The organism is Pseudomonas sp. LAIL14HWK12:I1 (assembly GCF_003202095.1).
In the GTDB taxonomy this organism is placed as follows: Bacteria; Pseudomonadota; Gammaproteobacteria; order Pseudomonadales; family Pseudomonadaceae; genus Aquipseudomonas; species Aquipseudomonas monteilii.
In genome coordinates this window covers 114,418-296,555 of sequence record NZ_QJKG01000008.1, presented here as the reverse complement: position 1 = coordinate 296,555, position 182,138 = coordinate 114,418, and the positions used below count along the sequence as shown (strand labels likewise).

The following is a 182,138-nucleotide window of genomic DNA, read 5'->3' as shown; positions in this document are numbered from 1 at the left end:
GCCAAAGCGACCGCTGCAGCCAAACCTGCGGCGAAGCCAGCTGCCAAAGCGACGGCTGCTGCCAAATCCGCAGCCAAGCCAGCTGCGAAACCAGCTGCCGCCAAAGCCCCGGCACGCAGGGCCACCAAGCCAGCTGCCGCCAAACCTGTTGCCAGCAAACCAGCCGAAGCCAAACCGGCTACGCCTGCCGTCAGCACCCCGGCTGCTGCAACCAACTCGGCCACCCCGGCTGCTTCGGTAGCATCGTCGACACCCGCCAGCACCCCGGCTCAGGCGCCGTCTTCGGCGTCCTGAAGCGTAGCCGCTGCGGCGCGCAACTGATCCAGCGCGTCGTGGCGGCGGGCAGGCTCCGGCGCCAGCCGGGCCAGCCAGTCGTCCGTGAGCCCATGCGAGTCCGTGGGCCACTGTCGCGAGCGCTCCTGTAAACGCTCAAGCAAGGTCTTTTCGGCCTGCAACTCCAGCCCCTTCACTTGTTCACGCAACGCCGCCAGTTGCGCATCACCCGATGCCGCTGCTCGCCATTGTTGGCGAAGGCCGCGTAACGGGGCGACCACGTCACGCTGCCAGGCCCCGGCTATTTCGGTTAACGCCTGCACGCGCTCATCCAGCACCGCCACGCCTCGCGCCTGCAGCCAGGTTGCGCACAACAGCAGGCAGACATCGCCACCCATTGCCTGTAGCTCAAGGCAGGCCGCTTCCGCGCCGGGCCTGGCATACAGGGCCAGGGCGTGATTCCACAGGTCGGTGTGCATGGTTCCACTCGCGCTATGGGCCGAGGAAGCTGGTAGACTCCGCGACCATCATGATCAGACTATCCAACCTCACTTTACAGCGTGGTCCGCAGCGCTTGCTAGAAGGCGCCGAGATGACCCTGCACGCCGGTCACAAGGCCGGCCTGATCGGCGCCAACGGTGCCGGAAAATCCAGCCTGTTCGCCTTGCTGCGCTGTGAGCTGTCACCCGATGCCGGTGACTGCCAACTGCCCGGTGACTGGCGCATCGCCCACATGCGGCAGGAGGTCGATACCCTCGATCGCCTGGCCGTGGACTATGTGCTCGACGGCGACATGCGCCTGCGCAAGGTCCAGGCCGAACTGGCCGCCGCCGAGCACGCCCACGACGGTACTGCCCTGGCGCGCCTGCACAGTGAGCTGGAAAGCGCCGACGGCTATACCGCCGATGCCCGCGCGCGCAAGCTGCTGGCCGGCCTGGGCTTCACCAACGAGCAGATGGATCGCCGCGTCGGTGACTTCTCGGGTGGCTGGCGGATGCGCCTGAACCTGGCTCAGGCGCTGATGTGCCCGTCCGACCTGCTGCTGCTCGACGAGCCCACCAACCACCTCGACCTGGACGCCATCCTGTGGCTGGAAGACTGGCTCAAGGGCTACCCCGGCACGCTGTTACTGATCTCCCACGACCGCGACTTCCTCGACGCTGTGGTCGACCATGTGCTGCACGTCGAGCAGCGCAAGCTGAACCTGTACAAAGGTGGCTACACCGCCTTTGAGCGCACCCGTGCCGAGCGCTTGGCGCAGCAGCAGCAAGCCTACGAGAAGCAGCAGGCGCAGCGCGCGCACATGGAAAAATACATCGCCCGCTTCAAGGCCCAGGCCACCAAGGCTCGCCAGGCGCAAAGCCGGATCAAGGCCCTGGAGCGCATGGAAGAGCTGTCGGCGGCGCATGTGGATTCGCCGTTCGACTTCGTTTTCCGCGAATCGCAGAAAATCTCCAGCCCGTTGCTGAGCCTGTCCGAAGGCCGGCTGGGGTATGGCGACAAGGCCATCCTCGACAAGGTCAAGTTGCAGCTCACCCCAGGCGCGCGTATCGGTTTGCTTGGGCCTAACGGCGCGGGCAAGTCGACGCTGATCAAGAACCTTGCGGGTGAACTGGAGCCGTTGTCTGGCCGCCTGGTACGGGGCGAGAACCTGGCCGTTGGCTACTTCGCCCAGCACCAGCTCGACTCGCTGGACGACAAGGCCAGCCCGCTGCTGCACCTGCAGCGCATCGCGCCCACCGAGCGTGAGCAGACCCTGCGCGACTTCCTGGGTGGTTTCGACTTCCATGGCGCTCGTTGCGACGAGCCGGTCGTGAACTTCTCCGGTGGCGAAAAGGCCCGCCTGGCGCTGGCGCTGATCGCCTGGGAACGGCCGAACCTGCTGCTGCTCGACGAACCGACCAACCACCTCGACCTGGAAATGCGCCTGGCGCTGACCATGGCCTTGCAGGAGTTTGCCGGTGCCGTGGTGGTGGTATCCCACGACCGACATTTGCTCAAGAGCACCACCGACGACTTCCTGCTGGTGGCCGATGGCAAGGTGGACGCCTTCGACGGTGACCTGGACGACTACAGCCGCTGGCTGGTCGAGTACCGCCAGCGCAGTGCGCCGACCAGTAGCACCCCGGTCAACCCGGACAAGACCGACAAAAAAGCCCAACGCCAGGCTGCCGCCGCTTTGCGTCAGCAGCTTGCCCCGCACAAGAAGGCGGCCGACAAGCTGGAAACCGAGCTTAACCAGGTGCACGTGCAACTGGCCGAGATCGAGACCGCGTTGGGTGATGGTGGCCTCTACGAAGCCGCGCGCAAGGATGAGCTGCGAGACCTGCTGGCGCGTCAGACCAAGCTCAAGCAACGCGAAGGCGAGCTGGAAGAGGCCTGGATGGAGGCGCTGGAAACCCTCGAAAGCATGCAGGCCGAGCTCGAGGCGCTGTCCTGATGGAGGAACTGCGTTCGCTGCTGCCAGGGCAATGGATGGACACCTTCTGGCTGGGCTTGCAGATCCTGTTGATCCTGGTGGCGGCCTTCGTCCTGCAGCGCATCGTCGCCCGTGGGTTGAGCCGCCTGGGCCAGCGTTACCCGCTGCCACCGGAGTTGCTGGTGCCGGTGCGGGGTGGCTTGCGTTGGCTGATCATGGGCAGTGCGTTGCTGTTTGTGCTGGAGCGGCTGGGTGTTTCCGCGACGGTCCTGTGGACTGCATTGTCAGGCTTTGTCGCGGTGGCGGCGGTGGCGTTCTTCGCCATGTGGAGCGTGTTGTCCAACCTGCTGTGCGCGGTGCTGATCTTTACGGTCGGGCCATTTCGCATCGGCGATGTGGTCGAGCTGGTCGACACCTTGGACAAGCCGGGCGTCAAAGGCCGGGTGATCGCCATCAACCTGCTGTTCACCACGTTGCTGGAAATGCCCGAGGCGGGCGGGGCGCTGGTGCAGGTGCCCAATAGCCAGTTCTTCCAGAAGTCGGTGCGGCGCTGGCGCGGGGCCGAGGTGCAGGCGATGCATAAGGATGCGGCAGTCGAGGCAGATTGATTCTGCCTGTGCCGGCCTCTTCGCGGGTTCGCCCGCGAAGAGGCCGGCACAGGCAGTTAAATTCTCAAAATTTTCTGGTTATTTTTTCACCAACACCTTAGCTTAACGTTTTGCAACATATGTTCGAGCGAGGTGTGTGATGTCGATGGAAGTATGGCTGGGCTTCTTTGCCGCCTGTTGGGTGATCAGCCTTTCACCCGGTGCCGGGGCGATTGCCTCGATGTCCAGCGGCCTGCAATACGGCTTCTGGCGTGGTTACTGGAATGCCCTGGGCCTGCAACTGGGCCTGATCGTACAGATCGCCATCATCGCTGCCGGCGTCGGTGCCATCCTTGCCGCCTCGGCCACGGCCTTCCAGATCATCAAATGGTTTGGCGTCGCCTACCTCGTCTATCTGGCCTACAAGCAATGGCGTGCCTTGCCGATGGACATGGCCGATGAGTCCGGCGTGCGCCCGATCGGCAAACCGCTGAGCCTGATGTTCCGCGGTTTCCTGGTCAACGTCAGCAACCCCAAGGCACTGGTGTTCATGCTGGCGGTGCTGCCGCAGTTCCTTAACCCACATGCGCCGTTGCTGCCGCAATATGTGGCGATCACCGTGACCATGATCAGCGTGGACATGCTGGTGATGGCGGGCTACACCGGGTTGGCTTCGCGGGTGTTGCGTCTGCTGCGTACGCCCAAGCAGCAGAAGCGCCTGAACCGGACCTTTGCCGGGTTGTTCATCGGCGCGGCCACGTTCCTGGCTACCCTGCGTCGCGCACCTCTCTGATAGATGACTGGGGCCTCGTCGAGGCCCCAGCTATTTCTGCCTGTCCACCAACCCCTTGAGCAGATCCACCGGCAACGGGAAGACAATGGTCGAGCTCTTGTCCCCTGCAATCATCCCCAGCGTCTGCATGTAGCGTAACTGCATCGCCCCCGGTTCCTTGCTCAACATCTGCGCCGCCTGCATCAGCTTCTCCGACGCCTGCAACTCGCCTTCGGCATGAATCACCTTGGCCCGTCGTTCCCGTTCAGCCTCAGCCTGCCGGGCGATGGCACGCACCATCGATTCGTTGAGGTCCACATGCTTGATCTCGACGTTGGCCACCTTGATGCCCCACGCATCGGTCTGCGCGTCCAGCACTTGGCGGATGTCCAGGTTCAGCTGCTCGCGTTCTGCCAGCAGTTCGTCCAGTTCGTGCTTGCCCAGCACCGCACGCAGGGTTGTCTGGGCCAGCTGGCTGGTCGCCACCAGAAAATCCTCGACCTGGATGATTGCTTTCTGCGGGTCAAGTACACGGAAGTAGAGCACCGCATTGACCTTGACCGAGACGTTGTCGCGGGTGATCACATCCTGTGGCGGTACATCCAGCACCACGGTACGCAGGTCGACCCGCACCATTTGCTGGATCACCGGGATCAACAGGATCAGCCCCGGCCCCTTGACCTGCCAAAAGCGGCCCAGCTGGAATACCACGCCGCGCTCGTATTCGCGCAGGATGCGAAACGCCGACAGCAACAGCATCGTCAGCACGATCAGCACCGCGCCGAAACCCACTTGCATGAACATGCTCATTCTCCTTGCGCCGCAGGCGTGGCGGCGCTCACTTCCAGCATCACGCCATGGCGCGCGGTCACCCGCACGTTCTGGCCAGCTTGCAGCGGTGTTGCGCATTGCACTTGCCATTGCTCGCCCTGGGCCAGCACCACGCCACAGAACGGGTTGCCTGGTATCACCTGGGTGACGGTGGCCAGGCTGCCGACCAGACCGGCGTCGCCGCTCACCAGTGCCCGCCGTCGTGCCTTCAGGGCCATGCCCAGCACACCACCGATCAGCAGCGCCGAAAGCACGGCCAAGGTACCGATCAAGGTCAGCGGAATACCGAAGCCTGGGGCATCGGTGTCGATCAGGATCAAAGCGCCGACCACGAAGGCGACGATGCCGCCAAACCCGACCATGCCGAAGCTGGGCAGGAAGGCTTCGGCGATCATGAAGGCGACGCCCAGCAGGATCAGCGCCATCCCGGCGAAACTCACCGGTAGCAGTTGCAGGGCATACAACGCCAGCAGCAGGCATATGCCGCCGACCACACCGCCCACCGTAGAGCCGGGGTTCATGAACTCGAACAACAGGCCGTACACGCCGATCATGATCAGGATCAGTGCAACGCCGGGATTGGTAATCACGGCCAGCACCCGTGTGCGCCAGTCCGGTAGGTGCTCGACCAGGCTGGCGCCGACAGTCTGCAGCTGGTGCGGTTGGCCGGCGACCTGCAGCGTTTTGCCATCCAGCTTGCGCAAAAGGTCGGGCAGGTCATCGGCTATCAGGTCGATCACATTCAGCCGCAAGGCTTCGCTGGCGGGCAGGCTGACGGCCTCGCGCACGGCCTTCTCCGCCCACTCGGCATTGCGCCCACGCAGTTGCGCCAGGCTGCGGATGTAGGCAGCGGCGTCGTTGACCTGCTTGCGTGCCAGGGTTTCATCATCGCTGCCCTTGGTCTTGTCGTCCTTGGGGGCACCTGGGGGGCCGCCGATCTGTACGGGGGTGGCGGCGCCCAGGTTGGTCCCGGGCGCCATTGCGGCAACATGGCTGGCGTAGAGGATATAGGTGCCTGCGCTGGCGGCACGGGCACCGCTGGGCGCAACGTAGGTGGCCACCGGCACGGGGCTGGCGAGAATCGCCTTGATCATCTGGCGCATGGCGCTGTCCAGCCCGCCTGGAGTGTCCATGCGGATGACCACCAGCTGCGCGCCCTGCGCCCGGGCCTGGTCGAGGCTGCGTACCAGGTAATCGGCGCTGGCAGGGCCGATGGCATCGTCGATACCCAGCACCCACACTGCGCCGGGCGCTGCCTGACCGCCGGGCGTAATGCCAAGCAGCAACAGCAGCATCAGCCAGCGCCAGCAGCGGGCGATCACCTGTCGTCACCTCGTTTGCCTCTATTGCACAAGTTTAGCCCTGCCTGCCGCTGTCAGGCCTAAAATTGGAGATTGGGGGGCGAAACCGGAGGTGCATCATGCGTATGGCTAAAACCCTGCAGGTCCGCCTGGACAAGGCCAACTGCGATTACGACATCATTCCCCATCCCCATTCGGCCACCAGTCTGGAGTCGGCCCGGACGGCCGGCGTGCCCGCCGAGCGGGTCGCCAAGTCGGTGATGCTCGATGACCGTCATGGCAACTACATCATGGCCGTGCTACCGGCCAACCGGCACCTGGACATGACCAAGGTACGCATGTCCGGGGCCTGGCAACTCACCCGGGAAAGCGGCTTGCCTAGCCTGTTCAGTGACTGCGAGCGCGGCGCCGTGCCGGCCCTTGGTGATGCCTACCAGATAAAAATGCTGCTTGATTCGAGCCTTACACGTCAGGGTGATGTCTACCTTGAGGCGGGTGATCACGATCACCTGATTCACATGAGCATGGAGCAATACCTGAAGCTGGTGCCGAGCGCCGAAGTGCGTGAACTCAGCTGATGCTCTCAACCCTTGCCGGGCCGACCTCGTCGAGGACCGGTCTGGCGACAAGGAGGAACCATGGACAATCCGATTCATCCTTTCTCTGAAATTTTCAAACAGTTGGGGCTTCCTGATGATCCGGTCGAAATCGATCGCTTCATCACCACCCATTCGCCTTTGGACGAAGACGTGAAGCTGGTTGACGCACCCTTTTGGAACGATGCCCAGCGCGCCTTTCTCAAGGAAAGTTACACCGCCGATGCCGACTGGATTCCCATGATCGATCAACTGAATGAGGCGCTGCATCCGCAAAAAAAATAAAGCGCCGAGCGGCACCTGACGAGTGATTGGCCGTTGCTATGCTCAGGAAAACAATAAGGGGATAGCGCGATGAAAGATCCCTACGCACCAGGCTTCTGGTGCTCCGTGACGATCCTGGGCACCCTGACGGCCAGTTACTTTTACGGCATCAGGCAGACGCAGCAGATGAACCAGGCAGTGCATTTCCTGTACGCCGCTGCCGCAGTCACTGTGGCGGTTGCGCTGGTGGCGCTGACCTGGATTGCCTGGCAGCAGTTGCACCTGAACAAGCGTGAAGTGATTCAGGGGCGAACGTTGCTGACCATCTGGAACACCAAGGTGGCGCTACGCCGCGTCGAAACGGTATTCGACCGCTACTTCTGGGGCAGTTACTGGCATTCGGGGCGTACGTTCGAAGAGGTCATGGGCGAGCTCAAGGGCACGCCGCTGGAGCAGAGCCTGGATGCCCTGAAGCATCAGTGCCGAGCACTGGACCGTGAAATCCATGACCACCATCACCACTGGCTGGCCAACGCCCGCGACCTGTCCAGCGTGGCCCAGGCCATGGCCCGTGAACGCTACCAGCTGGACCTGGGCGAGCCCACCTGCAGTGGCCATGGCAATACAGCCGTGCTCAACCGTGACCTGGAAGTGCTGGTGTACACCTGGTCGGCGCGCCTGCGCAGCTTCGACCATCAGCTGGACGAGCTGGAGCGCGCCTACCATTGAGGCGCTTCATTCGCCGCGGATGTATTGCTCCAGTTGCTGGATCAGGCTGGCCTGTTCGGCGATGGTTTCCTTGACCAGGTCACCGATCGACAGCAGGCCCAGCAGTTCGCCATTGCTGACCACCGGCAGGTGGCGCAGGTGGCGGTCGGTCATCAGGTTCATGCAGTACTCAAGGTTCTGTTTCGGCGCCACGGTAACCACTGGAGCGCTCATGATTTCGCGCACAGGGGTGGCGGCGGACGAGCGGCCCTTCAGTACCAGTTTGCGCGCATAGTCCCGCTCACTGACGATACCCACCACCTGGTTGCCCTCGACCACGGGCAGCGCACCGACGTTTTTCTCCGCCAGCATTTTCAGGGCGTCGAGCACCGAGTCATCCGGGCCGATGGTGTACACGGTCTGGTGCTGGGACTTGGTCTTGAGGATTTGTTCGACGGTCTTCATACGGGCCTCTGCGGGTGAAAAAAGCGCTGTCTCGGAGTAACTAAAGCATCCGGTACGGCGCTCTGCACGGCAATGCAGGAAACGGCATGGAGTCGATTGAAAAACGTCATGGGTGATCGCCTGTTTCGGCCTCTTCGCGGCTGAAGCCGCTCCCACAGGAACTACACCGCCTTCGAGGTCTGTGCGATCCCTGTGGGAGCGGGTTTACCCGCGAAGAGGCCAGTACAGCCAATCAGAGCTTCGGCATCTGCCCAAGCCGCGCGACCATCTCGCTCACGATCTGCAGATCCAGCATGAACTGCTCCACCGTCTTGAACTCGTTGTCGTTGTGCCCGGTGTACTTCACGTCCGGCATGGCCAGGCCGAACTGCACGCCGTTGGGCAGGTCGTGCACCGAGGTTGCGCCGGCCGAGGTGCCGAACTCATGCTTCATGCCCAGGTTCTCGGTGGCCACCGCGAGCAGGGCCTTGACCCATTCGCCTTCGGGGTTGCGGTACATCGGCTCGTCCAGGCTGTAGTCGAAGGCTACCGAGGTGTGGCTTTGGCGGGTCCACTTGCCCAGTTTGTCAGCCAGTTCGTCCTTGATCGTGGCGATTGGCTTGCCCTTCGGAATACGCAGGTTCACCGCCAGTTTCAGGCCATTGTCATCCACCCCGACAAACGTCAGCGAGGCCGTCAGCGGGCCCATGAATGCGTCCTTGAACGCCACGCCGAGTTTGTTGCCCAGGTAGTCCAGGCCCCAGTTGTCGGCAGCATAGCGGGCGGCGTCGGTGAAGTGGTTGTGCTTGAGCGATACCTGCTTGCCCACGCCGTTGATGAAGTCGAGCATACGGGCCACCGGGTTCACCCCGGACTCCGGCTCCGAAGAGTGGGCGGAAACACCGGTCACCGTGAGCAGCACGTTCTTGCCCTCTGCTTTGGCGTCGATGCTGAAGTCGCCGCCATGCTGCTTCACGTACTTGGCACCGGCTTGCTGCAACTGTTTGGCCAGCTGCGTCGGGTTCTCTGAAACCAGGGTCGCTACCGAAGTGGTCGGGATCTGGTTGGTGGCCAGGCCGCCAGTCAGGTTGACGATTTCTGCGCCCTTGCCAGTGGCCGCCCGCTTGCTGAAGCTGGCCATGACCGTGCCGTAGCCTTTCTCGGCGATCACCACCGGGTAGCCGCCGTCGAGGGCCAGGTTGTAGTCAGGGGTGGGGTTGCGTTCGAAGTAGTAGGGGATGGCATCGCCGCTGGTTTCTTCGGTGGTGTCGATCAGCAGCTTGAACTGCCGGGCCAGCGGCAGGTTCTCGTCCTTGGCCACTTTGAGCGCGTACATCGCCACCACGATGCCGTTCTTGTCGTCTTCGGTACCACGGCCGTACATGCGGTCGCCAACCAGGGTGACCTTGAACGGGTCCAGGCGTGTGCCGTCGGCCAGCTTCCAGTTGTCCGGGTTGACCGGCACTACGTCGGCATGGGCGTGGATGCCGATTACTTCCTTGCCGCTGCCGAGCGAAATCTCGTACACCCGGTTGTCGATGTTGCGGAAGGCCAGGCCAAAGCTGTCGGCCAGGGCCTTGATCTTGTCGGCAATCTTGAGGAACTCGGGGTTTTGGTACTGCGGCGTACCCTCGACATTGAAGGTGGGGATGGCCACCAGCTCGCGCAGGGTTTCGGTGGCGGCCTTGCCATACTTGATGCGGGTATACAGGCCGAGCAGGCGGTTGATCTCGTCTTGCTGCTCGGCGGCCAGTGGCTTGCTGGCCAGGTAGGCGTCGAGGGTTGCCTCGAGGTTGTCGGCCTTGGCCAGGTCGCTGCCTTTGAGCTTGCCGAGGAACTGCTTGAAGTCGCTTGGGTTGCTGCCGTCAAAAGCTTTGACGATGGCAGCGGACTGCTGATGGGTGAGGTTGGCCTGGGCCGGCTGGGTGAACAGGCCGATGCTGGCCAGCAGCAGGGTGGTGGCGGTGAGTTTTTTCAGGTGCATGGTTGTGCGCATTCCTTCGCCAATCATTGTTGTGGGTTACCCGTCAGGAAACGGGAAGACGCCCACGCTAACACCAATGACCCGTGGCACGGGAGTGCCAGAAACGCGACATGTCGCACAAACGAAAAAGCCCCGGGCTCATGCCCAGGGCTTTTTGATATGGCGCACTCGGCGGGATTCGAACCCACGACCCCTGCCTTCGGAGGGCAGTACTCTATCCAGCTGAGCTACGAGTGCAACGCGCACGCATGATACCCATCTGTGTCGTTGACGTCCATCGCCTTGATCTGTGGCCTTTTTCCTCTTTTTGCGCAGGCGGCTTTTGTGGGCCACCGGTCTGCGCAAATTCATCTATCCATATGCGATATCAATATTTCCCACAGGGTTCTCATGCCCTCTATCCTCTGGTCACAACTTGTTATAACAAGTCATCGATCAGCGAAGAGACCCCATGGCCCAACTGCTCCCCCTGTCCCCGGTACCGCTCTACACCCAGCTCAAGGAACTGCTGCGCGAGCGCATCCTCGACGGTACTTATCCACCGCACAGCCGCATGCCCTCGGAAAGCGAACTGGGCAAGGCCTTCGACGTCAGCCGCATCACCGTGCGCCAGGCACTGGGCGACCTGCAAAAGGAAGGGCTGATCTTCAAGATCCACGGCAAAGGCACTTTTGTCGCCAAGCCCAAGGCGTTCCAGAACGTCAGTACCTTGCAGGGCCTGGGCGAGTCGATGACGCAAATGGGCTACGAAGTGATCAACCGCCTGCGCAGCTTCCGCCATGTGCCGGCCAACGCATTGGTGGCTGCCCGGCTGCAGGTCGAGGAGGGCAGCCTGGTCACCGAGATCCGCCGGGTGCGCCTGATCAACCGCGAGCCGGTGTCGCTGGAACTGACCTGGCTGCCCAAGGCCGTCGGCGAAAAACTGGAGAAGGCCGACCTGGTCACCCGCGACATCTTCCTGCTGCTGGAAAACGACTGCGGCATCGCCCTTGGCCACGCCGACCTGGCCATCGATGCAGTGCTGGCCGACAGCGACCTGACCCAGGCCCTGGAGGTTGAAGAAGGTTCGCCGATCATGCGCATCGAGCGCCTGACCCATGCTGCCGACGGCACGCCACTGGACTTCGAACACCTGTACTACCGCGGCGATGCCTTCCAGTACCGCCTGCGCATTGATCGCCAGAAAGGGGGCAAGGCATGAGCATCCAGACCCAGGACTACGACATCATCATCATCGGTGGCGGCACGGCCGGGCCGATGGCGGCGATCAAGGCCAAGGAGCAGGACAAGAGCCTGCGCGTGCTGCTGCTGGACAAGGCCAACGTCAAGCGCAGCGGCGCCATCAGCATGGGCATGGACGGCTTGAACAACGCCATCATCCCCGGCCACGCCACCCCCGAGCAGTACACCAAGGAAATCACCGTGGCCAATGACGGTATCGTCAACCAGGCCACCGTGCATGCCTACGCAACCCACAGCTTTGAAACCATCGAGCAGCTTGATCGCTGGGGCGTGAAGTTCGAGAAGGACGAAACCGGCGACTACGCGGTGAAGAAGGTTCACCACATGGGCGCCTACGTGCTGCCCATGCCCGAGGGCCACGACATCAAGAAGGTGCTGTACCGCCAGCTCAAGCGTGCCCGGGTAGAAATCAGCAACCGTATGGTCTGCACCCGTGTGCTGCTTGATGGCGAAGGCGCCGCCGCGGGCGTGCTGGGCTTCGACTGCCGCAGCGGCGAGTTTCGCGTGGTGCGGGCCAAGGCGGTGATCCTTGCCTGCGGCGCCGCCGGGCGCCTGGGCCTGCCGTCGTCGGGATACCTGATGGGCACCTACGAGAACCCGACCAACGCCGGTGACGGCTACGCCATGGCCTACCATGCAGGCGCCGAACTGGCCAACCTCGAGTGCTTCCAGATCAACCCGCTGATCAAGGACTACAACGGCCCGGCCTGTGCCTACGTCACCGGCCCGCTGGGTGGGTATACCGCCAACAGTAAGGGCGAGCGCTTCATCGAGTGCGATTACTGGAGCGGCCAGATGATGTGGGAGTTCCATCAGGAGCTCGAAGGCGGCAATGGCCCGGTGTTCCTCAAGCTCGACCACCTGGCCGAGGAAACCATCCAGAACATCGAAGAGATCCTGCACAGCAACGAGCGCCCCAGCCGTGGCCAGTTCCACGCCGGGCGCGGCACCGACTACCGCCAGCACATGGTCGAGATGCATATCTCCGAGATCGGTTTCTGCTCCGGGCATTCGGCGTCGGGCGTGTGGGTCAATGAAAAGGCCGAGACCAGCGTCAAAGGGCTGTATGCCGCGGGCGACATGGCTGCGGTGCCGCACAACTACATGCTCGGTGCTTTTACCTATGGATGGTTTGCCGGCGTGAACGCCGCGCATTACGTGGCCGGGCGCGAACTCGCCGAGGTCGATGCCGAACAGGTCGAACGCGAGCGCGCGCGGGTGTTTGCCCCGCTGCAGCGTGAGCATGGCCTGCCGCCAGCCCAGGTCGAGTACAAGCTCAGGCGCATGGTCAACGACTACCTGCAGCCGCCAAAGGTGACCAAGAAGATGGAAATCGGCCTGGCGCGCTTTGCCGAGATCGAGCGTGATCTGGAGCAGATGAAGGCCAGCAACCCTCATGAACTGATGCGTGCGATGGAAGTGTCGGTGATTCGCGACTGCGCTGAGATGGCGGCGCGGGCCTCGCTGTTCCGCGAGGAAAGCCGCTGGGGGCTGTACCACCACCGGGTGGACTTCCCTGAGCGCAACGATGGCGAGTGGTATTGCCATTGCCACCTGAAAAAAGGCGAGAACGGTGAAATGACCAGCTTCAAGAAGGCCGTCGAACCCTACCTGATCGCCCTGGATGCAGATGAGCAGACCGCTTACGACCGGTTGCGGGTCAAAGCCGATGCCGCCTAAGCGACACCTCACCTTGTGGGAGCGGGTTTACCCGCGAACACCGGCGAAGCCGGTGCCATCCACCGTGTTGGATTCTTCGCGGGTAAACCCGCTCCCACAGGGAAATGTGCAAGCCTCTAGGTGAAAGGGAGCCAATAAAGGCCCCAAGGACTCCGTGAAATGGCCTACCAGCCGCAAGAAATCTTCTTCCGCAGCAGCGCCCCGGTCACCATCGACGAAGACAAATGCATCGCCGAAAAAGGCTGCACCGTGTGCGTCGAGGTCTGCCCCATGGACCTGCTGGCGATCAACCCGGCCACGCAAAAAGCCTACATGGCTTTCGACGAATGCTGGTACTGCATGCCCTGCGAGAAGGACTGCCCCACCGGCGCAGTGAAGGTCGACATCCCGTACCTGCTGCGCTGATTCATCCCGCCATCCGGCGAACCACCGGACGCCCTCCTGCTGTGCCCCTCGTTTCCCACCACCCAAACCGGGCGGCGGAGACGACGCCAACTCTTATAACGATTCGAGGGGAAACACCCATGCGCCTTGTTGCAACCGTGGCCGGCCTCGCGCTGGCGCTCACTGGCCTGAATGCCAGTGCCGAAACCATCCGCATCGCCATCGGCACCCAGGACACCACCATCAACTGCGCCACCGGTGGCCTGCTGATCCGTGAGCTGGGCCTGCTGGACAAGTACTTGCCGCATGAGGGCAAGTACAAGGACGCCACCTACCAGGTCGAGTGGAAGAACTTCACCAGCGGTGCGCCGCTGACCAACGAAATGGTCGCCGGCAAACTCGACTTCGGCGCCATGGCCGACTTCCCGGGGTCGTTCAACGGCGTTGCCCACCTGGATGCCGGCAAGCGCAGCCTGTCCATCAGTGTGCTGTCGGGCAGCGTGCATGGCAGCGGCAACGGCATCGTCGTGCCTGCCGCGTCCAGCGTGCAGTCGCTGGCTGAACTCAAGGGCAAGACCATTTCCGTGCCGTTCGCCTCCACTGCCCACGGCATGCTGTTGCGCGCCGTCGCCGCCCAGGGCTGGGACCCGCAGAAGGATGTGCGCATCATCGCCCAGGCGCCGGAAATCGCCGGCTCCGCCCTGCGCAGCAACCGCATCGAAGCCCACGCCGACTTCGTGCCGTTCGCCGAGCTGTTCCCCAACCGAGGCTTCGCCCGCAAGATCTATGACGGCGCCCAGGCCAATGCACCGACCTTCCATGGTGCCCTGGTCGATGCCGACTACGCGAAAAAGTACCCCGAGGTGGTCACCGCCTACCTGCGCGCCAGCCTTGAAGCCGACCGCCTGATCGCTGCGCAGCCTGAGAAGTACAGCGAGTTGATCGAGAAGGTCACGGGTATCGAAGCCGAGGTCAATTACCTGTTCCACGGCCCGCTCGGCCTGCAGACCCGCGACTTGACCTGGAAGCCTGAATACCGCCAGGCAGTGGCTACGTCCATCGACACACTCAAGCTGCTGAAAAAGACCGACCGGGGCCTGGACACCGACAAGTTCATCGACGACCAGTACATCCGTGCCGCCTTCAAAGAGGCTGGCCTGGACTACAACAAGGCGCTGAAAGACTACGACCCGCTGCCACTCAAGGCCAATGACGCGCTGACCGGCAAACCGATCACCGACTTCAGCCGCCTGGCGCAAATCTGGGTGCGCGGTGAAGACAAGGTCCGCCACTACGCTTCGCCGGAAGCGGCCCTGGGTGCCCTGGCCCAGCTGGAGCAGGAGGGCAAGGACATCCGCGCCATCTACGCCCAGGCCGCCGACAGCGGCATCAAGCTGCTGGCCAACCAGGCCTGGTTCGTGCGCAACGCCAACGGCGAACTGGCGGCGTTCCTGCTCAAGGACCAGGCCGAGCAGTATGCCAAGGCCCATGGTGGCGAGGCGCTGGACTTCGTCAGCGCCAACCAGAAGCTGGTCGCCCAGCGCTGACCGGGAGGCACCGACATGACCCGCAACCTCAAGCGCTGGCCGGTGCGCCTGGCGTCGCTGCTGGCCTGCCTGCTGTTCTGGCAGGTGGCGGCAAGCGTGAAACTGGACCTCGGCCTGCTGACCTTCACCTATGTCCCCACACCCAAGGCGGTGCTGGACGCTGCCTGGCAGTTGCTGACCTCCAGCACCCTGCTGGCGCACCTGGGCAGCAGCCTGTCGCGGGTGTTTGCCGGTTATGCCACGGCGGCGCTGGTTGGCGTGGCCCTGGGGTTGCTGATCGGCCGCTCGAAATGGGCTGAAGACACCCTGCTGCCGCCGCTGGAAGTGCTGCGGCCGATTCCGGCGGTGGCGTGGATCCCGCTGGCGATCCTGATGTTCCCGTCGTCGGAACTGTCGATGGTGTTCATCACCTTCACCGGCGCGTTTTTCCCCATCCTGCTCAACACCGTGCACGGCGTCGAGGCGGTCGACCCGCGCCTGGTGGCATCGGCACGCAGCCTCGGTGCCGGGCGCTGGGCGATCCTGCGCGAAGTGGTGTTGCCTGGGGCGTTGCCGAGCATCGTCACCGGCCTGGCCATCGGCATGGGGACGTCATGGTTCTGCCTGGTCACCGCCGAGATGATTTCCGGGCAGTTCGGCATCGGCTACTACACCTGGGAGTCCTACACCTTGCAAAACTACCCGGACATCATCGTCGGCATGCTGCTGATCGGCGTGCTGGGCATGGGCAGCAGCGCCCTGGTCAAGCGCCTGGGGGCGCTGGCCACGCCGTGGTACCGCACGCGGAGGGCCAGTTGATGAACAGTTATCAACAGGCGCCGGGGCGTATCGAGGGTCGTGGCCTGTCGATCTGCCTGGGGCACGGCAGCGAAGCGTTCGAGGCAGTGCAGCGCCTGGACTTTGCCGTGGCGCCTGGCGAGTTTGTCTGCATCCTCGGCCCTTCCGGTTGTGGCAAGTCGACGTTGCTCGGCGCCCTGGCCGGGCACCTGGTGCCCAGCAGCGGCCAGCTGAACGTGGACGGCCAGCCCGTTGCCGGGCCGTCACCGCAGCGTGGCATGGTGTTCCAGCACCACACCTTGCTGCCCTGGCGCAGCGTGCTCGACAACGTGGCCTTCGGCCTGAAAATGCAGGGCCTGGGCCGCGCCGAACGTCACCGGCAAGCTCGCGAAATGCTGCAACTGGTGGGATTGGCCGACTTTGCCGGGCGCTGGCCCAACCAGCTGTCCGGCGGTATGCAGCAACGGGCCGAAATTGCCCGGGTGCTGATCAACCGCCCACGGCTCTTGCTGATGGACGAACCCTTCGGCGCACTGGATGCGCAAACCCGTGCACGCATGCAGGAACTGTTGCTGGAGATCTGGGCCAGCATCCGCACCACCGTGGTGTTCGTTACCCACGATATCGACGAAGCGCTGTTCCTCGCCGACCGCATCCTGGTGATGAGCCCGCGCCCCGGCCGCTTCATCGAAGACCTGCGCCTGGACTTTGCGCGCCCCCGCCGCGCCAGCCTGCTGACCAGCCCTGAATTCACTCACCTCAAGCGTCACTGCCTGGCGTTGCTGCGCCACGAGGAAGGCCGCGAACTGCCGCGCCTGACCCCGCTGGGCCTGCCGGACACTGACCACCCACCGCTACGGATCGCGCTATGACTGACCGAACGACCGACAACCCCGATATCCTCGCCCTGTTGCCTCGCCTTGAAGCCACAGACGCTGGCGTGCGACGCATCGCCCTGATCGACCTGGCCGACCTGGAAGACCCGGATGGCTTGCCATGGCTCACCGATGCACTGCTGGTGGACACCGCCGATGAGGTGCGTGCCGAGGCCGCACGCCTGCTGGAGGCCTGGGAAGAACCCGAAGTTGTGCAAGCCCTGTGCGCTGCGCTGGCCGATGCCGCCGAACCGGTACGGCTGGCAGCTGCGCAGAGCCTTAGCGAACTCAAGAGCCTTGAAGCCGGCCAGTTGATCCTGCCATGGGCCAAGCACGCCGATGCCTTTGTCCGCGCCAGTGCCCTGCGAGCCTTGCGCGAGCTGCGCCTGGAGGATGCTGCCGAACCTGCGTTGCTGGCGCTGGCCGATGACGACGCCGCCGTGCGACGTGAGGCCGTGGGCATTCTTGGCTGGCTCAAGCACCAGCCGGCGTTGCTGGCGCTGGCAGCGCTCGCCGAGGCCGAGCCGGACACCGAGGTGCGCCGCGCGGCCATCGGCGCGTTGGGCCTTGCCCGGGACAGCTCGGTGTTGCCAGCGTTGGTGGCAGCATTGACTGACCAGGCCTGGCAAGTGCGCGAGGAAGCCGCCACCACGTTAGGCAAAGTCGGTCAGGACCAGGCAGGCCCGGCGCTGGTGGAGGCCCTTGCCGATGACTTCTGGCAGGTACGCCTGCGGGCAGCGCGTTCACTGGGTCGGTTGCGCTATGCCGCTGCACTGGATGCGCTTGGCGCGTTGCTTGGCCATGGCATTGCCAACCTGCGCAAGGAAGCGGCGCTGGCCCTTGGCGAGCTGGGCCAGGCGCGTGCCTTGCCGGTGCTGCAGGCCGCCGAGGCCGACAGCGACCCTGAGGTGCGCAAGGCGGTGCGGATTGCCCTGGCGCAACTGCGCGGTGCAGCCTGATGAACGCCCCGCAAGCCATTCGCAACCTGCGCGGGCCAGGGCAGCTGGTACTGCAATGGGAAGACGGCGAGCACAGCCTCAGCCATACCCGTTTGCGCGGTGCTTGCCCCTGTTCACAATGCCGTGCGGCGCGGCTGTCGGGCGCGATCAGCCTGGTGCGCGACGATGTGCGCGTGGTACAGATCGAGTCGCAAGGATATGGCGTGCAGTTGGTGTTCAGCGATGGGCATGAGCGCGGGATCTACCCTTGGGCTTACCTGCGCGACCTTGGCAGCCAGTGAAGCTGATCCCTCAGGCTACTGCATCTCCCTGTAGGAGCAGCCTTGTGCTGCGAAGAGGCCGGTAAGGCTAAAGATCATCTTCAGCTGCAATGGCCTCTTCGCAGCACAAGGCTGCTCCTACAGGGCCAGTGTCTGCCCTGAAATTGTCGCCGGTCATTCACAGAGCAATCAGCTCCGGCCGCAGCCCTTCCACCCGTCGCGCCGGCGCTGGCAGGTAGCCGCCATCCCCGGTGATCTGGTGCAGCACTTTTTCGCGCAACCCATGCAGCGCTACACCGCTGCGCAACCGTGGGTGCGGCAGGTCGATCTCGACCACCGACTTGATCCTGCCCGGCCGTGGCTCCAGCACCACCACCCGATCCGCCAGGTACGTCGCCTCTTCGGCATCGTGGGTCACCAGCAAGGTGGTGATACCTGCACGCTCGCGAATGGCCAGCAGCTCGTCCTGCAGTTGCTGGCGGGTCAGCGCATCGAGTGCACCGAACGGCTCGTCCAGCAGCAGAATCCGTGGGCTGGCCACCAACCCACGGGCAATCGCCACGCGTTGGGCCATGCCGCCGGAAAGCTGGTGCGGGTACGCGGTCTCGAAGCCGGCCAGCCCCACCAGCAACACGAACTCATGCACACGGCGGGCACGCTCCCCCTGGGTCAGTTGCTCGTTCACCAGGCCCAAGGCGATGTTCTGTTCCACCGTCAGCCAAGGGAACAGGCGGTGCTCTTGGAACACGATGCCGCGCTCGCCACCGATGCCGCTGACGGTGTGCCCGTCGACGCGGATGCTGCCGCTGTAGTCGGTGTCCAGGCCCACCAGCAAGCGCAGCAAGGTGGACTTGCCACAACCGGATGCGCCGACAATGGCGATGAACTCGCCTTCGTTGATCGACAGGTTGAAGTTGCGGATGGCCTCGAACGGTTGGCCGTCCACGGTGAACACCTTGCCGACCCCTTCGAAGCTGACCAGGGGCGGGGTGGTGTCGGGCTGGTTGGCCGCGTGCAGGTGTGAGGTGTTGAAGGCGTTCATGCGGTTCTCCAGCGCGTGGCGCGCGATTCGAGGCGTTGTCCAAGGTTGCCGAGCAGGGCGCCGACCAGGCCGATCAGGACCATGGCGGCCATTACCTGGTCCATGCGGAACAGTTGCTGGGCGCCGATCATCAGGCTGGCGATGCCGCCGTCCGAAGGCATGAAGTATTCGGCGCCGATGGTGCCCAGCCAGGCGTAGATCAGCGACAGGCGCAGCCCGGCGAAAATCGCCGGGGCCGCACCGGGCAGTACCAGCAGACGCAAGCGTTGCCACAGGTTCAGGCGCAGCGTGCGGGCGGCTTCGCCCAGCTGTGGCGAGAGGCTGGCGATACCCCGCTGAGTAGCGATCAGCAACGGGAAGAACGCGGCCAGGCCTACGAAAACGTGCTTGGCCCCTTCACCCAGGCCGAACCAGGCGGTGAGCAGCGGCACCCAGGCGAACAGCGCCACCTGGCGCAAGGCCGAAAGGCTTGGCCCGAAAAGGCGTTCTGCGTGGTTTGAAAGCCCTAGCAGCAACCCGGTCAGCAGGCCGGCGCCACCCCCCAGCAGCAGGCCGGTGAGGGTGCGTTCCAGGCTCAGCAGCAAGGCCTGCGGCAGCGACCCATCGGCCAAACCGACCAGCAGCGTGCGCAGTACCTCAAGTGGTGAGGTGAGAATGTTCGGGTCAACCCAGCCAAAGCTGCTGCTGGCTTGCCACACTGCCAGCAGTGCCAGTGGCAACAGCAGGCTTTGCCAGCCCCGTGGCACTGGCCCGCGCTGCTGTTCGCCGGTGGCCGGTTGTGGCCAGAACAGCACGTGCTTTTCCAGGATAGAGAAGCCGCGCTCCAGCACGGCACCGACCAGGCCGATCACCAGGATGCACAGCAGCACAAGGTCGAGCATGAACAGCTGCCGACCCCACACCATCAGGTAGCCGATCCCTTCGCTGGAGGCGAGCAACTCGACCGCCAGCAGCGAGGTCCAACCAGTGGCCAGGGCCAAGCGCACGCCGGTGAGAAACGCGGGCAGGGCAGCCGGCAACAGCAGGCGCAGAAACAGCAAGTGCCGGGGCAGGCGCAGGGCCAACGCGGCTTCACGGAGTTTGGGCTGGGCATCGCGTACACCTACCAGCGTGTGCAAGGTGACGGGAACGACCACGGCCTTTACCAGCACCACGAGCTTCAACAACTCGCCGATGCCGAAGAACAGCATGAACAACGGAATCCAGGCCAGCGTAGGAATCTGTGCCAGTGCTACGAAGGTTGGCAGCACCAGTGTCTGTGCCCGCTGCGAAGCGCCCAGCCATACGCCCAGCAGCAAGCCGCTGCCGATACCTACCGCCAGCCCCCAGAACAACCGTTGCAAGCTTATCCACAGGTGCCCCCAAAGCTCGCCGGAGCCAAACTCCACCGCGCTCTGCCACACCAGCGCTGGCGCCGGCAGAATCTGCTCGCTCATCCAGTGCTGCCGGCTGGCCACCACCCACAACACGGCAATCGCCGCAGGCACTAAGTACGCAAGGCCTTTGTAGGAGCGGCCTTGCGCAGCGAATGGGCCGCGCAGCGGCCCTCGAACCCACCCCCGACCCTTGCTCAGAACTCCATTCATAGGCCATCTCTCAAAACGTTGTTATGTTATTCATTACTGGAATAAAAAATTTCCAAATATGACTTTCAAGAGATAAGAGCATGCGCTTCCTGCATACGGAAGCCCCCCGCCGTTGCGTTTTCCTCATATTTTCCATGCACTTTTCGCAAGCCAGTCGCAGGCCCGCATGCCGCCTGATTTATGCCTTCCAGTTACTAAAAAATGAAGTTTTGATCTTTGTAGGTTCTAACCAGACCTGCCTAGCTTCTGGCCAAAGCGCCGGCCATCGCCGGTGGCAGCCTGCCAAGGAGCCTTGCCATGAAAACCCCGTTGCGCCACCTGATTACAGCCCTTGGGCTGGCCATCACCCTCAGCGCCCATGCGACCGAACCAGCCAAGCCTGAAACCATCCGCATCGCCGTACCCGACCTCAGCGCCGGCAGCAAGCCCAGCGCAGGCGGTGTAGTCGATGTATTGCGTGACCAGCAGTTGCTGGAGAAGGAATTCGCCAAGGATGGCATCCGCATCGACTGGCACTTCTTCAAGGGGGCCGGCCCTGTGGTGAACGAGGCGCTGGCCAACGGCCAGGCCGACTTTGCCTACCTGGGTGACCTGGCTGCGATCGTCGGCAAGGCCAATGGCCTGGATACCCGCGTGCTGACGGCGGGCGTGCGGGGGGTCAAGAGCTACCTGGGCGTGGTGCCTGGCTCTGGCATCAAGACCCTGCACGACCTCAAGGGCAAGCGCGTAGCGGTGTTCCGCGGTACAGCCAACCAGCTGTCGTTCGCCAGCGCCCTGGCCAGCCAAGGGCTGACCGAGCGTGAGCTGAAGGTGATCAACCTGGACTTCAACGCCGCCAATGCTGCGCTGGCAGCCAAGCAGATCGACGCCACCTGGGGCCTGTCCAACCTGCTGTCGCTGCGTGAACGCGGGCTGGTCGAGCTGCCGGTCAACTCGCGGGACCTCGAAGGCGCCGGTAGCACCCAGGCAGTGCTGTTGGGCACTGGTGACTTCATCCGCAAGTACCCCGAACTGGTCCAGCGCCTGGTCAACGCCCAGGAGCAGGCCAGTACCTGGTTGCGAGACGAACATAACCGTGACGCCTACATCGATCTGGTGGCCAGCAATGCCAACTGGCCGCGCAGCATCCTCAGCGATGACCTGGCCAAGGAAGACCTTGCCCACTACTTCGACCCACGCCTGGACGCTGACTTCGTCGGCCAGCTGCAGCAGGGCGTAGACCTGGCGGCCAAGGAACGCCTGATCCGCCGTGGCTTCCAGGTAGCCGACTGGATCGAACCGCGTTTCCTCGATGCTGCGCTGAAACAGGAACAGGCCGTGCAGGCCGCCCGCTGAACCTTCAAAAAACCCGACAATGACCGCAAGGACCACGACCATGAGCAATGCCGCCCTGGCCACCGCGCCACAAACCCTCGAACTCGACATTCACCCGGTTGCCGGCCGTATCGGCGCCGAAATCCGCGGTGTGCAACTGTCCGCCGACCTCGATGCCGCCACCATCGAGGCTATCCAGGCTGCACTGGTACAGCACAAGGTGATCTTCTTCCGCGGCCAGACGCACCTGGATGACCAGAGCCAGGAAGGCTTTGCCAAACTGCTCGGCGAGCCGGTCGCCCACCCCACCGTACCGGTGGTGGATGGCACCAGCTACCTGCTGCAACTCGATGGCGCCGAAGGCCAGCGGGCCAACTCCTGGCACACCGACGTGACCTTCGTCGACGCCTACCCCAAGGCCTCGATCCTGCGCAGCGTGGTAGCGCCGGCTTCGGGTGGCGATACCGTCTGGGCCAACACCGCCGCGGCTTATCAGGAACTGCCCGAGCCGCTGCGCGAGCTGGCCGACAAGCTGTGGGCGGTGCACAGCAACGAATACGACTACGCCAGCATCAAGCCCGATGTCGACCCGGCCAAGCTGGAGCGCTACCGCAAGGTGTTCACATCCACCGTTTACGAGACCGAGCACCCGGTAGTGCGTGTGCACCCGATCAGTGGCGAGCGGGCGCTGCAACTGGGGCATTTCGTGAAGCGCATCAAGGGGTATTCGCTGGCGGATTCGCAGCACCTGTTCGCGGTGCTGCAAGGGCATGTGACGCGCCTGGAAAACACCGTGCGCTGGCGCTGGCAGGCGGGGGATGTGGCGATCTGGGATAACCGGGCGACGCAGCACTATGCGGTGGATGACTATGGCACTCAGCCACGGGTAGTGCGCCGGGTGACGTTGGCGGGTGAGGTGCCGGTCGGGGTGGATGGGCAACTCAGCCGCACTACGCGTAAAGGCTGATATCGCCGGGGCCGCTTTGCGGCTCTTTCGCGACACAAGGCCGCTCCTGCAGGCGATCGCATACCCTTGTAGGAGCGGCCTCGTGCCGCGAAACGGGGGCGAAGCCGCCGCCAGCTACACCTCGGTATCACAGGCTATCAACTGCCTGACCAACCCTTGCGCCAACGGCGACAAGCCATAACCCACCCGGCTCACCACACCATAGCGGGTATAGAACGTCTCCTCCTGCTCCGGCGTCAGGTCCGCCAGCTTCAACGCCACCAGTCCCCGTTCCATCTCATACGGCCGCAAATTGGCATTGCAGGCAATGCCGATGGTGTCCGAATGCATCACTACATTCAGCAGCGCATAGCCATGCTCGCACTCTACCGATGGCAGGAAGTCCTGCCGTCCGCTCAGGTCGCTGAGGATTTTGCGGATATTCGGCGGCCTGAAGGTCGTGGCCAGCGGGTAGTCGAACAGGTCACGTGCCTGCACGCTCTCCTGTTCGGTCAGCGGGTGCCCGGCGCGGCAGCAGAAATGCCAGCGTTGCGGGGCCAGCTTGTGCACCTGGTAATCCGGGTCCGACTCGAACTGGCGGGTGTCGGCAACAAAGAACTCGATCTCTTCGGCAACCAGCTTGCGGTTCAGCGCCTGCCAGTTGTCCACCTGGAAGCAGGTGCGCGCCGCCGGGTACTCGGCCACGAAGCGCGCAACCGCCCGTGGCACCAACCCCCCGGCCGGCGCCGGACCGGAGCCGAAGCGCACCACGCCCGTAGTGGCGCCGTTGAACTGGTGGATTTCGTTGACCAGGTTGTGCGCCCCATGCACCAGCCGCCGCGAATGCTCCAGCACCAACAAGCCTTGGCGGGTGGGCGCCAGCTCCTTGCTGGCGCGGTCCACCAGGCGGCAGCCAATGTTGTGCTCCAAGGTCTGGATGCTGCGGCTGAACGCCGATTGTGACAGGTTCACGGCAGCCGCAGCGGCCACGAAACTGCGGTGCTCGACAAGGGCGATGTAGTGGCGCAACTGACGCAGATCGATATGCATTTTCTACATTAAAACCTTCGGTCAAATGCAATTGCTGAAAAGGGTGAGTCCCCTTATAAAGGGTGTTACTTATTCCACTAAATATGAATTACAAATATTTATATCACTTAAAAGAATATAAGCCCGACTGACCGCGATTCGGTTCCGCCAACGGAAATGCTCGCCAGGGCCCATGCCTCAAGGAGCATTTACATGTCCGGACTTTCCCGTTGGCCTGCGCGCGCGTCGCGTTTTACCTTGCAACCCTTGGCCGCTGGCGTGCTGCTGGCGGCGTCTTCTGGCAGCTTCGCCGAAGAACCGGTCAGCGCCAGCCCGGCGGTGGAGCAGGAAGCCAAGCTTGGCACTGTCACGGTCAATGCCCGCCGTCGCGAAGAAACCGCGCAGAGCGTGCCCACGCCGATCAGCGTGCTCGACAGCGAGACCCTGGAAACCCAGCGCATCTACCGCGTGCAGGATCTGCAACAGCTGGTGCCCAGCACCAACGTCGCCTATGTGCATGCTCGCCAGTCGAGCATCTCGATTCGCGGCCTGGGCAACAACCCGGCCAGCGATGGTTTGGAGGGCAGCGTCGGCATCTATCTGGATAACGTCTACCTCGGTCGCCCCGGCATGGCGGTGTTCGACCTGCTGGACGTGGAGCAACTGGAGGTGCTGCGCGGCCCGCAGGGCACGCTGTTCGGCAAGAACACCACCGCCGGGGTGCTGAACATCACCACGCGCAAGCCCACCTTCCACCGCGAGGGCAGCATCCAGCAGTCGATTGGCGAAGACGGCTACCTGCAAACGCAAGGCAGCTTCTCGGGGCCGATCAGCGAGACCTTGGCCGGGCGTATCAGTGCCTACCGCACCGAAGATGATGGCTATGTGAAGAACATCCACAACGGCGACGACCTCAACGGAGGCAAGCGCCAGGGCTTTCGTACGCAGTTGCTGTTCAAGCCCAGCGACACCTTCAACCTGCGCTGGATCGGCGAGTACAACGAAGAAGACTCCAACAACGGCATCCTCAGCCTGTTCAGCACCGGCCCCACCATTAATGGCGTCAACCGCTACGAAAGCCTGGCCGCCCAGGCGGGCGCGACACTGGTGTCGGGCAAGGACCGCAAGGTCAATTTCGACGCCGACCAGCAAGTAACGGTGTTCCAGGGCGGCACCTCGGTGGAGGCCAACTGGACGTTGCCCAACGATTTCACCCTGACTTCGATCACCGCCTACCGCTGGTGGGACTTCACCCCGCGCAACGACGATGGCCTGAACGTGCCGGTGTTCTACAGCGCCGGGGTATCGGTGCGCGACAAGCAGTACTCGCAGGAAATCCGCCTGGCTTCGCCCACCGGTGGCGCCTTCGACTATGTGCTGGGGGCGTACTACTTCAAGCAGGACCTGGACAACAAGTCCTTCACTTATTACGGGCCGCAGGCGGATGTCTGGAACCTGACCCCCGCCGGTGCCTTGAACAATGTCGATACCATCGGCAACGGCCACATCGACACCGACAGCTACGCGCTGTTCGCCCAAGGCACCTGGCATGTCACCGATCGTCTGGATTTCACTGTCGGCATTCGCGGTACCTATGAGGAGAAGAGCGCTTGGGTAACCCGCGATGCACCAAGCGGCGGTGCGGCTGTAACGGGTGCTGCTGCAGCGGCGCGGCAGGCCCGGATAGGGGCCTACGACTCGGGTGACCTCAACCAGTACAGCTTCAGCCCCTCCGGCCTGCTGGGCCTGAGCTACCGCTTCAACGAGCAGTTGCTGGGCTACGCCACCCTGACCCACGGCGAGAAGTCGGGCGGCGTCAACCTTACCGTCGGTGCTGCGCCACGGTTGGGTACCGATTCGCTGCTGGTGGGCACCGAGCGGGTCAACAACGCCGAACTGGGTTTGAAAAGCACCCTGTTCGACGGTCGGCTGCAACTTAACAGCAACCTGTTCTGGGCCGAAGTACATGGCTACCAGGCCAACGTCTACGACCAGATCAACCGCGTGCAATACCTGGCCAACGCCGGCCGCGTGCGGTCGCGCGGGCTGGAGTTCGAGGCCACGGCGCTGCCGATCCGCGGGCTTACCGTCAACTTCAACGGCTCGTGGAACGATGTGCGCTACACCGAGTACAAGGACGCCCCGTGCCCACCTGAGGTGAGCCTGGCCAATGCCACCGCCACCTGCGACCTGTCCGGCCACCAGGTGGTCGGTGCCTCCAAGTACATCGCCAACCTCAACACCCAATACAAATGGCAGGCCACCGAGCACGTAGAACCCTACGTCACTGCCAGCTATGCCTTCCGCTCGAAGGCGGTGGGCACCATCGACGATTCCGATTTCGGCCAGATCCCCAGCTACGCGCTGGTCAACCTTTCAGCCGGTGTGCGCCTGGACCAGGGCGACGGCGTGGTCGACCTGTCGCTGTGGGTGAAAAACGCCGGCGACAAAACCTATTTCACCAGCCTGTGGAACTCCGCCAACGGTGGCTATGCCGGTGTACTCGGCACCCCGCGCACCTTCGGCGCAACTGCCCGTTACGACTTCTGAGCACAAGGAGCTTTGCCATGAATGCCAAGACTGAAACCCCTGCATTGCCTGAGGGCGCCTGCCTGACCGCGAAAGTGCCGGAACGCGACGAAACGCTGCTCGGTGACGTGGTGGTCAACCCCTACCGGCTGGCACCGCTGACCGCGATTATCCGCGACGGTGGGCGCAGCCTGAGTGACGCGCATGTGCGCGTGCTGGGGCGCGGCGAGCGCGGGGTGGACATCGTCTATGACGTGTCTGATCGCTCATTGTGGACCTACGGCGGCATCCCGGTGTTTGGCCTGTACCCGGACCACGTCAACCAGGTGGAAGTGACCTACAAGCTGGACGGCGAGCGCATTCGCCAGCAGTACCAGATCTACGCCCCGGCCGTGCGCCTGCCGGTGGTGGCGAAGCAGACCGCCGCGTTGCCGGAAGTGGAGCCGATCAAGGTGGCGTCGGGTTTTGAAAAGCGCCTTTACCTCTTCAACCACTTGCAGGGTGACATACCGGGTGGCCGTGCCTTCAAGTGGAACGCCCTGGGCGGTGCGGCGGAGTGGGACCAGGTGGGCAACAACTGGATCGCCGACAGCAACGGCGATGTGCGCTGGTATCTGGACATCGAGCAGATCCACGATTCCAACCGCCGCGATGGCCTGGGCGGCACTATGGGTTTCCAGCAGACCCGCGATGGCAAGCTGATCTGGGGCCAGGGCCAGACCTATTCCAAGTACGACCTGCTGGGGCGGCGTATCTGGCAGCGCACGCTGCCCGACAAGTTCGCCGATTTCTCCCATGAAATCCGCGAGACCACCAACGGTACTTACCTGCTGCGGGTGGGTACCAGCGACTATCGCCGCCCGGACGGTAAGCGCGTACGTTCGATCCGTGACCACATCATCGAGGTTAACGAGGCCGGGGATGTGCTGGACTTCTGGGACCTCAACCAGATCCTCGATCCGTATCGAGGCGACTTGCTGGAAACCTTGGGCAAGGCCGCCATTCAGTTGCCGGAAGGGGTGCAGAAGCAAGACGAGCGGCTGGCAAATGAACTGGCCGAAGGTGATTTGCCCTTTGGTGACACCCCCGGCGTGGGCACCGGGCGCAACTGGGCGCACGTCAATGCCATCGACTACGACGCCGATGACGACAGCATCATCGTTTCAGCACGGCACCAGGGCGTGGCGAAGATCGGCCGCGACAAGCAGGTGAAATGGATCCTTGCCTCGCCCCAAGGCTGGCCGCGGCATCTGCGTGAGAAGGTACTGAAACCGGTCGAAAGCGAAGGTTTCGACTGGTCGTGGACCCAGCACACGGCCTGGCTGACCGGCAAGGGTACGCTGACCGTGTTCGACAACGGCTGGGGCCGTGACTTTGCACCGACCAAGCTGAGCGGCAACTACAGCCGGGCAGTGGAATACCGCATCGACGAGACCAAGGGCACGGTCGAGCAGGTGTGGGAGTACGGCAAGGAGCGCGGTGACGAGTGGTACAGCCCGGTCACTTCGGTGGTGGCTTACCGGCCGGAGACCGATACCCAGTTCATCTACTCGGCATCGGTAAACTTCCTGACGCCGGACAAGTTGACCACGACCGTGCTCAACGAAGTGCGGCGAGGGACCCAGGAGGTGCTGGTGGAGTTGAAGGTGCACAGCCGTCAGCCGGGCAGTGTCGGCTACCGGGCACTGGTGATCGACCTGGCCAAGGCCTTCTGATTCATCCCTGCCGGGAGGGCCGTCGGTCCTCCCTTCACATTTTCTTCAGCGTGTTGGTCTACCCTGTACCGGCCATTTTGCGGGCAATTTCGGATAGGGTGTTCAACCATTCGTTCTTTTTTTCGAACAGCCTATTGTCCAACACCCCAGCAGCCGCTTAGCATTCGTTTGAGATTTCAAACGCTCGATGCCCTGCCTTGGGCGCTTTTCAACAATCAACAATTCGGGAAGCCGACATGCAGCTCAAAGACGCTCAGTTGTTCCGCCAGCAAGCCTACATCAATGGTGAGTGGCTGGATGCGGACAACGGCCAGACCATCAAGGTGACCAACCCGGCCACCGGTGAAGTCATCGGTACCGTGCCGAAGATGGGCACCGCGGAAACCCGCCGCGCCATCGAAGCCGCCGACAAGGCCCTGCCGGCCTGGCGTGCCCTGACCGCCAAAGAGCGTTCGGCCAAGCTGCGTCGCTGGTTCGAACTGATGATCGAGAACCAGGACGACCTGGCTCGCCTGATGACCACCGAACAAGGCAAGCCACTGGCCGAAGCCAAGGGCGAAATCGCCTACGCCGCCTCGTTCATCGAGTGGTTTGCCGAAGAAGCCAAGCGCGTCTACGGTGACACCATCCCTGGCCACCAGCCAGACAAGCGTCTGATCGTCATCAAGCAGCCAATCGGCGTTACCGCGGCCATCACCCCGTGGAACTTCCCGGCCGCCATGATCACCCGTAAAGCCGGCCCGGCCCTGGCCGCTGGCTGCACCATGGTGCTCAAGCCTGCCTCGCAAACCCCATACTCGGCACTGGCTCTGGTCGAGCTGGCGCACCGTGCCGGTATCCCGGCTGGCGTGCTGAGCGTCGTCACCGGTAGCGCTGGCGAAGTGGGTGGCGAGCTGACCGGTAACTCCCTGGTACGCAAGCTGTCCTTCACCGGCTCGACCGAAATCGGTCGCCAGCTGATGGAAGAATGCGCCAAGGACATCAAGAAGGTTTCCCTGGAGCTGGGTGGCAACGCCCCGTTCATCGTGTTCGACGACGCCGACCTGGACAAGGCGGTCGAGGGCGCGATCATTTCCAAGTACCGTAACAACGGCCAGACCTGCGTCTGCGCCAACCGTATCTACGTGCAGGACGGCGTCTACGACGCGTTCGCCCAGAAGCTGGCCGCCGCTGTCGCCAAGCTGAAGATCGGTAACGGCCTGGAAGAAGGCACCACCACTGGCCCGCTGATCGACGGTAAAGCTGTCGCCAAGGTTCAGGAGCACATCGAAGACGCCGTTGGCAAAGGCGCCAAGGTGCTGTCCGGTGGCAAGATCATCGAAGGCAACTTCTTCGAGCCGACCATCCTGGTTGACGTACCGAAGACCGCTGCCGTCGCCAAGGAAGAGACCTTCGGCCCACTGGCGCCGCTGTTCCGCTTCAAAGACGAAGCCGAAGTCATCGCCATGTCCAACGACACCGAGTTCGGCCTGGCTTCGTACTTCTACGCCCGCGACATGAGCCGTGTGTTCCGTGTTGCCGAAGCCCTGGAATACGGCATGGTGGGTATCAACACCGGCCTGATCTCCAACGAAGTCGCGCCATTCGGCGGCATCAAGGCTTCGGGCCTGGGCCGCGAAGGTTCCAAGTACGGTATCGAGGACTACCTCGAAATCAAATACCTGTGCATCAGCGTCTGATAGCACGGTAAAGGCTTTACCTCTGCCAGCGGGGCGCGAGAGCGACGTCTCGCTGGCCTTTTTTACATCGCAGTACCTGGTGGCCAGGGCGTTTGCGGCAGTCGATCAACGAATACTGTTCGCGAGCACTCCCAGCCACCCCCGAATAAAAGCGCCATTCCTGTCGGCGCAATGAGGGCATTATGAGCAAGACCAACGAATCCTTGATGCAACGTCGTGTAGCTGCCGTCCCACGTGGCGTCGGTCAAATTCACCCGATCTTCGTCGACACCGCGAAGAACTCGACCGTGATCGACGTTGAAGGCCGCGAACTGATCGACTTCGCCGGCGGCATCGCAGTACTGAACACCGGCCACCTGCACCCGAAAGTGGTTGCAGCCGTGCAAGATCAGCTGACCAAAGTCAGCCACACCTGCTTCCAGGTGCTGGCCTACGAACCCTACGTAGAGCTGTGCGAAAAGATCAACAAGCTGGTACCAGGCGACTTCGACAAGAAGACCCTGCTGGTCACCACCGGCTCCGAAGCCGTTGAAAACGCCGTAAAAATCGCCCGTGCTGCCACTGGCCGCGCTGGTGTCATCGCCTTCACCGGCGGCTACCACGGCCGTACCATGATGACCCTGGGCCTGACCGGCAAGGTCGTGCCGTACTCCGCTGGCATGGGCCTGATGCCAGGCGGCATCTTCCGCGCCCTGTTCCCGAGCGAACTGCACGGTATCAGCGTTGACGACGCCATCGCCTCGGTCGAGCGCATCTTCAAGAACGATGCCGAGCCACGCGACATCGCCGCGATCATCCTCGAGCCAGTACAAGGCGAAGGCGGCTTCCTGCCAGCGCCGAAAGAGCTGATGAAGCGCCTGCGCGAACTGTGCGACAAGCACGGTATCCTGCTGATCGCCGACGAAGTACAGACCGGCGCTGGCCGTACTGGTACCTTCTTCGCCATGGAACAGATGGGCGTTGCGCCTGACCTGACCACCTTCGCCAAGTCCATCGCTGGCGGCTTCCCGCTGGCCGGTGTGTGCGGCAAGGCCGAGTACATGGACGCCATCGCGCCAGGCGGCCTGGGCGGCACCTACGCCGGTTCGCCGATCGCTTGCGCCGCGGCCCTGGCCGTGATCGAAGTGTTCGAAGAAGAGAAACTGCTGGACCGCAGCAAGGCTGTGGGTGAGCGCCTGACCACTGGCCTGCGCGAAATCCAGAAGAAGTTCCCGATCATCGGCGACGTCCGTGGTCTGGGCTCGATGATTGCTGTCGAAGTCTTCGAGAAAGGCACTCACACCCCGGACGCTGCTGCTGTTGGCCAGGTTGTTGCCAAGGCACGCGACAAGGGTCTGATCCTGCTGTCCTGCGGCACCTACGGCAACGTCCTGCGTATCCTGGTACCGCTGACTGCTGAAGACGCCCTGCTGGACAAAGGCCTGGCCATCATCGAAGAGTGCTTCGCTGAACTCGCATGATGTGACGCGCTTCAGAAAAAACCCGCCTCGGCGGGTTTTTTTTGTGCCCAGAAAAGCCCTGGGGCGCTATCGTTAGCGGAGGATTTGCTTTGGAAGCTGCGACGGACTGTGTGTCAGGCTAATCAGGAGCTGTTGGCGATGAGCGCTGCAAACCCCACCGCACCACACGTACTGATTGTCGAGGGTGATCCCTGGGTACGTGACATGCTCAGCGAGATGCTGCTCAGCGTGCGTTGTGATGCCCGGCTGCAGGTATGCGCCGACGGCTCGCAGGCACTCAACCTGTTGGCCAACAAGCCTGACCTGATCATCGCCGCCCGCGAGCTGGCCGGTGTCGACGGCCTGGACCTGCTGCGCAAGGTCCGCGCCAAAGGGCCGGGCTTGCCGTTCATCCTCATGAGCAACCGCAGCGACAGCGCCAGTGTGCGCGAGGTGTTGCCTCTGCACCCCACCGCCTACCTGAGCAAACCACTGAACCTGGACAACCTGCGCAAGCGCCTGGAAGAGCTGCTGGTGGCCGTTGGCGAAGAAATCGCCTGCCCGGTGCCGGCCTTGCAGGCTGGCGCCAGCCTTCCCGCTTACCTTGAGCAGCGCCGTGCTACCGCCGATGGTGGGCCGCTGTTGGCCGATGTGCAGGTGGCGATCAAGCGAGCGCTCAACCCCCAGGGCCTGAACCTGAAGGTGCTCGAAGAGGAAGTGCGTAACGACCCTCAGGTTACCGCCGTGTTGATTGCCGCCGCCAACAGCGCCGCGCTGCACCGTGACGCCCCGGTACAAACGTTGCTGCAGGCCTTGAACAAGCTTGGCAGTACCCAGAGCATGAACCTGATCCTGGGCATGACCCTCAAGCGCAGCGCACGCCTCAGCGACCCGTTGCTGGCGGAACATGCCGCCCGTTACTGGGACCTGTCGCTGCACACTGCCGAATATGGCCGTACCTTGGCGCGCATGCTCGAACTGGACGAAGGGCGTTGCTATTGCGCGGGTTTGCTGCATTGCCTGGGTGACTTGGCGGTGTTGCGCTGCCTACAGGAGTGGCGCCTGGCCGGCGGCGAGCTGGACGAGGACAAGGTGCAGCTGTCGCTTGACGAATTTGGTGCGGCGTTCGGCTCGGCGCTGCGTACCCGCTGGCGCTTGCCCTTGGCGCTGCGGGAGTTGATCGCGGCCATTTACCAGCTTGGCGGTGGTGTCTATTCGCGGGAGATTCTGGCCATGAACCTGGCTGGGCAGTTGTCACGGCTGCCGGCCGAGCAGGGGATGGAGAAGGTGGCCAGTGGCAAGACCGCGCGGTTGCTCAAGCTGGGTTTGCCGGAGTTGAGCCGCCTGCGCAAAGTGGAGAATCCGGATGTGAAGCCACAGGAAGAGCCGCCTTTGGCTGAGGCGGAAGTTTCCAGCTGAGGACTAGGGGCCGCAAAGCGCCCCCAAAGGCTAGCCGCAGACGATCTGGTTCTTGCCCTGCCGTTTGGCCTGGTACATTGCCGCATCGGCCCGGGCATACAGGCTATCCAGCGTCACATCTTCATCCGTTAGCGCAGTTAGCCCCTGGCTCACTGTCACCCCGTACACCTGCTCTTCATGGCTAAAGCTCAAACGCTGAATCGCCCGCTGCAAGCGTTCGGCAATCTGTTCTGCCGCCTGGGCATTGCAACCCGGGAACACCGCCGCGAATTCCTCACCACCAATACGCCCGAACAGGTCGCCACGGCGTAGCACGGCCTTGCCGCTGTCGGCGATGCGTTGTAGCACCTGATCGCCTTCCTGGTGACCGTAGCTGTCGTTGATGCGCTTGAAATCATCGATATCGAGCAGCAAAAAGGCCAACGGTGTGCCGTCTTCGCGGGCGCTGTCAAAGGCTCGCTGGGCGCACTCGAAGAAGTGCCGACGGTTACTGCTTTGAGTCAGCACGTCGGTGGTGGCCAGGCGTTGCAACTCGCCTTCAAGCTGCTTCTTTTCAGTGATGTCTTCGGCGATGCCGACAATGATCACCCGGTCGCCGTCGTGCTGCTGGTTGATGTAGCACTTGTCACTTAGCCAGCGCAGTTGACCGTCGGCATTGAGAATGCGGTATTCGCGGTCTTCCACCGAACCTTTGAGCAGCACCTGGGCCAGGCTGCGCTCGGCGTACTCCAGGTCGTCGGGGTAGATGCTGTCGCGCCATTCGTTGTAGTCGGCCAGCACCAGGCTGACCGGGCGGCCGAAGATTCGCTCGTAGGCGGGGCTTACGTACAGCACCTGGCGGGTTTCCCAGTCGAAGGCCCAGAGCACCGCATTGACACTGTCGAGCAGTGAACTGAACAGTTGCTCGCGTTCGCTCAGGCGGGCGACTTCGCCTTGGGCGTGGAGCAAGGCCAGCAGGGTCTGGGCGGCTTCAGGAGGCGGAGTGCCGGGCAGGATCGTGGGGATGTTCTTGGCCATGTGCACGAATCGGGTCTCGACTTGAAAGCGTGCGGCCAGCATCCTGCCCGCCACGCGGGCGATGTGCGATTTTGAGTGGTGGCGAGGGGGCGAAGTTCCGAACGGCATGCCCCGAAAGGGGGCATGCCGACTAACGGCGGTCAGGCGCCGGAGGGGCGTAGGGAATAGGTTTTCAGCTGCGCTGCGAAGTCGCGCAGGGCATGAATGCCGCTGGTTTCGGCTTCGTGTACCCAGTCCTTCATGGCCGCTAGCATGTCGTGCCCGTTGGCGCTGGTGCGCGCCCAGATCTGCTGCAGGGCCAGGCGTTTTTCGTAAATGGTCTTCAGCGCCTGGCTGTGCGCAAGCATGGACTCGATGCGCATGTGGTGGCGGTCTTCCAGCAGGCTGGTTTCACGCGACAGCAGGCGCTTGGCGCGGCGGAAGTGGTGACTTACCGACGCGTCTACCCGGGCCAGCTCCTGCTTGACCAGCGGGCCGATCACCAGCTTGCGGTACTGCGCCATGATCTGGAAGCGGTTGTTGAGGATGGCCATGGCGGTGTCCATGTCCAGGCTGGCCTTGCCCGCCACCCGGTGAGCGATCGGCGCCACACGCTGCACCTTGGCCAGGCGCAACAGGCAGAACAGGCGTATCCAGGCCCAGCCCATGTCGAACTCCCAGCGCTTGACCGACAGCTTGGCCGAGTTGGGGTAGGTGTGGTGGTTGTTGTGCAGTTCTTCACCCCCAATGACGATGCCCCATGGCACCAGGTTGGTGGCAGCGTCGCGGCATTCGAAGTTGCGATAGCCCAGTGCGTGGCCCAGGCCGTTGACCACGCCGGCCGCCCAGAACGGAATCCACATCATCTGCACGGCCCAGATGGTGATACCGATGGTGCCGAACAGCAGCAGGTCGATGACGGCCATCAGTGCAATGCCGCCCAGCTTGTAGCGCGAATAGAGGTTGCGCTCGATCCAGTCCTCCGGGCAGTTCTTGCCATAAATGCGCAGGGTTTCGGGGTTGCGCGCCTCTTCCCGGTACAGCTCGGCACCCTTGCGCAATACCGTGCTCAGGCCTTTGTGAACAGGGCTGTGCGGGTCGTCGGGGGTTTCGCATTTGGCGTGGTGTTTGCGATGGACGGCGGTCCACTCGCGTGTGTTCTGCGCCGTGGTCAGCCACAGCCAGAAGCGGAAGAAGTGCTTGAGCGCGCCGTTGAGCTCCAGGGCCCGGTGCGCGGAGTAGCGATGCAGGTAGACCGTGACGCTGACAATGGTCACATGGGTCATCAACAGAGTGATGCCGACCAGTTGCCAGGCCGACAAGTCGAGCAGGCCGTTGTACCACATAGGTGTAAAAACCCTCGGAATGCAGGAGGAGGGGCTGATTATCCCTCGGGAGGGAAATAAAACCAGTCACCCGTTCAGATAGGAGGTCACGACATGTTTCAGCCTTTATACTGCCCCATTATTTCTGATGGGCTATCCCACCCGACATGTCTGTTTCCGTTCGCGACGCCTTGCGCATGGCTGCGCTGTATGTGGTGCTCTCGATCCTCTGGCTGGTGCTGGCCGAGGTGGTGCTGCACGGCATGACTGACGATCCCCTTGCATTGACCGTGGGGCGGCAGATCAACGTGGTGCTGTGGGTGCTGTTCAGTGCCTTGCTGATTTACGTGTCGCGGGTGCGTCTGCTGAACTTCATCGGCCGTGGTGCCCGCTTGCGTTGTGAAGACCGGGAACGGCTGCGCATGGCGGCTGCGGTGTTCGACAGCACACTCGAAGGGGTGCTGGTCACGGACCGCCACGGCCTGATCGTGCACGTCAACCGCGCGTTCATGCGCATCACAGGCTACCAACAGGATGAGGTCATCGGGCAGCGCCCGAACAAGTTCAAATCAGGCCGCCATGGGTTGCCGTTCTATGAGCAGATCTTCGCCACGCTGGCCGATAAGGGCGAATGGAGCGGGGAAATCTGGAACCGGCGCAAAAGCGGCGAAATCTACCCGCAATGGCAGACCATTCGCGCCATTCGCGGCGACGATGGTGAACTGAGCCATTACGTGGCGGTATTCAGTGACATCAGCGCAATCAAGCATTCTGAGCAGGAACTGGCATACCTGGCCCACCACGACCCGTTGACCGGCCTGCCCAACCGCCTGCTGTTCACCGACCGCGTCGAGCAGGCCTTGGCGGCGGCCCAGGCCAACAAGCGCGGTTGTGCCCTGTTGCTGCTGGACCTGGACCACTTTCAGAGCATCAACGATGGCCTGGGCCACACCATCGGTGACCAGTTGCTGAAGCTGGTGGGCGAGCGCCTGGGGGAGGTACTGGGTGCAGGCGTGACCTTGGCGCGCCTGGGTGGCGACGAATTTGGCGTGCTGGCGGAGAACTGCCAGCAGGTCGGCCAGGCGGGCAAGCTGGCGCAGTGCATCATCGAGCGTATGCGCGAGCCGTTCCAGTTCGATGGCCATCGCCTGTTCATCAGTGTCAGTGCGGGCATCAGCCTGTTCCCCAGCGATGCGTTGAGTGCCGAACAACTGCTGCGCAATGCCGATTCGGCGCTGTTCAAAGCCAAGAGCAACGGGCGGGCGTGCTATGCGCTGTATACCGAAGAGCTGACCGCCCATGCCCAGCACCGGGTAGAGACCGCCGGTGATCTGCGCCGGGCCCTGGAGCAGGATGAGCTGCGGGTGTACTTCCAGCCGGTACATGACCTGGCTTCAGGCCGACAAGTCGGGGTCGAAGCGCTGGTGCGCTGGCAGCACCCCCAGCGCGGCCTGGTGCCGCCGGGCGAGTTCATCCCGATTGCCGAGCGCACGGGGCTGATTGCCGAGATCGACACCTGGGTGCTGCGCCAGGCCTGCCGACAAATGGTGCAGTGGCAGGCTGAAGGCCGGCAGCTGGCGTTCGTGGCGGTAAACATCTCCAGCCGCCTGTTTGGCCAGCACGAGTTGTACCGGCAAGTGGCCGAAGTGCTGCACGAGACGGGCCTGGCCCCGGCCATGCTGGAGCTCGAAGTAACCGAAAGCGCGGTGATGGAAGACCCGGAAGTGGCACTGGAGCAGTTGCACCGGTTGCGTGAGCTGGGGGTGACCTTGGCCATCGATGACTTTGGCACCGGGTATTCGTCGCTGCTGCGGCTCAAGCGTTTGCCGGTGCAGAAGCTGAAAATCGACCAGGGCTTCGTGGCCGGTTTGCCGCACGATGAAGACGACATCGCGATCGTGCGGGTGATCATCGCCCTGGCCCACAGCATGGGTATGCAGGTGCATGCCGAGGGCATCGAGCTGGCAGAGCAGGCCAGCTTCTTGCTGCAAGAGCAGTGTCAGCTGGGGCAGGGCTACTGGTTCGGGCGGCCGGTACCGGCTGGGGATCTTCGCTGGGATTGAGATTGCCGGGGCCGCAAGGCGGCCCCGGCATTCAACGCTTGTTCAAACCCTTCGCCAAGCGGTCCCCGCCCAGCTGGATCAACGCCACCAACGCCACCAGCATGGCGATCACGGTCAGCATGATCTGGCTGTCGAAACGCTGGTAGCCATACCGGTAGGCAATATCCCCCAACCCCCCCGCACCAATCGCGCCGGCCATGGCCGAAGAGTTGATCAGGGTTACCAGGGTAATGGTGAAGCCGCCGACAATGCCGGGCAGCGCCTCAGGCAAGAGCACATGCCAGACGATGTGCCAGCGTCGGCAGCCCATGGCCTGCGCAGCTTCCACCAGGCCATGATCCACTTCGCGCAGGCTGACCTCGGCAATCCGCGCGAAGAACGGGGTGGCGGCAATGGTCAGCGGCACCACCGCCGCCCATACGCCGTAAGTGGTGCCTACCACCAGGCGGGTAAAGGGAATCAGCGCGACCATCAGGATCAGGAACGGGATCGAGCGGAACAGGTTGACGAAGGCGCCCAACACGCGATTTAGCAGCGGTGCTTCGAAGATGCCACCTTTGTCGCTGGTGACCAGCAGCACCGCCATCGGTACCCCTACCAGCAGGGCGATCAGCGACGATACGCCGACCATCAACAGGGTATCGAGCAAACCTTCCAGCAGGCGATCAAACCACATGGCCCAGTACCTCCACGTCCTCGGCCCAGCGGCGGGCGCGCTCCAGTAATTGATGAGTGTCATGCGGCGAGTGCCGCACCGACAGGATCAGCTGGCCCAAGACATGTTCGCCAATGGTCTCCACGCCGCCCTGCAGCAAGCGCACACGCCCACCCAGTTCGTTGAACAGGGCAGACAGTTCAGGTTCGCCCAGCACCGTCAGTTTCAACACCACGGCACTGTCGCGGCTCGCCGGGCTGGCTTGCAGGCTGGCTTGCAGCGCGGCAGGCAGCCTGGCCTGCAGTGGTGCAAGCAAGGTGCGGGTGACCTCGTGGCGAGGCGAACCGAACACCCGCCAGACCTCGCCCTGTTCGACCACTTCGCCACGCTCGAGCACCACCACCCGGTGGCAGATATCGCGGATCACGGCCATTTCGTGGGTGATCAGCACGATGGTCAGCCCCAGGCGCTGGTTGATGTCGCGCAGCAGCTCAAGGATCGAGGCCGTGGTTTCCGGGTCCAGCGCGGAGGTGGCCTCGTCGCACAGCAGAATCTCGGGGTCGTGTACCAACGCCCGGGCAATACCGACGCGCTGCTTTTGCCCGCCGGACAGCTGCGCCGGGTAGACGTGGTGTTTTTCCTGCAGGCCAACCAGCTCCAGCAGTTCACGCACCTTGCGCTGGCGCTCGGCCTTGGCCACACCGGCCACTTTCAACGGCAGCTCGACGTTCTGCCACACGGTTTTGGCCGACATCAGGTTGAAGTGCTGGAAGATCATGCCGATGCGCCGACGCAGCGCCACCAGGTGGTCTTCGTCGAAGGGGGCGATGTCCACCTGATCGATCAGCACCCGGCCCTGGCTGGGTTGCTCCAGTCGGTTGATGGTGCGCAGCAGCGATGACTTGCCGGCCCCGCTGCGGCCGATGATGCCGAAGATCTCGCCATGACGGATGTTCAGGTCGATGCCTTGCAAGGCCGGTTGTGCCTGGCCAGGGTAGGTCTTGCCCAGGCCGATAAAGCGCACATGGGCTTCATTGACCTCCGGGCGCAGGGCCTGTTCCTTGACCGTTGGCGGCAATGGTTGGGGGGTAGGCGCCCTGAGCGCGCTGGCCTGGCTCATGTCAGCCTTCCCAGCCGGCCTGGTAGAGCTTGCCGTGGGCTTTGTCGAGCGCTGCACGCACGGCTGGCGAGTGCTGGTAGATGTCGACGAACTTGGCCAGGCGCGGGTCGTCCTTGCTCTGTGGGCGAATGACGAACTGGATCACGTATTCCTTGTTCTCCAGGCCGTCGAACAGCAGCGCAGAGCCTGCGTCGAAGCTGTTGGCCAGGCGGATGTAGGCCGGGTACCCCTGCACCAGGTCGGCGTCATCGTAAGCGCGGACCAGCTGAACTGCCTCGACCTGAAGGATTTTCAGTTTTTTCGGGTTGGCGACGATGTCGTCCTCGGTGGCCTTGTAGCCAACGCCCGGCTTGAGGGTAATCAGCCCGGCCTTGGCCAGCAGTTGCAGGCCACGGCCGCTGTTGATCGGGTCGTTGGCAATGGCCACGCTGGCGCCTTCAGGCAGCTCGGCAAAGCTTTTGTACTTTTTCGAGTACAGGCCAACGTTGTTGATGATGCCCGGTGCATAAGGCACCAGGTTGAAGCCAGCAGCTGCCTTGGCGTTTTCCAGGAACGGGATGTGCTGGAAGTAGTTCACGTCGATGTCGCCGCTGTTGAGGCTGACGTTGGGTGCGATCCAGTCGCTGAACTCGATCAGCTTCACTTCCAGGCCTTGTTTGTGCGCTTCTTCCACGGCGGCTTCCAGCGGTATCGCAAAGGCCGAGGTGGTGCCGATCTTCAGTGGGTCGGCTGCCAGGGCGTGGGCGGACAGGCCAAGGGTGAGGGCAACGGCCGCGACGGGCCGGAACAGTTTCTCAAGCATGGTGCGGGACTCCAGTCGGGGCAGGGGAAGGGACAAAACGATAGGCCGAACCAGGGTGATCGGCGGGCAAGTGCGGGTGGTCGGACTGGAACAGCTTCTCGCGCAGGGTGCCTTCGGCGTAGGCCGTCTTGTAGCGGCCACGCCGCTGCAGTTGCGGGATGACCAGGTCGATGAAGTCTTCGAAGCTTTCCGGGGTGACGGTACGGGTCAGGTTGAAACCGTCCAGGCCGGTTTCATCAATCCATGCGATCAACTGATCGGCCACCTGTTCGGGTGCGCCGACCAAGGTTACGTAGCGGCCACCGAGGGCGTGCTGCTCAAGCAGACGGCGGCGGGTCCAGGCGTTGTCTTGTAACTGGCGCGTGGCGGACTGAATGGCGTTGCCCTGGCTGAAGCCGATTGGCTCATCCAGTTCATAGGCCGCAAAGTCTATGCCGGTGGATGCAGCGAAGTGCGCGACGCCGGCTTCAGGGCTTGCATGGCGCAAGTACTCGGCATGCTTGGCCTGGGCCTCTTGCTCGGTGGCTGCGACGATTACCGTGATCCCCATGAACACCTTGATTGCCTGCGGGTCGCGGCCGGCCGCTTGCGCAGCGGCGCGTACCTTGTCGACCTGGGCGCGTGTGGCCGCTTTGTCCTGGCCACTGATGAACACGCATTCGGCGTGGCTGCCGGCAAAGGCCAGGCCGCGATGCGAGCTGCCGGCCTGGAACAGCACCGGCGTGCGCTGTGGCGAGGGTTCGCTCAGGTGATAGCCCTCGACGTTGTAGAACTCGCCGTGGTGGCTGACTTTGCGCACCTTGTCGGGCTGGGCGTACACGCGCTGCTGGCGGTCGGCGACCACCGCATCGTCGGCCCAGCTGCCTTCCAGCAGCTTGTACAGCACCTGCAGGTATTCGTCGGCCTGGTCGTAGCGGCGGTCATGCTCCGGTTGTTGCGCCAGGCCCATGGCCCGGGCGGCGCTGTCGAGGTAGCCGGTGACGATGTTCCAGCCCACCCGGCCATTGCTCAGGTGGTCGAGGGTGGACAGGCGGCGGGCGAACAGGTACGGCGCCTCGTAGGTGAGGTTGGCGGTAAGGCCGAAACCCAGGTGGCGGGTAACTGCTGCCATGGCCGAGACTAGCAGCAGCGGGTCGTTGACCGGCAGCTGGATCGACTCCTTGAGGGTGACGTCCAGCGACTGGCCGTAGATGTCGTAGGTACCCACGATGTCGGCAATGAACAGCCCATCGAACAGGCCGCGTTCCAGCAGGCGTGCCAGGTTGGTCCAGTAGTCCAGGGTCTTGTACTGGGTCGAGGTGTCCCGTGGGTGGGTCCACAGGCCGTGGTTGATGTGCCCGATGCAGTTCATGTTGAAGGCATTGAGCAGGAGCTGCTTGGCCATCAGATAGTCCCCCGGCGTGGCGGGTTGGCATCGTTGAGGTAGTAGTTGCCGATGGCGTGGTACTTCCAGCGCACCGGGTCGTGCAGGGTGTGCACGCGAGCGTTGCGCCAGTGTCGGTCGAGGTTGTGTTCGGCCAGGGTGGCCTGGCTGCCGCCCAGTTCGAACAGGGCGGTACCGGCGGCAAGGGAAATCTCGGTGCTGATGGCCCGTGCTTCGGCCACGGCGATGGAGGCGGCGGCCACATTGTCGGCGGTGCTGTCGTCGCGGGCGCGGTCGAGGTATTCACCGGCGCGTTCCAGCAGGGCCTCGGCGGCGTGCAGGCGGATGGCCAGGTGGCCGAAGCTTTTGAGTGTCAGCGGGTCATCGGTGGCCTTGTCCAGCCCGGAATCGACCCACGGGCGGCTGCGGGTACGCACGAAGTGCAGGGCATCTTCATAAGCGGCGCGGGCGATGCCGGTGTCGATGGCGGCATGAAGGATCTGCGCCAGCGGGCCGACCGGAGTAGGGCGCTCGAAGGCGCTCTGGAACGGCACGACGTCGGCAGCGCTGACGTACACGTTGTCGAACACCACCGAGCCACTGCCGGTAGTGCGTTGGCCGAAACCGCTCCAGTCGTCGATCACTTGCAGGCCCTGGCTGTCGGCCGGGACGAAGGCCAGTTGCTGTACGCCTTGGTCATCAACGACCGAAGTCGGGATGCGCTGGGCATAAATGGCGCCAGTCGAATAGAACTTGCGGCCGTTTATGCGGAAACCGTCACCATCTCGGCTCAGGCGAGTGGTGCGCTCGTTGGCGGTCTTGGTGCCCAGCTCGGCCAGGGCGTTGCCGAAACGCCTGCCGGCCAGTACTTCGGCGTACAGGCGTTGCTGCTGCTCGGGTGTACCGTTTACCCGTAGTACTTCCAGGCCGTAGAAGTGGTTTTGCGGGATTTGCCCGAGCGAGCCGTCGGCCTGGGCGATACGGGCGATGACCTTGGCCAGGGTGACGTTGGACACGCCAGCGCCGCCGAAGGCCTTGGGTACGCTGATCGCCCACAGGCCGGAGCGGGTGAACAGCTCCAGTTCGGCGTGTGGCAGGCGGCGTTCGCGGTCGCGCAGGGCGCTGTCGCGGCGCAGTTGCTGGGCGATGTCTTCGGCGACTGCCAGGGCTTCGGTGTCGCTGGTGATGATATTTGTAGTCATGGTGTTCTCCGGGGGCCGCTGCGCAGCCCTTCGCGGGCTCGCCCGCGAAGGGCTGCGCAGCGGCCCCAAAGGCAGCAAATCAGATCCAGGAATGCCGCGCAGGCAGGGTGCCGTTGAGGTGGTACGCGCCCACCGCGTGGTACTTCCAGCGCACCGGGTCATGCAGGGTATGCACCCGGGCATTGCGCCAGTGGCGGTCGAGGTTGAATTCGGCAAGGGTGGCGCGGCTGCCGGCCAGCTCGAACAGCTTTTCGCTAGCCTGTAGGGCAATCTCGGTGGTCAGCACCTTGGCCTCGGCCACGGCAATCGAGGCTCGCGCCGCACTGGCTGCGTCGATTGGCGCGGCATTGACTTCGTCCAGTACCCGCGCAGCCTTGCTCAGCAGGGCTTCGGCGGCGTGTAGCTCAAGCTTCAGGCGGCCGATGTCGGCGATTACATACGGGTCGTCGCTGGCGCGGTCCACGTTGGCTTCGATCCACGGGCGAGACTTTTCGCGCACGAAGGTGATCGCATCATCAATCGCTGCTTCAGCGATGCCGGCATCAATTGCCGCCTGGATCAGCTGTGACGCCGCACCCTGGATGTTAGGGATCTCACGCTGGCGCCAGTTGTCGATCACCAGCTCCACGTCGACCGGCACCTGGTCGAGCAGCACGGTGCCGCTGGCGGTGGTACGTTGGCCAAACCCGGACCAGTCATCGACGATGCGCAACCCCGGGCTGCCGCGGCGCACGAACGCCAGGCGCTGGCGGCCCTCGTCGTCCAGTGCCTTGACGGCCACCCAGTGGGCGAACAGGGCGCCGGTGGAATAGAACTTCTCGCCGCTGATGCGATAGCTGTCGCCAGCGCGAGTGATCCGGGCCTTGAGGGTGAGGGTGTCTTTGGTGCCGCGCTCGGGGCCGGCATTGCCGATGCGCCAACCGTCGAGCACGCTGCGGAAGATCAGCGCCTGTTGCGCCTCGGTGGCCGTCAGGCGAATCAGTTGCAGCATGCCGAACTGGTTCTGCGGGATCTGCCCCAGGGCCGGGTCGGCGGCGCTGATCACGCGGAACACTTCGGCAACGGTTTCGAACGACACGTCGGGGCCGCCGTGGGCCTTGGGTACGCTGATGCTGCCCAGGCCGCTGCGGGTGAACAGTTCGATCTCGGCCCAAGGCAGTTTGCGTTGCTGGTCGCGGCGTGCGGCCTGCTCGCGGGCGACCTCAGCCAGTTCGCGGGCCGCTTGCAAGGCTTCGGCGTCGTTGCGCAGAACTTTGGCCGGCAGCAGCAAGGGCGAGCTGTCGAGATCGCTGTGGAATTGGGTGTTTGGCTGGCTGGACATCAGTGCCGCTCCTTGGCTGCACTCAATGCCCTGGCGTTACGCACTGGGGTGATTGTGATCCTGACCATTCCTGACCTCACAAAAAAGTTGTGCCGCTACAGCTGATCGCGACAGATATGTGCTGGTCCGGTGGTCCGGTTTATATACCCTAATGCTTTATAAAAAGTTTATGAACTAACTCTTTGGAATATGTATAGAAGGAGGGATTTACAGCGGATGTGCCGGCCCTTTCGCGGGTAAACCCGCGAAGAGGCCGTAACAGATTTACTCGGAGGCGGCAGTACCCAGGAACTTGCGCAAGAACTGCCGGGTACGCTCTTCCTTTGGCGCCGCAAACAGTGCCTTGGCTTCTCCCTGCTCCACGATCACGCCCTTGTCGAAGAAGATCACCCGGTTCGCCACATCCCGGGCAAAGCTCATTTCGTGCGTAACGATGATCATGGTGCGCTTCTCCTCGGCCAGGCCGCGGATGGTCGCCAGCACTTCACCCACCAGCTCCGGGTCCAGTGCCGAGGTGGGTTCGTCGAACAGGATCACCTCCGGCTCCATGGCCAGGGCACGGGCGATCGCCACTCGTTGCTGCTGGCCCCCGGACAGGCGCCGGGGGTAGGCGTCTTCCTTGCCTGCCAGGCCAACCTTGGCCAGCAGGCGCCGACCCAGCTCGATGGCTTGCTCGCGGGGCGTCTTCTTGACGATCACCGGCCCCTCGATCACGTTCTCCAGCGCGGTGCGGTGCGGGAACAGGTTGAAGTTCTGAAACACGAACCCGGCTTGCTGGCGCAATCGGCGAATCGCACTTTGCTGCCCGCCCAAGGGGCGGTTGGCATCGATGCTGATAGCGCCGATCTTGATCTGCCCGGCGTCGGGCGTCTCCAGCAGGTTGAGGCAGCGCAGGAATGTGGTCTTGCCCGAGCCACTGGGGCCAATGATGGCCACCACTTCGCCGGGCTGTACGGTCAGGTCGATACCGTTGAGCACGGTCTGGCCCTTGAACCGCTTGGTCAGGCCTTTGACTTCAATCATGCTCAGTGCTCCTGGTCATGCTGGTTGACCCGCGCTTCCATGCGGTTCTGGAAGTGCGCAAGGATGCTGCACAGCACCCAGTAGATGACCGCGACCGCCACGTACATGGTGAACACTTCGAAGGTGCGTGCGGTAATCAGCTGCGCCTGGCGGAACAGTTCGGGCACCTGGATGGTGGCCGCCAGGGCGGTGTCCTTGACCAGCGAAATGAAGCTGTTGCCCAAGGGGGGCAGGGCAGTGCGCAAGGCTTGCGGCAGGATCGCCCGGCGCATGGCCTGAACGCGGGTCATGCCGATGCTGGCGGCCGCTTCCCACTGGCCGCGGTCGATCGAGGAGATTGCTGCGCGCAGGATTTCGCAGATGTAGGCCGCCATGTTCAACGACAGGCCGATCAGCGAGGCGGGGATGGGGTCGAGTTCGATGCCGATCTGCGGCATGCCGAAATAGATCACGAACAGCTGCACCAGCAGCGGCGTGCCGCGAAAGAACGACACGTAGATCCGCGCCAGCCAGTTCAGCGGCAAGATCTTCGACAGACGCATCAGCGCCAGGGCAAAGCCCAGCACCAGGCCGAAGAACATGCCGCCAACGCTGAGCAGCACCGTATAACCCGCGCCCTTCAGCAGGAAGGGCGTGGAGTCGACAACGAGTTGCAGGCTTTCAGCGATCATTTGGTGACATCAGCACCGAAGTATTTCTCGGACAGCTTGGCCAGCGTGCCGTCAGCCTTTAGCTTGTCGATGGCCTTGTTGATGGCATCGAGCAGCTCTGGCTCGCCCTTGCGCAGGGCTACGCCACTTTCCAGACGGGAGAACGCATCGCCGGCCAGCTCCGTATCCTTGGCTTTTTGCGCGTATTCCAGTGCGGCCAGGCGGTCGATCAGGATGGCGTCGATGCGACCGTTACGCAGGTCGGCGAACTTGCTCGGGTCGTCTTCATAGGTGCGCACATCGGCTTGCGGCACGTCTTGTTTCACCCACTGTTCGTAGTTGGTGCCCAGGCCCACGCCCACTTTCTTGCCGGCCAGGTCGGCGGCCTTGTGGATGTTCAACTGCTCGGCCTTCTTCTTCAGGATCAGCGCCTGGATGCCGGAGATGGTGTAGGGCTCGGAGAAGTCGTACTTCTTCTTGCGCTCTTCGGAAATGGTCACCTGGTTGATGACTACGTCCAGGCGCTTGGACTCCAGCGCAGCGAGGATGCCGTCCCATTTGGTCGGCTGGACCTTGGCCTTGACCCCCAGCTCCTTGGCCAGCAACTCGGACAGTTCCACTTCGAAGCCGGTCAGCTTGCCGTTTTCGTCCTGGAAGCTGAACGGTGGGTAGGTGCCTTCCAGGCCGACGTTGATCACGCCTTTTTCCTGGATGGTCTTCAGCTGCTCGCCCGCGAAGGCCTGGCTGAGCAGGCCGGCACCCAGCAGAACAGCCAGGGTAGCGTTGAGTAGCGGTTTGGCGAATTTCGACATGTCAGAGCCCCGCGCTTGTTGTGTAAGTAGTGAGGTGGCGACTATAGGGTTGGCTGCTTAGGCCAGGAAATACTAAAAAATTATTTTGTTATTTCCATTTTGATTTGTGCCAGGAGCTGGCTGCTTTGAGGGTAGGCGAGGATGCCGGTGCCGTCATCGCGGCTTATGCCTGACTTAGCGCAGGATGGAATAAAGCGTTGTTTTTTCCAAGGGGCTGATTTGCCGTAGAGTGGATCGCATGTAGGCAGGCCCGGCCTCTTCGCGGGCCTGGCGACACCATTAGATGGCCTATACGGCAGGAGAAAACCGTGAGCGAACAACCTTCATCCGCGCACTGGCAGTTGCAGAGCATCGTCAGTGGCCTGCGCGGCGCCCGTGAGCAATGGCGCACCCGTAATGGCCGCAGCATTGGCGAGCAGGGCGGGCGCGAGTTGCCGTCGCGCGAGGCGATGCGGCAGATTCTGGAGCAACTGTGCGGCGCGCTGTTCCCCATGCGCCTGGGCCCAGTCGATTTGCGCGAAGAAAGCGAAGACTTCTATGTCGGCCATACCCTGGATGCCGCGCTGACCGCCTTGCTTGCCCAGGCTCGCCTTGAACTGCGCTATGCGGCACGGCAAAGCAAGGCTGAGCTGGCTGGCGTCGACGCCCATGCGTTGAGCCTTATCCAGGGTTTCGCAGCTGCGCTACCGGAGCTGCGCGTACTGCTCGACACCGACGTGCTGGCCGCCTACCACGGCGACCCGGCAGCGCGTAGCGTGGATGAAGTGCTGCTGTGCTACCCGGGTATCCTGGCGATCATCCACCACCGCCTGGCGCACCACCTGTACCAGGCCGGCTTGCCGCTGTTGGCGCGGATCAGCTCGGAGCTGGCGCATTCGGCCACCGGTATCGACATTCACCCTGGTGCGCAGATTGGCCCGAGCTTCTTCATCGACCACGGGACCGGTGTGGTGATTGGCGAAACCGCGATCATCGGCGAGCGCGTGCGCATCTACCAGGCCGTGACCCTGGGCGCCAAGCGCTTCCCGAGCGATGAGTCGGGAACCCTGCACAAAGGCCTGCCACGGCACCCGATTGTCGAGGACGATGTGGTGATCTATGCCGGGGCCACGGTGCTGGGGCGCATTACCATCGGCAAAGGTTCGACCATTGGCGGCAATGTGTGGCTGACCCGCAGTGTGCCGGCTGAAAGCAACATTACCCAGGCCAACCTGCAGCTGGATTGCCAGGACAAGAATTGATCTGGCATTTGTATTGGTTGTTCCGGCCTCTTCGCGGGCAAGCCCGCGAAGAGGCCGGAACAGGAAGGCACCAATCAGCACTCCAATTCGCAATGAAATCCGATCCATGTTTAACTTGAACGCTTGTTCAATGAAAAACGCTGGTCCGCTGCCGGTGTTCAACAGGAGGATTCCTTTGCTGAACCCGTTCATTCCGAACCTTACGTCATTTGACGAGGTGCACGCCCGATGAGTGCACCGACCCCGTCCATTGCCAATGGCAAAATCCGCATGAACCCTCCGGTGTTCTACTTTGCGGCAAGTTTCATCCTCGTTTTTGGCCTGGTAGTCATTTCCAACCCGCAAGCGGCAGGTGACTGGTTGCTGGCAGCGCAGAACTGGGCGGCCAATACGGTCGGCTGGTACTACATGCTGGCCATGACGCTGTACCTGGTCTTCGTGGTGGTCACCGCCTTGTCCGGCTACGGCAAGATCAAGCTCGGTGCCGACCACGACGAACCCGAGTTCAGTTACCTGTCGTGGGCCGGCATGCTGTTTGCCGCCGGTATCAGCATCACGTTGTTCTTCTTCTGTGTTTCCGAACCTCTCACCCACATGCTGCAGCCGCCCCAGGGCGAAGCGGGCACGGCAGAGGCCGGGCGCCAGGCGATGCAGATTCTGTTCCTGCACTGGGGCCTGCATGGCTGGGGGGTGTTCGCCTTCGTCGGCATGGCCCTGGCTTATTTCGCTTACCGGCACAACCTGCCGCTGGCGTTGCGTTCGGCGCTGTACCCGCTGATCGGAAAGCGCATCAACGGGCCGATCGGCTACGCAGTGGATGGCTTCGGCATCATCGCCACAGTGTTCGGCCTGGGGGCCGACATGGGCTTTGGCGTGCTGCACCTGAACGCTGGCCTGGACTACCTGTTCGGCATCAGCCACAGCCAGTGGGTGCAGGTTATCCTCATCACCCTGATGATGGGCGCGGCGGTAGCCGTGGCCGTTGCCGGGGTGGAGAAGGGCGTGCGGGTGATGAGCGACATCAACCTGTTCCTGGCCTGCGCACTGCTGCTGTTCGTGCTGTTCGCCGGGCCGACCCAGCACCTGTTCAACACATTGATCCAGAACCTGGGTGACTACCTGGGCGCCTTGCCGCGCAAGAGCTTCGATGTGTATGCCTACGGTGAAAACCGTGACTGGCTGGGCGGCTGGACAGTGTTTTACTGGGCCTGGTGGATTGCCTGGGCACCGTTCGTGGGCCTGTTCATCGCCCGTATCTCCCGTGGCCGTACCATCCGCGAGTTCGTCTTTGGCGTGCTGCTGATTCCGTTGGGGTTCACCCTGGCGTGGATGTCGATCTTCGGCAACAGCGCGCTGGACCAGGTGATCAACCATGGCATGACCGCACTGGGCCAGTCGGCACTGGATGACCCGTCGATGAGCCTGTACCTGCTGCTGGAGACCTACCCCTGGAGCAAGGTGGTGATCGCCACCACGGTGTTCATCAGCTTCGTGTTCTTCGTCACGTCGGCCGACTCGGGCACCGTGGTGCTGTCGACCTTGTCGGCCAAGGGGGGCGAAGCCTATGAGGACGGGCCGAACTGGCTGCGCATCTTCTGGGGCGCGATGACCGCGCTGATCACCAGTGCGCTGTTGTTCGCGGGCAGCATCGACTCGCTGAAGTCGGCGGTGGTGCTGACCTCGCTGCCGTTCTCGCTGATTCTTTTGTGCATGATGTGGGGGCTGCACAAGGCGTTCTACCTGGAGTCGCAACGGCAGATCGCGCAGATGCACTCGCTGGCCCCGTTCGCCCAGTCACGTCGCGGTCGTGGTGGCTGGCGCCAGCGCCTGAGCCAGGCCGTGCATTTCCCGTCGCGTGATGAGGTGTACCGCTTCATGGACGACGTAGTGCGCCCGGCGATTGCCGAGGTCCGTGAAGTGTTCGAGCAGAAGGGCCTGGTGCTGATTACCCAGGATGACCCGAGCCACGACAACGTCAGCCTGAAGATTGGCCATGGCGAGGAGCAGCCGTTCATTTACCAGGTGCAGATGCGTGGGTATTTCACACCGTCGTTCGCCTTGGGTGGGCTGGGTACGCAGGAGTTGAAGAACCGCCGTTATTACCGGGCGGAGGTTCACCTGAGCGAAGGCAGCCAGAACTATGACCTGGTGGGCTACAGCAAGGAGCAGATCATCAACGACATTCTGGACCAGTACGAACGGCACATGCAGTACCTGCATCTGGTCCGTTAGGTCGCCGGGGCCGCTTTGCGGCCGTTTCGCGGCACAAGGCCGCTCCTACAGGAGTACGCGATCCCTTGTAGGAGTGGCCTTGTGCCGCGAAAGGAGGCCAAAGGCCTCCCGGTTTCAGAAAGGTGCATCCCCCAGGATGGTCGCCCGGTGCATCACCCGCCGGTTCGGCCGGTAGTCATCCACCGCAAAATGCTGGGTCACGCGGTTGTCCCAGAACGCCACGTCATTCTCCTGCCAACGCCAGCGAATGCTGAACTCCGGCCGCGTCGCATGGGCGAACAGCAGCTTCAACAGCGCCTCGCTTTCCAGCTCGCTCAGCTCATTGATACGCGTGGTGAACCCTTCATTGACGAACAGCGCCTTGCGCCCGCTAACCGGGTGAGTGCGCACCACCGGGTGTGACAGCGGCGGGTTGTTGCGCCGGGTTGCTTCCCAGCGCGCCAGGTCTTCCGGCGTGGTGCCAAAGCGCTCCAGCGGAAACGACTTGGTGAAGTCGTGGGTGGCGGTCAGCCCATCGAGCATTGCACGCAGCGGCGCCGACAAGGCTTCGAAAGCGGCAATCCCGCTGGCCCACAGCGTATCGCCACCGTAAGCGGGCAATTGCTTGGCGCTGAGCACCGCGCCCAGTGCCGGGGTCGGCAAGAACGTCACGTCGGTGTGCCACACGGCGTTGTCGCGCACATCGGTCACTGCCGTGTCGAGCACCAGCACCTGCGGGGTTTCGGGCACGTTGGGGTAGATCGGGTGAATGTGCAGGTCACCGAAGCGGGCTGCAAAGCGCGCTTGCTGTTCCGGGTTGATCGGCTGGTCGCGGAAGAACAGCACCTGATGCTGCAGCAGCGCCTGTTCGATGGCGTCGCGCTCTTCTGCGGTGATATCGCGGCTGATGTCTACGCCGCTGATCTGCGCACCCAGCGCCGGGCTGAGAGGGGTAACGGTCAGGCTCATGTCTTTTCTCGTTCTAGGCGCCGGGTTGCCGGCGTGGTCAATCGGCAATCAGTGGCTCTGCCCGTGCCAGGGCACCAGTTTGCGTTGCAGGGCACGCAGGCCCATTTCCAGGGCGAAGGCGATCAGGGCGATCAGCAGGATGCCCAACACCACCACATCGGTGACCAAAAACTGCGCCGCCGACTGCACCATGAAGCCCAGGCCGCTGGTGGCAGCAATCAGTTCGGCGGCCACCAAGGTCGACCAGCCGACCCCCAGGCCGATGCGGATGCCGGTAAGGATGTCGGGCAGCGCACTGGGCAGGATCACATGGCGGATCAGCTGGGCCTTGGTGGCGCCCAGCGACTGCGCCGCACGCAGCTTGGCCGGGTCGACCGTGCGCACGCCGGTGGCGGTGGCGATGGCGATGGGGGCGAAGATCGCCAGGTAAATCAGCAGCACCTTCGACAGCTCGCCGATGCCGCACCAGATGACGATCAGCGGCAGGTATGCAAGCGGCGGTATCGGCCGGTAGAACTCGATCAGCGGGTCGAGGATGCCACGGGCCACGCGGTTGTAGCCGATGGCGATGCCCACCGGGATCGCGGTCAGGGTCGCTGCAACCAGCGCCAGGCCAATGCGGCCCAGGCTTGCGCCCAGGTGCTGCCACAGGCTGGCGTCCATGTAGCCTTGGGTCAGCAGGGTCCAGGCCTTGGCCAGGATGTCGCCGGGCGAAGGCAGGAACAGCGGCTCGATCCAGCCAGCGGCGGTCACCAGCCACCAGACCAGCAGCAGGCTGGTCAGGGTCAGGGTACTGATCCAGCGGGTAGAGCGTTGGCGGCGTGCTGTTGCAACAGGCCGGGTTTGGGTGTCGTGCTTGCCGGCAACCGGCAGGTCCAGGCTGCTCATGCGCGCTCCTGCAGGCTTTGGCGTTGGGAGAACACCCGCGCCAGCACATGCTCGCGGGTTTCGATGAAGCGTGGGTCGGATTTGATTGCCCGGGCCGATTCGCCAGCGGCATAGCGCTGGCCGAAGTCCAGTTGCAGGCGCTCCACTACGCGGCCCGGGTTGGGTGCCAGTAGCACCAGCTCGCTGGCGAGGAACACCGCTTCTTCAATGTCGTGGGTAATCAGGAAAACCGGTTTGGCGGTGCGTTGCCAGACCTGCAGCAGCAGTTCCTGCATTTGTTCGCGGGTGAAGGCGTCGAGGGCGCCGAACGGTTCATCCATCAACAACACCCGTGGGTCGGCCGCCAGTGCGCGGGCCAGGCCTACGCGCTGCTTCTGGCCACCGGACAATTGCCAGATGCGCCGCTCGCCAAAGCCATCCAGGTCGACGAGTGCGAGCATTTCACGGGCCTTGGCTTCACGCTGGGCGCGGGGCACGCCAGCCAGTTCGAGGCCGAAGGCGACATTGCCCAGCACGTTCTGCCATGGCAGCAGGGCGTCGTCCTGGAACACTACGCCGCGCTCTGCACCCGGGCCTTGTACCGGTACGCCATCGAGGGTGATTCGCCCGCCACTGGGGGCGACGAAGCCGGCGATCAGGTTGAGCAGGGAGGTCTTACCGCTGCCGGACGGACCCAGGGCCACCAGCAGCTGGCGCGGGCCCAGGCTCAGGTTGATGTCGGCCAGCACCGGGGTGCTGGCGCCAGGGTACTGTGCGCTGATGCGCTCCAGTTCAAGCAAGGCCATGACGGGCTCCGGATCAGTTTGGAAGGAACTTGGCGCTGACGTACGGCGAGTAGTCCGGCAGCACGGCGTCAACCTTGCCTTGCTGCTTGAGGAAGTTGGCCGTGTCGGTCAGTGCCTGGGTGGTCGGCGCGCCCAGGGCGTTGGCCTGGTCGGCGGCCAGCGGGTAGACGTTGCCCTCCAGCAGCACCGGGATATCGCTGGCCTTGGCGCCCGAGAGCTTCACCAGTTTGTCGACGTTGCCTTTGTCGGCCAGCCAGGCTTTCGGGTCTTTGCGGTAGTCGGCGTAGGCGTCCAGCGTGACTTTGGCAAAGGCTTTGACCACCTCAGGGTGCTTGTCGGCGAAGTCTTTGCGCACGATCCAGGCATCGAAGGTGGGGGCGCCTTTCTGGGCCAGTTCGCCAGAAGTGATCAGCACCTTGCCGTTTTCCTTGGCTACGCCCAGGGCCGGGTCCCACACGTAGGTGGCGTCGATGTCACCACGTTTCCAGGCAGCAATGATGGCCGGTGGTGCCAGGTTGAGGATCTGTACCTTGGACTGGTCGATATTCCAGCTTTTGAGTGCGGCCAGCAGGCTGTAGTGGCCGGTGGACACGAACGGTACGGCGACTTTCTTGCCGATCAGGTCTTGCGGCGTCTTGATACTGTCGCGGGCAACCAACGCTTCACCGGCACCAATCTGGGTGGCGATGAGGAATGTTTCTACGGGCAGCTTGCGGGTGGCAGCAGCGGCCAGCGGGCTGGAACCCAGATAGCCGATCTGCACATCACCGCTGGCCACGGCGGTGATCACGTCGGCGCCATTATCGAATTTGCGCCAGTCGATGCTGGCCTTGCTGGCTTTTTCGTAGTCGCCATCGACCTGCGCCACTTTGGCAGGGTCGACGGTGGTCTGGTAGGCCACGGTCAGGTCGGCAGCCTGGGCAAACCAGCTGGTGCTGGCGAGGGTCAGGGCGGCGAACAGGCGCAGCGGAGCGTGCGGGATCATGGTGGACCTCTCGTCAGGCAATCGATGTGATGGATGACGAGAAGACTAAATGATCTAAGAATTTAAAAATAAATAACTTTTTTGCATTAGCTTAGGAGCCAAATGCTTTAAGCCCAGGATGGGTGATTACCCTCAATGGCGAATGTGGAGGTACCTGCTAGGCTTTTTCGTCCCTATAGAACGATACGGAATTAGGTTATGAGCAAACGTTTGCAAATAACCAAAGGTTATGAAAGACGTTGTCGCTACAACGAATGGCAGTAAAGGTTCCTAACATATTCCTTAAAAATCTTACAAATTCATAAAACGGTCATTTTGGATTTATAGGATTGTCATTATCCTGTAGCGCAGGTGACGCCTTAGACCAAAGTCTCGAAACGTTTAGAAACGATTGACTTATGAGTCACGCTTTGGGACTAAATCGCCAATCCACGGTGAGCGGGGCAGCAGACCTCGCCGCCAGAGATACACAAGAATTAGAACGTAGAGGAGCAAATTATGTACAAGTCCAGCCTGGCTCTGGCCGTGGCACTGGGGGTTCTCGCCCAACAAGCAGGCGCTGCCGGTTTCGTTGAAGACAGCAAACTGTCGCTCAGCTCGCGCACCATGTACTTCAACAACGACAACCGTGATGGCGGTGCCGACAACCGTGAGTCGGGTCAGGGCTTCAAGCTCGACTACATCTCCGGCTTCACTGAAGGCACCGTTGGCTTTGGTGTCGACGCCCAGGCCCTGTGGGGTATCCACCTGGATGGTGGTCGTGGCAAGCACCCAGACAACAGCAGCTTCTTCCCGAGCGACACCGACGGTTCGGCTGTAAGCCAGTGGGCTCGTGTTGGCGCCAACGCCAAGGCACGCTTCTCGAAGACTGAGGTTCACTACGGTAGCGCCCTGGCGCCAAACCTGCCGATCCTGGTCTCCAACGATGGCCGTCTGCTGCCGCAAACCTTCGAGGGTGGCACCATCCAGTCGAAGGAAATCGACAACCTGACCATCAACGCCGGCCAGCTGACCCACGCCATGGGCCGTGCTTCGAGCAACCGTACCGGCCTGTCGATTGCCGGTGCCAGCCAGGACAGCAACAAGTTCCGTTACGGCGGCCTGGACTACAAGCTCACGCCAGACCTGACCCTGCAGTACTACTACTCGAACCTGGAAGACTTCTACAAGCAGCACTTCCTGGGCGCGACGCACGTATTCAAGATCGCTGACGACCAGTCGTTCAAAACCGACCTGCGTTATTTCGACAGCAGCAGCGACGGCAAGAACGGCGACGGCGGCGGTTACAACTTCAACAACAACGGTGGCTATGCCAAGAACCTCGGCGAGGTCGACAACAAGACCTGGTCCGCGATCTTCACCTATACCCTGGGTGGCCACTCGTTCCTGCTCGGCCACCAGCGCGTCAATGACGACGGTGGCTTCGTCTGGCTGAACCAAGGCAGCGTTGTTGATGGCAACGGTCGCAACGAAGGCGCCGGTGGCTCCAGCTTCTACCTGTTTACCGACAGCATGATCAACCAGTTCGCCAAGGCCGGTGAAAACACCACCTTCGGTCAGTACGCCTATGATTTCGCACGTCTGGGCGTGCCAGGCCTGAAAGCTTCGGTTTCCTACCTGAAAGGTGAAGACGGCAAGAACGCCAACGGCAACGGCACCTTCAGCGAATGGGAACGTGACGCCCGCGTTGACTACGTCATCCAGGAAGGCACCTTCAAAGGCCTGGGCGCCAGCCTGCGTCACGGCGTATACCGTGGCACCGGCACCAGCTCGCTGGCTGACCAGGATCAGACCCGTCTGATCTTCAACTACACTTACAACTTCCTGTAAGCCGTAGCTGATCCAAGAGCCTCGCCTAGTGCGAGGCTTTTTTGTGCCTACAAATTGGTATGCATTCCGGTTATAAATAAATTGTTATTTATTCTTTTTGTTTTTAACCGAATGCAGGCACATTGAACCCATACGGTACAGAACCCAGCCAAGGAGCCGCAGCCCATGAGCCTCAAACTCGGCGATATCGCCCCCGATTTCGAACAGGATTCCAGCGAAGGCAAAATCCGCTTCCACGAGTGGCTGGGCAACAGCTGGGGGGTATTGTTCTCCCACCCCGCCGACTTCACCCCGGTGTGCACTACCGAGCTGGGCCTGACCGCCAAGCTCAAGGATGATTTCGCCAAGCGTGGGGTCAAGGCCATCGCCTTGTCGGTGGATCCGGTCGACTCGCACCACCGCTGGATCGATGACATCAACGAAACCCAGAACACCGTGGTCAACTTCCCGATCATCGCCGACGCGGACCGCAAGGTGTCCGACCTGTACGACCTGATCCACCCGAACGCCAGCGACACCCTCACCGTGCGTTCGCTGTTCGTGATCGACCCGAACAAGAAGGTGCGCCTGACCATCACCTATCCGGCCAGTACCGGGCGCAACTTCAATGAAATTCTGCGGGTGATCGACTCGCTGCAGCTGACCGACAACCACACGGTCGCCACCCCCGGTAACTGGCAGGACGGCGACGAGGTGGTGATCGTGCCTTCGCTCAAAGATGAGGAAGAGATCAAGCAGCGCTTCCCCAAAGGTTACCGGGCGGTCAAACCCTACCTGCGTCTGACCCCGCAGCCGAATCGTTAAATGCATTCCTCGTTGTATTGCTCTTAGCCAAGCAGGGATTTTCGGGCCGTTTCGACGGCCCTTTTTTATGCCTGCTGAAACAAGTGGAGGAAATTGAGGAAAAATGAAAATGGAATAAACAAATGAAAAAATATGATTTCTAGATATATGTGGCAGCTGTTAATGTCACTTCCAACAGAACACAAGGAAGCGCTGCAATGCTGGTCGTATCAATCGGTGGTAGCCCCAGTACCCGCTCACGCTCTGGTGTGCTGCTTGAGCGTTCGCGCCAGTGGCTGCAGAACCGTGGCGTAGAGGTCGTGACGTTCCAGGTACGTGACTTCCCCGCCGAAGACTTGTTGCATGCCCGTTTCGACAGCCCGCAGGTGCAGCACTTCCAACAGTTGGTAGCCCAGGCCGATGGCCTGATCGTTTCCACCCCGGTTTACAAGGCCTCGTTTGCCGGCGCCCTGAAAACACTGCTCGACCTGCTGCCCGAACGCGCTCTGGCGCACAAGATCGTTTTGCCGATCGCCACGGGCGGCAGCATCGCCCACATGCTGGCAGTGGATTACGCATTGAAACCCGTGCTGTCGGCACTCAAGGCTCAAGAGACCCTGCAAGGGATCTTCGCCGATGACAGCCAGGTGGCTTACGCAGAAGGCTCCAAACCCGCGCAGCTGGCACCGGCGCTGGAAGAACGCCTGCTGGACTCGCTGGAAACCTTCCATGTTGCCTTGGCCCGCCGGCCAAGCCCCGTGGCCCCCGGTGTACTGAATGAACGCCTGATCAGCGCTCGCTGGAGCATCTGACCGGCCCAACCCGCTTCAACACCTTACTCGCCCGACAACGAGGCAAGCAGGTGCAACCCGAACCCAAACGTACAGGAGAGCGCCATGCGCACAGTCTTCTTGCGTCGCGGTCTGGTCGCCCTGTTTGCGGCGGCTGTGTCCTTCGGCGCCATTACCCAAGCCCAGGCCGAAAGCCTGCGTATCGGTTACCAGAAATACGGCACCCTGGTGCTGCTCAAGGCCAAGGGCACGCTGGAAAAGCGCCTGGCCGAGCAGGGCGTGCAGGTGCAGTGGACCGAATTCCCCGGTGGCCCGCAGTTGCTTGAAGGGCTGAACGTCGGTTCCATTGATTTTGGCGTCACCGGCGAGACCCCGCCCGTATTTGCCCAGGCCGCTGGTGCCGATCTGCTCTACGTGGCCTACGAGCCGCCAGCACCGCACAGCGAAGCGATCCTGGTACCGAAGGGTTCGCCAGTCCAGTCGGTCAAAGACCTCAAGGGTAAGAAAGTCGCCCTCAACAAAGGCTCCAACGTGCACTACCTGCTGGTTCGTGCTCTGGAAGATGCTGGCCTGAAGTACAGCGACATCCAGCCCGTGTACCTGCCGCCAGCCGATGCCCGTGCCGCCTTCGAACGTGGCAGCGTGGATGCCTGGGTGATCTGGGACCCTTACCAGGCCGCTGCCGAACAGCAGTTGCAGGCACGCACCCTGCGTGACGGCAAGGGCCTGGTCGACAACCATCAGTTCTACCTGGCCACCCGCAACTACGCCACCCAGCACCCGGCGGTGATCAACACCGTGATCGAGGAAGTGCGCGCCGTGGGCGAGTGGTCCCAGGCCAACCCGCAAGAAGTGACCGACCAGGTCGCACCGCTGCTCGGCCTGCCCGCCAACATCACCCTGACCTCGGTCAAACGCCAAGGCTACGGCGCCGCGCCGCTCACCCCCGAGGTAGTGGCTGCGCAACAGAAGATCGCCGACACCTTCCAGGCGCTCAAGCTGATACCCAAGCCGCTGAGCATCAAGGACGTGATCTGGACACCCCCGGCCAAGGTCGCTAGCGCGCCTTGATTGATTCGCCTGCGCCGGGGCGCCGCCCTGGCTGAGCCACCCTTGAGGAGACAACTCCAATGAGCCTTAACATTTTCTGGTTCCTCCCAACCCACGGTGACGGCAAGTACCTGGGCACTTCCGACGGCGCACGTGCGGTCGACCACGGCTACCTGCAGCAGATCGCCCAGGCCGCCGACCGCCTTGGTTTTGGTGGGGTGCTGATCCCTACCGGCCGTTCCTGCGAGGACTCCTGGCTGGTGGCCGCGTCGCTGATCCCAGTGACCCAGCGCCTGAAATTCCTGGTAGCCCTGCGCCCCGGCATCATTTCGCCAACCGTGGCAGCACGCCAGGCGGCAACGCTGGACCGCCTGTCCAATGGCCGTGCCCTGTTCAACCTGGTCACCGGTGGCGACCCGGACGAACTGGCCGGTGATGGCCTGCACCTGAACCACCAGGAACGCTACGAAGCCTCGGTCGAGTTCACCCGTATCTGGCGCAAGGTGCTGGAGGGCGAAAACGTCGATTACGACGGCAAGCACATCCAGGTGAAGGGCGCCAAGCTGCTCTACCCACCTATTCAGCAGCCACGTCCGCCACTGTACTTCGGCGGTTCGTCCGAAGCCGCTCAGGACCTCGCCGCCGAACAAGTCGAGTTGTACCTGACCTGGGGCGAGCCACCGGCAGCCGTTGCCGAGAAAATCGCCCAGGTGCGTGAAAAGGCTGCTGCCCAAGGCCGTGAAGTGCGCTTCGGCATCCGCCTGCACGTGATCGTGCGTGAAACCAACGAAGAAGCCTGGGCCGCCGCCGACAAGCTGATCTCGCACCTGGACGACGACACCATCGCCCGTGCCCAGGCCTCGCTGTCGCGCTTCGATTCGGTGGGCCAGCAGCGCATGGCTGCCCTGCACGGCGGCAACCGTGACAACCTGGAAGTCAGCCCCAACCTGTGGGCAGGTGTTGGCCTGGTCCGCGGCGGCGCCGGTACCGCACTGGTGGGCGATGGCCCGACTGTGGCGGCACGGGTCAAGGAATACGCCGAGCTGGGTATCGATACCTTCATCTTCTCGGGTTATCCACACCTGGAAGAGTCGTACCGGGTTGCCGAACTGCTGTTCCCGCACCTCGATGTGCAACGCCCGGAGCAACCGAAAACCGGCGGCTACGTAAGCCCGTTCGGCGAGATGGTGGCCAACGACATCCTGCCCAAGTCCGTGTCGCAGAGCTGAGGGCCGGGCCATGAGTCGTGCAACTTCTTCCAACCTGGCCCAGCGCCTGGCGCCGTGGGCGCTGCCGGTACTGCTGTTGGCAGCCTGGCAGCTGGCGGTCAGCGCTGGCTGGCTGTCGACGCGCATTCTGCCGGCACCCAGCGCTGTGGTCAGCGCCGGTGTCGAGCTGGTGCGCAGCGGTGATATCTGGACCCACCTGGCCATCAGTGGCTGGCGTGCCGGTCTGGGCTTTGCCATCGGCGGCAGCATCGGCCTGGTGCTGGGATTCATCACCGGCCTGTCGAACTGGGGCGAACGCCTGCTCGACAGCTCGGTGCAGATGATCCGCAACGTGCCACACCTGGCGCTGATCCCGCTGGTGATCCTGTGGTTCGGTATCGACGAGTCGGCAAAGATTTTCCTGGTCGCGCTGGGCACGTTGTTCCCGATTTACCTGAACACCTACCACGGCATTCGTAATGTCGACCCGGCATTGGTGGAAATGGCGCGCAGCTATGGCTTGTCCGGCTTCAGCCTGTTCCGCCAGGTGATCCTGCCGGGGGCGCTGCCATCGATTCTGGTGGGTGTGCGCTTCGCGCTGGGCTTCATGTGGCTGACCTTGATCGTGGCGGAAACCATCTCGGCCAACGCCGGCATCGGTTACCTGGCAATGAATGCCCGAGAGTTCCTGCAGACCGACGTGGTGGTACTGGCCATCGTCTTGTACGCCGTGCTTGGCAAGCTTGCCGACCTCGCCGCTCGCGGCCTGGAGCGTGTGTGGTTGCGCTGGCACCCGGCCTATCAAGTAGCCAGGAAGGAGGGCGCATGACTGTGCTCAAGGAACAACCGCCTCGCCTGCTGCGTGGCATCCCGCTGGCCTCCAACGGCCTGCGCAAGACCTTTGGCCAGCGCGAAGTGCTGAAAGGTATCGACCTGCATATTCCGGCCGGTCAGTTCGTTGCCATCGTTGGCCGCAGCGGCTGCGGCAAGAGCACCTTGCTGCGCCTGCTGGCCGGGCTCGATCAACCCACCGCCGGCCAACTGCTGGCCGGTGCTGCGCCGCTGGAAGAGGCCCGTGAGGAAACCCGCCTGATGTTCCAGGACGCACGGCTGCTGCCCTGGAAGAAGGTGATCGACAACGTTGGCCTGGGCCTGTCTGGCGACTGGCGCCCGCGTGCGCTGGAAGCGCTGGAGGCGGTAGGCCTGGCTGACCGCGCCAATGAATGGCCGGCCGCGCTTTCGGGTGGCCAGAAGCAGCGCGTGGCCTTGGCCCGGGCGCTGATCCACCAGCCGCGTCTGCTGCTGCTGGACGAGCCGCTCGGTGCACTGGATGCGTTGACCCGGATCGAGATGCAGCAACTGATCGAGCGCCTCTGGCGTCAGCATGGCTTCACCGTGCTGTTGGTTACCCATGATGTCAGCGAAGCGGTTGCCGTGGCTGACCGGGTGATCCTGATCGAGGACGGCGAGGTCGGGCTCGATCTCACTGTCGACCTGGCACGGCCTCGGGCGCGTGGTTCGCACCGCCTGGCTGCGCTGGAAAGCGAAGTGCTCAACCGCGTTCTGTCGGCCCCGGGCACTGCGCCCGAGCCGGACCCTGTAGCCCCTCTGCCCACGCAGTTGCGTTGGGCGCACTGACTCACTTACCAGACTGAAGCCAACGAGAAGGAATCAAATCATGACTATCAAAGCCATCAACGTCCGTAACCAGTTCAAAGGCACTGTGAAAGAAATCCTCGAAGGCCCGGTATTGTCGGAAATCGACGTGCAGACCGCCTCGGGGATCGTGACTTCGGTCATCACCACCCGTTCTGTGAGGGAGCTGGAATTGCAGGTTGGCAGCGAAGTGATTGCTTTCGTGAAATCGACTGAAGTGTCTATCGCCAAGCTGTGATGAAAATAGGCCAATGGGGCTGCTTTGCAGCCCTTTGCTGGCACGCCCGCGAAGGGCCGCAACGCGGCCCCGATCATTTTCAGCTGGAACGCTTGGCCAGAAACGGCGGCAGATACAACCCCAGATACGCCTCGCACACCCGCTTGCCCTCTTCGGCCATACGCGGCGTAATCGTCTCGTGCAACTGCACCGATCGCGCATACACCCGGTCGCTCAGTTCCATGGCCAGGGCAAACACATCCACATCCAGTGGCATCACCGGCAGGTGAAAATGCTGGTCGAACAACTTGTGCATCAAGTCGCCCAGTTCCATGTCGTGCTGCCGATCGGCCTGCACCACTTCGCTCAGCCCATGCTGGGCCAGGATTAGCTGCCGCGCCGCAGCATCTTGGTTATAGATACACAGCATGCGTTCTTCGATGAGCCGTGACAGTTCGTGCCAGGTGCTGAACGCGCTGCTGTCGATCGGTGCACTCAGTGCTTCGCGAAAGGCCCGGTGTATGTCGGCAGTCAGTGCTTCCAGCAACGCTGGCACGCTGGCGAAGAAGTGATACACCGACGACGGCGGAATCTGTGCCCGTTCGGCCACGCTGTAGATGGACAGTGCCGCCACTCCTTGCTCTGCCAGCAACTCGCGTGCAGCCGTCAGGATCGCTTCGATTCTAGCCTGGCTGCTGGCGCGCGGCTTGCGCGGGGTGGCGGTACGGGTCATCAGTTGCTGATCGCCAGGATACTGGCCTGGTAGGCACCGACGAACAAGTCGAAGTCACCGACTTCTTCCTGTTCCAGCTCGGACTGCTTGGCAAGCGATTCACGGGCCAGTGTTTCGAACGCCTGCTGTTGCTCGTTGCTCAGAGGCTGCTCGCGGAACGTGTCGGCGTGGATCCGGCTTTGGCGCAGAGAGAACTGGACGAAGCTTTCGTCGTGTTCGGTCATGCGTGCCAGCACCTGGGCCGACGGGGTCAGCGAAGCGTCGTCGACCTTGGCCTGCTGCGCATCCAGGGCCTTGGCGTGATCCTCACCACCTTGCGCCTGGTCGAGCAGGTCGGCCAACGGTCGAATACGCTGAATCAGTTCGCTGGCCCAGTCTTTCAGGCTGATCGGCTGGCCATTGCGGTGCAGCTCCAGGCCCGGGCGGCGGCCTTCCTTGACCACGGTCAGGAAGTTGCTGGTGCACTGGCCGCATTCGCCGTTGTCCAGCTGCGGGCTGTCTTCCAGTGCGCAGAACAGCAGGAACGCATCGAGGAAGCGTGCCTCAGGCAGGTCGATGCCTACCGGCAGGAACGGGTTGATGTCCAGGCAACGCACTTCCACGTACTGCACGCCACGCGAGGTCAGGGCCTGGATCGGCCGTTCGCCGGTGTAGGTGACCCGTTTGGGGCGAATGTTCGAGTAGTACTCGTTTTCGATCTGCAGGATGTTGGTGTTCAGCTGCACCCACTCGCCGTCCACGTGCGTGCCCACTTCAACGTATGGCGGGTAGGGCGTGCCGACTGCCTTGCGCAGGCTGTCGGTGTAGCTGGCCAGGTTGTTGTAGCACGGCGTGAGGCCGGCCTGGGCGTTGCTCTGATAGCCCAGGTCACTCATGCGCAGGCTGGTGGCGTAGGGCAGGAACAGGGTTTCGGCGTCCAGCTCTTCGAGCTGGTGCGGGCGGCCACGCAGGAAGCCTTTGTCCAGGGCTGGCGAAGCGCCGAACAGGTACATCAGCAGCCAGCTGTAGCGGCGGAAATTGCGGATCAGGGCGATGTAAGCCGACGACTGGTAGTCGCGGTTGTCTTCAGTGCTGCCTTCGGCTTCGCGCAGCAGCGGCCACAGGGCTTCGGGCAGTGAGAAATTGTAATGAATACCGGCGATGCACTGCATGGTGCGACCGTAGCGCAGGGCCAGGCCTTTGCGGTACACGTGCTTGAGCTTGCCGATGTTCGAGCTGCCGTACTCGGCGATCGGGATGTCCTCTTCGGCCGGCAGCGTGCACGGCATCGACGGGCTCCACAGGTATTCGTCGCCCAGCTTGCTGTAGACGAAGCGGTGGGTCTGTTCGAGGCTTTCGAGCACCTTGGCCGGGTCGGGCAGGGCTGGGGTGATGAACTCCAGCAGCGACTCGGAATAATCGGTAGTGATCTGCTCGTTGGTCAGCGCCGACCCCAGGGCTTCCGGGTGCGGGGTCTGGGCCAGGCGACCTTCGTCGGTCACGCGCAGGCATTCGCGCTCAATACCGTGCAGGCACTGCTTGAGCAGGGAGAGATTGGCGCCGAGCAGGCTCAGGCGGCGGTTGAGGAGGTCGCTCAAGATGTATTCCTTCACGCGTCAGTCGCCCCAATATGGGGGTAGAGATAACGGTCTACAAGGGTAGGAAGAAAGGAACTGGCGTTGTCGCCTGGTTTACGCGGTTCCAGCAGGGCCAGCGCACTGCTGAAAATACCGCAGATACAGCTTGGTGAGCTAGAGAACCGCGAAGGTTCCTTGCGCTTTTGCCACCAGTTTGTCGCCCTGGACTACGTCAGCGTCGACCACCAGGGTACGCCGCCCGGCGTGCAGCACGCGGGCGGTACACAGCACTTCGCCGTCACTGACGGCGCGCATGTAGTTGATCTTGCACTCGATGGTGACGCTTTGCCGGTCAAAGCCATGGTTGGCCGAGCAGGCCAGGCCCATGGCGATGTCCACCAGGCTGAAGATCGCCCCGCCGTGCAGCTTCTGGCCCCGGTTGCGCAAGTGCGGCTCAAGCGCCAGGGCTACCTCGGCAACACCGGTTTCCAGGCGTTGCAGGCGGCAGCCCAGCAGTTGGCTGAAGGCGCTCTCGACGTATTCGCGTGGTACGTCCATCACTTCTTCTTCAGCTGCTTGGCGTTGGCGAACAGGGCGGCCATGGCGTTGTTGGCCGGTGCGGCAGTGGCGGTTTCACGCTGGCGCGGGGCCTGCTGCTGACGGTTGCCGCCATTGCCACGGTTGCCGCCGCGGTTGCCTTCGACCTTTTCGCCCGGTGTGTCGCTCATGCGCATGGACAGGCCGACGCGCTTGCGCGGGATGTCCACTTCCATGACCTTGACCTTGACCACGTCGCCAGCCTTGACCGCTTCACGCGGGTCCTTGACGAACTTTTCCGACAGCGCCGAGATGTGGACCAGGCCGTCCTGGTGTACGCCGATGTCGACGAAGGCGCCAAAGTTGGTGACGTTGGTGACCACGCCTTCGAGGATCATGCCCGGCTCCAGGTCCTTGAGGTCTTCAACGCCGTCCTGGAAGGTGGCGGTCTTGAACTCGGGGCGTGGGTCGCGGCCCGGCTTGTCCAGCTCCTGCAGGATGTCGGTGACGGTCGGCAGGCCGAAGGTTTCGTCGGTGAACTTTTTCGGGTCCAGGCGCTTGAGGAAGCTGCTGTCGCCGATCAGCGAACGGATGTCGCGGTCGGTGTCGGCGGCAATGCGTTGCACCAGCGGGTAGGCCTCGGGGTGTACTGCAGAGGCGTCCAGCGGGTTGTCGCCGTTCATCACACGCAGGAAGCCGGCGGCTTGTTCGAAGGTTTTCTCACCGAGGCGGCTGACCTTTTTCAGGGCTGCACGGGTAGCGAACGGGCCGTTGGCATCGCGGTGGGCGACGATATTCTGCGCCAGCGTGGCGTTAAGGCCGGAAATACGGGTCAGCAGCGCCACCGAGGCGGTGTTCACGTCCACGCCCACGGCGTTCACGCAGTCCTCGACCACGGCATCCAGGCTACGCGCCAGTTTCAACTGGGACACGTCGTGCTGGTACTGGCCGACACCGATGGATTTCGGGTCGATCTTCACCAGCTCTGCCAGTGGGTCCTGCAGGCGGCGGGCGATCGACACGGCGCCTCGGATCGACACGTCCAGGTCCGGGAACTCGCGGGCGGCCAGTTCCGACGCCGAGTACACCGAAGCACCGGCTTCGGAGACCATGATTTTGGTGATTTTCAACGCTGGGTATTTTTTGACCAGCTCGGCCACCAGCTTGTCGCTTTCGCGGCTGGCGGTGCCGTTGCCGATGGCGACCAGCTCCACCGAGTGCTTGGCGCACAGCGCGGCCATGATGGACAGGGTGCGGTCCCAGTCATTTTTCGGCGCGTGCGGGTAGACCGTGGTGTGGTCCAGCAGCTTGCCGGTGGAATCGACCACGGCGATCTTGCAGCCGGTGCGCAGGCCCGGGTCGAAGCCCAGGGTGGCGCGCGGGCCGGCCGGGGCGGCCAGCAGCAGGTCGTGCAGATTGTGGGCGAACACGTTGATCGCCTCGCCTTCGGCGTTGTCGCGCAACTCGCCGAACAGGTCGGTTTCCAGGTGGGTGTACAGCTTGACCTTCCAGGTCCAGCGCACCACCTCTCCCAGCCACTTGTCGGCCGGGCGGCTGCGGTTTTCGATGCCGACGTGGTTGCCTATCATCACTTCGCACGGGTGCAGGGTGCCAGGCAGCTCTTCGCCCACTTTCAGCGAGGCGCTCAGCACGCCTTCGTTGCGCCCGCGGAAGATTGCCAGGGCGCGGTGTGACGGGGCGGTGCGCAGCGGTTCGTCGTGGGCGAAGTAGTCGCGGAACTTGGCGCCTTCTTCTTCCTTGCCAGCTACCACGCGGGCGCTGAGCACCGACTCCTGCTTGAGGAAGTTGCGCAGTTTTTCGAGCAGCGAGGCGTCTTCGGCGAAACGCTCCATCAGGATGTACTTGGCGCCTTCCAGCGCAGCCTTGACGTCGGCCACGCCTTTTTCGGCGTTGACGAAGCGTGCGGCTTCGCTTTCCGGTGCCAGGGTCGGGTCGTTGAACAGGCCGTCGGCCAGTTCGCCCAGGCCGGCTTCCAGGGCGATCTGGCCCTTGGTGCGGCGCTTTTGCTTGTACGGCAGGTACAGGTCTTCGAGGCGGGTCTTGGTGTCGGCCAGCTTGATTTCGCGGGCCAGCTCCGGGGTCAGCTTGCCTTGTTCCTCGATGCTGGACAGGATGCTGGCGCGGCGCTCGTCGAGTTCGCGCAGGTAGCGCAGGCGCTCTTCCAGATGGCGCAGTTGGGTGTCGTCCAGGCTACCGGTCACTTCCTTGCGATAACGGGCGATGAAAGGCACGGTCGAGCCTTCGTCCAACAGGCCCACGGCCGCCTCGACCTGCTGGGGGCGTACGCCCAGTTCCTCGGCGATACGGCTGTTGATGCTGTCCATGTAAACCACCTGACATTTGTGAATACGGGGGTCGCCTGTGGGCTTTTCGCCCGGCGGCGCTGGATGAAAGCCGCGCATTATACCCATCGCAAACGGCTTGCGGTGATGGCGCCCGGCCAGCCGGAACTGGCGTCCGGGGAAAAATCTGCTAACAATGCTCACGCAACGTGCAGCAATGGCTACGCCATAATGCGCGGCGATATCAGAGGAGTTATTCATGACCGGCACCGCAAACACCGCTGAAGGTGACAAGATTCTCATCGTCGACGACGACCCGGGGCTAAGCAGCCTGCTGGAACGTTTCTTCACCAGCAAGGGCTACCGTGCCCGTGCAGTGCCCAATACCGAACAGATGGACCGCCTGCTGCAGCGCGAGGTGTTCAACCTGGTGGTGCTCGACCTGATGCTGCCGGGCGAAGATGGCCTGTCCGCATGCAAGCGCCTGCGCCAGCAGAACAACCAGATCCCGATCATCATGCTCACCGCAAAAGGCGATGAGTTGAGCCGTATCAAAGGCCTGGAGCTGGGCGCCGACGACTACCTGGGCAAGCCGTTCAACCCGGACGAGCTGATGGCCCGCGTCAAGGCCGTGCTGCGCCGCCAGGCACCCGCTGTACCGGGGGCACCGGGTAGCGAAGACGAATCGGTCACTTTCGGTGATTACGAGCTGTCGCTGGCTACCCGCGAACTCAAGCGTGGCGATGAAGTGCACATGCTCACCACCGGTGAGTTCGCCGTGCTCAAGGCCTTGGTGATGCACGCCCGCGAACCGCTGACCCGCGACAAGCTGATGAACCTGGCCCGTGGCCGCGAGTGGGATGCACTGGAGCGCTCCATCGACGTGCAGATCTCGCGCCTGCGCCGCATGATCGAGCCGGACCCGTCCAAGCCGCGTTACATCCAGACCGTCTGGGGCGTGGGCTACGTGTTCGTGCCAGACGGAAACGCCGGTAAATGATGCCTGGCCGTCGATGAAAACCCCGCTCTGGTTTCCGCAAAGCTTCTTCGCCCGCACCCTGTGGCTGGTGTTGATCGTGGTCCTGTTCAGCAAGGCCTTGACCCTGGTCTACCTGCTGATGAACGAGGACGTGCTGGTCGACCGTCAGTACAGCCACGGTGTGGCGCTGACCTTGCGTGCCTATTGGGCTGCCGACGAAGAAAACCGCGACAAGATTGCCGAGGCGGCTGGCCTTATCCGCGTGACCGGCTCGGGTGTGCCCGAGGGTGAACAGCACTGGCCCTACAGCGAGATCTACCAGCGGCAGATGCAGGCGGAGCTGGGCGAGGACACCGAGGTTCGGCTGCGCATTCACGCGCCACCGGCGTTGTGGGTCAATGCGCCAAGCCTGGGCCCCGGCTGGCTGAAAGTGCCGCTGTACCCGCACCCGCTGCGCGGGCAGAAAATCTGGAACGTACTGGGCTGGTTCCTGGCCATTGGCCTGCTGTCCACCGCTTCGGCGTGGATTTTCGTGCGCCAGTTGAACCAGCCGCTCAAGCGCCTGGTGTTCGCCGCTCGTCAGCTGGGCCAGGGGCGCAGCGTGCGCCTGCCGATCAGCGATACGCCCAGCGAAATGACCGAGGTGTACAAGGCCTTCAACCAGATGGCCGAGGACGTCGAGCAGGCCGGCCGCGAGCGTGAGCTGATGCTGGCCGGGGTTTCCCATGACCTGCGCACACCGCTGACCCGTTTGCGCCTGTCGCTGTCACTGCTGAACAGCGACAGCGACTTGAGCGAGGACATGGTCCGCGATATCGAAGACATGGACGCCATCCTCGATCAGTTCCTGGCCTTTATCCGCGATGGCCGTGACGAGCCGGTAGAAGAGGTCGACCTGGCGGACCTTGTGCGCGAAGTGGTGGCGCCGTACAACCAGCCGGAAGAACGTGTGCGCCTTTGCCTGGAGCCTATTCCGCCATTTCCGCTGCGCCGGGTTTCGCTCAAGCGCATGTTGGGCAACCTGATCGGCAATGCGCTTCACCACGCTGGCAAAGGGGTCGAGGTGGCGGCCTATGTGTCGGGTGACGAGAGTGCGCCGTATGTGGTGCTGAGCGTGCTGGACCGTGGCACAGGGATCGACGAATCGGAGCTGGAGACCATCTTCAACCCGTTCATTCGTGGTGACCGGGCGCGGGGTGGCAAGGGCACCGGGCTGGGGCTGGCGATCGTCAAGCGGATCGCGGCGCAGCATGGCGGGAATGTAGAGCTGCGCAACCGGTCCGGTGGTGGGATCGAGGCGCGGGTGCGGTTGCCGCTAGGGTTGTTGTTACCGCGTAATGCTGTGTGATTGCTGGGGCTGCAAAGCAGCCCCACAATTTCAGCCCTTACCCTTGGTCCGGGTCTGATTAGGCCCGCCGTTCTTCTCCAGGTGCTCGATGATCATCCCGGCCACGTTCTTGCCGGTGGTCACCTCAATGCCTTCCAGCCCCGGTGACGAGTTCACCTCCATCACCAGCGGGCCATGGTTGGAACGCAGGATATCCACACCCGCCACACTCAACCCCATCACCTTGGCTGCACGAATCGCGGTAATCCGCTCTTCAGGGGTAATCTTGATAAGGCTGGCGACGCCCCCCCGGTGCAGGTTGGAGCGGAACTCGCCCGGCTTGGCCTGGCGCTTCATCGAGGCAATCACCTTGTCGCCCACCACGAAGCAGCGAATGTCGGCGCCACCGGCCTCCTTGATGTATTCCTGAACCATGATGTTCTGCTTCAGGCCCATGAACGCCTCGATCACCGACTCGGCCGCCTGGGTGGTTTCACACAGCACCACACCAATGCCTTGGGTACCTTCCAGCACCTTGATCACCAGCGGGGCACCATTGACCATCTGGATCAGGTCGGGGATATCGTCCGGCGAATGGGCGAAACCGGTGATCGGCAGGCCAATGCCGCGTCGTGACAGCAATTGCAACGAGCGCAGTTTGTCGCGCGAGCGGGCAATGGCCACCGACTCGTTGAGCGGATACACCCCCATCATCTCGAACTGGCGCAGGACTGCGCAGCCGTAGAAGGTGACCGAGGCACCGATACGCGGGATGACCGCGTCGAAACCTTCCAGCGGCTTGCCGCGGTAGTGGATCTGCGGCTTGTGGCTGGCAATGTTCATGTAGGCCCGCAGGGTATCGATCACCACCATTTCGTGACCGCGCTGGGTACCGGCTTCGACCAGGCGGCGGGTGGAATACAGACGCGGATTGCGCGACAGCACAGCGATCTTCATGCAGCACCTGTGGCAGGAGAAAGAGTGGCCGGAAAGGCCGGTTTGTCTTGTACGTATTTCAGGCCAGGGTTGACCACCAACTGGCCGTGAATCAGGGCCTTGGAACCCAGCAACAGGCGGTAGCGCATGTTCTTGCGGCAGGCCAGGGTGAACTCCACTTCCCAGACACCATCGCCCAAGGCCAGTGACGTGCGGATGACATAACGGGTCTGGGCCTGGCCGTTGGAGCTCTTGATGGTTTTCATGGTCACCAGCGGCGCTTCGCAACGGCGGTGACGCAGTTGTACCACCGAGCCCAGGTGCGCCGTGAAGCGGACCCAGGGCTGGCCGTCGCGCTCGAAGGGTTCCACCTCGGTGGCGTGCAGGCTGGAGGTACTGGCGCCGGTGTCGATCTTGGCGCGCAACCCGGCCACGCCGAGGTCAGGCAGGGCGACCCACTCGCGCAGGCCGATCACAGTCAAATGGTCAAATGTCTTCACGAAGCGCACCCTGCGAATGAGGTGGTGAACTGTAAGCACGGCGGGGATTTTTTGCATCCGCTGGTTACGGTAGTACAGTTCGATGAAACACAGTGTTCGAGGTAACGGGATGGCACAAAAAGCCGAAGACGACGACAAGGTTCGTCTGGACAAGTGGCTGTGGGCGGCGCGCTTCTACAAGACGCGGGCGCTGGCCAAGGCGGCGATCGAGAGTGGCAAGGTGCATTGCCGGGGCGAGCGTTGCAAGCCGGGCAAGGAGCCGCGTGTGGGGGACGAATTTGTGCTGCGCACCGGGTTTGACGAACGCACCGTGGTGGTGAAGGCGTTGTCGGTGGTGCGGCGTGGGGCGCCGGAGGCGCAGACGTTATACGAGGAAACCGAAGAAAGTGTGCGCCGGCGCGAGCAGGCAGCTGAAATGCGCAAGGCTGGGGCCATGGGCGTGACCACCGATGGCCGGCCGACCAAGAAGCAGCGTCGGCAGATTCACCAGCTGCATGGGAGCTTTGATTGAATGGGGCCGCAAAGCGGCCCCAACGATTTAGCGGATAACCGCCAATCGCCTGACCAACGGTAGCTTGGCCGCGATGTTGAACAATGGCGCCGTCCAGCGCATCAACGCTGCGCTACCCTTGGCCGCCAGCGGCGTGTAATAGCTCCACCCCAACGCCAGCACCGCCATCAGCAACCCGCCGATGTAGTCGTCCTGCCCCCAGTGAGCACCGGCCACCAGGCGCGGCAACATGAACAGCACTGCCAGCCCCCAGATCACCAGGTACTGCACCAGCCGGCGGCTGAACACGCTCATGAACAGCGCCCAGATCAGCAACACCGAGGCGTGATCCCCCGGGAAACTCTTGCTGGAACGGTCTTTCAGCTCCCAGGCTGCCTCCAGGTTCGGGTAGTAGTCACTGAGGTGGACGACGTCGTCAAACATCATCGACGGGCTCTTGTGTTGCCATCCTGCTGCATCCACCCACTTGGAAAACAGCGCACGAATCACCACTAAGAGGAGTAGCGTGACCAGAAAGCCGAAAAAGGCCTGGCGAACTTGAGCGGCCTTGAACACCCAGTCGCCACGGATAAGCACCGCCAGAAGGATCAGACCGACAACGATGTCGAACGGGCGCAGGCTGCCGACGGTCCAGATGTAGCGCCAGGTAGTGCTGTCGGCCAGCGGCGCATTGAGGCTGTGGAACAGCCACTCGTCGAAAGTCAGGCACAAGATCTGGCCAATGGGCCATAACCAGAAACACAGTAGAGCGATGGGTAGCAGCGTGCAGGCTGCCAATGGCCCCAAGGACCACCTTGCTTGGAACAGTGGTCGATTGTCCATAAAATACCTCTATTGCAAACAGAAATCGGAGCGACTTGTGATCGCTCTGTCACGGGTTCTCGCAGGTTTTTCGATAACCCTTGTAACCATTTTGTCACCATTTTTAGATAGCCAAAACCTATGAGCGATTTGCCTGATACCGATTTCACCCAACGTTTCATCTTCGACGAGCGCGATGTGCGCGGCGAGTGGGTGTCTCTCGACGACAGCTACGCTGCGGTGCTGGCGCGTCATGAGTACCCTCAGCCGGTCAAGGCACTGCTTGGCGAACTGATGGCCGCCACCGCCTTGCTGGTGGGAGCATTGAAGTTCGATGGCCTGCTGATTCTGCAGGCGCGTTCCGCAGGGCCGATTCCCCTGCTGATGGTGGAATGTTCCGGTGACCGCGACATCCGCGGCATGGCCCGTTACGAGGCAGACCAGATTCCGGCAGATGCCACCCTGTCGCAGTTGATGCCCGACGGCCACCTGACCCTGACCATCGATCCGGTCAAGGGCCAGCGCTACCAGGGCACCGTGGACCTCGATGGCGCCAACCTGTCGGAGTGCTTCACCAACTACTTCGTTCAGTCGCAACAGCTCAATACCCGCTTCTGGCTCAATGCCGAAGCCGGCAAGGCCCGTGGCCTGCTGCTGCAGCAACTGCCGCGTGATCGTCAGCCGGACGACGAAGAGCGTGAAGAAAGCTGGCAGCACGTCGTGGCATTGGCCACCACGCTCAAGGCTGATGAGTGGGCGCTGGACAATGAAACCCTGCTGCACCGCCTGTACCACGAAGACGCCGTGCGCCTGTTCGATATCCAGCCACTGCGCTTCAATTGCAGCTGCTCGCGCGAGCGCTCCGGTAATGCGCTGGTCAGCCTGGGTGAGCACGACGCCAAGGCGTTGGTGGAAGAATGCGGCGGGACGGTGGAGATCGATTGCCAGTTCTGCAACGAGCGCTATTTCTTCGATGCCAGCGATGTGGCGCAACTGTTTGCCGGTGGTGGCACGGACGTCGCCTCAGAAACTCGTCACTGAAACGTTTAATTGCAGGGAAATCTCCTGTCGAATTGCGCAAAAGCGCGGTTACGACAGGAGGGGCCTACTTTTTTTGGGCGTTTCTGGCATAATCCGGCCACTTTTTTCGCTGTAGTAGTTTTTTCAAGACAACTACAAAACGTTTGGAGCACTCGGCCTCGGGCCGGATGGGGTATCTCATGACGCAAGCCAACAACACCGTGTACACCGACCTGAGCGTCGATGAGCTGGTAAAAGAAGCGCTGCAACGCGGTGAAGGCGTACTAGCCGATACTGGTGCACTGGTCGTGGAGACTGGTCACCGTACTGGCCGTTCGCCGGCTGACCGTTTCATCGTCGAAGAACCTTCCACCCAGGACGCCATTTCCTGGGGCCCGATCAACCGCAAGTTCCCGGCCGACAAGTTCGATGCCCTGTGGGACCGCGTCGAGGCGTTCAACAACGCCCAGGATCACTTCGTTTCCTACGTTCACGTAGGGGCGGCCGCCGAGCACTACCTGCCGGTTAAGATGACCACCCAGACTGCCTGGCAGAACCTGTTCGGCCGTTGCCTGTTCATCAACCCGGAGCAGTTCAACCCGGCTGGTCGCGACCAGTGGCAGGTCCTGAACGTCGCCAACTTCGTCTGCGAGCCTGAGCGTGACGGCACCAATTCCGATGGTTGTGTGATCATCAACTTCGCCCAGAAGAAGGTGCTGATCGCTGGCATGCGCTACGCCGGCGAAATGAAGAAAGCCATGTTCTCGGTGCAGAACTTCCTGCTGCCAGCTGCCGACGTGCTGCCGATGCACTGCGCGGCCAACATCGGCGAAGAAGGCGATGTGACCCTGTTCTTCGGCCTGTCCGGTACTGGCAAGACCACCCTGTCGGCCGACGAAAGCCGTTACCTGATCGGTGACGACGAGCACGGTTGGGGCGAAGGCGTTGTCTTCAACATGGAAGGCGGCTGCTACGCCAAGTGCATCGACCTGTCCGAGAAGAACGAGCCGGTCATCTGGAAAGCCATCAAGCACGGTGCGGTGCTGGAAAACGTCGTGCTCGACGCCAACAAGCACGCCGACTACACCGATGTCAGCCTGACCCAGAACAGCCGTGCGGCCTACCCGCTGGAGCACGTTGCCAAGCGTTCCGAAGCGAACCTGGGCGGCGAGCCTAACGCAGTCATCTTCCTGACCTGCGACCTGACCGGTGTTCTGCCACCGGTTTCGATCCTGAACAACGAGCAGGCGGCCTACCACTTCCTGTCCGGCTACACCGCGTTGGTCGGTTCGACCGAAATGGGTTCGGGCGGCGGCATCAAGTCGACCTTCTCCACCTGCTTCGGCGCACCGTTCTTCCCGCGCCCGGCTGGCGAGTATGCCGAGCTGCTGATCAAGCGTATCAACGGCTTCAACTCCAAGGTCTACCTGGTCAACACCGGCTGGACCGGCGGTGGCTACGGCGTTGGCAAGCGCTTCAGCATCCCGACTACCCGTGCCGTGATCGCTGCGATCCAGAGCGGCGCGCTGATCGGTGCTGAAACCGAGCACCTGGACATCATCAACCTGGACGTGCCTAAGGCCGTTCCGGGCGTTGAAACCGAGCTGCTCAACCCGCGCACCAACTGGGCTGACAAAGCGGCCTACGACGAGGCCGCCAAAGGCCTGGCCAAGCTGTTCATCGAAAACTTCAAGAAGTTTGAAGTTTCCGACGCCATCAAGGCTGCTGGTCCACAGCTGTAAGCTGAACCCGCGCAACGAGAGAGCCGCCCTTAGGGGCGGCTTTTTTGTTTCTGCAGACCGGTGCGGTCATTGTGGGAGCTCAGGCAGCGCAAAGCTGGATTTTCTGTTTCACTGTCAGCACCAATTGCGAAGACTAGAGCCAGACAGATGACCGAATCCCCTCAGCGCACTGCCTTCTCCCACTTCCACCCCATCCTTACCCGCCCTCAGGACAACGACCTGAACGGCCATATCGCCGGCGCCACCGTGCATGGCTTCTTCGAAACGGCCATTCAAGCGTTTCTTGTAGAGCAGGCCGAGCTGGACCTGCGTGACGGTGAACTGGCGGCCTTCGTGGTCAGTTCGGCGGCGGACTTCTACGCGCTGCCGGGCTTCCCGGATGTGCTGGAGGTGGGCTTGGGCGTGACGCGCCTGGCGGGCAGTACGGTGGAGTACCGCCTGGCGCTGTTCCGCCCAGGCGAGCCGGAGGCGTGCGCGGCAGGCACGGTGGTGCAGGTGTTCATCGAACGTGCCAGTGGCCGGCCTGTGACGCTGCCAGAGGCGCTGCAGGTGATCCTGTCCGGCCTGGTGCTGGAACCACAGGTATAAAAAAGCCCCGCCGGCAGGGGGCGGGGCTTTTTGTTGCCGGGGCGAGGCCCTCAGGCATTAGTCGCGCCAGTGGCGCTTGTGCTTGCGGTGGCCGTAGTGGTGCCCACGGTCCCAGTGGCGACGGTCGTCGTCGTAGCCACGACGGTAACGGCGGCCATCGTGGTAGTCGTCCCTGTCGGCCTCCTTGCCCATGTAGTTACCCAGTGCGCCACCGGCACCACCGCCGGCTGCTGCGCCAATGTAGCTACCGGTGGTGCCGCCCACCGAGCGCCCCACCACGTTACCGCCTGCAGCGCCCAGTGCGCCGCCGATAGCGGCCTCACCGCGCTGGCGCTTGTCGGCGCCCAAGGCACCGCCGGCTGCGCCGCCAAGACCGGCACCAATGGCGCCACCGGTGCTACCACCGATGGAGTTGCCCACCACTGAGCCCAGTACCCCACCCAATGCGCCGCCAATGCCGGCCTCGGTGGTGCCGCCTGCCATGGCCACGCCGCTGAGCAAGCTAAAAGACAACAACAGAATCGAGGAGTACTTCTTCATCAAGAGAGCCTCATAAGGATGACGAGGCGAATGTGAGGCTATCGAGCGTGGCTGGCAATGGAAATCCGACGAGTAACACGAGTTGTACACAATTCTCTAAGTTACTGTATTTGCTGTGAAACTTTATCGATTTTCGGCTGTCTGAGACCTTTATGACAAAGCCCTTAACCGTTACGGAACAGGGCTTTTTTCGTTTTTACAGGATACGCCCGCCGTCCAGCGCCCGCTCCAGTTTGATGGCGATGAACTTCGAGGTTGGCGTATGGCTGCCATCGCCAATACTCTCCAGCGGCACCAGCGGGTTCACCTCGGGGTAGTACGCCGCCGCCTGTCCGGCCGGGATATCGAAGGCCAGCAGGGTGAAGCCCTGCACCCGGCGCACATGCTCATCCCCCCACAACGAGACGATGTCCACTTTCTGCCCCGGCTGGAAGCCCAGGCGGATGATGTCGGCTTCGTTGGCAAACAGTACCTCGCGCTGGCCGCGCACACCACGATAGCGGTCGTCCAGGCCGTAGATGGTGGTGTTGTACTGATCGTGCGAACGCATCGATTGCATGATCAGATCCGGCAGTTGGCCGCTGGCGCGCACGCGCTCGTCGAGCAACGTATCCGGCAGCAGGTTGGCCTTGAAGTTGGCGCGGCCGGTGCTGGTCTTCCACTCGCGGCTGGCGGCGCTGTTACCCAGGTAGAAGCCGCCGGGGTGTTGCAGGCGCTGGTTGAAATGACTGAAGCCCGCGATGGTATCGCCGATCAGGTCGCGAATACGGTCGTAGTCGGCCACCAACCAGTGCCAGTCCACCGGTTGCTTGCCCAAGGTGGCAGCGGCAATGCCGGCTACCACTGCCGGTTCCGAGCGCATCTGTGAGGACAGAGGCTTCAGTTGCCCGTTTGAGGCATGGACCATGCTGAACGAGTCTTCCACCGTGACAGCCTGCGGCCCGTCGGCTTGCAGGTCGATGTCGGTGCGGCCAAGGCACGGCAGGATCAGCGCCTGCTTGCCATGCACCAGGTGGCTGCGGTTGAGCTTGGTGCTGATGTGCACGGTCAGTTCGCAATTTCGCAGCGCCTGGGCGGTACGTTCGGTGTCTGGCGTGGCTTGGGCGAAGTTGCCGCCAAGACCGATGAATACCTTGGATCGGCCATCCAGCATGGCGTGGATCGCTTCGACGGTGTTGTGGCCGTTGTGCCGCGGTACGGGGAAGCCGAAGCGTTTCTCGATGGCATCCAGCAGCGCGACCGGTGGGCGTTCGTTGATGCCCATGGTGCGGTCACCCTGCACGTTGCTGTGCCCGCGTACCGGACACAGGCCTGCGCCTGGTGCGCCAATGTTGCCGCGCAGCATCTGCAGGTTGACGATTTCCTGGATGGTCGGCACCGAGTGGCGGTGCTGGGTGATGCCCATCGCCCAGCACATGATCACCCGTTTGCCGCGGCAGTACATGCGCGCAGCCAGCTCGATATCCGCCAGTGTCAGGCCAGACTGTGCCTGGATGTGTTCCCATGGTGTGGCATCCACCACTGCCAGGTACTCGTCGACGCCATGGCCATGTTCAGCGATGAACGCGTGATCGAACACGGCCGGTTCGCCGTTGGCCTGGGCCTCGCGTTCCCACTGCAGGACGAACTTGGCCATGCCGCGCAGCATTGCCATGTCGCCGCCCAGCGCCGGGCGGAAGAAGGCGGTGTTGGTCGGCCGGTCGCTGTTGGTGAGCATCTCCAGCGGGTTCTGCGGGTGCTGGAAGCGTTCAAGGCCACGTTCCTTGAGCGGGTTGATACACACCACCTGGGCGCCACGCTTAACCGCATCGCGCAGCGGGTCGAGCATGCGTGGGTGGTTGGTGCCAGGGTTCTGGCCCCAGACGAAAATCGCATCAGCATGCTCGAAGTCGTCGAAGGTGACGGTGCCCTTGCCGACCCCGACGCTCTGCCCCAGGGCAACGCCACTGGCTTCGTGGCACATGTTCGAGCAGTCGGGGAAGTTGTTGGTGCCGTAAGCACGGACGAAAAGCTGGTACAGGTAGGCCGCTTCGTTGCTGGCGCGCCCCGAGGTATAGAACTCGGCCTGGTCAGGGGTGGCCAGTTTGTTCAGCTCGCGGGCGATCAGGGCGAAGGCAGCATCCCAGCTGATGGGTTGGTAGCGATCGCTGGGGGCGTCGTAGACCATTGGCTCGGTCAAACGGCCTTGGTATTCCAGCCAGTAGTCGCTCTGTTGTAGCAGCGACGTGACGCTATAGCGGGCAAAGAAGGCCGCATCCACGCGGCGCTTGGTCGCCTCCCAGTTCACCGCCTTGGCGCCGTTTTCGCAGAACTTGACCATGCCGCTTTCCGGCGAGTCGCCCCAGGCGCAGCCGGGGCAGTCGAAGCCGCCATTCTGGTTGGTTTTGAGCAGGGCGCGAATGTTCTTTAGCGCGTTGTCGCTGCCGACCCAGGCCTTGGCCACGCTGCGCAGTGCACCCCAGCCACCGGCGGGGCCGTGGTAGGGCTTGTAGCGAGGGGTGGAGGCTGGGGCGTTGTCCGGAAGGGGCTGGTACGAGGTCACGGCTGTTACGACTCCGCCGCTGGGCTGTAGACCCGCGGTGCGCTGTGCTTGGGCAAATGGATGAGGTTGAGGTTGTGCTTGCGCGCCCATTGCAGGGCAAGGCCGGTGGGCGCCGACAGGCTGACCAGGGTCTGGATGCCGGCACGCAGCACCTTCTGGATCAGCTCCAGGCTGCAGCGGCTGGTGACGATGGCCAGGCCGCCCTGGCTGTCGATGCCTTGGCGCAGCAGTGCGCCGATCAGCTTGTCGAGGGCGTTGTGCCGGCCGATGTCTTCGCGGCCGAGCAGCAATTCGCCATGGCGGTCCATGAACAGCGCTGCATGTACGGCGCCGCAATGCTGGCCCAACGGCTGGAAGGCATCGATACGCTCACGCAGGCCGGCCAGCCACTGGGCCGGGGGCAAGGGCGCACCGGGCAGTACGGCCAGGTCCGGCAGGGCCTGCTCCAGCGCTTCGACCCCACACAGGCCGCAACCACTGGTGCCGGCCAGTTGGCGGCGCTGGTTTTTCAGGTTCCAGAAGGCCCGGCTGGAGATTTCCAGGTCGGCATACATCGCCGAACCGCTGCCAGAGAGCTTCAGGTCGTAGATTTCTGCCGTGCCTTCGACAATGCCGCTGCCAACGCTGAAACCGACGGCAAAGTCTTCCAGGTCGGTGGGGCTGACCAGCATCACTGCCTGGTTGAGGCCGTTGTAGACGATGGCCAAGGCTACTTCTTCGGCCAGCGGCGTGCTGTCACGTTTGGCGTCACTGAGCTGAACGTAATCGTAGGTGTTGCTGGCGGCGGGCATGGACAAGGGCGATGAGGCCGCGCAGACCGGAGGTTTGCTGTTCATCGGGGGTGTTGAATACCGGCGGCTTTCTGATAGCACAAGCCTAGGCTTGCGGGCCGGCGGCGTCTAATCGCTAGGGTCTATGCCGTGATAGACCGCGTCGATTGGTCGCACAGGGGCGGGAGTGGAAAAGCTGGCCTAGACTCGTGTGTCCGAGGTTTCGTCAACAAGGAGAACGCAATGAGCCTGTTCAGTTTCGTGAAGGAAGCCGGCGAGAAGTTGATCGACCTGCTGACCCCCGGTAATGCCAATGCCGAGGATCAGCTCAAAGAGCACGTGGCCAAGGTTGGCCTGGGCAACCCGAACATCAGTGCCACTGTAGAGGGTGACAAGATTATCCTCAAGGGTGAGGTGGCCAGCCAGGAGGAGAAGGAGAAGATCATTCTGGCGGCGGGCAATATCAATGGAGTAGCCAGTGTGGAGGACCAGATTACCGTGACCGGGCCGGTGGTGGCGGCGGCCAGGTTCGTTACGGTGAAGAAGGGCGACACGCTGTCGGCCATCTCGGTGGTGGTTTACGGCAATGCCAACCAGTACAACAAGATTTTCGAGGCCAATAAGCCGATGCTCAAGCACCCGGACAAAATCTATCCGGGGCAGGTGCTGCGTATTCCTGAGTGATTTCTACTGCCTGTGAGGGCCTGTTCGCGGGCTTGCCCCCCAAGAGGCCCTCACAGGCCGACCAACAATTCCCGGTAATCCTCGACCGCTGCAAATTCCTCGGTATCCCGCGGCCCAGCCTGGCTATCCGGCTGGCGTACCGCCAACAAATGCCCCACACCAAACCGCCGCGCACTGCGCAAAATCGCCAGCGTGTCATCGATGAAAAGGCTGCGCGCCGGCTCAAAACCGATATCCGCCTGCAACGCATCCCAGAACTGCGGGCTCTCTTTCGGGTAGCCATAATCGTGCGAGCTGATCAGCCGCTCGAAATACGGCGCCAGCTCTACCCGCTCCAGTTTCAGCGACAAAGAATCACGATGCGCATTGGTAATCATCACCACCCGCTTGCCGGCTTGGCGAATCGCCGCCAGGAAAGTGTCGGCATCCGGCCGCAGGGCAATCAGGTCGGCGATTTCCTGCTTCAGCTCGCGAATCGGCAGGCGCAACTCGCGGCTCCAGAAGTCCAGGCAATACCAGTTCAGCGTGCCGGCATTGCGTTCGAACAGCGGCTGCAGCTCCATTTCCGCCATGGCCCGGCTTACTCCGTGCAGCTCGGCATAGCGTTGGGGCAGGTGCTCCAGCCAGAAGCGGTTGTCGTAGTGCAGGTCGAGCAGGGTGCCGTCCATGTCCAGCAGGACGGTATCGATGGCAGACCAGGGAAGAACAGGCATGGGAAACTCTCGTTCAGTCGGCAAGCCACGGTATAGTAACCCGTTCACGCCAAGGAGCCGCCCCATGCGCCAGAAACCCACCGTCCTCAGCCGCGAAATCGTCGCCAGCAGCCGCCTGTTCCGCGTCGAAGCCGTGCAATTGCGCTTCAGCAATGGCAATGAGCGTACCTACGAGCGTTTGGTAGGCCGGGGCAACGGCTACGGGGCGGTGATGATTGTGGCCATGCTCGACGCCGAACACGCCGTGCTGGTGGAGGAGTACTGTGGCGGCACCGATGAATACGAGCTGTCGTTGCCCAAAGGCCTGATCGAACCGGGCGAAGACGTGCTGGCGGCCGCCAACCGGGAGCTCAAGGAAGAAGCCGGTTTTGGCGCACGTCAGCTGGAGCATCTGACCGAGCTGTCGCTGTCGCCGGGCTACATGAGCCAGAAGATCCAGGTGGTGTTGGCCAGCGACCTGTACGAAGAACGCCTGGAAGGCGACGAGCCAGAGCCGATGCGGGTCGACAAGGTCAACCTGCGCGAGCTGTCGGCATTCGCCATGCACCCGCAGTTCACCGAAGGACGCGCCTTGGCGGCGCTGTACCTGGCGCGTGACCTGCTGATTCAGCGGGGGCTGCTGGAGCTATGAACGACCTGCAACTGATGCATGAAGTGGTCAAGCTGGCGCTGATGGCGGGCGAGGCGATCCTGCCGTTCTGGCGCGCCGATGTTGCGGTTACCAACAAGGCTGATGACTCGCCGGTAACCGCCGCCGATCTGGCAGCGCACCGGGTAATTGCCGATGGCCTGTTGGCGCTGGCCCCGCACATTCCGGTGTTGTCCGAAGAAGACTGCAACATTCCGCTGGCCGAGCGCCAGGGCTGGAGCCGCTGGTGGCTGGTCGACCCGCTGGACGGCACCAAGGAATTCATCGCGGGCAGTGAGGAGTTCACGGTCAACATCGCCTTGGTTGAAAACAGCGAGGTGGTGTTTGGCGTAGTGTCGATGCCGACCAATGGGCGCTGCTACTTTGGTGGGCGCGGTTTGGGGGCTTGGCGTGCGGAGGCCGGTGAGGTTGCCCAGCCTATCCAGGTGCGCAACGCACCGGCACAGGGCGAGCGCTTTACCGTGGTGGCCAGCCGTCGGCATTCCAGTCCGGAGCAGGAGGCGCTGTTGGCCGGGCTGGGTGCCGCTGTGGGTGAACTCGAGTTGGCCAATATTGGCAGCTCGTTGAAATTCTGCCTGTTGGCTGAGGGCAGCGCCGATTGTTATCCGCGCCTGGCGCCGACGTCGCAGTGGGATACTGCTGCGGCGCAGGGAGTGGTGGAAGGGGCTGGCGGCGAAGTGATCGGGTTGGATGGCTTGCCGTTCCGCTACCCGGCGCGGGATTCGCTGCTGAATCCGTATTTCCTGGCATTGCCGGCCAATGCTACGTGGCGCCAGGCCTTCCTGAAGCTGATCTGACGCGTATCACCCTACCCTGTGGGAGCGGGTTCACCCGCGAAGAATCCAGCGCAGTGCACGGCACCGGCTTCGCCGGTGTTCGCGGGTAACCCCGCTCCCAAAGGGATCCGCGTTAGCGGTGCAACACGTACTGGCCGCTGAATTTCACGGCAGGCTCGTCACTGCCGACATTGCTCACCGTGGTCTCCAGCGTCAACCGCGCCCGCCCGCGACGCTGGTACATGTTCACGAACCGCTCCCAGGTTTTCTCATCCGGCGCCGTGCAGCGCGCCACCGCTGCGCCGGTAACCGGCAGCGGGTAACTGATCTGCCCCTCCTGGATGACGATATGCCCGTCATCGATCCCCAGCTCACGTAGGCGAAGGTGCAGCCAGCCCCAACCCGCCAGCACCGCGGCGCAGTACAAGCTGCCGCCGAACATGGTGCTCTTGTGGTTGACGTTGGCCGCCAGTGGCAATTGCAGGCGCAGGGTGTGCTGCTGCCAGTCGAGTACTTCCAGCCCCATTTCGCGGGTCAGGGGGATGTCGCCGTGCAGGACGGACTGCAGGTATTGGCTATCGGTGTTCATCAACGGTTATCCTCATGGTCGTCATGCCCGCCGCTGCCGCCGTCAAAGCTCAAACCGTGCTTGCGCAGCTTGTCGTGCAGGGTCTTGCGGGGGATGCCCAGCGCCTCGGCCAGGCTGCGCATGGAGCTGTGTGGCTGGGCCAGTTCGGCAGCGATCAGCGAGCGTTCGAACTGCTCGACCTGTTCGCTCAGGTTGCCAATCAGCGCTGGTGCTGCGGGTACTGCTGCCGGTGGCGCCTGACCGTCCAGGGCCAGTTCCAGGCCAAGGGCGAAGCGTTCGGCCGCGTTCTGCAGCTCGCGTACATTGCCTGGCCAGTCGTGGCGCAGCAGCACGGCGCGCTGGGCTGGTTGCAGGGTGTGCGGTGGCAGGCCATGACGCTGGCTGGCAGCGTCGGCGAAGTGCTGGAACAGCACCAGAATGTCGTCGCCGCGTTCGCGCAGCGGTGGAATACGCAGCGGTGCCACGTTCAGGCGGTAGTACAGGTCAGCGCGGAAGCGGCCTTGGTCGGCAGACTGGCGCAGGTCTTCCTTGGTCGCGGCGATGATGCGGATGTCCAGCGGGATCAACTGGTTGCCGCCCAGGCGTTCGACTACCCGCTCTTGCAGCATGCGCAGCAGCTTTACCTGCACATCCAGGCTCATGCTCTCGATTTCGTCGAGGAACAGCGTGCCGCCGTTGGCAAACTCGAACTTGCCGATGCGGCGTTTCTGCGCGCCGGTGAATGCGCCCGGCTCATGGCCGAACAGTTCGCTCTCGACCACCGACTCGGCCAGCGCGCCGGCATTGATTGCCACGAACGGCCCCTCGCGGCGGCTGGACAGATCGTGCAGGGCGCGGGCCACTACTTCCTTGCCTGCGCCGGTTTCACCCAAAATCAGCACATCGGCGCGGGTACCGGCCAAGGCGCCGATTTGTTCGCGCAGGCGCAGCATGGACGGCGAATGGCCTACCAGCCGGGTGGCCAGTTGCTGGCGGTCGCTCAGCGCCAGGCGCAGGCTGCGGTTGTCCAGCACCAGGCGGCGCAGCGCCAGGGCGCGGCGTACGCTGTCGAGCAGGGCGTCTGTGGCAAAGGGTTTTTCCAGAAAGTCATAAGCCCCGGCGCGCATCGCCTGCACCGCCAGCGGTACATCGCCGTGGCCGGTAATCAGCAGCACCGGTAGCTCACTGTCGCGGCCATGCAATTGCTCCAGCAGTTGCAAGCCATCGATGCCGGGCATGCGAATGTCGCTGACCACCACGCCGGGCCAATCGGCCTCGATACGGTCGGCCAGGCCTTGGGCATCGGCCAGGGCGACCACCTTGAGGCCGGCCAGGTCCAGGGTCTGGCTCAGTGCCTGGCGCAGGTGCGGGTCATCGTCGACCAGGATGACCTGGGCTCGGTTGTCGATCAGTGTCTCGGTGGTCATGCCGAGGTGTCCTCCGAATTGGGCAAAGTAGCGCCAGGCGCGGCCACGCGCAGCTGCAAGGTCAGCAGCGCGCCCCCTTCCGGGTGGTTGGCCAGCAGCAGTTCACCGCCCAGGGCACGCATCAGGCTTTCACAGATGGCCAGGCCCAGGCCCAGGCCCTGGGTGCGGGTCTTGGTGGTGAAGAATGGCTCCTTGGCGTGCTCCAGGGCCTGGCGGCTGAAGCCAGGGCCGTTGTCGCGGATGTACAGGTAGACGCAGTCATCGCGTTGCTCGGCACTTAGCCACAAGCGGCGCGGGTTGGCTTTTTCGGTCAGGGCGTCGAGGGCGTTGGCCAGCAGGTTGCCCAATACCTGACGCAGGCGGGTTTCGCCGGCTTGTACCCACAAGGTGGCCTCGGGCAGGTCGCGGATCAGTTCCACGGCCATGGCCCGGCGGCGCTTGGCCAGCAGCGCCAGGGCATCGTCCAGAGCAGGCTGCAGGGCTACGCTCTCCGGGGCGTGCCGGTCGCGGCGGGCGAAGGCACGCAGGTGGGCGATGATCGAGGCCATACGCCCAGTCAGTTCGCCAATCAGCTTGAGGTTGTCGCGGGCGTCTTCGGTGCGTTGGTGGTCGAGCAGGATCTCGGCGTTTTCCGCGTAACTGCGAATGGCCGCCAATGGCTGGTTCAGCTCATGGCTGATGCTGGCCGACATGGTGCCGAGAACCGACAGCTTGCCGGCCTGCACCAGTTCGTCCTGGGCACGCACCGCTTCCTGCTGGGCGTTCTCGCGCTCCAGCACGGCGCTTTTGAGGCGGGAGTTGAGGCCTTCGAGGTCGGCCGTACGTTCGGCCACACGCTTTTCCAGCTGCTGGCGGCCACGGGCCTCGAAGTCGATTCGGTCGATGTAGTGGCGGCGCCGCTGCATCACCAGCCCGGCCAACAGCATCACCACCAGCAGGGTGCCTGCGCCGATGGCCATTACCGTCTGTACCGAACGGTCGACCAGTAGGCGAGGGGCGAGAATGCTCACTTGCCAGCCGGTTTCCTTGATATCGCGGGTCTGGGTGATCCAGGCGTCCGGGTTGAGCACCAGCGGTTGCGGTGCCTGGGTCGGGTAGGGCTGGATGGCGATGATGGCCTGGCGTTCGGCTTCGGTCAGCACACGGGTAGCGCGGAAGCGCCAGTCAGGCCGCGAGGTGAGGATGACCACGCCATTGTGGTCGGTCAGCAACAGCTGCTCGGGGGTGCGGCCCCAGAGGGTCTCGGTGTGGTCGAGGTCAACCTTCACCACCAGTACGCCAACGACACGCTCACGGTCCCGCACGGCGGCGGCAAAGAAGTAGCCGCGTTTGGCCGAGGTGGTGCCCTGGCCGAAAAAACGACCCAAGTGGCCGGCCATGGCTTCGTTGAAGTAGGGGCGGAAGGCGAAATTGCGGCCGACGAAGCTGTCGTGCTTGTCCCAGTTGGAGGCGGCCAGGGTGTTGCCGCTGATGTCCATCAGGTACATCACCTCGGCGCCGGTCTGCTGCACGATGTCCTTGAGTAGTCGGTTGGCGTTGGTTACTGCTTCCAGGCGGAACGGGTCGACCAGTACACCCCGCAGTGCCGGCAGGTCGCCAAGGATTTGTGGCAGGGTCTCATAACGGTGCAGGGTACCGAGCAGGTTGGCGACGTACAGGTCGAGGGTCTGGCGGTTCTGCGAGGCCAGTTCATCCTGGTAGTAACGCTCGGCCAGGTGATGCAGGGGCCACAGGAGCGGGGCCAGGCACAGGGCCAACAGGGCCAGGCTGCGCCAGCGGGGACGGCGTGGGGGCGTGGGTTTTGCAATCATCACGTAAATGCGCCAGAAAGGTCTGGCGCAATTATGCGCTAGTTAAGGCAGCAGTTCCGCCTCTGCCAGTGGCAGGCCGACCTTGTCCTTGTCTGATAACACCGGCGGTTGCTGCAGCCCCCAGTTGATTGCCAATTGTGGGTCGTCCCAGCGGATGCAGCGGTCGGCGTCCGGGTTGTAGTAGTCGGTGGTCTTGTAGAGAAACTCGGCCGACTCGCTCATTACTGCAAAGCCATGGGCGAAGCCGGGTGGAATCCACAGTTGACGGTGATTGTCGGCCGACAGATGCACGGCGACCCATTGGCCGAACGTTGGCGAGCTTTTGCGCACGTCCACGGCGATATCACGGATTTCCCCCTGCACTACGCGCACCAGTTTGCCTTGGGTGTTTTTTACCTGGTAATGCAGCCCGCGCAGTACGCCCTTGATGGAGCGTGAGTGGTTGTCCTGGACGAATTCGGCATTCACGCCGGTTTGCCGTGCGAACTCACGCGCGTTGAATGCTTCGAAGAAAAAACCACGGCTGTCACCGAAAACCTTCGGCTCGATGATCAGTACTTCAGGGATTGCAGTAGGAATGATGTTCATAGCGGCTCGCTGGCCCGTTGCCCAAGTATTGACCCTAGTCGGCCCCGCCGGATTTTTCCGCCGGGAGCTGTAACAGGATGCATAAGGTGTGGCTATGGTAGACGTCAGGCTGTTATCGGCACCAGACATGGGCAAATTAGGTTCGATTGTTATCGATACAAATTTGTCATTTCAGCGGAAATGTCCCGACTGCCGGGCTTTAAATGTCGATATATATCGGTTATAAATTCACAAACGCCCCAGCACAGTCCGGCTCAGGGCCATCACAGAGGTCACCCATGAAAACCCTCAACACCACGCCCCGTGCCGATGGTTTCCACATGCCCGCCGAATGGGCCCCGCAAACCCAGGTGTGGATGGTCTGGCCGGAGCGCCCGGACAACTGGCGCCTGGGCGGTAAGCCTGCCCAGGCAGCCCACGTCACCTTGGCCAAGGCCATTGCCCGCTTCGAGCCTGTGACCGTGGCAGCCTCTGCCGGCCAGTACGAAAATGCCCGCCGCCAGCTCGACCAGCCGAACATTCGTGTGGTTGAAATCAGCAACGATGACGCCTGGGTGCGTGATACCGGCCCGACCTTCGTCATCAACGACCAGGGTGAGGTGCGTGGTGTGGACTGGGGCTTCAATGCCTGGGGCGGCTTCGATGGCGGCCTGTATGCACCCTGGAACCGTGACGAGGAACTGGCCGCCAAAGTGCTGGAGATGGAGCGCTGCCAGCGCTACCACACCGAAGGCTTCGTGCTTGAGGGCGGCTCGATTCACGTGGACGGCGAAGGCACCGTGATCACCACCGAGGAATGCCTGCTCAACCGTAACCGCAACCCGCACCTGAACCGCGAGCAGATCGAAGCGGTGCTGCGCGACCAGCTGGCGGTCGACACTGTGGTGTGGCTGCCGGATGGCCTGTACAACGATGAAACCGACGGCCACGTCGACAACTTCTGCTGTTACGTGCGCCCAGGTGAAGTGTTACTGGCCTGGACCGATGATTCCAACGACCCCAACTATGCGCGCTGCCACGCGGCCATGGAGGTGTTGAAGAACACCCGTGACGCCAAGGGCCGTGAGTTCATCGTGCATAAAATGCCGATTCCAGGCCCGCTGTTCGCCACGGCTGAAGAATGTGCCGGTGTCGATCACGTGGCTGGCAGCCAGGAGCGTGACCCGTCGGTGCGCCTGGCCGGTTCGTATGTGAACTTCCTGATCGTCAACGGGGGCATCATCGCGCCAAGCTTCGATGACCCGGCAGATGCCGAAGCCAGGGCGATCCTGGCGAAGATCTTCCCCGACCACGAGGTGGTGATGATCCCGGGTCGTGAGCTGTTGTTGGGCGGTGGCAACATTCACTGCCTGACCCAGCAGCAGCCGGCGCCGGTCAAGCGCTGAGCGCGGCGCGAATGAAGAGGCCCGTCATGTACGGGCCTTTTTTTCGGGCGACGTTCGGAGGTCCGTGCTGGCATAGGTTTTGTATTGTTTTCAAATGGATAGCCAAATGGATAGCCAAACGGATAGCCCGGCCAGGCCGCGCTCTCGGAGCTGTAACAATACTTACGTAAATTTGCCGTTCACGGGCCAGGGAGTACGTGTAGAAATGAACGCAGCAAGTGAGTCGGCATTGCGCCCATCGGCAGTGAATCACCAATCGCTCAAGCGGGTTGCGAAGTGGTTGAAGCACCATGGAAGCAACAAGGTCAGGACGACCGACCCACAACGGCTGCTTGCAGGGCGCTACCCCCAGGGGCTGATCAGCGATGCAGAAATGCAGGCGTTGATGGGGGTGTGGCACTGATCGATCGCTTAAACCTGTGCCGGCCTCTTCGCGGGCGCGCCCGCGAAGAGGCCGGCACAGGTTTAAGATCAGAAGCTGTAACTACCCGTCACCACCAGGCTGCGTGGATCCCCCACCATGATCTGCGCAGCACTGGTCGCCGAGCTGTAGTAGGTCTTGTCGGCAATGTTGCTCAACGCCGCCCGCACATCCCAGTCATGGGTGCGGTACCCCGCCAGCGCATCCCAGCGGCCATACCCCGGCAGCACCGTGGTGTTCTGGTTGTCCGCGTAACGTTCACCCACCAACGTCAGCCCGGTTTCGGCATACCAGCCCAGTTCCGGTTTCCAGGTGATGAACAGGCTGCCATTGCGCTTGGCCACATCGTTGATGCGGTTTCCTTCCTGGTCGTTGTTGTCCTTGACGATGATGGCGTCCTGCAGGCCGATGCCGCCGCGTACATACCAGTTGCCGGCGATGTTGCCGGTGGCGGTCAACTCGATGCCGCGTGAACGCTGCAAGCCGCTGAGCAGGATGTTGTTAGGGTTTTCCGGATCGCGGGTGCGGCGGTTGTACAGTTCCAGCTCGTAGACGGCCAGGGTGGTGGTCAGGCGTTGGTCGAGCCAGTCGCTTTTCACCCCGATTTCTTTCTGGCGAGTCTCTTCCGGCTTGGCTTCGTTGCCGTTGCCCGGTGCATTCGGGGTGATGCCGATCAGGCCGCCGCCCACCGGCGAGAAGGTCTTGCTCCACGAGGCGTAGAACGAATGGTCACGCCATGGCGTGTAGACCACGCCCAGGCGCGGGCTGGTGCCGTTGCTGTCCTGCGGTTCGCTTATGCCATCCTTGTTGGTGGTTTTCACGTCGAACCGGTCGAAGCGCACGCCAGCCAGGATTTGCCATTGATCGTTCAGACGGATCTGGTCTTGCAGGTAAAGGCCACGGCTATCGACCACGGTGTGGTTGTCACTCGACAGCACCAGCTTGCCATTGTGCTGCTGGTTGCTGCCGGGTTTGCCCAAGCCCGGAAGTGACTGACTACCGGCGGTATACAGCACCGGGTCACGCTTCTGGTTACCGATCTCCAGGCCCAGCAGCAGCTTGTGCTCCAGCCCCAAGGTATCGAAGTCGCCCTCAGCCTCCAGGTTGTTGAACAGGTTGCGGGTATTCAGGTCCTGCTGCCAGCGCTGGCGGGTCAGGATATGGGTGCCGGGGTTGTAGCCCGTGACATAGGTGTTGTCGAACTCACTGTCGAGCTTGAACAGACCCAGGGTGTGGCGCAGCTGCCAGGTTTCGTTCAGCTGGTAGTTCAGGCGTGAGCGCAGGGACTGGGCGCGGTCATCGATGTAGTCGCGCTGGTCGCCGTACGTGGTACCGCGGCTGACGTCGGCCGGGCGACCGTTGACCCCGGGGATGCCACGGTCGGGCGTGCGGTTGTACCGGCTGTATTCGTACTGCACCAGCCAGTTCAGGTCGGGGTTGATCTGCCAGCTGATCGACGGGGCGAACAGCTGGCGGCTGCCGTCGATCCCGTCGCGGAAGCTGTTGTTGTCCTGGTTGCCCATGTTCAGGCGCAGGCTGACGGTGTCGCTGGGGTCGGTGCTGAGGTCGGCATACAGGCTGCGCAGGTCTTCGCTGCCGGCCTGTGCTTCGATGGTCGAGCGGCGGCCAGGTTCTGGCGCCTTGCTGACCCGGTTGACGATACCGCCCTGGCTGCCACGGCCATACAGCACTGCCGCTGGCCCTTTCAGTACCTCGACCCGCTCGATGTTGTGCAGGTCGCGGATGTACTGGCTGTCGTCGCGAATGCCGTCCAGGTAGAAGTCGTTGCTGGCCTCGAAGCCACGAATGCGCACGCTGTCGAAACGGGTGTCGGCGCCACTGCTGACGTTGGGGATGCCTTCCAGCGCCTTGCCCAGGGTGTTACTGCCGTAGTCCAGCACGTTGGCGGTTTTCACCGTGTCGATTGCCTGAGGCACGTAACGCACTGGCGTTGAGGTTCGGGTGGCGGTGCTTACCTCTTTGACACGCGGGTTGTCCTTCTCGCGCTCGCTGTCGGCGGTAACCGACGACTCCGGCAGCGTGGTGGTGGCGGCACTGGCCAGGCTGGCGCTGAACAGCAGCGACAGGCCAAGCGTGAGGGGGGAAAGGCGGCAGGGTACAAGCATGGGCACATCCGGACCGGGCAGGTGAAAAAAGAGGTGCGAATGGTAATGCTTGCTATTTGCTCTTGCTTGGGTATTTGTAAAGGCTTGTCTTTACATATGTGTCATTTTGTAACGGGTTCCTCTGCTGCGAAATCACCCTTCGCAGGGAATTTGTCCGTTCGATCAAAAGGCCTTTTCCGGCACAAGATAAATTGCCCACTGATAGCGCAAAGAGGCGTGAAAATGCACCAGACCTACCGGTCATTTTGGTTATATCAACCTGTATTTCACGAGTTTTTGACATTTGTAATCGCACACGGCTAGGATTCGGCCAACGCCTGCTGGCCATGATCTTGGCCAAGCTGCTGCCAAGGGCCGCCGTGTACTTACCGGCAGGCCCGCCAGGCTGGATCCGCATAGCGTCGAACCTACGAAGGGGCGTTGGTTCCTGGCGTCATAGTGCAGAGCGTTTTTGATTAAGAAATAAGGAAAACAACATGTTGAAAACCAGGATCAGCCTGGTCGCCCTGGCGATGATCGCCGCGACCCAGGCACAGGCCAATGACCAGGCCGACAGCAAGGGCTTCATCGAGGACAGCCACGCCAACGTCCTTCTGCGCAACGCCTACATCAACCGCGACAAGAAGCACGGCACCGACGACCAGATCGAATGGGGCCAGGCGTTCATCGGCACCTTCAACTCCGGTTTCACCCAGGGCACCGTTGGCGTCGGCGTCGATGCATTCGGCCTGTACGCTGTTCGCCTTGATGGCGGCAAAGGCCACAACGGTGGCGGCGGCGTCGACTTCTTCAAGCCGCACGAAACCACCAACGCCGAAGGCAACGCCAGCTCGCCGCACAACCTGGCCCGCGCCGGTGCAGCAGTGAAATTCCGCATCTCCAACACCGTGCTGAAGTACGGTGACCAGATGCCGGCCCTGCCAGTGCTGCAATACGACGACGCGCGTCTGCTGCCAGAAAGCTTCACCGGCACCCTGATCACCTCCAAAGAGATCCAGGGCCTGGAACTGAACGCCGGTCGCTTCACCCAGGAAGCGCGCAAAAGTGCCGAGCGCCGTGACGGTGGTGGCCTGAAGTCGATCAACGTCTTCGGTGGTAGCTACAAGTTCACCGACAACTTCACCGCTTCGCTGTACACCGCCGACAACGAAGACGTGATGAAGAAGCACTACCTGGGCTTGAACTACGTCTTCCCGATTGCCAGCGACCAGTCCCTGACCCTGGACTTCAACGGCTACAAGTCGGACATCGACAAGCAGTACGTCCAGGCTGCCGGCCTGAACGGCGACTCCAACACCATCTGGAGCCTGGCTGCCACTTACGCGTACGGTGCACACTCGTTCACCCTCGCCCACCAGCGCAGCACCGGCAGCACTGGCTACAACTACGGCTTCTACCAGAACGCCGGTGGCGTGGGTGACGGTGGTTCGACCATCTACCTGGCCAACTCGTACTGGTCTGACTTCAACGCCGAAGACGAGCGCTCCTGGCAGCTGGGCTATGGCCTGGACTTCGGTGCCTACGGCATCCCGGGTCTGACCTACAAGCTGGCCTACGTCGTGGGTGACAACATCAACACCCGCAACGTCGCCAACCCGCAGGGCTTCGGCGAAGGTAAAGAGCGCGAGATCTTCAACCAGATCCGTTACGTGGTGCAGGACGGCCCGGCCAAGGACCTGTCCATCAAGCTGCGTAGCTCGTTCGTGCGTACCAACAACGCCGTGCAGCAGAACGGTTACAACGACGACGGCAACGAAGTCCGCGTATTCGTTGAATACCCGATCAGCATCTTCTGATCCTGTTCTGATGTATCAACAGCCCTGGCTTATGCCGGGGCTGTTTCTTTCCGCCGCACGGGTTTTGCCACTGCGGACATCACGTCTGCACTTTCTGGTGCAAAACTGTCACTGCGTGCCATCTGCCACATCCGCGCATAGAACTCGCTTTCAATCGAGCCACTGAGCAATTCGCCCGGCTTGAGGAAGGTGTGCAGGTCCGAGAAAAGCCCGATTTCGCTGGAGCTGATGCGCCGTGCCAGGTGCTTGGGCTTGAGCTCCGAGGGGTGTTCCAGCCCTGCCGCAGCCAGCATTTCGGCCAGTGCATGCAGTGTGTTGCGGTGGAAGCTGGCTACCCGTTCGGCCTTGTCTGGCACCACCAGGGCGCGCTGGCGCAGCGGGTCTTGCGTGGCCACGCCGGTCGGGCATTTGTTGGTGTGGCAGCTCTGCGACTGGATGCAACCAATGGCGAACATGAAGCCACGTGCTGAATTGACCCAGTCCGCACCGATGGCCAGTACGCTGGCGATGTCGAAGGCACTGACGATCTTGCCCGCCGCACCAATGCGAATGCTGGAGCGCAGGTTCAGGCCGACCAGGGTGTTGTGCACGAACATCAGGCCTTCACGCATGGGCACGCCCATATTGTCGCTGAACTCGCGAGGTGCCGCGCCGGTACCGCCTTCCTTGCCATCCACGACGATGAAGTCCGGGGTGATGCCGGTGGCCAGCATGGCCTTGGCGATGCCCATGAATTCCCACGGGTGGCCCAAGCAAAACTTGAAGCCAACGGGTTTGCCACCCGACAGCTCACGCAGGCTGGCAACGAACTGCAACAATTCCACTGGTGTGCGGAAGGCGCTGTGCGCTGCCGGAGAGATGCAGTCCTCGCCTACGCGCACACCACGGGTCTCGGCAATTTCGGGGCTGACCTTGTGCCCTGGCAAGATGCCGCCGTGGCCTGGTTTGGCACCTTGGCTGAGCTTGATCTCGATCATCTTCACTTGCGGCGAGCGGGCTTGTTCGGCGAAGCGTCGAGGGTCGAAGCGGCCGTCCTCGGTGCGGCAACCGAAGTAGCCGCTGCCGATCTCCCAGATCAGATCACCGCCATGTTCGCGGTGGTACGGGCTGATGCTGCCTTCGCCGGTGTCATGGGCAAAACGGCCCATGCGCGCACCCCGGTTAAGGGCGGCGATGGCGTTGGCGCTGAGTGCGCCGAAGCTCATGGCCGAGATGTTGAAGATCGAGGCCGAGTAAGGCAGGCGGCATTGCGGCCCGCCAATGGCGATGCGGAACGATGCCGGGTCTGGCGTAGCCACTGGCAGCATGGAATGGCTGATGAACTCGAAGCCGGGCTTGTAGGCGTCGTTGAGCGTGCCGAAGGCTTTCTCGGCGCTTTCGTTCTTGGCGCGGGCGTACACCAGCGAGCGCTGCGAGCGGGAGAACGGCAGTTTGTCGTCGTCACCCTCGATCAGGTACTGGCGGATTTCCGGGCGGATGGTTTCGATCAGGTAGCGGATGTTGCCCAGAATCGGGTAGTTGCGGCGCACGGCGTGGTGGCTCTGGCGCAGGTCGTTCAGCCCGACCAGGCTGAGCAGGGCGGTGATCAGCGTTAGTGGCCAGAGCCAGGCATGCTGGGGCAGCAGTGGCAGGCTGGCGAAGGTGAACAACAGGCAGATGGCGAGGCAGGCGTAGCGGCTGGGCAGAGAGTGTTTCATGGGTCCATCGCAGTCAGGATGACCGGGCATAGGATAGGCAAAGGCGGGCAGGGGAAAACCTGGGTAATCGGTAAAAGACTGTTACCTGATTGCGTATTCCAGAGCGTTCGCGGTCCCCTGTAAGACCGCGTCTGCCTTTAGATGGGCAGCAGTATGCTGACCCGCAACCCACCGCCTTCACGATTTGCCAGCATCAGCTCCCCCCCATGGCTGTTGGCAATCCGTTGGGCAATGCTCAACCCCAACCCATACCCACCGGATGCCTGGTTCCGCGACCCTTCACCGCGCACGAACGGGTCGGTGATGGTCGCTAGCAGCGCTGGCGCAATCCCTGGCCCACGGTCATCGATATGGATGAACACCCCCGTGGTAGCCCGTTCCAGTGTGACCGAAACGTCCTTGGCGTATCGCAGTGCATTCACCAACAAGTTCTGCAGGCAGCGCTGCAGCAGCAGGGCATCGAGTTGTGAATGACCCGCTTGGCCATGCACCGGTAGCGGTTCTTCAGGGGTAGCCAGTTCGGCGCACTGGCGTGCCACCAGCCGGTCCAGGTCCACTTGCTGCAGGTTCAACTGCTCCCCTGCGCGCAGGTAGTCGAGTACCTGGCCGATCATGTCGTCCATCTGCGTTATGTTCTGCCGCAGACGCTGTCGGTGCTCATCGTCGGGCAGGCGCTCCAGGCGCAGGCGCATGCGGGTCAGCGGGGTACGCAGGTCGTGAGACACGGCGGCCAGGAAATAGGCCTTGTCGTTGACCATGGCAATCAGGCGTTGCTGCATGGCATTGAAGGCCTGGGCAGCCTGGCGCACTTCCTCCGGGCCATCCAGTGCCAAAGGCGCTTGCTCAAGGTTGCTACCCAGGCCACGTGCGGCATCGGCCAAGCGCCGCAAGGGGCGCAAGCACAGGCGTACGGCTATCAGGCACACCAGCAACACTGCGACGATGCGCAGTGCATACACCCGCAACAGGTAATCGCTGATCAGCACCCAGGCCGACTCGCCGCTCCAGCCTTGCAGTTCCTGGCCGTCGATGGTCAGCCAATGGCCGTCTGCCAACGGCACAGCGAACTGGATATGCGCCTGGGCCGTGCGCAGCCCGAACAGGCTGCGCCAGACGATTGGCTGGCCCAGCTCATCGGTAAGCTGCACCTTTATCAGGCGCACGTCCTGAGCATGCCCCAGTTCGTATTTGAGGGCCTGATGCAGCAACAGCTCCACACGCCTGCGCCCGCGGCGCTCGTCATGCGCTGGTGTGGGCAAGGTTTCGCTGCAACGCAGGTGGTAGTGGGGGGGGACCTGCAACGTGCCAGCGGGGCAGTCGGCCTGGGCAATGAGCGGTGCACTGCGTGCGGCGATCAACCGAATGGGGGCTTCGAGTACCTGGGCGAAACGCACATCGAACCAGATACTGCTCGACATCAGCTGGATCACCAACGTACCGCTGACCATGATTAGCAGCAGTTGGCCAAACAAGGTACGTGGCCACAGGCGGCGAAGCCAGCGCATGTCAGGCATCCGCCACGTTACTGGCGATACTCAGCAGGTAGCCTTCATTGCGGATGGTGAGTATTTGCGCGGCACCTGTCGGTGCACGGCGCAGGTGTTGGCGCAGGCGGCTGACGCACATGTCCACCGAGCGGTCATCGGGCAGGTGGTCGCGGCCGAACGCACTGCGGGTCAGCTGGTCGCGCGAAACCACCCGGTTGTTGGCTTCCAGCAGTTCGCGCAGCACGCGGTAGTCGGAGCGTGGCAGGGTCAGGGTTTCGCCATCGGGGCGGGTGAGCAGGCGCTTCACATGTTCCAGCCGGAAGCCCGCGAACAGTTGGGCATCGACCACGGCAGGCGCTTCGACAGAGGGCTCCAGCCGTTGCGGGCGCCGCAGCACGGCCTTGATCCGGGCGATCAGCTCACGCGGCTCGAAAGGCTTGGCCAGGTAGTCGTCGGCGCCTACTTCCAGGCCGATGATGCGGTCCAGGGTGCTGCCCTTGGCCGACAGCATGATCACCGCCAGCCCCGGGGTGGCTTGCAACTGGCGGCACAAGCTAAGGCCGTCTTCGCCCGGCAGCATCAGGTCGAGCACCACCAGCTCCACTTTGTGCCGGGCCAGCTGGTCGCGCATTTGCTCGCCGTCGACAGCCGCCAGCACGTGGTAGCCGGCATCGGTCAGGTAATCACAAAGAAGTTCGCGGATCTCGTCGTCATCGTCGACAACCAGCAGGGTCGTGCTCATGCGGAAAAACACCTGTTTGGTGAGGGCCTGTGGCGCTCGTTACCTTCAATTACATCCCCGTACATGTCGGGTCTGGAGCCCGGAGGGCCGATCCCTAGAATCCTAACAAAAAATCATCTGCAAATACGAAGCCTTCCCAAATGAATCCCATGAGCATCCCGCAAGCTTTCACCCCCATCAGCCGAAGCGGTAGCCGCATCAAGCCGCTGGCCTTCTTCGTCGCCGTCGCCATTAGCGGTGGTGCCATGGCGGCCGACAGTGAACCCCTAGAGCTGGACGCCACGCAGATCGAAGACAGCGCGTTGCTACCCGCCGACGATGCGGGCCAACTGGGCTACACAGTCGAGAGCACCCGCAGCTCCACCGGCCTGGCGCTGACGCCGCGACAAACGCCACAGTCGGTCACCACCATCACCCGCCAGCAGATGGATGACCGCGACATCCACACCATCGAGCAAGCGCTGGAAACCACGCCGGGTGTAACGGCCAACAAGTCCGAAGTGGGTGGGCGTACCGACTACCGTGCCCGTGGTTACTCGATCAGCAACTGGAAGGTCGATGGCCTGCAGACCCAGGGCGGCTCCGACTTCAGCGGCAGCGGCAACGCGCTGAACATGGACCTGTACGAGCGCATCGACATCGTGCGCGGCGCCAACGGCCTGCTGGGCGGCACCGGCGACCCCTCGGCCACCGTCAACCTGATACGCAAGGCCCCCACCAAAACCTTCGGCGGCAGCGCCTACGCCACCTACGGCAGTTGGGACAAACGCCGCCTGGGCGCCGACCTCAACCTGCCGCTGTCCGAAGACGGCCGCCTGCGTTCGCGCTTCGTGATGACCCAGCAGGACGCCAACTCGTTCCGCGACAACCAGTCCGAGCGTTCCCGCGCCGCACTGGCCAACTTCGAATTCGACCTGGACGACGCCACCACCCTCGGTGCCGGCTACCAGTACGAGTACAACAAGGTGGTAGGCGGCGGCTGGGGCGCAAACATCCCGATCTGGTACCGCGACGGCAGCAAGACCGACCTGCCACGCAGCACCAACGTGGTACCCAGCTGGAGCTTTGGCGAGTACACCACCCGCACCGCGTTCGGTTCGCTGGAACACCGCTTCGACAACGACTGGACACTGGACCTGAAAGCCGCCCAGGCCACTACCGAAGCCCTGAACCACCGTGGCCTGGCCAAGGTCAACTCGGCCGGACGCGGCACCTATGGCGGCTACTGGGACCAGGACGGCAGCGGCGCCGTGCTCAACGGCCTGCACAGCTCCAGCGACACCACCCAGCAGTCGGCCCAGATCGACCTGTCCGGCCCGTTCCAGCTGTTCGGCCGCACCCATCAGGCCATGGTCGGCTACAACGACAGCCGCACCGTGGGCTGGTCGCCGGAGTACACCTGCACCATGGTTGGCGGCGGCACGGCCAGCGCGCCTGCATTGGGCTGCCAGTTCCGCGCCAACAATGGCTTCCCGCTGACCGACTGGCGCAATGGCGTGGATGACGACTACGACATCATCGCCTCACGCACCGGCCGCCACAGCAAGACCACCACGCGCTTGCAGGGCATGTACGCTGCCACTCGCCTGAGCATCACCGACCCGCTGTCGGTGATCGTCGGCGTGCGCACCAGCAACTATTCCTCTGTCACCCGCAGCGTGGCCGGTGCACGTAGCAGCCAGGAAGAAAACGGCATCGTCACCCCCTACCTGGGTGCGGTGTACGACCTCAACGACAACTACTCGCTGTACGCCAGCTATACCGACATCTTCACCCCGCAAACGTCTGAAACCAGCAGCGGCAGCAAGGTGGAGCCGATTCGTGGTCAAAGCTACGAAACCGGTATCAAGGGCGAGTGGTTCGACGGCCGCCTGAACGCCTCGGCGGCGTACTTCCGCACCAAGCAGGAAAACAAGGCGGTGCTGGACGGCGACCTGACCACCCCGACCGGTGGCAACGCCTACAAGGCCGGTTCCGGCCAGGAAACCGACGGTATCGACCTGGAAGTCGCGGGCGCCCTGACCCCCAACTGGAACGTCTATGCCGGCTACACCTACCTGCACTTGCGCCGCGTCGACAGCGACGGTCGCAGTGATCCATCGCACCTGTTCAAGGCCTCGACCACCTACCGCCTCAGCGGCCCGCTCGACCGCCTGACCCTGGGTGCCGGTGTGACCGCGCAAACCAACATCCGCGCCATCTCCAGCCCGGCTGGCCAGCCCACCAATGGTGTGAGCAACGGTGCTACCGACGTGAACTGGTCCGGTTATGCCATCTGGAATGCCATGGCCAAGTACCAGCTGACCGACGACACCAGCGTCAGCGTTAACGCCAACAACCTGTTCGACAAGCACTACTACACCCAGTACGGGTTCTATGCCGGGGCGATTTATGGTGACCCGCGTAACCTGTCGTTGACCGTTAGTACGGCGTTCTGATCAATACTGCCTGGGGCTGCTTCGCAGTCCATCGCCGGCAAGCCGAATGCATGGGAGCAGCTTTCTTGTGCTGCTTGTGCCGGCTTCTTCGCGGGTAAACCCGCTTCCACAGGGTCAGTGCTTACCTCAAGGCATGCGCAATCCCTGTGGGAGCAACTGTCTTGCACAAAGTCTGAAAGCTGGTGCGATCACTGTGGGCGGGCTTGTCCCGCGAACACCGGCAAAGCCCTGTATCCGGGCAACCTCTTTTAGCCACCCTGCTGGTAAGTAGACGTTCTGCCAATACACTGAGGTGAATGTTTTACAATCTTGCGAGCCCCGCCTTGGTGGGGGTATCGCAGGGTCGATGATGCACCTTGCTGTATCGCAAAAGGAGTTGCCTTGGAGCACCATTCAACCGGCAGGCACGGCGTGAGCTACGCGTCGGCGCAGCGGCGGCAACGCAGGGACATCCCTTCCATCATGCGCCGGGTGACGCTGGGCGTTGTGCTCGTCTGGTTGGCATTTGTGGCAAGCCTGGGCGTGTGGATAGCGCAGCGCCTTACGGCAGAAGAGCTTAAAACCCTGGCGGCAGGCGCCGAATACGAAGCCCAGATAACGGGGCGTGTCGTAGACCGTCTGTTCACCGAGATGGCCAGTGTGGCCAATATGGTGGCCCGTCAGAGCGAGGTCATCCAGCTCGCTGCCCGGTATCGCCATGATCCACCCGGTTTCGCGGCACTCACGCGTGAAGAGCGCGCTTTGAATTTCACCCGTGACCCTTTGGTTCGAAGCGTAGGTGATTTCATGGACCAATTGTCCAGCGATCTCCACTATGCCCGCATCTACATGAACAACCTTTCAGACGATACGGTGACGGCCAGTAACTGGGCGGAGTCGTTCAGCATTGTTGGCCAGATCTATACGGGCAGGGCTTACCTCATCGATGCACTGCGCACTGGCAGTGGTGCCATGTTCGGCATCGCCCGCCTGAACAAGACACCCTCCTATTTCGTAGCCAGCCGCATTGACGGTGCCGATGGCAAGCCACTTGGCTCTGTCACGGTCAAGTTCGATGCCCCGGACATTGCCCTTTATCTCACGGGGCGTCACACAGCCTTGATTGTAAACCGCCAGGGGCGTGTGACTACCGCGTCCAGCGAGCGGTTCATGCTGCGCAACGTGGCGGCGCTGCTGCCGCCTGATATGTCCAAGGCTGCGGATGGCGACGAAGAGCCGGGCGAGCCTATGGATATCCGCCCAATGACCGGAGCGGCTCAGGCCGATCAATGGCTCATTGACGGGCAGCCTTACCTGGTGAGGCGCCAGCCCCTGAACGACGCGCACTATCAGTTGCTGACGTTGGCAACGCTTGACCACCTTCAGCCGATGCGCCAGCAGTACTACTGGACCGCGGCATCTGTGGCAGCGCTGGGGTTAATTCTGATCTTGCTCTCCAGCCGTGTGACCGCGCAGATGTTGATGCGCCGCCAGGAAGAACGCTATGCGGCAAACTATGACGCGCTGACCGGCTTGAAGAACCGGCGTGCAATTCTGGCGGCCTTGCATCGGCATTTCGCGCTGGCGAAACGAACGGGGCAGGGGGTGTTGGTGGCATTTATCGACCTCGACGAATTCAAGGCGATCAACGACACCTACGGGCATGAGGTGGGGGACCAGTTCCTGATCGAAGGCAGCCGACGACTTCAGGGCGGGTTGCGGGCGACGGATGAGCTTGGGCGCTGGGGTGGTGACGAATTCGTTGTGATCGGGTTGACGGCTTCCGTGCATCCAGGCGAGATGGCGCAAACTGTCTCAGCCATGCGCCGACGGCTGGCGCCGCTGCTGATTGGTAGCTACGAATTTGATGAATGCCGTTTCAATTATTCCGGCGCGAGCATTGGTATTACGAGTGTCGACCCTTCTGCGACATCGCTGCAAGCAGCGCTCAAAGCGGCGGATCAGTTGATGTATGCCGATAAAGAGGTGCGGCGGGGGTTGCGGGGGGCTTGAGAGTAGAGCGGGGTTCCATAGCTTTTGAAAGCTAACATGGAACCTGGAAGGTGCGGCACCAGGAGTCGAATTGTAACCTAACCGATTGTTTTTTAATGAATTAATACTGATGGTTCGTGATGGTACCTCATAAAATACCCGCAGCCTTTATTCCATCTTGGCGCAGTGGTTTGTAGCGCAGTCCTCGTAATATCCAACGCCATACCTATACAGAGTCAGAAAAGCTCTAATTGGCGCGCCGAGCGGTGGTGGCCGTGATTCCTTGGAGCTTTAAGATTTTCGTAAGGGAGTAATTAGCCTCTACACAGCCCTTTTGCACGTCTGCATATAAAGAAATAGACACGATGATGGCCATTCAGTAGCATTCGGCCAAGGCCTAAATTCAGGGATGAAAAATGAGCATTGCAGATAAATTTAAAAACTTTTTGGATAATATAAAAGTATCCAACGATGAACAGATCAGTAGTCGATATGGTGAAATAACTCTAGCGCTAAATAAAGAGTTTAGGGATTCTGAATCCAGTACAGCTAATAATCTTCGGGTCGGATCATACGGTAGATGGACAGCGATTAAGGGGATTTCTGATTTAGATATGCTCTATATTATGCCTGCTGGAAAATGGCAGGATTATAAAGATGGCGGGCAGTCTAAACTTCTGCAGGATACAAAGAATGCTATAAAAGCCCGATATCCAAGGACTGATATTTTCGTAGATAGCCCTGTGGTGAGGGTGTTGTATATAAACTTCCATGTGGAGGTGCAGCCCGTATTTAAACAAGATGATGGGAGTTATCTATATCCAGATACAAGAAATGGAGGAAGCTGGAAAACCACAAAGCCCCGTGAAGAAATGGATGCCATGAAAGCGGTTAATGAAGATTATAATCATAACCTCCGCCGACTTTGCAAAATGGCTAGAGCATGGAAAAATAAACACGGTGTAGGTATGGGCGGGTTACTAATCGACACACTAGCTCATAATTTTATCAAATCGAATGATGACTACAAAGAAAAAAGCTATCTCTACTATGATTGGATGAGTAGGGACTTTTTTAAGTTTTTGGCAGATCAGCCTGATAAAGATTACTATGCCGCTCTTGGAAGTGGGCAGCGTGTTAAGGTTAAAGAAAAGTTTCAAAAGGCTGCAAGTAAAGCCTATGACTTATGCTTGAAGGCTATTGAGGATAACGGTAAAGATACAGAAAATGCAAAGTGGCAAAAAATCTATGGACGCCAATTTCCTGCAGCTGTTGTCGTGGAGAAGGCGGAGGCTAGTACTTATGAACAGGATTATAGACGTACAGAAGAGTTCGTAGAGGATAGTTATTCTATTGATGTTCGAGCTAAGCTTAGAATCGACTGCGAGGTAACGCAGAATGGGTATCGCCCAGACTCACTTCGCAACATGCTATTGAACAGATTCAAGCTCAGCCCCAAAAAGACTTTGAAGTTCTACATCGTGGAAAATGACACGGCGGGGGACTACGAAGTGTATTGGAAGGTCTTGAATCGAGGTGATGAAGCGAAACGTAGAGATTGTGTTCGTGGGCAGATTGTCCAAGATTCTGGTTTGAGGAAGATAGAAGAGCATACTAGTTTTTCTGGCGACCACATTGTAGAGTGCTACATAGTAAAAAACAATGTGGTCGTTGCAAAAGATAGAATTCATGTCCCTATTGAGTAAGCAAATATGAATAAGGACGCTCTATTAAAGATTATCGCAGATACTGGGTATAATGTTGGCTTCGGCGGTAGAAAACATTGGGCAACATTCGACATAGTAGATAAGGTCCCTGGTCTTATCAGTTTTTTCTCTATGGCTATTGGTATATTTGCACTGATTTGGGATGAGTTAGGAACAAAAATCCCGTCAGCGTCATTGCTAGTGTTAGGTGTGATTGGCTTATATATTTCATTTTATGACCACAAGAAAAAAGAATATGAAATAACGGCGATAAAACTAACGCGTATATACGAGTCTCTAAGGGATTTGTATAGAGAAGTTGAAGCGCTAGGCGGCGAGCCTCTCATGCCCTACCGTGAAAGGCTTTCAGTGTTGAAAGATGAGTACTATAGTGCTGCCATTAGTAAACAGATTTTGTTTAGCGACTGGTATGCCCATTACAAATTCTTCTGGCAATATCAGATAGATTGGGTCGATGAGAAAAAGCATTTTCGGTTGTTGAGGGATAAAATACCACTGTCATTTATGTTCTGGTGTGTTGTAGTAGTGCTGGCTCTATTGGTTGTAGTATTTAGATCGAATCTGCTTTTGCTTTGTATGAATGTTGGGTCGTAAGGGATTTACACATTAATCGTGGCTTCTGCTGATCGTGGCTTCTGCTGGTTGTGCGAGGGTATAAGTTAATTCTAGTGGTCAAAACTGGCTTAGGTCTCGAGAGAGCATGGACGAATTTACCTTTATATCAGAGATAATTAAAGCTTTAGCTTGGCCTGGGGCAATAATCATTTTGGCTTGCCTATTGCGAAAACCATTAGTTGGGCTTGTTCCTCTAATGAGAAAGCTTAAATATAAAGAACTCGAGCTTGAGTTTTCACAAGAGGTACTTGCCTTAAAGACTGAATCACCTGTTCTGTATTCACCACAAAAAGAGGATCTATCCGCTACTACCTCCAAAGCATTGGACTTGGTGTCCCTGTCTACGCGTGCGGCAATTATGGAAGCTTGGATTGATGTTGAAACAGCGGCAGCAGAGGTTGCTAGTTCATTTTGGAGTCAGTCGCCTAGCGAAGCAATGCGTAATTTCCCGAATTTGGGAGAGTACCTACATCAGTGCAAAGTCATCGATGATAAGCAGCTGGATATATACAGGAAACTTCGAAGCCTTCGCAACAAGGCAGCTCATGCGGAAGAGCTTAATTTAAGTGAGGAAGATGCAACGTCTTATGTCATCATGGCCTTCAATCTGGCTCGGCATATAAAGAGTAATTAGTTTGGGTGTGTAAACTTTGGCTTATTCGTTGGTGGCCCGGAAAGGTTGTATTTAAGTATTGATTAGGGGGTTCTTATGGCACTGGCAGAGTGGTTTAGCACCTTCTGTTACAATATTAGAGTGCAAGATTCAGGTACTATTCCTAGCCGTTATAAGGCCATTACTCGTCGTTTAAATACAGAGTTTTGGAATACTACGTCCGATGTTGCTCACGGACTCTATCTGGGATCGTACGGGCGAAACACTGCGATCCAGGGTATCAGTGATCTGGATGTGCTTTTTCAACTTCCATATTCAGTTTATCAGCAGTACAACAACTATGCTGGAAACGGTCAATCCTCTCTGCTTCAGGCGGTAAAGAGGTCTATTGAGAAAACATATTCTACTACAAGTATCAGGGGCGATGGTCAGGTGATACTTGTCCCATTTACTGATGGAATAACATTCGAAGTATTGCCCGCGTTTATCAATGATGATGACAGCTTTACCTACCCCGATGCGAACGGTGGGGGATGTTGGCGGGTTACCAATCCAAAGCCAGAGATTTCTGCGATAAGGACGAGAAATGGAGTTTGCAACGGAAATCTGGTCCTACTTTGTCGAATGATGCGGTCATGGAAAAGAAAATGGCAAGTACCAATTAGTGGTATGCTAATTGATACGCTTGCTTATCAATTTATTGATAATTGGCAGTATAAGGATAAGTCGTATTTTTATTACGGCTTTATGTGCCGAGACTTTTTTTACTTCATGTCAAATCAAGATAGTAGCAAGGAGTATTGGAAGGCGCCCGGAAGCGGGCAGCACGTTTACGGCAAAGGATTGTTTCAATGGAAAGCCACTAGGTGCTACAATCTTGCACGCGAGGCAATAGAACATGAACTTGCTACTCCCAAGCGTGAGTGGTCAGCGAAGCAAAAATGGAGAGAAATATTTGGAACTTCATTCCCAGACTAATGACTCTCTAGACTCAAGAGCGATCCTGGAGGGGCAATTACGCGAGTGCTATGGACGTGTTGTGTACTCTCATAAAACACATGAGAAGTGTGCAGACATCCTATTGAGCCGACTTTCCAACATCAAGTTTTGGCAGATTGTCCTATCCGCTATAACAACCGGCGGCTTTGTTGCAGCAGCGTTAGGTGGCGGTGAAACTTCAGCGATCGCCGGAATCGTTGTCTCTACAATACTGCTAATATTGAACGCCTACACAAAAAATTACGACCTCGGAGAGCTCGCTCAAAAGCATCGACAGGCAGGCGCTGATCTCTGGATTATCCGGGAAAGATATCTTTCTCTCATCACGGATCTACGAATGGGCGAGAAACCCATTGAAACTCTACAAAAGGTGAGGGATAACCTGTTGGAGCAATTGCATGCAGTCTACTCAGGTGCTCCCAGTACAACATATCAAGCTTATAAAAAGGCGCAGGAAGCGTTGAAGACACTCGAAGATATGACATTCTCCGACGCGGAGATTGATGCGTTTCTTCCGAAAGAACTTAAGAAAGGATAACAATACATTGGCAACATATTTTTTCTTTCGGTATGGCTGCAGGCAGCCTAGGTCAATCACTATTAATTGTAATGCAGAAGGTTTTGCTAACTCTTCGAAGGTTCGTTGAACTGCCACTGTTTTCCTAAGCGAAGGGTAATCAGATTTACTGTGAGGCGGTAGTAATATTTCGTCGACTTGGCGCGCCGGCCCACTTGGTAGCTTAGAAACCACGCAAGGTGTTTTCGCTGCCAGGTCCAAGGATTATCACGATACCATCGATCAGAAATCGCTTTTTGTATAGCGTTAGCTTGTTTGAGGTGGCGCCGACGCGTGGTATGAGAACCAGTCAGAATACTCGTTAGGAATAATTCCATATCGAAATTCTTGCTCATCTTCGGCCTCCTATATAAGCCGACACCACGTTTATACGACAGTGTCCCAGTTCGTGGCTGATTTGCCTCCGGGCCTCACGATCAAGGTTCTTATCTACCTGGTAACACTGGCCACTGTTGACAGGCGCGCGGTGTTTGGTTATTTGCTCATAACGCTCACATGCGAACGCCGCCCGTAACTCATGAAAGCCTTTGAGGTTGTGTGCATGCAGGATGTCCCGCGCAGGGCGAATACCTTCTCGCAGAAGATTCAGGTAGCTTTCGTGTGGCGCAATCAGATTGCGGCTACCTGCAGGCGACACTTGCCGTGCAAACTCAATAGCACCTCGAACATGGTTGTCCACTGATATCCAACGGGGAGCCGTTGCCCCGGCACGGCCACCTTTGGTGCCATCCTGAATGTTAATCCTGCCTAGCTCTTTAGCCTCACGGCTCAGCCGTGGCAGGTCAGCTAGGATGGCCTCACGCAAACGCATGCCGGCGGCTCGCGCTAGTAGAACGATCGCGGCGGCGCGTTGCTGATGTTGGCGGCAAAGTGCATCGACGATCTGCGTAACCTGTTCGCGGTCTTGGCCCTGTGGCACAGACTGTCGAACCCCGGTGCGCTGCATACCCAACGCCTTGCTCGGACTGGGCAACTTCACGTACTGATCACCGCGAAGCGCAGCCATGGCCCTGTTAACGCTGGATAGCCGATTTTGTGCTGTGCTGACAGCGAGATCACCGCGCCTAACCATGTCGCGCAGATACGCCGCATAGTCAGCCAGCACCTCCCGATCAATGAGCCGCGCATCATTGATACCAGGCCCTTGTTCGGAGCGGCACCACTTCACGAATGCCTGCCACCGATCACAGTGTGCCCTCACCGTGCCGTAGTGACCGCCGCCGAACATGTCTTTGAGCGCCTGCGGACCTGCGTAACTCAATTGCCTGCCGTAGCCGAAATTGCGGCCATCGCGTCTACCTACCAATGCCATGTCAGTCACCTCATCTGCCGTGCTCCGATCTCGCCCCACGTCATCCCGCCAAGAATGTTTAGTGTTATCAGGTATCAAGGCCCCTGCGACCTGTGGGGATGTCCTCTAACGCGGGACTGGCGGCTCCTTACGTCCGGGAGCGAGGGCATCTCATGATCTGGCCTCCTGAGCACCGTTACCGGTGGGCGGGTGGAGGCAGTGCTGGCTGACTAAACCAGCGCCTGAAGATCCTGAGCCGGGTGAACGCAGCAATGCGATGACCGGGGCATGCCTGACTGTCAGTCAGGTGCAGTCCATTCCTTGGTCTGCGGCACCATCATCTACAGCGCTGTTGCTGGTGACATCGGCGTTTGTCACGCCGATTGTCACGAGGGGGATTGCCGCAAAGCCATATGCGATCAGGGCTGCAGCAGTGGTAGAAGTGCCCGTCTCTTTCCAGAAGAAAGAGACGGGCACAGTTGGCGCAGGATTCGGCCAAGCGGATAGGTTGCTGCAGGGCAGCGAGGTACGGAGTATCTGGCGCACGAGCGCTATGTGTGTAAGAGCATCCATCACATGGGTAGTGACCGGGCGAGCTGCCGGATGCTAATCGCCCTTGGGGAGAACCACCGCCAAAGCGGAGTGACCTTTAAGGTTCGGGTCACCTGGGGTGCTGTCATCGACAGCGCTTGCAACTCCCGGTCTACGCCTGTGGACAATATTCGTCAAGCAAAGCGATTTCAGGGATTTAGCGCCTGTGGATAAAACTATCCCCCGGTGGACATCTGTGGTTTTCCACAGACGTACGCTGTGCCAGCGTTTTTTTTCTTAGGTATGGTCCATTCAAACGGGGCGGCTTTGCAGCCCCGTTTGAATGGACCCGCGCGGAGGAGCTTCATGCGGTGCTGTGGGTAACTTCACAGCGAGTTGAGGTGGTGGTGCGGCGGGTTACTCGGTCCTCTTGGCACTGCGTAGGCGCGTGACGTTCTCGCCCGTCTGCCTGGCAAACTCATGCGGCGTCACATGGTCCTCACGGTTCGCCTCTAGAAACCGGCTCCACCAGGTCATGATCATCCGGCGCTCTTCGAGGAACTCGGCCTTGTGGGTATAAGCGGCCCGTACGTTGTTGCGTTCCTTGTGACTCATCTGCCGCTCGATAGCCGTCTCCGACCACAGCCCGGACTCGACCAGCGCACTGCACGCCATGGCTCGGAACCCGTGGCCGCAGATATCCACCTTGGTGTCATAGCCCATCGTCCTTAGCGCGGCGTTCACCGTGTTCTCGGACATCGGTTTCCACGGTTTGGCATCCCCCGCGAACACCAGGTCGAACTTGCCGGTGATCGCGTGGATCTGCTCAAGCAAGGCCACTGCCTGCGGCGATAAGGGTACAACGTGGATATCCCCGGCCATTTTTGTACCCCTTGTGGAAAAGGGTACTCCGTCCAGCGCCGGGCGGGTATCGGGGATTTCCCAGATGCCGCGCTTGAGGTCGAACTCGTTCCAGCGGGCGAAGCGCAGTTCACTGGAGCGCACGAACACGTGCAGCGATAGCATCACTGTGAGGCGCGTGAGCGGACGACCTTTGTAGCCGTCGATACGCGCCTGTAGCTCAGGCAACCGCGATAAGGGTAGTGCGGGTCGATGTGTAACCCGTGGCGTTTTGATCGAGCCATCGAGATCGTGAGCCGGGTTCGCCGTGATCAGTCGCAGCCGTTTGGCTTCGCGCATGATGCTTTGCAGGTAGTTCTTGATCCTGAGCGCCACGTCGATGGTGCCGCGCTTCGTCACAGCCTCCAGTGGCTGCATGAGGTCGTGGGTGTCCAACTCAACGATTGCCCTGGCACCTAACAAAGGGAATACGTGAGTCTTCAACCGGCTGAGCACAGTCTTAGCGTGGCCCGGCGCCCACTTCGGCACCATCCCGGCATACCAATCGAGCGCAACGCTTTCGAAGGTTCGGCCATTGATCACGGCTTGCACCTTGGCTTGCTGCTTGGACTGGATAGGGTCAATGCCGTTGGCGAGCTGCTGTTTGAGCTCGAAGCGCTTGTGGCGAGCGTCAGCCAGCCCGACCACTGGATAGTTGCCAAGTGAGGTCAGGCCCTCGCGGCCATCGGGTTTCACGTACCTGAGCCGCCAGCCTTTACGACCATTGGGCTTCACGAGCAGGTAAAGGCCATCGCCGTCAAAAAGCTTGTACTCACGTTCGCGAGCCTTTGCAGTGCGGCAGGCGTTGTCGGTAAGGGGAGCCGTTGTGCGAGCCATAAGGGTACTTTCCAATGTCGAATTGGTAGGTATCCTTAAAAGTACCCTTATTAGCGCTGGCTACCCTCGGAATCCGACGGAACGCCAAAACGAAAAAACCCGCCAGAAGGCGGGTTTTTCGGGGGTTCCAGAGATTTTGAAAGCTTTCTATGGAACCTTGAATGGTGCCGGCACCAGGAATCGAACCCGGGACCTACTGATTACAAGTCAGTTGCTCTACCATCTGAGCTATACCGGCAATGGGGCGTCATTATAACGATCGTTTGGCGCCTGTAAACCACTTCGTTGCGAATGTTCGCAAAAGACCTAAGTCACCGGCCCAAAAGGAGAATTTTCCTACCAGCCGCGGTGGATCGTGGTAACGCTCGGCTCGCTTTTGCCCGGGTTGAAGAACAGCTTGTCGTTGTCACAGCCACGCTTGCGGCAGGGGCTTTCGGTGCGCAGGGGCAGGCCGTTGTCGCCGCCCAGTTGCATGCCGGGGTGGTTCCAGCCCAGGTTGCTGTTGGCGTGAGGCGCGTTGCCGCTGGCGCAGCCGGTCAGGGCCAGGGCGAGGGTTAGCAAGGCGAGGGGTTTGGCTTGGGTCACGATGGTCAGGTCCGTTGGTCCACTGTCGGTTCTGGCGCAACGCCAGAAGGTCGCGGGGCTGGCGGGCAGCGCGCGACGTCACTTTTTAATGATTTGGGGGAGGGATCATACACGGTTGCGAGGGCGGGGTATTAGCCTTGTGTTGCCTGTCAGGGCCTTTTCGCGGGTGAGCCCGTTCCCGCATGGGCCGCGTAAGCGGCTGCAATCTGTGTAAGGTAATTCTGAACGATGGGGGCAGGCGCTTCAGGGTTTGGGCGCTTAGGAAGTATCCTACGCGCGCCGCCGAAGTATCGCTGTTGTCGGGGAAGTGGCTCACGGATACCGTTTTCGGGTCGCTCTGGCGACCGGGTGTGAGAACCCGCCTTTGAACGTATCGGCTGCGTAATGGCGACCGTGCGCGGGCAGACCTTGGTCTGGCCGGGCTTCCTATGTTCACTCGGTTTCTCACCTCGTGCACGGTTGCCGCCTTTGTTCCGTGAGAAAGAATGAACACGGCAACTCCTCTGAACTAGGGAGTTTGAAAATTGAAAACGGTCGATACTGATCCCAGCAGCCCAAAGCCAATCACCACCGCAGGCGTGGAAACCTTCCTCGCAGCCGGTAACCCCTCCCTCAACCTGCTACGCGTACAGCCCGGCATCCCGGTCGATGCGGCCTATGAGCATGTTTCGATCCTGATGGGCTACATCAAGCACCTGGTGCGCGAGGGGGATATGGAGGATGACCATAAATTGCTGGGGGCGGCTGATTACTTGTGCGATATGGCCAAGGCGCTGATGAACGATATCGAGATTGCCAAGAATAAATCGCATTGAAAATGTGAGATTGATGGGGCCGACTTGCGGCCCTTTCGCGGCGCAAGGCCGTTCCTACAAAAGACCGTGCATGCAGCTCTAGTCGCAACCACAAGAAATGTTTATGCACAAGTGGCATTAGCGCCTTGCGCGAAAGGCATGCCGGATTGCTGCGCCGCTGGTCTTTGCGCAAACGCCTGTTTTTACTGGGCTGGACGCGCAAGCAGGAATAAGCCAAGCGCTTGAAATAGCGTTGGGATCCAACAGGTAATCACAAGCTTGTTCACAGAGTTATCCACAGGTTGTGCTGTGGCTAACGGTCGCGCTCTGCGAGGATGAGCAGGTTGCGTGGGGTCAGCGGATAGTCGCAGAACAGGCCCAGGCGCACGTTGTAGCCTTGTTCTTCGAGGAACAGGGCGCGATCGAGCACCAGCCACACCTCCAATGGCCGACGGAACAGGTTGCGCACGCGCTCCAGGTTGCGTACTTCGGCCAGGCGTTGCCAGCCGGCGGCTTCCAGAGCGGCCCAGTCCGGGTTGCCGTTCAAGGGCAGTTGCTTGAGTTCGGCCAGGTCGCGGCAGTACTGCTTGAAGGGCTTTTCCAGCCAGGCTACCGGCAGCGACGGTGTAGGCAGGTATTCGTCGCGCTGGCGTTGCTGGCGTTGTAGCAGGTCGAAGCCCAGGCGCCGGGCCATCGAGATGTCACGTTGGCGCCGCACGCGAGCCCCGGCGGTAACGGTTTCACTCAGGGGCAGGCCCAGATCGTCCAGCGACAGCTGAAGGCCGGACGCTTGCGCGGCTGTGGATAACGGCTGGTAGTGCTGCACTGCAATGCGGTTGTAGCAGCAAGGGGCTATCGCCAATTGCCGGCAACCTTGCTGGCTGGCCAGTTGCATCAGGCGTACATGCAGGTCGCCGCAGGCGTGCAGGGCCACCACGCTTTTTTCACCCGCCAGGTGGCGTGCGCTGTCGCTGGCCATTACATCCTGATGCACATGCTGCGCCGGTAAGTGGTGGTGCGCGCTCAGGGCCTGGCCGGCGGCGACCAGTTCGGCATCGTACTCCAGGCAGGTCAGCTGCTGGCCGGGTTGCAACAGGCGGCGGCCGAGGTGGCCTTTGCCGGAGCACCAGTCCAGCCAGTGGCGGGGTTGGTGGTGGAAGGCCAGGTGGCTGGCGAAGGCTTCGATCTGCTGCCATTTGCGGCCGGGGACTGCGACGTCCAGGCGGTGGGCGGCGGGGGGCAGGTCGGTTGCCGGGAGGTGGCCGAAGGTGGCTAGCTGTTGGGCTTGCTGGGCCAGTTGTGGGAAAGGGGCGGGCAAGGCATCAGCCGCGCTATCGGTTTCGGCGTCGGCCAGTGAGCAGTGGCGCAGGTGGGTGGCCAGCTCGGGGTGGGTGGTTTCCCAGTCCAGCTGTAAGTTGGTGAAGGGGCGGGGTTTCCACAGCTGTTGGTGCTCGATCAGGAACTGGTCGAGGGCCTGGAAGCGGGTGCTTAGGTGCTGGCTGTGGAGGTGGCTGGGCATGGGGGAATGTGTGTTGGTTTTTAGGGCCTCTTCGCGGGCACGCCCGCGAAGAGGCCAGGAGATGTCAGCGCCCTTGGCAGGCATCCACGCGCAACCAGCGCTCCAGCAGCTTGAAACCTTGCACCAGCAAGAACGAGATCACCAAGTAGAACACGCCTGCGGCAAAGAAGATCTCCACCGGCAGGTAGGTGCGGGCGATGATGGTACGGGCCATGCCGGTCAGTTCCAGCAGGGTTACGGTACTGGCCAGGGCACTGGCCTTGAGCATCAGGATCACTTCGTTGCTGTACGCCGGCAGGCCGATGCGCGCAGCACGCGGCAGCATGATGTAGAACAGTGCCTTGCCACGCGACATGCCCAGCGCCCGTGCCGCTTCGATCTCACCTTTGGGGATCGATTGCAGCGCGCCGCGCAGGATCTCGGCGATGTAGGCGGCAGTGTGCAGGGTCATGGTCAACACCGTGCACCAGAACGGATCGCGCAGGTACGGCCACAGCGAACTCGAACGCACGGCATCGAACTGCGCCAGGCCGTAGTAGACCAGGAACAACTGCACCAGCAGCGGCGTGCCGCGGAGGAAGAAGATGTAGCTGAACGGCACAGCGCGCACGTACCAGTGGCGCGAGGAGCGGGCGATGCCCAGCGGGATGGCCAGGATCAACCCGGCAACCACCGCAATGGCCACCAGCTCCAGGGTCAGGACCGCGCCCTCGGCCAGGCGTGGCAGCCATTTGAAGATGACTTCCCAATTCATTATTCGGCCCTCGCAAAGCCGCGAGCGGCACGTTTTTCCATGAAGTGCATGCCGGTCATGGCGATGACGGTCAGGCTCAGATAGATGCAGGCCGCCACCATGTAGAAGGTGAACGGCTCTTTGGTTACGGTCACGCCGATTTGCGCGTGGCGCATGATTTCTTCCAGGCCGATCACCGACACCAGCGCGGTGTCCTTCATCAGGATCATGAACAGGTTGCCAAGGCCGGGCAGGGCGATGCGCCACATCTGCGGCAAAATGATCCGCGAGAGGATGCGGCCCTTGGACAGGCCCAGCGCCAGGCCGGCTTCACGGTGGCCCTTGGGGATTGCCAGGATGGCGCCACGGAACACTTCGGTGGCGTAGGCGCCGAAACACAGGCCGAGGGCGATCACGCCCGCCGCGAAGGCACTCAGCTCAAGGCCCGGCAGGTTCAAGGCCTCGCCGAGGGCGTTCATCAACCCGACGGTGCCGAAATAGATAAGCAGAACCCACAGCAGTTCGGGCACGCCACGAACCAGGGTCGAGTAGAAACCGCCAAGCCATTGCAGTGGCTTGACCGAGGAGGTTTTGGCCAGGGCGCCGAGCAGGCCCAGCACCAGCCCCAGCAGCAAGGCGCAAAGCGCCAGTTTTACGGTCATCAGGGTGCCGGCCATCATGGCCGGACCGAATCCGTGCAGGTCGATATTCATGGGCAGGTCATATTAGGGACTGGCGCGCCACGGGGGCGCGCCGGTCAGGGCGGGTCATTCGATGCTGAACGGGAAGTACTTGTCGTTGATCTTCTTGTACGTGCCGTCGGCCTTGATTTCGGCCAGGGCTTTGTTCAGGTCGTCGCGCAGCTTGGTGTCACCTTTGCGCACGGCAATGCCGATCTTGTCGCTGTCCATCACCGGCTCACCCTTGAACTCGAAGTTCGAGCCGTCTTTGCTCTTCAGCCACTCGTATTGCACGTACTTGTCGGCCAGGATGCCGTCGATGCGGCCGGACACCAGGTCCAGGTAGGCGTTTTCCTGGGTGTCGTACAGCTTGATGTCGACGCCTTTGAAGTTGTCTTCCAGGTAGGTACCGGCCAGGGTGGCGCGCTGGGTGCCGATGACCTTGCCCTTCAGCGACTCTTTGTCAGTCTTGAAGTCGACGTTTTTTGGCGCAATGAACTGCAGCTTGTTGGAGTAGTACGGCTCGGTGAAGTCCACGGCCTGCTTGCGCTCGTCGGTGATCGACAGCGACGACACCAGGAAGTCGAACTTCTTGGCGTTCAGGGCCGGGATGATGCCGTCCCAGTCGGAAGTGACGACCGAGCACTCGACTTTCATCTTGGCGCACAGGGCGTCGCCGATGTCTTTGTCGAAGCCGACCACGTTACCGCTGGCATCCTTGTTGTTGAACGGTGGGTAGGCGGCTTCGATGCCCATGCGCAGTTTTTCTGCGGCCATGGCGTTTGCCGACATCACCAGCGTGGCAGCAGCTGCCAGGAGGAACTTCTTGTAAGTGTGCATGTATTGCTCCGTTAGCGGTGGCTGGACATGAATTGCTTGCAACGCGCCGAGGTCGGGTTTTCGAAGACCTGTTGCGGCGATCCCTGCTCTTCTACCAGGCCCTGGTGCAGGAAGACGACTTCACTGGACACATGGCGGGCAAAGCTCATCTCGTGCGTTACCAGCAGCATGGTACGGCCTTCTTCGGCCAGTGCGCGGATAACGTTAAGCACTTCCTGGACCATTTCCGGATCGAGTGCCGAGGTTGGCTCGTCGAACAGGATGACCTTGGGCTTCATGGCCAGGGTACGGGCAATGGCGGCGCGCTGTTGCTGGCCACCGGAAAGCTGGGCGGGGTAGCTGTGGCGTTTGTCGTAGATGCCAACTTTGTTCAGCAGCGCTTCGGCGGCCTCGATGGCCTCGGCCTTGCTCTGGCCGAGCACGCGGCGTGGCGCCTCGATGATGTTGTCGAGGATCGACATGTGCGGCCACAGGTTGAAGTTCTGGAAGACAAAGCCGATTTCGCTACGCAGGCGGTTGATCTGGCGATTGTCGGCTGCGATCAGGTCGCCGTTCTTGGCGGCCTTGAGCTTGAGGGCTTCGCCGGCAACCAGGATTTCGCCCTGGTGTGGGTTCTCGAGCAGGTTGATGCAGCGCAGCAAGGTGGACTTGCCGGAGCCGGACGACCCCAGGATGGAGATCACGTCACCGTCGCGTGCGGTCAGCGAAATGCCCTTGAGAATTTCCTGCTCGCCGTAGCGTTTGTGCAGATTGCGGATTTCCAGCGCGGGCGTGGCCTGAGCCATGTGCGGTCCTCATGTGTTCGGGTGCGTTCCCAGCTGTTGGCGGCCTTCCTGGCGTGCGCCAAGCTAGCATAGCGGCATTATGACGGCCAACAGGGTCGCCGGGGACTGTGGGCACTGGTGGGGCAGTTTGTCGCATCGCTACAGCGTAACGTCGCGCAGATGTCCGCGAAGGTGTCGCCCAGCACCAGAGCCTTGATGAAAAAAGGCGCGATGGTGCCAGCTTTGGCCCGCTCATGGAAGCGGTTTTGGTCCATTCAAGGGGTAAACCCTACCTTCAGCTAGCAGGCGCGGGTTTACCCGCGAAGGCGTCATGCGTTCGTCAGGTTGTACCCGTGGGTTGCACTTTTTTGCATTGCGGCGGTGCACAGGTGTTACCGTGGAGCACCTTTGGTGCGTTTGTAAGTGGGTATTTCAGTAATCCGATGGTTTGGCGGCCTTTCGGTCAGCCCCTGGCCGAAAGCCCTCCAAACCTTGTCCTAAAAGGCCTCCAGAATTTTCTGACGAATGCATTCAGCACATGGCGTGCTTATTGCCAGTAGGAAACCGCCGATTGCAGCGACGCCTAGGTCAACCCTTGGCGCGCTCCGTACCCGCAGTCGGAGTGGTCCACTCCTTACAAAGGTAGTTTCAATGAGCGGTAACAATTCCAATGACCTCGCTCAGGGGCTCAAACAACGGCATGTCACCATGCTGTCCATCGCTGGCGTCATCGGTGCCGGCCTGTTCGTCGGCTCCGGCCACGCCATCGCAGCGGCCGGCCCGGCCGTGCTGCTGGCTTATGCCGCTGCCGGTACGCTGGTTGTGCTGGTGATGCGCATGCTGGGTGAAATGGCGGTCGCTTCGCCAGACACCGGTTCGTTCTCTACATACGCCGACCGCGCCATCGGGCGTTGGGCCGGTTTCACCATTGGCTGGCTGTACTGGTGGTTCTGGGTGCTGGTGATTCCGCTGGAGGCCAACGCCGCCGCTGCCATCCTGCACGCCTGGTTCCCTGCGGTCGACCTGTGGGCGTTTTCCCTCATCATTACCCTGGCGCTGACCCTGACCAACCTGTGCAGCGTGAAGAACTACGGCGAGTTCGAGTTCTGGTTCGCCCTGCTCAAGGTGCTGGCGATCATCGGCTTCATCGCCGTAGGTTGCGCAGCCATGTTCGGCTTCGTGCCAAGCAGCCAGGTGAGCGGTGCCAGCCACCTGTTCGATACCCAAGGCTTCATGCCCAACGGCTTGGGCGCGGTGCTGGCAGCCATGCTGACCACCATGTTCTCGTTCATGGGTACTGAAATTGTCACCATCGCCGCTGCCGAGTCGAAGGACCCGGGCAAGCAGATTAGCCGCGCCACCAACTCGGTGATCTGGCGTATCTGCCTGTTCTACCTGGTGTCTATTTTCCTGGTGGTGGCCCTGGTGCCGTGGAACGACCCGGCCTTGGCTGAAACGGGCTCCTATCAGACCGTGCTGAGCCGCATTGGCGTGCCGAATGCCAAGCTGATCGTCGACATCGTCGTGCTGATTGCCGTTACCAGCTGCCTGAACTCGGCGCTGTACACGTCTTCGCGCATGCTGTTCTCGCTGAGCAAGCGTGGCGACGCCCCGGCCATTGCCCAGCGCACCACCAAGTCGGCGACCCCGCATGTGGCGGTATTGCTGTCCACTGCAGCGGCGTTCCTCTGTGTGTTCGCCAACTTCGTGGCACCGGCTCAGGTGTTTGAGTTCCTGCTGGCCAGCTCGGGTGCCATTGCGCTGCTGGTGTACCTGGTGATTGCCGTGTCGCAACTGCGCATGCGTGCCCAGCGTGAAGCCCGCGGCGAGAAGATTACCTTCAAGATGTGGCTGTTCCCGGGCCTGACCTGGGCGACCATTGCCTTCATCGTTGCCATTCTGGTGGTGATGGCGCTGCGTGAAGACCACCGTGCGGAGATCATCGCGACTGCGCTGCTGAGCATTGGTGTGGTAGCGGCTGGCTTGCTGGTGCACCGCAAGCGTGAAGCTGCCGGGCGGGTGGCGCTGGATAACTGATTTGCGCTGGCTGTAACGAAAAGGCCGCGCCCTGTGAAGGGCGCGGCCTTTTTTGTTGCCGGTGCCGGCCCTTTCGCGGGCAGGTTACATGGCTCTGTCAGCCAAACTGTTTCTGCTGTTGCTGCTGCTTGGCCACCAGCTCGGAAGCGGCGATATAAGCCTCCTGGAACTCATCGCTCTCCAGCCAGGCCATGGTGGCCTCCTCATCAGCGCCGTCCAGCCATTTGCGGTAGGCGTTGAACACCAGCACGATGTAGTCGGTGGCGTGTTCTTCCTTGTGTCCTTTGAGCACCAGGGCCAGCAGCGGGTCTACCAGGAACACCGAAATCATCGGTACCAGGCCGCCCTCCTGGGCTTCCTTCATCTTGTTGAACATGGCGTCGTAGCTGCCCGATTCCATGGCCTTCTTGTACACCTGCTCGACGCTGGCGCTGTCACCGGCACTGGCCTTGACCGCCTGGCCGCTGCGTACCATGCGGTTCTGCTTGGCCTTGCTGGCGGCGCGCTTGGCGCGTTTCTGTTGCTTGGTAGGGGTGGCCATGGGGTGAATCCTTGGGGGGCGGAAATTGCGCGTATTGAAGCGCAGCTGCCTCGGCGTTTCAACTCGCCAGTGGAGCCGGCTCATCCTCTTCGAACCCGCGCGATGCCTTGCCGACCAGCAGCGCATCCGGGGCGTGGGCCACGCTGTGGTCCTTGCCCGGGTAGTCCAGCGAATGCAGGAAGTGGCGGATGCAGTTGATCCGCGCGCGCTTCTTGTCATCGGACTTGATCACCGTCCACGGCGCATCGGCGGTGTCGGTGTGGAAGAACATCGCTTCCTTGGCCGCGGTGTAGTCTTCCCACTTGTCCAGCGACTTGATGTCGATGGGCGACAGCTTCCAGTGCTTGAGCGGGTCGTCACGGCGCGAAATGAAGCGGCGCAGTTGCTCTTCACGGTTTACCGAGAACCAGTACTTGAACAGCAAGATGCCGCTGTTGCACAGCATACGCTCCAGGTCCGGGGCTTGGCGCATGAACTCCAGGTACTGCAGCGGCGTGCAGAACTCCATCACCTTCTCGACCCCGGCGCGGTTGTACCAGGAGCGATCGAAGAACACCATTTCACCTGCGGTGGGTAGGTGCTGGATGTAACGCTGGAAATACCACTGGCCCTGTTCCTGTTCGGAGGGTTTCTCCAGGGCAACGATGCGTGCGCCGCGTGGGTTGAGGTGTTCCATGAAGCGCTTGATCGTGCCGCCCTTGCCTGCGGCATCGCGCCCTTCGAACAGGATCACCACGCGCTGGCCGGTTTCCTTCACCCAGCTTTGCACCTTCAGCAACTCGATCTGCAGCGCATGCTTGGCTTTTTCGTAGTCCTGGCGTCGCAGGCGGGTGCGGTAGGGGTAGCTCGCCGGCAGGCGCGCCGAGGTGCTGTCTTCGTTGCTGCCTTTGGGGGCGGTGGCCACTTCCAGTGCGGCGGGTTGCTGGCTGATGGTGGTGATCGTCGGTTCCGGCTTGCGCTGGCGTGGGCGCCGGGTGCGGACTGGATTGGTGGCGGGTTCGCTAGGGGCGGGGAGCAGGAGGGGAGATTCTTCGCTCATGGAGGTCCTTGCTGATCGATTCGGATGTCCGTCTCTGATTCTGAAGGTGGGCGAATGCTGGCTATTTGATGCTGGTCAATGAGCAGAAATTGTAGACAACAAAAAACCCGCACTGGGCGGGTTTCTTGTTGTCGCTTCGGGTAACTTTGCAACCACCAGAAGCTTGAAGGTGGTGCCCAGAGACGGAGTCGAACCGCCGACACGAGGATTTTCAATCCTCTGCTCTACCGACTGAGCTATCTGGGCGACGAGGTGAATTAAATAGATTTCCGGACCGCTCGTCAACGACTTTTTGAAAAAATTTTAAATTAATTCCGTCGCTTACGATTTTTGGGGTCATTCAGCCGGTGGAACGTAGCCTTCCGCCTGCGCGTATTCTTCGCCGGCGAAAAACTTGTCCATCTCGGCCTGGAGGAATTTGCGGTCCTCGGCGTTCATCATGTTCAGGCGCTTTTCGTTGATCAGCATGGTCTGGTGCTTCTGCCAGTCGGCCCAGGCCTTCTGCGAGATGTGTTCGAAGATGTCCTGGCCCTTGGCGCCTGGGTAGGGCGGGCGTTCCAGGCCTGGCAGTTCTTCTTGGTACTTGCGGCACATCACGGTGCGGGTCATCGGGCGTCTCCTGCAATCAGTTCGTCGGCCGCGCGTTTAAGCAGCTTTTTCACCGGGGCGGCAAGGCCAAGGCGCGGCGGGGTGGCGAGGTTATACCAGAGCCAGTCGGCCTCGGCCATGTGCTGGCCGACCGAGTCGACGCGCACCAGCCAGGGCTCGATGGCCAGCTGAAAGTGGCTGAATGTGTGGGTCAGGCCGTCCATGGCGCGGCTGTCAGCCAGGCGCAGGCCATGCTGGTAGGCCAGGTCATCGAGCTGGGTGATGTCGTCCAGTTCCGGCAGGCTCCACAACCCCCCCCACAGCCCGCTGGAGGGGCGGCGGTACAGCAGGATGGCGCCTTCGTGGTTGGCCAGCAGTGGCATGAGCGTGCGCCGCTGCGGCAGTGCCTTGCGCGGCTTGGGCTCGGGGTAGCGGGTTTCTTCACCGTGCAGGTGCGCTTCGCAGCCGCGCTGCAGCGGGCAGATCAGGCAGCTGGGCTTGCTGCGCGTGCACAGCGTGGCGCCCATGTCCATCATTGCCTGGGTGTAGTGGTTGGCGCGCTGGTGTGGGGTAAAGCGCTCGGCCGTGGCCCACAGCTGGTTGGCCACCTTGGGTTCGCCGGGGTAGCCCGCCTGGGCGGTGTAGCGGGCCAGTACGCGCTTGACGTTGCCGTCGAGGATCGGCGCGCGGATGCCCATGCTGATGCTGGCGATGGCGCCTGCGGTGGAACGACCGATGCCGGGCAGTTCGGTGAGCTGCTCGACACTGCGTGGGAATTCCCCGCCGTGTTGCTCGACGACGATCCTGGCGGCCTTTTGCAGGTTGCGTGCACGGGTGTAATAGCCCAGCCCCGTCCACAGGTGCAGCACTTCGTCCTCCGGCGCTTCGGCCAGGGCCTGCACGGTCGGCAGGGCCTGCATGAAGCGGTCGAAGTAGTTGAGCACGGTGCTGACCTGGGTCTGCTGCAACATGATTTCCGACACCCACACCCGGTACGGGGTGATGCCCTGTTGCCAGGGCAGATCGTGCCGGCCGTGCTCGTCATACCAATCCAGCACAGCGCTGGAGAACTGCTCGGGGCTCATCGCTTGAACAGCCCCTTGAGCGCGTCTTTCACTTCCGGGCTCACTTTGTCTCCGAGTTTTTCATCAAGCTTTTCGTCAATCTTGTCTTTCAGGCGGTTGCCGGCCAGCTTGGCCGCGACCTTGCCCAAGCCGTTCTGGTCCAGGCGACAGGCCTTGGCGCCAAGTTCCAGCGGGCCACGGCAGCGCAGCGGCACTTCAACGCCAACGTAGCGTTCGTTGACCTGGCAGGCTGGGTCCGGCATGGCGCGCTGGTCGCCTTCGACGATCACACCCACGTTGTAGTCCATGCCCAGCACCCGCAGGTCGAGGTCGCCGTTACCGTTCACGGTCAGGCCCGGGATGCGTGCCTTGAGGTCGGGGTTGCTGGCGACGCCATTGCGCACCACCAGGCTGCCGCGCAGCTCCTGGAACGGGGTGTCCTTGCCCCGTGGCTCGCCGCTCAGGGTCTTGCGGTTGAGCGTGGCGATGGCCTGGCACAGCTGCTGCTCCAGGTTGGCGTTGACCAGCACGCCATCGTTGATGGTGAAGTTTGCGCTGCCGTTAAGGGTGTCGACCAGTGCCTTCTGGCTGTTGCCGGTGGCGGTCAGATCACTGGTCAGGGTCAGCAGGCCCTTCACAGGGGGGGCCTGCTCCTTGCCTTCGGTCTTGATGAAGTGTTCCACCGGCACCCGCTGGATGTTGGTGTTCACACCCAGTTGCGGGACGGCAGGGCGTACGTCGACCGTGCCCTTGGCTTCGAAGGTGCCGTTGTACAGCTCGCCGCGCAGGGTTTGCAGGGTCAGCAGGCCGCCCTGGCCGATGGCTTTGAGCTGGGCGTCTTCGATCGGCAGTTTGTCCAGGGTCAGCGAACCGAAGGCCAGGTCGGCCTGCAGGTCCAGGGCCCGCAGGCGGTCGACGGGCAGCAACTTGTCGTCGCTCCAGGCCACTTGGGTCGGGGCATTTGGCAGTGGCGTGGTACCCGCACCGGCTACGGCGCTGGCCTCTTGCTGCTTTACCTCGGCCTGGCGTGCAGCGGTGGCGCCCTTGGCTTCTTCGCTCTTGGCGGGGAAGTAGCGGTCGGCGTCAAAGGCATCGCCCTTGAGCTGCAGGCGCAGGGCCTGCTTGGCGAAGTCTTCCACGGCCACGCGGCCGCTGAAGGTGCTGTCGTCCAGCTTCACGGCCAGGTCTTCCAGCGCCAGGCTGTTGGGCGTGCCCTGCAGGCGGGTGACCAGCTCCAGCTTGGCGAAGGCCGCCGGGTCGTTGGTAGCCGGCAGCGGGCGGCCAATGCTGTCGAGGAAGGTGCGCAGGTTGAACTGGGCGATGGAAAGGCCGCCGCTCAGTTGTGGCGCCTTGTCCAGGTCACGCAGGTTCAGCTCGCCCAGGGCGCGTAGCTGGTTGGCCGAGACTTTCAGGCCGTTCCAGGAGGCGACATTGGCAGCCAGGTCGACCAGCAGCTGGCCTTGGGCGGCGAATGTCACGGTCTTGCCGCCGGTGGGTTCACCCGAGGTTTCGCCCGAAAGGCGCATGTCTTCGAAGTTGTAGCGCTTGAGCTTGCGGTCGAAGCGCAGCTCGCCGGCCAGTTCGGTGCGGGCTTTGATGTTCGGCTCGCTGGCGCTGATGAAGGCGCTGGCCTTGAGCGGAATGTTGGCGCCTTCGTGGACCGGGCCCGTGCTTAGCTGGATGCTTTCGGCGCTATAGCTTTGGCCGGTCTTGGCATCGGTGTACTGCACGCGGGCGTTGTTCACGGTCAGGCTGTCGATGTCCAGCTTGACGGCACGCTCGTTGCCTTCGGCAGGTGCCGGCTTCTGATCAGCGGGTGCCTGAACGGTGGCATTGGCCTGTGCATCGGCTGGGGTGCCGTTTTGCGCAGGCAGCGGTTTGCCGATGTCTTCCCAGTTGCCGTGGCCGTGTTCGTCACGGGCCAGGGTCAGGTTCAGGCCCTCGACGCGTACGTCGCTCATCTGCACTTCGCGGCGCAGCAGCGGCAGCACACGCACGGACAGGCCGAGCATTTGCAGGTCGGCGAACGGTTCCTTGGGTTTGGCCAGGGTGGCAATGCTGGCCTCATGCAGCTCCAGGCCTAGCCACGGGAACAGGCTCCAGCCGATATCCCCGTCGAGTGTCAGTTCGACGTTAGCCTTGTCGCGTGCCAGCTGGCGAATCTCGTCTTTGTAGTCGTTGGGATCAAAGAGGTGGGTCAGGGCGAAGCCCAGCGCCACGATGATCAGCAGCAACCCGAGAAGCCCCAGTCCCAGGATTTTGCCGAACGCTTTCATGGGCGAGTCCTTGTAGTCCGTTAGTGAAATTCAGGCGGCAGAGTATAACGCCGCAGTGGTTGTCCCTGCGTATTCGACCAGAGATACAGGGCATTTCTTACGGTTACAGCAGATGGTACGGCTTTCCACAAGCAAAACATGACCGTTTCAGCCGGGCAAAAATTAACGATATCAGACTGCTTTCACGCTACTTGGCTCTGCTACCCTTGCGCCGCTTTGCGAGCACCCTCCCTATAAAAAGGATCAGATCCATGACCAGTACCGTCGCAACCGGCTCTGTGGCCAGTGCGCCTGGCTTCCTGTCGAAGGAACGCATCATCGCCCGCCCGGGCTTCAACCGCTGGCTGGTCCCGCCAGCCGCCTTGGCCATTCACCTGTGCATCGGCATGGCCTATGGTTTCTCGGTGTTCTGGTTGCCCCTTTCGCAAGCCCTCGGCATCACCGCTCCTGTCGCCTGTGCAGCGGACATGGGCTTCATGGCCCGTATGTTCAGCGCCGAATGCGACTGGCCGATCTCGATGCTGAGCTGGGTCTACACCCTGTTCTTTGTTTTCCTGGGGTGCTCGGCGGCCGTGCTGGGCGGCTGGCTGGAGCACGCCGGCCCGCGCAAGGCCGGCCTGGTCTCGGCGCTGTGCTGGTGCGGCGGCATGCTGATCTCGGCCATTGGCGTGAAAACCCACCAGCTGTGGCTGATGTGGCTGGGCTCCGGTGTAATCGGCGGTATCGGCCTGGGGCTGGGCTATATCTCCCCCGTGTCGACGCTGATCAAATGGTTCCCTGACAAACGCGGCATGGCCACCGGCATGGCGATCATGGGCTTTGGCGGCGGAGCCATGGTGGGTGCGCCACTGGCCACTGCGCTGATGGGGCACTTTGGCAATGAGCACGAAGTGGGCGTATGGCAGAGCTTCGTCGCCATGGCGGCGATCTACTTTGTGTTCATGACCGCTGGCGCCCTGGCGTACCGCGTGCCGCCGACTGGCTGGAAGCCCGAAGGCTGGGTCGCTCCGGCCAAAAAAGCCGGCAATGCCATGGTCACCGACCGCCATGTGCACGTCAGCGTGGCCTGGAAAACCCCACAATTCGCCTTGATCTGGCTGGTGCTGTGCCTGAATGTGTCGGCCGGCATCGGCATTCTCGGCATGGCATCGCCACTGCTGCAGGAAGTGTTCGCGGGCAAGTTGCTGGGCAACGAGCTGACGTTCAGTGAGCTGAATGCCGCTCAGTTGGCGCAGATCGCCGCGATTGCTGCCGGCTTTACCGGTCTGTTGAGCCTGTTCAACATCGGCGGGCGGTTCTTCTGGGCGTCGTTCTCCGACTACATCGGCCGAAAGAACACCTACTTCGCCTTCTTCGCCCTGGGTGTGGGTCTGTACAGCCTGGTGCCGAACATGGGGCACCTGGGTAACGTTGCGCTGTTCGTGGCGGCGTTCTGCATCATCCTTTCAATGTATGGCGGTGGTTTTGCCACGGTGCCGGCCTACCTGGCCGACCTGTTCGGTACGCAGATGGTCGGCGCCATTCATGGTCGCCTGCTGACCGCCTGGGCGGCGGCGGGGGTATTGGGGCCTGTATTGATCACCTACCTGCGCGAATACCAACTGGCGGCAGGGGTTGAGCGTGCGGCGGCCTACGACATGACCCTGTACATCCTCGCCGGCCTGCTGGTGCTGGGCTTTATCTGCAACATGCTGGTGCGGCCGGTCGCCGACAAGCACTTCATGAGCGATGCCGAACTGGCTGCCGAGCGAGCGTTGAGCCATGACAAAGGGGCCGACGGTGCGCGTTCGCTGGAGTGGAAAGCCGCACCGGGCAGCCTGCCGCTGGTGCTGCTGGCCTGGGCGGTGGTGGTTGTGCCGTTGGCCTGGGGGGTGTGGGTAACCTTGCAGAAAACTGCGGCGCTGTTTCACTGATCCCGGACATCGGGGTTGCAACGCAGCCCCGATTACTGGCTTGTATAGACTTGTAGCAGCATCCAGCCCTCGTAATTCCACGTTTTGCCATATGTCATCCGCGTTTCAAGCTGGCGCGTTCTGGGCCTATAATGGAGCCCTTTTCGCCCAATGATTTTGCGGAGCTGGTGATGGTCGAACGTAAGGCTTCCGTCGAGCGCAATACCCTGGAAACCCAGGTCAAGTGCTCGATCAACCTCGATGGCAGTGGCAAGGCCCGATTCGATATCGGCGTGCCTTTCCTTGAACACATGCTGGACCAGATCGCCCGCCATGGGCTGATCGATCTGGATATCGAGTGCAAGGGTGACACGCATATCGACGATCACCATACCGTCGAAGACGTCGGTATTACCCTGGGCATGGCATTCGCACAGGCCATCGGTGACAAGAAAGGCATCTTCCGCTACGGCCACGCCTACGTGCCGCTGGACGAAGCACTGTCGCGCGTGGTCATCGACTTCTCCGGCCGCCCAGGCCTGCAGATGCACGTACCTTACACCCGCGCCAGCGTCGGCGGCTTCGATGTCGACCTGTTCCAGGAGTTCTTCCAGGGCTTCGTCAACCACGCCCTGGTCACCCTGCACATCGACAACCTGCGTGGCCACAACACCCACCACCAGATCGAAACCGTGTTCAAGGCTTTCGGCCGCGCGTTGCGCATGGCCGTGACCCTCGACGAGCGCATGGCCGGGCAAATGCCGTCGACCAAAGGGTGCCTGTAAATGCAGACGGTAGCCGTAATCGACTATGGCATGGGCAACCTGCACTCGGTGGCCAAGGCGCTTGAGCACGTCGGCGCCGGCAAGGTGCTGGTCACCAGCGACGCTGCGGTCATCCGTGAAGCTGACCGCGTGGTGTTCCCGGGTGTAGGCGCGATCCGCGACTGCATGGCCGAAATCCGCCGCCTGGGCTTCGACAGCCTGGTGCGTGAAGTGAGCCAGGACCGTCCGTTCCTCGGTATCTGCGTCGGTATGCAGGCATTGCTTGAGCACAGCGAAGAGAACGACGGTGTCGACTGCATCGGCCTGTTCCCTGGCCAGGTGCGCTTCTTCGGCAAAGACCTGAAAGAAGACGGCGAACACCTGAAGGTGCCGCACATGGGCTGGAACGAAGTGGGCCAGACCATCGATCACCCGCTGTGGCACGACATCCCCGACCGCGCGCGCTTCTACTTCGTGCACAGCTACTACATCAATGCCGGCAAGCCGGGCCAGGTGGTCGGTCGTGGCCATTACGGTGTCGATTTCGCCGCTGCGCTGGCCGATGGCTCGCGCTTTGCCGTGCAGTTCCACCCGGAGAAGAGCCATACCCATGGCCTGCAGTTGCTGCAGAACTTCGTCGCCTGGGACGGGCGCTGGTAAATGAGCAGGTCGAAGACCAAGGCCCCGGTCATTACCCTGGCCCCCGAGCAGGAGCGCGATGCGCTCGACACCCTCAAGCGCTTCCTCGAAGACCGTTTCGAGCTGCAGCTGGGGTCGTTCGAGGTGGCCGAGGTCCTCGAGCTGTTCAGCAAAGAAATTGCACCCCATTACTACAACAGGGCGATTGCCGATGTTCAGCTGCACCTCAAGGAGCGGTTCGAGAGCATCGAAAGTGATCTGTGGGCGCTCGAAAAGCCCTGAAACCCCAAGAACAGACAGGTTCCCAAGATGCTGATTATCCCCGCTATCGATCTGAAGGACGGTGCCTGCGTGCGCCTGCGCCAGGGCCGCATGGAAGACTCCACGGTATTTTCCGACGACCCGGTGAGCATGGCCGCCAAGTGGGTCGAGGGTGGCTGCCGCCGCCTGCACCTGGTCGACCTCAACGGCGCCTTCGAAGGCCAGCCGGTCAACGGTGAAGTGGTCACGGCCATCGCCAAGCGCTACCCGACCCTGCCGATCCAGATCGGCGGCGGCATCCGCTCGCTGGAAACCATCGAGCACTACGTCAAGGCTGGCGTCAGCTACGTCATCATCGGCACCAAGGCGGTCAAAGAGCCTGAGTTCGTGGCCGAAGCGTGCAAGGCCTTCCCGGGCAAGGTCATTGTTGGCCTGGATGCCAAAGACGGCTTCGTTGCCACCGATGGCTGGGCCGAAGTCAGCGCGGTACAGGTTATCGACCTGGCCAAGCGTTTCGAGGCGGATGGCGTGTCGTCGATCGTCTACACCGACATCGCCAAGGACGGGATGATGCAGGGCTGCAACGTGCCGTTCACCAAGGCACTGGCCGAAGCCACCCGCATTCCGGTAATCGCCTCGGGCGGCATCCACAACCTGGGGGACATCAAGGCCCTGCTGGACGCCAAGGCCCCCGGCATTATCGGCGCCATCACCGGCCGTGCCATCTACGAAGGCACCCTCGATGTCGCCGAGGCTCAGGCCTTCTGCGACAACTACCAAGGCTGAGGACTGAACCATGGCACTGGCCAAGCGCATCATCCCTTGCCTGGACGTGGACAACGGCCGGGTGGTCAAGGGCGTCAAGTTCGAGAACATCCGTGATGCCGGCGACCCGGTGGAAATCGCCCGTCGCTACGACGAGCAGGGTGCCGACGAAATCACCTTCCTCGACATCACCGCCAGCGTCGATGGCCGCGACACCACCTTGCATACCGTCGAGCGCATGGCCAGCCAGGTGTTCATACCGCTGACCGTGGGCGGTGGCGTGCGCACCGTACAGGACATCCGCAACCTGCTCAATGCCGGTGCCGACAAGGTATCGATCAACACGGCGGCGGTGTTCAACCCGGAGTTCGTGGGCGAGGCGGCGGACCGTTTCGGTTCGCAGTGCATCGTTGTCGCGATCGACGCGAAGAAGGTGTCCGGGCCGGGTGAAGCACCGCGCTGGGAAATCTTCACCCACGGCGGGCGCAAGCCGACCGGGCTGGATGCAGTCGAGTGGGCGAAGAAGATGGAAGGCCTGGGGGCTGGCGAGATCCTGCTGACCAGCATGGACCAGGACGGCATGAAGAACGGCTTTGACCTGGGCGTTACCCGTGCCATCAGCGATGCGCTGGGTATTCCGGTGATTGCTTCGGGTGGTGTGGGTAACCTGCAGCACCTGGCGGACGGCATTCTGGAAGGGCATGCCAGTGCGGTGCTGGCGGCCAGTATCTTCCACTTTGGCGAGTACACGGTGCCTGAGGCCAAGGCTTATATGGCTTCGCGCGGCATCGTCGTTCGCTGATCCAGTGATTGGGGCCGCAACGCGGCCCCAATTGCATCACCCGTGATTCTTGCCGAGTAAAGCGTGGTAAAGCTCGGTATCCCCAAGAATCCCGACCACCCGGTCGTTATCCTGCAACACCAGCTTGTTGCCCGTCTGATAACGAATCTGCAGCGCCTCGCGCATGCCGATGTCGGCGTGCACCACGGTAGGCCTGCGCTGCAGTAGCTCCACATCCTGCCCCGGTGCCCAGTTCTGCATGTCCAGCCCGTTCTGGCCCTGGCGTGCACGCTTCAGCGCGCCACCTTCGCCCAGGTCCAGCCACGAATCGATACCCGGGTCCAGGCACACCGAGCCGTTCACCCGCTTGCAGTCGTCCAGGCTGCGCATCAGGCTGCGGCCACACAGCACGTTCAGCGGGTTGGTGTGGGCAACGAAGGTGCGCACGTACTCGTCGGCCGGGTTGAGCACGATTTCTTCCGGCTTGCTGTACTGGATGATCCGCCCGTCTTTCATGATGGCGATGCGGGTGCCCAGCTTCAGCGCTTCGTCCAGGTCGTGGCTGACGAATACGATGGTCTTGTTCAGCTTGCTCTGCAGGGTCAGCAGTTCGTCCTGCAGGCCTTGGCGGATCAGCGGGTCGAGGGCCGAGAACGGTTCGTCCATCAGCAGGATGTCGGCATCCATCGCCAGCGCCCGGGCCAGGCCCACACGCTGCTGCATGCCGCCAGACAACTCGTCCGGCTTCTTGTTGCGCCATTGGGTCAGGCCCACCAGCTCCAGCTTCTCGTCGACCAGCTTGCGCCGTTCCTTTTCCGGGCGGCCCTGCATTTCCAGGCCAAAGCTGATGTTCTCGCGCACCGTCAGCCAGGGCATCAGGGCGAATTTCTGGAACACCATGGCAATGCGCTTGGTGCGCATCATCTTCAGTTCGGCCGGGGTGCAGTGGGCAATGTCGATGTGCTTGCCTTCGTGCTCGACAAACAGCTTGCCGCGGCTGACGGTGTTCAGGCCGTTGATGCAGCGCAGCAGGCTCGACTTGCCCGAACCGGACAGGCCCATCAGCACGCAGATCTCACCCTTGTTGATGTCCAGGTTGGCCTTTTCGACGCCCACCACCAGGCCGGTCTGCTTGAGGATCTGCTCGCGGGTCTTGCCCTGGTCCAGCAGCGACAGCGCTTCGCGTGGCTTGTTGGAAAAGATGACGTCGACGTCTTCGAAACGAATGATGCTCATGCCTCACCCCTTACCGGCAGTTCCGGTTGCTTGCAGATACGGTCGAGCATGATCGCCAGCAGCACGATCGCCAGGCCCGCTTCGAAGCCCAGGGAGATATCGGCGGTGTTCAGTGCGTTGACCACAGGTTTGCCCAAGCCGTCCGCGCCGACCAGGGCGGCAATCACCACCATCGACAGCGACAGCATGATGCACTGGGTGACGCCGGCAGCGATGCTTGGCATGGCGTGCGGCAGTTCGATACGGGTGAGCAACTGGCGGCGCGAGCAGCCGAACGCTTTACCCGCGTCCATCAGCTCTTGCGGCACGTCGCAGATGCCCAGGTAGGTCAGGCGAATAGGCGCGGCGATGGCGAACACCACGGTAGAGATCAGCCCCGGCACCACGCCCAGGCCGAACAGGGTCAGGGTAGGGATCAGGTAAACGAAGGTCGGCACCGTCTGCATCAGGTCCAGCACCGGGCGCATGGCGGTATAGAACATCGGTTTGTGCGCGGCAAGGATGCCCAGCGGCACGCCGATCACCACGCACACCACCGTGGCGAACGTGACTTGCGCCAAGGTTTCCATGGTTTCCTGCCAGTAACCCAGGTTGAGGATCAGCAGGAACGACAGGGCAACGAACACGGTCAGCGCCCATTTGCGCTGGATCAGGTGCGCCAGGGCGGCGAACAGGGCGATGAGTACGAATGGGTTGAACCAGGTCAGGGCACTGGTGACGCCATGGATCATGAATTCCAGGCCTTGGGCGATAGCATCGAAATAGTTGGCGCCGTTCTGGGTCAACCACTCGACAAATGAGGCGATGTACTGCCCCAGGGGTATTTTCTGATCGATAAGCATGATAGCGAGCTTCCACCTGCATAGATTGAAATCAACCCGGGGCAGGCACGGTCCTGCCCCGAGGTAGCGCTATTGCGAAGTACGTTATTGCGCGAGCTTGGCCTTGGCTGCCTCAAGGCCCGGTTTGCCATCCACGGTGGTTACGCCGGCCAGCCAGGCATCCAGCTTGCCCGGGTTGTCCTTGAGCCATTTCCTGGCGGCGGCATCGGGTTTCATCTTGTCGTCCAGGACATAGCCCATCATGGTGCTTTCATCCTTGAGCTCGAACGACAGGTTCTTCAACAGCTGGCCGACGTTGCTGCACTCCTGCGCATAGCCCTTGCGGGTGTTGGTCAACACGGTCGCCTTGCCGAAGTCGGGGCCGAAGAACTCGTCCCCGCCGGTCAGGTACTGCATCTTGAAGCGGGTGTTCATCGGGTGTGGTTCCCAGCCCAGGAACACCAGCGCCTCGCCGCGCTTCTGTGCGCGGTCGACCTGCGACAGCATGCCGGCCTCGCTCGACTGCACGATCTTGAAACCGGCGTCCTTCAGGCCGAAGGCGTTCTTGTCGATCATGCTCTGGATGGTGCGGTTGCCATCGTTGCCGGGCTCGATGCCGTAGATCTTGCCGTCCAGTTCCTTCTTGAACTTGGCAATGTCGCTGAAATCCTTCAGCCCCTTGTCGTACAGCGCCTGGGGTACCGCCAGGGTGTACTTGGCGTTTTCCAGGTTGGCGCGCACGGTTTCTACTGTGCCAGCGTCGCGGTACTGCTTGATGTCGTTCTCCATGGTCGGCATCCAGTTGCCGAGAAACACGTCCAGGTCCTTGCCGGTGGCCAGCGACTTGTAGGTCACCGGTACCGAGATCATGGTGGTGTGGGTCTTGTAACCCAGTGCTTCAAGCACAACGCTGGTGGTGGCGGTCGTGACCGTGATGTCGGTCCAGCCGACATCGGAGAAACGTACCGTCCGGCACTGTTCGGGCTCGGCGGCCTGGGCCAGCAACGGTGCGGACAGCAACGCAACCAGCAACAGCGAGGGTGAACCTTTCATGGATGGACTCCTGTGATTTTGTCTTCGGGTTCGCGTGGGTCGCCGGGCTTTCTCAGGGTCCGGTCGACCAGGCCTGCAGAGGGCAGGATGCGTGGCCGTGCTTTACGAGTCGCTTTCGATAATCCTCCAGCGCCGGGCAATCGCCTACTGGTGGGGTCGTAACCAGTACGGAACGGGTCGTATCCAGTATGGGCGATGTCGCTTATGGATTTTTCCACCCCCTCAGCCGCATTTTTACGTCACCAGGCCGCCGGAAAACGGCGAGGTGAGCGCTGCTCTCCCTGTAAAAAACGCGCGGCGCTGCTGGACAAAAGTACGTCGGTTGCAGACGGCGAGGGTGGCGGTAAAAGCCCGATGATGCTGGCATTCAAGGCGGCCCGCTGTTTGAGCCTAGCAGCTGCCCCGCCCTGCGCATGGCGCGCAGAGACAAGCCCATCAAGAGGTGATTCGACAATGGCCATCAGCGTGTTCGACCTGTTCAAGATCGGTGTCGGGCCTTCCAGCTCCCACACCGTCGGCCCCATGCGTGCTGGCGCCCTGTTCGTCCAGGGCCTGCGCGAGCGCGGCGAGCTGGAGCGTGTCAAGCGGATCGAAGTGCGCCTGTACGGCTCGCTGTCGGCCACCGGTATCGGGCATGGCACCGACAACGCCACCATCATGGGCCTGATGGGCGAATGGCCTGACGCCATCGACCCCACCCAGATCGTGCCGCGTATCGCCGACCTGCGTGAAACCAACACCCTGCAGCTTGATAGCCGCCTGCCCATCGAGTTTGTCTGGGCTCGCGACATGCTGCTGCTGGACGAGAACCTGCCGTACCACCCCAACGCCATGACCTTGATTGCCGAAGGCGAGCAGGGCGAGCTGCACCGCGATACCTATTACTCGGTGGGTGGCGGCTTCGTGGTCGATGCCGCCCAGGCCGCCAGTGGCGTGCTGGACGCCGACCAGACGGTGCTGCCGTACGATTTCAACAGCGCCGCCGAGCTGCTGCGCCTGTGCAAGCAAAACGACCTCAGCGTGTCGCAATTGATGATGGCCAACGAGAAGGTCTGGCGCAGTGAGGAAGAGATCCGTGCCGGCCTGCACAAGCTCTGGGAAGCCATGCAGGAATGTGTCAACAACGGCCTCAAATACGAAGGCACGCTGCCCGGCGGGCTGAACGTGCGCCGCCGCGCCGCCAAGCTGCACCGCAGCCTGCAGGAAGTCGGCAAGCCCAATGTGATCGGCTCGACCATGAGCGCCATGGAGTGGGTCAACCTGTTCGCTCTGGCGGTCAATGAAGAAAACGCCGCCGGCGGGCGCATGGTCACCGCACCTACCAATGGCGCGGCCGGCATTATCCCGGCAGTGTTGCATTACTACATGCGCTTCAGCGACGCGGTAAACGAGTCCAACGTGGTGGAGTACTTCCTCGCGGCGGCCGCTGTGGGCATCTTGTGCAAGAAGAACGCGTCGATTTCCGGTGCCGAAGTCGGTTGCCAGGGCGAGGTTGGCTCCGCTTGCGCCATGGCCGCTGCTGGCTTGGCCGAAGTGCTTGGCGCCACCCCGCCACAGGTGGAAAACGCCGCTGAAATCGCCCTGGAGCACAACCTTGGCCTGACCTGCGACCCGGTCGGCGGGTTGGTACAGGTGCCGTGCATCGAGCGCAACGCGATTGCGGCGGTAAAAGCCATCAACGCGGTGCAGATGGCCCTGCGCGGTGACGGCGAACACTTCATCTCCCTCGACCAGGTGATCCGCACCATGCGTGATACCGGGGCCGACATGCACGACAAGTACAAAGAGACCTCGCGCGGTGGCCTGGCGGTCAGCGCCATCGAATGCTGATTGCTTGATCCGCCCTCAGGGGGCTCTTCGCGGGCACGCCAGCTCCTACAGGAATTGCACAGTTCCTGAGGGAGCTGGCGTGCCCGCGAAGAGGCCCTTGAGGCTGATACAGGTGCAACTTGATCACCTATGCTCCCTAATGGTGCAAGCGGCGCATACCGATCGTCGGGTGTCGTTATCAGTGCCTGGATTGTCGGTGACACTCAAGAGTGTCGTTTCTGGGCAACTTACACTGCGCGTGTCACCAAACTGCTCAGCCGTTACACGCACGGCGCCTAGCACGCCCATTTGCGAACACCCAGCCAACTCGACCAAAGCACCTGATTTGCCGAACAAAGGCGTCGTTTTCAGGTTTTTTTGGACAGCCGTTCAATTTCAGGCACGGCGTTTGCGTTGAGATTGGCAACCAAGCCCCAGCACATGAACCGGGGCCATAACAAGAAATCAGTGCCCGCCTGAGGCACACCCTGCATTTGTGTGAGGAGAAATCGCGATGACGTCGTACACCTCCGGGAACCCAACCCAGAACCGCACAACACCCCAGTCCATCGGGTTTCTTCTATTGGACAATTTCACCCTGATTTCCCTGGCATCAGCCGTTGAGCCGCTGCGTATGGCCAACCAGCTGTCCGGCCGCGAGCTTTACCGCTGGCATACCCTGACCGTCGACGGCGGCCAGGTGTGGGCCAGCGATGGCTTGCAGATCACTCCGGATGCTGCAATCAACAATGCACCGCCCATCGACACCGTGATTGTCTGCGGGGGGGTTGGTATTCAGCGTTCGGTCACCCGTGAGCACGTTACCTGGCTGCAAGCTCAGGCTCGCCAGTCGCGCCGTCTTGGTGCGGTGTGCACCGGCAGCTGGGCACTGGCCTGTGCCGGTCTGCTCGACGGCTTCGATTGCAGCGTGCACTGGGAGTGCCTGGCGGCAATGCAGGAAGCCTTCCCACGGGTGAACATGAGCACCCGCCTGTTCACCCTCGACCGCAACCGCTTCACCAGCTCTGGCGGTACCGCGCCGCTGGACATGATGTTGCACCTGATCAGCCGCGACCATGGCCGTGAACTGTCGGCGGCGATTTCCGAGATGTTCGTCTACGAGCGCATCCGCAACGAACAGGATCATCAGCGCGTGCCGCTCAAGCACATGCTCGGCACCAATCAGCCGAAGCTGCAGGAAATCGTCGCGCTCATGGAGGCCAACCTCGAAGAGCCGATCGACCTGGACGAACTGGCGGTATACGTGTCGGTTTCGCGTCGGCAGCTTGAGCGGTTGTTCCAGAAGTACCTGCATTGCTCGCCATCGCGCTACTACCTGAAACTGCGCCTGATTCGTGCACGGCAGTTGCTCAAGCAAACGCCGATGTCGATCATCGAGGTGGCGTCGGTATGCGGGTTTGTGTCCACGCCACACTTCTCCAAGTGCTACCGCGAGTACTTCGGCATTCCGCCGCGTGACGAGCGTGTGGGCTCCAACACTGCGCAGCAGGTGGCGATGATGCCGATCCCGCAGGCCATGACCCTGTCGCCGCACAGTGGGCCTATGGCCGCTCTGAGCCAGGCGCGCAACGAGTCGACGTTTGCCAGTGTAAGGCTCTGAAACAGCGCGGGCCCCTTCGCAGGCAAGCCCGCTCCCACAGGTATCGCACCGCTTTTGAATCCGGTGCAGTACCTGTGGGAGCGGGCTTGACCGCGAAGAGGCCAGTACAGGAAAAATCAGTTAAGCGCGTTTGTTGAATTGCGCCAGCGCGGGTAACAGCTGTTTGTCGATCGCCTGGCGTACCGCCGGCAGGATGGTCGCGCTACCTGTATACATCTGCTCCACCATCCCCTTCAGCGCCCGCGCATTAGGCTCGGTCAGCCCTCGCACCACGGCTTCGCAAGCCTGTTCGGCACTGGCCCCGGCCGGAATCTCGAACCCGCGCGCGCGCAGGTGGCCGGCGAGGTCGTCCTGATCAATCAAATCCGCATGCATCATGGCTGTTGTCCCTTTTATCGCTAAGAGAGTGCTGCTGTGATTTACGACTGATTCTGTGTCTACAGCGACACGCCCGCAACACCAGATTGCCGCCATGACTGCTTTGGCTAAGAACAGGTCGTTTACGGCTAAATCCCCTAACTAGCAAGTCCGCACACTGCAGCCATTCACGGTACCAGAGGGTTTGGTCACCCTCACTCATGCACAGTGGATGTTGCTCGCTCTTGGCCCCGCTGGCTCACGGCTTTGCGGGGTTTTTTTATGCTCTACACCGAATAACTAGCATTTTTGATAGCTGACGTGATACGCGCGCTCTGTTCTTCTACGCCCTGTGGATTTCCATAGGAGCGATCAGTGTGAAAAAAATTAACTGGATGAATGTATTCGCGATTGTGGGCTTGACGCTGTTGTCAGCCTGCTCTTCCTCGACAGGGCCTGTCAGCACAACGGTCAGCACTGCCGCCCAACTCTTTAGCCTCCAACCAACCCAAGACCGCGCGACGCTTCAGCAGACGGCGCAGGGTTATCTCGCGACGCTGCTGGCTGATCCGGCCAACGCAGAAGTCACGTTTATTAAAATGGATCCCGCAGTGGTCAGTAAGCAGATGCAGGTCTTGGCGGTGACATTGCCCGATGGAAAAACGGCGCAGTTTCATCTTCGCGAATACAACACCATCACTCCGGGAATCGAAGGCTGGGTGGGTTACAAACCATCGGCCTGGAAACAGACCCATGCATCGTCCGCTTCGGAAATCGACAGTGACCCATTTTTCTATCTTTCGCTCGCGCGTAGCGGAGAAAATATTGTGGGCAGTGTGGTGGTCGAAGGGCAGACCTACCGGGTGCAGACCCTCAGCCCTGGGCAGTATGTTTTAATTAAAATCGACGAGTCTAAATTGCCCCCCGATGGGGCGCCTGTTCAGTCCGCTAAAGCAGTTGCGTCTGATCTTCCGACAGCGACGACGTCGCACGCAGCGAGTAGTGTTATTCGTTTGCTCTTCGTGACAACGAACCAGGTAAGGGCCCAGCGACCTCTTAATAGACTCGAACTGGCAATTGCATTGAATGACGCGAATAGTCTCATGGCCAGCAGTGGTGTCGCCATTAGGTTTGAATTGGCAGGTATTTATGATGCCGATTATAATCAGCCGAGTGATTACTGGCAGCAAGCTGTGGACCTGATGAGTAATCAGCAGGTCATGCAGCAGCGGGATGCCCTACGGGCGGATATGGTCTCAATCTACTCTACTAATCCGGGGCTTTGCGGGCAGGCTAGACTCACCGCGAAAAAGTCAGATGCTTTTTCAATTATCAGTTGCCCCAACGCTTTGGGGCATGAGTTAGGACACAATTTAGGGGCTATGCACCATCATAGCGAACCAGCAAATGTCCCTGATTACGCGTACGGTTACAAAGATGAAGTTGGTAAATTTCATACCCAAATGACAACTCCCTTTGGTGCTGTGCACTACTTCTCCAATCCTCGACTTAGCTACCAGGGGCGCCCTCTAGGGGACGTCGATTTCAGTGATGTCGCTCGTCGCTTCAACGAACGCAGAGAAACAGTAGCGGCGTTCTATCCTGACCCACAACCAAAACTGATTTTGACACTTCGCGGTCAGAATCGCAGTTGTACCATTGACTTGTCTCTTGGAGCCAATGTGCAATTGTCCTGGTATCTACAATGTAAAGATCCCCAGCCTTTCAACCCGGAATCCGCAGTCGTCTCAGGTTTATACGGCGCAAACACTCAGCGCAAGCTGTGTTTCGCGAATACGCTGTACACGACTAACAGTTGTTATTCCGGATTTCACAACGGAAGTGAATTTACTATCAAGAATATCCATCAGGGCACCGGTCGCCCTAATACTCTGGAGTTCAGCCGTCGTCTAATGGGGGCGGTGACGAGGATCACTTACGATTGAATAGAGGCATGATCTTGTCGACGAGCCAAGTGGTACGGCCTGATAGTGATTCACCACTTGGCCCGGGCTGATCAGCCGGGTAGCCCAATGACCCGTCCTGTATGCTCGGGTTTCTTCCAATCCTGACTCTGTGCAAGCAGTGCTTGCAGTGCTTGCACAGTAGGTTCCCCGAGCGGAGCAGACTTCGGCCCTGTCAGGTCCACATGCAGGAGCATCTGCTCGCTCGCCGCCAACGCGTCATCGAACCCCGCCCTATGCAGGCTGTGATACAGGTGCACGCGCTTGCCATCAAAGCCGATGATCTGCGTCTGCACCCACACCTCAGTGCCGAGCTTCACCTCGTGCAGGTAGTTGATGTGCGCTTCGAGGGTGAACAGTGAATGCCCGCTCTGCCCACGGCTGTCGGCATCCAGGCCGATGCGCTCCATTAGCGCATCCGTGGCATAACTGAAAATCAGCAGGTAGAAGGCATCGCGCAGATGCCCGTTGTAGTCCACCCAGTCCTCCTGGACTGGGGTGCGGTAGGTGATCAGTGCGGGCATTGCAGTCTCCTCAATCGCCAAAGGCCATGCCGTGGTTGGCTTTGCTGGTCTTCACCGCTTCCAGTACGGCCAGCAGGGTGTCATCACGATAGCGCTCCAGCGCGGCGATGCTGCGTTCGCCCAGTTGCGCCGAGGTGCCGTTCACCACATCGTCGATCAGTTTGTCGGTCAGCTCCGGTGCCGGCAGGTAGGTCCAGGGCAGTTTCAGGGCTGGGCCGAATTGCGACATGAAGTGGCGCATGCCGGCGTCGCCACCGGCCAGGGTGTAGGTGAGGAAGGTGCCCATGAACGACCAGCGCAGGCCGGCGCCAAAGCGGATGGCATCGTCGATCTCGCCGGTGGTCGCCACACCGTCGTTGACCAGGTGCAGGGCCTCGCGCCACAGCGCTTCGAGCAGGCGGTCGGCGATGAAGCCGGGGACTTCCTTGCGCACATGCAGCGGGCGCATGCCGAGTGCTGTGTAGATGGTTTTTGCGGCTTCGACCGCTTCAGGCGAAGTCCGGTTGCCGCCGACGATCTCTACCAGCGGCAGCAGGTACACCGGGTTGAACGGGTGGCCTACCACGCAGCGTTCGGGGTGGGTGGCAGACTCGTAGAACTCGCTGGGCAGCAGGCCTGAAGTACTGGAGCCAATGATGGCCTCAGGTTTTGCAGCAGCGCTGATCTTCGCGTGCAGGTCGAGCTTGAGGTCCAGCCGCTCTGGCGCGCTTTCCTGGATGAAATCGGCGTCGCGTACGCATTCTTCGATAGTGGCGACGAACTTCAGGCGGTCTTGCGACGCCCCTGCCGCCAGGCCCTGCTTCTCAAGCGCTGGCCAGGCATTTGCAATACGCTTGCGCAGTGCCTGCTCGGCGCCAGGCGCCGGGTCCCAGGCGACCACGTCCAGGCCGTGGGCGAGGGCGCGGGCGACCCAGCCGCTGCCGATCACGCCGCTACCCAGGGCGGCGAATGTCTTGATCTCGGTAATGAAGGTCATGTTGGTCTCCTGAAAGGATCAGCGGCGCTTGAGGTTCATTTTTTCCCGGCCCTCGGCCGGGGTCAGTACGCGGGCGCCGAGGCGCGAGATGATCTCCACCGCGCGCTCGACCAGTTGGCCATTGCTGGCCAGCACACCACGGTCCAGGTACAGGTTGTCTTCCAGGCCCACGCGTACGTTGCCGCCGAGCAGCACGGCTTGCGCCGCCATTGGCATCTGCATGCGGCCGATGCCGAAACCGGCCCAGGTAACGTTGGCGGGCAGGTTGTCGACCATGGCTTTCATGGTGGTAGTGTCGGCCGGCGCGCCCCACGGGATGCCGAGGCACAGCTGGAACAGGGGGTCTTCAAGCAGGCCTTCTTTCATCATCTGCTTGGCGAACCACAGGTGGCCGGTGTCGAAGATTTCCAGTTCGGCTTTCACGCCCAGTTCGGTGATGCGTTTTGCGCCAGCGCGCAGTTGCGCCGGGGTGGAAACGTAGATCGAGTTGCCGTCGCCGAAGTTGAGCGTGCCGCAGTCGAGGGTGCAGATTTCCGGCAGCAGGGCTTCGACGTGGGCCAGGCGTTCCAGTGGGCCGATCAGGTCGGTGCCTTGGCCGAACTCCAGCGGCGTTTCACCGGGGCCGATTTCCAGGTCGCCACCCATGCCGGCGGTAAGGTTGACGATGATGTCTACGTCGGCTTCGCGGATGCGTTCCATGACTTCGCGGTACAGCGCCACGTCGCGGCTGAAACGGCCGGTTTGCGGGTCGCGGACGTGGCAGTGGACGACGGTGGCACCGGCTTTGGCAGCCTCTACGGCGGCTTCGGCGATCTGTTTGGGGGTGACCGGGACCAGGTGGCTTTTCGAGGCGGTGTCGCCGGCGCCGGTGAGGGCGCAGGTGATGATGACGTTGTGGTTCATGGTGTGTTCCTTGTGTGGGCTTCAGGGCCTGATCGCGAGCAAGCTCGCTCCTACAGGGGGCCTGTTGGCCCCTGGCGTGTGCGAAACCTGTAGGAGCGAGCGTGCTCGCGATAGGGCCGAATCAGTTGGCGGTAAGCTTGAGGTTGTCTGCAGCCGGCTTGCCATCGAAGGTGGTCACACCTTCCAGCCAGCGAGCCTTGTCCTCGGGGTGGTCTTTCAGCCACTGGCGGGCCGACTCCAGCGCGTCCTTGTGGTCGAGCAGCGGCTGCATCATGCGGCTCTCGTCCTCGGCGCTGAAGTTCAGGTTGGCCAGCAAGCGGTGGGCGTTGGGGCAGCGTTCGGCGTAGTCCGGCGCGGTCACCGTCCATACCGTCGCGCGGCCTTCGTCCGGGCCGAGCGCACCCTGGCTATCACCCAGGTAGGCCATGTCGATGTTCACGTTCATCGGGTGCGGCGCCCAGCCGAAGAACACCACCGCCTCCTTGCGCCGCACGGCGCGGTCGACAGCGGCGAGCATGCCGGCCTCGCTGGACTCGACCAGCTGGAACTTGCCCAGGTCGAACTGGTTCTTGGTGATCATTGCCTTGATCTGGGTGTTGGCGCCGGAGCCCGGTTCGATGCCATAGATCTTGCCGCCCAGCTCTTTCTCGAACTTATGGATGTCGGCGAAGGTCTTCAAACCCTTGTCGTAGAGGTATTTCGGCACGGCCAGGGTGGCGCGGGCGTCTTCCAGGCTTGGCTTGTCCAGTACCTTGACCTGGTTGGCGTCGATGAACGGGGTGATGGTCTGGGTCATGATTGGGTTCCAGTAACCCAGGAACATGTCCAGGCGTTTGTCGCGGATGCCGGCGAAGATGATCTGCTGCGAGGCGCTGGTCTGTTTGGTCTGGTAACCCAGGCCGTCGAGCAGCACCTGGGCCATGGCGCTGGTGGCAATGACGTCGGTCCAGTTGACCACGCCCAGGCGGACGTTCTTGCAGGCCGCAGGTTCGGCGGCGTAAAGGGGGGAGGTGGCGATGCTGCTCAGGGCAAGGGTCAACAGGCTGCGGCGGATCAAGCTGTGCATGGTGGCTCTCCATCGGCAGTGCATATTGTTATGGGGTTTCGACCTCTCTGGGCCGTGTGAACACGCTACGCTGCTGAAGGGGTGAAAAATCGCACCCTGGCGACCAACATTTGCACGGAGGCGACCACCTTTGCCGTGGAGCATGCAATGCTGCAAAACTTTCATTTCCTGCTGTTACCCGGCTTTTCGGCCATGGGATTCATCAGTGCTCTGGAACCCCTGCGGGTGGCCAACCGCTTCAAGGGGCCGTTGTATCGCTGGCAGGTGTTGAGCCTGGATGGCGGCGCGGTTCAGGCGAGCAATGGCATGTCGGTGAATGCCGATGCAGCGTTGGCAGCGGGCGAGCCTGCCGGCATCATGCTGATCGTGGCAGGCTTCGACCCCCTGGCTTGCTATGGGCCGACACTACAGCAGGCGCTACGCCGCCTGGACCATGACGGGGTAACCCTGGGCGGTATTGATACCGGCGCCGTGGTGCTGGCTGAAGCCGGGCTGCTCGACGGTCACCGCGCCACCGTGCACTGGGAGGCGTTGGAGGCTTTCAAGGAAAACTATCCAAGCTTGCAGGCGACCCAGGAGTTGTTCGAGATCGACCGTCGGCGCATTACGTGTGCTGGCGGTACGGCCTCGATCGACCTGATGCTCGATCTGATTGCCCAGGCCCACGGCAGTGAGCTGGCAGTGCAGGTGTCGGAGCAGTTCGTGCTCGGGCGTATCCGTCAGCGACAGGACCACCAGCGCATGCAGATCGCCAGCCGCTATGGCATCAGCAACAAGAAGCTGGTGAAAGTGATTGGTGAAATGGAGCGCAACACCGAACAGCCGCTCAATACCCAGGTGCTGGCTGAGGCGGTGCAGGTGACCCGGCGGCAGCTGGAGCGGTTGTTTCGCGTGCACCTGGACGACACGCCAAGCGGGTTCTATCTGCGACTGCGGCTGGACAAGGCGCGGCAGTTGTTGCGCCAGACCGACATGAGTGTGCTGGAGGTGGGGGTGGCGTGCGGGTTCGAGTCTGCTTCGTACTTTACGCGCTGCTATCGGGCGCGGTACCAGCGTTGCCCGCGGGAGGACAGGTTGGCCAGGGCGGTGTGAATTTTGCCTGCACCGGCCTCTTCTCGGGTAAACCCGCGAAGAGGCCGGTGCAGGCTTACTGCTGACCAATGCTCTGCAAATACTCCGACCGGTCATCACTGCGCTGCGCCACGCAGGTGTCCCAAGCCGCCTGAAACGCCTTGCTCCCGGGCTTCTCGGCATAGGTCTCAACCTTGCAATCCGCATCGCGCAGCTGTGTCCACAGCTTCTCGGCCGCATCCATACGCCCGACCAGCGCGGTAGCCTGGTCGCCCTCATCGGCATATTGGTCGCGAATACGCTGGATCAAGTCATCGTAAGCGGACTTCAGCTCACGCTCGGCAGTCTGCTTGTTGAACGCAGCGCACGCGTAGGTCTGCTGGTCGGTCTCGACGTTGTCGCACGGGGTGCTTTCTTCCTCGCCGGCCTGGGCGCCCGATACGACAGCCAGCAGTACCAGCCATGCCAATGATTTCATCCGTTTTCTCCTCAACAGGCTGACGAATCGCAGGGATTCTCGCTCAGCCGAAGGCAAGGCGGTAGCTCTCTGACGAAATGTTCATAAAACGGCCAGAAACGTCGTTATCGAGACTGTCTCTCATCGCCACGCCGCATGCCAGAGGGCGTGTTGTCGCGCATTGACGCTTTCGGCAAACCCCCTGTCGTTTTTGCATCGGGGCGTCATTGGGCACAGGCATATGCTGGCCCCAAAGCGCCGGCAGAAGGTTTGGCGCAGCCCAACTCAATAAAAGGGGACAGCCTGATGAGCCCAGCCGAACTTCACGCCGACAGCATCGTCATCGACGGCCTGATCATTGCCAAGTGGAACCGCGAGCTGTTCGAAGACATGCGCAAAGGCGGGCTGACTGCGGCCAACTGCACGGTGTCGGTCTGGGAAGGCTTCAAGGCAACCGTCGACAACATCGCTGCCAGCCAGAAGCTGATCCGCGACAACAGCGACCTGGTGATGCCGGTGCGCACCACCGCCGACATCCGCAAGGCCAAGGAACTGGGCAAGACCGGCATCCTCTTCGGCTTCCAGAACGCCCATGCCTTCGAAGACCAGATCGCCTACGTGGATGTGTTCAAGCAGCTGGGCGTGGGCATCGTGCAGATGTGCTACAACACCCAGAACCTGGTGGGCACCGGTTGCTACGAGCGTGACGGCGGCCTGTCGGGCTTCGGCCGCGAGATCGTGGCGGAAATGAACCGCGTCGGCATCATGTGCGACCTGTCCCACGTGGGTTCCAAAACCTCTGAAGAAGTCATCCTCGAATCGAAAAAGCCCGTGTGCTACTCCCACTGCCTGCCCTCGGGCCTGAAGGAGCACCCGCGCAACAAGTCGGACGAAGAGCTGAAGTTCATCGCCGACCACGGCGGCTTCGTTGGCGTGACCATGTTCGCGCCGTTCCTGGCCAAGGGCATCGACTCCACCATCGACGACTATGCCGAAGCCATCGAGTACACCATGAACATCGTGGGTGAAGACGCCATCGGTATCGGTACCGACTTCACCCAAGGCCACGGCCAGGACTTCTTCGAGTACCTGACCCACGACAAGGGCTACGCCCGTCGCCTGACCAACTTCGGCAAGATCATCAACCCGCTCGGCATCCGCACTGTCGGCGAGTTCCCCAACCTCACCGAAACCCTGCTCAAACGCGGCCACTCCGAGCGCGTGGTACGCAAGATCATGGGCGAGAACTGGGTCAACGTCCTCAAGGACGTCTGGGGCGAGTAAGCCGCTCTCAAAGCCTGATAGCCCCTGCCAGCAACGCCGGGGCACCCACAAAAAATTTTATGGAGTTGAGTTTCCATGGCCAAGATCGCCCCGCAATTGCCAATCGAAGTCGACAGCGAGACCGGTGTCTGGACCAGCGACGCCTTGCCGATGCTGTACGTGCCGCGCCATTTCTTCGTCAACAACCACATGGGTATCGAAGAAGTGCTGGGCGCCGATGCCTATGCCGAAATCCTCTACAAGGCCGGCTACAAGTCCGCCTGGCACTGGTGTGAAAAAGAAGCTGAATGCCATGGCCTGGAAGGCGTGGCGGTGTTCGAGCACTACATGAAGCGCCTGAGCCAGCGTGGCTGGGGCCTGTTCGAAATCCAGGACATCGACCTGGATAAAGGCACCTGCAGTGTCAAGCTCAAGCACTCTGCGTTCGTGTACGTCTATGGCAAGTGCGGTCGCAAGGTCGACTACATGTTCACCGGCTGGTTCGCCGGCGCCATGGACCAGATTCTCGCTGCCCGCGGCAGCAAGATCCGCACCGTGGCCGAACAGGTCTACGGCGGGTCGGAAGAAGGCCACGAAGATGGCCTGTTCGTTACAAAGCCGTTGTAAGCCGGAGATAGCGTCATGGCATTCGAAGCAATGTTCCAGCCGATCCAGATCGGCAAACTGACCATCCGCAACCGCGTGCTCAGCACCGCGCACGCCGAGGTCTACGCCACTGACGGCGGCATGACGACCGACCGCTACGTGAAGTACTACGAAGAAAAGGCCAAGGGCGGCATCGGCCTGGCGATCTGCGGTGGTTCGTCCGTCGTGGCCATCGACAGCCCGCAGGAATGGTGGGCGTCGGTCAACCTGTCGACCGACCGCATCATCCCGCACTTCCAGAACCTGGCCGACGCCATGCACAAGCATGGCGCCAAGATCATGATCCAGATTACCCACATGGGCCGTCGCTCGCGTTGGGACGGCTTCAACTGGCCGACCCTGATGTCGCCGTCGGGTATCCGTGAACCCGTGCACCGCGCCACCTGCAAAACCATCGAGGTGGAAGAGATCTGGCGGGTGATCGGCAACTACGCGCAAGCGGCACGTCGCGCCAAAGAGGGCGGCCTGGACGGCGTGGAACTGTCGGCGGTGCACCAGCACATGATCGACCAGTTCTGGAGCCCACGGGTCAACAAGCGTACCGACGAATGGGGCGGCACCTTCGAAGGCCGCATGAAGTTCGGCCTGGAAGTGCTCAAAGCCGTGCGTGCCGAGGTCGGTGACGACTTCTGCGTGGGCATGCGTATCTGCGGTGACGAGTTCCACCCCGATGGCCTCAGCCACGAAGACATGAAGCAGATCGCCGCGTACTACGACGCCACCGGCATGCTCGACTTCATCGGCGTGGTCGGCTCGGGTTGCGACACCCACAACACCTTGGCCAACGTTATCCCCAACATGAGCTACCCGCCGGAGCCGTTCCTGCACCTGGCGGCCGGCATCAAGGAAGTGGTCAAGGTCCCGGTGCTGCACGCGCAGAATATCAAGGACCCGAACCAGGCAACGCGCATCCTTGAAGGCGGTTATGTGGACATGGTCGGCATGACCCGTGCGCACATGGCCGACCCGCACCTGATCGCCAAGATCAAGATGGGCCAGATTGACCAGATCAAGCAGTGCGTCGGTGCCAACTACTGCATCGACCGCCAGTACCAGGGACTGGATGTACTGTGCATCCAGAACGCCGCGACCTCCCGTGAATACATGGGCGTGCCGCACATCATCGAGAAAACCACCGGCGTGAAGCGCAAGGTGGTGGTGGTTGGCGCTGGCCCTGCCGGTATGGAAGCTGCCCGCGTAGCGGCCGAACGTGGCCACGACGTGACCCTGTTCGAGAAGAAAGACCAGATTGGCGGGCAGATCACCATCGCCGCCAAGGCACCGCAGCGTGACCAGATTGCCGGTATCACCCGCTGGTACCAGTTGGAGCTGGCGCGTTTGAAAGTCGACCTGCGCCTGGGCACCGCCGCTGACGTGGCCACCATCCAGGACCTGCGCCCGGACGTGATCGTGCTGGCAGTGGGCGGCCATTCGTTCCTGGAGCAGAACGAGCACTGGGGCGCCGCAGAAGGGCTGGTGGTCAGCAGCTGGGACGTGCTCGACGGCAAGGTTGCGCCGGGCAAGAACGTGCTGGTGTACGACACCATCTGCGAGTTCACCGGCATGTCGGTGGCCGACTTCATTGCGGACAAGGGCAGCCAGGTGGAAATCGTCACCGACGACATCAAGCCGGGCGTTGCCATGGGCGGTACTACGTTCCCGACCTACTACCGCAGCATGTACCCCAAAGAAGTGATCATGACCGGCGACATGATGCTGGAAAAGGTCTACCGCGAAGGCGACAAGCTGGTGGCGGTGCTGGAGAACGAATACACCGGCGCCAAGGAAGAGCGCGTGGTCGACCAGGTGGTGGTGGAGAACGGCGTGCGCCCTGACGAGCAGCTGTATTACGCCCTGAAGGAAGGTTCGCGCAACAAAGGCCAGATCGACGTGGAGGCGCTGTTCGCCATCAAGCCACAGCCGATTCTCAGCCAGCCGGGCGAAGGCTACCTGCTGTATCGCATCGGCGACTGCGTGGCCCAGCGCAACGTGCATGCGGCGATCTACGACGCCTTGCGCCTGTGCAAGGACTTCTGATCGCTCCGCCTCTCTAGAGGCGGGATTGGCCCCCCTGTAGGAGCGAGCGTAGCTCGCGATGGCGTCAGCCTTGGCACCGGGTTGTCTGATCGGGCGCTATCGCGAGCTTCGCTCGCTCCTACAGGGGTCCGCGTTGGCCTTCAGGGCGGCGCAAGAATCCAGCTGTTGTGGGAGCCTCCCATGTTGAACACCCTTCTACCCATCCTGCTGTTCGCTGCCCTTGGCCTGGCAGTGCTCGGCGCCCTGCGCCGGGTGCGCATGTGGCGGCGAGGCCGGCCGTCCAAGGTCAACCTGATCGGCGGCCTGCTGGCCATGCCGCGCCGCTACCTGGTGGACTTGCACCACGTGGTCGAGCGCGACAAGTACATGTCCAAGACCCACGTGGCCACTGCGGGCGGCTTCGTGTTGTCGGCCGTGCTGGCGATCCTGGTGCATGGCTTTGGCCTGCAAAGCAAAATCCTCGGCTACGCGTTGCTGGTGGCCACCGTGATCATGTTCAGCGGCGCCATCTTTGTCTTCAAGCGCCGCCTCAACCCGCCTTCGCGCCTGTCCAAAGGGCCGTGGATGCGCCTGCCGAAGAGCCTGATGGCGTTCGCCGTAAGCTTCTTCATCGCCACCTTGCCGGTCGCTGGCATCCTGCCCGCCAACACCGGTGGCTGGGTGATGGTCGGCATCCTAGGCCTGGGCGTGCTGTGGGGCGTGTCGGAGCTGTTCTTCGGCATGACCTGGGGCGGCCCGATGAAACACGCCTTCGCCGGTGCCCTGCACCTGGCCTGGCACCGCCGCGCCGAACGCTTCGGCGGCGGCCGCTCCACTGGCCTCAAACCGCTGGACCTGGAAGACCCGAATGCGCCGCTGGGCGTGGAAAAACCGGCGGACTTCACCTGGAACCAGCTGCTGGGCTTCGATGCCTGCGTGCAGTGCGGTAAATGTGAAGCCATGTGCCCGGCCTTTGCCGCTGGCCAGCCGCTGAACCCGAAAAAGCTCATCCAGGACATGGTCATCGGTCTGGCCGGTGGCACCGACGCCCGGTTCGCCGGCAGCCCGTACCCAGGCAAGCCGATTGGCGAACACGGCGGCCACCCGCACCAGCCGATCGTCAATGGCCTGGTCGATGCCGAAACGCTGTGGTCGTGCACCACTTGCCGTGCCTGCGTCGAGGAATGCCCGATGATGATCGAGCACGTCGATGCCATCGTCGACATGCGCCGCCACCTCACCCTGGAAAAGGGCGCTACCCCGAACAAGGGCGCCGAGGTGCTGGACAACCTGATCGCCACCGACAACCCTGGCGGCTTCGCCCCTGGCGGGCGCATGAACTGGGCTGCTGACCTCAACCTGAAGCTTTTGTCCGAGGTGAAAACCACCGAAGTGCTGTTCTGGGTCGGCGATGGTGCCTTCGACATGCGCAACCAACGCACCCTGCGTTCGTTTGTCAAAGTGCTCAAGGCTTCGGGCGTGGACTTTGCCGTGCTCGGCCTGGAAGAACGCGACAGCGGCGACGTCGCCCGCCGTCTGGGCGATGAGGCGACCTTCCAGCAACTGGCCAAACGCAACATCCAGACCCTGGCCAAGTACAAGTTCCAGCGCATCGTCACCTGCGACCCGCACAGCTTCCATGTGCTGAAGAACGAATACGGCGCCTTGGGCGGCGAATACCAGGTGCAGCACCACAGCACCTACATCGCCGAACTGATCGCGGCCAACAAGCTCAACCTTGGCCAGCACAAGGGCGGCAGTGTCACTTACCACGACCCGTGCTACCTGGGCCGTTACAACGGCGAGTACGAAGCCCCGCGTGAAGTGCTCAAGGCGTTGGGTATCGAAGTGCGCGAGATGCAACGTTCTGGCTTCCGTTCCCGTTGCTGCGGCGGTGGTGGCGGTGCGCCGATCACCGACATCCCGGGCAAGCAGCGTATCCCCGACATGCGCATGGACGACATTCGCGAAACCGAGGCCGAGCTGGTGGCCGTGGGTTGCCCGCAATGTACCGCCATGCTCGAAGGTGTTGTCGAACCGCGCCCACAGATCAAGGACCTGGCCGAGCTGGTGGCCGACGTGCTGATCGAAGAGGAATCGCCCGCCGCCCCAAAGCCGCAAGCGGCCAAACGTGAACCTGCGGAGGTGCACTGATGAGCGACATTATCCGCCGCGACCCACGCGCCGAGTGGATCGCCCGTAACCGCCTGCACCCGCTGCACGCGGCCATGCAAACACAACAGACCAGCTGGATGGGGCCCAACGGCCTCATCCGCAAGAACCCCCATGCGATTGCCGCAGGCTTCATCGGCCCGGCCGGCATCAAGCGCATCGACCGCAGTGGCGCCCAGCAGGGCACCGGTGTGGGCGGGCGGCGCACGGCGGCGACCGAGGTCAAGTTGCCGCTGCATCAAGTGCCAGCGCCGGCGTTCTACATTGCCGTGGTGCCGGACATGGTCGGTGGCCGCCTGAGCAGCCACGACCGCGACCTGCTTGGCCTGGCCCACAGCCTGGCTGGCAGCGATGGTGCGGTGTTGGCGGTGGTGTTCAACGAACACAAGGAAAGCAACTTTTCCACAGCCGGCGTCGACCGCCTGCTGGTCATCGAAGGTGAAGCATTCGAGGGTTATGCACCGGAGCAACTGGTGCAGGGCCTGCGGGCTGTGGATAACCAGTTCACCCCACGCCACTGGCTGCTGCCCGACAGCCGCACCGGTGGCGGCGAACTGGGCCGGCGCCTGGGCGCAGCCCTGGGCGAGCGCCCGGCGACACGGGTGTGGCAGGTCAAGGATGGCCAGTGCATCGGCCGTGCCGGTGCCGGCCAGCAAGACCTGCAGCGCGCCGTACCGCGCCTGATCCTGGCGGCGGCAGAGTGTGCCGAACCGGTCAGCGAAACCCGCCACGAAGCGTTGCCGGTGGAGTTGTTCACAAGCGTGGCGCGCAGCCTGTCGCGTATCGAAGACCTCGGCTCGGTGGCCGTGGACCCGGCCACCATTGCCATGGCTGAGGCCGAGTTCATCGTCTCGGGCGGCAACGGGGTCAAGGACTGGGATTTGTACCACAAGGCTACCGCAGCCTTGGGCGCCACCGAAGGCGCCTCGCGGGTGGCGGTGGACGATGGCTTCATGCCGCGCAACCGCCAGGTGGGTGCTACCGGTACCTGGGTGACCGCACGGGTCTACGTGGCTGTGGGTATCTCGGGCGCGATCCAGCACCTGCAGGGCATTGGCGCCTGCGACAAGGTGGTGGCGATCAACATGGACCCGGGCTGCGACATGATCAAACGGGCCGACCTGTCGGTGATTGGCGACAGCTCGGCGATTCTCAAGGCACTGATCGAGGCTGTGGACAACTTCCGCAGCGGCGGCCAGCGCGACGCGGCATAAGGGCACGAGCATGAGTACGAAAGTGATCAGCCTGGTTTCCATCGGTGCCCACCCAAGCTCCGGACGCGCCCGCCGCGCCGAGCAGGATGCCCGCGCCGTGGAACTGGGTTTGCAGCTGGCTGGGGATAACTTGCAGGTGGTGCATGCCGGCGACCCACAGGAAGAAGCGCTGCGCGCCTACCTGGGCATGGGCCTGGACCATCTGGATGTTCTGGAGCAGCCGGCCGGTGCCGATGTGCTGGGCGTGCTGGGCGATTACCTGCGCGATGCCGGGGCGCAGCTGGTGCTGACCGGTAGCCAGGCCGAAACGGGTGAAGGGTCGGGCATGTTGCCCTTCCTGCTGGCCGAAAAACTTGGCTGGCCGTTGATCGTGGGGTTGGCTGAGGTGGAGTCGATCGAGAACGGCACCGCCCAGGTACTGCAAGCTCTACCGCGTGGTCAGCGGCGTCGGTTGAAAGTGCGTTTGCCGTTGCTGGCGACTGTGGATAACGCTGCGCCCAAGCCGCGCCAGAGCGCCTTCGGGCCGGCGCGCCGGGGTGTATTGGCGGCGCGTAACGTGGCCATCGTCGAGGACGACCTGCTGGCCGAAGCCGAGCTGCAACCGGCCCGGCCACGGCCCAAGCGCTTGAAGGTCATCAAGGCCAAAAGCGGTGCTGACCGGATGAAGGCGGCAACGGCCAAGGCCAGTGGTGGCGGTGGCAAGGTGTTGAAGGATGTTTCGCCACAGGAGGGCGCTGAGGCCATTCTCAAGCTGTTGGTAGAAGAAGGCGTGTTGCGCTGAAGCCTGAGCTGGCCCCATCGCCGGCAAGCCGGCTCTCACAGGATTACTACTGCCTTCGGGCCCTGTGCAATACCTGTGGGAACTGGCTTGCCGGCGATTGGGCCTGACAGGCTAATGATGTGCCTTGGCCACATTGAACGCCCAACAGCCTAGCGCCTCGCTCACTGGCTCGAATAACACCCGTTCCCCCTTCGACAACACCACATTCACTGCGGCGCAGCGCAAAACCAGGTAATCCCTACGCCGCCCTTCGGCGCTGATAACTCCGATCCCCCGCTTTTCATCGAACCACTTCACAGTGCCTTCCTGGCGGCTGTGCATAAGTCACTCCTGAGTAATGCCAAAGTAGTGGCCATTACCCAATCACATCGCTGGATTTGGCGAAACTGGCAGAAATATCAGGTACACGTTTGTTTTGCCCACGGAATCTGTTCGCCAAGGTGTGGATAAAGTGTTGGCGCATGGCTGTGGGCCTTACACAGCGGGGCTTACAGAGTTTTGATCAGAAAGTGATCAGCGCTGGCTCGGCTCATCAGCTACAGATTGACGTAGCGCTGTCTGGTTTTGCCCACAATCGCTGTTAGCGGGTCTGTGGATAATCTGTTCGGCACTACCTGAAAGCCGCGCAGGTTATGGCTTGTGAGGAATTGATTAAAAAACGATCAAATTGGTCAGGATGCTTTCTGATCCATGATTATCAAGGCCTTGAATCGCTTATCCACAGAGTAAACGCGGCATGGCTGCGCTTTGCTCACAAACTCTGTTGGTGTCTCTGTGGGTAAGGTGTACGGAATCCGCTGCAGACCACGCTCCATAAGGCCTGTCTGGGTTTGATCAAATAATGATCAATACACGCCTAGTATTTTTACCAGTACTCACACTCCAAAGCTATCGCTAAGGTATCCACAAGATTCGGCACCTGTGGGTAAACCATGTCGACGTTATTGCTAAGCACCGATCTGCAACAATCAGTCATGAGGGGGCAACCCACCGAGCCGCGCGCTTATTCACCCTATGGAAACGTCAAAACGCCTCCAATACCAGGGCTTGCTTTTTGCGGCCAATATCGTGATTCATTGGCTGGTAATTACCCGTTGGGAAATGGCCATCGCTCCTACCGACCAGCGCTGATGCGATTCACGAGCCCTGATAGTCTCAGCCCATTTTATCGTGGGGGCATTAATGCGTATGCGTACTGTCACAATGATCCTGTCAACTTCACAGATCCCAGCGGGCGATTCATACAATACGCCGCGCCTGTAAGAAGCATTCTGAGCGGGGTATTGAATTTGGGCATCACAGCCTATAAGTACCTCAAGGACATGCGCATCACCAGAAGGTATTTTTCTTATGATCCAGAGTTTGCAGCAAGTCGCAATGGTGACCTCGCGACGGGAACGATAGAGAGCGAGCTACCACGGTTGGATTGGAGGCAAAAGATGCTGATGGGGGTAGGGGGCAGCACCGCGTTAGCCAGTATTGGTACGGGGGTGGCACGCCTTGCGGGGGCAAATAACGATGCGTTGGTGATGGCAGATTTTTCGTTTGGAGCAGCGGCAACCATCTCTTCAGCTGTAGAAGTAGGACAACTTGCCGTAGAGCAGCTCGGCTCGCGTTATCCAATTAAATCCGCTCAAGGCAACATTCAATTTCCAGCTTCAGGCAGAAGCTCGCTGCGTGAGCCGGAATGGCCTTTTAGTACAGGGGTGACCCCTCCGCCCTCGACAGCCCCTAGGCACCGAAGTTTGTCGCAGATGGATGTTATCAATGAGCGTCAAACGGCCGTCAGAGAGACGGCCGTGTAGCCGGTATGCAGGTCTTGCGTTTACTGCCCCTGTACTTCCTTCAGATACGCCGCCGGCTCCGCCCCCAGGTTGTTCAGCATTCGCCCGCTGTACCAGTCAATAAAGTTCACCACGCCAAACTCGTAAGTCTTCGAGTAAGGCCCAGGCTGGTACGCCGTGGAGTTGATGCCACGCTGGTTTTCTTCCGCCAGGCGGCGGTCCTGGTCGTTGGTGGCGTCCCACACCTTGCGCATGCGCTCTGGGTCGTAGTCCACACCTTCCACAGCGTCCTTGTGCACCAGCCACTTGGTAGTGACCATGGTCTCTTGAGCGCTGATCGGCCACACGGTGAACACGATCATGTGGTCGCCCATGCAGTGGTTCCACGAGTGCGGCAGGTGCAGGATGCGCATCGAGCCCAGGTCTGGGTTCTTGATGCGGCCCATCAGCTTCTGGCAGGCCTGCTTGCCGTCCATGGTCATCGATACGGTGCCCTTGAGCAGCGGCATGCGCACGATGCGGTTACGCAGGCCGTGGCTCTTGTGCAGGTACGGAATTTTCTCGGCTTCCCAGGCGGCGGCCGAGGCGGCCACGTGGTCCTTGAATTCCTGGCTGGCGCGCGGGTCGTTGGTGTCGTCCCACTCCAGCAGGGTTTGCAGCAGCTCCGGGTGCGAACCGCTGCAGTGGTAGCACTCGCGGTTGTTTTCCAGCACCAGCTTCCAGTTGGCTTTTTCCATCAAGGTGGTTTGCACCGCCACCTTGGTGTTCTCCATGTCGTACGGTTCCATGTAGTGTTCCAGGGTGGCCAGGAACTCGTCGATGGCGGGCGGGTTTTCCGACAGGCTGATGAAGATGTAGCCGCCGGCCACCTTCACGTTCACCGGCTTCAGGCCGTACTGCTTCATGTCGAAGTCGGCGCCCATTTCGGTGCCGGCGAACAGCAGGCGGCCGTCCAGTTCGTAGGTCCACTGGTGGTAGTGGCACACCAGCTTGGCCACCTTGCCTTTGTCGCTGACGCACAGGCGCGAGCCGCGGTGGCGGCAGACGTTGTGGAAGGCGTGCACCTTACCTTCGGCGCCACGCACCACCAGGATCGGGTTGTTGCCGATCTGCAGGGTGATGTAGTTGCCTTTCGCCGGAATTTCGCAAGTCATGCCGGCGATCAGCCATTCTTTCTGGAAGATCTCCTGCATGTCGATCTGGAACAGACGCTCGTCGGTGTAGAAAGGCTGGGGCAGCGAGTAGGTGCGCTCGCGGGTCTGCAGCATCTCGGCGGTAGCCTTGCGTGCAGGTTCCAGTGGATCGCCCAGGCTCAGGGTTGCGGTGACGTCCATCGTGTATTCCTCGGGGCCGTGTGCGGCCGGCAAAAGGTGGCTAATCGTTGTTGTGGTGCCGCAAGGCTGCTTATCAAGAAACAGCGTGTTTATTTGCCGTGGAGTGTGCGTCCGAAGCCGCAGCGAACCGTATCCATGGGCGACATGGCCGATTTGAATTACGACGCCCCAACCCTTGTGGCGCGGGGCTGGTCGCGATAAGCACGCCGATGTCGCTGGCAGGAATGTACGTAGCCGCAAGCTTGCGCATTATCCAAGCCATAAAAAGCCCAATAGTCGGCTGCTGGAGATGAACATGTCCGATACCTTCCTCAATCCGGTCACCACCCAGACCTGGGCCAACGGCCGCCACATCGTGCGCTGCGTCAAGGTCATCCAGGAGACCTGGGACGTGCGCACTTTCTGCTTCATGGCCGATCAGCCGATCATGTTCTTCTTCAAACCCGGGCAGTTCGTCACCCTGGAGCTGGAGATCGAAGGCAAGCCGGTGATGCGCTCCTACACCATTTCCAGTTCGCCATCGGTGCCGTACAGCTTCTCGATCACCGTCAAGCGTGTACCGGGCGGCCTGGTGTCCAACTTCCTGCACGACACCATGCACGAAGGTGCCGAGCTGCCGGTGCACGGGCCGGTGGGGTTGTTCAACGCCATCGACTTCCCGGCAGCCAAGGTGTTGTACCTGTCGGGTGGCGTGGGCATTACCCCGGTCATGTCGATGGCGCGCTGGTTCTACGACACCAACGCCAACGTCGACATGGTGTTCGTACACAGCGCCCGCTCGCCGAAGGACATCATCTACCACCGCGAGCTGGAACAGATGGCTTCACGCATCCCCAACTTCAGCCTGCACATCATTTGCGAGAAGCATGGCCTGGGCGAGCCATGGGCCGGGTATCGCGGCTATCTCAACCAGCGCCTGATGGAGCTGATTGCCCCGGACTACATGGACCGCGTGGTGTTCTGCTGCGGCCCGACGCCCTACATGACGGCGGTCAAGCGCATGCTCGAAGCGGTCGGCTTCGACATGAAGAACTACCACGAGGAGTCGTTCGGCGCGACCCCGGCCGAGGCCAAGGCCGATGCAGTGGAGCACGCCGAGCAGGCGGCCGATGCACCGGAGCTGGATGTTTCCGACCTCAACCTGGTGGAGTTCATCGGTAGCGAGAAGAGCATCCGCATTGCTCCGGGCGAAACCGTGCATGCGGCGGCGGCCAAGGTTGGCTTGATGATCCCGAAAGCCTGCGGCATGGGCATTTGCGGCACCTGCAAGGTGCTCAAGCTGGGCGGTGAGGTGGAGATGGAGCACAACGGCGGCATTACCGAAGAGGACGAAGCCGAGGGCTATATCCTGTCGTGCTGCAGTGTGCCGAAGGGGGATGTGCGGATCGATTACTGATTAAGAGATGCTGGGGCTGCGAAGCGGCCCTCGGTGCTATTGGAGAGCTAGCAGATATGTCAGTTCCAGAGTATCTGAATGTGGAGTAACTTCACTTCAGACCACTTTGAGGATCTGAATGATGCAGCGCGCTTCGACTGCCGTGAGTATATTGAGCTCAGTGCCGTACGATCCTTACGGCCTACAGCCTGGCAGGGCTGAATCATTGCTCGTATTCAATGGAGAGTTCCAAGATCGGTTCACTGGCAATTACTTGCTCGGCAACGGCAGAAGAGTATACCGCCCAGCTTTAAGGCGATTCTTATCTGCAGACCATCTGAGCCCATTCTCCAAGGGTGGCATCAGTGCTTATGCCTATTGCCTGGACGATCCGGTTAACAGGCATGACCCAAGTGGGGCGATGAGTGTCCTTGCGTTGTTTAAAAACGCTATATGGTTAGCTTCGCGGATCAAAGCTGCCTGGTCTGGCCCTAGCAGGCTAAAAGTAGTGTCTGAAACAGCGAAGTGGACGGCCCTCGTTGGAAGTAAGCTGGTTTCTTACGGCGTACCTGGTAGTAATGAGTTGGTCGTTGCCGCAGGCCTTGTGAAGGTTGGGGTGAAAGGATTTTCGACTGCCAAATCCCTGAACAAGAAGCTTAAGGATGGCTATGGCCCCTTCGTGATGGATTTGGCAGAGGCCGAGTTCTCGCCTTTCGTTGGCCCTATCGCCAGCAGGTCTTCAAGCCCCATCAAAAGCGCTGAACAGATCAGGGCCGCATAGCGGCCCCAGGTTCTTCAGATCAGGTACGGAAGCGTGCCACCAACCCATTCAGGTCCACGGCAAGGCGCGACAGTTCAGCACTCGCCGCACTGGTCTGATGCGCCCCGGTAGCACTCTGCACCGACAGGTCATTGATGTTCACCAGGTTGCGGTCCACTTCCCGCGCCACCTGCGCCTGCTCTTCCGCCGCGCTGGCAATCACCAGGTTACGCTCGTTGATCTGTGCCACTGCCCCAGCAATGGTATCCAGCGCCATGCCCGCGCCCCGGGCGATATTCAGTGTCGACTCGGCACGCTCGGTGCTGGTGCGCATCGACTCCACAGCCTCTTCCGTGCCGCCCTGAATGCTGCCGATCATCCGCTCGATCTCGCTGGTCGACTGCTGGGTACGGTGTGCCAGCGCACGCACTTCATCGGCCACCACGGCAAAACCACGGCCCGCTTCGCCGGCACGCGCCGCCTCGATGGCAGCATTGAGCGCCAGCAGGTTGGTCTGGTCGGCCAGGCCGCGGATCACGTCGAGTACCTTGCCGATGTCGCGCGACTGTTCGGCCAGGTGAGTGATCAATTTGGCAGTGGCCTGCACATCACCGCTCATGCGCTCGATGGCGCCCACGGTCTCCATTACCAAGTCACGACCGTCGCCGGTCGAGCGGCTGGCTTCACTGGACGCTTCCGAGGTACTCACGGCGTTGCGCGCCACTTCTTCCACAGCGCTGGTCATTTCGGTTACGGCAGTGGCGGCCTGTTCTATCTCGTTGTTCTGCTGTTGCAGGCCACGGGCGCTTTCGTCTGTGACGGCGTTCAACTCTTCGGCCGCCGAGGCCAGCTGGGTCGCAGAGCCAGCGATCAGCTGCAGGGTATCGCGCAGCTTGTCCTGCATGCGGGCCATGGCGCGCAGCAAACGGGCGGCTTCGTCGGTGCCTTCGGCGCGGATGACGTGGGTCAGGTCACCGTCGGCGACTTGCTCGGCGCACTTGAGCGCCTCTTCGATCGGTTTGACGATGCTGCGGGTCAGCAGGAAGGCGCAGGCGAAAGTCAGCACGGTGGCGGCAACCAGCAGGCCGATCACCAGGGCGAAAGCCGCAGCGTACTGGCTGGCGGCTTTTTCGTTGGTGGCGCGGGTCTGGTCGGTGTTGATGCGCACGAGGGTGTCCATGACCTTGTTGATCTGCTCGGAATTGGCCAGCAGGTCACGGTTCAGCAGGTCGCGCAGTTCGTCCAGGCGGTCGGCCTGGCTCAGGGTGCGCATGCGCGACTCCAGCTGGCGGTACTGGTTGAGCAACTGGCCATACTGGTCGAACGCGGCCTGTTCGTCGGCAGCGGTGATCATGGGCAGGTAGGCCTGGCGTGCGCGGTCGATCTGGCTGTTGCGCTGGTCCAGCAGGTTGAGGGTATCGCGCTGGGTTTCTGGCTCACGGTTGAGCAGCAGGCGGTAGGAGAGGGTGCGCATACGCAGGTTCAGCGCGGTGAGTTCGTCGAGGATCTTGATGCTGGGCACGCTGACCTGCTCGATAGCCACGCCGGCTTGGCGGATGTTGCCCATCTGTATCAGCGAGAAGACACCAAGGCCAAGCATCAGCAGGCCGATCAGCGCGAAGCCCAGCAGCGCGCGCGGGGCGATATTCATGTTGCGTAGAGACATGGAGAGGAGGGTCCAGGCAAGGGGAAATAAGGTGCGTAAAGTGCGACAAAACATGACTTGCCGGGCTATCGGTCGTGACTGGCCAGTCTTGAGTGCGACCGGTGAAAATTGTGAGGTGGCTAACCTTTTCCTGACCGGCGGTTGACGCAGGTCGGAACAAGGGGGCCGTTACCCTGTCAATCTGCGGGTTCGACACCTTATGAATCTGATATTTAATGGCGATGGGCGGCACTTTTCTTTATCGTGTGCGCCCCTCGCAACAACCTGAGATAGACCCATGCTGGAAGCTTCCCTGAATCAAATCGAGCAACTGGTCAGCGACCTGATGCAGAAAAACGCTCAACTCACCGAGCAGAACGCTATCCTCGGCACGCAATTGGCGCAGGCCAAGGAAGAGAACGAAACCCTGCAACTGTCGCTGATGGAGCAGGAAGAGAAAAACGGCAGCACCGCTGCCCGCCTGCAGGCCCTGGTTGATCGCGCCAGCGCTGGCGTCGGCGCATGAGATTGCACGAGCAGCCGGTCAATGTCGTGTCGATTCTCGGCATCGACTATTCGATCAAGGCGCCCGAAGGCCAGGAAGAAACCCTGGCCCAGGCGGTGCGGATGCTCAACACCGCCCTGAACGAGACCAAGCGTCAGTACCCGACCCTGATCGGCGACAAGTTGCTGGTGCTGGCTGCCCTTAACCTGTGCTCAAAGCAGGTTGAACTGCAGAAAGAACACCAGCAAACCCTGGCACGTACCCAGGCGCAGATCGACGCCACGGTGGACGCCATCGTGCGGACCATTGCCGAGCAATAACGGCCTGATACCGAGATCCCTGTGGGAGCGGGCGCGCCCGCTCCCACAGGATTCGTGTTGTTGTTCTAGATCACTGGATTAACTGGATACGCAAGTGTATACACTTCTCGCAAAACAATAATGTGCGGGGAGTAGGGGCATGCGTATCTGGCGTAAAAGCATCCAGTGGCAATTGATCACCAGCATGGGCGCCGCCCTGCTGGCCAGCATCCTGGTGGTGGTCATCATTTTCACCGTGGCGCTCAACCGCCTCACCGATCGCTACCTGGTCGACACTGCGCTGCCGGCCAGCATCGAAGCCATCCGCAACGACATCGAGCGCATGCTCGGCCAGCCGCTGGTAGCTGCAGCAGACATTGCCGGCAACACCCTGCTGCGCGACTGGCTGGCTGCTGGCGAAGACCCCGTCCAGGCCCCGCAATTCATCGAATACCTGGCCGCCGCCAAGCAGCGCAACAAAGCCTTCACCACGCTATTTGCCTCGACCGAAACCGGCCATTACTACAACGAGAATGGCCTGGACCGCACCCTTGACCGCAGCAACCCCAAGGACAAATGGTTCTACGGTTACATCGACAGCGGCGCCGAGCGGTTCATCAACATCGACATCGACGGTGCGACCGGCGAGCTGGCGCTGTTCATCGACTACCGCGTAGAAAAGCAAGGCCAATTGGTGGGCGTGGCCGGCATGGGCCTGCGCATGACCGAACTCTCGAAGCTGATTCACGACTTCAGCTTCGGCGAACACGGCAAAGTATTTCTGGTGCGTAACGATGGCTTGATCCAGGTGCATCCGGACGCTGCCTTCAGTGGCAAGCGCCAGCTTGCCGAGCAGCTTGGCACGGACGCAGCCAAGGGCGTCATGACGGGAAGCGAAGGCCTGCGCAGCAGCCGTTTCAGCCGCGACGGCGAACGCTACCTGGCGCTTGGCTTGCCCCTGCGCGACCTCAACTGGACCCTGGTGGCCGAAGTGCCAGAGTCGGAAATCTACGCGCAAATGCACCAGGCTGTCTGGCTGACCAGTCTCATCGGTGGTGCCGTAGCGTTGGTGTCGCTACTGCTGGTGGTGCTGCTGGCGCGTGGTCTGGTGCGACCAATCCGTCGCGTCACTGCGGCATTGGTGCAGATCGGCAGCGGTGCGGGTGATCTCAGCCACCGCCTGGATGATGCACGCCAGGACGAACTGGGTGACCTGGCCCGTGGCTTCAACCGCTTCCTCGACAGCCAGCGCAGCCTGATCGGCGAGGTGTTGCAGACTTCCGAACGGCTGCATCGGGCGGTTGAGCAGGTGACTCAGGTGGTGGACAACACCGCCGAGCGTTCCGGACGGCAGCAGGAAATGACCGAGATGGTCGCCACCGCTGTACACGAGATGGGTCTGACCGTGCAGGACATAGCCCGCAATGCCGGTGAGGCGGCGCAGGCCTCGCAGTCGGCACGGGACGAGGCCTTGCAGGCGCGTGAGGTGGTGCAACGCTCGATTCGTGGTATCGAGGGGATGTCGGGCGACATCGGCAAGGCCGCTGATGCCGTCAGCCAGTTGGCTGATGAAGTTGCCTCGATCGATGAAGTGCTCGCAGTAATCCGTAGCATCTCTGAACAAACCAATTTGCTGGCGTTGAACGCTGCCATCGAGGCCGCACGGGCAGGGGAGATGGGGCGCGGGTTTGCCGTGGTGGCCGATGAGGTGCGTACGTTGGCCAGACGTACACAGCTGTCCACCGACGAAGTGCAGCAGATGATCCAGCGCCTGAAGCAGGGCGCGGGTTCGGCGGTGAGCTCGATGCAGGCGGGGCAGCAGGCGACTGGCAGTGGTGTGGCATCGAGCCAGCGCACCGGGGCGTCGCTGGGTGCAATTACCGACCAGGTGGAGCACATTAGCGACATGAACCATCAAGTGGCAACGGCGACGGAAGAGCAGTCGGCGGTGACTGAAGAGATCAACCGGACAGTGCAGGGGATTTCCGACTTGGCGCGGGAGACGGCGGCGGAGGTGCAAGGGTGTCGCGAGGAGTGCCAGGCGCTGCGTGGCTTGGCCGATGACCTGGCGCGACAGATGGGTGGGTTCAGGCTCTAGATCGGTGTTGGCTTTTTCGCGGGGCAAGCCCGCACCCACAAGTACAGCGCCAATCTCAGCGACGGCGCTGTACTTGTGGGTGCGGGCTTGCCCCGCGATGCGGCCTGTCAGTCAGTGATGATGCTACGGATATCCGCCGCCAGCTCCCGCACCCGCTCTTCCTCGGTATCCCACGAGCACATGAACCGTGCACCGCCGCTGCCAATAAAGGTATAGAACCGCCACCCCTTGCCGCGCAGCGCTTCAATCGCGTGCTCCGGCATCTGCAGAAACACCCCGTTGGCCTCCACCGGGAACATCAGCTCCACACCCGGCAGGTCACTTACCAGCGAGGCCAGCAACTGCGCGCAGTGGTTGGCGTGGTTGCCATGGCGCAACCAGGCGCCATCTTCCAATAGGCCCACCCACGGTGCCGACAGGAAGCGCATCTTCGACGCCAGTTGCCCGGCCTGCTTGCAGCGGTAGTCGAAGTCTTCGGCCAGCTGGCGGTTGAAGAACAGGATCGCCTCACCCACGGCCATGCCGTTCTTGGTGCCGCCAAAGCACAGCACATCTACACCGGCCTTCCAGGTCAGCTCGGCCGGGCTGCAGCCGAGAAACGCGCAGGCATTGGTAAAGCGCGCGCCATCCATGTGCAGGTTCAGCCCCAGTTCCTTACAGGTTGCGCTGATCGCTTTGAGCTCATCTGGGCGATAAACGGTGCCTACTTCGGTGGCCTGTGTGATGGTGACCACACGTGGTTTTGGGTAGTGGATGTCTTGGCGCTTGAGCGCCACTTCACGGATGGATTCCGGCGTCAGCTTGCCGTTGACGCTGGCCGCCGTCAGCAGCTTGGAACCGTTGGAGAAGAACTCCGGGGCACCGCATTCGTCGGTTTCGACGTGCGCGGTCTCGGAGCAGATGACGCTGTGGTAGCTCTGGCACAGCGAGGCCAGGGCCAGGGAGTTGGCGGCGGTGCCGTTGAAGGCGAAGAACACCTCGCAGTCGGTTTCGAACAGGTTGCGGAAGTATTCCGAGGCGCGCTCGGTCCACTGGTCGTCGCCGTAAGCGCGGTCGTGGCCGTGGTTGGCCTTTTCCATTGCTGCCCAGGCTTCTGGGCAGATGCCGGAATAGTTGTCGCTGGCGAATTGTTGGCTCTTATCTGTCATGACACGGTCCTGTGAACGACGCAGAACAGCACTCTAAACCATCGATTCGGCGGTTGCCTATACAACCCCGACATAAGCTGATTTCAGGGTTGTCTGGACCGGCCTCTTCGCGGGACAAGCCCGCTCCCACAATGGCCCGTGTACACAGGGCCATTGTGGGAGCGGGCTTGTCCCGCGAAGAGGCCGGCACGACTAACACAAAAGCCAATGTCGTAAACGCGCCATTGCAAGGCGTGCGCAGGCATCTGACCCGCCCCGACCAGTCATAACATCGCCACAAAGGGCCACAGTGCCCCACGACAAAAAACGATCGCTGCCGGGAGATACACGATGTTCAGCAAGCAAGACCAGATCCAGGGTTACGACGACGCACTGCTGGCGGCGATGAATGCCGAAGAACAGCGCCAGGAAGATCACATCGAGCTGATCGCCTCGGAGAACTACACCAGCAAGCGCGTCATGCAGGCCCAAGGCAGCGGCCTCACCAACAAGTACGCCGAAGGCTACCCGGGCAAGCGCTACTACGGTGGCTGCGAGCACGTGGACAAGGTAGAAGCCCTGGCCATCGAGCGCGCCAAGCAGCTGTTCGGCGCCGACTACGCCAACGTCCAGCCGCACTCCGGTTCGTCGGCCAACGGCGCTGTCTACCTGGCCCTGCTGCAGGCCGGTGACACCATCCTCGGCATGAGCCTGGCCCACGGCGGCCACCTGACCCACGGCGCTAAAGTGTCGTCCTCGGGCAAGCTGTACAACGCTGTTCAGTACGGCATCGACACCAACACCGGCCTGATCGACTACGACGAAGTCGAGCGCCTGGCCGTCGAGCACAAGCCGAAAATGATCGTTGCCGGCTTCTCGGCCTACTCCAAAACCCTCGACTTCCCACGCTTCCGCGCCATCGCCGACAAGGTCGGTGCGCTGCTGTTCGTCGACATGGCCCACGTTGCCGGTCTGGTTGCTGCTGGCCTGTACCCGAACCCGATTCCGTTCGCAGACGTGGTGACTACTACCACCCACAAGACCCTGCGCGGCCCACGTGGCGGCCTGATCCTGGCCAAGTCGAACGAAGAGATCGAGAAAAAGCTGAACGCCGCTGTATTCCCAGGCGCCCAGGGCGGCCCGCTGATGCACGTGATCGCCGCCAAGGCCGTGTGCTTCAAGGAAGCACTGGAGCCAGGCTTCAAGGCCTACCAGCAACAAGTGATCGAAAACGCCCAGGCCATGGCCCAGGTGTTCATCGACCGTGGCTACGACGTGGTATCCGGTGGCACCGACAACCACCTGTTCCTGGTCAGCCTGATTCGCCAGGGCCTGACGGGTAAAGATGCTGACGCCGCCCTCGGCCGCGCGCACATTACCGTCAACAAGAACGCCGTGCCGAACGACCCGCAGTCGCCGTTCGTCACCTCGGGCCTGCGCATCGGTACCCCGGCCGTCACCACCCGTGGCTTCAAGGTTGCCCAGTGCGTGGCCCTGGCCGGCTGGATCTGCGACATCCTCGACAACCTCGGTGACGCCGACGTCGAAGCCGATGTGGCGAAGAACGTCGCTGCCCTGTGCGCCGACTTCCCTGTTTACCGCTGAGTGGAGTAAACGACCATGCAACGCTACTCGGGCTTCGGCCTTTTCAAACACTCCCTCAGCCACCACGAAAACTGGCAGCGCATGTGGCGCACGCCCACCCCTAAAAAGGTGTACGACGTGGTTATCGTCGGCGGTGGCGGCCATGGCCTGGCCACGGCTTATTACCTGGCCAAAGAGCACGGCATCACCAACGTCGCCGTTATCGAGAAGGGCTACCTGGGCGGCGGCAACACCGCCCGTAACACCACCATCGTGCGTTCCAACTACCTGTGGGACGAGTCGGCGCACCTGTACGAGCACGCCATGAAGCTGTGGGAAGGCCTGTCTCAGGACCTGAACTACAACGTCATGTTCTCCCAGCGCGGCGTGTACAACCTGTGCCACACCTTGCAGGACATGCGTGACTCCGAGCGCCGCGTCAGCGCCAACCGCCTGAACGGCGTGGATGGCGAGCTGCTGAACACCGCCCAGGTTGCCGCAGAAATCCCGTACCTGGACTGCTCCAAGAACACCCGCTACCCGATCCTGGGTGCCACCGTGCAGCGCCGTGGTGGCGTGGCCCGTCACGACGCCGTGGCCTGGGGCTTCGCCCGTGCTGCCGACGCCCTGGGCGTTGACCTGATCCAGCAAACCGAAGTGATCGGCTTCCGCAAGGAAAACGGCGCGGTCATCGGTGTGGAAACCAACAAAGGCTTCATTGGCGCCAAGCGCGTTGGTGTGGTCACCGCCGGTAACTCCGGGCACATGGCCAAGCTGGCCGGCTTCCGCCTGCCGCTGGAATCGCACCCGCTGCAAGCGCTGGTGTCCGAGCCGATCAAGCCGATCATCGACAGCGTGATCATGTCCAACGCCGTACACGGCTACATCAGCCAGTCCGACAAGGGCGACCTGGTGATCGGTGCCGGTATCGATGGCTGGGTCGGCTACGGCCAGCGCGGTTCGTACCCGGTGATCGAGCACACCCTGCAGGCCATCGTCGAAATGTTCCCCAACCTGTCGCGCGTTCGCATGAACCGCCAGTGGGGTGGCATCGTCGATACCTCGCCAGACGCCTGCCCGATCATCACCAAGACCCCGGTCAAGAACATGTTCTTCAACTGCGGTTGGGGTACTGGCGGCTTCAAGGCGACCCCGGGTTCGGGCAACGTCTTCGCCGCGAGCCTGGCCAAGGGCGAAATGCACCCACTGGCCGCGCCGTTCTCCATGGACCGTTTCTACAACGGCGCACTGATCGACGAACACGGCGCCGCCGCCGTCGCCCACTAACCGGAGACACCGTCATGTTGCATATTTTCTGTCCCCACTGCGGCGAGCTGCGCTCCGAAGAAGAGTTCCACGCCTCTGGCCAGGCGCACATCGCCCGCCCGCTGGACCCTAACGCCTGCTCCGACGAGGAGTGGGGTACCTACATGTTCTACCGTGACAACCCACGCGGGATTCACCATGAACTGTGGGACCACGTTGCCGGCTGCCGCCAGTACTTCAATGTCACCCGCGACACCGTGACCTACGAGATTCTGGAAACCTACAAGATTGGCGAGAAGCCGCAAGTGACCGCCAACGGTAAAGCTGCAAACGCACCGTCGACCGTCAAAGGCCAAGGGGAAAAAGTATGAGCCAGACCTATCGCCTCGCCAGCGGCGGCCGTATCGACCGCAGCAAGGTCCTGAACTTCAGTTTCAACGGCAAGACCTACCAGGGTTATGCCGGTGACAGCCTGGCCGCCGCGTTGCTGGCCAACGGCGTCGACATCGTTGGCCGCAGCTTCAAGTACTCGCGTCCACGCGGCATCATCGCTGCAGGTACCGAAGAGCCGAACGCCATCCTGCAGATCGGCTCCAGCGAAGCCACCCAGATCCCGAACGTGCGTGCCACCCAGCAGGCGCTGTACGCAGGCCTTGTCGCCACCAGCACCAACGGCTGGCCGAACGTCAACAACGACGTCATGGGCATCCTTGGCAAGGTGGGCGGCAGCATGATGCCGCCGGGCTTCTACTACAAAACCTTCATGTACCCGAAATCGTTCTGGATGACGTACGAGAAGTACATCCGCAAAGCCGCAGGCCTGGGCCGTGCGCCGCTGCAGAACGACCCGGACAGCTACGACTACATGAACCAGCACTGCGACGTGCTGATCGTCGGTGCCGGCCCTGCTGGCCTGGCCGCTGCCCTGGCCGCTGCGCGCAGCGGTGCCCGCGTGATCCTGGCTGACGAGCAGGAAGAGTTCGGCGGCAGCCTGCTCGACACCCGCGAAACCCTCGACGGCAAGCCTGCCACCGACTGGGTCAACGCCGTGGTCAAAGAGCTGGAAGGCCTGCCGGAAGTGACCCTGCTGCCACGCGCCACGGTCAACGGCTACCACGACCATAACTTCCTGACCATCCACGAGCGCCTCACCGACCACCTCGGCGACCGCGCCCCGATCGGCCAGGTTCGCCACCGTGTGCACCGTGTACGCGCCAAACGCGTGGTACTGGCTGCCGGCGCCCACGAGCGCCCGCTGGTGTACGGCAACAACGACGTGCCGGGTAACATGCTGGCCGGTGCCGTTTCTACCTACGTTCGCCGCTACGGCGTGGCCCCAGGCCGCAAGCTGGTGCTGTCGACCAACAACGATCACGCCTACCGCGCCGCGCTGGACTGGCACGACGCTGGCCTGCAAGTGGTCGCCATCGCCGACGCCCGCCACAACCCACGTGGCTCGCTGGTTGAAGAAGCGCGTGCCAAGGGCATTCGTATCCTTACCTCCAGCGCCGTGGTCGAGGCCAAAGGCAGCAAGCACGTCACCGGCGCCCGTGTGGCCGCCATCGATGTGCAGGCGCACAAAGTCACAAGCCCAGGCGAAACCCTCGAGTGCGACCTGATCGCGTCCTCGGGCGGCTACAGCCCGATCGTACACCTGGCCTCGCACCTGGGCGGTCGCCCGGTATGGCGTGACGACATCCTCGGCTTCGTGCCGGGCGATGCGCCGCAAAAACGCGAATGCGTGGGTGGTATCAATGGTGTCTACGCCCTTGGCGACGTGATTGCCGATGGCTTCGAAGGCGGCGTGCGCGCAGCCACCGAAGCAGGCTTCAAGGCAACCGTCGGCACCCTGCCGAAAACCGTTGCACGCAAGGAAGAGGCCACCGTGGCGCTGTTCCTGGTGCCGCACGACAAGGGCACCAAGGGGCCGAAGCAGTTCGTCGACCAGCAGAACGACGTGACCGCTGCCGGTATCGAACTGGCCACCCGTGAAGGCTTCGAGTCGGTCGAGCACGTCAAACGCTACACCGCGTTGGGCTTCGGTACCGACCAGGGCAAACTGGGCAACATCAACGGCCTGGCCATCGCCGCCCGTTCGATCGGCATCACCATCCCGGAAATGGGCACCACCATGTTCCGCCCCAACTACACGCCGGTTACCTTCGGCGCCGTAGCGGGCCGTCACTGTGGTCACCTGTTCGAGCCGGTGCGCTTCACCGCCCTGCATGCCTGGCACGTGAAGAACGGCGCCGAGTTCGAAGACGTCGGCCAGTGGAAGCGCCCGTGGTACTTCCCGAAAGCCGGTGAAGACATCCATGCCGCCGTGGCCCGTGAATGCAAGGCCGTGCGCGACAGCGTGGGCCTGCTGGACGCCTCCACCCTGGGCAAGATCGATATCCAGGGCCCGGATGCGCGCGAGTTCCTCAACCGCATCTACACCAACGCCTGGACCAAGCTCGACGTGGGCAAGGCCCGCTACGGCCTGATGTGCAAGGAAGACGGCATGGTCTTCGACGACGGCGTAACCGCCTGCGTTGGCGATAACCACTTCATCATGACCACCACCACCGGCGGCGCCGCCCGCGTGCTGCAGTGGATGGAGCTGTACCACCAGACCGAATGGCCAGAGCTGAAGGTGTACTTCACTTCGGTCACCGACCACTGGGCCACCATGACCCTGTCCGGCCCCAACAGCCGCAAGCTGCTGAGCGAGCTGACCGACATCGACATGGACAAGGAAGCCTTCCCGTTCATGACCTGGAAGGAAGGCAACGTGGGCGGCGTGCCAGCCCGTGTGTTCCGTATCTCGTTCACCGGTGAGCTGTCGTACGAAGTGAACGTGCAGGCCAACTACGCCATGGGCGTGCTGGAACAGATCATCGAGGCCGGCAAGAAGTACAACCTGACCCCGTACGGCACCGAGACCATGCACGTACTGCGTGCCGAGAAGGGCTTCATCATCGTGGGCCAGGACACCGACGGCTCGATGACCCCGGACGACCTGAACATGAGTTGGTGCGTGGGCCGCAACAAGCCGTTCTCGTGGATCGGCCTGCGTGGCATGAACCGTGAAGACTGCGTGCGCGAGAACCGCAAGCAACTGGTAGGCCTGAAGCCGGTCGACCCGACCAAATGGCTGGCGGAAGGCGCCCAGCTGGTATTCGACCCGAAACAGCCGATCCCGATGGACATGGTTGGCCACGTGACCTCCAGCTACGCGTCCAACTCCCTGGGCTACTCGTTCGCCATGGGCGTGGTCAAAGGCGGCCTCAAGCGCATGGGCGAGCGCGTGTACTCGCCGCAGGCGGATGGCAGCGTGATCGAGGCGGAGATCGTGTCTTCGGTGTTCTTCGATCCGAAGGGTGAGCGGCAGAACGTCTAAAGGCCCCCGGATAGCGGCGCAGCCCAAAACCCGGTGCTGCGCTGCCCTGACGAACAAGAATTCAAGGCAGGTAAGAAATGAGCGCTATCAACGTCTTCCAGCAAAACCCCGGCGCCGAGGCCAAGGCCCAGTCGCCACTGCACCACGCCGACCTGGCCAGCCTGGTTGGCAAAGGCCGCAAGAACGCAGGCGTGACCCTGCGTGAACGCAAGTTCCTTGGCCACCTCACCCTTCGCGGCGATGGCCACAACCCGGAATTCGCCGCAGGCGTGCACAAGGCCCTGGGCCTGGAGCTGCCGGTGGCCCTGACCGTGGTCGCCAACAACGACATGTCGCTGCAATGGGTCGGCCCGGATGAATGGTTGCTGATCGTACCCGGTGGCCAGGAACTGGCTGTCGAGCAAAAGCTGCGTGCAGCCCTTGAAGGCCAGCACATCCAGGTGGTCAACGTGAGCGGCGGGCAAAGCCTGCTGGAACTGCGCGGCCCGAATGTGCGTGAAGTGCTGATGAAGTCCACCAGCTATGATGTTCACCCGAACAACTTCCCGGTGGGCAAGGCAGTGGGTACCGTGTTCGCCAAGTCGCAACTGGTGATCCGCCGCACTGCGGAAGACACCTGGGAACTGGTGATTCGCCGCAGTTTCGCTGACTACTGGTGGCTGTGGCTGCAGGACGCTTCAGCCGAGTACGGCCTGAGCATCGAAGCCTAAGGAGCGCAGAACATGAGTCGGGCACCGGATACCTGGATTCTCACCGCCGACTGCCCGAGCATGCTCGGCACCGTCGACGTGGTGACGCGTTACCTCTTCGAGCAGCGCTGCTACGTGACGGAGCACCACTCTTTCGATGACCGGCAGTCGGGGCGCTTCTTCATTCGTGTGGAGTTCCGCCAGCCGGATGATTTCGACGAGGCGGGCTTCCGGGCCGGCCTTGCCGAGCGCAGCGAAGCGTTCGGCATGACGTTTGAGCTGACCGCACCGAATCACCGCCCCAAGGTGGTGATCATGGTGTCCAAGGCCGACCACTGCCTGAACGATCTGCTGTACCGCCAGCGCATCGGCCAGTTGGGTATGGACGTGGTTGCGGTGGTGTCCAACCATCCCGACCTCGAACCGCTGGCCCAGTGGCACAAAATTCCTTACTACCATTTCGCGCTCGATCCTAAGGATAAGCCTGGGCAGGAGCGCAAGGTGCTGCAGGTGATCGAGGAGACTGGCGCCGAGCTGGTTATCCTCGCTCGCTACATGCAGGTGCTATCGCCTGAGTTGTGCAGGCGCCTGGATGGCTGGGCCATCAACATTCACCACTCGTTGTTGCCAGGGTTCAAAGGCGCCAAGCCTTATCATCAGGCGTACAACAAGGGCGTGAAGATGGTCGGTGCGACTGCGCATTACATCAACAACGACCTGGACGAAGGGCCGATCATTGCCCAGGGCGTGGAAGTGGTGGACCACAGCCATTACCCGGAAGACCTGATTGCCAAAGGGCGCGATATCGAGTGCCTGACCCTGGCGCGGGCTGTGGGTTATCACATCGAGCGGCGGGTGTTCCTCAACGCCAACCGGACGGTCGTTCTCTAGCGCCTGTACCGGCCTCTTCGCGGCTAAAGCCGCTCCCACAGGTAAGCGTTGCCCATGAAGGCAGTGATATCCCTGTGGGAGCGGCTTTAGCCGCGAAGACGCCGGTACAGGCCGCCACCTCTGTTACTTTCCTCCATACCCTCCAACGACAACCCTGCCGCTAAAAGGCATCTCCCTGTCGCTCCCAGTCAGTGCATCCCGCCGTATCCGGCCCACAATTCCCTGCATTCCAGAAACACATGCCGCCCATGGATGGCGGCGCGTTCAACCACCGCTGCATAAATACAAATCAAGCGAGGTAAGAGCATGTCTGGCAATCGTGGAGTGGTATATCTCGGCGCCGGCAAGGTCGAGGTGCAGAAGATCGACTACCCGAAAATGCAGGACCCGCGCGGCAAGAAGATCGAGCACGGCGTGATCCTGAAGGTGGTCTCCACCAACATCTGCGGCTCCGACCAGCACATGGTCCGCGGTCGCACCACTGCCCAGGTCGGCCTGGTCCTGGGCCACGAAATCACTGGTGAAATCGTCGAGAAAGGCCGTGATGTCGAGCGCATGCAAATCGGCGACCTGGTCTCGGTACCCTTCAACGTCGCCTGTGGCCGTTGCCGCTCCTGCAAAGAGATGCACACCGGTGTCTGCCTCACCGTCAACCCGGCCCGCGCCGGCGGTGCCTACGGCTACGTCGACATGGGCGACTGGACCGGTGGCCAGGCCGAGTACGTGCTGGTGCCGTACGCCGACTTCAACCTGCTGAAACTGCCCGAGCGCGAAAAGGCCATGGAAAAGATCCGTGACCTGACCTGCCTGTCCGACATCCTGCCTACTGGCTACCACGGCGCCGTCACTGCTGGCGTAGGCCCAGGTAGCACCGTTTACGTCGCGGGCGCTGGCCCGGTTGGCTTGGCCGCTGCTGCCTCGGCCCGCCTGCTGGGCGCTGCCTGCGTTATCGTTGGCGACCTCAACCCGGCCCGGCTGGCCCACGCCAAGTCCCAAGGCTTCGAAGTGGTCGACCTGTCCAAGGACACCCCGCTGCATGAGCAGATCGTCGACATCCTCGGCGAGCCGGAAGTGGACTGCGCCGTTGACGCCGTTGGCTTCGAGGCCCGTGGCCATGGCCACGAGGGCGCCAAGCACGAAGCCCCTGCTACCGTGCTGAACTCGCTGATGCAGGTTACCCGCGTTGCCGGCAACATCGGTATCCCGGGCCTGTACGTGACCGAAGACCCGGGCGCGGTAGATGCCGCCGCCAAGATCGGCGCACTGAGCATCCGCTTTGGCCTGGGCTGGGCGAAGTCGCACAGCTTCCACACCGGCCAGACCCCGACCATGAAGTACAACCGCCAACTGATGCAGGCGATCATGTGGGACCGCATCAACATTGCCGAAGTGGTTGGCGTGCAGGTGATCAACCTGGATCAGGCGCCGGAAGGGTATGGTGAGTTTGATGCGGGGGTGCCGAAGAAGTTTGTGATTGACCCGCACAAGATGTGGGGTGCGGCGTAACAAATTTCGCTTAATAAGAGCCCCTCAATTTGAGGGGCTTTTTACACCCTATACTCGCTGATTCACTCATTTCGTCGGCGAATACGCCGTTGAATATTCTGTTGTAGACTTAGTATTTGGCCGTCCTGAGCATACATGTATAGCCTGCCTGGGTGATGATCTCTCATTATTCCCCTCATTATATTGCTCTTGATTCTTCCATTTTTTTGAGCTGAAAGACTTGCGGCAATCGATATCTCCCTGGTTATTTCAGAGAGGCCTTGAAACGGCTCTTCGCCAGGCACTGTTCGTGTATGGTCAGCCCAAATTCCGATATCATCAGCGTTACGGCCGGTTGGTATCCGATCAGGATTGTTGACCGAGAAGCGGCTACTGGAACCATGGCTAGAGGGTGGTGCTCTTCGCGGTAGAGTAGGCGCACCTTGTGCGGATACTGATTCATACGAGTTAAGGTCGGCATAGTTAGAGGAAAAACTACCGCTAGAGCTGTGCGAGTTAAGGCTGGCATAGTTAGAGGAGGAACTACCGTCAGAGCTTCGCGAGTTGATGCCGGAATATTCTGGTTGAGACGGGTACCGTTCTTGGATGGTGGGTGCTCTGTGAGGTACAGGGATTCGATCTCGACTTCTGGTTCGCCCGAATAAGTTGCCGATGCCTTTAAATAAACTCATCCAACTTTGACCTGATGGGTCCAGACGATTGATTGGGTCGCCACCACAGTAGGCATATGCATTGATACCGCCTTTGTCAAACGGGCTCATTACATCAGCCGATTGAAATCGTTGCAGGACGGGGTTGAAGCAACGATGACCGTTGCCAAGAGCATAGAGGCCTGTCAGAGCATCTCGGAACTGACCGTTAAATGCCAACAGCCTTTGCTTTGGAGGTGAATTAACTACGTACCCGTAAGGTGTGTACGCAGAAAAATGAAGGGCGCGCTCAGAATCAGGGGTTTTCTTCATCACCTTGGCCTGCTTGATGTGAATTATTGTTAGCAGTATTTCGATATCCAGCGCATGGCGCTACTGATAGAAATGACAGGTTGGCACCGCTGACCTGGGCCACTTTGATAGCCTCGACAACCAGCCCGGAACCAACCGTGAAACCCTAAGTCCAATGCCTCGTTTCCCCGGCCATCCCGGCCCATGAGGTCCCTTCCGATGAAAGCATTCACCCTGGCAACCCTGATGACCCTGGCCGCAAGCCCGGTTTTTGCCTTCAACCTCAGCGACGCGGCCAACGCCGTGTCTGCCATGCAGAACCAGCAACAGCAAGGCCAGGTGCAGGCGCCCGAGGCGCAGGCCAATTTGCTCAACACCTTGGGCAGCCAATTGAATATCACCCCCGAACAGGCCATTGGCGGGGCAGGGGCGATGTTGGGGCTGGCGCGCAATAACCTGAGCAGCGATGACTATGGGCAATTGACCAAGGCGGTGCCGGGGCTGGACCTGCTTGCGGGGGCCAATGCACTGGGTGGCTTGAGTGGCCTGGGTGAGTTGCTGGGCAAGAACAGCGGGAGCCAGTCGGCCTTGAACAATGCGCTGGGCAGCAATGTGGAAAACCGCAGCGACCTGGACACTGCGTTCAAGGCGCTGGGGATGGATACCGGGATGATCGGGCAGTTCGCGCCGTTGATTCTGCAGTACCTGGGGCAGCAGGGGATTGCCGGGTCGTTGTTGCAGAACCTGGGTAGCCTGTGGACGACGCCGGCACCGTTGGTTCAGCCTTCTGTCTAAAGACCGGGCCCTGCGGGAGCAACTGTCTTCTTGTGGAAGCTGAGCAGCCCAGACGATAAGAATCTCAGATCATTTCCTGGCGCAGTTGCTCAATCCGCTGGTCCTTCTCCTCCCAAAGCTGATTCACCCAGGCCTGCACAGTCTGGCGAAACTCAGGATCATTCTCGTAATCCCCCGCCCACAACGCCGGGTCGAGCTCACGCACCTGAATATCGATAATCACCCGGCTAATGCTGCCATTGAGCAAATCCCAGAACCCCGGTGCCTTGTTGCCGGGGTACACGATGGTCACATCCAGCAAGGCATCCAGCTGCTCACCCAACGCCGCCAACACAAACGCCACGCCACCCGCCTTGGGTTTGAGCAGGTAGCGATACGGCGACTGCTGTTCCAGGCGCTTGGCCTCGGTAAACCGGGTGCCTTCCAGGTAGTTCACCACGGTCACCGGCTGGCGTTTGAACAGCTCGCAGGCGGCCTTGGTGATTTCCAGGTCCTTGCCCTTGAGCTCGGGGTGCTTCTCCAGAAAGGCCTTGCTGTAGCGCTTCATGAACGGGTAATCCAGCCCCCACCATGCCAGGCCCAGCAGCGGTACCCAGATCAGCTCTTTCTTCAGGAAGAACTTGAAGAACGGTGTACGGCGGTTGAGGCTTTCGATCAGCGCGGGGATGTCGACCCAGGTCTGGTGGTTGCTCACGGCCAGGTACGAGGTGTCTTTGCGCAGGTTCTCGACGCCGCGAATGTCCCATTGGGTAGGAATGCACAAGGCGAAGATGGCCTTGTCGATTTCCGACCAGGTTTCGGCTACCCACATCACCGCCCACGAGGCATAGTCGCGGCCACGGCCCGGCAACACCAGTTTGAGCAGGGCGAAGACCAGCAGCGGGCAGATCAACACCACGGTATTGAGCAGCAACAGGGTGGTAGTGAGAATGCCGGTCAGCAGGCGACGCATAAAGAGACTCTTGTTGTGGGAGATAAACGGTTGGCAATGATAAGCAGCGCCGTAGCCTACGCCAAATGTCCAATGCCCGACGGCAGGGACAAATGTTTCACAACATGTTGGTTAACCTTGTGACAGCGAACCTATCCTGCCCGTGCAGTCTAAGCACTGAACCCTCTCAAGGAAGCCTGCCTGTGAAACCTCTGCTTGCCCTGTTGTCGTTGTTGGCACTGCCGGTAATGGCCGCTGAGCCTACGATCTATGGCCGTTACGAGAACATCACCCTGCCCGAGCTGGGCGAAACCCTGAAAGCCAAGATGGACACCGGTGCCTTCACCGCGTCGTTATCGGCCAAGGACATCGAACTGTTCACCCGTGATGGCGAGGAATGGGTACGCTTCCGCCTGGCCACCAAGGACTCGGATGGCAAGGTGTACGAGCACAAGGTATCGCGCATCAGCAAGATCAAGGGCCGCGCCGATGAAGAGGAAGAAGGCGATGCGCCGGAAATCTCCAAGCGCCCGGTGGTGGACCTGGAACTGTGCCTGGGTGACGTGAAGCGCACCGTGGAGGTGAACCTGGTGGACCGCAGCAGCTTCAATTACCCGCTGCTGGTGGGTTCCAAGGCGCTCCGCGAGTTCAAGGCTGCCGTGAACCCCGCCAAGAAGTTTACTGCTGGCAAGCCTGACTGCTGATTCGATCCGCCTGTTCTAGCCCTTTCGCGGGCACGCCCGCTCCCACAGGACTAGCGCTGCTCTGAAGGGCAGCACAGTACCTGTGGGAGCGGGCTTGCCCGCGAAGAGGCCAGTAAGCTAAAAGTGCAGTCTGCCCTCAACAAGGCCGGACGCCATGCCCCATATCCTCATCGTCGAAGACGAAGCCGCCATCGCCGACACCCTGGTCTACGCCCTTCAGGCCGATGGCCACAGTACTGAATGGGTGACCCTGGGCAGCGCCGCCCTCGACCAGCAACGCCAGCGCCCGGCCGACCTGATCATCCTCGACATCGGCCTGCCCGACATCAGTGGCTTCGAAACCTGCCGCCAGTTGCGCCGTTTCACCGAGGTGCCGGTGATGTTCCTCAGTGCCCGCGACGGTGAAATCGACCGGGTGGTAGGCCTGGAAATCGGTGCCGACGACTACGTGGTCAAACCCTTCAGCCCGCGCGAAGTGGCCGCACGGGTGCGCGCGATCCTCAAGCGCATGGCGCCCCGGGCAGAGCCTGCCACCGATACCGTGCTGTTCCAGCTCGACACCCTGCGCATGCAGATCACGTACCGTGGCCAGCCACTCACCCTGACCCGCCATGAGTTCCGTCTGCTGCAATCCCTGCTGGAACAACCGCAGCGGGTGTTCAGCCGCGAACAGTTGCTCGACGCCTTGGGCGTGGCCTCCGATGTGGGCTACGAGCGAACCATCGACAGCCATATCAAGAGCCTGCGCGCGAAGCTGCGCCAGGTAGCGGGCGACGCCGAGCCGATCCAGACCCACCGCGGCCTCGGCTACAGCTACAGCCCGGACCATGCCTGATGCGCCTGGGCATCCGGATTTTCCTGGTGTACTTCCTGTTCGTCGGGTTGGCGGGCTACTTTTTGCTTAATACCGTGCGCGAACAGATTCGCCCGGTGGTGCGCCAGTCGTCTGAAGAAACACTGGTAGACACCGCCAACCTGCTGGCCGAGATCCTGCGTGATGATGTCAAGGCCGGTACCCTGAACCAAAGCCATCTGCCCGAAGTGCTCAAGGCCTATGGCACGCGTAGCCCCGGCGCGCAAATCTGGGGCCTGGCCAAAACCCAGGTCAGCCACCGCATCTATGTCACCGATGCCAAGGGTATCGTGCTACTGGATTCCACCGGCGAGGCCCTGGGCAAGGACTATTCGCAGTGGAATGACGTGCTGAAGACCCTGCGTGGCGAGTACGGTGCCCGCTCCACCCGCAGCGATCCCAACGATGAAAGCACCTCGGTGATGCACGTGGCTGCACCGATCATGGATGAGAGCAAGATCATCGGCGTGGTCACCGTGGCCAAGCCCAACAGCTCGCTGCAACCGTACATCGACCGCTCCGAACAGCGTTTGCTTACCCTGGGCCTCGGGCTGATCGGGCTTGGCCTGCTGATCGGTGCAGCGTTGTCGTGGTGGTTGTCGCGCTCGTTGCGTCGGCTGGCTCGTTATGCGCAGGCTGTGAGCGAAGGCGAGCGTGCTGCGTTACCCCATTACAAGGGCGGCGAGCTGGCGCATTTGGCTCAGGCTGTGGAACGCATGCGCACGCAGCTGGAGGGCAAGGCCTATGTCGAGCGTTACGTGCATACCCTGACCCACGAGCTGAAAAGCCCGCTGGCGGCCATTCGCGGGGCGTCCGAGCTGTTGCAGGACGATATGCCGACCGACCAGCGCGCGCGGTTTGCCGGCAATATCGAGCGTGAGAGCGAACGCTTGCAGCAGATGGTCGAGCGTCTGCTCAACCTGGCCCGGGTCGAGCAGATGCAGGCGCTGGAAGACGAGCAGCAGGTGGCACTGGCGGCGCTGGTGGACGAGTTGTTGTTGGCCCATGCGGCGCGCATCGACGGGGCCAGTCTGCATGTGCGTCAGCGGGTGCCTGCCGGCTTGCGCTTGCTGTGTGATCCGTTCCTGATGCGCCAGGCGCTGGCCAACCTGCTCGACAACGCGTTGGACTTCACCCCGGAGGGAGGCGCGCTGTTGTTCGACCTGGAACGCGATGGCGAGCGGGTGGCGTTGAGCCTGTTCAACCAGGGGCAGGCGATACCGGCGTATGCCATCGGGCGGGTCAGCGAGCGGTTCTACTCGCTGCCGCGGCCAGGAAGTGGGCGCAAGAGCACCGGGCTGGGGCTGAACTTTGTGGCTGAAGTGATGCAGCTGCATGGTGGGGCGTTGGCGGTGGATAACGTCGATGGTGGCGTGCGGGTGAGGTTGTGGCTGCCGGTGCGGCGTATCAGCTGAGATAGCCGGGGCTGCTTTGCAGCCCATCGCCGGCAAGCCAGCTCCCACAGGTACAGCGCCAGGCTTGAAAGCTGTGGAGGCCTGTGGGAGCTGGCTTGCCGGCGATGAGGCCCTTGAAAGTACACACGATCTCCACACAACCTCCCTGAAGCCTCCACGCAAGACGCAGACACTGCGCCCACTGCCACAGGAGGCCCCATGACCAAGACCCTCGGTTACAAACTCGGCATGATCGCCGTGCTCATAGTGCTGTTGCTCATCCCGTTGCTGCTGATCAACGGCCTGATCGATGAGCGCCAGGCCCTGCGCGACGACGTACTGCGCGACATCGCGCAAAGTGCCAGCTTCGACCAGCAGCTCAGCGGCCCGCTGCTGGTGGTGCCGTATCGCAAGTACCAGCGCCGCTGGATCGAAAAGGATGGCGAGCGTACTCAGGAAACCAGCACTGTTGCCGGCCACCTGTACTTCCTGCCGGAAACCTTCGACGCCAACCTGGATGTGGACACCGAACTGCGTGCCCGAGGTATCTACCAGGCCCGCCTGTTCCACGCCAAAGGCCGCATCAGCGGCCGTTTCAAGCTCCCGGAGCGCTGGGGCATCGACAAGGACTTCGACGACTACCGCTTCGACAAGCCGTTCCTGGTGGTGGGCATCAGCGATATCCGCGGCATCGAGAACGGCCTGGAACTGAGCATGGATGAGCAAAAGGTGCCGTTCGAGGCCGGTACCCGGCTCGACTGGATGCGCGGCGGCGTGCATGCCAGCCTCCCAGCGCTGGACGGCCTGCAGGCGCGGGAATTCAGCTACGGCTTCGATCTGGCGCTGCAAGGCACTGGCCAGTTGCACATCGTGCCGGTGGGCCGCACCAGCAGCGTGGACATGCGCGCCAACTGGCCGCACCCAAGCTTCGTCGGCAGCTACCTGCCCAACCGCCGCGACATCGATGCCCAGGGCTTCAGCGCCCATTGGCAGACTTCGTTCTTTGCCACCAACCTTGAAGACGCCCTGCGCCAATGCGCCATTGCCGGGCAGTGCGCCGACTTCAGTGAACGCAGCTTCGGCGTGAGCTTTGTCGACCCGGTGGACCAGTACCTGAAAAGCGAACGGGCGATTAAATACGCGCTGTTGTTCATTGCGCTGACCTTTGCCGGCTTCTTCCTGTTCGAAGTGCTGAAAAACCTGAGCGTACACCCGGTGCAGTACATCCTGGTGGGCGTGGCGCTGGCGTTCTTCTACCTATTGTTGCTGTCGTTGTCAGAACACATCGGGTTTGGCCTGGCGTATGGGTTGTCGGCTTCGGCGTGCGTGCTGCTGATCGGCTTCTACCTGAGCCATGTGTTGCGCAGCCTGGGGCGAGGGGTTGGGTTCGCGGCAGGGTTGGCAGCCTTGTATGCGCTGCTCTACGGGCTGCTGAGCGCCGAGGATTATGCGCTGCTGATGGGCTCGCTGCTGTGCTTTGGCTTGCTGGGGGTGTTCATGGTGCTGACCCGGCGGCTGGACTGGGCGCGGGTGGGGAGGGCGGCATGAGGGAGGACAGAGAGATTGGGCGGTGGCTGGCCCAGCGGATCGGTCAGCTGTTTCCTGTTGTACCTAGGTGAGGCATTCGCGGGCGTGCCCGCTCCCACAGGTACGGCGCACATCTTGAAATTGGCGCCATACCCTGTGGGAGCGGGCGTGCCCGCGAAGAGGCCCTGTCAGGCCACTGGAGAGGTAGCCACCATCGACGGTCGCTTGGCCACCTCGGCATACCACGCCGCCAACCCAGGCTGGCGCTCACGCCAGCCAAACTCCGGCTGACGCAAATCCAGATACCCCAGCGCACAGGCCACGCCAATTGCCGCCAGATCGAACCCGGACATCAGCTCGGGCAAATGCTCCTGCTCCAGGTTGGCCAGGCTACGGCGGATCTTGTCGCCCTGCGCCTGCAACCAACCGTCCCAGCGCTTGTCCTCGGGCCGCAGGAAGCTTTCATAACGCGACGACACCGCCGCATCCATGATCGCATCGGCCTGCGACACCAGCGTCATGCGCCGCCAGCGCGCCGAGCCCTCTCGCGGCAACAGCGGCAGGCCGACGTGTTGCAGGTCGAGGTACTCGCAGATCACCCGGCTGTCATGCAGCACCGTGCCGTCTTCCAAGCGCAGGGCCGGGATCTTGCCGATCGGGTTGTCCTGGTTGAGCTGTGGGTCGCCGCTCACCGGGCTGATGTTCACCGGCTGCAGCTGCACCCGCTCAAGTTGGCCGGTCTCATGCAACACCACCATGACCTTGCGCACGAAAGGCGACAACGGCGAGTGGAACAGGGTCATCGTGCTCATGGTTCAATTGCCCTGCAGGCTGGGTGGCAGGCATACACCGGTGCCGCCGATGCCGCAGTAGCCGTCCGGGTTCTTGGCCAGGTACTGCTGGTGGTAGGCCTCGGCAAAGTACACGGTCGGCGCCTGGTCGATTTCAGTGGTGATTTCACCAAAGCCTGCCTTGTTCAGTTCGACCTGGAAGGCGTCACGGCTGGCCTTGGCCTGTTCCAGCTGTTCCGGGCTGGTGCAGTAGATGGCCGAGCGGTACTGGGTGCCGACGTCATTGCCCTGGCGCATACCCTGGGTGGGGTTGTGCAGCTCCCAGAACATCGCCAGCAGTTCGCGGTAGCTGACTTTGTCCTTGTCGAACACCACCAGCACCACCTCGGTGTGGCCGGTAAGGCCCGAGCAGACTTCTTCGTAGGTAGGGTTTGGGGTGAAACCGCCGGCGTAGCCGACCACAGTGCTGACCACGCCCTCGCGCTGCCAGAAGCGGCGCTCGGCGCCCCAGAAGCAACCCAGGCCGAAGATGGCGAAGTCGATGGCGCCTTCGAAGAACGGGCCGAGCAGCGGGGTGCCTTCGAACACGTAGTGGAACTCGGGCAGGGTCATTGGCGTTTCGCGGCCAGGCAGCGCCTGTTCCGCAGTTGGCATGACGTTTTTGTTCACCAGGATTTCCGAACGCAGGACCATGGCCGTTCCTCTGTGTTTTTTCAGTTGGATAGGTGTTGAAGCATTCGCGGGCATGCCCGCGAAGAGGCCCGAATGACTTCTATAGTGCCCGAGGTTTACGCCGCTGTCAGGCCACCGGGCCACGCGGGTAGCGCTTCAGCCGCTCAGCCAGCTCCCGTCCCGGAATCGGCCGGTCGAACAGGTAACCCTGGCCCACGTCGCAACGGTGGCGGCGCAGAAACGCCAGCTGCTCCGGCGTCTCGATCCCTTCAGCCACTACCTTCAGCTTGAGGTTGTGCGCCATGGCCACCACCGCCGAGGTAATTTCCATGTCGTCCTGGTTGTCGGGGATCTCATTGATGAAGCTGCGGTCGATCTTGAGAATGTCGATCGGAAACTTCTTCAGGTAGCTGAGCGAGGAGTAACCGGTGCCGAAATCGTCCATGGCCAGGGTCAGCCCCAGGGCCTTCAGCTCGTCCAGCTGGCGGTGGGTGTCTTCGGTGGCTTCCAGCAGTAGGCCTTCGGTCAGCTCCAGCTCCAGCAGGTGCGGGGGCAGGGCTTCTTCCTTGAGGATGGTGCTGATAGAGGCTACCAGGTCGGGGTCGGAAAACTGCTTGGGCGACAGGTTGATCGCTACGTGCAGGTTACCCAAGCCGGCCTCGCGCAGTTGCTGGCTCATGCTGCATGACTGGCGGATCACCCATTTGCCAATGGGAATGATCAGGCCGGTTTCTTCTGCCACGCTGATGAACTGGTCCGGGCGGATCATGCCGCGCTCGGGGTGGTTCCAGCGCAACAGCGCTTCCAGCCCCAACAGGCGGCCGCTGCGCAGGCAGATCTTGGGCTGGTAGAACACTTCCAGCTCGTTCTGGGTAAGTGCACGGCGCAGGTTGTTCTCGACGAACAGTTTGTAGCTGGCTTCGGCATTGAGCACTTCGGTAAACACCTGCACCTGATGCTTGCCGTTGGCCTTGGCCTTGTGCAACGCCAGGCCGGCGTTTTTCATCAGGCTGGCCGGGTCAGCGCCGTGCAGCGGCGCGTAGGCCAGGCCCACCGAGGCCGTGACGTTGATCAACTGGTTGTCGACGAACATCGGCTTGTCGAGGGTGCGCAGCAATTGCTGGGCAACGCCTTGGCCATCTTCCAGGCTGGTGTCGTCAAGCAATACCGCGAACTCGTTACTGGCAAAGCGCGCCAGGATACCGCCGGTGTGCAAGCTGTTGCGCAGGCGGCGGGCCAGGCTGATCAGCAGCTTGTCACCGGTCTGGTGGCCAAGGCTGTCGTTGATGCGCTTGAAGTTGTCGATGTCCACCAGCAGCAGGCACATCGCGCTTTCGCCATCGCGGGCAAAGCACTCGTCCAGGCTGCGGATGAACGCCGGGCGGTTGCCCAGGTTGGTCAGGTTGTCGGTGTAGGCCAGTCGCTCGATGCGCTGCTGGGCCAGCTTGGTCTGGGTGACGTCTTCGTAGATGCCGATGTAGTGGGTCAGCTCACGGTTATCGCCGTACACCTTGGAAATCGACAACTGGCCCCAGTAGGGCTCCAGGTTCTTGCGCCGGCTCTTGAACTCGCCCTGCCAGCTGTTGCCCATGGCCAGGCTCGACGGCGAGTCGAACAGCAATTCGCTGAGGTTCTCCAATGCCGGCAGCTCACCCAGGTGACGGCCTTGCACTTCATCGGTGCTGTATTGGGTGATTGCAGTGAAACTCGGGTTGACGTACTCCACCCGGCCATCGCAGTTCACCAGCAAAAAGGCGCTGGCGCTTTGCTCGACGGCACGCTGGAACAGGTGCAATGCGCTGGCCGCAGTGCGCCGGTTGTGGTTGGTGATGACTTGGGCGAACTGGTCGGCCAGCTCACCTGCAAAGGCAATCTCGTCCGACTGCCAGGCCCGTGGCTGGCCGGTCTGCTCCAGGCACAGCACGCCGACTACCTGGCCATCGACACGGATACTGGCGTCGAGCATGGCCTTGTTTTCCGGGCGCAAGCTTTGCGCCAGGGCGCGGGTGCGTGGGTCGTGGCCGGCGTTGTGGGCGTCGATGGCGCGGCTGGCGTGCAGCGCATCAAGGTAGTCGGGGAAGTGGCTGGCATCGATGGCTTCGGGCTGGCGATGCTCTTGTGCGACGCGGTACCAGGCGGTGATCGGTTCCAGACGCTGGTCGTCCAGGTGCCAGATGCTGGCGCTGTCGACCTTGTAGATTTCGCAGGCGCTGCGGGTAATCAGCTGGGCAGCTTCCAGCAGCGAGTTACCGGCACTGTAGCGCTGGCGGGCCAAGCGCAGGATCAGGTCCTGCTGGCCGCGCACGCGCTCCAGGTGTTCCAGCTGCTCTTGCTGGGCGCGCTGGTTCAGTTGCAGGGCCAGCTGCAGGCGGTTGTTGCGTGATTCCAGGTCGTTGGCGTCGGCTTCGCCGGTATCGTCCTGCAGGTCATCGAGCACGCTCAGGTAGCCGCGCAACAGCTGGCGGTTATGCTGCTTGTAGGCTTCACCCACCTCCAGCAGGCGCAGCGAGGCGCTGGGCGTGTGCAGGGTGTAGCGCACGCGGTAGTAGCCGCGCTGGGCCAGTTGCAGTTGGACCTCATCGTGCAGCCGGTAGCGTGCTTCCGGTTCCATCAGGCTGGCGTAGGGTGCATCTACCAAGGCACACAGGTCGCCGGCGTGCAGGCCGAACTGGCGCTCGCAGGCCGGGTCCAGGTAGAGCATGGCCCAGGTGGCTTCGTTGAGCCGTTCGAAACGCAGCATGCCGAGCCGCGAGGGCACGGGTAACGGCGTGACGACCTCGGCCGCCACACGGCTGGCGGCATCGGGTTGGCTTTTCATCGAAGACTCGCTTGAAGAGGGAACGCGGCCTTGCGGCGGCGGCAGATTCGGCAAGGTTGCATCATGTCCCGAGGGCTGGCAAGCGGCCATGCGTGATGCTGTGTACGGGTTATCGGCTGTTGGGCCGGAAATGTTAGTTCGCCTTGAGAATTTTGGCGCCTGGGAAACCGAGCGCCGCCCGCGCGGCGCTCGATCTCCCCGGCGCCACAACCCTATCGGCGGACAAAAAAAAGCCCCGCCAATCGACGGGGTTGAGGTACGAGCGTGGCAGCTCGAAAAGGGTACTGCCCCTCGCAAGGAGGGGCAGCGGGCTGCCTTACAGCAGCATGGTGCGGATATCGCCCAGCACGTCGCCCAGGCGCTTGGTGAAGCGCGCGGCGGCTGCGCCGTTGATCACACGGTGATCGTAGGACAGCGACAGTGGCAGCATCAGCTTCGGCTGGAAGGCCTTGCCATCCCACACTGGCTGCATGGTCGCCTTGGAGACGCCCAGGATAGCCACTTCCGGCGCGTTGACGATCGGCGTGAAGCCGGTGCCGCCAATGTGGCCGAGGCTGGAGATGGTGAAGCAGGCGCCTTGCATCTCGTCGGCCGACAGCTTCTTGGTGCGGGCTTTTTCGGCCAGCGCAGCCGCTTCGGCAGCCAGTTGCAGCAGGCTCTTCTGGTCGACGTTCTTGATCACAGGGACCAGCAGGCCGTCTGGAGTGTCCACGGCGAAGCCGATGTGCACGTACTTCTTGCGGATGATGGCCTTGCCGCTTGGCGCCAGCGAGCTGTTGAAGTCTGGCAGTTCCTTGAGCAGGAAAGCACAGGCCTTGAGCAGCAGTGGCAGCACGGTCAGCTTCACGCCGGCCTTCTCGGCCACGGCCTTCTGCGCAACGCGGAAGGCTTCCAGCTCGGTGATGTCGGCAGAGTCGAACTGGGTCACGTGCGGCACGTTCAGCCAGCTGCGGTGCAGGTTGGCAGCACCGACCTGCATCAGGCGGGTCAGGGCCACTTCTTCCACTTCACCGAACTTGCTGAAGTCCACGGCAGGGATCGGCGGGATGCCGGCGCCGCCGGTTGCACCGGCAGCGGCCGGAGCTTCCTTGGCCTTCTGCATCATCGCTTTGACGTAAACCTGCACGTCTTCTTTCAGAATGCGGCCGTGCGGACCGGTGGCGGCAACAGCGCCCAGGTCGACACCGAATTCACGGGCCAGCTGACGAACGGCGGGGCCTGCGTGAACCTTGGCGTTACTGCCAGCGGCCGGTGCGGTAGCAGCCGGTGCTGGGGCAGCAGCCGGGGCGGCAGCGGCGGGTGCGGCTGCCGGAGCAGCCTCAGCCTTGGCTGGCGCCGGGGCAGCAGCAGGGGCCGGAGCGGCAGCCGGGGCTGCGCCAGCGACCTTCAGCTTGAAGATCAGGTCGCCAGTGCCGACTTCGTCTTCCAGCTTGCACAGCACTTCTTCGACCACGCCAGCAGCTGGCGACGGGATTTCCATGGAGGCCTTGTCGGACTCCAGGGTAATCAGCGACTGGTCGGCTTCGACAGTGTCGCCGACCTTGACCAGCACTTCGATGATCTTGGCCTTGCCCGACGAGCCGATGTCCGGCACGTGGATGTCCTGCACGCTGGCGGCAGCCGGGGCTGCGGCTGGCGCAGGGGCGGCTTCGGCAGCAGGCGCCGGGGCAGCAGCCGGGGCCGGAGCAGCAGCGGCCGGAGCCTCAGGGGCCGCAGCAGCGGCGCCCTCGGCTTCCAGAACCAGCAGCTCGTCGCCTTCTTTCAGGCGGTCGCCCAGCTTTACTTTCAGTTCTTTGATGACACCGGCCTTGGGGGCCGGGATTTCCATGGAGGCCTTGTCGGACTCCAGGGTCAGCAGGCTCTGGTCAGCCTCGATACGGTCACCGACCTTGACGAACAGCTCGATGATTTCACCTTCACCGCTGCCGATGTCAGGTACGCGAATGAGTTCGCTCACTTAAAAATACTCCTCAGCAGTCCAGTGGGTTGCGCTTGTCCGGGTCGATACCGAACTTGACGATAGCGTCTGCAACAACCTTGGGTTCGATCTCGCCACGGTCAGCCAGGGCTTCCAGGGCAGCCAGCACCACGAAGTGGCGGTCGACTTCGAAGAAGTGACGCAGCTTCTTGCGGCTGTCGCTGCGACCGTAACCGTCGGTACCCAGGACCTTGAACTCTTTGCTCGGAACCCACTGGCGAATCTGCTCGGCGAACAGTTTCATGTAGTCGGTAGAGGCGATGACCGGGCCTTTGCGGCCGTTCAGGCACTGCTCGACATAGGTCTGCTGTGGCTTCTGGCCAGGCTTCAGGCGGTTGGCGCGTTCTACGGCCAGGCCGTCGCGGCGCAGTTCGTTGAAGCTGGTGACGCTCCATACGTCGGCACCGACGTTGAACTCTTCACGCAGGATTTTCGCCGCTTCGCGGACTTCGCGCAGGATGGTGCCGGAGCCCATCAGCTGTACGTGGTGCGCGGCTTCGCGGGTGTCTTCTTCCAGCAGGTACATGCCCTTGATGATGCCTTCCTCGACACCGGCCGGCATGGCTGGCTGCTGGTAGGATTCGTTCATCACGGTGATGTAGTAGAAGATGTCCTGTTGCTCTTCGGTCATCTTCTTCATGCCGTCCTGGATGATC

At 61.7% G+C, this 182,138-nt stretch carries 161 protein-coding genes, 3 tRNA genes and 3 pseudogenes (1 of these 167 running past the window's edge); 89 read left to right on the top strand and 78 right to left on the bottom strand.

The features are described 5' to 3' along the window. Nucleotides 1-294 (top strand): annotated as a pseudogene (locus D906_RS26685) (transcriptional regulator); the annotation flags it as partial. On the opposite strand, the gene D906_RS20605 reads toward D906_RS26685, so the two are convergent. After that, nucleotides 270-752 (bottom strand): TIGR02444 family protein, encoded by a 483-nt coding sequence (locus D906_RS20605; protein WP_027610185.1) that lies wholly within the window; start codon nucleotides 750-752, stop codon nucleotides 270-272. The pseudogene D906_RS26685 and the gene D906_RS20605 sit on opposite strands and share 25 nt — an antisense overlap. A gap of 50 nt (nucleotides 753-802) precedes the next feature. On the opposite strand from D906_RS20605, the gene D906_RS20600 reads away from it, so the two are divergent. From D906_RS20600 to D906_RS20590, 3 genes are all read left to right on the top strand, one after another. Beyond that, nucleotides 803-2,713, top strand: a complete 1,911-nt coding sequence (locus D906_RS20600; RefSeq protein WP_027615962.1) for an ATP-binding cassette domain-containing protein — start codon at nucleotides 803-805, stop codon at nucleotides 2,711-2,713. Next, nucleotides 2,713-3,300: a mechanosensitive ion channel family protein gene (locus D906_RS20595; protein ID WP_019099861.1), complete on the top strand. Its 588-nt coding sequence runs from the start codon at nucleotides 2,713-2,715 to the stop codon at nucleotides 3,298-3,300. Before D906_RS20600 ends, D906_RS20595 begins: the two co-directional genes overlap by 1 nt. Before the next feature lie 139 nt (nucleotides 3,301-3,439). Beyond that, nucleotides 3,440-4,072: a LysE family transporter gene (locus tag D906_RS20590; protein ID WP_016714416.1), complete on the top strand. Its 633-nt coding sequence runs from the start codon at nucleotides 3,440-3,442 to the stop codon at nucleotides 4,070-4,072. Between the two features lie 30 nt (nucleotides 4,073-4,102). Here D906_RS20590 and D906_RS20585 read toward each other — a convergent pair whose 3' ends face one another. Then, on the bottom strand, nucleotides 4,103-4,855 hold the full coding sequence (locus D906_RS20585; RefSeq protein WP_016714417.1) for a slipin family protein: 753 nt from the start codon (nucleotides 4,853-4,855) through the stop codon (nucleotides 4,103-4,105). A 2-nt stretch (nucleotides 4,856-4,857) separates the two neighbouring features. After that, on the bottom strand, nucleotides 4,858-6,204 hold the full coding sequence (locus tag D906_RS20580) for a nodulation protein NfeD (protein ID WP_019099863.1): 1,347 nt from the start codon (nucleotides 6,202-6,204) through the stop codon (nucleotides 4,858-4,860). Between the two features lie 98 nt (nucleotides 6,205-6,302). Here D906_RS20580 and D906_RS20575 point away from each other — a divergent pair, with 98 nt between their 5' ends. The 3 genes from D906_RS20575 to D906_RS20565 all read left to right on the top strand — a co-directional run bounded on the left by D906_RS20575 (nucleotide 6,303) and on the right by D906_RS20565 (nucleotide 7,772). Next, nucleotides 6,303-6,761, top strand: coding sequence for an aminoacyl-tRNA deacylase (locus D906_RS20575; RefSeq protein WP_019099864.1), 459 nt, complete (start codon nucleotides 6,303-6,305; stop codon nucleotides 6,759-6,761). A gap of 60 nt (nucleotides 6,762-6,821) precedes the next feature. Then, nucleotides 6,822-7,064, top strand: coding sequence for a DUF2789 domain-containing protein (locus D906_RS20570; RefSeq protein ID WP_025754993.1), 243 nt, complete (start codon nucleotides 6,822-6,824; stop codon nucleotides 7,062-7,064). A gap of 69 nt (nucleotides 7,065-7,133) precedes the next feature. After that, on the top strand, nucleotides 7,134-7,772 hold the full coding sequence (locus tag D906_RS20565; protein WP_019099866.1) for a hypothetical protein: 639 nt from the start codon (nucleotides 7,134-7,136) through the stop codon (nucleotides 7,770-7,772). A gap of 6 nt (nucleotides 7,773-7,778) precedes the next feature. Here the strand turns inward: D906_RS20565 and D906_RS20560 are convergent, their stop codons facing one another. The 3 genes from D906_RS20560 to D906_RS20550 form a co-directional block, all read right to left on the bottom strand. Further along, nucleotides 7,779-8,216: a CBS domain-containing protein gene (locus D906_RS20560; RefSeq protein ID WP_019099867.1), complete on the bottom strand. Its 438-nt coding sequence runs from the start codon at nucleotides 8,214-8,216 to the stop codon at nucleotides 7,779-7,781. 232 nt (nucleotides 8,217-8,448) lie between these two features. Next, on the bottom strand, nucleotides 8,449-10,179 hold the full coding sequence (locus tag D906_RS20555; protein WP_025754992.1) for a dipeptidase: 1,731 nt from the start codon (nucleotides 10,177-10,179) through the stop codon (nucleotides 8,449-8,451). A 160-nt stretch (nucleotides 10,180-10,339) separates the two neighbouring features. Further along, nucleotides 10,340-10,416 (bottom strand) — tRNA-Arg (locus D906_RS20550). 214 nt (nucleotides 10,417-10,630) lie between these two features. Between D906_RS20550 and D906_RS20545 the strand changes: the two genes are divergently transcribed. From D906_RS20545 to D906_RS20510, 8 genes are all read left to right on the top strand, one after another. Beyond that, complete coding sequence (locus D906_RS20545; RefSeq protein ID WP_019099869.1) at nucleotides 10,631-11,380, top strand: GntR family transcriptional regulator; 750 nt, start codon at nucleotides 10,631-10,633, stop codon at nucleotides 11,378-11,380. After that, on the top strand, nucleotides 11,377-13,101 hold the full coding sequence (locus D906_RS20540; RefSeq protein ID WP_019099870.1) for a fumarate reductase/succinate dehydrogenase flavoprotein subunit: 1,725 nt from the start codon (nucleotides 11,377-11,379) through the stop codon (nucleotides 13,099-13,101). Before D906_RS20545 ends, D906_RS20540 begins: the two co-directional genes overlap by 4 nt. A 159-nt stretch (nucleotides 13,102-13,260) precedes the next feature. Beyond that, on the top strand, nucleotides 13,261-13,506 hold the full coding sequence (locus D906_RS20535; RefSeq protein ID WP_008096634.1) for a ferredoxin family protein: 246 nt from the start codon (nucleotides 13,261-13,263) through the stop codon (nucleotides 13,504-13,506). 119 nt (nucleotides 13,507-13,625) lie between these two features. Then, on the top strand, nucleotides 13,626-15,032 hold the full coding sequence (locus tag D906_RS20530) for an ABC transporter substrate-binding protein (RefSeq protein ID WP_027615961.1): 1,407 nt from the start codon (nucleotides 13,626-13,628) through the stop codon (nucleotides 15,030-15,032). A gap of 15 nt (nucleotides 15,033-15,047) precedes the next feature. Next, the gene (locus tag D906_RS20525) at nucleotides 15,048-15,830 is read left to right on the top strand and encodes an ABC transporter permease (protein ID WP_019099872.1); all 783 of its coding nucleotides are present in this window, start codon (nucleotides 15,048-15,050) and stop codon (nucleotides 15,828-15,830) included. Next, nucleotides 15,830-16,681, top strand: a complete 852-nt coding sequence (locus D906_RS20520) for an ABC transporter ATP-binding protein (RefSeq protein WP_019099873.1) — start codon at nucleotides 15,830-15,832, stop codon at nucleotides 16,679-16,681. Before D906_RS20525 ends, D906_RS20520 begins: the two co-directional genes overlap by 1 nt. After that, the gene (locus tag D906_RS20515) at nucleotides 16,678-17,643 is read left to right on the top strand and encodes a HEAT repeat domain-containing protein (RefSeq protein ID WP_025754989.1); all 966 of its coding nucleotides are present in this window, start codon (nucleotides 16,678-16,680) and stop codon (nucleotides 17,641-17,643) included. Before D906_RS20520 ends, D906_RS20515 begins: the two co-directional genes overlap by 4 nt. Then, nucleotides 17,643-17,924: a gamma-butyrobetaine hydroxylase-like domain-containing protein gene (locus D906_RS20510; protein WP_025754988.1), complete on the top strand. Its 282-nt coding sequence runs from the start codon at nucleotides 17,643-17,645 to the stop codon at nucleotides 17,922-17,924. Before D906_RS20515 ends, D906_RS20510 begins: the two co-directional genes overlap by 1 nt. Before the next feature lie 157 nt (nucleotides 17,925-18,081). Here D906_RS20510 and D906_RS20505 read toward each other — a convergent pair whose 3' ends face one another. Together D906_RS20505 and D906_RS20500 are read right to left on the bottom strand one after the other, a co-directional pair. Next, a complete protein-coding gene (locus tag D906_RS20505) occupies nucleotides 18,082-18,945 on the bottom strand; it encodes an ABC transporter ATP-binding protein (RefSeq protein WP_050587803.1) in 864 nt (287 codons plus the stop codon). After that, nucleotides 18,942-20,531, bottom strand: coding sequence for an ABC transporter permease (locus D906_RS20500; RefSeq protein WP_025754986.1), 1,590 nt, complete (start codon nucleotides 20,529-20,531; stop codon nucleotides 18,942-18,944). Before D906_RS20500 ends, D906_RS20505 begins: the two co-directional genes overlap by 4 nt. 297 nt (nucleotides 20,532-20,828) lie before the next feature. Between D906_RS20500 and D906_RS20495 the strand changes: the two genes are divergently transcribed. Both D906_RS20495 and D906_RS20490 read left to right on the top strand, forming a co-directional pair. After that, the gene (locus tag D906_RS20495; RefSeq protein ID WP_027615960.1) at nucleotides 20,829-21,866 is read left to right on the top strand and encodes an ABC transporter substrate-binding protein; all 1,038 of its coding nucleotides are present in this window, start codon (nucleotides 20,829-20,831) and stop codon (nucleotides 21,864-21,866) included. Between the two features lie 40 nt (nucleotides 21,867-21,906). Further along, nucleotides 21,907-22,812, top strand: coding sequence for a TauD/TfdA family dioxygenase (locus tag D906_RS20490; protein WP_019096494.1), 906 nt, complete (start codon nucleotides 21,907-21,909; stop codon nucleotides 22,810-22,812). A gap of 114 nt (nucleotides 22,813-22,926) precedes the next feature. On the opposite strand, the gene D906_RS20480 is transcribed toward D906_RS20490, so the two are convergent. After that, nucleotides 22,927-23,841 (bottom strand): LysR family transcriptional regulator, encoded by a 915-nt coding sequence (locus tag D906_RS20480; RefSeq protein ID WP_019096493.1) that lies wholly within the window; start codon nucleotides 23,839-23,841, stop codon nucleotides 22,927-22,929. Nucleotides 23,842-24,033: 192 nt separating this feature from the next. Here D906_RS20480 and D906_RS20475 point away from each other — a divergent pair, with 192 nt between their 5' ends. The 5 genes from D906_RS20475 (at nucleotide 24,034) to D906_RS20455 (ending at nucleotide 32,601) form a co-directional block, all read left to right on the top strand. After that, nucleotides 24,034-26,370, top strand: a complete 2,337-nt coding sequence (locus D906_RS20475; protein ID WP_027615959.1) for a TonB-dependent receptor — start codon at nucleotides 24,034-24,036, stop codon at nucleotides 26,368-26,370. 17 nt (nucleotides 26,371-26,387) lie between these two features. Then, nucleotides 26,388-28,064, top strand: coding sequence for an aryl-sulfate sulfotransferase (locus D906_RS20470; RefSeq protein ID WP_027610178.1), 1,677 nt, complete (start codon nucleotides 26,388-26,390; stop codon nucleotides 28,062-28,064). Nucleotides 28,065-28,300: 236 nt separating this feature from the next. Beyond that, nucleotides 28,301-29,743, top strand: coding sequence for an NADP-dependent succinate-semialdehyde dehydrogenase (gene gabD / locus D906_RS20465; protein ID WP_015268576.1), 1,443 nt, complete (start codon nucleotides 28,301-28,303; stop codon nucleotides 29,741-29,743). A gap of 182 nt (nucleotides 29,744-29,925) precedes the next feature. After that, nucleotides 29,926-31,203, top strand: a complete 1,278-nt coding sequence (gene gabT, locus D906_RS20460; RefSeq protein ID WP_019096490.1) for a 4-aminobutyrate--2-oxoglutarate transaminase — start codon at nucleotides 29,926-29,928, stop codon at nucleotides 31,201-31,203. A gap of 138 nt (nucleotides 31,204-31,341) precedes the next feature. After that, nucleotides 31,342-32,601, top strand: coding sequence for a response regulator (locus tag D906_RS20455; protein WP_027610177.1), 1,260 nt, complete (start codon nucleotides 31,342-31,344; stop codon nucleotides 32,599-32,601). A 30-nt stretch (nucleotides 32,602-32,631) separates the two neighbouring features. Here the strand turns inward: D906_RS20455 and D906_RS20450 are convergent, their stop codons facing one another. After that, nucleotides 32,632-33,660, bottom strand: a complete 1,029-nt coding sequence (locus D906_RS20450) for a sensor domain-containing diguanylate cyclase (RefSeq protein WP_016714437.1) — start codon at nucleotides 33,658-33,660, stop codon at nucleotides 32,632-32,634. Nucleotides 33,661-33,758: 98 nt separating this feature from the next. Beyond that, the gene (gene desA / locus D906_RS20445; RefSeq protein ID WP_019096488.1) at nucleotides 33,759-34,943 is read right to left on the bottom strand and encodes a delta-9 fatty acid desaturase DesA; all 1,185 of its coding nucleotides are present in this window, start codon (nucleotides 34,941-34,943) and stop codon (nucleotides 33,759-33,761) included. A gap of 146 nt (nucleotides 34,944-35,089) precedes the next feature. Between desA and dibA the strand changes: the two genes are divergently transcribed. Further along, complete coding sequence (gene dibA, locus D906_RS20440; RefSeq protein ID WP_025754087.1) at nucleotides 35,090-36,985, top strand: phosphodiesterase DibA; 1,896 nt, start codon at nucleotides 35,090-35,092, stop codon at nucleotides 36,983-36,985. Nucleotides 36,986-37,016: 31 nt separating this feature from the next. On the opposite strand, the gene D906_RS20435 is transcribed toward dibA, so the two are convergent. The 9 genes from D906_RS20435 to tcyJ form a co-directional block, all read right to left on the bottom strand. Next, complete coding sequence (locus D906_RS20435) at nucleotides 37,017-37,661, bottom strand: methionine ABC transporter permease (protein WP_008096606.1); 645 nt, start codon at nucleotides 37,659-37,661, stop codon at nucleotides 37,017-37,019. After that, nucleotides 37,651-38,760, bottom strand: a complete 1,110-nt coding sequence (locus D906_RS20430) for a methionine ABC transporter ATP-binding protein (RefSeq protein WP_019096486.1) — start codon at nucleotides 38,758-38,760, stop codon at nucleotides 37,651-37,653. The genes D906_RS20435 and D906_RS20430 overlap by 11 nt, the downstream gene beginning before the upstream one ends. A gap of 1 nt (nucleotide 38,761) precedes the next feature. Continuing rightward, nucleotides 38,762-39,562, bottom strand: a complete 801-nt coding sequence (locus tag D906_RS20425; protein WP_027615958.1) for a MetQ/NlpA family ABC transporter substrate-binding protein — start codon at nucleotides 39,560-39,562, stop codon at nucleotides 38,762-38,764. Then, nucleotides 39,555-40,946: an LLM class flavin-dependent oxidoreductase gene (locus D906_RS20420; RefSeq protein WP_027615957.1), complete on the bottom strand. Its 1,392-nt coding sequence runs from the start codon at nucleotides 40,944-40,946 to the stop codon at nucleotides 39,555-39,557. The genes D906_RS20425 and D906_RS20420 overlap by 8 nt, the downstream gene beginning before the upstream one ends. After that, entirely contained in the window at nucleotides 40,946-42,127 is a 1,182-nt protein-coding gene (locus D906_RS20415) for an SfnB family sulfur acquisition oxidoreductase (protein ID WP_025754086.1), read from the bottom strand. Before D906_RS20415 ends, D906_RS20420 begins: the two co-directional genes overlap by 1 nt. 79 nt (nucleotides 42,128-42,206) lie before the next feature. Beyond that, nucleotides 42,207-43,448, bottom strand: a complete 1,242-nt coding sequence (locus tag D906_RS20410; protein ID WP_019096909.1) for an SfnB family sulfur acquisition oxidoreductase — start codon at nucleotides 43,446-43,448, stop codon at nucleotides 42,207-42,209. Between the two features lie 264 nt (nucleotides 43,449-43,712). Further along, nucleotides 43,713-44,471, bottom strand: a complete 759-nt coding sequence (gene tcyN / locus D906_RS20405) for an L-cystine ABC transporter ATP-binding protein TcyN (RefSeq protein WP_019096908.1) — start codon at nucleotides 44,469-44,471, stop codon at nucleotides 43,713-43,715. Between the two features lie 2 nt (nucleotides 44,472-44,473). Continuing rightward, nucleotides 44,474-45,142, bottom strand: a complete 669-nt coding sequence (gene tcyL, locus D906_RS20400) for a cystine ABC transporter permease (RefSeq protein WP_016714445.1) — start codon at nucleotides 45,140-45,142, stop codon at nucleotides 44,474-44,476. Continuing rightward, nucleotides 45,139-45,933, bottom strand: a complete 795-nt coding sequence (tcyJ, locus tag D906_RS20395) for a cystine ABC transporter substrate-binding protein (protein ID WP_019096907.1) — start codon at nucleotides 45,931-45,933, stop codon at nucleotides 45,139-45,141. Before tcyJ ends, tcyL begins: the two co-directional genes overlap by 4 nt. Nucleotides 45,934-46,241: 308 nt before the next feature. Between tcyJ and epsC the strand changes: the two genes are divergently transcribed. Together epsC and betT are read left to right on the top strand one after the other, a co-directional pair. Further along, nucleotides 46,242-47,174, top strand: a complete 933-nt coding sequence (epsC, locus tag D906_RS20390; protein WP_016714447.1) for a serine O-acetyltransferase EpsC — start codon at nucleotides 46,242-46,244, stop codon at nucleotides 47,172-47,174. A gap of 270 nt (nucleotides 47,175-47,444) precedes the next feature. Next, nucleotides 47,445-49,406, top strand: a complete 1,962-nt coding sequence (gene betT, locus D906_RS20385; protein ID WP_177325299.1) for a choline transporter BetT — start codon at nucleotides 47,445-47,447, stop codon at nucleotides 49,404-49,406. Nucleotides 49,407-49,520: 114 nt separating this feature from the next. On the opposite strand, the gene tauD is transcribed toward betT, so the two are convergent. From tauD to tauA, 4 genes are read right to left on the bottom strand one after another with little or no spacing between them, the layout of a single operon-like run. Further along, on the bottom strand, nucleotides 49,521-50,354 hold the full coding sequence (gene tauD / locus D906_RS20380) for a taurine dioxygenase (protein ID WP_025754082.1): 834 nt from the start codon (nucleotides 50,352-50,354) through the stop codon (nucleotides 49,521-49,523). 48 nt (nucleotides 50,355-50,402) lie between these two features. Then, nucleotides 50,403-51,242 carry a taurine ABC transporter permease TauC gene (gene tauC / locus D906_RS20375; protein ID WP_016714450.1) on the bottom strand — a complete coding sequence of 280 codons (840 nt, stop codon included), beginning with the start codon at nucleotides 51,240-51,242 and terminating at the stop codon, nucleotides 50,403-50,405. Then, entirely contained in the window at nucleotides 51,239-52,027 is a 789-nt protein-coding gene (tauB, locus tag D906_RS20370; RefSeq protein WP_019096905.1) for a taurine ABC transporter ATP-binding subunit, read from the bottom strand. Before tauB ends, tauC begins: the two co-directional genes overlap by 4 nt. 13 nt (nucleotides 52,028-52,040) lie before the next feature. Then, the gene (gene tauA, locus D906_RS20365) at nucleotides 52,041-53,012 is read right to left on the bottom strand and encodes a taurine ABC transporter substrate-binding protein (protein WP_027615955.1); all 972 of its coding nucleotides are present in this window, start codon (nucleotides 53,010-53,012) and stop codon (nucleotides 52,041-52,043) included. Between the two features lie 498 nt (nucleotides 53,013-53,510). Between tauA and D906_RS20360 the strand changes: the two genes are divergently transcribed. The 8 genes and pseudogenes from D906_RS20360 to D906_RS20325 all read left to right on the top strand — a co-directional run bounded on the left by D906_RS20360 (nucleotide 53,511) and on the right by D906_RS20325 (nucleotide 60,568). Next, on the top strand, nucleotides 53,511-54,842 hold the full coding sequence (locus D906_RS20360) for an OprD family porin (RefSeq protein ID WP_016714453.1): 1,332 nt from the start codon (nucleotides 53,511-53,513) through the stop codon (nucleotides 54,840-54,842). A 165-nt stretch (nucleotides 54,843-55,007) separates the two neighbouring features. After that, complete coding sequence (locus D906_RS20355) at nucleotides 55,008-55,646, top strand: peroxiredoxin (RefSeq protein WP_027615954.1); 639 nt, start codon at nucleotides 55,008-55,010, stop codon at nucleotides 55,644-55,646. A gap of 197 nt (nucleotides 55,647-55,843) precedes the next feature. Continuing rightward, the gene (gene ssuE, locus D906_RS20350) at nucleotides 55,844-56,437 is read left to right on the top strand and encodes an NADPH-dependent FMN reductase (RefSeq protein ID WP_019096903.1); all 594 of its coding nucleotides are present in this window, start codon (nucleotides 55,844-55,846) and stop codon (nucleotides 56,435-56,437) included. An 84-nt stretch (nucleotides 56,438-56,521) separates the two neighbouring features. Then, complete coding sequence (locus D906_RS20345; protein ID WP_019096902.1) at nucleotides 56,522-57,487, top strand: sulfonate ABC transporter substrate-binding protein; 966 nt, start codon at nucleotides 56,522-56,524, stop codon at nucleotides 57,485-57,487. A 59-nt stretch (nucleotides 57,488-57,546) separates the two neighbouring features. Further along, nucleotides 57,547-58,695 carry an FMNH2-dependent alkanesulfonate monooxygenase gene (gene ssuD / locus D906_RS20340; protein WP_019096901.1) on the top strand — a complete coding sequence of 383 codons (1,149 nt, stop codon included), beginning with the start codon at nucleotides 57,547-57,549 and terminating at the stop codon, nucleotides 58,693-58,695. Between the two features lie 10 nt (nucleotides 58,696-58,705). Beyond that, nucleotides 58,706-59,503, top strand: coding sequence for an aliphatic sulfonate ABC transporter permease SsuC (gene ssuC, locus D906_RS20335; RefSeq protein ID WP_016714458.1), 798 nt, complete (start codon nucleotides 58,706-58,708; stop codon nucleotides 59,501-59,503). Next, nucleotides 59,490-60,312: pseudogene (gene ssuB / locus D906_RS20330) on the top strand (aliphatic sulfonates ABC transporter ATP-binding protein); the annotation flags it as partial. The gene ssuC and the pseudogene ssuB, both read left to right, overlap by 14 nt. 40 nt (nucleotides 60,313-60,352) lie before the next feature. Beyond that, nucleotides 60,353-60,568 carry a molybdopterin-binding protein gene (locus D906_RS20325; protein WP_003255829.1) on the top strand — a complete coding sequence of 72 codons (216 nt, stop codon included), beginning with the start codon at nucleotides 60,353-60,355 and terminating at the stop codon, nucleotides 60,566-60,568. Between the two features lie 79 nt (nucleotides 60,569-60,647). Here the strand turns inward: D906_RS20325 and D906_RS20320 are convergent, their stop codons facing one another. From D906_RS20320 to D906_RS20305, 4 genes are all read right to left on the bottom strand, one after another. Continuing rightward, nucleotides 60,648-61,280, bottom strand: a complete 633-nt coding sequence (locus D906_RS20320) for a TetR/AcrR family transcriptional regulator (RefSeq protein ID WP_025754078.1) — start codon at nucleotides 61,278-61,280, stop codon at nucleotides 60,648-60,650. Beyond that, complete coding sequence (gene gshA / locus D906_RS20315; RefSeq protein ID WP_026020326.1) at nucleotides 61,280-62,857, bottom strand: glutamate--cysteine ligase; 1,578 nt, start codon at nucleotides 62,855-62,857, stop codon at nucleotides 61,280-61,282. The genes D906_RS20320 and gshA overlap by 1 nt, the downstream gene beginning before the upstream one ends. A 153-nt stretch (nucleotides 62,858-63,010) precedes the next feature. Beyond that, nucleotides 63,011-63,394 (bottom strand): PaaI family thioesterase, encoded by a 384-nt coding sequence (locus D906_RS20310; protein WP_019096897.1) that lies wholly within the window; start codon nucleotides 63,392-63,394, stop codon nucleotides 63,011-63,013. Beyond that, nucleotides 63,394-65,718, bottom strand: coding sequence for a Tex family protein (locus D906_RS20305; protein ID WP_027615953.1), 2,325 nt, complete (start codon nucleotides 65,716-65,718; stop codon nucleotides 63,394-63,396). The genes D906_RS20310 and D906_RS20305 overlap by 1 nt, the downstream gene beginning before the upstream one ends. Before the next feature lie 217 nt (nucleotides 65,719-65,935). On the opposite strand from D906_RS20305, the gene ompR reads away from it, so the two are divergent. Both ompR and D906_RS20295 read left to right on the top strand, forming a co-directional pair. Continuing rightward, nucleotides 65,936-66,676, top strand: a complete 741-nt coding sequence (ompR, locus tag D906_RS20300; protein WP_016484407.1) for a two-component system response regulator OmpR — start codon at nucleotides 65,936-65,938, stop codon at nucleotides 66,674-66,676. A gap of 13 nt (nucleotides 66,677-66,689) precedes the next feature. Continuing rightward, nucleotides 66,690-68,003, top strand: a complete 1,314-nt coding sequence (locus tag D906_RS20295) for an ATP-binding protein (protein WP_016714463.1) — start codon at nucleotides 66,690-66,692, stop codon at nucleotides 68,001-68,003. A gap of 30 nt (nucleotides 68,004-68,033) precedes the next feature. Here the strand turns inward: D906_RS20295 and rimK are convergent, their stop codons facing one another. After that, nucleotides 68,034-68,939, bottom strand: a complete 906-nt coding sequence (gene rimK / locus D906_RS20290) for a 30S ribosomal protein S6--L-glutamate ligase (protein WP_012316721.1) — start codon at nucleotides 68,937-68,939, stop codon at nucleotides 68,034-68,036. Then, entirely contained in the window at nucleotides 68,936-69,418 is a 483-nt protein-coding gene (locus D906_RS20285; RefSeq protein WP_025754077.1) for an ATP-dependent zinc protease, read from the bottom strand. The genes rimK and D906_RS20285 overlap by 4 nt, the downstream gene beginning before the upstream one ends. 109 nt (nucleotides 69,419-69,527) lie before the next feature. Here D906_RS20285 and D906_RS20280 point away from each other — a divergent pair, with 109 nt between their 5' ends. Beyond that, the gene (locus D906_RS20280; protein ID WP_016714465.1) at nucleotides 69,528-69,929 is read left to right on the top strand and encodes an RNA-binding S4 domain-containing protein; all 402 of its coding nucleotides are present in this window, start codon (nucleotides 69,528-69,530) and stop codon (nucleotides 69,927-69,929) included. Nucleotides 69,930-69,956: 27 nt separating this feature from the next. On the opposite strand, the gene D906_RS20275 is transcribed toward D906_RS20280, so the two are convergent. Then, nucleotides 69,957-70,751, bottom strand: a complete 795-nt coding sequence (locus tag D906_RS20275; protein ID WP_019096895.1) for a phosphatase PAP2 family protein — start codon at nucleotides 70,749-70,751, stop codon at nucleotides 69,957-69,959. A 120-nt stretch (nucleotides 70,752-70,871) separates the two neighbouring features. Between D906_RS20275 and hslO the strand changes: the two genes are divergently transcribed. The 3 genes from hslO (at nucleotide 70,872) to D906_RS20260 (ending at nucleotide 74,080) form a co-directional block, all read left to right on the top strand. Next, entirely contained in the window at nucleotides 70,872-71,771 is a 900-nt protein-coding gene (hslO, locus tag D906_RS20270; RefSeq protein ID WP_019096894.1) for an Hsp33 family molecular chaperone HslO, read from the top strand. A gap of 179 nt (nucleotides 71,772-71,950) precedes the next feature. Continuing rightward, nucleotides 71,951-73,492 carry a phosphoenolpyruvate carboxykinase gene (locus tag D906_RS20265; RefSeq protein WP_019096893.1) on the top strand — a complete coding sequence of 514 codons (1,542 nt, stop codon included), beginning with the start codon at nucleotides 71,951-71,953 and terminating at the stop codon, nucleotides 73,490-73,492. A 147-nt stretch (nucleotides 73,493-73,639) separates the two neighbouring features. Beyond that, nucleotides 73,640-74,080: a thioesterase family protein gene (locus D906_RS20260; RefSeq protein ID WP_019096892.1), complete on the top strand. Its 441-nt coding sequence runs from the start codon at nucleotides 73,640-73,642 to the stop codon at nucleotides 74,078-74,080. Nucleotides 74,081-74,137: 57 nt separating this feature from the next. Here the strand turns inward: D906_RS20260 and D906_RS20255 are convergent, their stop codons facing one another. The 3 genes from D906_RS20255 to fdhD all read right to left on the bottom strand — a co-directional run bounded on the left by D906_RS20255 (nucleotide 74,138) and on the right by fdhD (nucleotide 77,998). Continuing rightward, a complete protein-coding gene (locus tag D906_RS20255; RefSeq protein WP_019096891.1) occupies nucleotides 74,138-74,620 on the bottom strand; it encodes a glycine zipper domain-containing protein in 483 nt (160 codons plus the stop codon). A gap of 196 nt (nucleotides 74,621-74,816) precedes the next feature. After that, nucleotides 74,817-77,162 (bottom strand): FdhF/YdeP family oxidoreductase, encoded by a 2,346-nt coding sequence (locus D906_RS20250; RefSeq protein ID WP_019096890.1) that lies wholly within the window; start codon nucleotides 77,160-77,162, stop codon nucleotides 74,817-74,819. Nucleotides 77,163-77,167: 5 nt separating this feature from the next. Continuing rightward, the gene (fdhD, locus tag D906_RS20245; protein WP_016714470.1) at nucleotides 77,168-77,998 is read right to left on the bottom strand and encodes a formate dehydrogenase accessory sulfurtransferase FdhD; all 831 of its coding nucleotides are present in this window, start codon (nucleotides 77,996-77,998) and stop codon (nucleotides 77,168-77,170) included. A 177-nt stretch (nucleotides 77,999-78,175) separates the two neighbouring features. On the opposite strand from fdhD, the gene lysM reads away from it, so the two are divergent. After that, entirely contained in the window at nucleotides 78,176-78,616 is a 441-nt protein-coding gene (gene lysM / locus D906_RS20240; protein WP_019096889.1) for a peptidoglycan-binding protein LysM, read from the top strand. A gap of 50 nt (nucleotides 78,617-78,666) precedes the next feature. Here the strand turns inward: lysM and yrfG are convergent, their stop codons facing one another. Then, nucleotides 78,667-79,329, bottom strand: a complete 663-nt coding sequence (yrfG, locus tag D906_RS20235) for a GMP/IMP nucleotidase (RefSeq protein ID WP_019096888.1) — start codon at nucleotides 79,327-79,329, stop codon at nucleotides 78,667-78,669. 64 nt (nucleotides 79,330-79,393) lie between these two features. On the opposite strand from yrfG, the gene nudE reads away from it, so the two are divergent. Then, nucleotides 79,394-79,960, top strand: coding sequence for an ADP compounds hydrolase NudE (nudE, locus tag D906_RS20230; RefSeq protein ID WP_027615952.1), 567 nt, complete (start codon nucleotides 79,394-79,396; stop codon nucleotides 79,958-79,960). After that, complete coding sequence (gene cysQ, locus D906_RS20225) at nucleotides 79,957-80,775, top strand: 3'(2'),5'-bisphosphate nucleotidase CysQ (RefSeq protein ID WP_019096887.1); 819 nt, start codon at nucleotides 79,957-79,959, stop codon at nucleotides 80,773-80,775. Before nudE ends, cysQ begins: the two co-directional genes overlap by 4 nt. 112 nt (nucleotides 80,776-80,887) lie before the next feature. On the opposite strand, the gene D906_RS20220 is transcribed toward cysQ, so the two are convergent. Genes D906_RS20220 through rfbC form a run of 4 tightly spaced genes read right to left on the bottom strand, consistent with a single transcriptional unit; the run spans nucleotide 80,888 to nucleotide 85,148 of the window. Beyond that, on the bottom strand, nucleotides 80,888-81,343 hold the full coding sequence (locus tag D906_RS20220) for a YiiD C-terminal domain-containing protein (RefSeq protein WP_019096886.1): 456 nt from the start codon (nucleotides 81,341-81,343) through the stop codon (nucleotides 80,888-80,890). Then, nucleotides 81,343-82,749 (bottom strand): sigma-54 dependent transcriptional regulator, encoded by a 1,407-nt coding sequence (locus D906_RS20215; protein WP_016714476.1) that lies wholly within the window; start codon nucleotides 82,747-82,749, stop codon nucleotides 81,343-81,345. The genes D906_RS20220 and D906_RS20215 overlap by 1 nt, the downstream gene beginning before the upstream one ends. After that, nucleotides 82,746-84,560, bottom strand: coding sequence for an ATP-binding protein (locus D906_RS20210; protein WP_027615951.1), 1,815 nt, complete (start codon nucleotides 84,558-84,560; stop codon nucleotides 82,746-82,748). Before D906_RS20210 ends, D906_RS20215 begins: the two co-directional genes overlap by 4 nt. A gap of 42 nt (nucleotides 84,561-84,602) precedes the next feature. Next, on the bottom strand, nucleotides 84,603-85,148 hold the full coding sequence (gene rfbC / locus D906_RS20205) for a dTDP-4-dehydrorhamnose 3,5-epimerase (protein WP_019096884.1): 546 nt from the start codon (nucleotides 85,146-85,148) through the stop codon (nucleotides 84,603-84,605). Nucleotides 85,149-85,426: 278 nt separating this feature from the next. Between rfbC and aguA the strand changes: the two genes are divergently transcribed. Further along, nucleotides 85,427-86,533, top strand: coding sequence for an agmatine deiminase (gene aguA / locus D906_RS20200; protein WP_019096883.1), 1,107 nt, complete (start codon nucleotides 85,427-85,429; stop codon nucleotides 86,531-86,533). A gap of 205 nt (nucleotides 86,534-86,738) precedes the next feature. Beyond that, entirely contained in the window at nucleotides 86,739-86,936 is a 198-nt protein-coding gene (locus D906_RS20195; RefSeq protein WP_019096882.1) for a hypothetical protein, read from the top strand. Nucleotides 86,937-87,004: 68 nt separating this feature from the next. Here the strand turns inward: D906_RS20195 and D906_RS20190 are convergent, their stop codons facing one another. Continuing rightward, entirely contained in the window at nucleotides 87,005-89,080 is a 2,076-nt protein-coding gene (locus D906_RS20190; protein ID WP_027615950.1) for a TonB-dependent siderophore receptor, read from the bottom strand. A 476-nt stretch (nucleotides 89,081-89,556) separates the two neighbouring features. On the opposite strand from D906_RS20190, the gene D906_RS20185 reads away from it, so the two are divergent. Then, nucleotides 89,557-90,876: an OprD family porin gene (locus D906_RS20185; protein WP_016714482.1), complete on the top strand. Its 1,320-nt coding sequence runs from the start codon at nucleotides 89,557-89,559 to the stop codon at nucleotides 90,874-90,876. A gap of 29 nt (nucleotides 90,877-90,905) precedes the next feature. Here the strand turns inward: D906_RS20185 and D906_RS20180 are convergent, their stop codons facing one another. The 3 genes from D906_RS20180 to D906_RS20170 all read right to left on the bottom strand — a co-directional run bounded on the left by D906_RS20180 (nucleotide 90,906) and on the right by D906_RS20170 (nucleotide 94,802). Continuing rightward, nucleotides 90,906-92,573, bottom strand: coding sequence for an FMN-binding glutamate synthase family protein (locus tag D906_RS20180; RefSeq protein ID WP_016714483.1), 1,668 nt, complete (start codon nucleotides 92,571-92,573; stop codon nucleotides 90,906-90,908). Between the two features lie 137 nt (nucleotides 92,574-92,710). Further along, nucleotides 92,711-94,078, bottom strand: a complete 1,368-nt coding sequence (locus D906_RS20175; protein ID WP_026020325.1) for an ATP-binding protein — start codon at nucleotides 94,076-94,078, stop codon at nucleotides 92,711-92,713. Between the two features lies 1 nt (nucleotide 94,079). Then, a complete protein-coding gene (locus D906_RS20170) occupies nucleotides 94,080-94,802 on the bottom strand; it encodes a response regulator (RefSeq protein ID WP_027615949.1) in 723 nt (240 codons plus the stop codon). Nucleotides 94,803-94,942: 140 nt separating this feature from the next. Between D906_RS20170 and D906_RS20165 the strand changes: the two genes are divergently transcribed. The 7 genes from D906_RS20165 (at nucleotide 94,943) to D906_RS20135 (ending at nucleotide 103,703) form a co-directional block, all read left to right on the top strand. Next, nucleotides 94,943-97,240 carry a TonB-dependent siderophore receptor gene (locus tag D906_RS20165; protein WP_027615948.1) on the top strand — a complete coding sequence of 766 codons (2,298 nt, stop codon included), beginning with the start codon at nucleotides 94,943-94,945 and terminating at the stop codon, nucleotides 97,238-97,240. 381 nt (nucleotides 97,241-97,621) lie between these two features. Then, the gene (locus D906_RS20160) at nucleotides 97,622-99,232 is read left to right on the top strand and encodes a sensor domain-containing diguanylate cyclase (protein ID WP_027615947.1); all 1,611 of its coding nucleotides are present in this window, start codon (nucleotides 97,622-97,624) and stop codon (nucleotides 99,230-99,232) included. A gap of 395 nt (nucleotides 99,233-99,627) precedes the next feature. Continuing rightward, a complete protein-coding gene (locus tag D906_RS20155; RefSeq protein WP_027615946.1) occupies nucleotides 99,628-100,917 on the top strand; it encodes a nucleotidyltransferase in 1,290 nt (429 codons plus the stop codon). 6 nt (nucleotides 100,918-100,923) lie between these two features. Then, complete coding sequence (locus D906_RS20150; RefSeq protein WP_027615945.1) at nucleotides 100,924-101,532, top strand: SLATT domain-containing protein; 609 nt, start codon at nucleotides 100,924-100,926, stop codon at nucleotides 101,530-101,532. A gap of 106 nt (nucleotides 101,533-101,638) precedes the next feature. Next, nucleotides 101,639-102,187, top strand: a complete 549-nt coding sequence (locus D906_RS20145) for a hypothetical protein (protein WP_081741903.1) — start codon at nucleotides 101,639-101,641, stop codon at nucleotides 102,185-102,187. A 75-nt stretch (nucleotides 102,188-102,262) separates the two neighbouring features. Then, entirely contained in the window at nucleotides 102,263-103,144 is an 882-nt protein-coding gene (locus D906_RS20140; protein WP_081741902.1) for a nucleotidyltransferase, read from the top strand. Continuing rightward, on the top strand, nucleotides 103,065-103,703 hold the full coding sequence (locus D906_RS20135) for an SLATT domain-containing protein (protein ID WP_110321041.1): 639 nt from the start codon (nucleotides 103,065-103,067) through the stop codon (nucleotides 103,701-103,703). The genes D906_RS20140 and D906_RS20135 overlap by 80 nt, the downstream gene beginning before the upstream one ends. A gap of 370 nt (nucleotides 103,704-104,073) precedes the next feature. Here the strand turns inward: D906_RS20135 and D906_RS20125 are convergent, their stop codons facing one another. From D906_RS20125 to D906_RS20105, 4 genes are all read right to left on the bottom strand, one after another. Beyond that, the gene (locus tag D906_RS20125; RefSeq protein WP_027615942.1) at nucleotides 104,074-105,054 is read right to left on the bottom strand and encodes an integrase domain-containing protein; all 981 of its coding nucleotides are present in this window, start codon (nucleotides 105,052-105,054) and stop codon (nucleotides 104,074-104,076) included. Between the two features lie 927 nt (nucleotides 105,055-105,981). Next, the gene (locus D906_RS20115) at nucleotides 105,982-107,301 is read right to left on the bottom strand and encodes an integrase arm-type DNA-binding domain-containing protein (RefSeq protein ID WP_027615941.1); all 1,320 of its coding nucleotides are present in this window, start codon (nucleotides 107,299-107,301) and stop codon (nucleotides 105,982-105,984) included. Nucleotides 107,302-107,463: 162 nt separating this feature from the next. Beyond that, nucleotides 107,464-107,539, bottom strand: a tRNA-Thr gene (locus tag D906_RS20110). Between the two features lie 98 nt (nucleotides 107,540-107,637). Beyond that, nucleotides 107,638-107,886 (bottom strand): hypothetical protein, encoded by a 249-nt coding sequence (locus D906_RS20105; protein WP_027610143.1) that lies wholly within the window; start codon nucleotides 107,884-107,886, stop codon nucleotides 107,638-107,640. A 524-nt stretch (nucleotides 107,887-108,410) separates the two neighbouring features. Here D906_RS20105 and D906_RS20100 point away from each other — a divergent pair. Then, nucleotides 108,411-108,701, top strand: coding sequence for a DUF3077 domain-containing protein (locus D906_RS20100; protein WP_027615940.1), 291 nt, complete (start codon nucleotides 108,411-108,413; stop codon nucleotides 108,699-108,701). A gap of 292 nt (nucleotides 108,702-108,993) precedes the next feature. Here the strand turns inward: D906_RS20100 and D906_RS20095 are convergent, their stop codons facing one another. The 5 genes from D906_RS20095 to D906_RS20075 all read right to left on the bottom strand — a co-directional run bounded on the left by D906_RS20095 (nucleotide 108,994) and on the right by D906_RS20075 (nucleotide 113,237). Continuing rightward, nucleotides 108,994-110,199: a methyltransferase gene (locus tag D906_RS20095; protein WP_027615939.1), complete on the bottom strand. Its 1,206-nt coding sequence runs from the start codon at nucleotides 110,197-110,199 to the stop codon at nucleotides 108,994-108,996. 64 nt (nucleotides 110,200-110,263) lie between these two features. After that, nucleotides 110,264-110,953, bottom strand: coding sequence for an ABC transporter permease (locus D906_RS20090; protein ID WP_027615938.1), 690 nt, complete (start codon nucleotides 110,951-110,953; stop codon nucleotides 110,264-110,266). Next, complete coding sequence (locus tag D906_RS20085; protein WP_016714491.1) at nucleotides 110,953-111,645, bottom strand: ABC transporter permease; 693 nt, start codon at nucleotides 111,643-111,645, stop codon at nucleotides 110,953-110,955. The genes D906_RS20090 and D906_RS20085 overlap by 1 nt, the downstream gene beginning before the upstream one ends. Before the next feature lie 54 nt (nucleotides 111,646-111,699). Further along, complete coding sequence (locus D906_RS20080; protein WP_011953233.1) at nucleotides 111,700-112,452, bottom strand: ABC transporter substrate-binding protein; 753 nt, start codon at nucleotides 112,450-112,452, stop codon at nucleotides 111,700-111,702. Nucleotides 112,453-112,463: 11 nt separating this feature from the next. Beyond that, the gene (locus D906_RS20075) at nucleotides 112,464-113,237 is read right to left on the bottom strand and encodes an ABC transporter ATP-binding protein (RefSeq protein ID WP_003255746.1); all 774 of its coding nucleotides are present in this window, start codon (nucleotides 113,235-113,237) and stop codon (nucleotides 112,464-112,466) included. Between the two features lie 630 nt (nucleotides 113,238-113,867). Here D906_RS20075 and gabP point away from each other — a divergent pair. Next, entirely contained in the window at nucleotides 113,868-115,253 is a 1,386-nt protein-coding gene (gabP, locus tag D906_RS20065; RefSeq protein WP_019096869.1) for a GABA permease, read from the top strand. 97 nt (nucleotides 115,254-115,350) lie between these two features. Here gabP and D906_RS20060 read toward each other — a convergent pair whose 3' ends face one another. The 6 genes from D906_RS20060 to D906_RS20035 form a co-directional block, all read right to left on the bottom strand. Beyond that, complete coding sequence (locus D906_RS20060) at nucleotides 115,351-115,794, bottom strand: hypothetical protein (protein WP_019096868.1); 444 nt, start codon at nucleotides 115,792-115,794, stop codon at nucleotides 115,351-115,353. Nucleotides 115,795-115,852: 58 nt separating this feature from the next. Next, on the bottom strand, nucleotides 115,853-116,833 hold the full coding sequence (gene ppk2 / locus D906_RS20055; RefSeq protein WP_019096867.1) for a polyphosphate kinase 2: 981 nt from the start codon (nucleotides 116,831-116,833) through the stop codon (nucleotides 115,853-115,855). A 170-nt stretch (nucleotides 116,834-117,003) separates the two neighbouring features. Then, nucleotides 117,004-117,079: transfer RNA gene (locus D906_RS20050), tRNA-Phe, on the bottom strand. Nucleotides 117,080-117,169: 90 nt separating this feature from the next. Beyond that, nucleotides 117,170-117,442, bottom strand: a complete 273-nt coding sequence (locus D906_RS20045) for an oxidative damage protection protein (RefSeq protein WP_003255742.1) — start codon at nucleotides 117,440-117,442, stop codon at nucleotides 117,170-117,172. After that, complete coding sequence (mutY, locus tag D906_RS20040) at nucleotides 117,439-118,506, bottom strand: A/G-specific adenine glycosylase (protein ID WP_019096866.1); 1,068 nt, start codon at nucleotides 118,504-118,506, stop codon at nucleotides 117,439-117,441. The genes D906_RS20045 and mutY overlap by 4 nt, the downstream gene beginning before the upstream one ends. Continuing rightward, nucleotides 118,503-120,761, bottom strand: a complete 2,259-nt coding sequence (locus D906_RS20035; protein WP_019096865.1) for an AsmA family protein — start codon at nucleotides 120,759-120,761, stop codon at nucleotides 118,503-118,505. The genes mutY and D906_RS20035 overlap by 4 nt, the downstream gene beginning before the upstream one ends. 251 nt (nucleotides 120,762-121,012) lie before the next feature. Here D906_RS20035 and D906_RS20030 point away from each other — a divergent pair, with 251 nt between their 5' ends. The 6 genes from D906_RS20030 to hisF all read left to right on the top strand — a co-directional run bounded on the left by D906_RS20030 (nucleotide 121,013) and on the right by hisF (nucleotide 125,884). Then, entirely contained in the window at nucleotides 121,013-122,674 is a 1,662-nt protein-coding gene (locus D906_RS20030) for an OFA family MFS transporter (RefSeq protein WP_027610140.1), read from the top strand. 170 nt (nucleotides 122,675-122,844) lie between these two features. After that, nucleotides 122,845-123,438: an imidazoleglycerol-phosphate dehydratase HisB gene (hisB, locus tag D906_RS20025; protein WP_009682881.1), complete on the top strand. Its 594-nt coding sequence runs from the start codon at nucleotides 122,845-122,847 to the stop codon at nucleotides 123,436-123,438. Then, entirely contained in the window at nucleotides 123,439-124,077 is a 639-nt protein-coding gene (gene hisH, locus D906_RS20020; protein WP_016714499.1) for an imidazole glycerol phosphate synthase subunit HisH, read from the top strand. Next, nucleotides 124,078-124,338, top strand: a complete 261-nt coding sequence (locus D906_RS20015; protein WP_016714500.1) for a DUF2164 domain-containing protein — start codon at nucleotides 124,078-124,080, stop codon at nucleotides 124,336-124,338. A gap of 27 nt (nucleotides 124,339-124,365) precedes the next feature. After that, complete coding sequence (hisA, locus tag D906_RS20010; protein ID WP_016714501.1) at nucleotides 124,366-125,103, top strand: 1-(5-phosphoribosyl)-5-[(5-phosphoribosylamino)methylideneamino]imidazole-4-carboxamide isomerase; 738 nt, start codon at nucleotides 124,366-124,368, stop codon at nucleotides 125,101-125,103. A 10-nt stretch (nucleotides 125,104-125,113) separates the two neighbouring features. Next, nucleotides 125,114-125,884, top strand: a complete 771-nt coding sequence (gene hisF, locus D906_RS20005; RefSeq protein ID WP_003255729.1) for an imidazole glycerol phosphate synthase subunit HisF — start codon at nucleotides 125,114-125,116, stop codon at nucleotides 125,882-125,884. Nucleotides 125,885-125,920: 36 nt separating this feature from the next. On the opposite strand, the gene choV is transcribed toward hisF, so the two are convergent. The 3 genes from choV to D906_RS19990 all read right to left on the bottom strand — a co-directional run bounded on the left by choV (nucleotide 125,921) and on the right by D906_RS19990 (nucleotide 128,973). Next, the gene (gene choV / locus D906_RS20000) at nucleotides 125,921-127,099 is read right to left on the bottom strand and encodes a choline ABC transporter ATP-binding protein (protein ID WP_019096862.1); all 1,179 of its coding nucleotides are present in this window, start codon (nucleotides 127,097-127,099) and stop codon (nucleotides 125,921-125,923) included. Next, entirely contained in the window at nucleotides 127,096-127,944 is an 849-nt protein-coding gene (gene choW, locus D906_RS19995) for a choline ABC transporter permease subunit (RefSeq protein ID WP_174244689.1), read from the bottom strand. Before choW ends, choV begins: the two co-directional genes overlap by 4 nt. 81 nt (nucleotides 127,945-128,025) lie before the next feature. Further along, nucleotides 128,026-128,973 carry a choline ABC transporter substrate-binding protein gene (locus D906_RS19990; protein ID WP_016714504.1) on the bottom strand — a complete coding sequence of 316 codons (948 nt, stop codon included), beginning with the start codon at nucleotides 128,971-128,973 and terminating at the stop codon, nucleotides 128,026-128,028. Between the two features lie 453 nt (nucleotides 128,974-129,426). On the opposite strand from D906_RS19990, the gene D906_RS19985 reads away from it, so the two are divergent. Together D906_RS19985 and D906_RS19980 are read left to right on the top strand one after the other, a co-directional pair. After that, entirely contained in the window at nucleotides 129,427-130,803 is a 1,377-nt protein-coding gene (locus tag D906_RS19985; protein ID WP_016714505.1) for an L-serine ammonia-lyase, read from the top strand. 493 nt (nucleotides 130,804-131,296) lie between these two features. Next, on the top strand, nucleotides 131,297-132,403 hold the full coding sequence (locus D906_RS19980; RefSeq protein ID WP_019096860.1) for a GlxA family transcriptional regulator: 1,107 nt from the start codon (nucleotides 131,297-131,299) through the stop codon (nucleotides 132,401-132,403). A gap of 120 nt (nucleotides 132,404-132,523) precedes the next feature. Here D906_RS19980 and D906_RS19970 read toward each other — a convergent pair whose 3' ends face one another. Continuing rightward, nucleotides 132,524-132,781, bottom strand: a complete 258-nt coding sequence (locus D906_RS19970) for a hypothetical protein (RefSeq protein WP_012270100.1) — start codon at nucleotides 132,779-132,781, stop codon at nucleotides 132,524-132,526. A gap of 356 nt (nucleotides 132,782-133,137) precedes the next feature. Between D906_RS19970 and D906_RS19965 the strand changes: the two genes are divergently transcribed. Then, complete coding sequence (locus tag D906_RS19965) at nucleotides 133,138-134,706, top strand: zinc-dependent metalloprotease family protein (RefSeq protein ID WP_050587804.1); 1,569 nt, start codon at nucleotides 133,138-133,140, stop codon at nucleotides 134,704-134,706. A 71-nt stretch (nucleotides 134,707-134,777) separates the two neighbouring features. Here the strand turns inward: D906_RS19965 and D906_RS19960 are convergent, their stop codons facing one another. The 4 genes from D906_RS19960 to choX form a co-directional block, all read right to left on the bottom strand. Beyond that, the gene (locus D906_RS19960; protein ID WP_027615936.1) at nucleotides 134,778-135,248 is read right to left on the bottom strand and encodes a thioesterase family protein; all 471 of its coding nucleotides are present in this window, start codon (nucleotides 135,246-135,248) and stop codon (nucleotides 134,778-134,780) included. Between the two features lie 10 nt (nucleotides 135,249-135,258). Continuing rightward, nucleotides 135,259-136,224, bottom strand: a complete 966-nt coding sequence (locus D906_RS19955; RefSeq protein ID WP_019096857.1) for an L-carnitine dehydrogenase — start codon at nucleotides 136,222-136,224, stop codon at nucleotides 135,259-135,261. Nucleotides 136,225-136,242: 18 nt separating this feature from the next. Next, nucleotides 136,243-137,127: a 3-keto-5-aminohexanoate cleavage protein gene (locus tag D906_RS19950; RefSeq protein ID WP_027615935.1), complete on the bottom strand. Its 885-nt coding sequence runs from the start codon at nucleotides 137,125-137,127 to the stop codon at nucleotides 136,243-136,245. A gap of 121 nt (nucleotides 137,128-137,248) precedes the next feature. Further along, on the bottom strand, nucleotides 137,249-138,193 hold the full coding sequence (choX, locus tag D906_RS19945; protein WP_019096855.1) for a choline ABC transporter substrate-binding protein: 945 nt from the start codon (nucleotides 138,191-138,193) through the stop codon (nucleotides 137,249-137,251). A gap of 147 nt (nucleotides 138,194-138,340) precedes the next feature. Between choX and D906_RS19940 the strand changes: the two genes are divergently transcribed. Further along, a complete protein-coding gene (locus D906_RS19940) occupies nucleotides 138,341-139,285 on the top strand; it encodes a GlxA family transcriptional regulator (RefSeq protein ID WP_027615934.1) in 945 nt (314 codons plus the stop codon). A 55-nt stretch (nucleotides 139,286-139,340) separates the two neighbouring features. Here D906_RS19940 and D906_RS19935 read toward each other — a convergent pair whose 3' ends face one another. Continuing rightward, on the bottom strand, nucleotides 139,341-139,742 hold the full coding sequence (locus tag D906_RS19935; protein WP_019096853.1) for a lysozyme inhibitor LprI family protein: 402 nt from the start codon (nucleotides 139,740-139,742) through the stop codon (nucleotides 139,341-139,343). Nucleotides 139,743-140,027: 285 nt separating this feature from the next. On the opposite strand from D906_RS19935, the gene D906_RS19930 reads away from it, so the two are divergent. The 6 genes from D906_RS19930 to D906_RS19905 all read left to right on the top strand — a co-directional run bounded on the left by D906_RS19930 (nucleotide 140,028) and on the right by D906_RS19905 (nucleotide 147,833). Next, nucleotides 140,028-141,005 carry a dipeptidase gene (locus D906_RS19930; RefSeq protein WP_003257506.1) on the top strand — a complete coding sequence of 326 codons (978 nt, stop codon included), beginning with the start codon at nucleotides 140,028-140,030 and terminating at the stop codon, nucleotides 141,003-141,005. 75 nt (nucleotides 141,006-141,080) lie between these two features. Continuing rightward, nucleotides 141,081-141,611 (top strand): DUF5943 domain-containing protein, encoded by a 531-nt coding sequence (locus tag D906_RS19925; protein ID WP_003255698.1) that lies wholly within the window; start codon nucleotides 141,081-141,083, stop codon nucleotides 141,609-141,611. A 15-nt stretch (nucleotides 141,612-141,626) separates the two neighbouring features. Then, nucleotides 141,627-143,687, top strand: coding sequence for a dimethylglycine demethylation protein DgcA (gene dgcA, locus D906_RS19920; protein ID WP_019096852.1), 2,061 nt, complete (start codon nucleotides 141,627-141,629; stop codon nucleotides 143,685-143,687). A gap of 180 nt (nucleotides 143,688-143,867) precedes the next feature. Next, nucleotides 143,868-145,820 carry a dimethylglycine demethylation protein DgcB gene (gene dgcB, locus D906_RS19915; RefSeq protein WP_027615933.1) on the top strand — a complete coding sequence of 651 codons (1,953 nt, stop codon included), beginning with the start codon at nucleotides 143,868-143,870 and terminating at the stop codon, nucleotides 145,818-145,820. Then, nucleotides 145,820-147,052, top strand: coding sequence for an electron transfer flavoprotein subunit alpha/FixB family protein (locus tag D906_RS19910; RefSeq protein WP_027615932.1), 1,233 nt, complete (start codon nucleotides 145,820-145,822; stop codon nucleotides 147,050-147,052). The genes dgcB and D906_RS19910 overlap by 1 nt, the downstream gene beginning before the upstream one ends. Nucleotides 147,053-147,062: 10 nt before the next feature. Then, entirely contained in the window at nucleotides 147,063-147,833 is a 771-nt protein-coding gene (locus D906_RS19905) for an electron transfer flavoprotein subunit beta (protein WP_019096849.1), read from the top strand. A 111-nt stretch (nucleotides 147,834-147,944) separates the two neighbouring features. Here the strand turns inward: D906_RS19905 and D906_RS19900 are convergent, their stop codons facing one another. Then, nucleotides 147,945-148,154, bottom strand: coding sequence for a cold shock domain-containing protein (locus D906_RS19900; protein WP_019096467.1), 210 nt, complete (start codon nucleotides 148,152-148,154; stop codon nucleotides 147,945-147,947). 611 nt (nucleotides 148,155-148,765) lie between these two features. Here D906_RS19900 and D906_RS19895 point away from each other — a divergent pair. After that, nucleotides 148,766-149,638: an RHS repeat-associated core domain-containing protein gene (locus tag D906_RS19895; protein WP_080587335.1), complete on the top strand. Its 873-nt coding sequence runs from the start codon at nucleotides 148,766-148,768 to the stop codon at nucleotides 149,636-149,638. Between the two features lie 20 nt (nucleotides 149,639-149,658). Here D906_RS19895 and gbcA read toward each other — a convergent pair whose 3' ends face one another. Further along, nucleotides 149,659-150,951: a glycine-betaine demethylase subunit GbcA gene (gene gbcA / locus D906_RS19890; RefSeq protein WP_027615931.1), complete on the bottom strand. Its 1,293-nt coding sequence runs from the start codon at nucleotides 150,949-150,951 to the stop codon at nucleotides 149,659-149,661. 295 nt (nucleotides 150,952-151,246) lie between these two features. Here gbcA and gbcB point away from each other — a divergent pair, with 295 nt between their 5' ends. Then, complete coding sequence (gbcB, locus tag D906_RS19880) at nucleotides 151,247-152,347, top strand: glycine-betaine demethylase subunit GbcB (RefSeq protein WP_019096469.1); 1,101 nt, start codon at nucleotides 151,247-151,249, stop codon at nucleotides 152,345-152,347. Nucleotides 152,348-152,465: 118 nt separating this feature from the next. Further along, nucleotides 152,466-153,107, top strand: a complete 642-nt coding sequence (locus D906_RS27095; RefSeq protein WP_102063319.1) for an RHS repeat-associated core domain-containing protein — start codon at nucleotides 152,466-152,468, stop codon at nucleotides 153,105-153,107. A gap of 19 nt (nucleotides 153,108-153,126) precedes the next feature. Here the strand turns inward: D906_RS27095 and D906_RS19870 are convergent, their stop codons facing one another. Further along, nucleotides 153,127-154,752 carry a methyl-accepting chemotaxis protein gene (locus tag D906_RS19870; RefSeq protein ID WP_019096471.1) on the bottom strand — a complete coding sequence of 542 codons (1,626 nt, stop codon included), beginning with the start codon at nucleotides 154,750-154,752 and terminating at the stop codon, nucleotides 153,127-153,129. A 277-nt stretch (nucleotides 154,753-155,029) separates the two neighbouring features. Here D906_RS19870 and D906_RS19865 point away from each other — a divergent pair, with 277 nt between their 5' ends. The 4 genes and pseudogenes from D906_RS19865 to D906_RS27085 all read left to right on the top strand — a co-directional run bounded on the left by D906_RS19865 (nucleotide 155,030) and on the right by D906_RS27085 (nucleotide 157,633). Next, complete coding sequence (locus D906_RS19865) at nucleotides 155,030-155,257, top strand: hypothetical protein (RefSeq protein ID WP_027615930.1); 228 nt, start codon at nucleotides 155,030-155,032, stop codon at nucleotides 155,255-155,257. Then, nucleotides 155,254-155,556, top strand: a complete 303-nt coding sequence (locus D906_RS19860) for a cell division protein ZapA (protein ID WP_016714522.1) — start codon at nucleotides 155,254-155,256, stop codon at nucleotides 155,554-155,556. The genes D906_RS19865 and D906_RS19860 overlap by 4 nt, the downstream gene beginning before the upstream one ends. A 139-nt stretch (nucleotides 155,557-155,695) precedes the next feature. Continuing rightward, a pseudogene (gene mcpH, locus D906_RS27090) lies at nucleotides 155,696-156,769 on the top strand (methyl-accepting chemotaxis protein McpH); the annotation flags it as partial. 126 nt (nucleotides 156,770-156,895) lie between these two features. Continuing rightward, nucleotides 156,896-157,633 carry a methyl-accepting chemotaxis protein gene (locus D906_RS27085; protein ID WP_371105412.1) on the top strand — a complete coding sequence of 246 codons (738 nt, stop codon included), beginning with the start codon at nucleotides 156,896-156,898 and terminating at the stop codon, nucleotides 157,631-157,633. Nucleotides 157,634-157,740: 107 nt separating this feature from the next. Here the strand turns inward: D906_RS27085 and D906_RS19850 are convergent, their stop codons facing one another. Then, on the bottom strand, nucleotides 157,741-158,781 hold the full coding sequence (locus D906_RS19850) for a low specificity L-threonine aldolase (RefSeq protein WP_016714524.1): 1,041 nt from the start codon (nucleotides 158,779-158,781) through the stop codon (nucleotides 157,741-157,743). 330 nt (nucleotides 158,782-159,111) lie between these two features. Between D906_RS19850 and D906_RS19845 the strand changes: the two genes are divergently transcribed. The 7 genes from D906_RS19845 (at nucleotide 159,112) to fdhA (ending at nucleotide 168,078) form a co-directional block, all read left to right on the top strand. Then, nucleotides 159,112-160,365 carry a serine hydroxymethyltransferase gene (locus D906_RS19845; RefSeq protein WP_003255681.1) on the top strand — a complete coding sequence of 418 codons (1,254 nt, stop codon included), beginning with the start codon at nucleotides 159,112-159,114 and terminating at the stop codon, nucleotides 160,363-160,365. A gap of 15 nt (nucleotides 160,366-160,380) precedes the next feature. After that, nucleotides 160,381-161,631, top strand: a complete 1,251-nt coding sequence (locus D906_RS19840; RefSeq protein WP_003255680.1) for a sarcosine oxidase subunit beta family protein — start codon at nucleotides 160,381-160,383, stop codon at nucleotides 161,629-161,631. 14 nt (nucleotides 161,632-161,645) lie between these two features. Further along, on the top strand, nucleotides 161,646-161,981 hold the full coding sequence (locus tag D906_RS19835) for a sarcosine oxidase subunit delta (protein ID WP_012270119.1): 336 nt from the start codon (nucleotides 161,646-161,648) through the stop codon (nucleotides 161,979-161,981). Further along, nucleotides 161,978-164,992, top strand: coding sequence for a sarcosine oxidase subunit alpha (locus D906_RS19830; protein ID WP_027615928.1), 3,015 nt, complete (start codon nucleotides 161,978-161,980; stop codon nucleotides 164,990-164,992). Before D906_RS19835 ends, D906_RS19830 begins: the two co-directional genes overlap by 4 nt. Before the next feature lie 77 nt (nucleotides 164,993-165,069). After that, nucleotides 165,070-165,702 carry a sarcosine oxidase subunit gamma gene (locus tag D906_RS19825; RefSeq protein ID WP_016484539.1) on the top strand — a complete coding sequence of 211 codons (633 nt, stop codon included), beginning with the start codon at nucleotides 165,070-165,072 and terminating at the stop codon, nucleotides 165,700-165,702. A 12-nt stretch (nucleotides 165,703-165,714) separates the two neighbouring features. Continuing rightward, nucleotides 165,715-166,572: a formyltetrahydrofolate deformylase gene (gene purU, locus D906_RS19820; protein WP_019096474.1), complete on the top strand. Its 858-nt coding sequence runs from the start codon at nucleotides 165,715-165,717 to the stop codon at nucleotides 166,570-166,572. A gap of 306 nt (nucleotides 166,573-166,878) precedes the next feature. Continuing rightward, nucleotides 166,879-168,078: a formaldehyde dehydrogenase, glutathione-independent gene (gene fdhA / locus D906_RS19815; protein WP_027615927.1), complete on the top strand. Its 1,200-nt coding sequence runs from the start codon at nucleotides 166,879-166,881 to the stop codon at nucleotides 168,076-168,078. Between the two features lie 62 nt (nucleotides 168,079-168,140). Here the strand turns inward: fdhA and D906_RS27080 are convergent, their stop codons facing one another. Continuing rightward, nucleotides 168,141-169,040 carry an RHS repeat-associated core domain-containing protein gene (locus tag D906_RS27080; protein ID WP_080587334.1) on the bottom strand — a complete coding sequence of 300 codons (900 nt, stop codon included), beginning with the start codon at nucleotides 169,038-169,040 and terminating at the stop codon, nucleotides 168,141-168,143. A 198-nt stretch (nucleotides 169,041-169,238) separates the two neighbouring features. Between D906_RS27080 and D906_RS19805 the strand changes: the two genes are divergently transcribed. Then, nucleotides 169,239-169,814, top strand: a complete 576-nt coding sequence (locus tag D906_RS19805; RefSeq protein WP_027610131.1) for a DUF2780 domain-containing protein — start codon at nucleotides 169,239-169,241, stop codon at nucleotides 169,812-169,814. Nucleotides 169,815-169,878: 64 nt separating this feature from the next. On the opposite strand, the gene D906_RS19800 is transcribed toward D906_RS19805, so the two are convergent. After that, nucleotides 169,879-170,766, bottom strand: a complete 888-nt coding sequence (locus tag D906_RS19800; RefSeq protein ID WP_019096442.1) for an acyltransferase — start codon at nucleotides 170,764-170,766, stop codon at nucleotides 169,879-169,881. Nucleotides 170,767-170,948: 182 nt separating this feature from the next. On the opposite strand from D906_RS19800, the gene D906_RS19795 reads away from it, so the two are divergent. The 4 genes from D906_RS19795 to creD all read left to right on the top strand — a co-directional run bounded on the left by D906_RS19795 (nucleotide 170,949) and on the right by creD (nucleotide 175,244). After that, nucleotides 170,949-171,449, top strand: coding sequence for an ATP-dependent zinc protease (locus D906_RS19795; protein ID WP_019096441.1), 501 nt, complete (start codon nucleotides 170,949-170,951; stop codon nucleotides 171,447-171,449). Nucleotides 171,450-171,603: 154 nt separating this feature from the next. Then, nucleotides 171,604-172,284 (top strand): two-component system response regulator CreB, encoded by a 681-nt coding sequence (gene creB / locus D906_RS19790; RefSeq protein WP_019096440.1) that lies wholly within the window; start codon nucleotides 171,604-171,606, stop codon nucleotides 172,282-172,284. Continuing rightward, nucleotides 172,284-173,717, top strand: a complete 1,434-nt coding sequence (gene creC, locus D906_RS19785) for a two-component system sensor histidine kinase CreC (RefSeq protein WP_019096439.1) — start codon at nucleotides 172,284-172,286, stop codon at nucleotides 173,715-173,717. The genes creB and creC overlap by 1 nt, the downstream gene beginning before the upstream one ends. A 198-nt stretch (nucleotides 173,718-173,915) precedes the next feature. Next, nucleotides 173,916-175,244 carry a cell envelope integrity protein CreD gene (gene creD, locus D906_RS19780; RefSeq protein ID WP_025754057.1) on the top strand — a complete coding sequence of 443 codons (1,329 nt, stop codon included), beginning with the start codon at nucleotides 173,916-173,918 and terminating at the stop codon, nucleotides 175,242-175,244. Between the two features lie 167 nt (nucleotides 175,245-175,411). Here the strand turns inward: creD and D906_RS19770 are convergent, their stop codons facing one another. The 5 genes from D906_RS19770 to aceE form a co-directional block, all read right to left on the bottom strand. After that, on the bottom strand, nucleotides 175,412-176,035 hold the full coding sequence (locus tag D906_RS19770) for a glutathione S-transferase (protein ID WP_027615926.1): 624 nt from the start codon (nucleotides 176,033-176,035) through the stop codon (nucleotides 175,412-175,414). A gap of 3 nt (nucleotides 176,036-176,038) precedes the next feature. Then, nucleotides 176,039-176,707, bottom strand: a complete 669-nt coding sequence (gene msrA, locus D906_RS19765; RefSeq protein ID WP_016714536.1) for a peptide-methionine (S)-S-oxide reductase MsrA — start codon at nucleotides 176,705-176,707, stop codon at nucleotides 176,039-176,041. Nucleotides 176,708-176,813: 106 nt separating this feature from the next. Then, entirely contained in the window at nucleotides 176,814-179,504 is a 2,691-nt protein-coding gene (locus D906_RS19760; RefSeq protein ID WP_027615925.1) for a bifunctional diguanylate cyclase/phosphodiesterase, read from the bottom strand. 316 nt (nucleotides 179,505-179,820) lie between these two features. Continuing rightward, nucleotides 179,821-181,461 carry a dihydrolipoyllysine-residue acetyltransferase gene (gene aceF, locus D906_RS19755; RefSeq protein ID WP_027610127.1) on the bottom strand — a complete coding sequence of 547 codons (1,641 nt, stop codon included), beginning with the start codon at nucleotides 181,459-181,461 and terminating at the stop codon, nucleotides 179,821-179,823. Between the two features lie 13 nt (nucleotides 181,462-181,474). Further along, nucleotides 181,475-182,138, bottom strand: the end of a protein-coding gene (gene aceE / locus D906_RS19750; protein ID WP_019096920.1) for a pyruvate dehydrogenase (acetyl-transferring), homodimeric type. Its footprint extends 1,982 nt past the window's final position; the window shows 664 of its 2,646 coding nt (coding positions 1,983-2,646); its start codon lies off the right edge, out of view — the gene reads right to left on this strand; the stop codon is at nucleotides 181,475-181,477.

Excerpts from the sequence above, each read along its gene's own strand:
- D906_RS19935 (WP_019096853.1), bottom strand. The coding sequence starts at position 139,742 with ATGAAATCATTGGCATGGCTGGTACTGCTGGCTGTCGTATCGGGCGCC.
- D906_RS20585 (WP_016714417.1), bottom strand. The coding sequence starts at position 4,855 with ATGTTCATGCAAGTGGGTTTCGGCGCGGTGCTGATCGTGCTGACGATG.
- D906_RS20435 (WP_008096606.1), bottom strand. The coding sequence starts at position 37,661 with ATGTGGTTTGATCGCCTGCTGGAAGGTTTGCTCGATACCCTGTTGATG.
- D906_RS20145 (WP_081741903.1), top strand. The coding sequence starts at position 101,639 with ATGGACGAATTTACCTTTATATCAGAGATAATTAAAGCTTTAGCTTGG.
- D906_RS20220 (WP_019096886.1), bottom strand. The coding sequence starts at position 81,343 with ATGAACACCGATAGCCAATACCTGCAGTCCGTCCTGCACGGCGACATC.
- D906_RS20480 (WP_019096493.1), bottom strand. The coding sequence starts at position 23,841 with ATGCATATCGATCTGCGTCAGTTGCGCCACTACATCGCCCTTGTCGAG.
- choV (WP_019096862.1), bottom strand. The coding sequence starts at position 127,099 with ATGAGCATCATTCGTTTCGAAGACGTCGACGTCATCTTTTCCAACAAG.
- D906_RS19900 (WP_019096467.1), bottom strand. The coding sequence starts at position 148,154 with ATGCACAGCCGCCAGGAAGGCACTGTGAAGTGGTTCGATGAAAAGCGG.
- D906_RS20420 (WP_027615957.1), bottom strand. The coding sequence starts at position 40,946 with ATGGCCAAGCAGCTCCTGCTCAATGCCTTCAACATGAACTGCATCGGG.
- purU (WP_019096474.1), top strand. The coding sequence starts at position 165,715 with ATGAGTCGGGCACCGGATACCTGGATTCTCACCGCCGACTGCCCGAGC.
- D906_RS19960 (WP_027615936.1), bottom strand. The coding sequence starts at position 135,248 with ATGCCCGCACTGATCACCTACCGCACCCCAGTCCAGGAGGACTGGGTG.
- D906_RS20540 (WP_019099870.1), top strand. The coding sequence starts at position 11,377 with ATGAGCATCCAGACCCAGGACTACGACATCATCATCATCGGTGGCGGC.
- ompR (WP_016484407.1), top strand. The coding sequence starts at position 65,936 with ATGACCGGCACCGCAAACACCGCTGAAGGTGACAAGATTCTCATCGTC.
- hisF (WP_003255729.1), top strand. The coding sequence starts at position 125,114 with ATGGCACTGGCCAAGCGCATCATCCCTTGCCTGGACGTGGACAACGGC.
- gbcB (WP_019096469.1), top strand. The coding sequence starts at position 151,247 with ATGTCCGATACCTTCCTCAATCCGGTCACCACCCAGACCTGGGCCAAC.
- D906_RS19985 (WP_016714505.1), top strand. The coding sequence starts at position 129,427 with ATGGCCATCAGCGTGTTCGACCTGTTCAAGATCGGTGTCGGGCCTTCC.
- D906_RS20510 (WP_025754988.1), top strand. The coding sequence starts at position 17,643 with ATGAACGCCCCGCAAGCCATTCGCAACCTGCGCGGGCCAGGGCAGCTG.
- mutY (WP_019096866.1), bottom strand. The coding sequence starts at position 118,506 with ATGAGCCCCGAGCAGTTCTCCAGCGCTGTGCTGGATTGGTATGACGAG.
- D906_RS20030 (WP_027610140.1), top strand. The coding sequence starts at position 121,013 with ATGACCAGTACCGTCGCAACCGGCTCTGTGGCCAGTGCGCCTGGCTTC.
- dgcB (WP_027615933.1), top strand. The coding sequence starts at position 143,868 with ATGTTGAACACCCTTCTACCCATCCTGCTGTTCGCTGCCCTTGGCCTG.
- desA (WP_019096488.1), bottom strand. The coding sequence starts at position 34,943 with ATGTGGTACAACGGCCTGCTCGACTTGTCGGCCTGGCAACTGGTCGGC.
- D906_RS20210 (WP_027615951.1), bottom strand. The coding sequence starts at position 84,560 with ATGATTGCAAAACCCACGCCCCCACGCCGTCCCCGCTGGCGCAGCCTG.
- D906_RS20310 (WP_019096897.1), bottom strand. The coding sequence starts at position 63,394 with ATGGACGTACCACGCGAATACGTCGAGAGCGCCTTCAGCCAACTGCTG.
- D906_RS20605 (WP_027610185.1), bottom strand. The coding sequence starts at position 752 with ATGCACACCGACCTGTGGAATCACGCCCTGGCCCTGTATGCCAGGCCC.
- D906_RS20500 (WP_025754986.1), bottom strand. The coding sequence starts at position 20,531 with ATGAATGGAGTTCTGAGCAAGGGTCGGGGGTGGGTTCGAGGGCCGCTG.
- D906_RS20560 (WP_019099867.1), bottom strand. The coding sequence starts at position 8,216 with ATGAAGACCGTCGAACAAATCCTCAAGACCAAGTCCCAGCACCAGACC.
- D906_RS20360 (WP_016714453.1), top strand. The coding sequence starts at position 53,511 with ATGTACAAGTCCAGCCTGGCTCTGGCCGTGGCACTGGGGGTTCTCGCC.
- ssuE (WP_019096903.1), top strand. The coding sequence starts at position 55,844 with ATGCTGGTCGTATCAATCGGTGGTAGCCCCAGTACCCGCTCACGCTCT.
- D906_RS19980 (WP_019096860.1), top strand. The coding sequence starts at position 131,297 with ATGACGTCGTACACCTCCGGGAACCCAACCCAGAACCGCACAACACCC.
- D906_RS19860 (WP_016714522.1), top strand. The coding sequence starts at position 155,254 with ATGAGATTGCACGAGCAGCCGGTCAATGTCGTGTCGATTCTCGGCATC.
- D906_RS19895 (WP_080587335.1), top strand. The coding sequence starts at position 148,766 with ATGTCGACGTTATTGCTAAGCACCGATCTGCAACAATCAGTCATGAGG.
- D906_RS27095 (WP_102063319.1), top strand. The coding sequence starts at position 152,466 with ATGATGCAGCGCGCTTCGACTGCCGTGAGTATATTGAGCTCAGTGCCG.
- D906_RS20090 (WP_027615938.1), bottom strand. The coding sequence starts at position 110,953 with ATGAATTGGGAAGTCATCTTCAAATGGCTGCCACGCCTGGCCGAGGGC.
- D906_RS20190 (WP_027615950.1), bottom strand. The coding sequence starts at position 89,080 with ATGCTTGTACCCTGCCGCCTTTCCCCCCTCACGCTTGGCCTGTCGCTG.
- D906_RS20185 (WP_016714482.1), top strand. The coding sequence starts at position 89,557 with ATGTTGAAAACCAGGATCAGCCTGGTCGCCCTGGCGATGATCGCCGCG.
- D906_RS20080 (WP_011953233.1), bottom strand. The coding sequence starts at position 112,452 with ATGCACACTTACAAGAAGTTCCTCCTGGCAGCTGCTGCCACGCTGGTG.
- D906_RS20495 (WP_027615960.1), top strand. The coding sequence starts at position 20,829 with ATGAAAACCCCGTTGCGCCACCTGATTACAGCCCTTGGGCTGGCCATC.
- cysQ (WP_019096887.1), top strand. The coding sequence starts at position 79,957 with ATGAACGACCTGCAACTGATGCATGAAGTGGTCAAGCTGGCGCTGATG.
- hisH (WP_016714499.1), top strand. The coding sequence starts at position 123,439 with ATGCAGACGGTAGCCGTAATCGACTATGGCATGGGCAACCTGCACTCG.
- D906_RS20470 (WP_027610178.1), top strand. The coding sequence starts at position 26,388 with ATGAATGCCAAGACTGAAACCCCTGCATTGCCTGAGGGCGCCTGCCTG.
- tcyJ (WP_019096907.1), bottom strand. The coding sequence starts at position 45,933 with ATGTCGAAATTCGCCAAACCGCTACTCAACGCTACCCTGGCTGTTCTG.
- D906_RS19925 (WP_003255698.1), top strand. The coding sequence starts at position 141,081 with ATGGCCAAGATCGCCCCGCAATTGCCAATCGAAGTCGACAGCGAGACC.
- nudE (WP_027615952.1), top strand. The coding sequence starts at position 79,394 with ATGCGCCAGAAACCCACCGTCCTCAGCCGCGAAATCGTCGCCAGCAGC.
- D906_RS19805 (WP_027610131.1), top strand. The coding sequence starts at position 169,239 with ATGAAAGCATTCACCCTGGCAACCCTGATGACCCTGGCCGCAAGCCCG.
- D906_RS20425 (WP_027615958.1), bottom strand. The coding sequence starts at position 39,562 with ATGCTTGAGAAACTGTTCCGGCCCGTCGCGGCCGTTGCCCTCACCCTT.
- choX (WP_019096855.1), bottom strand. The coding sequence starts at position 138,193 with ATGCACAGCTTGATCCGCCGCAGCCTGTTGACCCTTGCCCTGAGCAGC.
- ssuD (WP_019096901.1), top strand. The coding sequence starts at position 57,547 with ATGAGCCTTAACATTTTCTGGTTCCTCCCAACCCACGGTGACGGCAAG.
- D906_RS19910 (WP_027615932.1), top strand. The coding sequence starts at position 145,820 with ATGAGCGACATTATCCGCCGCGACCCACGCGCCGAGTGGATCGCCCGT.
- hslO (WP_019096894.1), top strand. The coding sequence starts at position 70,872 with ATGAGCGATTTGCCTGATACCGATTTCACCCAACGTTTCATCTTCGAC.
- D906_RS20155 (WP_027615946.1), top strand. The coding sequence starts at position 99,628 with ATGAGCATTGCAGATAAATTTAAAAACTTTTTGGATAATATAAAAGTA.
- D906_RS20505 (WP_050587803.1), bottom strand. The coding sequence starts at position 18,945 with ATGAACGCCTTCAACACCTCACACCTGCACGCGGCCAACCAGCCCGAC.
- D906_RS19950 (WP_027615935.1), bottom strand. The coding sequence starts at position 137,127 with ATGAACCACAACGTCATCATCACCTGCGCCCTCACCGGCGCCGGCGAC.
- D906_RS20115 (WP_027615941.1), bottom strand. The coding sequence starts at position 107,301 with ATGGCTCGCACAACGGCTCCCCTTACCGACAACGCCTGCCGCACTGCA.
- D906_RS20045 (WP_003255742.1), bottom strand. The coding sequence starts at position 117,442 with ATGACCCGCACCGTGATGTGCCGCAAGTACCAAGAAGAACTGCCAGGC.
- D906_RS20015 (WP_016714500.1), top strand. The coding sequence starts at position 124,078 with ATGAGCAGGTCGAAGACCAAGGCCCCGGTCATTACCCTGGCCCCCGAG.
- dgcA (WP_019096852.1), top strand. The coding sequence starts at position 141,627 with ATGGCATTCGAAGCAATGTTCCAGCCGATCCAGATCGGCAAACTGACC.
- D906_RS20475 (WP_027615959.1), top strand. The coding sequence starts at position 24,034 with ATGTCCGGACTTTCCCGTTGGCCTGCGCGCGCGTCGCGTTTTACCTTG.
- D906_RS20575 (WP_019099864.1), top strand. The coding sequence starts at position 6,303 with ATGCGTATGGCTAAAACCCTGCAGGTCCGCCTGGACAAGGCCAACTGC.
- hisA (WP_016714501.1), top strand. The coding sequence starts at position 124,366 with ATGCTGATTATCCCCGCTATCGATCTGAAGGACGGTGCCTGCGTGCGC.
- D906_RS20545 (WP_019099869.1), top strand. The coding sequence starts at position 10,631 with ATGGCCCAACTGCTCCCCCTGTCCCCGGTACCGCTCTACACCCAGCTC.
- D906_RS20255 (WP_019096891.1), bottom strand. The coding sequence starts at position 74,620 with ATGAAGAAGTACTCCTCGATTCTGTTGTTGTCTTTTAGCTTGCTCAGC.
- D906_RS19770 (WP_027615926.1), bottom strand. The coding sequence starts at position 176,035 with ATGAGCACGATGACCCTGTTCCACTCGCCGTTGTCGCCTTTCGTGCGC.
- D906_RS20195 (WP_019096882.1), top strand. The coding sequence starts at position 86,739 with ATGAACGCAGCAAGTGAGTCGGCATTGCGCCCATCGGCAGTGAATCAC.
- D906_RS19940 (WP_027615934.1), top strand. The coding sequence starts at position 138,341 with ATGCTGCAAAACTTTCATTTCCTGCTGTTACCCGGCTTTTCGGCCATG.
- D906_RS19955 (WP_019096857.1), bottom strand. The coding sequence starts at position 136,224 with ATGACCTTCATTACCGAGATCAAGACATTCGCCGCCCTGGGTAGCGGC.
- D906_RS20125 (WP_027615942.1), bottom strand. The coding sequence starts at position 105,054 with ATGGCATTGGTAGGTAGACGCGATGGCCGCAATTTCGGCTACGGCAGG.
- D906_RS20260 (WP_019096892.1), top strand. The coding sequence starts at position 73,640 with ATGACCGAATCCCCTCAGCGCACTGCCTTCTCCCACTTCCACCCCATC.
- gabP (WP_019096869.1), top strand. The coding sequence starts at position 113,868 with ATGAGCGGTAACAATTCCAATGACCTCGCTCAGGGGCTCAAACAACGG.
- D906_RS19825 (WP_016484539.1), top strand. The coding sequence starts at position 165,070 with ATGAGCGCTATCAACGTCTTCCAGCAAAACCCCGGCGCCGAGGCCAAG.
- D906_RS19990 (WP_016714504.1), bottom strand. The coding sequence starts at position 128,973 with ATGAAAGGTTCACCCTCGCTGTTGCTGGTTGCGTTGCTGTCCGCACCG.
- D906_RS19760 (WP_027615925.1), bottom strand. The coding sequence starts at position 179,504 with ATGAAAAGCCAACCCGATGCCGCCAGCCGTGTGGCGGCCGAGGTCGTC.
- D906_RS20175 (WP_026020325.1), bottom strand. The coding sequence starts at position 94,078 with ATGCGCTGGCTTCGCCGCCTGTGGCCACGTACCTTGTTTGGCCAACTG.
- D906_RS20515 (WP_025754989.1), top strand. The coding sequence starts at position 16,678 with ATGACTGACCGAACGACCGACAACCCCGATATCCTCGCCCTGTTGCCT.
- rimK (WP_012316721.1), bottom strand. The coding sequence starts at position 68,939 with ATGAAGATCGCTGTGCTGTCGCGCAATCCGCGTCTGTATTCCACCCGC.
- D906_RS20450 (WP_016714437.1), bottom strand. The coding sequence starts at position 33,660 with ATGCTGGCCGCACGCTTTCAAGTCGAGACCCGATTCGTGCACATGGCC.
- rfbC (WP_019096884.1), bottom strand. The coding sequence starts at position 85,148 with ATGAACATCATTCCTACTGCAATCCCTGAAGTACTGATCATCGAGCCG.
- D906_RS20170 (WP_027615949.1), bottom strand. The coding sequence starts at position 94,802 with ATGAGCACGACCCTGCTGGTTGTCGACGATGACGACGAGATCCGCGAA.
- dibA (WP_025754087.1), top strand. The coding sequence starts at position 35,090 with ATGTCTGTTTCCGTTCGCGACGCCTTGCGCATGGCTGCGCTGTATGTG.
- D906_RS19830 (WP_027615928.1), top strand. The coding sequence starts at position 161,978 with ATGAGCCAGACCTATCGCCTCGCCAGCGGCGGCCGTATCGACCGCAGC.
- D906_RS20215 (WP_016714476.1), bottom strand. The coding sequence starts at position 82,749 with ATGACCACCGAGACACTGATCGACAACCGAGCCCAGGTCATCCTGGTC.
- D906_RS20430 (WP_019096486.1), bottom strand. The coding sequence starts at position 38,760 with ATGAGCCAGGCCAGCGCGCTCAGGGCGCCTACCCCCCAACCATTGCCG.
- D906_RS20150 (WP_027615945.1), top strand. The coding sequence starts at position 100,924 with ATGAATAAGGACGCTCTATTAAAGATTATCGCAGATACTGGGTATAAT.
- D906_RS20085 (WP_016714491.1), bottom strand. The coding sequence starts at position 111,645 with ATGAATATCGACCTGCACGGATTCGGTCCGGCCATGATGGCCGGCACC.
- gabT (WP_019096490.1), top strand. The coding sequence starts at position 29,926 with ATGAGCAAGACCAACGAATCCTTGATGCAACGTCGTGTAGCTGCCGTC.
- tauD (WP_025754082.1), bottom strand. The coding sequence starts at position 50,354 with ATGAGCCTGACCGTTACCCCTCTCAGCCCGGCGCTGGGTGCGCAGATC.
- D906_RS19970 (WP_012270100.1), bottom strand. The coding sequence starts at position 132,781 with ATGATGCATGCGGATTTGATTGATCAGGACGACCTCGCCGGCCACCTG.
- D906_RS20595 (WP_019099861.1), top strand. The coding sequence starts at position 2,713 with ATGGAGGAACTGCGTTCGCTGCTGCCAGGGCAATGGATGGACACCTTC.
- D906_RS20455 (WP_027610177.1), top strand. The coding sequence starts at position 31,342 with ATGAGCGCTGCAAACCCCACCGCACCACACGTACTGATTGTCGAGGGT.
- D906_RS20165 (WP_027615948.1), top strand. The coding sequence starts at position 94,943 with ATGAATCCCATGAGCATCCCGCAAGCTTTCACCCCCATCAGCCGAAGC.
- tcyL (WP_016714445.1), bottom strand. The coding sequence starts at position 45,142 with ATGATCGCTGAAAGCCTGCAACTCGTTGTCGACTCCACGCCCTTCCTG.
- D906_RS20295 (WP_016714463.1), top strand. The coding sequence starts at position 66,690 with ATGAAAACCCCGCTCTGGTTTCCGCAAAGCTTCTTCGCCCGCACCCTG.
- tcyN (WP_019096908.1), bottom strand. The coding sequence starts at position 44,471 with ATGATTGAAGTCAAAGGCCTGACCAAGCGGTTCAAGGGCCAGACCGTG.
- D906_RS20275 (WP_019096895.1), bottom strand. The coding sequence starts at position 70,751 with ATGGACAATCGACCACTGTTCCAAGCAAGGTGGTCCTTGGGGCCATTG.
- D906_RS20490 (WP_019096494.1), top strand. The coding sequence starts at position 21,907 with ATGAGCAATGCCGCCCTGGCCACCGCGCCACAAACCCTCGAACTCGAC.
- D906_RS19850 (WP_016714524.1), bottom strand. The coding sequence starts at position 158,781 with ATGACAGATAAGAGCCAACAATTCGCCAGCGACAACTATTCCGGCATC.
- D906_RS20600 (WP_027615962.1), top strand. The coding sequence starts at position 803 with ATGATCAGACTATCCAACCTCACTTTACAGCGTGGTCCGCAGCGCTTG.
- creD (WP_025754057.1), top strand. The coding sequence starts at position 173,916 with ATGACCAAGACCCTCGGTTACAAACTCGGCATGATCGCCGTGCTCATA.
- D906_RS20135 (WP_110321041.1), top strand. The coding sequence starts at position 103,065 with ATGAACTTGCTACTCCCAAGCGTGAGTGGTCAGCGAAGCAAAAATGGA.
- D906_RS19800 (WP_019096442.1), bottom strand. The coding sequence starts at position 170,766 with ATGCGTCGCCTGCTGACCGGCATTCTCACTACCACCCTGTTGCTGCTC.
- tauB (WP_019096905.1), bottom strand. The coding sequence starts at position 52,027 with ATGGCCTTGCTTGAACTGGAGCGCATCAGCGCACAGTACCCTGGCGCC.
- D906_RS27080 (WP_080587334.1), bottom strand. The coding sequence starts at position 169,040 with ATGAAGAAAACCCCTGATTCTGAGCGCGCCCTTCATTTTTCTGCGTAC.
- D906_RS19930 (WP_003257506.1), top strand. The coding sequence starts at position 140,028 with ATGAGCCCAGCCGAACTTCACGCCGACAGCATCGTCATCGACGGCCTG.
- D906_RS20345 (WP_019096902.1), top strand. The coding sequence starts at position 56,522 with ATGCGCACAGTCTTCTTGCGTCGCGGTCTGGTCGCCCTGTTTGCGGCG.
- aguA (WP_019096883.1), top strand. The coding sequence starts at position 85,427 with ATGAAAACCCTCAACACCACGCCCCGTGCCGATGGTTTCCACATGCCC.
- D906_RS20035 (WP_019096865.1), bottom strand. The coding sequence starts at position 120,761 with ATGAAAGCGTTCGGCAAAATCCTGGGACTGGGGCTTCTCGGGTTGCTG.
- tauA (WP_027615955.1), bottom strand. The coding sequence starts at position 53,012 with ATGATCCCGCACGCTCCGCTGCGCCTGTTCGCCGCCCTGACCCTCGCC.
- D906_RS20525 (WP_019099872.1), top strand. The coding sequence starts at position 15,048 with ATGACCCGCAACCTCAAGCGCTGGCCGGTGCGCCTGGCGTCGCTGCTG.
- fdhD (WP_016714470.1), bottom strand. The coding sequence starts at position 77,998 with ATGAACAGCAAACCTCCGGTCTGCGCGGCCTCATCGCCCTTGTCCATG.
- D906_RS20355 (WP_027615954.1), top strand. The coding sequence starts at position 55,008 with ATGAGCCTCAAACTCGGCGATATCGCCCCCGATTTCGAACAGGATTCC.
- gabD (WP_015268576.1), top strand. The coding sequence starts at position 28,301 with ATGCAGCTCAAAGACGCTCAGTTGTTCCGCCAGCAAGCCTACATCAAT.
- D906_RS19905 (WP_019096849.1), top strand. The coding sequence starts at position 147,063 with ATGAGTACGAAAGTGATCAGCCTGGTTTCCATCGGTGCCCACCCAAGC.
- D906_RS20570 (WP_025754993.1), top strand. The coding sequence starts at position 6,822 with ATGGACAATCCGATTCATCCTTTCTCTGAAATTTTCAAACAGTTGGGG.
- gbcA (WP_027615931.1), bottom strand. The coding sequence starts at position 150,951 with ATGGACGTCACCGCAACCCTGAGCCTGGGCGATCCACTGGAACCTGCA.
- D906_RS20280 (WP_016714465.1), top strand. The coding sequence starts at position 69,528 with ATGGCACAAAAAGCCGAAGACGACGACAAGGTTCGTCTGGACAAGTGG.
- D906_RS20180 (WP_016714483.1), bottom strand. The coding sequence starts at position 92,573 with ATGAAACACTCTCTGCCCAGCCGCTACGCCTGCCTCGCCATCTGCCTG.
- ssuC (WP_016714458.1), top strand. The coding sequence starts at position 58,706 with ATGAGTCGTGCAACTTCTTCCAACCTGGCCCAGCGCCTGGCGCCGTGG.
- D906_RS20415 (WP_025754086.1), bottom strand. The coding sequence starts at position 42,127 with ATGACTACAAATATCATCACCAGCGACACCGAAGCCCTGGCAGTCGCC.
- D906_RS20555 (WP_025754992.1), bottom strand. The coding sequence starts at position 10,179 with ATGCACCTGAAAAAACTCACCGCCACCACCCTGCTGCTGGCCAGCATC.
- D906_RS20530 (WP_027615961.1), top strand. The coding sequence starts at position 13,626 with ATGCGCCTTGTTGCAACCGTGGCCGGCCTCGCGCTGGCGCTCACTGGC.
- D906_RS19835 (WP_012270119.1), top strand. The coding sequence starts at position 161,646 with ATGTTGCATATTTTCTGTCCCCACTGCGGCGAGCTGCGCTCCGAAGAA.
- D906_RS20075 (WP_003255746.1), bottom strand. The coding sequence starts at position 113,237 with ATGGCTCAGGCCACGCCCGCGCTGGAAATCCGCAATCTGCACAAACGC.
- D906_RS20535 (WP_008096634.1), top strand. The coding sequence starts at position 13,261 with ATGGCCTACCAGCCGCAAGAAATCTTCTTCCGCAGCAGCGCCCCGGTC.
- creB (WP_019096440.1), top strand. The coding sequence starts at position 171,604 with ATGCCCCATATCCTCATCGTCGAAGACGAAGCCGCCATCGCCGACACC.
- D906_RS20265 (WP_019096893.1), top strand. The coding sequence starts at position 71,951 with ATGACGCAAGCCAACAACACCGTGTACACCGACCTGAGCGTCGATGAG.
- D906_RS27085 (WP_371105412.1), top strand. The coding sequence starts at position 156,896 with ATGACCGAGATGGTCGCCACCGCTGTACACGAGATGGGTCTGACCGTG.
- D906_RS19840 (WP_003255680.1), top strand. The coding sequence starts at position 160,381 with ATGCAACGCTACTCGGGCTTCGGCCTTTTCAAACACTCCCTCAGCCAC.
- D906_RS20325 (WP_003255829.1), top strand. The coding sequence starts at position 60,353 with ATGACTATCAAAGCCATCAACGTCCGTAACCAGTTCAAAGGCACTGTG.
- yrfG (WP_019096888.1), bottom strand. The coding sequence starts at position 79,329 with ATGCCTGTTCTTCCCTGGTCTGCCATCGATACCGTCCTGCTGGACATG.
- tauC (WP_016714450.1), bottom strand. The coding sequence starts at position 51,242 with ATGAGCAGCCTGGACCTGCCGGTTGCCGGCAAGCACGACACCCAAACC.
- D906_RS19870 (WP_019096471.1), bottom strand. The coding sequence starts at position 154,752 with ATGTCTCTACGCAACATGAATATCGCCCCGCGCGCGCTGCTGGGCTTC.
- fdhA (WP_027615927.1), top strand. The coding sequence starts at position 166,879 with ATGTCTGGCAATCGTGGAGTGGTATATCTCGGCGCCGGCAAGGTCGAG.
- D906_RS20520 (WP_019099873.1), top strand. The coding sequence starts at position 15,830 with ATGAACAGTTATCAACAGGCGCCGGGGCGTATCGAGGGTCGTGGCCTG.
- D906_RS20590 (WP_016714416.1), top strand. The coding sequence starts at position 3,440 with ATGTCGATGGAAGTATGGCTGGGCTTCTTTGCCGCCTGTTGGGTGATC.
- D906_RS20060 (WP_019096868.1), bottom strand. The coding sequence starts at position 115,794 with ATGGCCACCCCTACCAAGCAACAGAAACGCGCCAAGCGCGCCGCCAGC.
- ppk2 (WP_019096867.1), bottom strand. The coding sequence starts at position 116,833 with ATGAGCGAAGAATCTCCCCTCCTGCTCCCCGCCCCTAGCGAACCCGCC.
- hisB (WP_009682881.1), top strand. The coding sequence starts at position 122,845 with ATGGTCGAACGTAAGGCTTCCGTCGAGCGCAATACCCTGGAAACCCAG.
- D906_RS20565 (WP_019099866.1), top strand. The coding sequence starts at position 7,134 with ATGAAAGATCCCTACGCACCAGGCTTCTGGTGCTCCGTGACGATCCTG.
- D906_RS20140 (WP_081741902.1), top strand. The coding sequence starts at position 102,263 with ATGGCACTGGCAGAGTGGTTTAGCACCTTCTGTTACAATATTAGAGTG.
- lysM (WP_019096889.1), top strand. The coding sequence starts at position 78,176 with ATGAGCCTGTTCAGTTTCGTGAAGGAAGCCGGCGAGAAGTTGATCGAC.
- creC (WP_019096439.1), top strand. The coding sequence starts at position 172,284 with ATGCGCCTGGGCATCCGGATTTTCCTGGTGTACTTCCTGTTCGTCGGG.
- D906_RS20095 (WP_027615939.1), bottom strand. The coding sequence starts at position 110,199 with ATGCCCAGCCACCTCCACAGCCAGCACCTAAGCACCCGCTTCCAGGCC.
- betT (WP_177325299.1), top strand. The coding sequence starts at position 47,445 with ATGAACCCTCCGGTGTTCTACTTTGCGGCAAGTTTCATCCTCGTTTTT.
- D906_RS20410 (WP_019096909.1), bottom strand. The coding sequence starts at position 43,448 with ATGTCCAGCCAGCCAAACACCCAATTCCACAGCGATCTCGACAGCTCG.
- D906_RS19865 (WP_027615930.1), top strand. The coding sequence starts at position 155,030 with ATGCTGGAAGCTTCCCTGAATCAAATCGAGCAACTGGTCAGCGACCTG.
- D906_RS20320 (WP_025754078.1), bottom strand. The coding sequence starts at position 61,280 with ATGACCCGTACCGCCACCCCGCGCAAGCCGCGCGCCAGCAGCCAGGCT.
- D906_RS20305 (WP_027615953.1), bottom strand. The coding sequence starts at position 65,718 with ATGGACAGCATCAACAGCCGTATCGCCGAGGAACTGGGCGTACGCCCC.
- D906_RS19845 (WP_003255681.1), top strand. The coding sequence starts at position 159,112 with ATGTTCAGCAAGCAAGACCAGATCCAGGGTTACGACGACGCACTGCTG.
- msrA (WP_016714536.1), bottom strand. The coding sequence starts at position 176,707 with ATGGTCCTGCGTTCGGAAATCCTGGTGAACAAAAACGTCATGCCAACT.